The 230,686-nt window shown below is 35.0% G+C and carries 182 protein-coding genes, 2 other RNA genes and 9 pseudogenes (2 of these 193 only partly in view); 81 read left to right on the top strand and 112 right to left on the bottom strand.

The window, feature by feature from the left end:
- Positions 1–35, bottom strand: partial view of a zinc ABC transporter substrate-binding protein gene (locus tag ABWU69_RS01925; RefSeq protein WP_265034603.1) — the 5' portion only. The gene continues 847 nt to the left of window position 1, outside the view; the window shows 35 of its 882 coding nt (coding positions 1–35); its start codon is at positions 33–35; its stop codon lies off the left edge, out of view.
- Here ABWU69_RS01925 and ABWU69_RS01920 point away from each other — a divergent pair.
- A complete protein-coding gene (locus tag ABWU69_RS01920) occupies positions 27–767 on the top strand; it encodes a metal ABC transporter ATP-binding protein (RefSeq protein WP_265026426.1) in 741 nt (246 codons plus the stop codon). The two genes, ABWU69_RS01925 and ABWU69_RS01920, sit on opposite strands and share 9 nt — an antisense overlap.
- Complete coding sequence (gene ubiB / locus ABWU69_RS01915) at positions 764–2,194, top strand: 2-polyprenylphenol 6-hydroxylase (RefSeq protein WP_353285332.1); 1,431 nt, start codon at positions 764–766, stop codon at positions 2,192–2,194. Before ABWU69_RS01920 ends, ubiB begins: the two co-directional genes overlap by 4 nt.
- A gap of 164 nt (positions 2,195–2,358) precedes the next feature.
- Here the strand turns inward: ubiB and ABWU69_RS01910 are convergent, their stop codons facing one another.
- Positions 2,359–2,751 carry a TraR/DksA family transcriptional regulator gene (locus tag ABWU69_RS01910; RefSeq protein ID WP_064124828.1) on the bottom strand — a complete coding sequence of 131 codons (393 nt, stop codon included), beginning with the start codon at positions 2,749–2,751 and terminating at the stop codon, positions 2,359–2,361.
- Positions 2,752–2,857: 106 nt separating this feature from the next.
- Between ABWU69_RS01910 and ABWU69_RS01905 the strand changes: the two genes are divergently transcribed.
- The gene (locus tag ABWU69_RS01905) at positions 2,858–3,505 is read left to right on the top strand and encodes a heme exporter protein CcmB (protein WP_353285331.1); all 648 of its coding nucleotides are present in this window, start codon (positions 2,858–2,860) and stop codon (positions 3,503–3,505) included.
- A gap of 73 nt (positions 3,506–3,578) precedes the next feature.
- Here ABWU69_RS01905 and ABWU69_RS01900 read toward each other — a convergent pair whose 3' ends face one another.
- Complete coding sequence (locus ABWU69_RS01900) at positions 3,579–3,779, bottom strand: hypothetical protein (RefSeq protein WP_265034600.1); 201 nt, start codon at positions 3,777–3,779, stop codon at positions 3,579–3,581.
- Between the two features lie 157 nt (positions 3,780–3,936).
- Here ABWU69_RS01900 and ABWU69_RS01895 point away from each other — a divergent pair, with 157 nt between their 5' ends.
- The 6 genes from ABWU69_RS01895 to ABWU69_RS01870 all read left to right on the top strand — a co-directional run bounded on the left by ABWU69_RS01895 (position 3,937) and on the right by ABWU69_RS01870 (position 12,077).
- Entirely contained in the window at positions 3,937–4,155 is a 219-nt protein-coding gene (locus tag ABWU69_RS01895) for a hypothetical protein (protein WP_341812827.1), read from the top strand.
- 151 nt (positions 4,156–4,306) lie between these two features.
- Complete coding sequence (locus ABWU69_RS01890; protein ID WP_265035613.1) at positions 4,307–4,495, top strand: hypothetical protein; 189 nt, start codon at positions 4,307–4,309, stop codon at positions 4,493–4,495.
- Positions 4,496–4,866: 371 nt separating this feature from the next.
- Entirely contained in the window at positions 4,867–6,075 is a 1,209-nt protein-coding gene (locus ABWU69_RS01885; protein ID WP_353285330.1) for a hypothetical protein, read from the top strand.
- Between the two features lie 159 nt (positions 6,076–6,234).
- Entirely contained in the window at positions 6,235–7,056 is an 822-nt protein-coding gene (locus ABWU69_RS01880) for a hypothetical protein (RefSeq protein ID WP_353285329.1), read from the top strand.
- 63 nt (positions 7,057–7,119) lie between these two features.
- Complete coding sequence (locus tag ABWU69_RS01875) at positions 7,120–9,504, top strand: hypothetical protein (RefSeq protein ID WP_353285328.1); 2,385 nt, start codon at positions 7,120–7,122, stop codon at positions 9,502–9,504.
- Positions 9,501–12,077, top strand: coding sequence for a hypothetical protein (locus ABWU69_RS01870; RefSeq protein ID WP_353285327.1), 2,577 nt, complete (start codon positions 9,501–9,503; stop codon positions 12,075–12,077). The genes ABWU69_RS01875 and ABWU69_RS01870 overlap by 4 nt, the downstream gene beginning before the upstream one ends.
- Positions 12,078–12,595: 518 nt before the next feature.
- On the opposite strand, the gene ABWU69_RS01865 is transcribed toward ABWU69_RS01870, so the two are convergent.
- Positions 12,596–13,618 carry an IS110 family transposase gene (locus ABWU69_RS01865; protein WP_353285218.1) on the bottom strand — a complete coding sequence of 341 codons (1,023 nt, stop codon included), beginning with the start codon at positions 13,616–13,618 and terminating at the stop codon, positions 12,596–12,598.
- Positions 13,619–14,330: 712 nt separating this feature from the next.
- Between ABWU69_RS01865 and ABWU69_RS01860 the strand changes: the two genes are divergently transcribed.
- Together ABWU69_RS01860 and ABWU69_RS01855 are read left to right on the top strand one after the other, a co-directional pair.
- Positions 14,331–15,569 carry a hypothetical protein gene (locus ABWU69_RS01860; protein ID WP_353285326.1) on the top strand — a complete coding sequence of 413 codons (1,239 nt, stop codon included), beginning with the start codon at positions 14,331–14,333 and terminating at the stop codon, positions 15,567–15,569.
- A gap of 100 nt (positions 15,570–15,669) precedes the next feature.
- Positions 15,670–29,694 (top strand): ankyrin repeat domain-containing protein, encoded by a 14,025-nt coding sequence (locus ABWU69_RS01855; RefSeq protein ID WP_353285325.1) that lies wholly within the window; start codon positions 15,670–15,672, stop codon positions 29,692–29,694.
- Between the two features lie 318 nt (positions 29,695–30,012).
- Here ABWU69_RS01855 and ABWU69_RS01850 read toward each other — a convergent pair whose 3' ends face one another.
- Entirely contained in the window at positions 30,013–30,894 is an 882-nt protein-coding gene (locus ABWU69_RS01850; RefSeq protein ID WP_353285324.1) for an Rpn family recombination-promoting nuclease/putative transposase, read from the bottom strand.
- A 183-nt stretch (positions 30,895–31,077) separates the two neighbouring features.
- Between ABWU69_RS01850 and ABWU69_RS01845 the strand changes: the two genes are divergently transcribed.
- On the top strand, positions 31,078–31,392 hold the full coding sequence (locus ABWU69_RS01845; RefSeq protein ID WP_353285323.1) for a hypothetical protein: 315 nt from the start codon (positions 31,078–31,080) through the stop codon (positions 31,390–31,392).
- Between the two features lie 28 nt (positions 31,393–31,420).
- Positions 31,421–39,343: an ankyrin repeat domain-containing protein gene (locus ABWU69_RS01840; RefSeq protein ID WP_353285322.1), complete on the top strand. Its 7,923-nt coding sequence runs from the start codon at positions 31,421–31,423 to the stop codon at positions 39,341–39,343.
- 517 nt (positions 39,344–39,860) lie between these two features.
- Here ABWU69_RS01840 and ABWU69_RS01835 read toward each other — a convergent pair.
- Positions 39,861–40,082 (bottom strand): annotated as a pseudogene (locus ABWU69_RS01835) (IS66 family transposase); the annotation flags it as partial.
- A 78-nt stretch (positions 40,083–40,160) separates the two neighbouring features.
- On the opposite strand from ABWU69_RS01835, the pseudogene tnpC reads away from it, so the two are divergent.
- Positions 40,161–41,543, top strand: a pseudogene (gene tnpC, locus ABWU69_RS01830) (IS66 family transposase).
- A gap of 112 nt (positions 41,544–41,655) precedes the next feature.
- On the opposite strand, the gene ABWU69_RS01825 reads toward tnpC, so the two are convergent.
- Both ABWU69_RS01825 and ABWU69_RS01820 read right to left on the bottom strand, forming a co-directional pair.
- Positions 41,656–42,207 carry a pyrimidine dimer DNA glycosylase/endonuclease V gene (locus ABWU69_RS01825; protein ID WP_353285321.1) on the bottom strand — a complete coding sequence of 184 codons (552 nt, stop codon included), beginning with the start codon at positions 42,205–42,207 and terminating at the stop codon, positions 41,656–41,658.
- Between the two features lie 21 nt (positions 42,208–42,228).
- On the bottom strand, positions 42,229–43,113 hold the full coding sequence (locus tag ABWU69_RS01820) for an Rpn family recombination-promoting nuclease/putative transposase (RefSeq protein WP_353285320.1): 885 nt from the start codon (positions 43,111–43,113) through the stop codon (positions 42,229–42,231).
- 244 nt (positions 43,114–43,357) lie between these two features.
- On the opposite strand from ABWU69_RS01820, the gene ABWU69_RS01815 reads away from it, so the two are divergent.
- Positions 43,358–44,188 carry a helix-turn-helix domain-containing protein gene (locus tag ABWU69_RS01815; protein WP_353285319.1) on the top strand — a complete coding sequence of 277 codons (831 nt, stop codon included), beginning with the start codon at positions 43,358–43,360 and terminating at the stop codon, positions 44,186–44,188.
- 29 nt (positions 44,189–44,217) lie between these two features.
- Here the strand turns inward: ABWU69_RS01815 and ABWU69_RS01810 are convergent.
- The 11 genes and pseudogenes from ABWU69_RS01810 to ABWU69_RS01760 form a co-directional block, all read right to left on the bottom strand.
- Positions 44,218–44,433, bottom strand: a pseudogene (locus tag ABWU69_RS01810) (transposase family protein); the annotation flags it as partial.
- Positions 44,434–44,597: 164 nt separating this feature from the next.
- Positions 44,598–45,065 (bottom strand): hypothetical protein, encoded by a 468-nt coding sequence (locus ABWU69_RS01805; RefSeq protein WP_353285318.1) that lies wholly within the window; start codon positions 45,063–45,065, stop codon positions 44,598–44,600.
- Between the two features lie 136 nt (positions 45,066–45,201).
- On the bottom strand, positions 45,202–46,086 hold the full coding sequence (locus ABWU69_RS01800; RefSeq protein WP_353285317.1) for a patatin-like phospholipase family protein: 885 nt from the start codon (positions 46,084–46,086) through the stop codon (positions 45,202–45,204).
- Positions 46,087–46,101: 15 nt separating this feature from the next.
- Positions 46,102–46,960 (bottom strand): IS630 family transposase gene (locus ABWU69_RS01795; RefSeq protein ID WP_353285192.1). Its coding sequence is split into 2 segments (ribosomal slippage): positions 46,102–46,657 and positions 46,656–46,960, totalling 861 coding nucleotides; the frame shifts between segments, so codons are not numbered across the junction.
- Positions 46,961–47,018: 58 nt separating this feature from the next.
- The gene (locus tag ABWU69_RS01790; protein WP_353285316.1) at positions 47,019–47,249 is read right to left on the bottom strand and encodes an ankyrin repeat domain-containing protein; all 231 of its coding nucleotides are present in this window, start codon (positions 47,247–47,249) and stop codon (positions 47,019–47,021) included.
- 1,273 nt (positions 47,250–48,522) lie between these two features.
- On the bottom strand, positions 48,523–49,059 hold the full coding sequence (locus tag ABWU69_RS01785) for a hypothetical protein (RefSeq protein WP_353285315.1): 537 nt from the start codon (positions 49,057–49,059) through the stop codon (positions 48,523–48,525).
- A 76-nt stretch (positions 49,060–49,135) separates the two neighbouring features.
- On the bottom strand, positions 49,136–49,297 hold the full coding sequence (locus ABWU69_RS01780) for a hypothetical protein (RefSeq protein ID WP_353285314.1): 162 nt from the start codon (positions 49,295–49,297) through the stop codon (positions 49,136–49,138).
- Between the two features lie 147 nt (positions 49,298–49,444).
- Complete coding sequence (gene ltrA, locus ABWU69_RS01775; protein WP_265035157.1) at positions 49,445–50,785, bottom strand: group II intron reverse transcriptase/maturase; 1,341 nt, start codon at positions 50,783–50,785, stop codon at positions 49,445–49,447.
- A 511-nt stretch (positions 50,786–51,296) separates the two neighbouring features.
- A pseudogene (locus ABWU69_RS01770) lies at positions 51,297–51,728 on the bottom strand (patatin-like phospholipase family protein); the annotation flags it as partial.
- Positions 51,729–51,839: 111 nt separating this feature from the next.
- Positions 51,840–55,937 (bottom strand): lipase family protein, encoded by a 4,098-nt coding sequence (locus ABWU69_RS01765; protein ID WP_353285313.1) that lies wholly within the window; start codon positions 55,935–55,937, stop codon positions 51,840–51,842.
- A complete protein-coding gene (locus tag ABWU69_RS01760) occupies positions 55,912–56,070 on the bottom strand; it encodes a hypothetical protein (protein WP_353285312.1) in 159 nt (52 codons plus the stop codon). Before ABWU69_RS01760 ends, ABWU69_RS01765 begins: the two co-directional genes overlap by 26 nt.
- A 427-nt stretch (positions 56,071–56,497) precedes the next feature.
- Between ABWU69_RS01760 and ABWU69_RS01755 the strand changes: the two genes are divergently transcribed.
- The 4 genes and pseudogenes from ABWU69_RS01755 to truA all read left to right on the top strand — a co-directional run.
- Positions 56,498–60,046, top strand: coding sequence for a DEAD/DEAH box helicase (locus ABWU69_RS01755; protein WP_353285311.1), 3,549 nt, complete (start codon positions 56,498–56,500; stop codon positions 60,044–60,046).
- Positions 60,047–60,841: 795 nt separating this feature from the next.
- Positions 60,842–63,001 (top strand): AAA family ATPase, encoded by a 2,160-nt coding sequence (locus ABWU69_RS01750; RefSeq protein ID WP_353285310.1) that lies wholly within the window; start codon positions 60,842–60,844, stop codon positions 62,999–63,001.
- Positions 63,002–64,545: 1,544 nt separating this feature from the next.
- On the top strand, positions 64,546–66,339 hold the full coding sequence (locus ABWU69_RS01745) for a reverse transcriptase/maturase family protein (protein WP_265034303.1): 1,794 nt from the start codon (positions 64,546–64,548) through the stop codon (positions 66,337–66,339).
- A gap of 104 nt (positions 66,340–66,443) precedes the next feature.
- Positions 66,444–67,049: pseudogene (gene truA / locus ABWU69_RS01740) on the top strand (tRNA pseudouridine(38-40) synthase TruA); the annotation flags it as partial.
- 86 nt (positions 67,050–67,135) lie between these two features.
- Here truA and dnaN read toward each other — a convergent pair.
- The 3 genes from dnaN to ABWU69_RS01725 form a co-directional block, all read right to left on the bottom strand.
- Complete coding sequence (dnaN, locus tag ABWU69_RS01735; protein ID WP_265034555.1) at positions 67,136–68,293, bottom strand: DNA polymerase III subunit beta; 1,158 nt, start codon at positions 68,291–68,293, stop codon at positions 67,136–67,138.
- 124 nt (positions 68,294–68,417) lie between these two features.
- Complete coding sequence (locus tag ABWU69_RS01730; RefSeq protein WP_353285309.1) at positions 68,418–68,915, bottom strand: invasion associated locus B family protein; 498 nt, start codon at positions 68,913–68,915, stop codon at positions 68,418–68,420.
- Positions 68,908–69,801 (bottom strand): RNA polymerase factor sigma-32, encoded by an 894-nt coding sequence (locus ABWU69_RS01725; RefSeq protein WP_265034553.1) that lies wholly within the window; start codon positions 69,799–69,801, stop codon positions 68,908–68,910. Before ABWU69_RS01725 ends, ABWU69_RS01730 begins: the two co-directional genes overlap by 8 nt.
- 320 nt (positions 69,802–70,121) lie before the next feature.
- Here ABWU69_RS01725 and ABWU69_RS01720 point away from each other — a divergent pair, with 320 nt between their 5' ends.
- Together ABWU69_RS01720 and ABWU69_RS01715 are read left to right on the top strand one after the other, a co-directional pair.
- Positions 70,122–70,715 (top strand): transposase, encoded by a 594-nt coding sequence (locus ABWU69_RS01720; protein ID WP_353284976.1) that lies wholly within the window; start codon positions 70,122–70,124, stop codon positions 70,713–70,715.
- Positions 70,657–71,070: a transposase gene (locus ABWU69_RS01715; RefSeq protein ID WP_353284975.1), complete on the top strand. Its 414-nt coding sequence runs from the start codon at positions 70,657–70,659 to the stop codon at positions 71,068–71,070. The genes ABWU69_RS01720 and ABWU69_RS01715 overlap by 59 nt, the downstream gene beginning before the upstream one ends.
- A 137-nt stretch (positions 71,071–71,207) precedes the next feature.
- Here ABWU69_RS01715 and ABWU69_RS01710 read toward each other — a convergent pair whose 3' ends face one another.
- The gene (locus tag ABWU69_RS01710) at positions 71,208–71,888 is read right to left on the bottom strand and encodes an acyloxyacyl hydrolase (RefSeq protein ID WP_265034551.1); all 681 of its coding nucleotides are present in this window, start codon (positions 71,886–71,888) and stop codon (positions 71,208–71,210) included.
- A 383-nt stretch (positions 71,889–72,271) separates the two neighbouring features.
- On the opposite strand from ABWU69_RS01710, the gene ABWU69_RS01705 reads away from it, so the two are divergent.
- Positions 72,272–72,436, top strand: coding sequence for a hypothetical protein (locus tag ABWU69_RS01705; RefSeq protein WP_265034550.1), 165 nt, complete (start codon positions 72,272–72,274; stop codon positions 72,434–72,436).
- A gap of 257 nt (positions 72,437–72,693) precedes the next feature.
- On the opposite strand, the gene ABWU69_RS01700 is transcribed toward ABWU69_RS01705, so the two are convergent.
- The 3 genes from ABWU69_RS01700 to ffs form a co-directional block, all read right to left on the bottom strand.
- Entirely contained in the window at positions 72,694–73,008 is a 315-nt protein-coding gene (locus tag ABWU69_RS01700; protein WP_320109942.1) for a YbaB/EbfC family nucleoid-associated protein, read from the bottom strand.
- A 21-nt stretch (positions 73,009–73,029) separates the two neighbouring features.
- Positions 73,030–74,631 carry a DNA polymerase III subunit gamma/tau gene (dnaX, locus tag ABWU69_RS01695; RefSeq protein ID WP_265034549.1) on the bottom strand — a complete coding sequence of 534 codons (1,602 nt, stop codon included), beginning with the start codon at positions 74,629–74,631 and terminating at the stop codon, positions 73,030–73,032.
- Positions 74,632–74,652: 21 nt separating this feature from the next.
- An RNA gene (gene ffs, locus ABWU69_RS01690) (signal recognition particle sRNA small type) lies at positions 74,653–74,742 on the bottom strand.
- A gap of 125 nt (positions 74,743–74,867) precedes the next feature.
- On the opposite strand from ffs, the pseudogene ABWU69_RS08005 reads away from it, so the two are divergent.
- Both ABWU69_RS08005 and ABWU69_RS01680 read left to right on the top strand, forming a co-directional pair.
- A pseudogene (locus ABWU69_RS08005) lies at positions 74,868–75,074 on the top strand (WPE palindromic element domain-containing protein); the annotation flags it as partial.
- 107 nt (positions 75,075–75,181) lie between these two features.
- On the top strand, positions 75,182–75,835 hold the full coding sequence (locus tag ABWU69_RS01680; RefSeq protein ID WP_265034548.1) for a glutathione S-transferase family protein: 654 nt from the start codon (positions 75,182–75,184) through the stop codon (positions 75,833–75,835).
- 1 nt (position 75,836) lies between these two features.
- On the opposite strand, the gene ABWU69_RS01675 is transcribed toward ABWU69_RS01680, so the two are convergent.
- Positions 75,837–76,484 carry an O-methyltransferase gene (locus ABWU69_RS01675; RefSeq protein ID WP_265034547.1) on the bottom strand — a complete coding sequence of 216 codons (648 nt, stop codon included), beginning with the start codon at positions 76,482–76,484 and terminating at the stop codon, positions 75,837–75,839.
- A 258-nt stretch (positions 76,485–76,742) separates the two neighbouring features.
- Between ABWU69_RS01675 and ABWU69_RS01670 the strand changes: the two genes are divergently transcribed.
- Complete coding sequence (locus ABWU69_RS01670) at positions 76,743–77,021, top strand: DUF2671 domain-containing protein (RefSeq protein WP_250295262.1); 279 nt, start codon at positions 76,743–76,745, stop codon at positions 77,019–77,021.
- A 29-nt stretch (positions 77,022–77,050) separates the two neighbouring features.
- Here ABWU69_RS01670 and ABWU69_RS01665 read toward each other — a convergent pair whose 3' ends face one another.
- The 3 genes from ABWU69_RS01665 to ssrS form a co-directional block, all read right to left on the bottom strand.
- Positions 77,051–77,737, bottom strand: coding sequence for a DsbA family protein (locus ABWU69_RS01665; protein ID WP_265034546.1), 687 nt, complete (start codon positions 77,735–77,737; stop codon positions 77,051–77,053).
- Between the two features lie 53 nt (positions 77,738–77,790).
- The gene (locus ABWU69_RS01660; RefSeq protein ID WP_265027108.1) at positions 77,791–78,270 is read right to left on the bottom strand and encodes a type II toxin-antitoxin system RatA family toxin; all 480 of its coding nucleotides are present in this window, start codon (positions 78,268–78,270) and stop codon (positions 77,791–77,793) included.
- A 1-nt stretch (position 78,271) separates the two neighbouring features.
- Positions 78,272–78,433, bottom strand: a non-coding RNA gene (gene ssrS / locus ABWU69_RS01655) — 6S RNA.
- Positions 78,434–78,542: 109 nt separating this feature from the next.
- On the opposite strand from ssrS, the gene ABWU69_RS01650 reads away from it, so the two are divergent.
- The 3 genes from ABWU69_RS01650 (at position 78,543) to ABWU69_RS01640 (ending at position 80,754) form a co-directional block, all read left to right on the top strand.
- Positions 78,543–79,148, top strand: a complete 606-nt coding sequence (locus ABWU69_RS01650; protein ID WP_265034545.1) for a phospholipid-binding protein MlaC — start codon at positions 78,543–78,545, stop codon at positions 79,146–79,148.
- Positions 79,123–80,412: a bifunctional folylpolyglutamate synthase/dihydrofolate synthase gene (locus ABWU69_RS01645; protein ID WP_265034544.1), complete on the top strand. Its 1,290-nt coding sequence runs from the start codon at positions 79,123–79,125 to the stop codon at positions 80,410–80,412. The genes ABWU69_RS01650 and ABWU69_RS01645 overlap by 26 nt, the downstream gene beginning before the upstream one ends.
- A gap of 207 nt (positions 80,413–80,619) precedes the next feature.
- A complete protein-coding gene (locus ABWU69_RS01640; protein ID WP_265034543.1) occupies positions 80,620–80,754 on the top strand; it encodes a hypothetical protein in 135 nt (44 codons plus the stop codon).
- A 432-nt stretch (positions 80,755–81,186) separates the two neighbouring features.
- On the opposite strand, the gene ABWU69_RS01635 is transcribed toward ABWU69_RS01640, so the two are convergent.
- A complete protein-coding gene (locus tag ABWU69_RS01635; protein ID WP_341812821.1) occupies positions 81,187–81,345 on the bottom strand; it encodes a hypothetical protein in 159 nt (52 codons plus the stop codon).
- A 45-nt stretch (positions 81,346–81,390) separates the two neighbouring features.
- On the opposite strand from ABWU69_RS01635, the gene ABWU69_RS01630 reads away from it, so the two are divergent.
- Complete coding sequence (locus ABWU69_RS01630) at positions 81,391–82,170, top strand: hypothetical protein (RefSeq protein WP_265034540.1); 780 nt, start codon at positions 81,391–81,393, stop codon at positions 82,168–82,170.
- Between the two features lie 56 nt (positions 82,171–82,226).
- On the top strand, positions 82,227–82,391 hold the full coding sequence (locus ABWU69_RS01625; protein WP_353285420.1) for a transposase: 165 nt from the start codon (positions 82,227–82,229) through the stop codon (positions 82,389–82,391).
- Positions 82,392–82,600: 209 nt separating this feature from the next.
- Here ABWU69_RS01625 and ABWU69_RS01620 read toward each other — a convergent pair whose 3' ends face one another.
- The 25 genes and pseudogenes from ABWU69_RS01620 to ABWU69_RS01500 all read right to left on the bottom strand — a co-directional run bounded on the left by ABWU69_RS01620 (position 82,601) and on the right by ABWU69_RS01500 (position 106,197).
- The gene (locus ABWU69_RS01620; protein ID WP_353285308.1) at positions 82,601–83,965 is read right to left on the bottom strand and encodes an ankyrin repeat domain-containing protein; all 1,365 of its coding nucleotides are present in this window, start codon (positions 83,963–83,965) and stop codon (positions 82,601–82,603) included.
- 490 nt (positions 83,966–84,455) lie between these two features.
- The gene (locus tag ABWU69_RS01615; protein WP_353285307.1) at positions 84,456–86,084 is read right to left on the bottom strand and encodes a recombinase family protein; all 1,629 of its coding nucleotides are present in this window, start codon (positions 86,082–86,084) and stop codon (positions 84,456–84,458) included.
- Positions 85,993–86,217 (bottom strand): hypothetical protein, encoded by a 225-nt coding sequence (locus ABWU69_RS01610; RefSeq protein ID WP_341817271.1) that lies wholly within the window; start codon positions 86,215–86,217, stop codon positions 85,993–85,995. The genes ABWU69_RS01615 and ABWU69_RS01610 overlap by 92 nt, the downstream gene beginning before the upstream one ends.
- Before the next feature lie 174 nt (positions 86,218–86,391).
- On the bottom strand, positions 86,392–87,204 hold the full coding sequence (locus ABWU69_RS01605; protein ID WP_353285306.1) for an ankyrin repeat domain-containing protein: 813 nt from the start codon (positions 87,202–87,204) through the stop codon (positions 86,392–86,394).
- 167 nt (positions 87,205–87,371) lie between these two features.
- A complete protein-coding gene (locus ABWU69_RS01600; protein WP_353285305.1) occupies positions 87,372–88,532 on the bottom strand; it encodes a phage tail protein in 1,161 nt (386 codons plus the stop codon).
- Positions 88,532–89,341 (bottom strand): baseplate J/gp47 family protein, encoded by an 810-nt coding sequence (locus ABWU69_RS01595; protein ID WP_353285304.1) that lies wholly within the window; start codon positions 89,339–89,341, stop codon positions 88,532–88,534. The genes ABWU69_RS01600 and ABWU69_RS01595 overlap by 1 nt, the downstream gene beginning before the upstream one ends.
- 2 nt (positions 89,342–89,343) lie before the next feature.
- The gene (locus ABWU69_RS01590) at positions 89,344–89,679 is read right to left on the bottom strand and encodes a GPW/gp25 family protein (RefSeq protein WP_353285303.1); all 336 of its coding nucleotides are present in this window, start codon (positions 89,677–89,679) and stop codon (positions 89,344–89,346) included.
- A gap of 2 nt (positions 89,680–89,681) precedes the next feature.
- Positions 89,682–89,936, bottom strand: a complete 255-nt coding sequence (locus ABWU69_RS01585; protein WP_353285302.1) for a PAAR domain-containing protein — start codon at positions 89,934–89,936, stop codon at positions 89,682–89,684.
- Between the two features lie 3 nt (positions 89,937–89,939).
- On the bottom strand, positions 89,940–90,395 hold the full coding sequence (locus ABWU69_RS01580) for a phage baseplate assembly protein V (protein ID WP_353285301.1): 456 nt from the start codon (positions 90,393–90,395) through the stop codon (positions 89,940–89,942).
- A complete protein-coding gene (locus tag ABWU69_RS01575; RefSeq protein WP_410541782.1) occupies positions 90,389–90,847 on the bottom strand; it encodes a hypothetical protein in 459 nt (152 codons plus the stop codon). Before ABWU69_RS01575 ends, ABWU69_RS01580 begins: the two co-directional genes overlap by 7 nt.
- Entirely contained in the window at positions 90,847–91,356 is a 510-nt protein-coding gene (locus ABWU69_RS01570; RefSeq protein ID WP_353285300.1) for a phage tail protein, read from the bottom strand. The genes ABWU69_RS01575 and ABWU69_RS01570 overlap by 1 nt, the downstream gene beginning before the upstream one ends.
- 87 nt (positions 91,357–91,443) lie before the next feature.
- Positions 91,444–92,628 (bottom strand): PQQ-binding-like beta-propeller repeat protein, encoded by a 1,185-nt coding sequence (locus ABWU69_RS01565; protein WP_353285299.1) that lies wholly within the window; start codon positions 92,626–92,628, stop codon positions 91,444–91,446.
- Between the two features lie 99 nt (positions 92,629–92,727).
- On the bottom strand, positions 92,728–93,033 hold the full coding sequence (locus tag ABWU69_RS01560) for a hypothetical protein (protein ID WP_353285298.1): 306 nt from the start codon (positions 93,031–93,033) through the stop codon (positions 92,728–92,730).
- Between the two features lie 173 nt (positions 93,034–93,206).
- A complete protein-coding gene (locus ABWU69_RS01555) occupies positions 93,207–94,211 on the bottom strand; it encodes a major capsid protein (RefSeq protein WP_264719167.1) in 1,005 nt (334 codons plus the stop codon).
- A gap of 51 nt (positions 94,212–94,262) precedes the next feature.
- Positions 94,263–94,634, bottom strand: a complete 372-nt coding sequence (locus ABWU69_RS01550; protein ID WP_353285297.1) for a head decoration protein — start codon at positions 94,632–94,634, stop codon at positions 94,263–94,265.
- Positions 94,635–94,820: 186 nt separating this feature from the next.
- Positions 94,821–95,915, bottom strand: a complete 1,095-nt coding sequence (locus ABWU69_RS01545) for a S49 family peptidase (RefSeq protein ID WP_353285296.1) — start codon at positions 95,913–95,915, stop codon at positions 94,821–94,823.
- A pseudogene (locus ABWU69_RS01540) lies at positions 95,912–97,342 on the bottom strand (phage portal protein). The gene ABWU69_RS01545 and the pseudogene ABWU69_RS01540 overlap by 4 nt, the downstream one beginning before the upstream one ends.
- Complete coding sequence (locus ABWU69_RS01535) at positions 97,342–98,400, bottom strand: YhcG family protein (RefSeq protein ID WP_353285295.1); 1,059 nt, start codon at positions 98,398–98,400, stop codon at positions 97,342–97,344. The pseudogene ABWU69_RS01540 and the gene ABWU69_RS01535 overlap by 1 nt, the downstream one beginning before the upstream one ends.
- Positions 98,400–98,624 carry a gpW family head-tail joining protein gene (locus ABWU69_RS01530; protein ID WP_353285294.1) on the bottom strand — a complete coding sequence of 75 codons (225 nt, stop codon included), beginning with the start codon at positions 98,622–98,624 and terminating at the stop codon, positions 98,400–98,402. The genes ABWU69_RS01535 and ABWU69_RS01530 overlap by 1 nt, the downstream gene beginning before the upstream one ends.
- A complete protein-coding gene (locus ABWU69_RS01525; protein WP_353285293.1) occupies positions 98,624–100,444 on the bottom strand; it encodes a phage terminase large subunit family protein in 1,821 nt (606 codons plus the stop codon). Before ABWU69_RS01525 ends, ABWU69_RS01530 begins: the two co-directional genes overlap by 1 nt.
- The gene (locus ABWU69_RS01520) at positions 100,441–100,614 is read right to left on the bottom strand and encodes a hypothetical protein (protein WP_353285292.1); all 174 of its coding nucleotides are present in this window, start codon (positions 100,612–100,614) and stop codon (positions 100,441–100,443) included. The genes ABWU69_RS01525 and ABWU69_RS01520 overlap by 4 nt, the downstream gene beginning before the upstream one ends.
- Positions 100,614–101,108, bottom strand: coding sequence for a hypothetical protein (locus ABWU69_RS01515; protein ID WP_174516746.1), 495 nt, complete (start codon positions 101,106–101,108; stop codon positions 100,614–100,616). The genes ABWU69_RS01520 and ABWU69_RS01515 overlap by 1 nt, the downstream gene beginning before the upstream one ends.
- 1 nt (position 101,109) lies before the next feature.
- On the bottom strand, positions 101,110–102,342 hold the full coding sequence (locus tag ABWU69_RS01510; RefSeq protein ID WP_353285291.1) for a DNA modification methylase: 1,233 nt from the start codon (positions 102,340–102,342) through the stop codon (positions 101,110–101,112).
- Positions 102,343–102,484: 142 nt separating this feature from the next.
- Positions 102,485–102,955 carry a crossover junction endodeoxyribonuclease RuvC gene (locus ABWU69_RS01505; RefSeq protein WP_353285290.1) on the bottom strand — a complete coding sequence of 157 codons (471 nt, stop codon included), beginning with the start codon at positions 102,953–102,955 and terminating at the stop codon, positions 102,485–102,487.
- Positions 102,956–104,085: 1,130 nt separating this feature from the next.
- Positions 104,086–106,197, bottom strand: coding sequence for an AAA family ATPase (locus tag ABWU69_RS01500; protein WP_353285289.1), 2,112 nt, complete (start codon positions 106,195–106,197; stop codon positions 104,086–104,088).
- Positions 106,198–106,420: 223 nt separating this feature from the next.
- Here ABWU69_RS01500 and ABWU69_RS01495 point away from each other — a divergent pair, with 223 nt between their 5' ends.
- The 5 genes from ABWU69_RS01495 to ABWU69_RS01475 are packed head-to-tail and all read left to right on the top strand — an operon-like array spanning position 106,421 to position 110,825.
- A complete protein-coding gene (locus tag ABWU69_RS01495) occupies positions 106,421–106,936 on the top strand; it encodes a sigma-70 family RNA polymerase sigma factor (RefSeq protein ID WP_353285288.1) in 516 nt (171 codons plus the stop codon).
- Between the two features lie 56 nt (positions 106,937–106,992).
- Positions 106,993–107,832, top strand: coding sequence for an ATP-binding protein (locus ABWU69_RS01490; RefSeq protein ID WP_353285287.1), 840 nt, complete (start codon positions 106,993–106,995; stop codon positions 107,830–107,832).
- Between the two features lie 3 nt (positions 107,833–107,835).
- Positions 107,836–108,654 (top strand): AAA family ATPase, encoded by an 819-nt coding sequence (locus tag ABWU69_RS01485; RefSeq protein WP_353285286.1) that lies wholly within the window; start codon positions 107,836–107,838, stop codon positions 108,652–108,654.
- Positions 108,655–108,692: 38 nt separating this feature from the next.
- Positions 108,693–109,217, top strand: coding sequence for a hypothetical protein (locus tag ABWU69_RS01480; protein WP_265031305.1), 525 nt, complete (start codon positions 108,693–108,695; stop codon positions 109,215–109,217).
- Positions 109,218–109,265: 48 nt separating this feature from the next.
- Positions 109,266–110,825 carry an AAA family ATPase gene (locus ABWU69_RS01475; RefSeq protein WP_341823691.1) on the top strand — a complete coding sequence of 520 codons (1,560 nt, stop codon included), beginning with the start codon at positions 109,266–109,268 and terminating at the stop codon, positions 110,823–110,825.
- A gap of 215 nt (positions 110,826–111,040) precedes the next feature.
- On the opposite strand, the gene ABWU69_RS01470 is transcribed toward ABWU69_RS01475, so the two are convergent.
- Both ABWU69_RS01470 and ABWU69_RS01465 read right to left on the bottom strand, forming a co-directional pair.
- A complete protein-coding gene (locus tag ABWU69_RS01470; RefSeq protein WP_353285285.1) occupies positions 111,041–112,039 on the bottom strand; it encodes a hypothetical protein in 999 nt (332 codons plus the stop codon).
- Positions 111,984–113,195, bottom strand: a complete 1,212-nt coding sequence (locus tag ABWU69_RS01465) for a hypothetical protein (protein ID WP_341823688.1) — start codon at positions 113,193–113,195, stop codon at positions 111,984–111,986. Before ABWU69_RS01465 ends, ABWU69_RS01470 begins: the two co-directional genes overlap by 56 nt.
- 309 nt (positions 113,196–113,504) lie before the next feature.
- On the opposite strand from ABWU69_RS01465, the gene ABWU69_RS01460 reads away from it, so the two are divergent.
- From ABWU69_RS01460 to ABWU69_RS01365, 20 genes are all read left to right on the top strand, one after another.
- A complete protein-coding gene (locus tag ABWU69_RS01460; protein ID WP_353285284.1) occupies positions 113,505–114,191 on the top strand; it encodes a hypothetical protein in 687 nt (228 codons plus the stop codon).
- A 14-nt stretch (positions 114,192–114,205) separates the two neighbouring features.
- Entirely contained in the window at positions 114,206–116,134 is a 1,929-nt protein-coding gene (locus ABWU69_RS01455; RefSeq protein WP_353285237.1) for a DUF4815 domain-containing protein, read from the top strand.
- A gap of 20 nt (positions 116,135–116,154) precedes the next feature.
- Complete coding sequence (locus tag ABWU69_RS01450) at positions 116,155–117,351, top strand: hypothetical protein (protein WP_353285236.1); 1,197 nt, start codon at positions 116,155–116,157, stop codon at positions 117,349–117,351.
- 4 nt (positions 117,352–117,355) lie between these two features.
- Positions 117,356–117,550, top strand: a complete 195-nt coding sequence (locus ABWU69_RS01445; protein ID WP_264376309.1) for a hypothetical protein — start codon at positions 117,356–117,358, stop codon at positions 117,548–117,550.
- Entirely contained in the window at positions 117,547–119,013 is a 1,467-nt protein-coding gene (locus ABWU69_RS01440; protein ID WP_353285235.1) for a hypothetical protein, read from the top strand. The genes ABWU69_RS01445 and ABWU69_RS01440 overlap by 4 nt, the downstream gene beginning before the upstream one ends.
- 6 nt (positions 119,014–119,019) lie before the next feature.
- Complete coding sequence (locus ABWU69_RS01435; protein WP_353285234.1) at positions 119,020–119,580, top strand: hypothetical protein; 561 nt, start codon at positions 119,020–119,022, stop codon at positions 119,578–119,580.
- Positions 119,573–120,751, top strand: a complete 1,179-nt coding sequence (locus tag ABWU69_RS01430; RefSeq protein ID WP_353285233.1) for a phage tail sheath subtilisin-like domain-containing protein — start codon at positions 119,573–119,575, stop codon at positions 120,749–120,751. Before ABWU69_RS01435 ends, ABWU69_RS01430 begins: the two co-directional genes overlap by 8 nt.
- 11 nt (positions 120,752–120,762) lie before the next feature.
- Positions 120,763–121,269: a phage major tail tube protein gene (locus ABWU69_RS01425; RefSeq protein ID WP_353285283.1), complete on the top strand. Its 507-nt coding sequence runs from the start codon at positions 120,763–120,765 to the stop codon at positions 121,267–121,269.
- 61 nt (positions 121,270–121,330) lie between these two features.
- Positions 121,331–121,531, top strand: coding sequence for a hypothetical protein (locus ABWU69_RS01420; RefSeq protein ID WP_007303020.1), 201 nt, complete (start codon positions 121,331–121,333; stop codon positions 121,529–121,531).
- On the top strand, positions 121,515–121,796 hold the full coding sequence (locus tag ABWU69_RS01415; RefSeq protein WP_010082215.1) for a type II toxin-antitoxin system RelE family toxin: 282 nt from the start codon (positions 121,515–121,517) through the stop codon (positions 121,794–121,796). The genes ABWU69_RS01420 and ABWU69_RS01415 overlap by 17 nt, the downstream gene beginning before the upstream one ends.
- Before the next feature lie 83 nt (positions 121,797–121,879).
- Positions 121,880–122,137, top strand: coding sequence for a phage tail assembly protein (locus ABWU69_RS01410; protein ID WP_353285282.1), 258 nt, complete (start codon positions 121,880–121,882; stop codon positions 122,135–122,137).
- A 109-nt stretch (positions 122,138–122,246) separates the two neighbouring features.
- Positions 122,247–124,535, top strand: a complete 2,289-nt coding sequence (locus ABWU69_RS01405) for a phage tail tape measure protein (RefSeq protein ID WP_353285281.1) — start codon at positions 122,247–122,249, stop codon at positions 124,533–124,535.
- Positions 124,535–124,882, top strand: coding sequence for a phage tail protein (locus ABWU69_RS01400; RefSeq protein ID WP_022626303.1), 348 nt, complete (start codon positions 124,535–124,537; stop codon positions 124,880–124,882). The genes ABWU69_RS01405 and ABWU69_RS01400 overlap by 1 nt, the downstream gene beginning before the upstream one ends.
- The gene (locus tag ABWU69_RS01395) at positions 124,879–125,088 is read left to right on the top strand and encodes a tail protein X (RefSeq protein ID WP_010081876.1); all 210 of its coding nucleotides are present in this window, start codon (positions 124,879–124,881) and stop codon (positions 125,086–125,088) included. The genes ABWU69_RS01400 and ABWU69_RS01395 overlap by 4 nt, the downstream gene beginning before the upstream one ends.
- Positions 125,089–126,033 (top strand): phage tail protein, encoded by a 945-nt coding sequence (locus ABWU69_RS01390; RefSeq protein WP_341811554.1) that lies wholly within the window; start codon positions 125,089–125,091, stop codon positions 126,031–126,033. It begins immediately after the preceding gene.
- Between the two features lie 52 nt (positions 126,034–126,085).
- The gene (locus ABWU69_RS01385; protein ID WP_341811553.1) at positions 126,086–126,619 is read left to right on the top strand and encodes an ankyrin repeat domain-containing protein; all 534 of its coding nucleotides are present in this window, start codon (positions 126,086–126,088) and stop codon (positions 126,617–126,619) included.
- A 67-nt stretch (positions 126,620–126,686) separates the two neighbouring features.
- Complete coding sequence (locus tag ABWU69_RS01380) at positions 126,687–126,908, top strand: hypothetical protein (protein WP_353285280.1); 222 nt, start codon at positions 126,687–126,689, stop codon at positions 126,906–126,908.
- Between the two features lie 8 nt (positions 126,909–126,916).
- Entirely contained in the window at positions 126,917–127,840 is a 924-nt protein-coding gene (locus tag ABWU69_RS01375) for a patatin-like phospholipase family protein (RefSeq protein ID WP_353285279.1), read from the top strand.
- Between the two features lie 11 nt (positions 127,841–127,851).
- Positions 127,852–128,139 (top strand): hypothetical protein, encoded by a 288-nt coding sequence (locus ABWU69_RS01370; protein ID WP_353285278.1) that lies wholly within the window; start codon positions 127,852–127,854, stop codon positions 128,137–128,139.
- Positions 128,140–128,167: 28 nt separating this feature from the next.
- Positions 128,168–128,401: a hypothetical protein gene (locus tag ABWU69_RS01365; protein WP_353285277.1), complete on the top strand. Its 234-nt coding sequence runs from the start codon at positions 128,168–128,170 to the stop codon at positions 128,399–128,401.
- Between the two features lie 65 nt (positions 128,402–128,466).
- Here the strand turns inward: ABWU69_RS01365 and ABWU69_RS01360 are convergent, their stop codons facing one another.
- From ABWU69_RS01360 to ABWU69_RS01350, 3 genes are all read right to left on the bottom strand, one after another.
- Positions 128,467–129,456, bottom strand: a complete 990-nt coding sequence (locus tag ABWU69_RS01360; RefSeq protein ID WP_353285276.1) for a helix-turn-helix domain-containing protein — start codon at positions 129,454–129,456, stop codon at positions 128,467–128,469.
- Complete coding sequence (locus ABWU69_RS01355; RefSeq protein ID WP_353285275.1) at positions 129,453–130,361, bottom strand: helix-turn-helix domain-containing protein; 909 nt, start codon at positions 130,359–130,361, stop codon at positions 129,453–129,455. The genes ABWU69_RS01360 and ABWU69_RS01355 overlap by 4 nt, the downstream gene beginning before the upstream one ends.
- Before the next feature lie 129 nt (positions 130,362–130,490).
- Positions 130,491–130,868, bottom strand: coding sequence for a hypothetical protein (locus tag ABWU69_RS01350; protein ID WP_353285274.1), 378 nt, complete (start codon positions 130,866–130,868; stop codon positions 130,491–130,493).
- Between the two features lie 614 nt (positions 130,869–131,482).
- Between ABWU69_RS01350 and ABWU69_RS01345 the strand changes: the two genes are divergently transcribed.
- Positions 131,483–132,400, top strand: a complete 918-nt coding sequence (locus ABWU69_RS01345) for an Rpn family recombination-promoting nuclease/putative transposase (RefSeq protein WP_353285273.1) — start codon at positions 131,483–131,485, stop codon at positions 132,398–132,400.
- A gap of 345 nt (positions 132,401–132,745) precedes the next feature.
- Here ABWU69_RS01345 and ABWU69_RS01340 read toward each other — a convergent pair whose 3' ends face one another.
- The 4 genes from ABWU69_RS01340 to ABWU69_RS01325 form a co-directional block, all read right to left on the bottom strand.
- Positions 132,746–145,393 carry an ankyrin repeat domain-containing protein gene (locus tag ABWU69_RS01340; RefSeq protein WP_353285272.1) on the bottom strand — a complete coding sequence of 4,216 codons (12,648 nt, stop codon included), beginning with the start codon at positions 145,391–145,393 and terminating at the stop codon, positions 132,746–132,748.
- Between the two features lie 53 nt (positions 145,394–145,446).
- Complete coding sequence (locus ABWU69_RS01335) at positions 145,447–147,240, bottom strand: reverse transcriptase/maturase family protein (RefSeq protein ID WP_265034303.1); 1,794 nt, start codon at positions 147,238–147,240, stop codon at positions 145,447–145,449.
- Between the two features lie 409 nt (positions 147,241–147,649).
- A complete protein-coding gene (locus ABWU69_RS01330) occupies positions 147,650–148,825 on the bottom strand; it encodes a hypothetical protein (protein WP_353285271.1) in 1,176 nt (391 codons plus the stop codon).
- A 28-nt stretch (positions 148,826–148,853) separates the two neighbouring features.
- Complete coding sequence (locus ABWU69_RS01325) at positions 148,854–150,146, bottom strand: hypothetical protein (protein WP_353285270.1); 1,293 nt, start codon at positions 150,144–150,146, stop codon at positions 148,854–148,856.
- An 822-nt stretch (positions 150,147–150,968) separates the two neighbouring features.
- On the opposite strand from ABWU69_RS01325, the gene ABWU69_RS01320 reads away from it, so the two are divergent.
- Positions 150,969–152,819 carry a hypothetical protein gene (locus tag ABWU69_RS01320; protein ID WP_353285269.1) on the top strand — a complete coding sequence of 617 codons (1,851 nt, stop codon included), beginning with the start codon at positions 150,969–150,971 and terminating at the stop codon, positions 152,817–152,819.
- A 137-nt stretch (positions 152,820–152,956) separates the two neighbouring features.
- Here ABWU69_RS01320 and ABWU69_RS01315 read toward each other — a convergent pair whose 3' ends face one another.
- The 25 genes from ABWU69_RS01315 to ABWU69_RS01195 form a co-directional block, all read right to left on the bottom strand.
- Complete coding sequence (locus tag ABWU69_RS01315) at positions 152,957–153,508, bottom strand: hypothetical protein (RefSeq protein ID WP_353285268.1); 552 nt, start codon at positions 153,506–153,508, stop codon at positions 152,957–152,959.
- A gap of 28 nt (positions 153,509–153,536) precedes the next feature.
- Positions 153,537–155,006, bottom strand: a complete 1,470-nt coding sequence (locus tag ABWU69_RS01310; protein WP_353285267.1) for a recombinase family protein — start codon at positions 155,004–155,006, stop codon at positions 153,537–153,539.
- A complete protein-coding gene (locus tag ABWU69_RS01305) occupies positions 155,000–155,434 on the bottom strand; it encodes a DUF2924 domain-containing protein (RefSeq protein WP_353285266.1) in 435 nt (144 codons plus the stop codon). The genes ABWU69_RS01310 and ABWU69_RS01305 overlap by 7 nt, the downstream gene beginning before the upstream one ends.
- A 4-nt stretch (positions 155,435–155,438) precedes the next feature.
- On the bottom strand, positions 155,439–155,909 hold the full coding sequence (locus ABWU69_RS01300) for an ankyrin repeat domain-containing protein (RefSeq protein WP_353285265.1): 471 nt from the start codon (positions 155,907–155,909) through the stop codon (positions 155,439–155,441).
- 33 nt (positions 155,910–155,942) lie between these two features.
- Entirely contained in the window at positions 155,943–156,668 is a 726-nt protein-coding gene (locus ABWU69_RS01295) for an ankyrin repeat domain-containing protein (protein WP_341810414.1), read from the bottom strand.
- Positions 156,669–156,852: 184 nt separating this feature from the next.
- Positions 156,853–158,013: a phage tail protein gene (locus tag ABWU69_RS01290; protein ID WP_353285264.1), complete on the bottom strand. Its 1,161-nt coding sequence runs from the start codon at positions 158,011–158,013 to the stop codon at positions 156,853–156,855.
- The gene (locus ABWU69_RS01285) at positions 158,013–158,807 is read right to left on the bottom strand and encodes a baseplate J/gp47 family protein (protein ID WP_353285263.1); all 795 of its coding nucleotides are present in this window, start codon (positions 158,805–158,807) and stop codon (positions 158,013–158,015) included. Before ABWU69_RS01285 ends, ABWU69_RS01290 begins: the two co-directional genes overlap by 1 nt.
- A 2-nt stretch (positions 158,808–158,809) precedes the next feature.
- Positions 158,810–159,145 carry a GPW/gp25 family protein gene (locus tag ABWU69_RS01280; protein ID WP_353285262.1) on the bottom strand — a complete coding sequence of 112 codons (336 nt, stop codon included), beginning with the start codon at positions 159,143–159,145 and terminating at the stop codon, positions 158,810–158,812.
- Positions 159,146–159,166: 21 nt separating this feature from the next.
- Positions 159,167–159,421: a PAAR domain-containing protein gene (locus ABWU69_RS01275; protein WP_353285261.1), complete on the bottom strand. Its 255-nt coding sequence runs from the start codon at positions 159,419–159,421 to the stop codon at positions 159,167–159,169.
- Positions 159,422–159,426: 5 nt separating this feature from the next.
- The gene (locus ABWU69_RS01270) at positions 159,427–159,891 is read right to left on the bottom strand and encodes a phage baseplate assembly protein V (RefSeq protein WP_264328538.1); all 465 of its coding nucleotides are present in this window, start codon (positions 159,889–159,891) and stop codon (positions 159,427–159,429) included.
- On the bottom strand, positions 159,878–160,351 hold the full coding sequence (locus ABWU69_RS01265; RefSeq protein WP_353285260.1) for a hypothetical protein: 474 nt from the start codon (positions 160,349–160,351) through the stop codon (positions 159,878–159,880). The genes ABWU69_RS01270 and ABWU69_RS01265 overlap by 14 nt, the downstream gene beginning before the upstream one ends.
- Positions 160,348–160,848, bottom strand: coding sequence for a phage tail protein (locus ABWU69_RS01260; protein WP_264328536.1), 501 nt, complete (start codon positions 160,846–160,848; stop codon positions 160,348–160,350). The genes ABWU69_RS01265 and ABWU69_RS01260 overlap by 4 nt, the downstream gene beginning before the upstream one ends.
- Position 160,849: 1 nt before the next feature.
- Complete coding sequence (locus tag ABWU69_RS01255) at positions 160,850–161,155, bottom strand: hypothetical protein (protein WP_264328535.1); 306 nt, start codon at positions 161,153–161,155, stop codon at positions 160,850–160,852.
- A 96-nt stretch (positions 161,156–161,251) separates the two neighbouring features.
- A complete protein-coding gene (locus tag ABWU69_RS01250; RefSeq protein WP_353285259.1) occupies positions 161,252–162,256 on the bottom strand; it encodes a major capsid protein in 1,005 nt (334 codons plus the stop codon).
- Positions 162,257–162,281: 25 nt separating this feature from the next.
- On the bottom strand, positions 162,282–162,650 hold the full coding sequence (locus tag ABWU69_RS01245) for a head decoration protein (RefSeq protein ID WP_353285258.1): 369 nt from the start codon (positions 162,648–162,650) through the stop codon (positions 162,282–162,284).
- 77 nt (positions 162,651–162,727) lie between these two features.
- Positions 162,728–163,774 (bottom strand): S49 family peptidase, encoded by a 1,047-nt coding sequence (locus tag ABWU69_RS01240; protein ID WP_213863532.1) that lies wholly within the window; start codon positions 163,772–163,774, stop codon positions 162,728–162,730.
- Complete coding sequence (locus ABWU69_RS01235; protein ID WP_353285257.1) at positions 163,771–165,189, bottom strand: phage portal protein; 1,419 nt, start codon at positions 165,187–165,189, stop codon at positions 163,771–163,773. Before ABWU69_RS01235 ends, ABWU69_RS01240 begins: the two co-directional genes overlap by 4 nt.
- Positions 165,189–166,247 carry a YhcG family protein gene (locus ABWU69_RS01230; RefSeq protein WP_353285256.1) on the bottom strand — a complete coding sequence of 353 codons (1,059 nt, stop codon included), beginning with the start codon at positions 166,245–166,247 and terminating at the stop codon, positions 165,189–165,191. Before ABWU69_RS01230 ends, ABWU69_RS01235 begins: the two co-directional genes overlap by 1 nt.
- Positions 166,247–166,471, bottom strand: a complete 225-nt coding sequence (locus ABWU69_RS01225) for a gpW family head-tail joining protein (RefSeq protein ID WP_353285255.1) — start codon at positions 166,469–166,471, stop codon at positions 166,247–166,249. The genes ABWU69_RS01230 and ABWU69_RS01225 overlap by 1 nt, the downstream gene beginning before the upstream one ends.
- Entirely contained in the window at positions 166,464–168,296 is a 1,833-nt protein-coding gene (locus ABWU69_RS01220) for a phage terminase large subunit family protein (RefSeq protein WP_353285254.1), read from the bottom strand. The genes ABWU69_RS01225 and ABWU69_RS01220 overlap by 8 nt, the downstream gene beginning before the upstream one ends.
- Positions 168,293–169,765, bottom strand: coding sequence for an ankyrin repeat domain-containing protein (locus ABWU69_RS01215; protein ID WP_353285253.1), 1,473 nt, complete (start codon positions 169,763–169,765; stop codon positions 168,293–168,295). Before ABWU69_RS01215 ends, ABWU69_RS01220 begins: the two co-directional genes overlap by 4 nt.
- Positions 169,766–169,784: 19 nt before the next feature.
- A complete protein-coding gene (locus tag ABWU69_RS01210; RefSeq protein WP_353285252.1) occupies positions 169,785–170,270 on the bottom strand; it encodes a hypothetical protein in 486 nt (161 codons plus the stop codon).
- A 182-nt stretch (positions 170,271–170,452) separates the two neighbouring features.
- The gene (locus ABWU69_RS01205) at positions 170,453–172,345 is read right to left on the bottom strand and encodes a hypothetical protein (protein WP_353285251.1); all 1,893 of its coding nucleotides are present in this window, start codon (positions 172,343–172,345) and stop codon (positions 170,453–170,455) included.
- Positions 172,346–172,484: 139 nt separating this feature from the next.
- Positions 172,485–173,699, bottom strand: coding sequence for a DNA modification methylase (locus ABWU69_RS01200; protein WP_353285250.1), 1,215 nt, complete (start codon positions 173,697–173,699; stop codon positions 172,485–172,487).
- A 114-nt stretch (positions 173,700–173,813) separates the two neighbouring features.
- Entirely contained in the window at positions 173,814–174,278 is a 465-nt protein-coding gene (locus ABWU69_RS01195; RefSeq protein WP_353285249.1) for a crossover junction endodeoxyribonuclease RuvC, read from the bottom strand.
- A gap of 225 nt (positions 174,279–174,503) precedes the next feature.
- Between ABWU69_RS01195 and ABWU69_RS01190 the strand changes: the two genes are divergently transcribed.
- Positions 174,504–175,736 (top strand): hypothetical protein, encoded by a 1,233-nt coding sequence (locus ABWU69_RS01190; protein ID WP_353285248.1) that lies wholly within the window; start codon positions 174,504–174,506, stop codon positions 175,734–175,736.
- Positions 175,737–176,046: 310 nt separating this feature from the next.
- Positions 176,047–176,817 (top strand): hypothetical protein, encoded by a 771-nt coding sequence (locus tag ABWU69_RS01185; RefSeq protein ID WP_353285247.1) that lies wholly within the window; start codon positions 176,047–176,049, stop codon positions 176,815–176,817.
- A 662-nt stretch (positions 176,818–177,479) separates the two neighbouring features.
- Here the strand turns inward: ABWU69_RS01185 and ABWU69_RS01180 are convergent.
- The 8 genes from ABWU69_RS01180 to ABWU69_RS01145 all read right to left on the bottom strand — a co-directional run bounded on the left by ABWU69_RS01180 (position 177,480) and on the right by ABWU69_RS01145 (position 186,228).
- Complete coding sequence (locus tag ABWU69_RS01180) at positions 177,480–178,898, bottom strand: AAA family ATPase (RefSeq protein WP_353285246.1); 1,419 nt, start codon at positions 178,896–178,898, stop codon at positions 177,480–177,482.
- Positions 178,876–179,154 (bottom strand): hypothetical protein, encoded by a 279-nt coding sequence (locus tag ABWU69_RS01175; RefSeq protein WP_353285245.1) that lies wholly within the window; start codon positions 179,152–179,154, stop codon positions 178,876–178,878. Before ABWU69_RS01175 ends, ABWU69_RS01180 begins: the two co-directional genes overlap by 23 nt.
- 1,049 nt (positions 179,155–180,203) lie before the next feature.
- Positions 180,204–182,303 (bottom strand): AAA family ATPase, encoded by a 2,100-nt coding sequence (locus ABWU69_RS01170; RefSeq protein WP_353285244.1) that lies wholly within the window; start codon positions 182,301–182,303, stop codon positions 180,204–180,206.
- Positions 182,304–182,486: 183 nt separating this feature from the next.
- Positions 182,487–183,515, bottom strand: a complete 1,029-nt coding sequence (locus ABWU69_RS01165; protein WP_353285243.1) for an AAA family ATPase — start codon at positions 183,513–183,515, stop codon at positions 182,487–182,489.
- Complete coding sequence (locus ABWU69_RS01160; RefSeq protein ID WP_353285242.1) at positions 183,512–184,015, bottom strand: hypothetical protein; 504 nt, start codon at positions 184,013–184,015, stop codon at positions 183,512–183,514. The genes ABWU69_RS01165 and ABWU69_RS01160 overlap by 4 nt, the downstream gene beginning before the upstream one ends.
- A gap of 29 nt (positions 184,016–184,044) precedes the next feature.
- Positions 184,045–184,851, bottom strand: a complete 807-nt coding sequence (locus tag ABWU69_RS01155; protein ID WP_353285241.1) for an AAA family ATPase — start codon at positions 184,849–184,851, stop codon at positions 184,045–184,047.
- 23 nt (positions 184,852–184,874) lie between these two features.
- Complete coding sequence (locus ABWU69_RS01150; RefSeq protein ID WP_353285240.1) at positions 184,875–185,687, bottom strand: ATP-binding protein; 813 nt, start codon at positions 185,685–185,687, stop codon at positions 184,875–184,877.
- Between the two features lie 52 nt (positions 185,688–185,739).
- Entirely contained in the window at positions 185,740–186,228 is a 489-nt protein-coding gene (locus ABWU69_RS01145) for a sigma-70 family RNA polymerase sigma factor (protein WP_353285239.1), read from the bottom strand.
- A 251-nt stretch (positions 186,229–186,479) separates the two neighbouring features.
- On the opposite strand from ABWU69_RS01145, the gene ABWU69_RS01140 reads away from it, so the two are divergent.
- From ABWU69_RS01140 to ABWU69_RS01065, 16 genes are all read left to right on the top strand, one after another.
- Complete coding sequence (locus ABWU69_RS01140; RefSeq protein WP_353285238.1) at positions 186,480–187,166, top strand: hypothetical protein; 687 nt, start codon at positions 186,480–186,482, stop codon at positions 187,164–187,166.
- A 14-nt stretch (positions 187,167–187,180) separates the two neighbouring features.
- Entirely contained in the window at positions 187,181–189,109 is a 1,929-nt protein-coding gene (locus tag ABWU69_RS01135) for a DUF4815 domain-containing protein (protein ID WP_353285237.1), read from the top strand.
- Positions 189,110–189,129: 20 nt separating this feature from the next.
- Positions 189,130–190,326 (top strand): hypothetical protein, encoded by a 1,197-nt coding sequence (locus ABWU69_RS01130; protein WP_353285236.1) that lies wholly within the window; start codon positions 189,130–189,132, stop codon positions 190,324–190,326.
- A gap of 4 nt (positions 190,327–190,330) precedes the next feature.
- Positions 190,331–190,525, top strand: a complete 195-nt coding sequence (locus ABWU69_RS01125) for a hypothetical protein (RefSeq protein ID WP_264376309.1) — start codon at positions 190,331–190,333, stop codon at positions 190,523–190,525.
- Positions 190,522–191,988: a hypothetical protein gene (locus tag ABWU69_RS01120; protein WP_353285235.1), complete on the top strand. Its 1,467-nt coding sequence runs from the start codon at positions 190,522–190,524 to the stop codon at positions 191,986–191,988. The genes ABWU69_RS01125 and ABWU69_RS01120 overlap by 4 nt, the downstream gene beginning before the upstream one ends.
- 6 nt (positions 191,989–191,994) lie before the next feature.
- Positions 191,995–192,555 carry a hypothetical protein gene (locus ABWU69_RS01115; RefSeq protein WP_353285234.1) on the top strand — a complete coding sequence of 187 codons (561 nt, stop codon included), beginning with the start codon at positions 191,995–191,997 and terminating at the stop codon, positions 192,553–192,555.
- A complete protein-coding gene (locus ABWU69_RS01110; protein ID WP_353285233.1) occupies positions 192,548–193,726 on the top strand; it encodes a phage tail sheath subtilisin-like domain-containing protein in 1,179 nt (392 codons plus the stop codon). Before ABWU69_RS01115 ends, ABWU69_RS01110 begins: the two co-directional genes overlap by 8 nt.
- 11 nt (positions 193,727–193,737) lie before the next feature.
- Positions 193,738–194,244: a phage major tail tube protein gene (locus ABWU69_RS01105; protein ID WP_353285232.1), complete on the top strand. Its 507-nt coding sequence runs from the start codon at positions 193,738–193,740 to the stop codon at positions 194,242–194,244.
- A gap of 82 nt (positions 194,245–194,326) precedes the next feature.
- A complete protein-coding gene (locus tag ABWU69_RS01100) occupies positions 194,327–194,584 on the top strand; it encodes a phage tail assembly protein (RefSeq protein WP_341817559.1) in 258 nt (85 codons plus the stop codon).
- Positions 194,581–194,712, top strand: coding sequence for a hypothetical protein (locus ABWU69_RS01095; RefSeq protein WP_261983871.1), 132 nt, complete (start codon positions 194,581–194,583; stop codon positions 194,710–194,712). Before ABWU69_RS01100 ends, ABWU69_RS01095 begins: the two co-directional genes overlap by 4 nt.
- Positions 194,694–196,994: a phage tail tape measure protein gene (locus ABWU69_RS01090; protein ID WP_353285231.1), complete on the top strand. Its 2,301-nt coding sequence runs from the start codon at positions 194,694–194,696 to the stop codon at positions 196,992–196,994. The genes ABWU69_RS01095 and ABWU69_RS01090 overlap by 19 nt, the downstream gene beginning before the upstream one ends.
- Positions 196,994–197,341, top strand: a complete 348-nt coding sequence (locus ABWU69_RS01085) for a phage tail protein (RefSeq protein WP_353285230.1) — start codon at positions 196,994–196,996, stop codon at positions 197,339–197,341. Before ABWU69_RS01090 ends, ABWU69_RS01085 begins: the two co-directional genes overlap by 1 nt.
- Positions 197,338–197,547, top strand: coding sequence for a tail protein X (locus ABWU69_RS01080; RefSeq protein WP_208571518.1), 210 nt, complete (start codon positions 197,338–197,340; stop codon positions 197,545–197,547). The genes ABWU69_RS01085 and ABWU69_RS01080 overlap by 4 nt, the downstream gene beginning before the upstream one ends.
- Entirely contained in the window at positions 197,548–198,498 is a 951-nt protein-coding gene (locus ABWU69_RS01075) for a phage tail protein (protein ID WP_353285229.1), read from the top strand. It begins immediately after the preceding gene.
- Positions 198,499–198,510: 12 nt separating this feature from the next.
- Positions 198,511–199,056, top strand: coding sequence for an ankyrin repeat domain-containing protein (locus tag ABWU69_RS01070; RefSeq protein ID WP_353285228.1), 546 nt, complete (start codon positions 198,511–198,513; stop codon positions 199,054–199,056).
- Between the two features lie 67 nt (positions 199,057–199,123).
- The gene (locus ABWU69_RS01065; RefSeq protein WP_353285227.1) at positions 199,124–199,342 is read left to right on the top strand and encodes a hypothetical protein; all 219 of its coding nucleotides are present in this window, start codon (positions 199,124–199,126) and stop codon (positions 199,340–199,342) included.
- Here ABWU69_RS01065 and ABWU69_RS01060 read toward each other — a convergent pair whose 3' ends face one another.
- Entirely contained in the window at positions 199,343–199,864 is a 522-nt protein-coding gene (locus ABWU69_RS01060) for a phospholipase D family protein (RefSeq protein ID WP_353285454.1), read from the bottom strand. It lies immediately after the preceding gene.
- Here ABWU69_RS01060 and ABWU69_RS01055 point away from each other — a divergent pair.
- Positions 199,863–200,792 carry a patatin-like phospholipase family protein gene (locus ABWU69_RS01055; RefSeq protein WP_353285226.1) on the top strand — a complete coding sequence of 310 codons (930 nt, stop codon included), beginning with the start codon at positions 199,863–199,865 and terminating at the stop codon, positions 200,790–200,792. The genes ABWU69_RS01060 and ABWU69_RS01055 overlap by 2 nt on opposite strands.
- Positions 200,793–200,837: 45 nt before the next feature.
- On the opposite strand, the gene ABWU69_RS01050 is transcribed toward ABWU69_RS01055, so the two are convergent.
- Entirely contained in the window at positions 200,838–201,851 is a 1,014-nt protein-coding gene (locus tag ABWU69_RS01050; protein ID WP_353285225.1) for an IS110 family transposase, read from the bottom strand.
- Between the two features lie 222 nt (positions 201,852–202,073).
- Between ABWU69_RS01050 and ABWU69_RS01045 the strand changes: the two are divergent.
- Positions 202,074–202,622 (top strand): annotated as a pseudogene (locus tag ABWU69_RS01045) (patatin-like phospholipase family protein); the annotation flags it as partial.
- 39 nt (positions 202,623–202,661) lie between these two features.
- Here the strand turns inward: ABWU69_RS01045 and ABWU69_RS01040 are convergent.
- The 5 genes and pseudogenes from ABWU69_RS01040 to ABWU69_RS01020 form a co-directional block, all read right to left on the bottom strand.
- The gene (locus ABWU69_RS01040; protein WP_353285453.1) at positions 202,662–203,651 is read right to left on the bottom strand and encodes a helix-turn-helix domain-containing protein; all 990 of its coding nucleotides are present in this window, start codon (positions 203,649–203,651) and stop codon (positions 202,662–202,664) included.
- A gap of 20 nt (positions 203,652–203,671) precedes the next feature.
- Positions 203,672–204,568 (bottom strand): helix-turn-helix domain-containing protein, encoded by an 897-nt coding sequence (locus ABWU69_RS01035; RefSeq protein WP_353285224.1) that lies wholly within the window; start codon positions 204,566–204,568, stop codon positions 203,672–203,674.
- 145 nt (positions 204,569–204,713) lie between these two features.
- Positions 204,714–205,907 carry a hypothetical protein gene (locus ABWU69_RS01030; protein WP_353285223.1) on the bottom strand — a complete coding sequence of 398 codons (1,194 nt, stop codon included), beginning with the start codon at positions 205,905–205,907 and terminating at the stop codon, positions 204,714–204,716.
- A gap of 158 nt (positions 205,908–206,065) precedes the next feature.
- The gene (locus tag ABWU69_RS01025; protein ID WP_353285222.1) at positions 206,066–206,731 is read right to left on the bottom strand and encodes a RadC family protein; all 666 of its coding nucleotides are present in this window, start codon (positions 206,729–206,731) and stop codon (positions 206,066–206,068) included.
- Positions 206,732–206,901: 170 nt separating this feature from the next.
- Positions 206,902–207,796, bottom strand: a pseudogene (locus ABWU69_RS01020) (helix-turn-helix domain-containing protein).
- Between the two features lie 120 nt (positions 207,797–207,916).
- Between ABWU69_RS01020 and ABWU69_RS01015 the strand changes: the two are divergent.
- A complete protein-coding gene (locus ABWU69_RS01015) occupies positions 207,917–208,834 on the top strand; it encodes an Rpn family recombination-promoting nuclease/putative transposase (protein ID WP_353285221.1) in 918 nt (305 codons plus the stop codon).
- 345 nt (positions 208,835–209,179) lie between these two features.
- Here ABWU69_RS01015 and ABWU69_RS01010 read toward each other — a convergent pair whose 3' ends face one another.
- On the bottom strand, positions 209,180–218,464 hold the full coding sequence (locus ABWU69_RS01010; RefSeq protein WP_353285220.1) for an ankyrin repeat domain-containing protein: 9,285 nt from the start codon (positions 218,462–218,464) through the stop codon (positions 209,180–209,182).
- Positions 218,465–218,667: 203 nt separating this feature from the next.
- Positions 218,668–219,918 carry a hypothetical protein gene (locus ABWU69_RS01005; protein ID WP_353285219.1) on the bottom strand — a complete coding sequence of 417 codons (1,251 nt, stop codon included), beginning with the start codon at positions 219,916–219,918 and terminating at the stop codon, positions 218,668–218,670.
- Between the two features lie 754 nt (positions 219,919–220,672).
- On the opposite strand from ABWU69_RS01005, the gene ABWU69_RS01000 reads away from it, so the two are divergent.
- Entirely contained in the window at positions 220,673–221,695 is a 1,023-nt protein-coding gene (locus ABWU69_RS01000) for an IS110 family transposase (protein ID WP_353285218.1), read from the top strand.
- Positions 221,696–222,223: 528 nt separating this feature from the next.
- On the opposite strand, the gene ABWU69_RS00995 is transcribed toward ABWU69_RS01000, so the two are convergent.
- Positions 222,224–223,402, bottom strand: coding sequence for a hypothetical protein (locus tag ABWU69_RS00995; RefSeq protein ID WP_353275984.1), 1,179 nt, complete (start codon positions 223,400–223,402; stop codon positions 222,224–222,226).
- Between the two features lie 115 nt (positions 223,403–223,517).
- A complete protein-coding gene (locus ABWU69_RS00990) occupies positions 223,518–225,035 on the bottom strand; it encodes a hypothetical protein (protein ID WP_353285217.1) in 1,518 nt (505 codons plus the stop codon).
- A gap of 305 nt (positions 225,036–225,340) precedes the next feature.
- On the opposite strand from ABWU69_RS00990, the gene ABWU69_RS00985 reads away from it, so the two are divergent.
- Both ABWU69_RS00985 and ABWU69_RS00980 read left to right on the top strand, forming a co-directional pair.
- Positions 225,341–226,525, top strand: a complete 1,185-nt coding sequence (locus ABWU69_RS00985; RefSeq protein ID WP_353285216.1) for a hypothetical protein — start codon at positions 225,341–225,343, stop codon at positions 226,523–226,525.
- 75 nt (positions 226,526–226,600) lie between these two features.
- Positions 226,601–227,986, top strand: coding sequence for a hypothetical protein (locus ABWU69_RS00980; protein ID WP_353285215.1), 1,386 nt, complete (start codon positions 226,601–226,603; stop codon positions 227,984–227,986).
- 221 nt (positions 227,987–228,207) lie between these two features.
- On the opposite strand, the gene ABWU69_RS00975 is transcribed toward ABWU69_RS00980, so the two are convergent.
- The 3 genes in view from ABWU69_RS00975 to ABWU69_RS00965 are tightly spaced (at most 28 nt apart) and all read right to left on the bottom strand, a layout consistent with a single transcriptional unit that may run on beyond the window.
- On the bottom strand, positions 228,208–228,828 hold the full coding sequence (locus ABWU69_RS00975; RefSeq protein ID WP_353275981.1) for a hypothetical protein: 621 nt from the start codon (positions 228,826–228,828) through the stop codon (positions 228,208–228,210).
- Between the two features lie 28 nt (positions 228,829–228,856).
- Positions 228,857–230,356 (bottom strand): recombinase family protein, encoded by a 1,500-nt coding sequence (locus tag ABWU69_RS00970; protein WP_353275980.1) that lies wholly within the window; start codon positions 230,354–230,356, stop codon positions 228,857–228,859.
- On the bottom strand, positions 230,350–230,686 hold the 3' portion of the coding sequence (locus tag ABWU69_RS00965) for a DUF2924 domain-containing protein (RefSeq protein ID WP_353285214.1). The gene runs 98 nt beyond the window's last position; 337 of the gene's 435 nt are visible here — the last part of the coding sequence; its start codon lies off the right edge, out of view — the gene reads right to left on this strand; its stop codon occupies positions 230,350–230,352. The genes ABWU69_RS00970 and ABWU69_RS00965 overlap by 7 nt, the downstream gene beginning before the upstream one ends.

The raw sequence follows: 230,686 nt of genomic DNA, 5'->3' as shown, positions 1-230,686 counted from the left end.
GAAAGTAATAGAAAAAAAGTCAGTAAATGTCTCATATAAACGTTGAGAAGAAGTTAAATTTTGTCAATAAGTTAAATAATGTCAATAATCATGTTCTAAAAATAGAAAATCTTGCTCTCACATATGATGGTAAAAGAATCCTTGACAATATCAATATGTTCATGGAAAGAGGAGACGTAATTACAATACTTGGTCCAAATGGTGGAGGTAAAACCTCTTTAGTGAAAGCAATTGCTGGCATAAATAAAAGCTGTACTGGTAGTATCGTATTTGCTGACAACATAAAAATTGGCTATATGCCGCAAAATTTTAGTGTTAGTAATTTGATGCCAATAACAGTTGAATATTTCCTTTTAAATAGTTCCTTGAAAAGACCAAAGAAAAATCAATCCATTATTACAGAAGCGATAGAGTTGGTTGGTATCGGTAACATTTTGAAGAATCAAGTGTTAGAAATTTCTGCAGGGCAAACACAACTACTACTGCTTGCACGTTGTTTAATTGCAGAGCCTGACCTGATCATTCTAGATGAACCAGTTAGTGCAATGGATATTAACGCACGGGCTAAGTTCTATGATATTATAAGCAAAATAGCAAAAAACCGATTAGTGTCGATTCTTATGACTTCTCATGATCTTAACTCTGCTCTACCATGCTCAGATTACATAATTTGTATAAATAATACTGTCTACTGCCAAGGTAAGCCTGGTGAGATTATGAAGAATAAAACCCTAAATGAAATCTTTAGCAGTTACGCAGCGAAATGATTCAAAATATTTTGCGTCTTCTGCACATAACTACAGTGCTGACGCGTTACAATATATTACCTTATTTACTTCCACCATCAAAGAAATCAATAAATAAGATACAAGGCCATAAACTAAAGCGTGCTCTTGAAAAATTAGGTCCGGTGTTCATTAAGTTTGGGCAGTCTATCTCATCACGTACTGATGTTTTAAATGAGGATATAACAAATAACTTATTATTGATATGTGATAGATTGCCATCGTTTTCACATAAAATAGCAGTTAAAACTATAGAAAGTGAGTTTAATTGTAAATTGAGCGACATTTTTTCAAGCTTTTCTGAAAAGCCAATTGCAGCAGCATCGATTTCTCAGGTGCATAGAGCGGTTACAACTGAGGGTAAAGAAGTTGCTGTGAAGGTTTTAAGGCCAAATATTGAGAAAACATTCTCAAGGGATATAAAGATGCTTTCTTGGCTTGCGGAAATTGCAGAAAAATTTAGCGAACAATCAAAAAGGCTGAAGCCGATTGAATTAGTCAAAACTTTTGCTGAAATTTGCCGATTAGAGTTAGATCTACGTTTTGAAGCTGCTCACTCTTCAGAACTAAAGGAAAACACAAAAAATGACAGAGGTTTTTACGTACCTGAAGTAGATTGGAATAGAATTTCGAAAAAGGTTTTAACATTAGAATGGATAGAAGCAACGCCAATATACGAAGTTGAAAAACTGAATAATCGCAAGCAAATAGCTATCAATCTTATAGAATCATTTTGCAATCAAGTATACAGGGATTGTTTTTTTCATGCTGATATGCATCCTGGAAATCTAATGGTTGATAGTAATAACAATATTATTGCCCTGGATTGTGGAATCATGGGTAGAATAGATCGTGAGACATGCTATTACGTTATAGAGATACTCAAAGGCTTTTTAAATCGGGATTATGATCACGTTGCAAAAATGCACTTTAAAGCTGGTTACGTTTCATCACAGCATAGAAATTTTGTCACAGCTTGCAGGGCAATAGGTGAACCCATTATTGGGCAGCCTATACAGAAAATTTCATTTGCTAGTTTACTTGCTCAGCTATTAAAAATAACGGGTGATTTTGATATGAAAGTTCAAACACAATTGTTATTGCTGCAGAAAACTATGATTTTACTAGAAGGGACATGTAGAAAGATCTACCCAGAAATCAATATGTGGAAAGTAGTTGAAGCGTGGATAAGCAGTCAACATGAAAATAAAATAGGGTATAGGGAAAAAATTAGAAGTTCTTATCCCATAAAAACAATCCAAGGAATATTTAGCCTTATAGAAAAATTGAACCTAATAGCTGATAAAAAATTAGAAAACATCCAAATTAAAAATAAATCAAATGGAAAAGTCTATTTTTTGCTGTGGTCTGTAATTATAATTCTAATTGTTAAATTTTTAATTTCTTAAACTGTGGGAAAAAACTGCGTCAAGCCCAATTTTTAATTCAACTTAATTTTTAATCTGCAGGAGTCGAGTTGAGAATGTCCAATTTTCCACTTTCTTTATAGCATAACATACTTTAGCGCCTCTTGCTCCTCTTGAAGTCCAATGGCTCACCACTTATGTGTAAATTAATCGTTAATGTTGTACACGTTCTTTTCTTTTTCTACTCTCTCTTGCTCTTCAATACAATATATAGCAAGCGGATTAGCTTTAAGTCTTTCGACTCCTATTTCTTCTCCTGTTCCATCGCAGTAACCATAAGTGCCTAATTTTATTTTTTCTAACGCCTCCTTAATTTTTTCTTTTCTATCTTTTCGACGCTTGATTAATTCCTCGTTTCCACTATCTCCATCAGAATAGTATGTATCAATACTATTCTCTTCTAGTTCTTGTTTCTCCAACTCAGCGAGTATTGATTGTAACTTTAAGCTGAAGTATTCCAGTTGTTTTACGCTCATATATTCTTCATCTTCTGAAGGAGTGTAATCTTCTGGTGACTTTATTTTTGGTAACTTTTCCATAATTGCATTATCAAAAAAATAATAAAACCTATATAACTTATGAACAAAAAATTATACTACCTCAAAGTAAACACTATAATTTATAATAAACATTTAAAAGCCTAGTATGATCGGCCCAGTAAAAAAATTAGTAATAAATGATAAGAATCTTACCTATATAGTATGTATTTTCATTATAATGTTAAGTTTATCTTCATTTACACTTGAAAACAACAATAAACAAGAAGTTATGTTAACATTAACATGGATATGTGCTACATTTGTTTTGCAGATCTCTACAAATAATTTGTTTACATCTGATTATCATGATGGAATATTAGAGCAAATCTTTATACAGCCACTCTCTTCTAGGCTTATAGTTGCTTATAAAATTTTCGCTCACTGGTTATTATTTGGGTTACCGATTTCAGTAATTTCTTCCATATTCAGCTTTGCAGTTCTAGGCAATAGTATTGAACACTCAATAGCAGTTGGAGTGTCTTTATTATTTAATACGCTGATAATCATTAATATTTCAGCTACTGGAAATGCATTGATGATTGGTCGAAACAACTTAGCATCAGGAGTATCGCAAATTCTTGTTTTGCCAATGATAATGCCAACCTTTGTGTATTTTAAAATGCTAACTCAATTTGAAAATTTGTCCTTGAATATTTATACACTACTAATCACCATCTTAGTTTTTGTCATTTTGATTGTCAACAGCACTGTAACTACTCACATGGCACTAAAATTTGCTGTGGAACAGGATTGAAAAATCTTACTGTTATTCAGTAGACTTCTTGCATAACCTAGAAAAAAGGCAAATAGTTATTATAGATTTAGGTTTACCGACAATTTGAAAAACCTTCATTCCAGCACCCTTCCCTATCATCCAAGTAGCCCTTCGTTGTCATCTCAGTGCCCAGACACTGGGATCCAGGAAACTTAATTGCAAGTAATGCATTGGGTTTGGTGAGTATGGGTTTTGCGTTATAGAATGAAGCACTTTTGGTGAATTTGTAAAGAAAACTGGATGCCAGTGTCAAGCACTGGCATGACAAGGTATAAACCTTATCGTCATGCCACCGCGAACCGTCATACCGCCGCGGTATCTCTAGATCCCGCTAACAAGTAGCGGGATGACGAAGTTATCGTCATGCCACCATGAACCGTCATACCGCCACGGCGCTAACACGTAGCGGGGTGACGAGGCTTTATCGTCATGCCACCGCGAACCGTCATACCGCCGCGGTATCTCTAGATCCCGCTAACAAGCAGCGGGATGACGAATTACTTAGCTGTCATGCCGCCGCGAACCGTCATACCGTGATTTATTCACGGTATCTCTTAGCCGCTAACAAGCAGCGGGATGACGAAGTTATCGTCATGCCACCACGAACCGTCATACCGCCACGGCGCTAACACGTAGCGGGGTGACGAGGCTTTATCGTCATGCCACCACGAACCGTCATACCGCCACGGTATCTCTAGATCCCGCTAACAAGTAGCGGGATGACAGCAGTCCTACGTCATACCGTCACAGTATCTCTAGATCCCGCTAACACGTAGCGGGATGACGATTGTCAGGCTAGCTGTCATCCCAGTTTGGAATCCAGGAAAAAGAATGGTGTCATCCCAGTGCCCAGACACTGGGATCCAGGAAAGTTTGCTTGTAAACAAGAAAACTAGCATAGAAAGTGGTTACAACGTTTTCGATGAGATTATATGGAAAACTGGATTCCAGTGTCAAGCACTGGAATGACATCACAGGGGCACTGGAATGACACCTCTCTTGGGCTCTTTTAGCTATAAACATTAAGAAATTTACCAAATGAAAAAAAAGGCAAAAGAAGCCCTAGTCATTGTCTATTTTCAGTATTGACGTGCATAACAATGTTACAAAAAATAATATCATAGAATTCAATAGGATAATCCCTAGAGAATTACTCATCTACAAAAAGCCAAATCGTGTTAATTCTGTTTAGATGTAAAAGATAAGCTAAATTTTTACAGGGAATTTAAAACAGTAGAATACCTTCGATTGAAAGAAAGAACCAAACTAGGCAACTTAACCGGTTTGCTATTTCAACTACTACAACTAAATCAATAAATCTTAATAGGGGGAAAAACATTATGAAAACGTCAAAATTGACATTAGTATGCGACATATATGAATTAACAAATAAAGATGAAAAGAATATACAAAAACTAGCAAGAGAAATAGAGGAAGGGAGAGGTGTTGCAGAAAAGTTTAGAAATAGAATATTCAAAAAGTCCAGCTATAACGCAAGCACGATTCTTTTAGCGAAAATAGCTTACAAATATCAGGGTAGAGAGAAGACATTGTCACTACTACATTATGCTATAAGTCATCAAAATAATCAAGCTGTAAAAGATCTTTTAGAAGAAGCCAAAAAACAAAAACTATTAAAGGAAGTTCTGAATGAAGAAATGACCACAAAACATTCAGATGGTCGGGAAGAAACTCATACAATACTTACAGATGCTATATCACGTAGAGACAATGACATGATTAGAGCAGTGTTAAAGATCTCTGAGGAAAAGGGTATCTTGAAAGAGATTGTCAAAAAAAGAATAACAATAAAACATTCAAATGGCGAGGAAACAACTTACACTCCATTCACCTATGCTGAAGCACGTAAAAATAGTGAAGCTGTAAGAGAACTGGGAAATATTCTTAATAAGAAAGCAACCCAGCAACCCACTGTTGTAACAGCCAAAACTACTACAGCTAAAAGTGAAAAAGTGCTTCAAGATACTATCGGTAATATCGAGACACCGGCTGATGCATATGAAAATAGTAATAAAAGTAGTCTTGAAGAATCTATAGAACATAAACCATGCGAAAACAGTAATGCAATAGCTATAGAGGACAAAGATATCGCTGCTTCAATAGAAAAGCTTGATAATACTGGAATATGCGAAAACAGTACCACCAATATTTTAACAGAAATTGCCGCACAACCAACTCTAAGTACTGCTGATAGTACAGATAAAGCCAATACTTTGTCTTCTACTGAAATGAAATCATGTTTTGATAATCGATCTGGAAAAGAAAACACTGTAAACGAAAAAAAAGAACCATCAACAAAAGTAATGCAACAAAGACGAGCAATCATGGCTGGTAGTGTTGGTGCGGCGTTACTAGTCAGTAGTGTTGTAGCTTATATATTGAAAATGTATGCTATAGCGGTGATTGGGGGAATAGTTGGATTAGCTTGTGTGAGTTATGCGTTGTATAATGCTCTAAAGCCTGGCACAAAGCTAGAAAAAGTGGAAAATGTGGAGCAATCTGCTCATCCTCCTTTGAAGACAATATAAACAAGATAATTTCTTCTATACGGAAACCCCAATGGTGAATGCCTTCAACAAAAAATGATCAAGTTTTAACTCAAAATATTAAAAATTTATGCAAAAAAAGTGTTGACTTGTAATTTAATGATAGTTAAGGTATGCTTAATTTATCACTAGAGAGGTAATATGCCAGATTTTTTTGATAAGCCATTTGAAGAGCAAGTAGAAAAAATAATAAAAATTGAAAATGCAGAAGGTTTAAGGCTATTACAAGCATTAATTGGTGTTAGAAGTTCAGCTACATTTATAAAATATTACTCAGGTTTTATAATAACTAAGATCAACATTATGTATGCAAGACTTTATGGTGAGTATAAGCTGAAAGAGTTTTGCCTTGAGGAGTATAAAAAAGTCTTAGATGCAAAATTTCGAGAGACGGATGAAGATATCATGGGTGAATTAGTCAGCAAAGATAAAAGTTTTAAAGATAGAGATTTTGATAAAATAATACCCGATAGTGTAGGATTAAGGAAATTATTAAATGATAAAGCTAAGCTAGTTAGAGATAGTATTAGGGAAGATTTAAAGGAAGTGGTATTGGAATCTATTCAGGATAGGAATAACAGAATCAAAGAATCAGCTTCTATTTCAGACTATAGACATTGTGGTAGTAATAAACAGATTATTGAGTATGTGCGTAGTACGGATATAACAGGGCTATGTACCATGGGTTATGAGCAAGTTTTAGATATCTATGATAATATTGCTAGAAAAACAATAGAAGAGATAGACAATGAAATCATAAATATGATCATCGAAAGTCCAGGGCAAGGAACAGAAAAAAAGGGATTAGTGAAAGCAGATGCAGTAGTTGAAAATTTAAAAAGAGAAGTAGGGAGAATAAGTGAGCAGTTAAAATCTACAACAAAAGAGTGTAAATCATATGAAAGTGAGATTGATAAATATTCTGATTTCATAAAAGAGGTAAAAAATCGTACTCTTTTATGAAATTGGTACAAAAAACTACTAGAGCAAGTAAAGGAAGATTCAGACAAAAATACAGCACATGTATTGCATAATTATGATAAGTCTCAGTTAGATAGTAATGTAAATAACTGGTTGATTGATCAAATTTTTGATAAGGTACTAGATAACAGGTTAGAGGAACTGAGGAAAACGCATCAAGTTGAGAAGGCTAGCATTGAGTACCCTGAGGGTAAGAGTTCTTTAAAGCAAGAAGTTAGAAAGGTGTTACAGCCTGTTATATTGGATCCTAAAAAATTTGTTAGTGCAATGCAAAGTGCGCCAAGTGAGTTAAGGAGTAATAAAGAAAGGGTAAGCAAAGTTGTAATTGATGAGATTAAGGCTGCAGGGACTCTTGTTAACGAAGCAAAAGAGACTTTAGAGGAATTATCATTAAAAGCAACTGAAGATTGGAAAAAAGATGAAAGTAACGAATTAAAGGTTAGAAATTTTTTAACAATACTATCACAAGAATTAAGTAAAAGTATCTTAAAACTCTCTAACACAGGAGATCATTTATTAGATTTACAGAGCAATCATCTAGAATCTGTGAAACATACACTATCTGAGTGGGTAGAAAATGAGGATAGATTTATAGAAAAAATCCTTGTTGAAGTATTGAAGAAAAGAGAGTATCACAGGTTAGCATTAACACTAACCATTCAATTAATAGAACCACACAATGTAATAGAGGCAGAACAAGACATTTTAGATACTATATTGCTTAAAGCTATAGAAAAAGACAAAAAAGATATGGCATTACTCTTGATATGTAATGGAGCTAACATTAATAAGTCTGGTGTTACTACAGGACTAGGTGGTGAGTTATTAAAAACAGTAGCGGTGGAAGAAATTGCACGTTTGTACAGAGAAATGCCAGTAATTGGAACAAAATATAGGAAAACAAAAGATGGAGATTGGGAAATAACCGGATTCACCGTAACGCAACCTCATACACGTAAACTGAGTAAAGATGAAAAAATTATAGAATTCTGTAAAGTTATTAGTTTAGAGGAATTAAGTGAACTATTTCCTGAAGATTCCTTTCCAAAAAAATCAAGTGATATTGCTATTGATTACAGGAAAAAAATATCTGAAGGTAAATTAGAAAGAGTCAAAGATGCAAAACAAACAGGGATGGAACAAGTAACACAACATTTAGAAGCAAAAGAGCATAAGAAATTAATACGTAATTGCTCCATAGGTGGTGTAGGTGTTGGTGGTGGGGCAGCAGCTATTGGTTATTCTTTTGCCCTCTTTAGTGGCCCAATAGCTATTGGTGTTTTTGCTGGTATTTTGGTGCTTAGCTTAGCTGGTTCCCAAGGATATTATAAGCTTTTCAAAGAGAAAAGTGATCTTGTAATAAGTAGGGACGATATTAAGGATTTAAATCAAGCAATTAACTTACTTGAAGAGTTGTTACAAGAGAATATCTTGTTAGGGGCCAATAATACCATCTTAAAAGAAATAAGGCAGGAAAAAGAAGAAATAAATAAGGGCAAGGAGAAGTTGATAAATATCTCAAAGCTTAAAAGGCTTGTTTCAGAAATTAAAGTAAAAGGACAGAAGGACGCGATATTCAAAGAAAAAAAATGGAAGGATGATGCAAAGCTTATTGCGTTATTAATCGCAGATTTTGAATTTGAGCTTGATGCAATAAATAAGATAGAAGGAATAACATTTGAAAAGTTTGCAAAAGAAATTATAGAAAATAGAAGAGATTACATACAAAGCTTAAAAGAGCAGGATATAAAGGATAAAGAGCGTGAAACAATCAAGATACTTTCAACTGAGTGTAGTAAACAAGCAAATTTATTAAATACAATAGCACGAAAAGCAAAACAGGACAAAGAAAAAGACGGGCAAGAAATAGAGGAAGTACAGGCAAGAGTAAAAGCTGTTCGTCTAATGTATGGTGAAGCAGAAGATTTATTTAATATACCTGGAAAGAGGATCAGACGTAATCAGGCTATAGAAGAATTCTTAGAACAACAATATGCTTTTCTGGTGTTAAATACAGACTATAAAGAAAAATTCAAGGATATCTGTAGTAAGTATAGGAACTTCAGGGAAGAATTAAAGAGTAAACAATCTATTGGTAAGGAAGAATTTGATAAATTGTCGGAATTAAATGATGAATTTAATAGAGCGAACAAAAACTTTACTCAGCGTAAGGAAAATGAATCTGTAAAAGATAACTTAAAATTTGATGACGAGGCTATCAACGAATTGAGATCCCATGTAATTGAGGAAATAAAACAGGCAAGAGCAGCTGCGGAGGAGGAAATAAAAGTATTAAGAGAGGAACAGAAAGCAGCTGAGGAAATAGTGATGCAATTACAAATGTCAGGTTCAGCACAAACGCAAGCGCCAAGCTCTGTATTTAACAATGTAACTAATGAACCAGTTGCAGGTCCTTCTTGGCGAATATGAGAACAAAGGGATTTATAAAATTCTTGGAGCGCGAAAGGTTAAGAAGCGTTCTGTATGAAAGATTAAAATGGCAAAAAAGCCATGGGGAAATAAATCAGTTATTTGATGAGTTTAGCAAGCTAAAGATAGTGTGGTGGATGCCATCGGTGGCTGAAAGTGCGAAAGGCAAGAAGTTCTCTCAAGGGCAAGTGATTGTAGTACTGCTTTTAACAGGAGCAGTTGCTTGTTCTTTGTATGAGAGATATAGAATGTTAGGGCTGCTTAGCTTATCCTTTCTTTCAGGGTATGTTTTGCACTCGTTTTTGTTCTTTGCAAGACGTATTGATTATTATACTGAAATTTATCATGAGGTTAAAGTTATGCTTTCACAAACATCAGCAAGTAATTATCAAAATAGGTACATACAATCAATTGCAGGAATAGTAGATTGTGCTGAATTTGAATATCACGTTGAGCACTTGGTGAGTATGAAGGAAGGTGAATTTGAAAAGTATAAAGAAGGTGTGGAAAAAGAGTGCGGAGAAGCCTTTTTTGAGAGAAAAATAGCTGAAGAGTTTTTAAGATATGTGGAATCTGTAAGAGATGGAAGTAATGAAAATTTCAAAGATGATATTGCAGAATTACGTTACTGCTATGAAATAAAGCCATATGAGAGAAAGAAGGAAGAGTATAGGAATCTGTTTGCTTTTACAAAAAGCCTATTGTGGAAAGTTGTGCCTGGGGAAGGAAACAAAGAGGAGATGATAGATATTATTCATAGTAGACTAAAAGACCTAAAGGGCAGTGATACTTTGGAAGAAGGTTTAAGAAAGACATGCCTTTTGCATTGCACAGATGACATAGAGGATTTGTCTAAGGCAATAAAAAAGTTTTTCCTAAAGAGCCATACAGACAAAAGTAGCCATGAAAAAAGTAGGGAGATTTTCGAAAAAGAAAATGACGTATATAAAGCAGTGAGTACAATAATAGAAATATACGAAAATTACTACTTCGGAGCAGTATTTTGTGATTTAAAGGAGTTTTTAGGTTGGAAGTTGGAAGATATAACAGAAGAAAGTGTTGCTGAACATGTGTTATCAAGGGAACAACCTTTAACACTTTTTTGTAGGGATGCACTTGGAATATATGCTAAGCATATAGAGTCAGCTGGAGATATCAAGGACAAAATATTGGAAAACTTCAGAAGACTAATAGAAATACAGAAAGAATTACTAAGAAATAATGAAAATCAGGAATTAAAGAAGGAAAAAAAAGATGTAGAGGATAAACAAAAAGATTTATTAGAGCAATTAAAATTGCAGTTTAAGGAACTAAGGAAATGCTATGAATACCTTAAAGATAGTTTTAGTAAAGAGATAGAAAGATGTAAGGAAACAATAAATTCATCGGAGGATAAGTTTATAAAATATAAGAATACAAAACGTATAGAAAATCTGGAAAGAAGGTTGGAAATATATGAAAGGGAAGAAGAGGATATGGAAAATTTCCTTTTTAAGGTTGAGGAAACACAGGGTAAAATATTGCTCAGAGAAGCAAATAAACACAAATTGGAAATAGGAGGTTATACTGTAGCTGCAATAGCTGGTATTGCAGGGTTAATATTCAAGTTACCAATTATGGCAGTACCGTTGTCTTTTGCATTACCATTTGCAATAGGTTTTTGTGGTGATTTCAAAAAACCTTATAAAGAATTTAAAGAAAGAAAGTCAAAGGAGACGGAACATGACTATATAATAGCATACCAGGATCTATGTAATGGATATGATGGGTTAATGAAAGAAAGGAAAGCATCGAATAATTTTTTAGGCATAAAGCATAAAGAAGATGAAAAGGAATTAGAAAAAAAAGCAGAAAGCCTGAAAGAGAAATTTAAAATGCAAGGTGAGGTGGAAGTTGATGTAGAGCAGTATCTAAAGGATGGAAAAGAAAAGGCTAAGTTTTTTAAAGGAGAGGTAAAAGAAGCTAAAATACGCCTCGAAAAAGCGATACAAGCTAGAGAGAAAGCAAGACAAGAAAAAGAAGAAGCACAGGCAAGAGCAAAAGCTTGTGATTTAGTATATATTAAAGCATATGAGTTCAAAATACCTATGGAAACAATAATACAAAATCAAGACATACGAGAGTTATTAACGCAGCAATATGCTTTCCTGGTGTTAAATACAGACTATAAAGAAAAATTTAAGGGTATTTGCAGTGAATACAGAAGCCTCAAAGAAGAGTTAAAGAGTATTGGTAAGGAAGAATTCAATAAGTTGTCAGAATTAGCTAATGAGTTTAATAGATTAAACAAAAACTTTATTAAGCGTAAGGATAAGGAGAATGAATCTGCAAAAGATAACTTGGAATTTGATGACGAGGCTATCAACGAATTGAGATCCCATGTAATTGAGGAAATAAAACGAGCAAGAGCAGCTGCGGAGGAGGAAATAAAAGTATTAAGAGAGGAACAGAAAGCAGTTGAAGAAATAGTGATGCAATTACAAATGTCAGGTTCAGCACAAACGCAAGCGCCAAGCTCTGTATTTAACAATGTCACTAATGAACCAGTTGCAGGTCCTTCTTGGCGAATATAAGGGTTTTGGAGTTTCTATAGTGTGAAAGGTTTGAATTTGTAAATATTATTTTATATAGCCTTTCTACCATAGAGAATATCAAAAAATCACTTTTTATAAAAACACAAGTTTATTAGCATCGCAAAAAAATTAAATATTTACTTTCTTCAAAAACACGAAAAAGATACCGTCTTGCCAGTCAACAAGAAAATTATAAAAACTGAATCTCAAAAGCTGTATTGTAAAATCAAAAAGTACTTCCAACTTTGTAGCGGTATAGTTAATGTATATGTTGATAAGTAAGTTTCTGCTTGTATATATAAATATAGCTCTTTCTACAATAATCCGAACAGATCATAATAATACACTGCTGTCCTCCTGGCTTATAATAGCTATAAAGACGTTTTCACCCCCGTTCGGACTATTATAAGAAGGGCTATAACTAATTTACTTATTAACATATACACTAACCAACTATATTAAATAAATTTATATAAAATACTATTTTATATAAGATCGGATGGTAGCATTTTTTGACTTTAAACCATTAAACCTTCGCTCAATTTCTTAGTCCTGTAGTTTTTAATATGGTCAGGATTAAAAGCACTTCTGGATTTAAGAATACCAAAAACGATATGGAGCAACTTACGCATTGCAGCACCAACGATAGCCATATTATGTTTACCCTTTTCCTTTAATCTCTGGCAGAAACTAATAATGATAGGATTGTGATTCTTAGCTACTATAGCAGGAAAGAAAAGTGCCTTACGTAATGTTTGTGAACCTGATTTACTTAATCTGGGTTTGGCATATACAGATGAACCTGACGTCATATTTCGTGGTATAACTCCTGCATATGCTGCCAATTGCCTGGCATCTCTAAAATCCTTTATGTAAGGAAGTTCAGCTAAAATAGCTATTGCTGATTCCTCTCCTATTCCTGGAATAGTTAATAAAAGTTGAAAATTTTTTAACAACTCTTTGTGTTGCTTTAATAGTTCACGTATGGAGCTTTTTATTGTTTCTATTTTTTGTGTTATATTTATTGCAAGGTTTTCCCAAGCAGTTGCGACTTCTTTGGGCAGTCTCTCTTTTTTTTCTAAGTGGTTATTTACTGATGTCAATTCATCTTTTAACGCAGCCGAGCAACGATAAAGATGTTTTAATTTTTTCTTTTCAGGAGAAGGTGGTGCCCAGCGAGTTGGTTCCTGCCTTTGGCAATAATCAGCAATAATTTCTGCATCAGTTTGATCATTCTTTTGTCGTACAAGTTTACTCCTTGCATAAGATTTTATGCAATAAGGATTTACTACACTAACAAAATGTCCAGCATTGTGTATAAATTCAGCTAAAGCTTCACTGTAGCAACCAGTGGATTCCATACATGCCTTTACTTCTTCTACGTTATGCTTTTGTAGAAAACTCAGCAGACCTTGAAATCCATGATCATCATTTTTAAAACTCCTTTTTCTAGTTTCACGTTTCCCTTTTTTACTTATAAATGAGAGAAAGACATCAAAGCGATCTTTCGATACGTCTATGCCTAAAAAGTTGTTGATCATATATAACTCCATACATTACCATTTAAAGTGAAAAGTAAGGCTAGTCTTGTGAATACAGAATTAGAACCATTTAGGTCTTTCTACGATACCGTTCAGCCTATACTTTTGAGAAGGGAGCTCTTATCTTTTTTACAGATTTTATATCTAAGTACGCACTCAGAGTTCCTCCCTTCTCCATCTAACGCTTAAGCTTAAAACATTAGATGCTTTCTTCAAGATACAAGTACCTACCTTTGTGAGAACAATTTAAACAAAAGCGGCGTTGTGAAAATAAAAGTGTGAAATTGTTGCAACAAAGTTAGGCAAACTAGTTCATATATAAATGTGGCAAAAACAGGCTAATATAGCTGGTTTTACGTTATAATAAAATCACTATAAAGAAAAGTTCGAACAGGTTGTTTGGTAGACCAACACATCCCAAAACAAAATCTTCTCACGTTCCTTGGTTTTGAGTGCTGGAAATGGCTATTTTACTTGAGATCTTAATAATATATCTTGCTAAATTAATACTAGTTTATTTTAGAATAATAACTAAGGTAGACTTATAAAAAACAGAATTAAAAAATGAACAAAAGATCGTATATTAAGCCTATTAAGAGCCTTTTACTGAAAACCACTTTAGGTTAGAAAATTTTTCTAAAATAGTAATTGACAGAGTTGTAAAGGTAGAGCAATATTCTTAAAATATATTAAATCTTGTTAGGGGGTAAGTATGGATTACGAAGATGTACAAAAGATATTACTAACGTCTATTAAAGAAGATGATCCTCATAAAGGATTCAAGGAATTAGAAATTAAGAGATATTGTATTGCATATCAGGTACTATTTAATAGATGGAATAGCATAATACTACCGCCTTTTTTAAAGAAAATTCTAGAAGGTGGAGACTGTTGGGAATTTGGTGATACCTCAGATCATGCTAAGCTTAATAGGTATTCACTAGGGAAAAAACTATTAACCTTAAAAACTGAAGATGGACAAAAATCTCTTCTTGATTCCTTTGATCGCTACAGGATTGCATGCTGGTGTTGTTTTGAAGACGAGATAAGAGCTATTTTTGAAGAATTCAAATTAACATTAGGTAGTAAACCAGTAGAGAGTCTAGTTAAGGGATGTGATAAAGGTGCTTTAATGATCTACTGGTCACATGCTATAAATAACCAAGAACATCAGTTAGAATTAAATAATGAGCATCCATACATTTATGCTTTTAAATGTGCAATGCTGGAAAAGCATGTTGAAGCTTTGGAATTCTTCTGGGGTAAGTTACAGTCAATTGATTCTGTATTCCCAAAAAGGAAAGAAGATTTATTAATGGAAGTAGCATATAATAAAGGACGTTTTTCTACTGATGATGTTGGCATGGTTGATTTTTGCCTACGTTACCTTCCTGAAGATAGGTATCATGAGTTATTGAAAAGGGATTTTAAACAACATGGGTGTTATTATACTTTAAGTATATTAAGAAGAAACCATTCTTTCGAGAACGCCAGAAAGCTATTTGAACATTTAAAGCCAGAAGATTTATCTCCTGAAGCTTATAGTACATCAATGTTTTCAGCATTAAACTCGCTTGTTTCTGCACCAGATGATAATTTTATCAAATCTGGTAGTGATATGCTTACCTCTATGTGGAATAGTCCTGGCTTTGAGTCTCATAAACAACACTATTTAAATAAGCTAAGCGAACAACTCTCATCAACCAGAGATTTGGTTGCTTCTCTTATTAAGGGGAATAAAGCTGTTAAAATATTATCTGAAATTGTTAACTCCCTTAGCCAAGAGCAAATGTACTCTATTATGGAAGAAGATAAATCAGAATATGAGCTGTTTATGAGAGTTAGAAACACGCAATTGCATCGTGGGGCAGGTGATAGTCAGTCACCAAGTTCATCATTAGATGTAGAATCTGTAAAACAGGAAGTTACTGATATTAGAAGCAAAGTATAGTGTTTCTGTTTTAGGAAATTCAGTTGCTTAGACTTAAACGAAAGCATTTAAGAGCTTAGTGAGGATAAAATTTGTAAAAGGTTAAAATTGGGGGCTAGTTATGGTTAATAATAATCAACAGCAAGAAAAACCACAAGATTTCGAGCTAATGGAATTGCTTTTTGGTAAGGTAGATTCTTCAACTTCTGGTGCAGCGGATTTACTGGATAAATCTTTTGAAGCAAGATATCAGTCATTGGTTGATCAAATACAATCCTATTTACATTCTAGTGAAAAACCTGGCTTTTTTCCTCATAGGGTTTTAGGTTCTTTTTCCAGTGTATTGGATACTAAACTTAATGACAAGCTAGGAATAAAAAAATTGCACTTTCGTTTTGAGGGAGCAAGAACTTTAAAGGTTGTAGCAGAAACAGAATCTAAAATACATGTTTTTATTTTTACTGAAGATATAGAAGCTCAACACTCTAAGCCTTCAGATGCCCATACTAGGAGCTTTGAATTCACCAAGGGCGAGTTCAAGAACGTAATAGGTAGAGATTATACTGAATTGGATGCTCGTAAGCTTCAAATTGATGTGATAAAAATTCTAAAAGACAAATATGAGTTAGTAAAAAGCAAACCTAAATCAGACAAAGATGTTAAATCAAAGAAGTTATATTTATATGTAAAAAAGGATGGTGTGTTAGAGTATGTAGCTAAGGAAATACATGGAGGTACTAAAGCAACACAAATTAATCGTGATGAATTGAAAGGTAATAATGCGTTTAAAAATAAATTTTTTGATGAAATCAAGCAGTTTCTAGGTAAGTCAGGCAAAGATCTTAGTGATGATATTAGGAAGGAGTTATCAAGAATTACGTCAGCAAAGGGATATACCTTAAAGAGTGATGGAAAAGATGAAAAAATAAACATTAAGGTAGAAAGTAAAAAGAAGATTGTAGATCAACCCATCGAGCCTACAGTAAAGTTTCAGGAAGTGACAAAAAAGCTAGGTAAATCTGTCTATCTGGAAAGTTATATTGAAAAACTTGCTAATCCAGATGCAGAAATAGATCAAGTTCAGGAAAATCTTAAAGCCATTCTGAATTATATTAAAAAAGTTCATACTAATTTAAATTTACAAAATAATGTTTATGGCATTAAAGCTCGCGAAGCTGGTCAACATGGCTTTGTAGCAGGAATATTCGATAATTTTCGATATCGTGATAATACCAAACTATATCTTGAGCAGTTTGCTGGTGGAGGTTACGCTGATATCATTTTGCTTGTTCGTGGTCCTAATCGTGCTGTTGATTCAGTTCCAATTCTTATTGAACTCAAGGCTGGAACTGAAGGACAAGTTGATCCAAGTGATGCGCTGAGACAAGCTGAAGATTATATAAAAGGTTTTAGACCAAATAAGATGAGGATTTTAACCAATGCAGGTGATGCCATTGCTGTTGGGTTAAATTTAGATAATGCGGAACCATTTAAAACTGAAGTAAAACCTATTAAACGACCACCAGCTCCTTTGATGGAGGAATTTATCGAACTAGTTGGCAAGTGGGATAATAAATCAGCTTATGAGGAAGTTTTTAAGCGAGAGGTAAAAGATTTATTATCAAGCGAATACCATACTTTTCCAGCAAATAAAGAAATAAAAGATCATTACTATTTCAGTCGAGACATATTAGGTCAATCAATTTTAATCAACAAGATTGGTCAAGATCAGGGTAACGTAAAAAAATATATATATTCATACAATGAGTATCCGCTAAATTGGCCTCAGGGAACGGAGTACACTTTATCTAAAAGCCCTGTTACAACATTAATATTTGTTCAAGGTAATGAAGGGCAAGAAAAAACAGCATTCATTTTTCATATACGAGAGTCTAATACAAAAGAATTCTATGCTAATAAAAAAATTCCAGTGCTGAACATACCTGGAATAGGAGAAGTAAAAAATGTCATAGAAACTAAAATGAGTCTCAAAAAATATGAAACAGGGTTATCTTTTGAAGAACTTTTTGAAATAGAACAGATAAGTAAATACAAACCAAGTGGTGCAGATCAGCAATTTACAGGTAGTTTTCTTAAGATACCTAATTCTGATGAATTAAAGGCAAAATTTGATCAGGCAATCGCTTCTCAACATGCTTCTGACGGTGAGGTTTCATTGCAAGCCTATAAAGTGTTGCTTGCTAAAGTAGCCGATACGATTTACCCTATTAAAGATTTGATTACTAATGAAGCAAGATTGCAAGCCATTCTTAATGGTTTATTTAGTAGTTACAGTGATTTAAAGCTACAGGAAACTTCTTCTAAGACTGTAATTATACCTGAATTTCAAGTAGGAGCAGGTGGTCGTGTAGATATGGTGATTCAAGGTATTGGTTCTGCATCTCAGGGTACTAAAGAATACACTCCTATAGCGCTGGAATTTAAGCTTATAGATAAAAATTTAAATCACGATCAGCTAAAACAGGAAGTTGATAAATTAACAAAAGAACAAAATATTAGATATGCTAAAGGGGCAGCACTGAAAACAATAACAGATAGTGATAAAATGTTTTTCATGGGTGTGGTTGTTAATGTGAAAGCTAAAGATAAAAATTCTTTAATACTAACGAGTGATGAACTTGTTCCTGCTTTAGTTGTTCATAGTTCTATTGACATAGCTAAGAGAAAACATTTAGAAGGAATACAAGAGATAGCTCAGAGACTTAAAAATACTGGTATACAAGAGGAGAATCTACGTACGTTAGAATCTGCAACAGCAGAACAAGATTATCATTATTGGCTGCAGCAACATGATATAGCTGATATTGCAAGAATAAAATATGGTTATGGAATTGATGGAGCTGACACATTATTTGAAGTAGTGGGATCACCGAAGCATATAGCTAATCAATTACAACAGTTTCAGAATAGCGTAGCAACAAGAGGTGAAAAAAGACCATTAACTTTGATTGTTAATTTAGATAATAATCACTGGGTTACGTTAGTCATTACCCATCAAAATGGGCAGTATAATGGATACTATGTAGACTCGTTGGGTAATGATATTCCAGGTAATATTCGTCAAGTTCTACAACGTGTTCGAATTACCGTTAATGACGTTTCTATTGCTCAACAAACAGATAGTCACAATTGCGGCTTATGGGCATTGGAAAATGCTAGGGATATTAATGCTGTATTACAAGGAGGTAGAAGTAATATTCCTGATGAAATACGTAATCGTTTGCAAGGTCAAGGAAGAGATGAAAATTATTTTATACGTATGAGAGAAGATGTTTCAGAAGCATTAAGTATAGATCTACAACGTATAGCTAACTTAGATGAAGCTATACTTGCTGAAACACAAGCAACTAGGAAGAAATTCAACCTAAACAGTTGTGTAAGGCCTGGTGGTAGAAGCAAAAGAAGTGTCAATCCTTGTTTATTTTCAAAGGGTGATGTGGAAAAGTTTAGTAAAGGAAAGGTAGATGAAAATAATGTAGATAAGATTATAATTGATAGCGAAAAATTCCTGACTTATGTTAAGAATAGTCGAGATGAAGCAAAAAATGCTCAGCTAGTAGAGTTTATTGGAGACAAAAATATTGAAGGTGATCGCAAGTACTTACTTGATAAGGTTGTTGCAGATCAAGGATATGAGCGCTATGTTCAGAATGAACGTATCAAGGATTTGCACGGTGACATTTCACAAAAAACTAGTAGTGCAACAAAAAGCTCAAAATTAAAAGGCAGATTAATGAATGCTGCAGGTGGAATACAATTAATAAGAGGAATCCATGGTGCCATTGTGTCTTGTAAGGATGGAACAGCAACAGATTGTGGATTAAATCTGGGTGGAATAGGATGGTCTTTTGCATCTCAACCAATTGAGAATGTAATGGTTAAAATTACTCCAAAAGTTGTAGCATCAGCTGAAAAGGTTGTGGGAAAAATTATACCAGGTACTTTAGGTAAACAGACAAAATTTGCTGTTCGAGTTGTAGGAGTAAAATTTGGAAGTGCAATAGCAAGAGGTACAGCAGGAGCTGTAACTGGCGTCTTTGATATTGTTGATATAGGCATGTCAGCAAATAATCTTGTGGACTGTAAAAATAGAGAAAGTAGTGATAATCCATGTGGAGAGAAAGAAATAAGAGACAATATAGCATCTATATCTTTTTCTGGTGTGTCATTTGTTTCTGGTGTTGCTCTTACAGCAGCAAGTATGCCGGTAGTTGGTATTGCAGTTGGGTTTGGGCTCATGGTAGGTCATGGAATTTATAGTGGTGTTAGCAATATCGTGGAGTACGAGAAAAAGTATGATACAACCCATGATGAAAATTGGCGTATTTTTTGGCATACATTTGCTTTTCAACCTGTACCACAAGATGTACAACGTCTTGCAGCAAGAAAGGAAATGGTTAATAGTCTAGCTAAAGGAGCGTGGCAAACTTTAAATAATAGCCCTAGTAGTACTGTTGCTTATGGTATTGGTCTTGGAAAAGTAAGTGGTAATACGCTTCGTCCAGATTATGCAAAGATTCTTATGAATAAAGAAGAAAGGGCTAATACAAGAAGTCTTTCACGTGTTATACCTCATCGTATTGAAGATGCTAGCAGGATTTGTTTACCACAGGTTACTGATCAAGATTATGAAAAAGCAGGTACAACAAATTCATTCGACTTTGCTTCGTATTATTGTGAAAATTCAATGGTTATTAGTCACGATAATAGGGTAAAGGGGAAACAAAAGGATAAAACAATTGTTTATGATTTAAGCAATGTAAACAAAGGTGCCATCGTTGGAAATAACGAATGGAGCAATAATTTTTTAATTGACTCAGGTACAGCAGAAATAACTGGTGGCAATAAGGTAGTAAATAGGTTTGTTGTAAATAACGTTGACTTCTCAGGTAAAATTATTGGTGGAAGTAACTCTGTTAATATACTTGATTTGAGCCAATTGAAAGATACAGTTATAGGAGTGAATGTTAACTATCGTTTTAAGCCTAGTGCCTCTGGGTCATTAAAGGCAAGAGTAAATGGTCGTTGGCTAATCAATGATCAAATTGATAATAATGGCATCTTTAATTACTACTATGTTGGAAGAAAGAACAAGGTGGATGAGATTTCGTGCATGGGTTACTCTGAACACTTTACAGGAATCGATGATCGTGACGTTATCATAGATAGTAGTGGTGGTTCTAATAAAAATGAGAAAGATGTAGTTGAAAATTGTAAAAAAGTAATTATTTCGCCGTATACTACAGTTAAGGGTGGAAAGAGCAATTATACTTTTTACGTAAAAGCTGCAGACTACAAAGGTAAGGGTTTATATTCAGAAATTGATGTAGATGGAACAGGAACTGTAATTTTTCCGGAAATTGATTTATTAGGTGATTGTGATCAAATAACTTACTCTACAAATAGTAATACTTTATCTTTAAAAATAAATTTTGGTCAAAACAATCAATTTACTCTTGATGTAAAAAATTATGTCGAGCAAAGCAGTAATAAACCTCACTTTGCACTAATAGACAAAAATGGTAGTAATATTGTTCCTAAGATTGAAAGATCAGACTCATCAACTATAAAAATTACTTCATTTGAATTACATTCAGAACATTCCTTAGATAATTTTGACGATGTTGCAAGTCATTATAAGAAAATTCTAAACAATAACAAGGATTACAAAGTCTTTAGTGTTATCAGAGATAGAGTACAGAATCAGGGTAATAGTGCAGTTCCACATATGGTTTTTGGTTCTCTGGAAGATGATGTAATAAACTTCGATCAAGGAACTATGTTTGCTAGGGGAGGAGGAGGAAGTGATGTGTATTTTATTAGCAATGATATAAATAGCAGAGAAGTTAAAATTGATAATAACTCAAGTGATAAAAAACTAGATACACTATTTATGTCGGCAGTTGAGAAAGATTTTTCAATCCAGCAATGTGATCTGTATTTAAAATACAATAATAGTAACATTCGAGTGAAAAACTACTTTCAAGATCCTAATTATAGGCATCTTATAATTATGAACAAAAAAGGAGAAACTTTTATCCCCAATATACAATCAATGTCTTGTTCTCCCTCTTCTTCGGGAAAGGGTAAATTAGTTCCTTTTTTACAGGCTACACAAACTCAGAATATGTTTTTGTTACCTAAAGATTTTCAAGGTGATCATGTAGTAATAGATTCCCGTCTTGAAGATATTGAAAAATATAAAGATAAAGATGACCTCTTATTAATAAGAGAAAGGAGAGAAAATGAAATTCCTTTTATTATTAGAATAGAAGGGTTTTATACTAACCGAAATAAATGGAAAAATATTTCTTATTCTTTATGGAATAATAATGACCTTTTCCTATCTTCTGGCTTATTAGAAAATGTTGATAATGTAGTGGAGTATAAGGATAAACTTAGAGGTGATTATGAAAGAATTGTAAAAGAATATATTGAAGACTTTAGTGATTCTACTAGTATCATTCAGCACAATCAAAAATTAGAAAAAAATATCTCTACTTCTGTAGGACAAGATGAGGAACGAATAGGAGTAATGGTACTAAAAAATATTACTCCGGATCAGGTTGAAGTTTCTAGTAGTGGTACAGATCTGATATTTCGTGATAAGAAGTCTAATCATACGATCAACATAAACAATTGGAATAATTCTGAATCTTATAGAATTTCCACATTGGAATTCGATCTGGGTTTAGAACCAATAACAATCCGTAAGTTAGATAGGTTTAGTTTGCCTGAGGTAAGAAAAATACAAGCTTTAATTGATAAAGCTTCAGAAAATTACCAAAATAGAAGTAAATATACTCCTAAAGTAGAAAATGACTTTAAATGTTTGATGTCAGTTGACGATTTTGAAAGAGAAAACAAAGAGCCAACACATCAATGTCTTGGTTTTTCTTCACTCCAGGAACGGGTCGGGTTTACAGAAAATTCCTGTAGTTTAGAGCAAATTAAGGAACTTAAAAGTAAAACACCAAGTAGCAGTCAGATTTTATCATTGCTTGAAAAGTTAGAAAACAACCTTTTGCTGAATGGTTATGATAGGAACATAATAGATCGGTGTAATAAGTGGATGACAACTTCTGGATTGGGAGTATTAAAACCATTGGTAAGCAGAGCAGATGGTGAAGGTAAAAGTGATGAAGTTAAAACTCTTCTTGATAGAATTGCTAACAGAAGTAATGTCAATGTTGAACATAAGAATCAGTGTTCACAAAACTGGACGGCTTTGAATTATGCTGTTTATAACGGTAATGTGGAATTAAGCCAAAGTATACTTAAACCATTTTTAAAAAAGAAAGGTGACATTAATGCCTTAACTAGTTGCAACGATGATAATTGGGCGCTTTTACATTATGCTGTTCACTACGATAATCTTGATATGGTTAGCTTTCTTATAGATAAAGGTGCTAAGGTTGACATTCAAAGTAAAAAGGGTAAGACGCCTCTATATTTGGCTATTGAGGAAGCCAAGCAGTTGGATATAGTTAAGCTTCTCCTTGATAGAGGTGCGGATATCAAGATTAAGTACAATGGTAGAACACCTCTGTACTTAGCTGCTTACAATGGTAATTTAGATATAATCACATTTTTTTGTGATAGGATTAAAGCTGAAAGTAACAACTTATTTAAAATAGAGCAGATTAAATTTTTAAAGGAGGAAGTTGTTAACCAAGCGAATATTCCATCCGATACAAAAAGATTGGTAGAGTCTTGTATAAGCAGTTTAAGAGGTTCGATAAAAAGTGAAGCAAAAAGGGTGCTAAAGGACGGTATGCTGAATGGTCGTAGTGCTTCAACTATTGAACTTTTGGATGAGGTTTATAATTTTGATGAAAAGTTGTTTGATAGAGCAATTAAGGAAGCTGTAAATGACACATATTCAAGTGTAGGTATAGAAGGAATATTAAAGTTTATAGGCAGTCACAATTATATTGGTCAGTTTATTTCAGGTTACATAGCTGTGTTTGACAAAATACCAGAGGATGATGGTGCAATGTTTAAATTAGCTTACTCTATTAGAGAGACCATGAAAATGCCTAGGGTCAATTCAGAAGAGAAATCTGATCTTGAAAAGCTAAAAAACAAATTACCAGAATCAGTGAGCAATGCAGTATTTTCTTCAGAGGTATGTATTAAAAATGTTGAGTATGGAAGGTACTTGTACTCACCTAATAATGATTGCATGTACCACTTAAACAATTGTGACAGGGATAGGCGGTATGTGTTCACTTGGCCTTCAAATGGAAATAGTGATCAATTTAAGTGGAAGGTTGAGCTCAATGGCGATAATGTGTATTTAAAGAATGTTGAGTATGGAAGGTATTTGTATTCGCCTAATGATGATTGTACATACCACTTAAACGATTGTGACAGGGGTAGGCGGTATGCGTTTACCTGGCCTTCAAATAGCAATAGTGATCAATTTAAGTGGAAGGTTGAGCCTAATGGTGATAATGTGTATCTCAAGAATGTTGAGTATGGAAGGTACTTATATTCACCTAATAGTGCTTCTACTTTCCAAGTTGACAATAACAGGCGGTATGTGTTTACCTGGCCTTCAAATGAAGAGGGTGGTCAATTTAAGTGGAAAATTGAAAATTGTGGATCTACTCGCAAGAGACGTAGCATACAAGAATTAAATGGTTATAATCAAACTGTAGTAGACTATCAGTCAATATTGACTGAAGAAAATAGTCAGCAAATAGCAAGTAGAATATCTGCTATAGTTGAAGATGTTGAAAGGCAAACCTTTTTAAATCAGTCAAAAAATAAGTTAGATTTAGATAGTTATTTAAATAATAGAGGGAGAAGCAATGCTGCGGATTCTATGAGGAGAGATGTGTGTAGTGAACTCAATGCAAATGGAAGAAGAAATATTGTTCTAAGCGGAAACGATGTATGTGCAATTACTTCAGGTCATGAAACGCTTGATATTGAAAACTTCCCTATTCAAGAAGTAGTGATTAATGATGATGCTGATGGGAAGAAAAGTTTAAGAAGTACATTAGACCTACATCATTTGGTGCAGCAGATAAATAGGGATTTGAGTATAAAACCGATACCAACAGTTATTAAAGGCAAAAGTGATTTATTAATTAAGTTATCTATATCAGCTACTGGCTTACAGCAAGATGTAATAACAGTCAGGCTGAAAGATGCACTTGTAAATAAGTGGTATAAAAAATTACAAATTATTTTTGATAATGCACCGATGGAAATCGATGATAGTTTAGGTTTAAAGTCTTCGTTCTTTATTTCTGATGAAAAAATTATTGTAGTAACACCTCAAGACATAGAAGAAAAGAATAAATTAGTAATATCTAAAAAAGCAGGACAGTATACCTATCTTCATGATAAATACGACTTGATAGTTACCAATGCTTTTAATGCTAATATAGAAGCAAGCGAGTTGTGTATTATATATTTTAGAGATTTCTATAAAGAACCTAAAATGGAAACATTATCTATAAGGTTTATTGACAAAGAAATATTATTAAGTAATGAAATAGATAAAATACATAATTCAGATAGTATTGATAAATTAAATAATGTGAGTTCTATTGTTAATTCACAAGAGAGTTTTATACATTCAGAGGTTTCAAACAGTGGAGACATAAATGCTCAAGGTAAACTTGACAGAACACTGTTGCATCTTGCTTCCGAGGCTGGTGAATTTGATAAGGTGAAACTTCTTCTTGATAGAGGTGCTAATATTGAAGTTCAAGATAAATTTGGGTACACACCAATATTTCTTGCTACTCAGTCAGGTAAATGGAGTATAGTAAAACTACTCCTTGATAGAGGAGCTAATATTGATGCTCAAGATGAGAAAGGTCAAACACTTTTACACTTTGCTGCGTCAGGGAATAATTTAGATATGGTTCAATTCCTTCTTGACAGAGGCGCTAATATTGAAATTCAAGACAAGCTTGCTTGGACACCAATACTTTATGCTGCTCAGTCAGGTAAATGGAATGTGGTAAAACTTCTTATTAGTAACGGTGCTAAATTTAATAATGAAATAACGATTCAAGGAACGCCTTTACATTTTGCTGTGCAAGAGGGTAACTTGGATATAATTAGATTTCTTCTTGATGAAGGTGCTGACACTGAATCTCAAGACAAAGATAATAAAAAGCCTTTACATCTTGCTGTTGAAGCAGACAGGTTGAACATAGTAGAACTTCTTCTTGATAGAGGTGCTAGTGTCAATGCTAAAGATGAGAATAATAAAACACCTTTAGACTTAGCCACTAAAGAAGATGTGAAAGAGCTTTTGAAGAGAGCACAATTGGATCAAGGATTGTTAATTAGTGCACAAGATGGTAATCTTGATAAAGTAGTAGAATATTTTATCGGGAAGAGAGTCAGCTTAAAGGTTAAAGACAGAGATGGTAAAACACCTTTAGATTTAGCTGAGCAGAAGGGTCACACAGATATAGCAAAAGTGATAAAGCAGATGCAGTTAGAGTTGGATAAAAAACTGTTATCTGCAGTAAAAAATGGTGATCTTAATAAAGTTGAGGATTTTATTAGCCAAGGTACTAGCTTAGAGGTGAAAGATAGCAATGGTAACACTCTTTTACATTATGCTTCTCAGAATGATCATTTGGAAGTAGTAGAATATCTTATCAAAAAGGGAGCTAGCTTAAAAGCTAAAAATAAAGATGGTAAAACACCTTTAGATTTGGCTCTTCAAAAGAATTATATAAGTATAATAGAATTTTTGAAAAAAACACAATTAGATTTAGATGAAGAATTGTTAGCTACAGTAAAAGGTGACGATCTTAATAGAGTCAAAGCTCTTGTTAGCCAAGGTGCTAGTTTAGAGGCGAAAGATAACAGTAATAATACTCCTTTACATAATGCTTGTAATAATGGTCATGTAAAAGTAGTAGAATATCTTATCCAAGAGGGAGATAGCTTAAAGGCTAAAAACAAAGATGGTGAAGCACCTTTACACGTAGCTGTCCAACATGATGGCACACTTGAAGTAATTGAGTTTATTTTGAGCAGAGATCTTAGTGGTATTAATGATATAACTAATAACGGTAAAACGCCTTTACATTTAGCTATACGAGAAGATAAGCCAAATACGGTTCAACTCCTTCTCAGAAAAGGTGCAAATATTGCAGTTAAAGATAAAAATGGTAAAACATCTCTAGATCTGGCCAAACAAGAAGATTACACAAATATAGTAGAAATGATAGAAGAAGTACAATCAGATTTAGATGAAGGATTGTTGACCGCAGTACAAGATGGTAATCTCAATGAAGCTGAAGGTCTTGTTAGTCGGAATGCTAATGTTAATACTAGAGATAAGTACAGTTGGACACCACTACATTGGGCTGCGTATAAAGGTCATTTAGAAGTTGCAGAGTTTTTAGTAAAGAAAGGTGCTGATGTTAATGCTGCAAGTGAAAATCTTTATGGCAGCAGACCTATACATATTGCTATTGAGAACAATAATAAAAATATTATAGAGTTTCTTCTCAGCAAAGAAGTAGGTGTTAATGATACTGACAAGCAAGGTTATACGCCACTGCACTATGCAGCATGGAGAGGCCGTTTAGAGGTTGCAAGGTTCTTGATAGAAAAAGGAGCTGATATCAATGCTGCAGACACTTCTACTGCTGGTAAAAAACCTATACATGTTGCTGCTGAAAATAATAGTGAAAGTGTTATAGAGTTTCTTCTTGAAAAGGGAGTGAGCGTTGATGAGGCTGATAAAAATGGTTGGACACCACTACACTATGCTGCTAGGTTCGGCCAACCAGAGGTTGCAAAATTTCTGATAGAAAAAGGAGCTGATATCAATGTTGCAGATGCTTCTATTGCTGGTAAAAGACCCATACATGTTGCCACTGAGGAGAATAATAAGGATATTATAGAGTTTTTTCTGAGCAAGGGAGTGAGTGTTAATGATACTGACAAAGATAGCAGGACACCGCTGTACTGGGCTTCTTGGAATGGTCGTCTGGATGTAGTAGAGTATCTTATAGGTAAAGGAGCTGATATCAGTGCTAAAGATAAGGATGGTAGAAACCCGCTAGATGTGGCTAAAGGTCACCAATATGATAATGTTGTAGAGTATTTACAACAAGCAGAATTACGGCTAAATAAACAATTGTTGACTGCAGTACAAGATGGTGATTTTAAAAAAGTTAAAGATCTTGTAAGCCGAGGTGCTAGCTTGGATGCTGCTAACATTGATGCTCAAGATAAGGATGGTAAAACACCTTTGCATTTTGCTGCTCAAGAAGGTAATCTGGACATGGTCCAGTTTTTCCTTAATAGAGGTGCTAACATTAAGGCTAAAGACATGTATGGTTGGACGCCTTTACACTTTGCTTCTGCTTACGGTAAGTTTGATGTAGTTAAATTTTTTCTTGATAGCAATATTAACATTAGAGCTAAAGATAGATATGGTGATACACCTTTACATTTGGCTGCCCAAAATAATGATAAATCTGAAATAGTTGAGTCTTTTTTAGATAGTGATGCTAATAACATTAACGATAGAACTAATAATGGTTGGACACCTTTACATGTAGCTGTACAAGGAAATAAGCCAAGTACAGTCAAACTTCTTCTTGGTAGAGGTGCTGACATTGAGGTTAAAGATACTTACGGCCAAACACCTTTAGACTTAGCTACTCAAAAAGGTTATACAAATATAGTTAAAGTTTTAGAACAAGAACAATTAGGCAAAGAGTTATTTACTGCTGTGAGAGAATATAATCTTCCTAGAGTTAAAGAGCTTATCAGTCAAGGGGCTAATATTGATACTAAAAACAAGAATGGTGCAACGCCTCTAGATATTGCTATTAACACAAAGGACTCTCTTGAAAAGGATCAAGAATCTCCAGGTAGTGCATTATTGCTTACCACACAAAGTAATATAGTGAGAGTTTTAGAACAGGAGGAATTACGCAGGAAGTTGTTTACTGCTGTAAGAGAAGAAAATCTCCCTAAAGTTAGAGAGCTTATTGGTCAAGGGGCTGATGTTGATGCTAAAAAGGATGGTAAAACGCCACTAGATATTGCTAAAGAGAAACTAAGAGAACGTGGTAAGAATGAAGAATGTAGTAATATTGTGCGGTGCTTAGAAAAACTCAATCGGAAAAGAGGAGAAGCTGTACAACGTAAACGCCGTCATTTGCTAAGTGAATCCCTAGATTCAAGTAATCAACCTGGAATAGCAGCAAGTGGTAGTACAAGACCATCTTCATGGATAAATGATTTGTATGGTTGGGCAAAAGAAAAAGGTGGCAAATTGGCATCAAATTTAGTAAATGGGTTACACGGAGGTACAGCTAAAGAATTAAAAGATTCTAGTTTTGTGGATATTCAAATAGACTCAAGCAATCAATGGAAATCAAAACAGCCTAGCTATGATCAAGCACAAGAAATGGAATTTCAATATATGTCAAAGTATGATGCTCGTAAAAGTAATGATAAGGATGCCGGTGCCTACAGCAAAAAACGTGGCAATGACAGGCAGGCAAAACAACAATATGAAAGCAACATGAACAATAAACAGAGTGTTATTAGCGGGAGTGTTAATCAATCCAAAATTATAAGTAATGAAAAACAGCAGAAGTCAGGAGCTTTACATAATAAGTCAAAACCTACTTTATCTTACAATGGCAATAAAAATCATAGTTACTTTGATGGTCAACCTAAAAAAATTAGTGAAAGAAAGGAGCACATAGTAAATTATAAACAGTGTGATAACAGCTCTTATAAACATAGTAACCAACACAAACCAATGATTAGTGCAAATAATAAATGGTCTGAAAGGATTAGTAATGAGAGAATAGATAGTAGAAAGATGATAGGTGGTGCAAATCAAAAACAACAAGGGTTTCACCAAAATCAGCAAAGTTCTCATAATTCTAAACATGCGCATTTAACAAGAGCTACGGAGCAAGTTGATGTACCAAGTACATTGTTTGCATTGAACATGTTGACCATGAAAGCAACAAATCAGAAATTTAACAATATGCCATTACCTAAGAAAATCCAAAAGGGAATGTTGCATGCTGAAAAAGTTAGAGCTGAGGCTTTAGGAAGAAAAGTTGGAGGAAGAATTGAAGGTACTTTATGGTTTACCAAATAAGTAGAAAAAATGTCATTCTTTAATTTTATCAGGAGAGAGATCAGTAGCAAGTTTGAGGGTTATAGATAGATAAAGCAGAAATTATAGGCAATAAGACTGGAATAGGGAAATAAGTGGTAATATACTCTCCATATTAAACTTACAGTATGTATTTTTGATATGGAAGGCTGAATAGGATGGTTTCGTTATGATAGTAATCTATGTAGTTCTATGTGTAATCTTTATAGCTATTTTAGATAGTTCACTAGACTCTTGATTAGGGGCATGTCTAACTTAGGAAAGATTTTCATAAATGTTGAAGTGAATAAGTTGTATTATTTATGTTTTTTCCCTGAGTTGTAAAATTTCAGAATGAGAGAGACCGGTAATTTCAGCGATAACATCAATAGATACACCGGCCTTGAGTGAGTTTTTGGTAACTTCGATTTTTTCTTCTTGTCTACCTTCTTGTCTACCTTTTTGAGTGGCATCATCGAGTTTTTGAGCAAGGACGGCCTGTTCATCAAGAATACGCTTTATCTCTTGTTCATAGGCAATGAATTCTTTTTCTGACCAGTTGAATCTATTTAGTTCTTCATATGCTCTTTTAATTATTAGATCACTTCCTATTATTCTTTCTAGCTCTTCTTCACTAGTTTCGTCTGCATATCTAAAGAAGTAGATCCATTTTTCAACTATACTTGAAAGCTGATCTTCTTTGGTTTTTGGAAATTTAGGCAACTCAATAAATATAAAGTAAAAATCTTTTAGATCATGTTCATTAGTATCTTCATCGCGAATGGTATGCTTTGACTTATACTCAGACTTATCAGGAAATAAAATACAGTCTGCTATAGCAATAAAGATAATTTCCTTAAGGTCATGATATTGATCGCCTTTGTCAGCCTGTCTTGAATAGGCTTTAGCAGCATAGTATTGAGCACGTTTTTCAAAGCCCTTAGTTTTAGCGACCTGCATTTCGACTATGACTTGCAGCCCATTTTCATCCCTACAAAGAACATCAACAATGCTTTGTTTTTTAGAAGCAATATCAGGATCTTGAATAGTACTTAAGAACTCTATATCCTGTATTGTACTTTTGCCAGTGAAGCCAAGGATATCATTAAGGAAGTGAATAAGAATGTCCTTATTTTTTTCAGTGCCAAAGATGCGCTTGAACGATATATCATTTTTTGGATCGAGAAACTTCGAAAGAGCCATGAGAAAGTAAGATAAAAAGCATCAATAATTATACACAATTGTGAAGAAATATTCAACGTTTTTATGCTAAAGTCTATTAAAGTTAGCTAAACTTCAAGAGTTGACAAAAAACTACCTTCATAGATAACCCTAAAATGCCACTGCGCACCTGATAATCATCGTACTTTCACATTGGACGAGGAAATGATGGAAGATTCTTCTTTTCAAGGAAAATTTTCAGTGCATTTGGTCGAAAAAGGTTTTATGAAGCCAGTGTGGGCAATGTTAGATAAGGCTAATTCTAGACAAATCAGGGAGTTCATATCTTCTGAAAAAGCGAATTATATACGTTCTATATTAGAGCAAGGAGATAATGAATCATTAAATAAGTTTTTAGCCTATGGTAAGTCTGCTGGTAAAGGACTTGATCAAAAGAACAAACCTGGTCCAAGTGGTGATTTAGCTGAAGTAGAAGTTAGAAAAACACATGGCAAGTCCAATGTAAGACTGGGCAAGTAAAAAACGTTATATATTGTTGGAGGATCCTATGCCAAATCAAGAGAAATCACAAGATTTTGAGTTAATAGAGTTATTAATTCGGGAAGCAGGTTCAAATCCAGGAGCCAGTCCGAGTACTTCAACTCAACAAGGAGGTGATTTTGAATCTTTCAAAGCAAGGTTTCAATCATATATTGACCAGATTCCATCATATTTACATTCAGTAGGTAAAGAAGGGTTTTTTTCGCATTTCTTTCTAGGAAGCTTTTCTACTTTGATAGACACAGAAATTGCAACAAAGTTAGATATTAAAAAAATTTATTTTAACTTTGATGATTCAAAAACTTTAAAAGTGGCTGTTATAAGAAAAGGTGGTATTACAAATCAGAAAAGCGCGATTGAGAAGGTAAATCTTTTTGTGATTTCAGAGTCTGATAGTAAGAGTAAAAAGTTTACTTATGGTGAGCTAGAAGAGATACTGGGTCAATCAAATTTACCTGCACAGAATCAACATATAAGAAGTGCTAGGGATGATCTTAAAGTTAAATTAGTAAAAATTGTTAAAACCACAGGGGAAATATCTGTTGAAGTAAAAGATGACAAGTTGGATAAGAATACTTCTACGGTACATAAATTCAAGGAGATAAAAAAAGGATTATGGAGTAAACCAGAAAGTGATATAGCTAAGCTTACCAATTCTGATGTAGAAAAAGTGAAAGAACCTGTTGAAAATATTCTAAAAAAAGTTAGTAAAATCCACTCTGAATATAAGGATTCGCTTATTTATGCTGATAAAGCGCGAGAAGCAGCACATCATGGATTTGTAGCAGGTGCTTTAGTAAATTTCCGCTATAGGCATAATCTCAGAGTTTACCTAGAGCAATTTGCAGGGAGAGGTTATGCTGATATCGTTCTAGTGCCTCGTGGTAAGGATAGATCATTAAATGCTGTTCCTATTATTATAGAACTGAAAGCTGCCACTAAAGAAGAGTTAAAAGAGTTAGAGAAAGGAGGTAAAGTAAAAGATGGGAGTCAAACTACACCAGCTATTGCATTAGAGCAAGCAAAAGATTATGCAAAAGGCTTTCAGCCAAATACAATGCGTGTTTTAACCGTTTCAGACAATGTGTTATGTGTAGGGTTAAATTTGGATTTAACTGAAGGTGAAAAGTTTTCAATCTATGTATCACCTCGTGGAGATAGAGAAATTGTTCCACCTACAATACAGGAACTTTTGAAGGAAGCCTCAGATTGGAATGGTAGAAAAGATACAACCACTAATGTTAAAGAAAAAATAAAACAGCCACTAGAACGTATTTATCACACATTTCCTGGTACGCCAGAGAAAGGAGGTAATTACTTTAGTAGATTTCTATTAGGGCAACTTCTTCTTGCTAACGAGTTCGAGAGAATTCATTTAGAGAAATCCGTATTTTTATATAATGAGTACCCACTTGCTTCTTCTACAAGGTTAGGTGCACAATCAACTGCGAGACCTGTGACAACATTCATGCTGACTAAGGGAAATCAAGGGCAGGATAAAGAGGTGTTTATTTTTCATATTAGAGAGGGAGGAAAAGGAGAGTTTAGTGAGAAGAAAATACCGATTGATTTATCAGCAGTCAGTAAAATAACAGAGGTATGTATAAGTTTACAAGAGGAAAGAAAATCAAATTTTTTCGATGTAGAGAAGGTTAATAGATATAATTCCTTGAATGAGTATAAAGGGGGAAAGGAATCTTTTAATGGAGAATGGAAAAACATTCCTTATCCTGCAGAGTTAAAGGAAACATTTGATGCAGTACTAGAGTCTCAGCTTGTTTCTTCACAAGATCGATCTCAATCAATAGGCAAGTATAAAGAGTTATTTGGAAAATTAGGTGAGGCAATGCTACCTTTTAAAGGTCTAATAGAAAAAGAAGCGCATACTCAAGCTGTATTTCACGGAGCATTTAGCCACTATAGTGATATAAAGCTAGTGGAATCACAAGAAAACAGAGCTTTGGTATTAACAGAGTTTCAAACCGGAAGGGGAAAACGTATTGATATGCTAGTTCATGGTATTAAGTTTGCAAATCAAGCTAGTAGTGCTAAAGAATACGATCCAGTAGGGTTAGAACTTAAAGGACCAAGGGAAGGTAAAACGGCTAATGCGTTAAAAGATGAGGCAAATAAACAAATAAGTGATGAGTATACGAAAGGTGTAACTTACAAAACACTTACTGATGGGAAGGAAGTAGATTTTGTAGGCGTTGTGTTTGATAAAGGTGCGAGTAATGCAGATTCTCTTATCTTAATGAGCAAAGATGAGTTTTCTTCTGTTAAAGTAGTTCATAGCTCTATCTTTAGTTTTAGTCAGCAGCAGCCTAAGAATAAATTTGACCCAAATCTTTGTGTACAGCAAAGTAGTAGAAGCAAGAGAAGTGTTAATCCTTGTTTATTTTCAAAGGGTGATGTGGAAAAGTTTAGTAAAGGAAAGGTAGATGAAAATAATGTAGATAAGATTATAATTGATAGCGAAAAATTCCTGACTTATGTTAAGAATAGTCGAGATGAAGCGAAAAATGCTCAGCTAGTAGAGTTCGTTGGAGATAAAAGTATTGAAGGTGATCGCAAGTACTTACTTGATAAGGTTGTTGCAGATCAAGGATATGAGCGCTATGTTCAGAATGAACGTATCAAGGATTTGCACGGTGACATTTCACAAAAAACTAGTAGTGCAACAAAAAGCTCAAAATTAAAAGGCAGATTAATGAATGCTGCAGGTGGAATACAATTAATAAGAGGAATCCATGGTGCCATTGTGTCTTGTAAGGATGGAACAGCAACAGATTGTGGATTAAATCTGGGTGGAATAGGATGGTCTTTTGCATCTCAACCAATTGAGAATGTAATGGTTAAAATTACTCCAAAAGTTGTAGCATCAGCTGAAAAGGTTGTGGGAAAAATTATACCAGGTACTTTAGGTAAACAGACAAAATTTGCTATTCGAGTTGTGGGAGTAAAATTTGGAAGTACAATAGCAAGAGGTACAGCAGGAGCTGTAACTGGCGTCTTTGATATTGTTGATATAGGCATGTCAGCAAACAATCTTGTTGATTGTAAAAAAAGAGAGAATAGTGATAATCCATGTGGAGAGAAAGAAATAAGAGATAATGTAGCATCTATATCTTTTTCTGGTGTATCATTTGTTTCTGGTGTCGCTCTTACAGCCGCTGGCATGCCGGTAGTTGGTATTGCAGTTGGATTTGGGCTCATGGTGGGTTACGGAATTTATAGTGGTGTTAGCAATATCGTGGAGTACAAGAAAAAGTACGATACAACCCATGGAGAAAACTGGAGCATATTTTGGAGAACGATTCTATTTCAAGATATGGCATCTGATGTGCAACACCTTGCAGATAGAAAAAACACAGTTGATAGTCTAGCTAAAGGAGTGTGGCAAGCTTTAAATAATGGTCCTAATAGTGTTGTTGCTTACGGTATTGGTCTTGGAAAAGTAAGCGGTAATACTCTTCGCCCGGACTACGCAACGATTATGATGAATAGAACAGATGCCAATGCAAAAAATCTTTCGCGTGTTATACCTAGTGATATTGAAGGTGCTAGCAGGATTTGTTTACCACAGATTACTAATCAAGATTATGAAAAAGGTATTAAAAGCTCAGTTAAGTTGGCTGTATACTACTGTGAAAACGCAATGGTTATTAGTCATAATAATAGAGTAAAAATGAAGCAAGAAGATAAGACAATTGTTTACGATCTACAAAATGTGAACGGAGGTGCTATTGTTGGAAGTAATGTGTGGAACAATAATTTTCTGATTTACTCAGGTACAGCAGGAATAGCTAGTGGCAATAATGTAACAAACAGATTTGTTCTTGTAAATAACCCTAGCTTTTCAGGCAAGATTATTGGTGGAAATAACTCTACTAATATACTTGATTTAAGCCAATTGAAAGATACAGTTATAGGAGTGAATATTAACTATTGTTTCAAACCTAGTGCCCATGGACAATTAAAGGTGAAAATAAATAATCGTTTGTTGATTGATGATTATGTTAGTAACAACCTCTTTAATTACCATTATATTGGAAGGCAGAGCAAAGTAGATGAGATCTTGTGCATGGGTTATTCTGAGCATTTTACAGGAATCGATAATCGTGACGTTATCATAGATAGTGGTGGTGGCTCTAACAACAATGAGAAAGATATAGTTGAAAATTGCAGAAAAGTAATTATTTCGCCGTATACTACAGTCAAGGGTGGAAAGAGCAATTATACTTTTTACGTAAAAGCTGCAGACTACAAAGGTAAGGGTTTATATTCAGAGATTGATGTGGATGGAACAGGAACTATAGTCTTTCCTGAATTTGATTTATTGAGTGATTGTGGTCAAATAACTTACTCTACAGAAAGTAATACTTTATCTTTGAAAATAAATTTTGGTCAAAACAATCAATTTACTCTTGATATAAAAAATTATGTTAATCAAAGCAGTAATAAACCTCACTTCGTGCTAATAGACAAAAATGGTAGTAATATCGTTCCTAAAATTGAAAGATCAGACTCACCAACTATGGAAATTAAATCATTTGAGTTACATTCAGAACATTCTCTAGATAATTTTGATGATGTTGAAAATCATTACAAAAAGATTCTAAATAATGACAAGAGCTATAAAGTTTTGAGTGTTATTAGAGGTAAAGTGCAAAATCAGAGTGATAGTGTAGTTCCACACATGGTTTTTGGTTCTCTGGAAGGTGATATAATAAACTTCGATCAAGGAACTGTGTTTGCTAGAGGAGGAAAAGGAAATGATGTATATGTTGTTGGTGATAGTATAGGTAATAAGGAAGTTAAGATTGATAATAATTCAGATGATGAAAAATTAGATATGCTACTTATGCCGGTAGTTAAAAAAGATTTTTCAATCCAGCAATGTGACTTACATTTAAATTATAATAACACTAGTATTCAAGTAAAAAACTATCTGCAAGGTCATAATTATAGGCATCTTATAGTTATGAATGACAGAGGAGAAGCCTTTATCCCTAATATACAGTCGATGTCATGTTCTCCATCTTCTTCAGAGAAGGGTAAATTAGTTACTTTTTTCCATGCTACACAAACTCAGAATATGTTTTTGTTACCTAAGGGTTTTCAAGACGATCATGTAGTGATTGATTCTAGTCTTGAAGATATCGAGAAATATAAAGATGAAGATGATCTCTTATTGATAAGAGAAAGTGGAATTCCTTTTATAATTAGAATAGAAGATTTTTACAATCGTCGAAGTAAATGGGGAGATGTTAATTTTCTTCTGTGGAACGATGGTAATTTTTCCCCATATTTGGGTTTACAGCAAGAGGTCAATGAAGTAATGGGTTATCAAGATAAACTTAAGAATGATTATGAAAAAATTTTAAAAGAATATAGTATAGATTTCACTAAGTCTATCAATATCACACATAATCAAGATGGTACTTTAACTTCGGTGGAGAAAGATGAAGAACGCATAGGAGTAGTGATATTAAAAGATATTACTCCAGATCGGATTAGGGTTTCCAGTAGTAATACAGATTTGGTGTTTTCCGACGAAGTATCTAACCATATAATCAATATAAAAAATTGGGATAATTCTGAATCTTATAGGATTTCTACATTGGAATTTGATTTAGGGTTAGAACCAATAATAATCCGGAGATTAGATAGGTTTAGTTTGTCTGATATAGCAGAAATACAAGATCTGATTAATAAAGCTTCAGAGATTTACCAAAAGAAGGCTGAATTAGAACTAAATAAACAATTGTTGACCGCAGTAAAAGATAGTGATTTTAATGAAGTTCAAGGTCTTGTAAATCGAGGTGCTAACGTTAATGCTAAAGATAAAGATGGTAAAACCCCTCTACATTATGCTTCACGTTCTATTCATCATTTAGGTATGGTGAAGTATCTTATAAGTAAAGGTGCTGATATTGATGTTAAAGATAACAGTGGTAGAACTCCTGAAGATGAGGAACGTTATACTAATTCTGATACAATGAGGCAAGTTTTTATGCAAGCACACTTAGATAAAGAATTGTTACTTACTGTAAAAAATGAAAAGGATCTAAAGACAATTAATGATATTATTGCTAAAGATATTGACGACAGAACGCATGGCGGGTTTTATTATACTTGGAGTGGTAACTTAGGCATAGTAGAGTTTCTTGTTAGTAAAGATGTGAGTGTTAATGCGACTGATAAATATGGCTGCACATTACTACACTGGGCTGCATTGAAAGGTCATTCAGATATTGCTAAGTTTTTAGTTGATAAGGAAGCTAATGTGAATGCTAAGGATATACTTGGCAGGACTCCTATGCACTTTGCTGTTATGAATAATCACAAGGATATTCAAGATGTATATGGTAGAGGTTATACATACACTACTGCTGAGAGCAATTATGAAGAGGTTATACAACTTTTTCTCATGAGAGGAGCAAGTATTAATGAGGCTGATAAAAATGGCGAGACGCCACTACACTTGGCTTCTTGGGGTGGTCATTTAGATACATTGCAGCATCTTATAAATAATGGGGCTAATATTAGTACTAAAGATAGTAGTGGCAAAACACCACTAGATATTGCTAGAGATAAGGGACATAATAATCTTGTACAGTACTTACAACAAACACAGTCAAGTCTAAATAGGGAATTGTTAACTGTAGTACAAGGTGGTGATCTTGATAAAGTTAAAGATTTTATAGGTAAAGGTGCTAGCCTAGATGCTAAAGATGAATATGGTCGGACATCACTATATTGGGCTTCTTGGAATGGTAATTTAGATGCAGTAAAATACCTTATAGGTAAAGGTGCTAGTATTCACGCTGAAGACAAGGATGGTAAAACACCTCTAGATATTGCTATTGATCAAAAGCATGACAGTGTCGCAGTATATTTACAACAAACACAATTAGGTTTAAATAAACAATTATTGGTTGCAGTGCGAGGTAATGATTTTAATAAAGTTAAAGATCTTGTAAGTAAAGGTGCTAGCGTAGATACTAAAGATAGTGATGGTTGGACACTACTACATCATACTGCAAGAAGAGGTTATTTAGAAGTTGCAGAGTTTTTGATAGAAAAAGGTGCTGATATTAATGCTGAGGATAAATATGGTAAAAAGCCTATACAGCGCGCTGCTGAGGACAATAATAAAAATATTATAACTCTCCTCCTCAGCAAAGGGGTGAATATTAATGATACTGATAGAAATGGTCGGACATCGCTATATTGGGCTTCTTATAATGGTAATTTAGATGCAGTAAAATACCTTATAAGTCAAGGTGCTAGTATTCAGGCCGGAGACAAGGGTGGTAAAACACCTCTAGATATTGCTAGAGATAAAGGATATAATAATATTGTAAATTATTTAGAGGAAGAGCTTAATAAAGAGAGAGAAAAACCTGCACAACGTAAACGTCGTCATCACCATGGAGATCACGATCGTCATCATATTCACTTATCACGTCAGCCTCTTGCTATAGATTTAAGTAATCAACCTGAAGTAGCAGCAAGTAGTAGCGCAAGGCCATCTTCGTGGATAAATAATTTTTTTAGTTGGGTAAAAAGCTCTATAGGTGGGATATTAGATTCCAAATCAAGCACTACAGCTAAGAGTCCAATCTCACAAATTGATGCACCAATGGATGTAAATGGCACAATAATGTTACTTGACATGCTCATTAGAAAAGTTACAGGTCAGAAGTATATTTCTACAGTAGATCAGTCTATATCCCCACTAGAAGCACAGGGCTATGCATTAAATATTACAGAGGGATTTGAGAAAGTAGTAGAGCAAGCTGGATTAAAAAGTGGTGTATCAATGCATCGATTAAATATTGATTTTGTGGAAATACAGAAAGAAGTTACAGGAAAAATCATGAGAGGTAAATTTGATGAGATTTCGGGAGTTTTAAACTCATAACTAGAAGAAGCATGTCCTGGTAGAGAAGCAGGATGCCCTGGTAAGTTAAGTCCGAAAAAGTTTGACAAGTTTATAGCTCAATTTAATAAGGGTCTGCTAAATCAATCAATAGAGCAGATATTACACAACAGAGATGGTAGATTAGAAGTTGATGGTACAAAAAAACAGCAGATGAGTTTAGAGCCTCAAAGTTATTTAAGTAATGCTTCAGTTCACAGCCATTCAAAGGACAAAGTATCAACTTGTCTTTCTGATGTAGGAGTAACCAAGCTTGGAAATACTTTGAGTAAGTAGATGAGAATATGGAAGGTATAATATGCCAAGTAGTGGAAAATTTAAAGTGAGGGTGGCAAAATTAGCCAAAATAATTAGGGAAACCAGTAGCAAGTTTGATAGTCTTAATACTAAAATGGATGAAGTAGACATTAAATGCTAAGTGGTTAATGTGTTTTCCATATTGAACTTACAGTACGTAGCTTTGATATAGAAGTTTGGGGTATCCGTTCAGGGGAGTGGTTTAAGAAACAATAGATAGAAGGTTTTGGAAAGGATTGAGACCCATTTGTTTCCATGTTAAGTATAACGAAATTATCCGCTCAAGGAATGTGTTTCCTCGCTGTGATTGTGTAAAATATGAGTTTTTACGGTAAATGACATAGTGTCGTATCTGTTGTTCAGCGTGATTATTTGTCAATGGAATATTTTCTGAGTCATCTAAAAAATTCCACATCATTCTTTCGTATCCGTTCAGCGGAGTGGTAGAATAAGGTAGACAAGGTGATCTAAAAAGATAATCATAGAGCAAAAGTGAGATAATATGGTAAACCTTTTAGAACTTTGCAAAAATTTACAGCAAAAAATAGAAAGGTTAGAAGCAAAAATAGAAAGATTGGAAAAAGAGAATGAAAGTTTAAAGGCAGAAAATAAGGCTTTAAAGATAGAAAATGCTGAGTTAAGAGAAAGACTCGGTTTAAGCTCAAAAAATTCATCAATACCAAGTTCCAAAGAGTTGTATAAAATAAAAAAGAATAAGCCGAAAAGCGAAAGGAATATTGGCGGTCAGGTTGGTCATAAAGGAAGTTTTCGCGCCAACATGGATGCAGATGAGGTGATAAAAGTAGAATTGTCATCTACTTGCGAATGTGGAGGGGAGATTGCAATATGCAAAAAACCGTATATTCACCAAAAAGTTGATCTTCCGGAAATTAAGCCTTATGTAGTGGAATATCAGTTGGAACATGGCTGCTGTCGAAAATGTGGAAAAAGAAAAAGTAGCAAACTACCAGAAAGGGTAACGTCAGATACGTTTGGACCAAGGGTTAAGTCAATAATTGCAGCGTTTAGCGGGTTTTACAAAAATTCAAAACGCGAAATAGCGAGTGTCGTAAATGATATCTTCAATTTGAACATAAGCGTCGGTAGCATATCAAATAGTGAACATAGAGTTGCTTCAAAATGCAAAAAAATGTATGAGCAAATCGAACAAGAGATAAGTAGGAGTAAAGTTCTACATATTGATGAAACGAGCCATTATAACAAAGGTAAACTCGCTTGGTGTTGGATGTTTGCAAGCAATACGGCAAGTTTTGTAAGATTTACAGAATCAAGAGGAATGAAGGTTTTACAAAATAGCAAGTTCTGCAATCGCAATAGCTTAGTAGTAACCGACAGGTACGCAGCATACAACTACTTTGCCGATAAAAACAGGCAAATCTGTTGGGCACATTTATCAAGAGATTTTGAAAGATTAGCACATAGTTGAAATATTGAAGTTAAAGTTCTGGGTTGTTACTTGAGAAACGTGGCCACTGAATTATTTGCACTAAAAAAAGCTTTACTAAAAAGTGAGATAGATGTTTTGAGGTTTGTCAGACGTGCCAGAAAGTTGCGAAAACGTACAAGGTATTACTTGAAGGAGATATTCCACCTACCTGAAGCAATTGGAGCTTCTCGAGTTGCCAAAAATATTTTGAAATCTGAAAGAATGATGTGGAATTTTTTAGATGACTCAGAAAATATTCCATTGACAAATAATCACGCTGAACAACAGATACGACACTATGTCATTTACCGTAAAAACTCATATTTTACACAATCACAGCGAGGAAACACATTCCTTGAGCGGATAATTTCGTTATACTTAACATGGAAACAAATGGGTCTCAATCCTTTCCAAAACCTTCTATCTATTGTTTCTTAAACCACTCCCCTGAACGGATACAGGTTTTTAGCCACAGCTATTTTAGCCTGTTTTTCGCCCTCTTCTCTCCCTTCCGCTTTGCCTTTTTCCTGGCCGATTTGGATGGCTTTTTTTACCTATGAGCTGTATTGTTGTAATATTGTATAGTGAGATTTTCTGTTATCCAATCTGGTACTTCTCTACCTTTTTCCCACTTAGCAAACCTCATCTTTTCTTTTAGGTAATATTCTCTATAGGCTTCTATTGGATTACCACATTTATATCGATCAGGTAACGCTTGTGTAAAAGTTTGTATATCAGCTGATTGAAAAATTAGCAAATCCTTATTATTATCACACCAATCTATAATTTCTTCAGATTTATGCTTTCTTTTGTATCGCCAAGTATACTCTGTACATAACTCTTTTCCATACTTTATCAACCAATGAAAGTTTCCTTGTGATTGTCTAGCCCATAAAGAACAAGGATGATTATTATGAGTAAGTTTATATGGAACTTCTACATTTGGGTTTGTGATACTGACAAAAGAATTTGGCACTTTTAATGCTGTTGAAAAAACATTACTAAGTAATTGAGCAGTTTCTAATGGCATCTTCACTATATGCTTATCACATAACATTTGTGCTGAAATTACTGGATTTTCATGTAATATAAAGATATTCATCTTGAGTATTGAAAGACAAAATCAACTTAAGTTTTTGATCTCATCAGCTGTAAGGCCAGTAGTTTGAGCTATGATATCAATAGAAACACCTGCTTTAAGTAAATTTTTTGCAACTTCAATTTTACCTTTTTGATGGCCGATTTGGATGCCTTCTAGTCTACCTTTTTGAGTAGCATCATCAAGTTTTTGAGCGAGGATAGCTTGTTCATCACGAATACGCTTTATTTCTTGTTCATAGGCAATAAACTCTTTTTCTGACCAGTTAAACCTATTTAGCTCTTCATAAGCTTTTTTGATTATGAAATCACTTCCTATTATCCTTTCCAATTCTTGTTCACTTGTTTCATCAGCATACTTAAAAAAATACACCCATTTCTCAACTATATTTTCCAGCTGATCCTCTTTGGTTTTCGGAAATTTCGGCAACTCAATAAAGATGAAATAAAAATCTTTTAAATCATGTTCATTAGTATCTTCATCCCGAATAGTGTGCTTTGATTTATATTCAGACTTATCTGGAAACAGGACACAATCAGCAATAGCAATAAAGATAATCTCCTTAAGATGATGGTATTGATCACCTTTATCGGCCTGTCTGGAATAAGCTTTAGCAGCATAGTATTGGGCACGTTTTTCAAAGCCCTTGGTTTTAGCGACCTGCATTTCGACTATTACTTGCAGCCCATTTTCATCTCTACAAAGAACATCAACAATACTTTGTTTTTTAGAGGCAATATCAGGGTCTTGAATAGTACTTAAAAACTCTATATCCTTTATTGCACTTTTGCCGGTGAAGCCAAGGATGTCATTGAGGAAGTGAATAAGAATATCCTTATTTTTTTCCGTACCAAAGATACGCTTGAACGATATATCATTCTTTGGATCGAGAAACTTCGAAAGAGCCATGATAAGTTAACCTAGAAAGCATTGGTAATTATACACAATTCTGAAGAAATATTCAACTAAAATTGAAACGTAGAAGTTTTTGTATATCTTTATTTGGTAGTATTAACCTGTATAATAATTATGATAAATATCTCCATAAGGTACCAAATAGCGCAAAAAGTAAGGAGCTGGAGGTTAAAAAGAAAATATACTCTAAAGGATTTAGTAGGCAAAACAGGCATAAACTATCATACGCTGCTAAGATATGAGCAAGGAACATGTGGCATTCCAACTGAAAAGTCTAGCAGAGGCGTTATCAATTCCTGTTAGAAATCTCTTTCCAAGACGAAAAGTACTAAAAGAAAGTAGTTGTTTCGACAAAGCTAAGGTTCAGGAAATGTATAATTTCATAGAAAAAACAGGAGGACACAAAGCAATTTATGCATTAACCAAATCTGTTCGAGCTGAAGAAGAAAGTAATATAAAAGCAGCAAGAATAAGAATGGCAAAAAATATGCTCAAGTTAGAATTTGATGCTGATATTATCTACCGAGCAACAGGTTTATCAGTTGATGAATATGAAAATAAAGAAGAAAAAAGTTCTAAGCGTTCCAACAAAAGGGATGGAATGAAAAAGTGGAGGATAATACGGGGATATACTCAAGAGGAATTAGCGAAGGAGCTTGGTATAGGAGGTCCACAGATACATTACTATGAACAAGGAAGCACCATGTTCGGTGAGAGGTTATGGGAAATAGCAAGAAAATTATCAGTGAATGCTGAAGATCTGGTAACGGAAGAAAACTGTTGTGAAGACGAAGATACAGATAGTGAAGGAGAAAAAGAGCTATTAAGCTGGGCGAGAGAGTTAAAAAAAATTAACACTCAAGAATCACAAGATGAACTGGATATATGGGTAGAATTTTTATTGCAAAGAAAGCGAATTTACAAAGAAAAGATTGATAAAATAGAGGGAATCAAAGTAGCAAATAATCTACTTATACTAGGTGTTTCTGCTGATGCTATTTCTTCAATAACTAGCTTGACTGTTGAGGAAATTGCGCAACTTACGCTCCCAACGGAATTAAAACTATGATAATTTATATAATAGACCTCTTTCAAAATTCACAACATCAACTCTAGATTGTAAATTCCAGCTATCAAATTGAACCTTAAACCAAAACGTTTTCGTCTATTTCGGTATTTATCTGATATAATTTTAAACCTTTTCAACAAACCGATCACATTCTCAACCACAACTCTTTGGCTTGCAAGCTCTTTATTTTCTTCCTTTTGATCCTTGGTTAGTGGCTTCTTTTTCGTCTTTCTGTGCGGCAATTCAACATTCTTTACTCCTGTCAGAAGACGGAATTTCTCTTCATCTAACTCCCTAGTTTCTTCATATCTCATGCTTTTAAATGTATGATTTTATACTAATTTTTGCTCTTTTCCAATTTTGAAAGAGGTCTAATATATTATGATATAGATGAAGATAGTTAATCTATTTAAGATTTCTCTGAAGTTTTGCTTGCGGCTTTTTCTTTTACCGGTTTAACCGATACATCTTGAATTTCCTCTTCCGGCTTGTTTGGTTCGGCTACTTCTTTAGATTCTGCTGCTAATTTGCGTTGTTTGATAACTTTCTTTAACGTCTTCACAGCTATAAAATTAATACTGAAAACGCATGCCGAAGTTATGGCCAACGCTGGCAGAGGAGCTAGACTGAATGTTGGTAAAATTGCCACGATTGTAGCAGATGTTAGTAGAAGCGCTAACTTTTTGCTTCCAATGATCTTATTTTTTTTAACCTTTATTGGGTTTAATTTTTTTACTTTTGCTTTTAGCTTTTTGAAGCCTTTTTTGAGCACGTTGCCTCTTTTCAGCTCTTTTCCTACGGGTTTTGTTTTTAAGCTTTTTATTTTTTCTTTTATTCCTTTTTTATCTTTTTTTGCTTTAGAGGTTTTCTCTATCATCTTTAGAGGTTGCTCATGTAGCGGTTTTGGCTTATCGTTTGAAATTTTAGCTTCTTGCCCCTTAGTATGTTTTTTGGGCGAAACTATGTTTTTTAAACCTTTCTTTGCTTTATTTCTTTAGTTTGCTTGATGTAAATTAAGATACGATATCGCAAAATTTATCGATTACTTTTTGATTACCTTCTATCATCGCATTTGCCTCCTGCTGTAGAAATTTAATATTTTTAGGTGTTACATTATCCATCTCAGCCGACGCTATTGTTAGTTGTGATTGTATCCTTATATATCTGTCGTCCATTACATTACTCATCTGATAATTTACTACATCAAGGCTCGATGCAAACATCACATTTAGTAAAGGCTTTATCCAAGCTATCTTCCCTAATTTCCTGTACTTTATTCGATTAGAGAGTCTACCTGTACCAATTGACACCAGCACTATTTCTTCATTAGGGAAAAGTTTTTTACTATTTGCATACGCACAAGCCGCTGGGTTATTGGCAAAAACACCTCCATCGACTAATACTCTTTTTTCTTGCTTAACTTCTAAATACTTAGGTGCAAAGTATGTTGGTGCTGCTGTTGTGGCTCTTAGTGCGTCTTTCAACTTAATAAAATTCCTATCCTCTTTCCAACTTTTGAAGAAAAACGGACAATTGTTATGAATATCGTAACTTGTAATCAACACCTTACTTAAAGTGTTTTGTAGAGTATCATCACCAAAATATTTTTCTAATATCGATTCGATGTTTTTGTGTGGGTATTGTGCGCAATTAAGCCAAGAAAATATTGATCTTCTCAAAAATGAAGATTTAAAAATATATGACCCGTATTCTTGGTAAAGCTCAACTAAATCATTGGCTGAATATTGGGGATTTCCTTGATTATCTCTCTTGCATAACCCTGCTACAACAATACCACCTGTTGAAGTACCAGCCATAAGATCAAAGATTTCAGCTATCGGTTTCCTTGTCCTTTGCTCTATTTCTGCGAGAATAATGGCTGGTATAGCATTTCTCATAATAGTCCGAACAGGTCATAGGAAGGCAGAATCAACAGCACGACGAAAGGATTCGAATAGAGGAATGTTTTTCCTGGCTCTGTTTTTTATAGCAAACCAATAATGCTCAATTTTGTTGAAATCTGGAGAATATGGAGGCAGATACAAAATTTCTGCACCAACTCCTTTAGCAAGCTCGATAATCTTATCAGACTTATGAAAAGTAGCATTGTCAAGAATGACAGTTTGTCCAGGTTCCAAGATTGGTGTCAAAAATTGCTCAAACCATCCATTAAAAACATCCATATTACAGTGGCCTTCAAAGGTTAATGGAGCAACTATCTTTCTTCTACTTAAGGCTGCAACCATACTGATTCGTTGAGTTTTCTTTCCAGATTTTAGGGCATAAAACCGCTGTCCTTTCTGGCAATACCCATAGGGGTAGTCTTCAGTGTTATCAATGCCAGACTCATCTATATACACTAAGTTTTTAGGTTCTTTTGTCGCTATAACCCTTGCAAATTGAGCTCGCTTTTCCTCATTTCTTTCTTTATACCCGTAGGTCTTTTTTTTCTTATGAATCCTATATTTTAAGTGCTCGATGAATCGTTTGTCTACTAATATTGCCCCAAAGCTTAGCCATCTCTGACTGAGTTCTACCACCTTGCTCATTTGCAAATTCGGTAAATGCATTCCAGTCGGTAATTTTATGGTTATAGCCCACGCTTCCAGGCTTTTTTGACTGAAAATCTCCCGTTTTCTCACTTCTTTTCTTCCACTCATATAAAGTTGTTTTTCCAATCTTAAATCTCTTGGCAACAGTTTCTCCACTCTCTCCTTCATCCAATGCTTCCATTACCTTTTTCCTTAAGTCATAACTATATGCTGCTGGCATGCTTACCATCACTACTATAAATCCATATCTTACCTTTTTTGGACTATTATGAGAAGTGCTATACTGTATTGCCTTCTTTATCTGCAGCATCAACATTAGCACCATGTTTGACAAGGAGTTTAATAATACTATAAAAGTTCTTTTCTGCAGCAAAATGTAAAAAACTAACACCCAATCTGCTATTTATGATCCATTTGAAGACTGCACGAACTAATAAAGAAAGAATACTAGGATGTCTGAGGTGATAAATTTCCTTTGCAGCCTTTTGTAAAATTTTTTCTACTGTCATAGCAACCCCACAAAAAATGTGTTTGTATATGAGTATGCAGCGAGAAACGTTTTTAAATTATTAACCCGCGCACTCGCTTTGCTAGAATTTTACAAATAAAATCTTTAAATTACCACTACTTTTATATTGAATAGATAATATTTAAATAGAAATAGAAAAGTACTTAACCATTAGAGGTCTTTGGAAATTTGTTCTCCTGGCTGGCTCAACTGAAGCATCTTCCAACTTTCCTGATTCAGCTACAGTTTTGGATTTTGCTGCTAATTTGCGTTAATTTCTTTAGTGTTTTGACTGTGATACTGAAATTCCTATAGTCTTTACTCAGGATTAAAATCTCGTTTGATTTTTTTAAGTTGCCCATTCCATAACTCCATTTGGGTGTAATGATACGATGCTCTGTATACATGTCCCGTATTTCCTCACAATCATTATACGATAACATCACGAGTCGACAAAAGTTTCTTCATGGTCAACCTCTTCTTCCGTATAGTTTTTGATCAATTAAATAAGGAGGATCACAATATATTTGCATGTTTAGGAATACTTTTTTTAAAGTCAGCTAAATCCACAGTAAGATTTTTAATTGAAAATTTTGCCAATCTTTCTATTGAACTTAGTGTAAAGCGTCTGGAGACATACCGCCCGACAATGTTGTACCGCTGAAAGATGAGCGATTTAATGCAAAAAATGCTGCTGCAATTTCAATTCTATCTTGCAAGGTGAAAAATGTTTTTTGTAAGTATGGTAGATGTCATATTTTGGTATTTCCTAACTACCTCTGCAAGGATCTTCTAAAAGCACCTGCCAAAATCTTACTAATGGTTCAAAGGCATCATAGCCATAAACTTTTGTTCCTCTGCTGGCTAACGCTAACTCCTCCACCTATAAAAGGAGCACAAAGCGTAGGTAACCCTTTTGGAATATATTTATTAATAATTTGAGAAACGGCACGACTCTTGCCACCATAAGTGTTGAAAGTGCAATCACACAAGGTGATTAATGGTATGTAAATCTCCTCTTAATATCAACCTTCGTTGTTGGGAAAGCAGATAAACCACGTCGAAAATTCGCTTAAACCTTCTAACCACAGGCAAAAAGGCGCTTTTTTAATTTATTTTATTACCATTGAAATTTATGCCGTTAACCACCTTATATAATGCCACTTATAGCACTTTCAACACTTATGCTCTTGCCACCAGGATAACGAAGAGGGGAGTTTACGGGCAAAATTTGTTTTAAAAAATCATTTGTTAGGGAGCTAAACTGCTGCAGTCTATTCTCTGGAAATTTGCTTAGAATTTTCTTTTACTGGTTCAATTGACACATCTTGAATTTCTGCTGGCTTCTCTGGTTCATCTGGCTCTTTAGTTTCTGCCTCTTTAGATTCTGCTGCTAATTTGCGTTGTTTGATAAATTTCTTCAATGTTTTGACTGCGATAAAGTTTATACTGAAAACACATGCAGAAGTTATGGCTAATGCTGAAAGAGGAGCTAAATTGAACATTGGCAAAATTGCCACAATCGTGCCAGATGTCAGTAAAAATGCTAACTTCTTGCTCCCGATTATCTTATTTTTCTTAACCTTTATTGGGTTTAATTTTTTTATTTTCCCTTTTAGCTTTTTGAAGCCTTTTTTGAACACGTTGCCCTTTTTCAGCTCTTTCTCTACGGGTTTTGCTTTCTTTGTTTTTAAGCTTTTTATTTTTTCTTTTATTCCTTTTTTGACATTTTCTACTTTAGAGGTCTTCTCCATCAACTTCAGAGGTTGCTCATGTGGCGGTTTTGGCTTAGCTTCTTGCCCCTTAGTCATAGTTTTATGTTTTTTGGGCGAAACTATGTTTTTTAAACCTTTCTTTGCTTTATTTCTTTAGTTTGCTTGGCATCGTTTATAGTTCAATATTACAGAATCTATCTATTGCTTCCTGGTTGTCCTCTATCATTGCTTCTGCCTCCTGCTGCAGACATTTAATATTTTTTGATGTAATATTGTCCATCTCAGCCGACGCTATTGTCAGTTGTGATTGTATCCTTATATATCTGTCGTCCATTACATTATCTAGTAGGGTCGAGAACTGGCGCGCCTCTTTAGGGTTTGGCGACTGATCCATTATTTTCATCCTGGGCCTCAATCCAAAATTCCCGTGTTTACGTTTCCAGCTCCCGCCTCATCAAACGCAGCATGCGGTTTTCCCGCACTACGCTTTCCTAGTAGATTCTTTACCAAAGTTTATAGCATATTGTGCTGGTAAGGCTTTCGGGACGTAATATCTTATTCTATAGTCCGAATATAGACCAAGAGTCTCGTATATCCATTTGCTACTCCACCTTTTCCAGCCAAATCCTTTTGCTTTTCTGGCTTGCATCAGATTGCGTCTTGCTTTCTTCTCTACCCATTGTTTTATGTATTTAAAGCTTCGACCTGAGTTTCCTATCCTAAAGTAGTTTGTCCACCCTCTCAATATTGGATTAATGATTTGGATCACCTTTCCTATTGGTTGTGATTTATAGCTACGGAATACTTCCTTCAGTTTTTGAAGTAAGCTTGTCCGTGTTTTCATCTTTGGTGTTATTTGTACCCTCCACTTTCCTTGTTTTGTAATTTTCTCTCGAAAATCAAATCCTAGAAAACTGAATGTCTCTTTTTCTTTTAGATTGACTACCTTTGTCTTTTCTTTATTTACTTCTACTTCTAGTTTTGCTAATTCTTCTTGTAACCTTTTGTGCACTGATTTCTCAAGCCATTCCCATTTCTGGTGTCCATCTATCAGTATCACTAGATCATCTGCCCACCTGGCGTATTCTATATGTTGGTATTTCCCCTCTTTAGTCACCTCTTTAGCCTTTTCTAGCATTTTATCTACCTCATTCAGGTATATATTGCTTAGTAACGGCGAGATCGGCGACCCTTGTGCTATTCCTCGTTTTCCTCCTACTTTAAGGATTAGCTTGATTAAGTGCATGATTCCTTTATCATTTATCCTTCTGGCAATTTTCTCCATAAGAATATGATGTCGCACGTTATCAAAGTAGGATTTCAGATCTACGTCAATACATTTTGTGTTGCCTTTGATTGCTGCTTTCTCTACTCTGTTTATTGCTTCATGCGCTTTTTTCTTAGGTCTGTACCCATATGATCCGTCCTGAAAGTCAGATTCAAATATTGGTTCAATTATTAGCTTTAGTGCACTTTGCACTATTCTATCCCGGATGCAGGGTATGTTCAACGTTCTGAGTTTTCCCCCAACTTTTGGTATTTCCTTTCTCCGGTTCCTATTTGGGCTATAGGTTTTGGTTGTTAGTTCGTGTCTTATTTGCTGAAGATACTTTTCTAAGCTTTCTGCCTCTATTGATTTGAATGTCACCCCATCAATTCCTGGTGCCCCATTACTTTTCTTTGTTAGCTTATATGCTTCTTCTAGTGTCTCCATCTTACAGACGTGAACATAGATTCCCCAGAATCGCCATTCCGGTTCTGCCTTCGCTTTGGTATATATCTTTCTTCTCAGGTCTTGTAATTTTGTTGGCATTTTTATCATTTTTACCTTTACCTTCCTTTTGTTAAAAGAATTCCTACTAGTAGGGTGCCTTTGCTCCGTGAGAGTTACCTCATTTCTTCGCTACTACGCACCCATCCGCCACCCTCTCATCTTCGGTTCATTTCCTGTTTTCCAGTTATAGAACTTACCGCTCCAAGGTATTTCTCCCTGGGATGAGTAGGGCTTCTCCAGTTGCTTCATATGTCCTCATTACCATGCCATCACTATCACCACGCTAAAGTAGATATGCCGTATCATTCGGGTTTTCAGCTATCCCTATTGCCTTCACCCTACCAACGTGGGCTCAGCCTTTAGGACTTGTAATTTTCGAGGCCACCTATGTGTTCGCTTTCGCTACGGCCTGGTAATTCGCCATTATCCTACGATAACGTTGTCGGTAGGCTTCAACACTTTGGTCTCCCTACATGCTGCTACCCAAGCTACGGGACTCCGACTTTTATCCCGGTAGGTTTAACTCCTACTGAACATACTCACCTTCTCTGGACACACGTTGATAATTCACTACATCAAGGCTCGACGCAAACATCACATTTAATAGAGGCTTTATCCAGGCTATTTTTCCTAATTTCCTGTACTTGATTCGATTAGATAGCCGACCTGTGCCAATTGACACCAGCACTATTTCTTCATTAGGGAAAAGTTTTTTGCTATTTGCATATGCACAAGCCGCCGGGTTATTGGCAAATACTCCCCCATCTACTAACACTCTTTCTGTTTGGCTAACTTCTAAATACTTAGGTGCAAAGTATGTTGGTGCTGCTGTTGTGGCTCTGAGTGCGTCTTTTAGTCTGATAAAATTTCTGTCCTCTTTCCAGCTTTTGAAGAAAAATGGGTAATTATTATGAATATCATAACTGGTGAGTAGCAAGTTGCTTGAAACATCAGCAATAGTACTTTCGCCGAAGTATTTATCGAGTACGCATTTTAAATCAGGCTTTGGTTCTTATTTTATGATAATTAACATAATGATAATAAATTATTAAATGGTAAACTATAATATTTATTCCTTAATTTACCGTTGTGTAATAAGCCCTTACACAGTAAGCTCTTCGCGATCTGTAAATTTATTAACACTACTTTCTTCAAGTGAATTTAAAGGTTTATTACAATAGTATATGATCGCAGCAGCAACTAGACAACAAGCTCCAACTGCTATTCCTACCATTAGCATTTCCAAGTAAACTGCAATAGCTATCCCTGTAGCAACTCCGGTTATTGCTAACATAGAAGCAGCTATCACAGGCAACTTACTTCTTGCATTTTGTGGAGCAGGGTTGTAACTAGGTTGTTTGCTGTTACCTTGAGCATTATTTACTCGTTTAGGGTTTTTACTAGCTACTAAATGTACCCCTGTTGATTTTGATTGTGTATCTTTTTTACCACTATTCTTATCTACACTTTTAGGTGGAGCTGGTTGAACAGATGGTGCAGTAACACCTACATTATTCGGATTAGCAGACTGCTTGTCGTTGGTTTTAGTATCACTTTTTTGTTCTGGAGTTGGCATTTTAACATTTTCATTTGTAACAGCTATATTATTAGGATTGCCATTGAGCACTATAGGTAAAACTTCTGGTTGTGGATCTTGTTGATCACTTTCAAGCTTAGAATTACCCTCACTGAGAGGAGCTTGCTCATTATCCATTTTTGTTATATGTCCGGTAGATTGATTGGATACTTGATCGCTACCAGTTCGTGATTCATCTAACTGAATTTTACTTGAATCACTATGATTATCATCGCTACTAACAGAAGCTACTACATTATCATTCTGAATTGGTTGATCACTTTCGTTTACAAGTTGAACATTATTATCCCTAATATTTACTAAACTTTTCGGCTGTACTACTTGTATGGAATCCTCTCGTATTACATGTCCAGCTAATTGAATAGGAGCTTGTTCATTCTTACCACTTTTTTGTTCTAAAATTGGCATTTTAACAGTAGAAAAATCATTAATAGCATTAGCTAAAACTGAATTTTCTTTATTAAATAGCACTTTTAGACTTTCTTCATTAATCAAATGCAAATTAAGTTCATAGGTATTACCATTAGAGAAAGAAAATTCGACCTCTCGATCAGACTTTTTAAAAATTTGAGCAACACTCTGATCATTAAGGAGAAAAATTTTGATTGTTCTGTTGTTAGGCAAATTCTTTAATGCCTCAATAGTACTAACAGTCCCTCCACGAGGAACAACCTGTTGAGTACCCAAAGTTGCAACACGCAAATTTCTTGCATTTCCTGTTTTGGTAATGACATCTCCCATACCGTAACCTGTACTTGCTGCAAGCTCTTTTTCATTACTTGGTACAAGTATTTGTTCAGGAATTCCTGGAGTGTTACTGCTACCAGCTTTTTCAGCATTCATTTGCTGATTCTCATCACTCTGCACTGCAATTTGTACATTATTATTGCTATGATCACCTAAAGATGAATTCGTTGAAGAAACTTCAGCTATTGTTAACGTTGAGATAGCTGCGGTAGAAGAAGAACCTCCATTAAGTTTATTACTCTTTTTCTCTTTCTTCATAAGTGCCAAGCTTCTTGGATAGTTATCAACTAAGATTTTCGATAAATTAAAAAAATCTTTACTAATTGATTGGTCAGTAAATTTAACAATCCTCAGACTAATAGTGTCTCCACTGAGATAATAATTATTGTTAACAAAAAAAGCAATAAGTGACCTTGTAATCCTATGCTCTATATTTGGATTGAATGTAGGAGGTATCGTCAAGAGATTTTTTTCGCCAATAGCATTCCTAGGTGTGTGAAAGATTATAGACCAGTCTTCACCAGGTTCAGAATCCTCATAAATTACTACTTCCTGTTCATTACTAGATCCAGAATATTTCATCATTTCAGAAAATGAAGCATCTTTATGTTTGTTCTTTACTTGTTTAAAATGTTGTTCATCATTTGAATGGGTATTTTGAATGAGGTAACTTGGTATAGTTGTTAATGTGTTATAAAGTCCTGCAATAAGGCAAGAAAAAGGATAGTATATAGATACACTATTATCAGACTTAAATTTGTCAGGTTCAATATTTACAGTAAGATTGCGATACGCGTCCAATGAATGGGTATAAGAATCACTCTTTACTCTTAATTGTTCACCCACGTGTTTATAACCCATAGAACCAAGTAGTAATGAAGGTATGGGATCTGATTGATTAACTACTCTAATAGTTTTCTTTCCAAGGCGCTCTTCATAAACCTTAGCAGCAGAAGGGTCGAAAACCCTTGGAGAAGCAAAAGTTGCAACATGCAAATCTTCTGCACCCTCTCTTACACTTAAACATAGAGCAGCTATGTTGGCAATGGCACCTCCCATACTATGACCTGTAAGGTTAATTTTAAAATCTTTAATTTCTAACTGTTGATCATTAGCATACCCTCTTAGTATCTCATAAACACTGTCCCAAGAATCTTTAAATAAAGAGTAAAAACCTGAGTGGATTTTTCCACCTTCAGGTAAAAGCCCATCTGAACTAGTCAAAATTATTTCAAAATCTTTCATGTAGTCAAACACATTGCGACTACCGCGGTAAGCTATAGTTATTTCCTTATCTTTCATAAAAACATAACCAGCATGTCGATATGATTGTCCATTATCACGCACATTATAGAATTGAATTATTTCATAACCTTCTTCCTTAAGTTTAGCTGGAACTTTATAAGATCTTTTCTCTAACTCAGAAAACTTTTTATTATTAAGATTATAATCACTAACATAATAGCCTACCTTAACAAAATTGATGATTTCTAATAACTTTTCTTGGCTAAATCCTGCAATTTCGGTTTTATTTGGTCCTAAAATACCTGGCCTTTGCTCTTCTTGAATATCAGTTATTTGAAATTCATCTTGTTCTAGATTTGAATCATCTCCATTAGGTTCCTCATTAAACTGACCGGCGATATTATTATCTACGCTTATAGAAGTATGACAAGCGTTTTGATATCTTTGTTGGATGGTTAAAAACTCCTCTCCTGAATTTTCAGCGAGTTTCAATATAAAATTTGTGTACACATTTTGAATAATTGAGGAATGTTTTTCACGTATAACATTATCTAAAATAGTAACTAGACTCTTTTGCAAGAAGGTCTGCTTATCTATATCGTTTGAAAATTTGGGATCATTTTTAATTAAATCTAGTACTTTTATTATAAAACCTGTACTGCCAGTATATGAAGCGGCTTGCAAAACCAGGTCATAAATTTCTTGTTTTTTTTTCTTACGTTCATTATCTGCACTATCAATATTTTTTAGAACCTGGTTTTTAATTTGTTCAATAATTTTCTCATCTGCAAATGCTTCTTTATAGACTTCTTGAATTATTGGACCTTTCTTTTTAATACGTTCTCTGCACAAGTACTCAACAATTAAATCATGCTCCTGACTTATTGCAGTTTCTAAAAAAGTAACAATACACTTTTTTAATAGATCTTTTTTAGTCTGATCATCAATACATCTTTCAAGTGAATCCAGTACTATCTTCATAAAGTCTTTATTTTTAGCGAGAGATGCTGTTTCAAGCACGCCATATAAAGGGTCAAAGCTACTTGTTTGCAACACTTGTTCAAGATCTTTTAAGACGTACTCAATAAGAACTGAGCTTAGTAAATTCTGCTCTTGTCTTAGTGCTATAACTGAGAAAAATCCTATTTGACCACCTTCAAGTTGGATTGTTTGGTTTTTTAAGTTTTTATAAAGCTCATAGGGGTTTTCCATATCACAAAATTTCTCTATAAAAGCTTTAACATATTGTTCATTACCAACAAGTAGAGGCAAAAGGCTTAAGTTTTCTTCAGCAAAAAGAAAAACCTGATGTTGCTCTACTAGCTTGTCATTAGCTGCAATTGCCAATAGTACCAATTCTTTTACTGAATAATCATACTTGAACTCCTCTTGATTAAATTTATACTGTGATAGTACATTTGAGTATATATGTGGATGATCACTTCTGCTTCGTAAATCCAAATTAAGTTGGTTTAAACAAAAATCTTTGAGATTTTCATTATCTAATTTAACAGGTTGACCATCATAATCTTCAATGCTTCGTACAATCGTATCTAATTCTTCATAATTATTATACTCTATGGCATTATTTAGGATATCTATTTTTAGCAAAAGTTAAACTTTCAGGAACTACAACAAATGAATCTTCGACTTCAACACCTGAACCTCCAGAATGGTGACGATCTTTAGTTCCAATTGTTTCTTCGCTTACATCAACCCAACTTGAATCCAGGGAATCAGTCATATCTTAAACCTCTATTAATAACTAATTAACTATAGCATTAAAAAACGATTTTGCCAAGCAAACCTTTTAACCCCAGTTTATGTGTATGGTCCCAGAGAGTGATGAATTGTAAATAAATTAGGAGCACTGGTTACATATAAATTCATAAGGTTTTGAGAGTTTTAAGTCTTTTTGTATAGTCTTGGTTGCACTTTTATGCAGCTCAACATAAGTAAATTTGATCTATAGCAACAAACAAATGCTTATTTTAACTTATTTCTGTTGGCGTTTTATAGTAGTAATTGATGTTAAACCGTTCTAAAATTGGTAGCTTGCTCTGAAGAAACACTATAGTTTGTTTTCTCTAAGGTGGGTTTGATATATTTAGAAAAATTATCTATAAGATTAATATTCAATTTATTTATATTGAAATATACGATTTTACAAAATGACTGTTTATGGAAGAACATGGTGGGGTAAGAAGTGGCTCCAGTCTTTTGACGGAATAGATTATGATAACCGTCTTCCACGTGGCAGAACTTGTGCTAATACTGGTCGAGCTTTTGGTATTAAAATTAATGGTCACATAGTTACAGCTAAAGTTCATAGCTCAGCATATAAAATTCGTGCTCACCCATATAAAGTCGAAATTATACTTAATGAATTAAGTTCATCAGAACAACAGATCATTCGTCAGATTATTGAAACTTCACCAGCTATATTAGCTAAATTGATAAATAGACAATTATCAGCCAGCTTGTTTGATAAGCTTAATGATCTTGAGATTAAATTATTTCCTTCAAATTGGCAGGAGATGAATGCAAGTTGTAGTTGTCCTGATTGGGCTATGCCTTGTAAACATATTGCTGCTGTAATTTATCTTATTGCTGCAGAAATCGATAAAAATCCCTTCATAGTTTTCAGTATTCATAATTGCAATTTACTATCGCTCATTGATGATTTTGGAGGTGGAAAATTAGAAAATGCTCAAAACATCCTAAAGATTGATGATATATTTAACTCACGCTCTAAAACTAGAGTACATAACCAGGCAAACCTAAATGATATTGATCTATCAGTTATCCCTAATCTTGCCAACTGTATCGAAAATATTTTAACAGACAACCCACTTTTCTTTGAAAAAAACTTTCATAATATCCTACAAACAGCTTACAGGCATTGGCAAAAATATCCTACGGGAAAATTAGATTATTTCTTCTACTCTTCCAAGAAAAAGCTATCGGAAGAAGAGTTATTTACTAGAAAATGGGGAAATATTGAACATTGGCAGACATTTCAATTATTTATCAATGACCAACATCAACTTACTCAAGTAAGCAATGGTACAGCTAATTTATTTATGCTCAGTGAAAGTGTTTCGAGAAATATAGCACAATTTTTAAATGATATTCCTAGTTCGTTACTCCACAAGCTTAACCCTGAACTTCGCTTCATGCATATGATTTCGCAGTTTGCACGTATGCTCATGGAAAAATCAGCACTAGTGCCACAAATACTACAAAATAAAAGAGGAGAATTTATAATTAGGTGGATTCCTGCATTGTTTAATGAATTAGTTAAAGAAATTCATAGAAAAATATCATCTATGTGTCCACCTCTATTGATTCAATATCAGAAAACTTCTATAGAGCCTGAAGAACAGGTAAATGTTGCTGTTTCTGTTATCCTTTTGGGATACATGGCAAATAATTTTCCTTCATCACTGGATAAGTACGGAGACAAAAACACCTTTCCTTCATCACTGGACAAATATAGAGACAAGCACATCTTTGCATTATTTTTTACTGGAAGACCATACAAATTTACTGAATTTAGCAACAAAGAAATACCTCAAGCAATTAACCTCTGGTTATCACGTCTTTGTTTAATAGATAAGCCATACAAACTTTACTTAATGATAAAAGATTATTATGAAAGATTCGAGCTTGATATACAGGTATCTTTAGATGATGAAAAATCGATAATAAAGCTGAAAAAAGCGTTGTCTAATCGCAGCACAAAACTCAGCATTTTATCTGATATTGGGCTGTTGTCTGAGTACATACCTGAACTAGAAAGATCAATTGATGACAATAGTGCATTACTGTTTAGCTTAGATGATTTTGCACCATTGTTTTTAAACATCTTGCCGGTGATGAGGGCAATTGGTGTCATAGTCATCTTACCAAAATCCCTGGAAAAAATCCTGAAGCCACAATTGAGTCTCAATTTGTCTGCTAAAGGCAAAATCAAAGAAGATCGCAAAAGTTTCTTAACGCTTGAAAAATTATTGAAGTTCGATTGGAAAATAGCGATAGGTGATAAAGAAATAAGCATTACAGAATTTAAAAAGCTACTGAAAGATTCTCATGGACTTATAAAGATTGTAGACCAATACGTGCTTTTGGATGATAAGGAGGTAGAAGCTCTACTGAAAAAGTTTGATAAGTTACCTGAGCACTTAAGTCAAGCAGAACTTATGCAAGCCGCTTTAGCAGGTGAGTTAGATGAAGCTAAAGTGGCACTTGACCAGCAGATTAAAAACCTATTTGATATGTTTAACACTTACACACCTGTTGATGTACCAAGTAATCTAACTGCGCAGCTACGCCCATATCAAGAACGTGGATTTAGTTGGCTTATACAAAACATAGAAACAGGATTTGGTAGCATAATTGCTGATGATATGGGTCTTGGTAAGACTATACAAGTTATTGCAGCTATTCTATACTGTAAAAATGCAGGGTTTTTAGATCAAGGTAGAGTCTTAATAGTAGCTCCAACAAGCATCTTAAGTAATTGGCAACGAGAGATGGAACGTTTTGCACCAGAGTTAAAGCTTTTCGTCTATCACGGACAAAATCGAGAATTGGCAAGTGATTGTGATGTAGCTCTCACATCCTATGGTCTTGCACGCCGTGATAAAAAAGAGCTTAACAGAGTCGGATGGTTTTTGCTCGTGATTGATGAAGCCCAAAATATAAAGAATCCCAACAGTGAACAGACCAAAGCTATAAAAGCTATTACAGCAAAAAATAAAATAGCTATGAGTGGTACACCTGTTGAAAATAGACTACTAGAGTATTGGAGTATTTTTGATTTTACTAATAAATATTACCTTGGTACCCCTAAGCACTTTAAAACTCGTTTTGCAACACCGATTGAAAAAGCGAGAGATAAAGTCTGTCTAGAAAGGTTCATGAAAATTACCAACCCTTTTATGCTACGTAGGGTAAAAAATGATAAAAGCATTATTCAGGACCTACCAGATAAAATCGAAAATAACCGTTATTGTTCTCTGACTCCAGAGCAAACGGCGCTTTATCAAGAAGTCGTTAACACAACTATGGAAAAGATAGAAAGAAGTGAAGGAATTGAACGTAAGGGGCTAATTCTTAAACTTATCAATGCTTTAAAACAAATTTGTAACCATCCATCGCAGTTTGGCAAGAAAAAGCGTGCAAATGTTGAACAGTCAGGAAAGATGCAGATGCTAGAAGAGATACTGATAGAACTTGCAGAAAAATCATTAATATTCACCCAATACACTGAAATGGGTAAAATTATAGCTAGACTGCTTGAAGAAAGGTTTGAATCAAAAGTGCCATTTTTACATGGAGGACTTTCTCGTAAAGCACGTGATACAATGGTTAATGATTTTCAAAATTCATTCCAATCAAATATTCTTATAGTATCTTTAAAAGCTGGTGGAACAGGGCTTAATTTAACAGCGGCAAATCATGTAATACATTATGACTTATGGTGGAATCCGGCAGTGGAAGCACAAGCAACAGATCGAGCTTATCGTATTGGACAAGAGCGTAATGTTATGGTATACAGACTGCTTTCAACAGGTACATTTGAAGAGCGTATTGATGAGATGATTCAAAGCAAGAAGGAATTAGCAAACCTAACTATAAGTAGTGGCGAGAGTTGGATTACAGAATTTAACAACGATCAATTAAGAGATTTAGTTAATATAAAAAATGCACTATAATATAGCTGAGTTATTTAATGTAAAGAACCAGATAACTACCGCTCAATAGTTCAAAATAGAGACAAAGATCAAAATTTACGTCTCCAATTTCATCATGTATAATGGAGACAAAATTTTGTGTTTTATGTCTCATTGGTAGGCAAAAAGCCTGTAATTACGTTTTAAAGCGATTGTTACCACTCCACTGTACCCCTTTAGCACCTGTAATGCCCTTTAAAATTTGAATAAAAGGCATCTTTAATAATTCTATTCATGAACCAAAAAGTAATTGCCGTTTTCAGAAACTTTTCATTTTTACAGATGGCTTGAAGAAAGTAAAAGATTATCATTAATAGGTAGCATATCAGGCCAAACTCCTCCAAAGAAAAAAGTTTTTAATTTTTTCAGAAAAAGTCATAAGAAACCCGGTATATATATAGTAGAGGATTTTCTATTCGCTTATAATTCCACCTTAAATTAAACTATGCCTGCGTATATGGGAAGGTTTAGCCAAAATTCCTTACATATTAGTAGTATGCAATATATCAACAAAATAAAAACTAAGAGGTTGACATAGTGAGTAAAATGTAGTAGAGTTATAGTAGAGCATTTTTTCTTAAAAGAAAGAAGATACTAAAACCTTAAATTTCACTTCTCACTATAAACCTAAACTGACTTCCTTTATTTCTTAATATAGCCTTGCCAAGAGAACCTCCTATTGCAGTTTTTACTTCATAAGAAGAGAGTAAGACCCCAATCAAAACAGCCTTACTCAAAAACCTTTCAAACGCTTAACCTTAAAAGGAGTTTCAATTTATGATACAAGATTTTTTAACTGATGTCAAACAAAAAAATACTTTAAATGATGAATATTATGATTTTAACAATACTGTCTCACATTTAGAACCATTAGAGCAATTTGATGTAGAAGAGATAAAAAGACAACTATTATTAAACATAAGATCATGTCTTTCTTACCTTTTCCCCAATGGTACCTTCCATGGTGATGAATTTCGAATAGGTGATGTGCATGGTAACAAAGGACAAAGCCTCAGAGTAGCATTAACTGGTGGAAAAGCAGGACTCTGGCAGGATTTTGCAACTGGGCAGAAAGGTGATGTTCTTGATATTTGGGCAGGTGCACAGGGAAAAGATACAAAGAGAGACTTTTGTGAAGTGATGGCCTCTATAAGTGAATGGCTTGGATATGGCAAAAAATGCGCAAAGGCTGATGAAGACTTCGAGAAATTTATTACCCACAGTTGGAATTATTATGATGAAAATGGCCAGATCATTGTAAAAGTTTATCGTTCTGATCCTCCTGGAAAGAAAAAAGTATACAAGCCTTTTGATGTAAAACGATCTAAGTTTGCTGCACCAGAAATAAGGCCACTCTACAACATTCCAGAAATCTTAAAATCTGATAAAGTTATTCTGGTTGAAGGAGAAAAATGTGCTGAAAGCTTGATAGAACAAGGTATCACAGCTACAACAACAATGTCAGGAGCAAACGCACCAATTGACAAAACAGACTGGTCACCCCTTAAAGGTAAAAATATTATTATTTGGCCAGATAATGATGAAGCAGGTAATAAATACGCAAAAAAAGCTGAAAAAAAGCTTTTAGAGATCGGAGTTGCATCACTTGCTGTTCTTGAGATTCCGCAAGGTAAACCTGAGAAATGGGATGCTGCTGATTGTGTAGAGGAAGGTATAGATGTCAAAGAGTTTTTAGCTTCAACTCCGTTACTTACTATTGATACTCCAGCTACTGATACTTCAAATATGAAAAGTTTAGAAAGATCCACAAAACAGCCACTTAACATTTTAGATTGGAGTGCAGAGCGCTTTGTAGGTCCGGTACCAGAGCAAAAGTTTCTTGTTGAAGGTCTATTTCCTTTAGGTGTTACTTCAATAATAGCAGCAATGGGAGATACAGGCAAAGGTATGCTTCTTCTTGACCTAGCGCTTAAGGTTGCAAGTGATAAGGATCAGATGTGTGGCTTTGGTTCACTTGTTACTGAACATGGATCAGTAGTGATTTTTTCAGCAGAAGATGATGCAAGTGAGATACACCGCCGCTTAGAACGACTCGACCCTAAGTGTGAAAGGTTGAAACATAAAGATAAATTATTTATTGTACCACTGCCAAACGTCAGAGGATCACTTACAATACTCAGAAATGTTCGTGGTAAAATCGTCGAAGTTTCTCCTGAATTCGAATCCGTAATGAAACAGCTCGAGGAAATAAAAGATCTGAAATTGATAGTATTTGATCCACTTGCTTCATTTATCCATGCAGATATAAATGCTGATCCAGCTGTAGGGGATTATCTAATGTGCTTATTATCTGATTTAGCATGTAGTACTGGAGCTTCGATAATTACTGCTCATCACATGAGAAAGCCAAAAGGAGAAAAACCGATATTAACTGCTGAACAAGCACGCGATGCAATTAGAGGTACCTCTGCTCTTGTTAATGGTGTTAGATGCTCATACGCTTTTTGGCCAATAGAAAATACAGCTAGGCTAGAAATCTTTAAGGCAGTAGGAGAAACACCAAGACAGAATGCTTTGTTTCATGGGGCAGTTGTGAAGGCCAATGGTTTAGCTGATCGCACTGTAAGAACTTACCTAAGAAATCAGGAAACAGGGCTACTAGAAGATATAACAATACAACTAACAGTTAAAAATGCTAGTGAAAAAGACCTTAAAATATGTCTTACTGATGCAATTACACGATCTGCTGTTGCAGGACATCCATTTACTCACACAGGAAGCACAGGAGTATATAAGCAACGGCATAGACTACCTGAAGTTTTTCACAGCATGGGAAGAGATCGACTAGAGCGTATAGTTCAGGAACTTTTACAGGTAAAGCAGTTAGTTAAAGTGATGTCTACAGGTTCAAAAGAGGATAAGTGGCTTGACATTCCAACTGGACCATTTGCTTGTGGTATAGACTCCTGGAGCTGAAGATTTTAGCTATAGGCAAAATTTAATGTTAGGATAAGTCTTTTTTATGGGTAAAAATATTTTAGAGTTTATCCAGTTTTCTCTATTGCCCTTTCAATCTATAGCTACTATCAATTCACATCCACTCAACTAAGAAGATTACGATATAATTTTCAACTAAAGATAGGTAGAATATATAAGAAATAGCACCACCAATGATTGTATTACATTCCTAATTCCTAGGTTCCTAAATCAGTAATTAGAAATCAGGAATCTAAATTCTGCGTGAGAGCTAGCTTTTTTACCTACGTTCCTAAAAGCGTTCCTAGAAACTACATGTCTAAAGTCAGCCAGTGAGGCGGATTCTAGCTTCCTAAAACCCTTATATATTATATATATAATAGTAATAAATAATAATAGATAATATAAAATAATAGTAAAATACAAATAAAGTACAATAACTAAAATAGCAAAAAGTAAAGAAGTTCAGAAAGGCTGCCACAAAACATTATTAAGATATTTACATTTTATGAAAGATACAATTAGCGCGGTTTTAAAACGATTCTACGACTTCAGGGTACAATTAACCACCAAGGTCTAAGTTGCTCATGTAGGGTAGCTTAAAACTCGATTATGAGGCATTCTTAATGATTCCATTGGTGCAAATAAACTTACACGTAAGTTTAACACAATTTTTACTTGTTGAAAAGAAAATTATTCAAACCTAAAGAACAAAATTTAGTATGGAGAGAATTTAGAAAACTTGAACATCAATAGACTTTTTGAAACAACATTTTTACCTAAGTTTTTGATGCAGTTGGTTTTTACCACAAGGAGGGTGTCCCTACCCTTTAAAACGCTTTAGGAGGTCCTTACAACACTATTTGTAATTTAGATATAGTGTGTTCGTCTTTTTTAAATTAACGCATGTAGACCCCTTAAAAACTCGAATAAAAGGCATCTTTAGTAATCTAACTATTGCAGAGTAAACTTACTGGTAAGTTTAACACATTTTTTACACTTTGCAAAGAAAATGTGCGCCGTGGTACGCATTAAGAAATACTTAGCGGAGCTAAGCGGGGTTCAGAATAAATGGCCTCGAGGTGAACAACTAACTTTAACCCGAAAGGGAAGGAGGACAAGAGCATGTATGTAAAGCGAGAGTTATCTGAAGATGTATAAGATAACGGCTTGCAACACCTGATCAATATGGTTAAAGCTAAACTGCTTGAATTCTAATCTTCAGGGGTGGGACTTCACATCCATGGGTATCGCATTTAAAACCCCATGTCTACGGTAAGCACAGATTAAACTTTCGTTTGTGTGACATTCTGGCTGTAGAACGATAAGTAGTGAACTTATTTAAGAGGATGAATGGAAAACCTAAGTTGATCTAGAACAGTTCTTAGTGACGGAACATGGGATGACCTAAGGAACGCGAGTTCTATGGTTACGGAGTCATCGTAGTAGTCGTGAAAGTAACGAATCACCGGGGAGTGTGGGAAAGCCACATACAGGGCAAAGGGTGACAGATAATTGAATGTTGAAATTGGGAGGTACGCAAGATGCGGAAAGCTGAAACAATACTTAACATTATACGTGAACGTGGACAAAGAAATTTGCCGGTTAAAAACGTATATCGCCTACTTTATCAGAGTGATCTTTACCTTCGAGCGTATGGCAAACTTTGTCGTAATAAAGGTGCTATGACAGAAGGTGTGACAACTGAAACAGTTGATGGTATGTCTTTGGAGAAAATCGATAAAATCATAGAGGATTTACGCTATGAGCGATATCGGTGGACACCAGTAAAACGTATCTATATTTTAAAGAAGAGTGGTAAACGCAGGCCGTTAGGGTTGCCAACATGGTCAAATAAGTTACTTCAAGAAGTAATCCGATTAATATTGGAAGCCTACTATGAGCCTAAATTTAGTGAATGTTCACATGGATTTCGACCAAAGCGTGGATGCCACACTGCATTAAGAGCAGTAATGCAAAAAGGCAGAGGTACAAAATGGTTTATAGAGGGAGATCTCAGTGCATGTTATGACTCAATTGATCATACTATGTTGTTGAAAATACTGAGTGAAAGCTTCCAAGATAACCGTTTTATTCAGCTAATCAATCGACTGCTAAAAGCAGGATATATGGAAAATTGGAAGTACAATAAGAGTCATAGTGGGGTACCACAAGGTTCTATTATTGGTCCAATTCTGAGTAACATATTACTCGATCGGTTAGATAAACATGTGGAGCATATACTAATACCAGCAAATAACCGAGGTAAGCGAAGAAGGACAAATCCAAAATATTTAAGGTTAACCATGCAAGTATCGATGATGAGAAAACAAGGGAACTGGGATCAAGCAAAACAACTGCGTCAATTAGTGCAGGGTATGCCATCTAAGGATTCTTGCGATCTAAATTATCGACGTCTTTGGTATGTTAGGTATGCTGATGATTTTCTGGTAGGGTTTGCAGGACCAAAGAATGAAGCTGAACAAATTAAGAATGAGATTGCTGGGTTTCTCAATGAGGAGCTCAAACTTATGCTTAATGAAGATAAAACGTTTATTACACATGCGTGTGATAGCAAAGCCAATTTTTTGGGTTATGAAATACATGTTTTGCATGCAGATGACAAACATGATCATCGGACACAACGATGTATTAACGGTAGTATTGGGTTACGTGTACCACATCATATAAAGCAGAAAAAGTGTTCTGAATATATGCGTTGTGGTAAACCGATACATTTACCTCAACGTACAATTGATACAGCTTACAGTATTGTTGCTCAGTATCAAACTGAATATCGAGGAATTGTACAATACTATAAAATGGCCTACAACCTTCACACACTAAGTTATCTGAAATATGTGATGGAAGTATCATTAGTAAAGACTTTAGCATCTAAATACAAAACAACTTGCAGGAAAATTTATAGAAAATTTGGTGCGACGATTGAAAACGATGAAGGTGAAAAACGAAAAGTCATCCAAATCAGAGTAGATCGTTTACCATCAAAGATACCATTAATTACACACTTTGGTGCTGTGTCGCTAAAATGGAATAAATGGGTAAGCATAAGTGATAACCTTATACCAATATGGAATAAGCGTAGTGAAATAGAGCAAAGACTATTGGCACAAACTTGTGAATTATGTAAATCACAAGAGCAGATTGAAGTACATCACGTACGTAAACTTGCTGATTTGCTAGGTAAACGTAATACTGAACTACCGGAATGGAAAAAGAGAATGATTGAACGACAGAGGAAAACTCTTGTTGTTTGTCATGAATGCCATAAGAAAATCCAATATGGAAAATATGATGGTGACTCCTTAAAACGTTAGATTATTGGAGAGCCACGTGATACGGAAACGATCATGCGTGGTTCGGAGAGGGGTTGTTGGAAAAGTACTTAACAAGTAACTCGCTGGCTGCCCACTCTACTACCTTGTACTGTGGTGGCAGGACTGATGCAGGGGTTCATGCTTTAGGACAAGTTGCTCATTTTGATATGGAAAAGGAATTTGAGCTTTATAGAATAAGAAACGCAATAAATTATCATTTAAAATCAATTCCTATAGTCGTGCTCAATGTAGAAGTTGTAGATGATGCGTTTCACGCACGGTTTTCAGCAAAAAAAAGATATTACGAATACAGAATAGTTAATCGCTATGCTCCTGCCGCTCTGGAGACGGGTTATGTATGGCAAGTGTTTAGCCCACTTGATGTAAATATTATGCGTGAAGCTGCTAAACATCTACTTGGAAAACATGACCTTTCAAGTTTCTATTCAAAAGATTGTCAAGCTGCGAATCCGATAAGAACAATTGATGATATCGATATAATACAAAACGGGAGCCATATACACATCAAAATATCTGCTATTTCCTTTTTACATAACCAAGTGAGGATTATTGTGGGTACTTTAGTTGAATTTGGAAAAAATAGAACCAATCCGCAAGAAATGCTACATATATTAAGCCAATGCAAAAGAAGTGCCGCTGGGGTTACTGCACCACCTTTTGGCTTATATTTGGTAAAGATAGATTACTAATTAATAAAAAATAACATTCTTAGTGAAATAAGTGTCATACCGCCACGGTATCTCCAGATCCCGCTAACAAGCAGCGGATGACGTGTTTAAGTTCTCATTGGCATCACTACATATAATACACTTGAATCGTCTTCATCAGTGATAATTGTAGCACTATTACCATCGGCTAAGCTAAACTTACATTTATTTTTTATACAGGATAGAACATCAAGCAAATAACGCGAGTTGAACCCTATTTCTATAGGGGCTTTATTGTAGTCCGCTTCTATGGATTCAGTTGCATCACTGCACTCTTGAGAGTTTGAATGCAAAGTTAGCAGCTTTTCTTGTAGTGAGAATTTAATGGATTTTACTTTATCAGATACAACAACGGAAACTCGATCTATAACATCTAAAAGTTTTTTACTTTCAATAATCATATGCTTATCTTGAGATGCTGGAATAACTGCTTTATAATTTGGAAAAGTCCCATCTATTAATTTTGATATTAGAATATATTCACCGCATGTAAACTTGATTTTTCTGTCTGAAAGTTTTATATTAACTTCATTACAATCGTCCAATATTTTTAACAGCTCCATAACAGTTTTACGTGGAATGATCACACCAAATTCATCATTGATGTTCCCAGGCTTTGGCCTCTTTATACATGATAAACGATGGCCATCAGTTGCAACGCAGTACAGAAACTGCTCATCCGTATGCAGATATATTCCATTTAAATTATACCTTGTATCATCTAGTGATACAGCAAATTTTGTTTTAGTTAATAAGTCTATCAGGTCCGTATTTAGTAGAATAAAATCATGTTTATAATTGTCTTCTTCAAGAGCAGGAAAGCTGCTTGAAACTACATTCGGTAAAGAAAAGTTTGCATTTCCACAAGACATCAATAATTTTCCTTGGTTGTTTACTTCAAAATTGACATCCAAATCAGCGGGTAACTTCTTCACTATGTCATGTAAAGTATGCGCTGAAATTTTTACTTCTCCTTCTGTTAATACGGTTGCAGCAAGTGAGGCAAACATTGAAATGTCAAGATCAGTTGCCATTAGTTTTATGCTGCCGTGTTGTGCTTTGATATTTATACATGCCAAAACATCTATTGCATTACGCCTTTCAACCACTCCACTTACTCTGGATAATGTATTTAAAAGACTTGTGCGGCTCACGCTAAAACGCATCTGCTCGCACACAGAATTTTGCTTTTTGATTTCTGTATCTACACCTGCAACCTCTGACATTGCTAACTCTCAAAAATATATTTTAAATGATATCCACATCCCATATAAAGTAAAGTGCTATTTATATTTCCATTGAAAGAGTAGTCTAGTTTATACTATAGCTGGGTATTCTGTTACAATAAGTTTACTTTGTATGGCATAAATCATGCATTTTTTGATACGCTTTTTGAAAACCAAGTAGGGAATAAGTATCATTAATGGTCACTGTTTTTGTTTTTCCATTAACTACCATTGATAATCCCTGCTTCATTTTTAGAATGAGATCTTGATCTATTTTTGTATGCTCTGCCCACGCAAAACTTCCCTGTATTATGGGCAATGTATATTTAATTTTTTTGTCGATATTGAGAGCTACAGGCTCCTTGTCATACTGAAAACCAGAGGTAACGCTTACCTCATCTGCTTTTTTATCAACATAACTAACCATTACATATGGCTTGCGGTTGGTTGTATAATGTTCGCTTTTTTTTTTAGGATAGGATACAATATAACATACTTTCTCTCCATCTTCCAATGCAGTATACACGAGCCAATCTTTATATTTTTCCTTCAGTTGCACATCACTAACTGATGCAAAAGCGTCTATCGAAAAAAATATTAGAAATATAAAAAAACTACGCATGCAAACCAAATTTCAAACTTTCAGATTGTATATATCGTTTTACCTTAGCCATCGCCTGCTCAGCCAACTGCCTTATTCTTTCTCTTGAAACACAATACTTTTTACTAAGTTCATCCAGAGTTTGAGTGTTTTCAGACAAATATCTACTGATAAAAATGTCTCTTGCCCTTTCGTTGAGGCTCGCTAGTGCATTGTTTAAAATTGTTTCTTTTAATTCTTTTTCTTCATGATTCTGATAGGTTACTTCTTGACTGACCAAGTTACATGGGATCATATCTTGCAACTCCCTTTTAGAGTCATCACCTATTTTTATGCAATCGTTTAGCGACTGATCCTTACAAGCCAAACGGTAATTCATCTGCAGAACGTCTCCTTCGGATACAGAAAGCTCATTAGATATTGCTTTTATTTCTTCATTACTTAAAGTTTCCCTGTTTGTATACTGTAAAATTCTTTTTTTTATTTTACGTAAACTAAAAAATAATCTTCTTTGTGCTTGCGTTGTACCTATCTTCACAAATGACCAAGATTTCAATATAAAGTCTTTTATTGAAGCTTCAATCCACCACACTGCATAAGTTGAAAAACGAAACCCTAAATCAGGATTAAACTTTTTTACTGCATGCATTAAACCCATATTCCCTTCCATGACCAGGTCCATCAACAATAGTCCATAATTTTTGAATTTCATTGCAATTTTCACTACCAAATTCAAATGGCTGGTAATCAATTTATGAGCAGAAGAAATATCCTTGTATTGGTTCCAATTTTTTGCTAGTTGTACTTCTTCCTCTTGAGACAGCATGGGAAATTTTCGCACCCTAGCAATATATTGCATGAGATTGGTTCTGCTATCAACACATAAGCTTGCCATTGGGGTCAACATAACAACTTAAATTAAAACTTCATGCATATAATATATTGATTTTCCAGCAAAAATTCAAGCTTTGATTTGAAAAAAGTACAAATTTTCCATCTAATTTCTTGGAGACAGTAGGCCGCAGTGTTAGCTAATTGGACAACATTATGTAACTTTAGATAATATTCTACCAGTACAATGGTGAACATTATAGCTTAAACACATAGCAAGTAGTGTTATTCCAGTGCCTTGACACTGGAATGGCTTTGTTGCATAGCAACCGAAAAAATCTGGTGGCTACTGACAAAATTCATTATAAATAACCATTTAACTGTTGAAGAAAAAATATGCCACAGAAAATGAAAGTCAGTAACCAAAACGAATATAACAAATTCCTTGAAAAAAGGGGAAATATTTTTCGTTACATCGATGAAGCTATCGAAAATTGGTATGAAAATAGTCCAAAAATGCAGGGCGGCAACTATATTTACAGTGATAAAGTCGTAATTTTGGTGCATATAATTGTCAATCTTTTTAGAATTGGTTTAAGACAAACGGTGGGGTTTATAAAAGGATATCTGCAACAAATAGGAAAAAAATTGGCAGTTATCAGCTATTCACAAGCATCAAGAAGGTTTAAAAAACTTAATATTAAGATAAATGATTGCAGGGTTGATAAAAGCAACATGGAAAATATTGAAATTATCATAGATAGCACAAGTATCAGCATTTACAGTAACACTCCTGGCCACAGTAAGGAAAACAGTGCAGATAGAAAGTACCGAAGCTACGAGCAAGTAAGAAAGTTACATGTTATGTTAAGTGTGAATAGTAAAAAAGCTATAGCTGCAAGATACAGTAATGGCGTCTACTCTGACCACTATGGAGCTTGCGATTTGCTTGAAGAAGTTAATTTTCAGCACAAAATTATATGCAGATAGGGCATACGATAGGCACAAACTTTATAAATTGTGTAAGAAATACGATATAAAGACAAAAGTTCTACCAAAAAAGGATGCAGCAGAACATTCAAAAATAGATTATATGTCTGACAGAAATGCTGCTATTAGGTTAATAAAATTATATGGACAAGATGGTGTAAAAGAGTGGAAAAAGGAAGCAATTTATGGAAAGAGATCTTACATAGAAGGATTTTTCTCAAGGTTGAAGCAAGTATTTGGATTTAGCTTTAGGAATAAATCTGAAGTAAATCGTGAAAAAGAATTACTAATTAAGTGCTATTTGCTCAACAAATTCACTGATATTGGTATGGCTAAATTTGAAATCATTACATAAATTTGTCGTAAACCATCACTGCTTAAGGTGCTATGCAACAAAGCCCACTGGAATCCACATTTCTTTTTTCTAGATCCCAGTGTCATGCTACTTGGATGACAAGAAAAAATCCACTGGGATAACAAGACTGAGATAGACTAGAAATTAAACGCTACTCCAGCTTCTGCACCAACAGTGCTGTAAAAAACTGTATGTCCTCCTTTATCTTTACCGGTCGCACCAGAAGTTTTATCGAAATTAGCACCGTAAGAGCCGAAATAACGAGCTCCAGCGTAGAGTTTGATTTCTGGAGTTACGTCATAACTAACACCAGCTTTTACTTGACCAGCAAAACCAAATTTACTGTTTTGATCATTTATAGCGGTTTTCAAAGGAGTGCTAATATACGCTGCACCAACACCAACACCAATGTATGGAGTGATAGGCATATCTTCAATTGCTACATCGTAATAAACGTTAACTAGTCCTGAAATTGCTGTTAAATTATCTGCAACTGTGTCACCTGCTACATCTGCATCTTTATTCAACCATGAGTAAAGTCCTTCAACGTCAACCCTGATGTCGTCCATTTTATAACCAAACGCACCACCGCCAGCTATAAAAGATGCTTTTAAGGGACTATCCTTTTCTTTGCCTGTTACATTTGTAATACCATCAACTTTTGTGAAAAGAGGTAAAATTTCACCGTTGTATTGCAAACGAACGTAGTAGCTAGTTTCTTCATCACTTATTGGACCAACAGGATCTGAGAAAGCAGAGTTTGATAAACTTAGCAACGTTGCTAAAGCGGCTGCTGAAAAAAACTTTTTATAATGCATAATTGTCCTCGTAAAAAAAATTAAAATTCCACTTTAGCAGTCTAAGTAACAACTAAAGTTAAGTCAAGTGCTAACTTAATAACACAAAATATTCTACATTTTAACTAATTTTTAGGAGAAGACAAAGATTTTATTAATGAATAAATAGAGTTACACGACTTTTGATTTTTTGGTATAGCTAATACAGGTAAGATTTACTATCGAAAGACCTCGTCATCCCGCTGCTTGTTAGCGGGATCTAGAGATACCGTGACGGTATGACGTAGGACTTGCTGTCATTCCGCTACGTGTTAGCGGCTGAGATACCACGAATGAATCGCGGTATGACGGTTAATTATTCCGCGCGGGATGACAAGAAAGGAGCAGCAGGATGACGCCTCACCATGTCATTCCAGTGCTTGACATTGAAATCTAGTCCTTATTATGCAGCCTACTTGACACGTTCATTAAAGTTAAGTTTCCTGGATCCAAGTAGTCAGGGCACTGGGATGACAGGGGAAGGTACTAGCCTGACAACCGTCATCCCGCTACGTGTTAGCGGGATCTAGAGATACCGTGACGGTATGACGTAGGACTGCTGTCATTCCGCCACGTGTTAGCGGATGAGATACCGCGAATGAATCGCGGTATGACGGTTCGTGGCAGCAGACGATAACCTCGTCATTCCGCTACTTGTTAGCGGCTGAGATACCGCGGCGGTATGACATAGGGCTGTGCTAGCTATAGGTGCATTATATGAAGAAGTACTGGCGTTAGAAATATTAAAAAAGAAATACTTACACTAAAAGAAACTTCAGTAGTAAATTCAAAAAGGAAGTTTAAATCCAGGTGGTAAACCCATCATACCTGCAAGATCAGAAGTTGCATTTGCCATATCTTCTTCTGCTTTTTTAACGGCATCATTAAACGCTGCTGTCACTAAATCCTCTACTATATCTTTTTCCTCATTTCTCATAAGTTCTAAGTCTATGTTCACCTTTTTAGCTTTATAGCTACCTATTTTTATGACTTCCACTAATACAGAAACTTTGCCGCCACCAGAAATACCTTGAAACTCTTTTCCAATATATTTTTCTTGAGCTTCTGCAAACTTTTTTTGCATCTCTTGCGCTTGTTTCATTATTTGACTAAGATCCACAACTTACTCCTTATTTTCTATATTAACTACTTTTGCACCTTTAAACGTGTCAAGTACATCCTTAACTGCAGGTGCATAATTTAAATTACTCACTTCCCTGTTTATATAACCCGTATCAACTGTAATAACCCACTCCTGCTGAGTCACCTGGTTTAAGTAATTTTTTAAATCATTGCAAAAATTACTATCCAACTTAGATACAGCTTTTAATTTTAAATACCCAGGTTTACAATCTATTAATTGTAGATTATTACACAGTTGTTTGTAAAGATAAATTTGGTTACTCCGCCGTAATAGTTGCAAAACTTTGTCAAAATCGTAATTTTGTTGTTTATTTTCTACATGGATCCCAGTGTCACGCACTGGGATGACAGAGTGGGGTTGTTGTTTACTTTCCACATATTTTTTTGGATCCGAGTAGTCAGCTACTTGGATGACAGAGGGGGAAGGTGCAACAGGTCTGCCCTGTCTATTTCCTTGCTCTGCATTCTGTGAAAGAACTTTTTTGATCACCTGTTCCGGAGAAGGTAGATCAGAGAGATAGCAAAGACTAATTAGCATCATTTCAGCAGCAACATCGTTGCATGTTGAAGTTTTTATATCTTGAATACCTTTAAGCAACACCTTCCACAATCTCGAAAAAAATATTAAAGATCTCTTTATACTTAAATCTTTTATCCTATTCTTTTCATGCTCTGTAACTGCACTATCAATCTCTTTCGTAATTAAAAAACGGCATACTAACTGAATTGTTTGCAATAGACCTTCAAAAATACTAAGTGGGTTTGCTGTTTTTACCGCCTTGTCAAACACTAACAGAGCTTTCTGTAAATCACCTTCTAATATTGCTCCTAATAGATCGAATATAATATCTTTATCCACTAGGCCAAGTATGTCTATCACATTTTTAGTGGATATTGCACCATCTTTGCTATATAGCACTGCTTGATTCATCAAAAACAAGGCGTTACGCATTGAATTTCCAGAGTGTCGTGCAATTAATTCTAATGCTCCCTTTTCAATGGAATAACTCTCTTTTTGTGCAACATCATTTAAACGTTCCACTATTTTAGCTACAGGAATATTGTGTAAATCAAATCTTTGACAACGTGCAATAATAGTGATTGGTATCTTTTTTATTTCCGTAGTTGCTAAAATGAACTTTACACTAGATGGTGGCTCTTCTAGGGTTTTAAGTAATGCGTTAAATGCGCTGCTGGATAACATATGTACTTCATCTATAATGTAGACTTTGAATTTAGAGCTTATAGGTGAATAGCAAATATCTCCCAGGATTACTTTAATATCGTCAATGCTAGTGTGACTTGCTGCATCGATTTCAATTACATCTGGATGGCTTGAATTTTTTATTGCTAGACAGTTTTCACATGATCCGCAAGGTTCAAAAATTGGCCCCAGAGAACAATTCAAACATAAAGCTATTATCCTTGCAGTGGTGGTTTTACCAACTCCACTACTACCGGAGAGCAGTATAGATTGTGGGATTTTGTTTAAAGTAAAAGCATTTTCTAATACACGCACTAATATATCTTGACCTACTAGATCTTTAAAGCTACTAGGACGATGTTTTAATGCTATGTTCATAGCCTCGGATAAAACAAATAATGAAATAGGTATGCAACCCAAAAAGGTTCCGATATGGCTGCTTCATTTCTGATCTGACCAAATTACAGAGTTTTTGCCTGCATACCTTATAAAATATTATACTTTTTTTTTTATTTAGCAAGGTATATCCTATGTTAGTTTTATAATTTGATATGTCAGATTTTTTGCAGTGCTACTTTGGAGTAAATAACTGTTACCCAAAATACTCTTCTTCTGTCATCCCAGTGCCCAGACACTGGGATCCAGAAAACTTAATTTTAAATGAATACATCAGGCTGTTGTATAATAAGAACTGGATTCCAGTGTCAAGCACTGGAATGACACCCTTCCGGTGGGAATTGCTCTCAAACTACAATGTTCGTACAGTTGTACTGGGATCCAGATATAAAAATATTTGCAAATTATGCAATGTACAACGGATTCTAGGAGTATATGTTAAAAATAATGTCCATAATGAAATAAGCTGGATGCCAGTATCATGCACTGGAATAACAACCTATAGGTACTGGGATGACAAAGGAGAGGTGTTATGATTTTATATCATTTTCCTCTTTGTCCATTTTCACGAAAAGTTAGAGCTTTTCTAAAAGAAAAAAAATTAGGCTGCGATCTAGTGTATGAAAATCCGTGGGAAAAGCGGAATGAATTCATGGAGATCAATCCAACTGGACAAGTACCAGTATTAATAGATAATAACTTTATAATAGCGGATAGTAATGCCATTTGTGAATATATAGAAGAAACTTACAATAGCGACGTCAAATTACTTGGTTCATCCACTATTATTAAGTCTAAAATACGCGCTCTAATCAATTGGTTCGACAACAAATTTTACAATGAAGTTACTAAGTATATTATGAATGAAAAAGTAATTACTAACCGCAGCCCTGACTCTAGATTTCTTCATGCAGCTCAGCATAACCTGCCTTGCCATATGGAATACATCGAACACTTAATTAACAAGAACGTTTGGCTTGCAACTGATAAGTTCACTTTGGCTGATATTACTTTAGCGTCGCATATTTCTGTAATAGACTACGTAAATAGTTTTCCATGGGAAAAAAGTAAAATTTTAAAAGAATGGTACTCCATTGTTAAATCAAGGCCTTGTTTTCGCGAAATATTATTAGAGAGAGTTTCCGGGTTAACCCCTCCTAAACATTACGCTGACCTTGATTTTTAACTTATGTTAGCTTTAAAGCTACAGTCATTCCTTCATCAGTTGGAATCAATATAGAGAAATATTTCTTTTCATCTGATAATCTATTATTAAACTCCCTCATAGCATGCCATGATTTTTCTGATACTTCTTTTGGAGGCGATTCTAAAAATACTGTGTTAAACAGTAGAGTGTTATCTGCAACGATTAGCCCATCTCGTTTAATGTATGACTCTGCCCAATCTAAATACTTAGGATAACTGCTTTTGTCAGCATCGATAAATATCATGTCAAATGGTGCCTTTGCTGATAATTCATTAATTTTTTCCAGTGCATCGCCTTCTATTAGAGTAATTTTATCACTTAGATTAAAAGCACTAAAATTTTTTTTTGCTATTCTTGAGTGTTGAGGATTATTTTCTATTGTATATATATGACCGTCTTTCAGTAGAGCTTTTGCCATACAAATCGACGAATAACCGTATAACGTGCCAATCTCAACAATACTTTTGATTTTATGGATTTTTATAAATAAACTTAATAGCTTTCCTTCTTCAGGGCCAATCTGAATATGTTGCTTTTTTTCAAGAATACAATATTCTTCTATTGTTTTATATTCTTTTGCAAATAGATTTCTTATGTATGACAATTTTGTACTAGGATTATTACGCATTACGTTTTATATTATAAATTAGGGAGGCTTAATTCATACACAATTTATAAATATAATAATATAGTTTAAAATAATAAAAACATTTATTTTAAGTTATTATTTCATAGTATAAAATTTTAAGTGACAAGAATTATTATATATTGTACTATAGTTAACTAGTATAATAAACAATCGATTATTATGCTAGAATTAAAGGGATTGTTTATGCGCATTTCTCTTTTTAAAATATAATTTTTATAATCAATTAGAGGGGGTTATATGTCTTATACTATTGCTGGTGAAGTTGAAACGTTAAACAAAAAATCTAACAAGAATGAAGGGGTTATGTTACTACATAATCCAGCTTATCGTGAAAAGTATAAAGAACGTTTTAATGAAGCTCAGAAAAAAGTTATGGATATGGTTCAGTTTTATGATGGGACAATAATATTAATAGAGAATAAAATCGCTATGTATTACTACACTTGGCACAGTAAAAAAAGAGAGTTTGAGCGTAAAAAACAACAAACAGTAGTGAAAAACAATGACTCAGCATAGAGTCTTTTATATGGTAAGCTACAGTGGTATTACTTCACTATAGCTTTTCCATATAATTCATCTATTACGTTAGTGAAGTATTTCAGCTCTTTATACCCTTCATGTTTAACTTTATTATGCTCTATATATGACTTACCATCGTTGAGCTTGATGAAAAATATTGGAGTGGCTGTGATACCAAGTTTATTAATTGCCAGTGATTTATCATTTATGATTTTATCCATCATTTTCTTATCATTAATGCATTGGTTAAATGCATCTTGCTTTAAGTTGCTTAGTGCAGCAATTCTTTGTAGTAAAGTCAAATCACTCAAATTGGAGTAATTCCACGAATCTATTGAGTTAAAAACAGCTTTGTTAAAATTAAAGTAGTCTTCTTGTTTTTCGTAGCAATGACTTAGCATTGCAGCCTTTAGCCCTCTGTAATCCAAAGGAAAATGACGAAATATATATAACATCTTACCTGTATCTATATATTTCTCTTTAATTTTAGGAAAAACATTCTTATGAAAAAGAGAGCAGTGATAGCAAGTTAATGAAGCATATTCTATCATTAGAATTGGTGCTTTTGGATCTCCTAATAATTTATCATCAGGTAATAGTGATAGTAACTCTTTTGATGTTATTTCATTAGTTTCTTTTTGAATATGTTGGTTAACAACTGCATAAGAATCAACACTCATAAGAATTAGTAAAAACAATAGTCTAAAAATCATTACAATACAAACACTTAACTTACTAAAAAAATTACATATTTATATTAATAATGTCAAGATAACTTTTGTTTAGCAAGGCTTTCAGCCCTATCTTTAAATGCAGCAATTATTTTACTTTGTGTATATTTATATACTGAGTTTAATAAAGTGGAAAATGAGTTGGACTTAAACTTAAACTCTATATAAAACTTTACCATGGTTTTATTTTCATCTATGGGAATGAATTGCCATTCATTGTATAGATGTTTAAATATTCCATTTGATGATACAGCTTTTATCCAACTTTCATTTGTTCCACTTGGAGAAAGAGAAGTAACTTCTGATGTGTACCTTCCTTTAATTCCATGAAAAGCTGCGAGGAGATCCACAACCATTTGGTTGTTAATTTTTTCTTTTATATAAACGGCTTTGCACCAAGGAACAAAATCAGGATACCTTTCAACATCAATTACAATTTTGAATACTTCATTAGGCGAACATAGGAAGGTACCTTGTTCTCTGTATTGATGAAGCATAAATTTAGTACCAATCAAAAAAGGATCCGTATCTACCGTCAGCCTTAGTAGATTCCTGAGACCTGAAGTTAAGGTGGGCATCGCATATTAGTTTCAACGAAACCAGCAGAGGCAATTCCCTTCTCTAGAAATTATCGCTCGGGAAATTTAACTTAACTCATAACGCATAGCACAGACCCCTACTTGAATTATAGATGATTTACACAGGGCATGTCTATAGGTATATTAAAGTCAGCGATTATTATTTAATCTTTATTAAATTTTGCATTTTAAGTATTATAGTTTATCTTATGAACATTACTAAAGTTTTAATCATTATTGTTTTTATTGTAATTTCTTCAAGTGCTTATACTAATTGTACAGATCACAAAATTTTTGTGCATACTATGAAGCAACAAGTGGATGGTATATCTACAAAAGGAAATAGAAAAAACCTAGAGCATGTACACGAAAAGCTTCAGGAGGTCATTCAGAATAATGTTAACCTCAAAGGAATATCGCAATTCGTTATAGGGAAACATTGGGCTTTAGTTAAACAAAAAGAAAAAGAAGATTTTTTAAGAGAGTATGAAGTGTATCTTACGCGTTTGTGCGTTAAAATTTTATATAAATACATGCATGATAGTGAAATGATCATAATGAGTGCAAAAGCAGTTGACGATGAAACTTGCTTAATTGGTACAAGGTTCTCTTATGGCGATGAAGAATTTACAAATATTGATTTTAAAGTTACTAAAAATAACAGTTCTTTCTTGATAAGTGATGTTGTAATGAGTGGAATAAGTATTGCTATTAATCAACGTTCTCAATTTAGTGAGAAGATTGATACGCATGGTATAGCGAGCGTTATAGATGAATTAAGGTGCAATAATGATCTATATGCCTCATTGGCCTAAGCCACTTGGTAGCAGGCCGAATGATTTTTCTCTTGATCGCATAAAAGGCTTTCTTAGCAAACTAGATAACCCCGAGAAAAAAATGCCTCCCGTAATTCATATAGCTGGAACTAATGGGAAAGGCTCAACACTAGCATTTATAAGATATATAATGCAAGCAGCAGGGTATAAGGTACACGCATACACTTCTCCACATTTGGTGAATTTTAATGAAAGAATAGTTATTGCAGGCAGTTATATCGACGATAATGAATTATATAGCTTGTTAGAAGAATGCCGTGCCGTAATTGCAGAACAACCTATCACTCTGTTTGAAGCTGCAACTATTGCAGCTTTTTTAGCTTTTTCTCGTCATAAAGCCGATATAACTTTAGTTGAAGTGGGTATGGGTGGAAGGCTTGATGCAACAAATGTTATAGATAATCCGATTTTAACAATCATTACTTCCATTGCACTTGATCATACAGAATATCTTGGCCCTACTGTAGAAACCATAGCAGGTGAAAAAGCTGGAATAATGAAACCTAATATTCCTTGTGTAATAGCACCACAAAAAAAGTCTATAATGAATACACTAGAATTCCATGCAATAAATAAGAAATCTCCTTTATATAGAGGAGGCTTTGAATGGAATTGCAAAAAAAAGAACAACAAAATGGTTTTTCAATCAGCTATTCAATCAATAGAATTTCCTTTGCCGTCTTTAAAGGGTGATCACCAAATAATCAATGCAGGAAACGCCATTGCAGCATGTAGCATTTTGAGTGGAAAATATGGATTTGACATTGGAGAAGAGGATATCACTTCAGGTTTACAGCATACCTATTGGCCTGCACGACTGGAGCGTATAAAAGAGGGCAATTTAATTTCTTTATTACCAAAAGATTGGCAATTATTTTTAGATGGTGCGCACAATAATGATGGTGCTAGAGTGCTATCTCAGTGGGTAAGAGATAACTTTGCTGAAGGTGTCTATATAATTTTTGGTGTTACTCGTAACAGAAATGTAGAAGAGTTCTTAGAACACTTAAAACCATATATCAAACTACTATGTGCGGTTTGTGTTAAGTCTGAACCTAAAGCAACAAATACAAATTTGATTAGGGAAAAAGCCAATAACATAGAAATAAAGGCAGTTGAATGTGAATCAATTGGCGATGCAATATCAAATCACATATTAAAAGCCTCTATCTATAATGTAAAAACCATACTAATCTGTGGCTCGTTATTTCTAGCCAGAGATTTGAGTATGGAGAATAGCTAACTTTAATGATATAGCTGACCCAAGCAACGCGTCATACCGCCGCGAACCGTCATACCGCGATTCATTCGCGGTATCTCTTAGCCGCTAACACGTAACAAAATATCAACTGTTCTCCCTCGTCATACCGCGATTCATTCGTGGTATCTCTTAGCCGTTAACAAGTAGCGGGATGACGATCGTCAGGGTGTCATCCAAGTAGCCTCTTTTTTGTCATCCCAGTGCCCAGACACTGGGATCCAGGAAAGTTTGCTTGTGGGCAAGCAAACTAGCACAGACAGTGGTTACAACATTTTCGATGAGATTATATGGAAAACTGGATCCCAGTGTCAAGCACTGGGATGACAAGGTTATCGTCATGCCGCCGCGAACCGTCATACCGCGATTCATTCGCGGTATCTCATCCGCTAACAAGAGATCCCGCTAACAAGTAGCGGGATGACGAGATGCCACCGCGAACCGTCATAACGCCGCGGCGCTAACACGTAGCGGGATACTTAACCATCATCTACACCGTCATACCGCCGCGGTATCTCTTAGCCGCTAACAAGCAGCGGGATGACGAGTTACTATACCGCCGCAAACCGTCATACCGTCACGGTATCTCTAGATACCGGCTAACAAGCAGCGGGATGACGGTTGTCAGGGTAGCTGTCATCCCAGTGCCCCTTTTTTTGTCATCCGAGTAGCTGACACTGGTTCACTCTATAATGGCAGTGCTCCTTTCTTGTCATCCCAGCGCCTCCTTCTCCTGTCATTCCAGTGCTCCTTTTTTTGTCATCCGAGTAGCCCCTTTTTTGTCATCCCAGTGCCCAGACACTGGGATCCAGGAAACTTAACTCTACACCAAGTAAATGTACAATAAGAACTAGATTCCAGCGTCACGCGCTGGAATGACATCATAGGGGCACTGGGCATAAGTGTTGAAAGTAACACAAAAAAGACATAAAGAACTATTATTGCAAGAAAAAGGAGGCAATAATGGATCAAATAGAAAGAGTACTAAATTTAATAAAAGATGAGGATTTAGAAAGGCTAGGAAAATTAAGTGAAGTAGATAAATGTAATACTAAATTGTTGGGCAAGATTATATTTAAAGGTCTAATGAAGTTAATATTAATGGGGCAAAAAACAAGCCTAAGAGCGCTAGAAATGGTAATAAACAGGTGTATAATGGATAAGAATAGCGATAAAAGTACAGTAACATACAGTGGTTTGTCAAAAAGGTTAAAAGTTATAAATCCAGAATATTTTAAGGGAGTATATATTGATTTGATGAGCAAGATTAAAAAGCTATTACCCCAAAAAACATCAAATAACTTACATAAGTTTGATTCGACGATCATAAATTTATCGGGATATCTCATAAAAGATGGGCTAAAAATAGGCGGTAAAAGTAACGACAGTCAAGTTAAAGTGAGTGTAGGATTAAAGGATCAATTGCCGACAAGTATAAGATTTTGTAAAGGACAAGAAGAAAGTAGTGAAGATATAGCATTAGTGAGAGCAATTAATGAAGCTAAAGTTGAAAAAGAGGATATTTTATTATTTGATAGAGGAATCAGAAAAGTTGGAACTTTTGCCGAATTTGATGAAAAGGAGTACAAATTTATCACAAGAGTTAAAGTAGGAAGAAAACATGATGTTATAAGCAGGAACAAAGTTATAAGAGAACAAAAATCGGATGGATCAGAGATTTTAGAAGATATAATAGTTAATCTTTATCGTGCACGAGGTAAAGTGGCAATGATCTACGGCTAATAAAAATCAGAAATAAAATTGGAGATGAAATATGGTTTTTGACAAACTTGTTTGAAATGCCAGCTTATGAAGTAACAGAGCTATATAGGCGCAGATGGGATATAGAAGTGTTCTTTAAATTTATAAAGCAAAATCTTGGATATAAGCACTTTTTAAGCCATACTATGAATGGCATGAAGGTGTATATTTACATGATCTGCTTTGTTATTTCTTGTTTATAAAATCAAAAATAATCTACATGGGTTCAAAATAGCATTACTGCAATTCACATTGGATCTAAATGACTCTTTTATACGTTCGATTGTTTTACTGTCGGGAGGTAATTTACATGCCGTTGATCATCTCATATCACGTTATTTTTGATACTTTCAACACTTATGCGCCGTGGCGGTATAGCTATATATGTTTTTTTGCACACTTTATCTTGTACTTAAATGTAGACCAGCATAGCCTTAGTTTTTTTATATATTTTACTTCTTTCTCTGTATTTAATAATAGGCTTGAAAATAAATGGTAAGCCTATAATTGTTAAGCTTAGAGCTAGGGTTGAAAGTATACAACAGGCTTTGTGTTTACTATGTAGCTCTTTCAGATAAAGCATCAAAAATCTACAAAATTTTTTGTAATTTTCTTCGATGTTTTTTTTGCTATGAGCCTTGCTAATGAACATATCTATTGCGGTATGACCGTTATTACACTTAATGTTAAGGTCTGCACCTTTTTCTGTTAACAACTGAGCTATATCAAAATAATCCTTTTGAACAGCAAGATGTAGAGGTGCAAAACCTTGTTGTTCACAAATGTTCATATTGGCTCTAACTTCCAATAACATTTTCACAATTTTTGTATGGCCTTTTTTAACTGCCAGTAGCAAGGGAGTTCTGTTACATTTAGTAACAGCATTAACGTTTACCTTAAGCTTCAATAAGAGCTTAACTGTTTTAGTGTTACCATTATGGCTAGCTTTATGCAGCCTGGCATTACCATTAAAATCTTGATCGTTTGCTTCTATTCCCTTTGAAACAAGAAATGTTACCATTTTTCTATTATTATGCTCAATAGCGCAATCTAATGCATCAAAACCATGATTGTTTTTTGTGCAAATAAACTCTTTAGGTTTAATTTTATCGTTACTTGCTTGCTGTTTTTTTGCAATAAGCTTTACTATTTGCATTTTGTTGTTATACGCTGCTAGGAAAAGCGTAGTGTTATTTTCTGCATCTTTTGCTTCTATATTTACACCTTTCTTTATCAGATATTCTATAATTTCTGCTCTGCTGTCATAATGTGCGGTGCATTGATAAATGGTTAAAAACAAAGGAGTACGAAAATTGTTATCTTCACATTCGAGATTTGCTCCGCTATCAATTAAAATTTGGACGCTTTTTTTAGAACCGTATAGTGAAGCTATATGAAGAGGAGTATAGCCCTCTTTGGCATCTTTTTCATTAACTTTTGCGCCTTTTGTTATCAAAAAATCTATTAATTCCGTGTCATCTTGTAGTGCAGCAAGGTGCAGTGGAGTGAATCCATTTTTATCCTTGGAATTAATTGTCAGTTGATTAACAAAAAGTTTAGCAACTTTCTTGTGTCCATGCATAATGGCGTAATGCAGAGGGTTTCTATTTTCATTGTCTACGACATTGAAATCAGCTTCGTGCTCTAGTAATGACTTTACTCCAACTAAATCACCTTCTTTTGTGAACTTGTGCAAGAGAGTGATTCCACTTGCATCTTTTGAGTTAATATCAAATCCATTTTCTACTAATTGGTTTATATCTTCCTCACGCGCCATATTACTTCAATCTCTAATCAAACCTTTTACGTTTCAATAATACTTCTACTTAATTAAGTTTAAATGAATCTGTGAGAAATGGCTAGGATACTATGCATTCTTGCATAACAAACTTTTGGCAGCGCGTTGAGAAACGAAAAACTTGCTTGACACCCTCCGCCAGCCCCCTTATCATGAAACTGAAGGTATTCAGTTATCTTCATCTGTGCAGATTAAACAGCAAAAAAACAACGTACTTGGCGTCTTATTTTTAATTTTTCGCACTATGTGCACCTTATGTCTTCACAATATTTCTGGGTTTTTACCCATATAAGCTGAAACGCGCTTATAAGTCGTTTAAGACAGTATAGTACGCCAATTTGAAGGATTAGAGAGTGAACACTAATTACCACGGGGTTTCTTTTGCCTTTTTTTCTGCTTAGTAAATTTCTTAAACATTTAAACAAAGGTGAGTTGCATTTAAAAGCAGCTAAATTGCAGTGTTTAAGACTTAAAAAACGCCAACGCGTTTAATACAATGTTGCAAATTTTCCTCCTGCGCTAGTTCTTTGATCCGAAATGTCACTTCTACCTTGTCAAGACCAATGTTAATTTGCTTTATTAATGTCCTAACAATACCACGTTTAGTTTGCCAATCTAGGTAGTCTAGGTTCGATTTAACACTAGAATAAAAACCCTTTATACTATTGATAATAAGGCTCATTCTCTTCTGTAGTGTCTTTTGATCAACAACCTTTTTCTTCTCTTCTTCCATCCCTTTTAAACGTTCCTTCATTTTTTTCATTGTCTGCTTAAATTCTTCCTCATTTATATATTTTTCCCCGCCTGCATTTTCTTGACTATAATAGTCTTCCATAAGTTTTTCGATACCTTGTTTTATTTGATTTTCCCTTCTTGCAAATGTTTTATCTGATGATTCATCATTTTTATTTTCTGAAACTCTATGTTGGTACTCCTTTTTAATCCTCTCTGGATCCTTTAACAAACTTTTTATTTCTTCCCATATAACCATTTCTAACATATCTGCACGGATATATTTATTGTTACATTTATCGTAACTATTAATCATAACACGCTCATTACAACGATAATAGCTATATGTTTTTTCCCCACTTCTACAATGCGAACCGGTATAAGCATATCCACAGTTTTGACATACAACTAGACCTTGTAGTAGATTTCTCTCTTTTCCTTTCACTTTCTGCATTCTTGCTCTTTTTTTATTTTCATCCAGCTGCTCTTGCACTACATCAAATAATTCTTCATCAACTATTTTTGGTACTGGTATATAAATCCAATTCTCTTTATCTGTACGGTGGACAGAAACTTTTTTCATCTTTTGTTTAGACCTTCTTCCTGTTGCCTTCCATGATGCTGTTTCAATTCTTCTTACTCTACCAAAAGCTGCTTGTCCTTTATATGCGGGATTTTTTAATATGCTACAAATCGTTGCTGGATACCAATTCTCCTGTCCAGTTCTTGTTCTAATTGACCTCTCTTTTAGCCTCAGTGTAGCTGCCCTTATACCTATTCTTTCTTGACCTATCCACTCAAATAGTTCACACACTACTTTTGCTTCCTCTTCATTAATTTCAAATTTGGCTTCTCCTGTTACATGCCTTTTTATATATCGATAACCATAAGGTGCTTTGCTCATTACACTTACACGACCTTTTCTTGCTGCATGGAGTTTCCCTCTACGGCTTCTTTCCATAATCTTTGTGCATTCGTATTCTGACACTAATCCTTGCATTCCTAGTAATAATTTAGACTCTGGATTATTTTCATTTGCATGATTTAAGAATATTACTTCTACTCCTGCTTTCTCAAATTCATCAAGTAATATCATTTGGTGTGCAGATTTCCTTGACAACCGGTCAGGTGAATGAATATAAACTTTATTAATTTGACTTTCTGCTATTTTATCACGTAACTCATCTAAACCTCTACGCTCTAAATTCCACCCACTAAAGCCATTGTCCTTAAATTCATACTCATCTAATAACTCATGTTTGTCTGCAGCAATTCTATGCTTGAGCTCTGCAATTTGGCTCTCTATTGTATTGTTCTGTGCTTGGCTCCTCGATGAAACTCTCGCATATAAGGCCACTGTTGTCATTTTTTTCCACCTCCTTTTCGTTGTTTCTTTTTACCGCATACCTTAGTAACAGCTCGTACGCGTCTGATAGATGTTTATCTGCTAACTGATCAGGCTCATATCGACAGGTCACAGTTAACGTTCTTTTTCTCATAGTTTCTCCTGTAAATATTTTTGTAGTTCGGGCACTCCTTTTTTCCATAAATCCATTACTCTTGCGAAAAAGACGCAACTGTTAACCCTTGTTTTTCTCAGCTTTTATGCAAAATTTTAGAAACACATAGCTTGTAGCCTACCTTTTACTCCCTTCTCTTACAGAAAGCTCTTTTTATAGCTCTTTTATCTTCTCATCCATATCTTCTAGCTCTTTTTCCACTTCCATCAGTGCCTTCTTGACCAATGGTGCTTCTTCTAGCTTTTCCCTTATTTCTTCAAACCTTCTTTCTCCTTTTTCTTTTAGGTTTAGGCTCAATATCGCATCTACTGTCCGCTCCGATAACTCCCTTAGTTTTTCTAGCAACTCTTCAGTTCTCGCATAATACATTGCTGTTTTGCCAAATTTATCCTTTTGCTCTACATTTGCTCCAGCTTTTACTAGCTCTTTTATTATCTCTTTTGTTATCCTTCCTTCTCCTGTTTTGCATGCTATATGCAGTGATGTATATCCTTTTTGGTCTCTCGCATTTACGTCACCTCCCGCTTCTAATATCGCTCTCACATTCCCTATTTCCCTCATAAATACTGCTTCATGTAGGGGGGTCCTTCCTATGTAGTTCCCAGTATTAACATTTGACCCTCCTTTTATTAGCTCCCTTACCGTCTCTTCATACCCCATTAGACTCGCATAATGTAATGCCGTATTTCTTTTACCGTTTCTAGCATTTACATCTACTCCTTCCTCCAATAGTACTTTTACATTCTCTACCTTTCCATAGAATGCTGCTAGGTGTAATGGTATTTCTCCGCTTTTGTTTTCTATATTTGTTTTTGCTCCCTTTTCTATCAGTAACTTTATTACTTCTGGGTCTGACACTTGTGCTGCTCGGTGCAATATTGTGCAACCTGCTGCGTCTTTTTCATTTATTCCACGAAATGAATTCTCCTTTAATTTTTCCAGTTTTTTGTTTAACGTAAATAACATATGTACCTCACAAAATTAGCTTTTTTAGCGCAAGATAAATTTCTTATGTTTACTTGCTACTATTTAAGTTATGCGTGTTTTAGCATAAAAAGGCAAGTCTTTTTTCGTGTAGTACACCTTTTTTAACTAAATACTAATATAGTATATGAAGATATAAATATATATGCTTAACGCATTAAACATATTACTTGCGTCTCTTTCCAAGACCTGTTCAAATGACGATGTTCGTGCCACGTTAGTACACCTGGGTAAAACACTAAAATGTAATTTTCCGGTTCATGTATTGAATCCTTTTGCTCTGAATTTAAATCGCTTTCAAAATGAACATAGTGCTCTGCTACACCATATCTTATAACTTTTTGATCGGTAGAGTTTTCTACTTTGTAATGATAGGTAACACTGAATCTTTCTAAAATTGGCTTGTATTTAAAATTCCACAGTTGTTCAGATAGTTTATCACTTCCTAGTAAAAACTTGCTCCCTTCTTCTTCTGCATTCGTAACCGGAAAACACGCGTTTATTTCTCCTAAACTCCAACTGTCCGATAATACTATCTGCGCTTTAGCAAACTTAATTGCCGGTAATAAGCTCTGTGGTAGCGGATATAGCGCTTTGAAGTTATACCACACATGATTTCTTTCATAGATGCCTCTGTAATTCTTCATGTGGGGCTCGGTTTCTCCAAGTATTGCTACATCTAGCCTATACAGATCATTACTTAATGCTTGCTCGTAATGAACTCGAAAAGTACCAAACTTAAAAGTTGGATTTAATATTTTTAGCTCAAATGAGTTCTTCCGACCAAATGATAACACCGGTCCATCTTTTTCGATCTTTGTACCAGAGTAGTCTGATAATAAGCTGCCAAAAAAGCTTTCATCTAAAATAAATCTTCCAATATTATAGTGGTCATTGAAAAGCCTCATTAGCCTCGATCTTGCTGGCAATGATAGTTTTGCTAGTTCTACTACTGCATCCACGAAGAAGTCATTCGGTACATCTCTTATCCCTACCTGCAACTCAAAAAAGTGTTTACCGGGTGGCTCTTCAATGATCGTAATATCTTCTATATTTGCCCATTTTAATGCTATTTTAAGTGATTCTGGTGTGCCACGCAGTCTTTGAAATTTTATCCCTTCTTTTATCGCCTTTCCTTTGTCTGTTACCCAACGCAGAATTTCCCCCAATCCATATTCTTCTATTATCCACGGTAGTATTTCATCTTTAGAATTAAACTTAAATCCTTTTATCCTGCTTGGATCAACTTTGTAATCGATAGCCTCTACTATGGCTCTTTCTTCTTTTGTGCTATTAGGTGGAAGTAACATTAGCTTTTGCCCATTAATTCGATTTCTAGCTTGCCTAAACAAACGCACTCATTCCCCAGTACCACAACATCTTTTCTTGGCTCTATTAATTCCACGTTTTCCACTCCTTCTATAAATAGATTTGCTATAATCCACGCCCTTGTTACACTCCATCCCAATCTTTTCGTTGTTTCAAATTTTTCTATAAATCTCTTCTTCACTGTTTCAACAATATCTGGTCTTTTAATACTAATTCTGCTGTGGATATTTATTTCAATAATATTGCAACCAACTACTGTTATCGTATCTGTTAATACCCTTATATCATCCCTGGTGACTTGCTTTTTTACAATATCCAGTAGTTCTTCAGATGCTATGCCATTTGTGGATAACTCCGTGGATAAAATCGAGATCTCTACACTCCCTGGCACTTTTGATTCAACCAGCGCATCCTTTACTCTTCTATCTGCTGAGAGTGCTTGAAACCTATAATGCTCTTTACTTCCTCCAGTGCTTGAGCCAACTATTCTTGCCTTGATTCTTTTTCTAAATCGTTCGTCATCTTCTTCTTTTTCTCTCTCAACTCCGTAAAACTCAGCTAAACGATCTAAGTCTTCTCCTCCTGCGAACTTAAGTAAATTACTTTTTACCGCTTCATTTATTCTTTGTCTAAGCAAAAGTTCTCGCCAGGCTGCTACCTCTAAAATCTTTATTGCTGGGTCACTTTCCACCAATCCTGTAAAACTTTTATCTCGATTTACTAACTCTTCTTTCATCCGCGAAAAGATTTCCTCGAAGTTCAGTAGTTCGATAATATTTGGCTGCTCCATCTCTATACCATAATCCCATCAAAATGAATATTTTTTCCATTTGGTAGATAAATACCATCTAATGAAATATTGACCTTTCCTTCTTTCACTTCTGTAATTTTTACTTTTTCTAACTTAAATCTTTGCTCCAACTTTTGTAGAGCTTCTGCTACTGCTGCATAGATTTCCAAAGTTAAATCCCTATTAATTGGCTTATCTACTAATTCAAGTAGTCTTGACCCATAATCCCTTCGCATAACACGTGATCCTATCGGTGTGGTCAGTATATCAATTATTGATTGTTTCAGATGTTCTATTCCTTCTAATTCTTTACCTGTTTCTTTGCTCATCCCTTTCATTGTTAGCTCGCAAATACATTTTTGCTAATACTCATTACATGAAAACCACACGATGCCAAGTCACCGGTTCTTGTTATGCCAATATCATTAACAAATACGCTGTTTGATCCTTGCATTAGTTTCTCCCCTAGAGTTAAGATATCTCCTTTTCGACACACAGATCTACCGTTTACAAAAACATTGCTGCTTCCACTCATACAAACATGTGCTGGTATTCCACTGCAATAATCTCCTACACAAACGATTGCTTTACCCATATATTAGTTTAGATATATTCTTTTTGCTTTGAGTTTTATTCCCTTTTTTGTCATTTCTATACTTGATTCCCCAACTTTTAGCGTTATTTTATCTATTACATCTATCTCTAAATGATGTTTATCTTTATCGTACGATAACTTTGTCCCATCTTGAAATTTTGCACTATTTATTTCCTTTTTATTCTCCGGAGGGGGATATTTCTCCTGATATATTGCCGGTAACACCACTTCTAATGATAATTCCCCGAACGGCGATAACACTACTACCTGTTCATCAATATTCGGTGGTGACCAGCTTTCAGCTCGATAAGTTATCCATGGTAACCAATCTGTTAAAAATTCTCCTACTTTGACCCTTACTCTTGCTTTTTCATAGTCTACTTCTTTAACTAGACCTATACGAATAATATTCGCTAACTTCCTATTCAGCTCTGAAATTGCAAAATTATGCTCTAACATTTTCGCCAACACTTATTGTATGTGCCAGTTTCTGACCACACTGACTTCCATACATGGATTTCATGCACCCATTCAACCATCCACACTAGATATGCATCCAACTCTGGCCTAAAATCATCTCCTCCTGCTGATATAAATTCACCTGCTGAAACATTTTCCACGTCCCAAGTATTCTTATTCACTACTCTCGCAACTTCTGCTGCTAATTCTCTCACAACTACCGAGGAATCCTCGACTGTTCCATCAACTACAATTCTTGCTTCAAATCTTGCTCTCAGCGCGAACTCCTCTGTTCCTGGATCTTTTCCTGGCTCTAAACTCACAAGCTCTACAAACACTGCTGGGGCTACTATTTCCCGACGTTCTGTTGGATACACTTCACAGGTTTGTATTACCGATATTTCCTCCTTTAATTTGTCACAGATTGCCTGATGTAAATTTCCCCAGAACATTATTTCATATAACTCATTTGCTGATCAAAATACTTCTCAAATACTCTCTCTACTTCATTTTCAACTAACTCTTTCATTGTTTCCCGAGCATGGGTATTTATTTTAATTTCATCTATTGGCAAAGACGTGGTATACCTTCGTCTGAAGATTCCTATATGACCATTTTTCATTGTTGCTATAAATGCTCCTTCATACGTACGGCTTCCTACTTTTGCTCCTATCTTTGTCTGTTTTATACTCCCAAGTTTTGCTACTCCTATCCACTGCGAACTGAGCTTTACTATCGACCATAAACGCTTTCTATTTGCTTTATCCACACTTAACTTTTTTCTCATTGCTTTTTTTGGTATTTGTTTTTCTTCGCTAACTTGTTTGACAGTTTGCGATCTTACCCATAGTGCCGTTTTGTTCAATGCTCTTACTGTTGCTAATTCTATTTTTCTTCTTTCAGCATCTATGCTTTGCATAACTTTTTCGATGCTATCGGTGACTTCGATGTTAATACGCATCTACACCCCTGACGCTTGAATTTTCCACAATACTCCTCCTAAGTGGTGCTACCTATGGCACATCTCTTCCTTATTACCTGCAATATTTCATCTGCTGATATTTGGATCAATGCAGCTATACACACCTTTTTTCTCAGTTGTAAAGTAGTAATCCCCAACTCCAAGATCAGTTACAGGCGTATGATACACATCTTCTGGAATGCTGACTATCTCTTCTATCATGCCTGACTTCTCATCTAATAGAAACATGATTCCCTTATTGCTCACAATAAATAATTTTCCATCTATCACCGGTCTAGCATAATATGTGTCTTTTAGTTTATCATTTAGCTCATCATTTACCACTAAGTTAGTACTCCAAATTATCTGACCATCAGGTATTGCAACTTTCATAACTTCATTCTTTGTGTTTACTACAAAAAATTCGTTACCATTTATATCATCGGGGTACAGCCATGGCATAATCCCACCACCACTGATATTTTTTGCTTCCATGGCCTTTAACCACAAAAGATCTCCTGATCCTATATCAATCGCAACAATGGTAGAATTGTTTGTAGCTATTAATGTGTTATTCTTTACTACTGGAGTAGTCGTGATATCTGTAAGCTCAGTATCTAAGAGGTTTGTTGAAGGTAACTTATAAGACCATAACTTTTTTCCACCTTTATCAAAAGCTACTAACTTCCCATTTGAAAATGGAACAAATACTGTGTTGTACATAGCCACAGGGGATGTGTAATATGAACTTGCCGGTTGGTTGCTACCATTATGATTAGGCATATGATACGACCAGATTGTATTACCATTTTCCATGTCTAGCATGTACAAATAGTTATCCATAGTTAAAACTGCTAGTCTGTCATTAAAAATTGTCGGGTTTCCTTTTACTGGAGACTTTAATTCCTTTTTCCACATAACTGTAGTTCTGTTTATTCCATATAGCACATTATCTATTGCTAAGTAAATTTTTCTACAATATTTACTGCAAGCAGCACTCATTCTACCAATTGTTTTATGACTATCAGATAAATCTAGTTTTTCCGGGTACACTGCTCTGTAATACAATACCCCATCGCCACCAATGACTAGATCGTGAGCTTCGGATAAGGGAATTGGTTCTATATAACCTTGAGAAAACTCTCTACTTGGGATATTCCACAGGTGACACCTATATTTATCTTTTATTTTTAAGCTAAGCTCTACCTCATCTTTTGCAATAGCACAACTTGTGCTTAACAAGGAAGCAATTAAAAAGACGACTAATTTCATAAAACTTTTCTAGAAAGATCATTTTATATACACATTAAAGATACAATATATTGAACAATTTCACTATCGTTAGTTTTGATTTTAACACTAAAAACCATTTTACATTCTCACTGCATGTATTTTCCATACCATTCCAGAATTATCTCTAAGTGGCGGTGAGTGTACTTTGTACTTACGCTTATCAATAATAAAGGTATCTCCTACTACTGGCTGCAATACATCGAATATACTCACCTCAAGAAAAACCATCTCCCCGACAAATTGTCCTTCACCAATTCCATATAATTTATCTGGTTGTTGTTTCAGCACCTGAACCATGTATGACTTATCCTTTGATTCATACAACACTTGCTGCCCTAAATGTGTAAAACAATCTTTCAATAATCTCTTAATATTTCCTTGCATGTCTTCTTTTTATGTATTAACTTTTACTTCGAGCAGAGCAGCTTTTTCATACCTCTTTTCTTGTAGTTGCTCTGCCCACAAAAACCATTTTACCTCTTTATGCAATAAACTTGAAAGGCACACAAAGTGGCTATATTGGTAGGAGGAAAGTCATTCTTTCCTTTTTGGCTCCTCTATGCTGCAACGATTTTTGTTAATATCCTCGGACGGTGGCACATCGGTAAAGGGTTTGATTGGGTATGAAGGTCAGTCCCTCTATCAAATCTTCTTGGCTCTTGTTTTGCATACAATGGCTGACCAAGGGTATTCACCGTCTCATTAAAGTCCGCTGGCGCAAAGTAAGTAGTAAATGTGCTTGCTGTACCAAGTGGAAAACAGTGTCCTGTGTCTTTTTCTATAAACCTTCTCACATTTCCTTCAGGGTCGGTTGCTTGCCCTCTGTACTCCTCAAATGTTATTCCACAGAACGTAAATCCTGACCTCATGTCGTTCCTCAGCGCTGCCCCTTCTTGCCATCTCTCATATGCTTCTTTTACTTTGGCATGAGAAGTTAGTGCATCAAAAAACTCAGGACTTACCAGTGCATGAATCCCAGTCATATATTCACCACTTAAGTTGTCTTCAACATGCCTCAATACTTCCAGACACTTACGCTTTACATCGGTGGTTGCTGTTCCTAGCGCAAAACTTACTACTTTCGGTGTAATTTCAAATTCGTTGTAAAGATTTAATAACTCTGACCCATCTGCATCAAGAATGATTCCCTTCAACGCCCCCATCCGCAAATGTTCTAACGTTATCGCGTGTTTGTTTCTCATCAACTCCAGATGATCTGTTACCACGTTAGCCAACGCTTTCAGTTCATTCTCTGACCCAAATGCCCTTATCCCTTGCACTTCCTCTGGTAACACTACATCATCATGGGGAATATGTGGTATCGTAAATGTTCTTATTTTTCGTTTTCCGCGTTTTCCCACTGTTGCAGGTGCTCCGGGAACTTGCGTTGGTAATAAACTCAATACTCCGTTTTGCTCTTCTATTGTAATATGTCGGAATCTTACTGATCTACTTGGAAATAAATTTAAGCTTTCTGTTCGACCATAATTTATCGGCAATATGTTTATTGCTTTAGTTAATTCCGTCATACTAAATGCTGGATTTGTAAATGGATTTTGCATGTTTTTCCCCTTTAGTGTTTTAAGTTGGTTTTGCTCTTCAGTTGAGCAGTTTTAAACTCCCTTACGAATGATGATGCCCCGTGCTTCAAGTTGCTTTATTGCTGCAGCTTTTTGCTCCTCAGTGATATTTCCTGGCCACACCACTGCATGATCTGCTAGCATCGCTATACGTGTAATGATTACTGCTTTGGTGGTTTCCGTTGCATTTACATCACTTGTTATTACACCTATTGCTGTTTGCGTGCCGTCTGTAGCTGTTGGATTTAAGGACTTAATTAGACCGTCTTTAGTATCACACCCAACAACTGTACCAAGTTTAAGGTTCTGTCCCTTTGCTACTGTTATTTGGTCTCTTGAATATAGGTTTGATGCCTCATACTTTAATAGGTCACCTAAATTATTTCCTTCTGTTATACTTGTCATGTTTTTTTTTCTCCTTTTTTTCCCTTTAGTTTTACCGCCATGTTTGATACGCGGCGGTTATAGTTGTGGTGCGTTTTAGCTACCGCGGTGTTTAAAGTTCTGCGGTATAAGATATATAACCTTATAATTGGCTATTCTGGCGGACTTGTTTACCGCGGCATTTGTAATTGCTGGTACCTAAATTTCTCAAATGCCAGATTGCGCTCGAGTTCTTGCTACCTGCATCATTAAATCTTCTGATGAACTTTGTGGTATTGTGCTCAGTATCTCTGTCTTCTTCGTTCTCTCCGCCAGTATCGACATTAATATTTCTTGCGCTTGTTTTGCATTTACATCCTGCTCGATAAATTCTCCTATTTTCTCTGGCATCTTTGATAAATTACATAATCTTATTACCTCTAATACTTCCTTGCGGCACCTCTCATAACCTATTCGTTTTGATTCTTCCATTAACTCATCAGCATCGATGGTGTGGCCCTTATAGTTAAATTCAGCTTTACTCATATTGTTTCTCCTATCTATAAATTCAGAATATGTTATTACCTCATCAGCAAGACCTATCTCTATTGCTTTTTCCCCAAAATATAGCCCTGCTTCCGTTGATTTGATTGTTTCCGTGGACAAATTTCTGTTTCGTGCTACGAGCTGGACAAACATCTCATATAGGCGGTCTACTTCCTCTTGTAAGCTTTCCACACTTTCTGATGTTATCGGCTCATGCGGATTTAAATCGTTTTTTCGACTTCCAGCAAATACTGTCGTATATTTTATTCCCTGTTTTTCATCAAACCCACTTTGATCTATATGACTTGCTATTACTCCTATGCTTCCAACTCCTGAAGTTCTCGTTACCAATACTTTTTCAGCACTTGACGCTATTGCATACGCCGCAGAATACGCATCATCATTTGCTATCGCCACAATCCTCTTTTTTGTCCTTGCTTCGTAAATAAAGTCCGAAAGGTCGAATAAACCGTTTACTTCTCCTCCGGGGCTGTCTATGTCCAATAGTATTATTTCAACCTTTTCATCTATTAAAGCTTCTTCTATCTCTTCACGTATCTTCTCATACGATGTCATCCCCAACACATCATCAAAAGCCTCTGACTTCTTCGTCAAGATTCCATGTATTGGTATTACTTTTATTCCCCTTTCACTATTTCTTACTGCATGTTTTATATTTTTAAACGTTGGATGCTTCTCTGCATGTAATGACAATAAATCAAAGCTTCTTTGCTCTATCATCATCGGTTTATTGAGCCAGCTCACTTGTGTTGTCATATTATTTCAGTATTAGAATCAAAACTACTGACGTCCGAGTCAAAACTTAAACCCAATTCACTAGCACGCCTTTGATCTTCAGCAATTTCTTGGTCGATTTCTTCTATATCGTAACCTAGCTCTGATACTACTTCTGACCTGCTTTTAAACCCATTCCTTACCGCCATTTGCTGTGCTTGCTGGTCTTTCAGTGGATCTACCCAATCAAACCCTTGTGCTATCCATTTTACCTCTTTTGCCGCTTCTTTCGCCCCTTTTTCACCTATGTCTAGTTCTCCAGATAGTATTGCTAATTCTAACCACCTATCCCATACTGGACGGCAAAATTGAAATACCATTATGTTATGCTGTAACATTCCGCACCTCCGGCGAAACTCTATTAATCCTGCTCGGATTGATGAATAATTGACACCCGTTAAATCCCCTGTTAGCTACTCATACGTTATTCCTATGCCTACTGCTATTGCTCTGAGCTGCTGTTTCATGAATGCTTCATAACTTCCTCCAACATCAGATGGTTCCGAGAACTTGATATCTTCTCCGGGATCAAGTAATTGCATAGTCCCAGGTTCTAAGCCTGACAGCGCTACTCCATGTTCATTACTCTCTCCTTCTCCCATGATGTTCGCTTCAGGATCAAGTCTCGTAATAAATCCCGCAAACATCGCTGCAGTCTTTTTTCGTACTAATTCTGCATCGTCATATTGATCAAGTTCATAGAGGTTTAACAGTACTGTAGAAAGCCACGGTACTCCTCGAATCTGCCCAGGTCTTAGTGGTCTATAGATATGTAAAACATCATTTGCTGGTACTCTAACTGATTCGCCAAACGAGCCTTCACCAGGGTGCTCTCGAAAAAGGTAATACGCTTCTCTTTGCCCAAGTCTATTGAACTCAATGCCGTTTCTAATTACATTACCGTTGGCAAGGGTTTGATTGCTCTTATTGTCTAAATGCTCTGATTCAAGTACTTGTAATTGCAACGGCACACAAAGTCCATCTTCTCGTTTTCTTGTTCGAAGTCTTACAAAACATTCTCCTCCTTCTATCATGCTTCTACACACAAGAGCTTGTAATCCATAAAAATCACTTACTCCGCTACTGTCTGCTTCATCTGTCCATCTCAGCCATAATTCTTGCACTTTTTTCCGAAACTCTGCATCCTTGGCTTTTGATTGCGGTTTTATTCCTGTCCCAACGCAATTACTCACTATCGTATCGATGATGTTTGCTGCATAGGAGTTCTTTCTTACCATGTCACGTGAACGACTACGCAGGTGTTCAAGGCTCTGGGAAAGTAAGCTATTTATACTTCCTGACTCTGGTTGAAAGTGCAATAATCTTCTTCCTGAACCTGATGCATCCCATGCTGAACCTTTAGGCTTTGGTGGTTTGCGGAATAATTGTTTGAATGATTTTAGTAGCATTACTTTTCCTTGTCTGAAACTTTTGATAATTCAGCTTCCAACTCTTCTATTGTTGGCAGAGCTGTTTTTACCTCTTCTGGTAGATTTTCAGTGATTTGATACTCTGCTAACCCTATTGGCTTGTTCATGTCACGTAATGCATACTCGGCTACAACTCCAACTTTAGAGCGATAGAGGATAAGACCAATAGATTGATTATCACCTGGCTGTCTTAATAAATCATCAACTGCTGAAAGGTAAAAATTCATCTTTCCAGTGTATTCTGGCTTGAATTTCCCTGCTTTTAGTTCAATTACAATATAGCAACGAAGCTTAACGTGGTAAAAGAGCAAATCCAAATAGAAATCTCTATCTTCAACCTGTAAATGGTACTGCCTTCCTAAAAATGCAAACCCTTCACCAAGTTCTAAAAGGAAACGTTCTATGTGAGCTACAAGAGCTTTTTCTACTTCCCTTTCATGCGCTTTTTTACCAAGACTCAAAAAATCAAATACGTAAGGATTTTTAAGCGTTTGCTGTGCTAAATCTGATTGAGGCGATGTAAGCTTATTCCTAAAGTTTGTTATTGCTTTACCTTCACGTTTATACAAATTTGTTTCAATTTGCATCGACAAGATATTGCGAGACCAGCCGTGTTCACGCGACTTTTTAGCATACCAAAATCTTTCTTCTTTGTTTTTAATTTCGTACATTATTACGATATTGTGACCCCAAGGTAATTGGTCAACAGCTTGTTGACGAATTTCGTTTTCGCTATATTCTTCCGCAAACCTTCTCATATACTTTAGATTTTGAATGCTAAACCCCTTCATATCAGGAAAAGCATCTCGCAAATCTTTACTTAGTTGTTCAATAACTTTCGCTCCCCAGCCATATTCTTTTTGCCGTTTTAAGATTTCTGTACCAGTATAATGATAAAGCAAAATAAGCTTACTATTAACCGCAAGTGCTGCTTTGTAACGATTAGTAGCAATATAACCTTTCAACTGCTCTAAAAATTCTGTATATTCTTTTCCTATAATTTTTGTCATAGCGTTCCTTTCAACGATTTTTATCATTATATGATCCCTTTATTCGTTGAAATAACAATCTTTCTCTTCGGCTTCACACCTGCAACTTTCAGCTCAGCTTTAATGCGTTGTCTTAAGCTCAAGAGGTCATTTATCTGCACTTCTCCGTACCTAACCACGTGATCGCCATATGCAATCGATACTACCCGTTTCCCGCTCTGTAGCTTCTTTATCGCTTCTTCTACTTGATCTAAATATTCTTGGCTATACATCAACTTTTCTCATTCAACCATTGACTTCTTCTCACTCTTTTTGACTTTTTAGTTTTTTCACCTACTAAACTTTCCCACTTACTCTCTGGCCATCTATCTATTCCCAGTGCTATCGATGCTGCTCTTGCATAAACTCTGCAATCTAGTACTTCATTTCGATCCCTTATCTTTTGCCACTCTTGTTTGGTATACCCTTTTACTACCTTGGTAATTAGTTGTTCTGCAGTAAGTTGCTTAAAATATTCAGGTGGATATTCGGGAAAATGACAATACCCCGGCGCCCCTTCTGTTAAAACATTAAGTAATTGGAAAAGCTCGGACTTTAATATCGATACCCCAACTGGCCACAGCTTCATTCCTCTCTTTAGCTTTTGTCCGCTAACTGTTACATCTACTCTACTTGGGCTGTTAAGCGGCACTAGCGCTTTGTTTACCCCTTTCACTGCCATTACCCTTCCAGAGCCTTGATGACTTCTTACCCAATTGTATACCTCTTGTGTTGCATACCCGGCATCAATCGCCATCATGCTTATCATGTATTCAAGCCCATTTTCACCGATAAAATGATGATTCAAGAGCTCTGACAGTTTTTCCCATACTTCTCCACTGCCAGTATCACCTTCTAATACCTGGTAGTCTATTGACCAATTTTCTCGGTTTCTTCCCCATGCTACAATTTCTGCCTCTAAACGATCTTTTTGTACATCAACCCCTGCTGTCAATACTATTTTTCCACTTTTTGGCACCATGCCTATCGGATAAGATTCTCTTCGGTTAAATAGTTGCTTCCAGTCTGGTACTTCTCCTTTATCTACCCAGGTTTCTCCGAGTGTGGTGTTTATCCAAACTTTTAATAATTGTTCATTTTCCTTTGCATGCAGAAAATCTTCTACTGCTTGTTTCCAACTATACCAGCCAACTGGGCTATACAAGCTTGAAAGGTGGAATCCTTTTTTTTCACCTTTTATTGGATTAGTAGGCCTCCATTCACCTCTAGCTAACATCTCTGTTTTTTGATGATTTTTTATTTCTCCCCTACACTCTATGCAAACGTAGTGGGCTGTTGAGGGATCTTTATCTTTCCACTTTATCTGTGGCCATTTCAGCACCTGATAGTGATCACAATGTGGACAAGGTACAAAAAAGTATCGTTTGTCTGAACTCTCAAATTCCTTCTCTATTCTGCTTATTCCGTGAACCGTTGGTGTTGAAACTAAAAAGATTTTTCGCCGCGTAAAAGTATTAGTTCGGGCTATGCTGAGTAAAACTGGATCTCCTTCTCCTCCTGAATCTCCTGGATATGCATCTACTTCATCTAAAAAAAGATATCTTACCGGCATTGAACGTAAACCCACTGGACTGTTTGCTCCAGTTACTACTACCGTTCCTCCTGGAAACTCCTTACTTTGTACAGTGTTGCCTGAATCTCTCGACCTTGGGTCTTTTATTTTACTCCTTAAACATGGTGTATCTTCAATGAGCGGCGCAAATCTTCCCTTTGACCAACGCTTGCCCATTTCTACTGTTGGCTGTACTACCAGCATAGGGCCTGGTGTTTGGTCGATTATATATCCTATCCAGTTATTCCCAGCTTCTGTTCCGCCTATCTGCGCTCCTTTCATGAATACCACTTTTTCAGCCGGTGAAGATGAAGATAGTGAATCCATGATTTCTTTAAGATATGGGGTTCTCTCTGTTCTCCATTTTCCTGGCTCTGATGATGCTATTGTTGAAAGTTGACGATTTCTATCTGCCCACTCTGATACTTTGAGCAGTGGATCTGGCTTTAACCCTGTATAAAAGCTACTGCTATATATCATAATGCCATCTGCTGCAATTTTTGTACTTTTACACAGCTAAGAGAAAAAGGTATTTTCCCTCTACAATAAGTATCTGCTGACGCTTTACTTAAAATCATTATTGCAACTAATATGTGAATTAGGCTCACCAAGGCGATAAGACGCTTTTTCAGTAATTTATATGTAGTCATTAAAATACACTTTGTGTCAGCTCTTCTAAAGCTGTTCTGATTTCCTCAGTCAGTGTCTCATGGATCTTCTCTGTGTTATTTATCGATGCTAGTAATGCTGAAACCCTATCTGGAATGTTAAGCAAATTATTACGGACAACTCTTGCAACATTAAATGCTTCAGTCTTTACTTCTTCTACTGAGATAAGTTCACCAATTTCAGCTTTTGCCTTTGCCTCGAGCAGTTTTCCCCGCTCCATCTCGTTTTTTATCCGGGTTTTAAGCAACATCGTTGAAAGATCATTATTTCCTCTTTTTTCCCCTTCTTCTCCACCTTTTCTCCTCAGTGGTTGACTTGGATCTCTAATTGCTTCTATTGCTCTATTTGCTTGTTCTCGGTCAATTAATCCATCTTTCAGCTCAACTATTCCTTTCTTTACTAAATAACAGACATATTGCTTGGCAAACCCTTGTTCCCTTGCCCATTCTGTTTGTGTGATTTTTCCCTCTTCCATCTTATTGTCTTGATTCTTGAATTTGTGCAAAAGTCTTTCCAGTATCAGCGAGAATAGCATCTCTTCCTGTATACACCTGCCAACGCTTTATCGTTACATCTACAAAGGCGGAATCAAGTTCTATGGTTCTACAGATTCTTCCTGTCCTCTCACATGCAATCAATGTACTTCCAGAACCACTAAATGGATCAAGAACTATATCCCCTGGTCCACTGCTGTTTACTATCGCTCTCTCCATTAACTCCACTGGTTTCATCGTTGGGTGCAGTGAGTTGTACGTTGGCTTATCGTAAAACCAGAGATCACTTTGATTACGTCCCCCATGCCACTCACGTTTATTGCCATTTTTCCAACCGTAGAGTATTGTTTCGTATTGTCTTTGATAATCAGATCTTCCTAGCGTAAAATGATTCTTTGCCCAAATTATAAATGTCGACCAACGACCACCTGCTTCTTCAAATACCTTCTGCAAGGTCGAAAGCTCTGATGATGATGCACAGATGTAAATTGCCCCTTTGGTGTATGCTAAAACGTGAGAACAAATGTCATACAGGAAAAGTTCGTATTTTTCACCTTGATCATCGTTTAGTATTTTTTTGTCTTCTCTTTCCTGACTGTCACCATATGCTACGTTATACGGAGGGTCACACACGGTAATATCTGCCATTTTATCGTCTAATACCGCTTTAAATGATTCAACCAGACAACTATCACCACAATAGATTCGATGACCACCTAAAATCCATAGATCCCCTGGTTTTGACACTACTGACTTTTTATCAACCAATTCCACCCCCTCTTTTTCTCCTCTTTCTACTTCTTCTTTCCCATCAATGTCGTCGAGAAAACGTTGAACTTTTTCCAGCTCAAACCCAGTCATTTTTAGGTCAAACTGCAAATCTTCTAACTCTTGAATTTCTACCTTCAAAAGATCATCGTCCCACTTTGCCCAGTTAGCTGATTGATTTGCTAGTAACCGAAAAGCTTTGGTTTGGGCTTCACTTAAGTTATCACTGAGCACCACTGGAATACTCTCCATACCCAGTTTTCTTGCTGCTTTAAGCCTTAAATGACCATCAACCACAGTGCCATCGCTTTTTGCAACTATTGGGATACGAAAACCAAATTCCCGAATAGAGGCACACATTCTGTTTACTACATCGTCATTCTTGCGAGGATTACGATCGTATTCGACAAGATTTTCAATAGGATAGTAGTGTGTTGCTAAGTTCATATTAGTGGAAATTCTTATTAAATTGCTATGTTTAAATTCTTAATAACTTGTTAAAAAGTTAATAATCACAATACGTCTGACGCTAGAGAGGACCCGGGGTTTCGCTCCCAAATCAGCCTGGCTGGCGGGAAGGACCCACTTTCTATGGGATGTTTAGCATATTAAAATCTTTACTAAAATTATTAACATAGAACATCAATGCCAAAGCATCCGCTTCATTATCGTCTTGAGGAAAAAAACCTTTTTCACGTATCGCTTCAATAACTTCACTTTTGCTTGCATTACCATTACCAGCTATAAAGCGTTTTATGGTCTTGACAGGTACACCTTGATAAGGTATATTGTTTTCCTCGCACCAAGCTGTTAAATGAGCTAGAAAGCCTCCGTAGCAATGTGCGGCGTCAGTACCTAAATGTCTTCTTACCTCCTCAAAATACACTGCTTCAATATCTGAAAATCTTTCCCTCATCTCATTGAGCCACCTACGAAAATTTAAGAAGTGCATTCCACCTCCGCTGAAACGGCTACCATGAAAATTTTCACTTCCACTTTGAATTACTCCATCTGTCAGAATTGCCCAGCCTGTTTGTTTGCCGAGGTCTAGTGTTAGCATTTGCTATTATTTAAAACTATGAGTAGCACTGATTCCTAAATATCGTTTGGTTCTGTCAAAATGTACTATCAAAAAGCGGTTTATAGTTTTTTTATTGGCCAACAACGGAAATCCAAGAATCATGTGCTACCCCTAAGAAGTATGTGGGTCGAGGTTGTCTACGTTATAGTAGCTCTTTCAACCACCTCTTAACAGATATATACTAGAAATGAGGTCAGAAATTTGATTTGCACTAAAATTTTTTTGTTTTAGTTGATCTTAAGTTATTTCTTCCAAAAAGTTGATATGAGCTAGATTTGAAAAAACAATAAGTCGTTTGAAAGAATTGAAAATAACTTAACTTCTCAATTACGCAACTCACCAGAAGCCCACCTCAGATTACACTTCTTTCTTTTGCTATCAGATACCAAGAGGCTATTGAGTATTCCGCGGAGACCTGACCAAACTCAGTAGACCAGCGTTTATTTGAGTTTTATCAGCATAAAAAAAAGATGAGAGTAAGAGCCTCTGAAGCCTGTTAAACTTATGAAAGCTATTGCAAAAATATCAAGTGAGTTTTCTAAATAAGACCTTCATACAAATTTTTTCTTTACAATGAATAAAAATGACGTTAAACTTACATGTAAGTTTACTTGCACCAGTAGAATCATTAGGAATGCCTTTCATTTGCCTTTTAAAGGGTGTTACAAGCGTTAGTTAGGTCAGAGTGGTATAATTCTATCCTAAGATCATAGAATCGCTTTAAAACGCAATTACGGGCCATTTGTTTTTATTTGTCTTTCATTTCTTTTATCAGATAACTTTGAAAGAGAGCTTTCCATAGCTTATTATTGTAAGTAAAAGAGAAACGAACAGAGTAGTATGTTTTAAAGTCATACTACTATATTATTATTATATAATAATAGGAGTTATTCTGAAAACTGAAAGTCGAACAAAACCCTCTATAATCCTGGCTTTTTCCCCTATTATTCAGTCTGCGGCTGTAAAATTCGACAATCCCTCTAAGTTATTGAAAATCTCGCATTTCTTTTGCCTTCACTAAATTCAGTCTGCATAGACTAAGCAAATTCTGAAGACAAACTGAGCAAATCCGAAGACTGAAGTAACTCATAGTTTCTATGAAAACTTTATTAATTGCAGATGCTATGATGAACCCAAGTATTCGGATTTTCAACTGGTAAGATGCTACCATTCTCCAGTGATTTATAGTCGGTCGGTAAAATCCTTTCATAAATTGTCACTTCTTTATTCAGTTGATGATCAAATACCGTACTTTTCTTTTCCATGCCTGCAACACAAAGCACCCCATATCTAGTTCTTGCTCCATTTTTACCTTCTCTATTAAATTTTACATAGCCTTTTGTAGCTAAAGTATCAATACGTTCACGGATCGAATGTTGACTACCAAGACCTGCTTTATTCTCAAATGCCTGACAGAACGAATTTATTGTATATAGACGTCCCTTCCGTGCTTCGTCATAAATTAATTGTAGAATAGTATCATACCTACGCGAACGTTCTGCATCTAACTTTTGGCCATAATCTTTATTCACAAGTCTTTGCGATTCATAATCAACTACGTACCAGTTGTTGTTAATCTTATCAATGTATTTTGATGCAATAGCATGGCCATTACGTAACTCAAAGATTAGCTGACGTTTACTTTGTTGTTCATCTGGTCTGTGCATAATTATTCCTGTAGTATAAAATCCCCTTAAGCTGCTTGCACCGCTAAAACTCTGAAATGGATCTTCTTCTAATGATTTCTTTTGTATCTTTTTCGTGTGATGCACTAGAATAACTCCTGCATCTGGATTGACTAATGTCCTTAGCTTTTCAACTCTCTCTTGTAAGAAGAAGAGCATTGCATTATTGTCATTTTCACTACCATTATCACCAGCATCAAAAATATTACGCAGTGGATCAATAGCAATAACATCAACTGTGTTTGAACCAAATGACCTTTCTATTTCAGCAACAACCTCATCCATACTATCGTCGTTTAAAAGCATCTTTACTTGTGGCGTAATTACCAAATTATCTGCAGCAAGCTCTATCAATTCCTCACTAAGTTTTAGTTGTTGTACCCGTTCACGCATATAATGGTAACCAATTTCAGTCTGAAGATAGAAGATTCTTAAAGGTCTCTTAGGCACCATATCAAGGAATGAAACTCCTGCTGCCATATGAAATAGCCAAGAAATAAGAAAGTCACTTTTTCCTACCTTAGGTGCACCAGCAAAGACTAAAAGTCCTCTTGGAGTTAAGATTCTTGGGGCAATTGTATCCTCTGGCATTGATGATTTGTCACTCAAATATTGTCTTGCAGGAAATGAAACAAATCTCTTCGTCTTTAGAATATCAGTAGTTGGAGTATTAGTAGCAGGTAAATTTATACATGGGGTTGAAGCTAAAAATTTTTCGACTTTTATGCCTTCTTCAATACAATCAGCAGCATCCCAGCCCTTTGGTTTATTTTGTGTAATCTTAAGAGTGGTAAGTGATGCAACACCAAGATCTGACAGCTTTTTGGCAGCATTTTCAGCATATCGTTTGCCTGCTTCATCATTATCTGGCCAAATGACAATATGTTTACCCTTAAGCGGAGTCCAATCGGTTTTCTCAATAGGTGCATTTGCTCCAAACATTGCTGTCGTTGCAGTAATTCCTTTCTCGATTAGTGCTTCTGCGCATTTTTCTCCTTCTACGAGAATAACTTTATCAGATTTTAAGATTTCTGGAATGTTGTAGAGTGGCCTTATTTCTGGTTCACCAAAACTTAGCTTTTTAACATCAAAAGGACGATATTCTTTCTTTCCTTCAGGTGGATCATAACGGTAAACTATAACAATCACTTGGTTGTTTTCATCGTAGTAGTTCCAACTACAAGTCAGGTATTGTTCTAGATCTTTGATACTCTTTTTTTCTCTAGCGTGTTGTTTGCCAAGCCATTCACCTATAGAAGCCATTACTTCAGAAAACTCTGTTCTGGCGTTTTTTCTATGCACAGATGCCCAAAGGTCGATAATGTCACCACCGTCCCCAGTTGCGAAATCATTCCATAATCCGGCTTTACTGCCGCTTAGTTCTACTCTTAAACTTTTCCCTCTATTACCCCAGATATCACCTACTTGAAACTCATTTTTGCGAAAAGTTCCACTTGGTAGTAAGTACGAAAGACAAGATCTTATCTGCAACAATAGTTCTGCTTTTAATCTTTCACTGCTTAAACCGAAATTCATAATCCAAAATCCTTAAACGTTTCTTATATGAGTTATACTGTAATGGCTGCTTGTTGTTTGGCTATCGCCATTATTTAAAATGCTACCGCAATTATTCTCAAAAAAAAGTGATAGAATATCAATGGGTTAAAAATCGCATCGCAATTATTTAATTTTGCTCCGCAATTACAATTAGTCTCCGAAAACAACCATTCTTGAAGAAGTTAATTATTCAAGAAAAGTTATGAAATCAAAGAATTCTTACTCGGGAATTAATCCCATAATTGTTAAATACGTTAGACATTACGCAAAATGTATAAAGAACTTAAAGTGTTTTGCTCATGAAAGTCTTGAAGATATTGAGCAAGAACTTTTCTGTATGATTTGGCCTGCTATTGAGAAATATGACGAAAGTAGAAGCTCTTTTTCTACCTTTGTATGTCAACTTATTAAGTGTCGAGCTATTAATTTAATCAATAAGCAACTCTGCAAAAAACGTGGTGGTAGACAAGGTATATTCTATGTTGATCCTGATGAGCTACATGAAGTGGTTGATGATAGATGTCGTTTTATCACTGAAATAACAACTCGTATTGATGTGAACGACGTTATCTCAACACTACCCCAAGAATGGCAAGTACTATGCAGACAACTGGAAATTTTCAGTGTTCCAGAAATAGCTGAAATAAATGGAATACCACGCACAACAGTCTATAACACTTTGCAACGAATAAGACGACACATAAAAAATTTTTTTTAGCAAATCAAACAACAAGTGACAGTTCTAGTATAACTCTTATAGGAGGAACATGATATATGACTTTAAAAATAATAAACAGCGAAGAAAGAGTAAAAATGGTAACAGGTGTGAAGATAGTAATCTTTGGACCTTATGGAATTGGCAAAACCAGTCTACTCAAAACTCTCGATGAGTCAACAACACTCTGTCTTGATTTTGAAGCAGGACTTCTAGCTGTACAAGACTGGAAAGGAGATTCAACTGAGATTCGTACTTGGAATGAGGCTAGAGACATTGCTTGTCTTATTGGTGGTCCTAATCCTGCTGTCAGAGCTGATCAAGCATACAGTCAAAAACACTATGAGCATGTCTGTAGCAAGCACAAAGATCTTCTTTCTGAAGTTTCTAAATATCGCTGTATTTTTATTGACAGTATAACTATTGCGTCAAGTGTATGCTTTTCATGGGCAAGAATGCAACCTGAGGCTTTTTCCGATAGATCGGGAAGAGAAGACAAAAGAGCTGCTTACGGCACACTTGCTCAAGAGATGAGGGCTTGGCTCAATCAGTTTCAACATATTCGGGATAAAGACATCATCATAGTTGGCACTTTAGGTCAGTATCTTGATGATTTCAATCGTCCAACCTGGCTGCCTCAATGTGAAGGGGCTAAAACTGCCAGTGAAATTCCCGGCATTGTTGATGAAGTAATCAGCATGGTTGGAATCAAGAAAGATGATGGTACGGAAGTACGTTCATTTGTCTGTCAGACGATTAATTCTTGGGGATATCCAGCTAAAGATCGAAGTGGCTGCCTTAATATGGTCGAAGAACCACATTTGGGTAAGCTACTTACAAAAATTAAAACCAAATCTTTTTCTACTACTACTCAAATTTCTACTCAACTTGGAGCGTAATTTATGACACAAAGCTTTTTAAATATCGATTTAAATATTGGTCAAAAAATTCCCTTTTTTAGTGTTAAGGAATACTTGGATGATCAATCGCCAATACCAGAAGATATAATCTCACCAAGAATTTTAACAAAAAGAGGCTTATTGGTACTAGGTGGCCCTCCTAAGATCGGAAAGAGTGACTTTTTGATTTCTTGGCTCGTTCATATGGCTGCTGGAGTTTCGTTTCTTGGTATGACGCCGAGTAGACCTTTGAAGATCTTCTACATGCAAACTGAAATTGAATACGAATATATGAAAGAGCGTTTGCAACAGTTAAAATTCGACAAAGAACTTTTGGCTGTAGCTGCAAGTAATCTCATTATTACCCCTAAAGTACAACTCTCATTTAGCCATGACGAAATAAGTGAAATCAGAGAAATTGTGAAAGAACGCTTTAAACCTGATATTTTAGCCATAGATCCATTGCGGAACATCTTTAGCAGTGAGTATGGAAATGAAAATGATAATAGTGCTATGCTGTTCTTTTTACAAAAAACACTCGAAAAGCTACGTAATGTTATCAATCCAGATGCTGGTATAGTGTTGACCCATCATACGAAAAAATTATCTAAGAAAATGCTGGAAGAAGATCCATTTCAGGGCCTAAGTGGTGCTGGGTCTTTAAGGGGATTCTACACTACTGGAATGGTGATGTTCAGTCAAGATGAAGGAAGCACTGTCCGCCAAATAGTATTTGAGTTACGTAATGGTGAACGTGTGCCAAGTAAGCTTGTCGATAAGATAAATGGTAGTTGGCAGCTTGTGGACCAGCTAAGGTTTTAATTTATAGACTTTTAGCTAATTTAAAAATGGAGAGTTATATGTTAGAAGATTTTTTAACTGATTTTAATACTGCAAAATCAAGAAGTAGCTTAATACCTGCTGGTACTATAGCAAAAGTATTAGTGAAAATTTGTCCTGGAGGTCATGAACCAAATGGCTTACTGACGAAAAGTAAAAATACTGGCAGCATTTACTTAAATCTCGAATTTACTGTGGTAGAAGGACCATACTCAAAACGTAAGATCTATCAAATTTTTGGTATTCAAGGTAGTAAACTCAACGAAAATGGAGAAGATGTCTGGGGAGAAATGGGTCGTTCGATGATCAGGAGTATTTTGGAGTCAGCTCGCAATATCTATCCTCATGATGATCGAGAAGAAGCAAATCTTGCCCGTAAAATTAAATCTATTTCGGAACTAAATGGCCTGGAATGTTTAGTTAAGGTTGGCACGGAAACTAGTGGATATGGTGAAAAAAATAAGATTATCTCAGTCATTACTCCAGAGTATGGTAGTTATGCGAGTTTTATGAAGGGCTCAGAGCCAACAGTTAATTGGAATTAAAAAATTTAAAAGTAAAAAAAATAGTAAAAAAATAAATATGGGGGATATATGGATTTTTGGAGTATTACAGAAAACTTTTTGTGGAAAGATTCTGAAGATGTTTTAGGAATTAGATCACTGCTACTTCATAACATTAAAGCATGCATTTCTCATTTTTTTCCTAATGGGAGATTTTATAAAAAGAAGTTTTGCGTTGCTGATCTACAAAAAGACCAAATCATAGTCGACATGAAAGCAGGAAATTGGTCTAGCTTGGTTACTGGTAAAAGTGGAGATATAATTAGTCTTTGGGCACTTGTGACTGGTAAAAACAAACTTCATGAAGTGATTGGCTTAATATCAAAATGGCTCAATGCTGAAAGATTTATTTATTTTGATGAAAATGGCAAAGATATTATTTATGTCTACTTTTACAATGCCAACCGTTACTATGCTTGGAGCTCTAAAACGTGTACAAAACCACTTTTCAATATTCCCAAAATTATAAAATCTAATAGAGTAGTTGTAGTAAAAGGTGAAAAATGTGCTGAAAAACTAACAAACCAAGGTATTACTGCAACAACGGTGATGTTTGGAATAGATGACTCAATCGATGAAACAGATTTTTCACCACTCAATGGAAAACATATCATCATTTGGCCAGATAATAATAAAGCAGGTAAACAGTATGCTGAAAAAATCGCCAATAAGCTGAGTAACCTAAAGTGCTCTATTCTAAATATTCCAGAAGATAAAAAGGGTGGATGGAATGCCATTGATGCTATTGCGGAAAAAATAGATATAAACCAGCTATTAATCTCAAATAATGCAGTAGTTAAAGAAAACGTCTCAGCTTTTTCTGTAAAGCAGTATTTGGGCGATAAGTCACCAATACCAAAAGATATAATTTCCCCAAGAATCTTAACACCAGGTGGATTATTAGTATTTGGCGGTACTCCGAAGGTCGGAAAGACTGATTTTTTGATTTCTTGGCTCGCGAATATGTCTGCAGGTGTTCCATTTTTTGACATGGTACCAGCAAAACCTCTAAAAATCTTTTATCTACAGACTGATGTTGGCTACCATTATATGCGTGAGAGACTACAACAACTTAAGATTGACAACAAACTTTTGAACTTAGTTGAAAATAACTTTGCTATTACGTCTGATGCTAATTTACTACTTGACGAGAACAATATCAGTAAAGTTTATAATACCGTGAAACAATTTTTCAACCCAGCAGAGGTAGATGTTATTGTTATTGACTCTTTACGCAATGTCTTTAACTATAGAAATGAAAATGACAATGATGTTATGTACGCGTTTTTGCAAGAAAAAGTCGAAAGGTTACGTTCTGCAATTAATCCAAATGCAGGTGTTATTTTAACCCACAATGTTAATAAAAAGCTTCCTAAAGAAAATCCTTTCCAAAGTTTAAGTGGTGCAAGCAGTTTAAGAAATGTTTATACTTCCGGTATACTCATGTTAAAGCCAATAGAAGAAGAAAATATTCGTCAGTTGATGTTTGAATCAAAAAATGGCCAGTCTTTACCAACAAAATTTATCAGTAAGATTGATGGGTCCACAGGTTGGTCAAATAAATGCTATTTTAGGAGTAGATACTCTTAAAAAGAAAGTTGACGTTTGTTGGTAAAAGGCAAGAAGCGACACAGAGCCTTTTGCTGATCTAGAAAAAGAAATAAGTGAACAAGAGGTCCTAAAGAAGTAGAAAATTTACTTTTTCAATGCAAGAGTAAAAGGATTGAGACGATAACCGTACTCTTTACAAGTTAATTCTGGCCAGCCAATAGTTTGAATAATATCGTCACGTTTGATGCTCAATCCTAATTGGTTAGCCAGTTTTCTTTTATTTGTCTTTGCATTTTATTCAGAGGATATCTTATTTGTTGTTCTAAATCTGTAATTTCTGAATGAAAAATTAAACGGTCTGCTATTTTTTCAATGCTCAGTGGTATATGTTGCTCTAATGGTAGATCATTTTTAAAGTCATCAAGAAATTGTTTGAATAAAACGCGAAAAATACTAATGCACAATGTAGCTCGTTTATTTACTACTTCGATGTCATTGATGTAAACCACACCATGCGAAAACTTTAGTTGTAGCACCTTTTTTGGTAATTTAGGTTTAACTTCCTTTAGTGAAATAATGGGAAAGATTTGCGTAGAAACATTAGCAATTAACTCTGGTATAGCTGCTTCAAGAATTATTTCATGTAAAGTTTTATGTTCACAAAGAAGATCAGACATTTTTACGATAGGCAAAACAAGTGGCAAGTTTGGTACATTTTCTCTTACGGTAATAAGGGTAGTGGGCTGAATTCTAAGTTTATCTATGGTGAAATGTACTGCATCAGTGCAAAGGTCGAGAATAATTAGGCTTACGATGCTACCTTGGCTACTTACGTGGTAAACTCCTTCTGCTGCTTTTTGCCAGATTAATTTTGAGTCGTTTAATAAATCCTCAAACCAATTTGCAATTTTTTCTAAGTTAAGATTGGTCGATAGTAGGTGAAATCGTTGTTTCTGATGAGTATTTGGTAAAATGTAACGACAACAATCTTCACAAAGCATGTCATCACACTCTTCATCAAAATCTGGACTAATAGGAATTTCATTATTACAATCTGGGTAAAATACGTGAGGCCAATCTAGATGATCTTCTTCGCGAGAGCAAATAACAAAATCAACCTCTTTTAATTTAATAAAACCAAAGCCAGACAACCACAACGCAGTTTCTAAATAAGCTTTACTAGGATCAATCCAGGAGTCATGAGATCTCAGAATATCTGCAACAGCTTGCTTTTGGGAGAATTGTAAGTCCATAGGTTTCTTTCATTAATGATTTAAAATCTTCACGCTCGTTTTTATTGAGTATGTGCTCTGAGTAATAAATAATAGTATAATGCTGGTTTCTTTTAAAGAACAGAGTCACTTTCTTCTCTTGAAATACAATACGAATAGATTCAACAAGTGAATTATCTTGCCCGATTGTTAGTTTCAGCATTTGTAATTCCCGAGCAATTGAGTTAACTGGATTGGTGACTACAACTAAGTACGTATCTTTCTTGAGCTGAGTTGAACGAAACTTTACCTCAAATAAACAAATATTAGGATCAGCACCTTCTATGGAAGATTTCAAGAATGTTGCAACAAGAAGTGTACAATTCTGGTCTTGCATGTTGATGAATAAGCATTCGCGTTCAAAATAATGACTTACGATACTATTTGCTATTTTTAGGCTTTCACTAAAATTCTTAGCACATAGATTTACTTGATTACCATGTAGTGCAAAATCCAGAATAATCCAATCTGGCCTATATCCATGGATAATGCGGTTTGAACTGAAGAGTAAGTCTTTATTGCTAGCACGACGTATAAACACGTATATACGATTTTGATGGTAGAAAAAACCTTGTAGTTGAGTTTCAAAGCCATCATCTTTTTCAGCATCGTATTCTTGTAGTAATTGGTGAATAACTTCTTTTGATATAAAGTTTTTAAATGGAATTTTCATCTGCCTTGGAGAATTCTGTAAAGCAAAAGATGAAAATCCTTTCTTTTGTACTTTATCAAAGTGGTAAACACATTTGATTAATTCTGGGTCACTATGAAATAAAACAAAGATCAAGGATTTTTTATCATGTTTATTGTTTTTACATAAAAACTGTGTGATCAACTCTTCATTCAAAGCAGATTTTGCTACTTCAACAACAGCAGATTCAAGTTTAGAATGGTTAAAATGACTAAGTAGATAATAGTTGAACAAAGAATCTGAACAGTCCATGAGCATTTTACGTTTTTGTTGAACTGAGATATCATCATACTTCCAAAGCTCGTGTTCTTTAAATAATTGCTCATTTTGCTGACCTTTAAAACAGTGAAGAAAGATAACATTTAGTTGTCTACCTGAGAGGGAATAAAGCCAATTTTTACGCATTTCCTCATTTTGAAAGCTGAGTAGCCAATGATCTACAGGCATTTCTAAACTGCTTTCCCAGAAATCTCTGCTGGGATAAAGACCAACCATACAGTATGTATAATATAATGAGCTATATTTTACATAAGTAAAAAATTAATCAACAGAAATTTAAGCGAAATATCGATAAAATATTTTTCTTTTACTTAAACATACAACTATGAAAGATGTATATATTAAGTAATAGGCATGCGTTAAAGAAGCTTTCATCTTATACCAATCTCATAGGTAATGGAAAAAGAGTGCTTTTTGCCTATAGTTCCAGGTTTGAGCCATTCCCAATAACAAAGACAAACTACAGAGAGAGAAATAATGTCAATCCTCACCCAAACAGGAAGAGCAGCAATAGCAGCAAGCATAAAAGAGCAAGTTATACATCTTGCTTGGGGAAGTGGTGATGGAAACTCTGGAAGTAGCCATAAAGTGGAGAAGATTTTTACCACTGATGGCAAACTAACCCTAGATCATCACCCCATCAAAGATGTGAAGGTTACTACAGGACAGATAATTTATCAGCCAAGTATAGACTATACAATTGATAGCAATACTAGTGTAATTAAACTGGTGGAAAACAGCTCTATCACGGCAAATAATGCAGTCACTATAGAGTATACTCAAAATACACCACCAGAGCCGATAACGTCTGAAAAACTGCTCAATGAACTTGGTAGACGTACCGCTCAAGAAGTTCTCTTCTGCACAGGTGATGAAAACGAAGAGCTTTTGACTCCATCTGGAAGGTTTAAATCTTCCGCTGTACCAACCAATAACCTTTTTCTCAAGTTTACTTTCGATTTCACGGACGCAGCAAATCAAGTTATCAGGGAACTCGGGGTTATGGTTGGTACTAAAATAAAAGAAGGATTACCTAGAGGACAGAGATATTTTGAGCCAAAAGATGTAGAAAATCCTGGAATCTTGCTGGTTTTAGAACACACTGTGCCACTTATCAGAACAGCTGCAACTCGGGAAACTTTTTCGTTTGTTGTAACATTTTAGAAAAAGGGAAAAAGATGACTTTAAACGCCTATTATAACCGCTTTAATCCTGATAAAGAATACGAAAAAAGCTTGTTTCTAGCAGGAAGAGGTTTACAGTCTGCAGAATTAAACGAGACTCAGGAGTATGCTCTCTCTAAGCTTAAAGGCATAGGCGATGCAATATTTCGTGATGGCGATGTTATAACAGGAAGCAATTGTATTATAGATGGGGAAACTGGTAAAGTTACACTTGAGTCAGGAAAAATCTATCTTCGTGGAGCAGTTAGAAAAGTAGAAGCAAAAGAATTTGTTATTCCACTGAGTACCACAGTTCGCATAGGTGTTTATTATGTAGAATCTACCATTACAGAACTTGAGGATGAAAACCTTCGTGATCCTGCTATTGGTACAAGAAACTATCAGGAAGTAGGAGCTGCAAGGCTTAAAGTTTCCACCATTTGGGGTTATCAAGCAGAAGGTCTTTCTCCACGTTTTTCTGAAGGAGAGTTTTATCCAATCTATAACATTGAAAATGGAGTATTAATAGAACATTCACCACCTCCACAAGCAAATATAGTAACTACTGCTCTTGCTCGTTATGACAAAGAAGCAAATGGTTCCTATGTTGTAAATGGCCTTGAAGTAATGTTCCTGCAAAAGGAAGAGGGGGAAGGAGGAAAAAAAATATTTGTAATTAATGAGGGAAAAGCTCATGTTGATGGCTATGAAATTGAGTTACCTCACAGTATTCGTGTTTCTTTTGATGAAGATCCAGATATAAAATCAGTTGAATCAGAACCACATACTTTTCAGCCAAATAGCCAAAGAGTAATGGAACTTAAAGTTAATGATTTTCCAATAAGTGAAATTAAAAAAGTAGATATAACTGTTCAAAAAACCATTACTGTTACTCACGGTTCATATTCTGGAGCTATTGATCCGATACCTGACTCTGCAGTACTTGAGATTATTCAAGTTAAACAAGGAGACGTTATTTATGAAAATAGTGTAGATTATAAACTAAACGCCGGAAATGTTGATTGGTCATTGGCAGGAAAAGAGCCAGCGCCAGGAAGCAGTTACCTGATAACCTATCGCTGTCGTACTCAGGTAAGCCCTGAAGATATAAATGAACAAGGATGTAAAGTAAGAGGAGCAGTTGATAATAGTCTGGTTTTGATAGATTACACCTGGAAGATGCCCCGCTTTGATTTAATCACTCTAGATGCAAAAGGGGTGGTAAGGAGAATAAAGGGAATTGCTCATCCATGGCGACCATCGATGCCTAAAGCCCCTAGCGGACAACTTTTGCTCTGCTACATTCATCAGACGTGGAAAAAAGGCGAAGGGGTAAAAATAGTGAATAATGCTATTCATGCTGTGCCGATGAACGAATTGGAAGCAATGAAAAAAGGAATAAATGATCTTTATGCATTAGTTGCAGAGGAGCGTCTACGCAGTGATGCAAATTCAAGAGAACCTACCACCAAAAAAGGGGTATTTGTAGATTCGTTTTTTGATGACGATATGCGTGATCATGGGGTAAAACAGTCTGCAGCAATAGTAAACAGAGAACTAGTTTTACCAATAGATGTAACGGTTGCTGATATTGACGGGGGAGAAAAACCTTATCTTTTACCGTATGAACTCGAACCGGTACTGGAGCAGCTTTTACAGACTAAAGGAGAAAAGATCAATCCATATCAAGCTTTTGATCCAGTTCCGGCACAAATTACTCTAAATAAAAATATAGATCACTGGACAGAGGTCACCACGAATTGGAAAAGTCCAGTAAATAGAGTATTTAATGTTAAAGAAACAACAGAGCTGCTGTCAAGTACCTCATATGAAGCTGAATTTATGAGAGAAGCAGTACAGAATTTTGAGATCGAAGGTTTTGAGCCAAGTGAGAAGCTTAAAGAGATAAAGTTTGATGGAATTTTTATTCAACCTCAAGCATAGAAAATATTTGAAAGAAAAACATGATCGCAACATTTATTGCTGATAACAGAGGAAAAATAAAAGGAAGATTTACTGTACCAAGAAACATTCCTGCTGGGACTAAGTTAGTGCAGTTTTTCGGTGATAAAGGCAGTTATGGAGAAGCAACTTATACTGGTAAAAAAACTATTACCATAGAGGAAAGAAGAAGAGTTATCGCAGCAAGAAGAGTTGATCCTTTAGCGCAAACATTTACTTTAAATGAGAGTAGGCACATAGGAGGTGTAGAGCTATGGTTTGTAAATAAAGGCAAAAAACGTGTTGTTGTGCAGATTAGAGAAACAGCAGTGGGAATGCCCTCACAGACTGTCATTGCTGCAAGCTATATTGAGCCGAAAGATATAAAAGTAGATGGCACAGCAACACGTATAGAGTGGTCACCAGTGTTTTGCCATGCAGGAAAGGAGTATGCAATAGTACTACTTACTGATGATGCAGATACTGCAGTAAAAATAGCAGAACTTGGCAAGTATGATGCAGTAAATAGTAGGTGGGTAACAAGTCAACCATATCAAGTAGGAGTATTACTTTCATCAAGCAATGCAAGTACCTGGACTCCACATCAAAACTTTGATCTTACGTTTCGACTACTAGCTGCAAAATTTAGCGAAAATTCTCACGTTATTGATCTTGGTAAAGTTACAGCAAACAACGTATCGGATTTAATAGTTTTGACGAACGTCGAAAAAGTAGCATTTGATACCAATGTGGAATTTATTCTGACAGATGAAGAAGGAAAAGAAAATTTTCTATCTGATAACTTGCCGCTCGCGCTGCGTGAAAGACTATCTGGAGAGTTAACAGTAAAGGCAAATTTAAAAGGGTCAAAAGAAAAAAGTCCAGTGCTATATCCAGGGTTACAGCTAGTTCTAGGTAATCTTTCAGAGTCTGGAGATTATGTTACAAGAAGTATTACAGCAGGAGCTAACACTAAGATTACCATAACATATGATGCGCTAATACCTGGCACTGCAGATGTTAAAACTTATGTAGAGAAAAACGTGGGAGAATGGCAATTAGTAAATTTAACATCAGGAAAACCAATTGGAGAAAATTGGGTAGAGAGAACTCATGTGCTGACAAACTTTAATGGCAATGAGACAAGGATAAAATTAGTTTTAAGTGGAACAGTTATCTATCGTCCTAAAGTCAAAAATTTGCGAGTGATTATTACTTGAATCAATGCCAAATGACCAAAGCAAACGAGGATATACACTACCACATCCAGAAAATATTGCAGTGGAAGATGTAGTACGTATTCGAAAAGCTATAGAAAAAATAGATGAGGATATGAGTAAGGGAGAAAATAAACATAATCAACTGAAAAGTAATTTTGAACGATTTAGATTTGAAACTTTTTTGAATTTTTGGGAATGAAAGAAGCAATATACCAAAGGATAAAGGATTTAGCAGTAAGTAGCACACCTGATCAACTGGCATATCTTGCAAAATCGCTGGAATTGATAGCAGATAAAAAAGCTATTTCCAACGTTGTGCAGATGACTGAAGTAAAAGGGATAATTAATGCACTACAAAAAAGACTTAAGGATTTAGTAGCAAACAGTACTCCAGATCAATTAGCATATCTTGCTAAAGCATTGGAATCAATAGTCGACAAAAGTGCGGTTTCTGAAATTGTGCAGATGACAGATGGTAAGCTAAAAGAACTTCTTGATAGTGCAAAAAAACACCTAAATGATATAAACAGCAATAAAACAAACTCAATATCAGCAATAACTGCAGTAAAAACAGATTCCGTTAATGAAATCAACAAGCTTAGGGATAATTCCTTAAATACTTTAAAAGCATCATCAGATTCGCATATATCGCTACTTGATACGAGAAAGAATGCCAATATTGCAGCAATAAATAGCATTAGTAACAGTCATAAAGATGGTCTTAAAGGTTTAGTAGAAGATTTTCGTGCTGTTAATAATGTACCATCTGGCTCATCAATTATTAGGGAAATAGAAACTCGTGATAACCAGTTAAAAACATCCCTGATAAATGAGGTAAAAACTCGGGATGAACAGTTAAAAGCGTCTCTTATAAATGAAATAAGAAAGCGTAATATGATTGAATCAGGTACATTACCTTTCTTATTTGGTGTACTTGGCAGAAAAAATAATTACTTTGGCCACGGAACTTTTACAACAGAGCTTGGAAAGTGGAGTAGTGATATAACAAAAACCGACTATATGTTGCAATTACTAGCAGGTAGCCATACATACGATACAGATTACGTTAGTTTTTATCGGCCAAGACAACTAAGTTTTATAGAGGGAAATAAAGGAACATTTATTTACGGAGAGTTATGCACAAAAAGCTTTTCGGGTAGTTATGATGAGATATACTATTACCCATATGCTGCACTTGGAGTAGTATTTGTAAAAAATACAACGAATGTGAACATAAATAAAACAATAGAATTTGTTGGATCATCGTACTCGAGTACGGAGTATGGGGGTGCAGGACTATTTGTGGGAACACCAGATAATACCAATTCTAATAAATCAAGTATTTCAAGAATAATATGGAAAAATGTTTACCAATACATGAGTTCTGATAGCAAATTAGCTGGATCTGGTAATGTGGAGATCCCAGCAGGAAAAACAGTTGCAATATTACTTTACACATCATCTTACCTATGTTCCAGAACACAAGTCAGTCAAGGTATGCTTGCATCAAATTATGTATACAACTATGGTCAATTTATTCAGTGGGGAATATATAACATACGTAGCAATTTTCTAACCACGGGGCTTGAAGTAGATGTAGAGAGAACGCTAAAAGCTTGGCAATGTCCTGGGTTATCTGAAACTTATGAACTCTGGAGGTAACAAAGAATGTCTATCTACATTAGATTTGAGAATGATAAACAAGTAGAAACAACAACGCTTGAAAGTAAGCCAACAGGGAATGATTGGTACGAAGCGCCAAAGAATTTTGACTGGCAAAAAAGTTATTGTTTAACAGAAGGAGAGAAAATTGTTGAAAGGAATAAGGAAGATATTGAGCTGGAATTATTGGAAAATGCGAAACTTTCTGCACTTGATAGTGTGCGTTTTTATTTTAATAACTATACTAACGAATACGCTGGAAATTCTCACCAAAAAGCTAAATCGTATCAAATACAAGAAAAAGCCGCAAAAAGCATTCTAGCAGCACCAGAGTCTATAAGTAAAAAGGATACAGAAATTATAGAACCATTAGCAAAAGTCCGTGGTATTACAGTTATTGAAATGGCAAGAATAATTGAAGAAAAAGCAAAAAAAGCAGTAAAAGAAATAATTAAATGTGAAGAGTTGGAAGACATTACCAAGAAGAAAATTGCAGAAGCCAAAAGTAAAAATGAGCTAGAGAACTTACTAAACGATTTTAAACAAAAGATACAAAGAAATGGCTGAAGAATTTTTACACGGAGTAAATGTTATTGAGGTAACCTCAGGAGCAAAGACAGTACGTACAGCTAAATCATCAGTGATAGGTGTAATTGGTACTGCCCCTGAAGCTGATGAGCAAAAGTTTCCGCTAAATAAACCAGTGTTAATTGCAGGAAGCTTAAAAGAAGCAGCAAGACTTGGAAAGAGTGGCAGTTTACCTTCTGCAACAAACGGAATATTTTCCCAGATTGGTGCAACAGTAGTAGTTATTCGAGTTAAAGAAAGTGAAAACAGCGATTCAAAGCTCAAAGAAAGTGAAACTATCCAAAATATAATTGGCGGTGTTGATAAAGAGACTGGAGAGTATCAAGGGATAGAGGCATTCCTCAGTAGTGAAAGCATAGTTCATATTGCTCCAAGAATATTAATTGCACCTCAGTTTACTCATCAGTTACCTGAAATAGATGGAGTAAATTCAGTAGTGAGTGCTTTAATTTCCATAGCAGAAAAATTAAGAGCAATTATTGTTGCAGATGGACCAAATACTAATGATGAAGAAGCAATAAAATGGAGAAAAAGTGTAGGCAGCTCAAGAGTTTACGTAGTTGATCCATGGGTTAAGGTATTTATTGAAGGAAAAGAAGAAATTTTTCCTCCAAGTTCATTTGTAGCTGGTTTGATAGCCAAAGTAGATAGTGAACAAGGATTTTGGCATTCGCCTTCAAATAAAGAGATAAATGGTATTGTTGGAACAAGCAGGCCTATTGATTTTACGCTCGGTAATACAAATTGTAGAGCAAACCACTTGAATGAAAATGAAGTAACAACGATAATTCATCAAAATGGCTATAGGCTTTGGGGCAATAGAACATGTTCAAATGACTCAAAATGGGCTTTTTTGTCAGTGAGAAGGACTGCAGATTTAATTAATGATAGTTTACTTCGAGCTCATCTCTGGGCAGTTGATCGAAATATCACCAAAACTTATATAGATGATGTAATTGAGGGGGTGAATTCCTATCTGGCAAGTTTAAAAGCACAAGGGGCGATTATTAGCGGAAAATGTTATGCAACACCAGAGCTCAATACACCGGCAAACATTGCAAGCGGGAAAGTGTATTTTGACTTCGAGTTTACACCACCGTATCCGGCTGAGCAAATAATATTCAGATCTCATCTTGTAAATATAAGTTAGGAGAAAGCAAAGTGTTACCAAAAATACTGAGAAATTTTAACGTATTCGTTGATGGTCGTGGTTATGCAGGAAAAATAGATGAAGTAACCTTGCCAAAGCTCACCATTAAAACTGAGGAATATAGAGCTGGTGGTATGGATATTCCAATAAATATTGACATGGGCATGGAGAAGCTTGAAGCAGATTTCACTTTTTCTGAATACGATACAGAGCTCTTTCGGCTATTTGGGTTGATAAATGGAAATTCAGTAGCTTTGACGCTCCGTGGTGGAATGCAGGGAAGTGGAAGTAATGATATTGAAGCAGTAGTAATAAATTTAAGAGGAATATTCAAAGAATTTGACTTTGGTAGCTGGAAACCTGCTGAAAAAGCCACTCTAAAATGCACTGTAGCTGCTCATTACTATAAACTTACTATAGGTGGTAATGAGTTAATAGAAATCGATGCTGAAAATATGATTAGAAAGATAAATGGCGTTGATCAAATGGCCTTGCTACAAACGATTCTAGGGATCTAATATGGTTGACAAAATTACATAAAAATGTTAAAATATAAGAAGTTGTAGGTATATAGTTAATATGGATTCTAAAGCTCATACAAATTCCATAGAGCAGCTAACTGGTTTACTTGTTAGTGTAGCACAATCTCAAGACAAGTCCGTTTTAAAGTTATTAACTGAATTAATGGAAGAAGAAATTGAAGATATGGAATTATCTAAGATTGCTGACGAACGCTATAAAGAAAAGAGGGTTAAACATCAAGATGCCTTCTGGGATTAAGCCTTACAATATAGACTATTCAGAATCTGTTATAAAGAAAGACATTCCGGCTCTTCCAGCAAAAGTAAAGTTAATGATTAAGAAGGCAATAATGGAGCGTCTAACAGTTGATCCAATTGGACTTGGAAAGCCATTAAAGCATAACTTAAGTGGACAACGTAGTCTACGGGTGAGTACCTATCGTATACTTTATTATATAGATGTACCAGAACATACAGTAGTTATTACTTCAATTGAACACAGAAAAGATTCTTATCAAAGCTAATCCTATTTATAGCACCATGCAAAGAAATTAGTTATGTAAAAGCCGATATAGACTTTTATTTAATTAACTTTTTAAGGAGGAACATGCAAGCTATAACACTTAATAACCCAATAACAGTTGATGGTATTTCTGTCTCAGAACTTACTGTTAGACGTCCAAAAGTTAGAGACTATTTGGCAATAGAACGCCTTAATGGTAGTGATCTGAGTAAGGAAGTAACTTTGACTGCCAATTTGACATCAGTTGCAAAAGAAGCAATTGAAGAGTTAGATATTGCTGATTATGTAAAAGTGCAAGAGGTATTAAAGGATTTTTTTTCACCAATTATTCAAAGGATTTGAGGTCAGAAGTAATAGCGCTCAGTTCTATTATTGGTAGTGGAATTGAGCCTTTGCTTGATATGGAAATTAATGAATTTATTCTATGGCATGAAGCAGCGAGAAAGGTACAATGTCAACGTTATCTATAAAAATCGGAGCAGTCTTAGATGGCAGTTTCAGTACTGTAATAAAAGGAAGTAGTAGTCAACTTACTCGTCTTGGTGAGAATATAAGAAAGCTTGACTCATCTTTAAAATCAGTATCAAAGTTTAAGCAGTTGGGTCATGATGTTTTGACTAGCAGGAGGTCGTGGAAGGGCTTTGAAGATCAAGTAAAATCTTTAGCTAAACAAATGAAAGAGGTAGAGAAACCGAGCAAAACTTTAAAAGCTGAGTTTGATAAAGCTAAATTTTCTGCAACAAAAGCAAAAGAGGCATACTTAAGGAAGAGAGATGCTTTGCATTCATTCAATGAAGAAGTAAGAAAAAGTGGAAGAAATATTAAGTCATTAGTAAGTGATCAATATAAACTTGGTTCTTCTATTGAAGTGCTAAAAGGTAAGTATGGTAAGCTTGGGTCTGCAATACGTAGTCACCAAAGTTTTTTAGCAAGCAAATCACATTTTAAGTCACAAATTATAGAAACTATTGGGCTAGGGCTAACGCTTGCAGCACCAATTAAAGTTGCTATTGATTTTGAAAGTGCTATGGCTGATGTAAAAAAAGTAGTAAAATTTGTGCAAAATGACACTAAAGATGAAGCATCAAAGTTTGCTAAAGAATTAAAGAAATTATCTCGTGAAATACCCTTGTCAGCTGCAGAATTAGCACAAATAGCTGCAAGTGGTGGTCAACTTGGTATCAAGAAAGAAGATCTTTTTATGTTTACAGAAACAGTGGCAAAAATGTCTACAGCATTTGATATGTCTGCAGAGCAAGCAGGTGATTCTATAGCTAAACTCTCTAACGTTTATGGAATTGATGTTAGTGAAATGGAACATGTTGGTAATGTGATCAACCACTTGTCAGATAACACTGCTGCTAAAGCAAAAGACATGGTTGAAGCTCTAGCAATAGTTGGTGGTACTGCAAAACAGTTTGGATTAAAGTTTGAACAAACCAGCAGCTTAGTAAATGCTTTCATTAGCTTAGGCAAACAACCAGCAAAAGCAGGAACTGCCATAAACGCTTTACTTTCTAAGCTTCAAACTTCTGAAGGTCAAGGAAAAGAGTTTAAGGCAGCACTAGAAGAAATGGGTATAGCCACAGAAGAAATGGTGCAAAGAATAAGTGAAAATGGGGAAGAAGCATTACTCTACTTTTTTCAAACTCTAAAGAAAATGGATAATCAGGAACGTTCTACAATCCTGATGAAACTTTTCGGTCAGGAATATCAAGATGATATTGCATTATTAGCTGGAAGTTTTAACAAATACGAAGATGCTATAAGGTTACTATCTGACACAGAAGAGTACAAGAGCTCGTTGCAGAAAGAATTTCAAAACCGTGTAGACACCACAGCCAGTAAATTACGACTTCTTCGCAACGCAATAGCTGAAGTTGGTATGAACCTGGGTTCAGTGATGCTGCCTACTTTAAAATCTATAGCTGAATTTTTACAAGAAAAAACTAGAAGCATAGCGTTATTTGCAGAAAAATATCCAACTTTAACCAAAGCAATCATGGGTACTGTAGCAGCCTTGATAAGTTTAAAAGTTGTAGCAGTGGGACTAGGATACGGATTTACATTGCTAGGAAGTACGATTTTTAGTCTGAAAGCAAACCTACTTGGAGTATTTTCATTTTTATCAGCTACAGTTTTTCCTGCAGTAGTAACAGGACTAAGAGCAGTAACACTCGCTATAATGAGTAACCCTATAGGACTTTTAATTACTGGACTTGTCACTGGCGCAGCACTTGTTATAACTAACTGGCAAAAGGTAAAAGACTTTTTCTCTAGCTTTTGGAAATCGATAATAAAACCCATAGAAGAAGCTTTTTCATGGATAGGTGAAAGTATATTTGGAAAAGTATTGGGAAATAGCCCACTGAAAGAGTTTGAAAAAAGAAAAACTGAAGTAAAAGCAGTGCACACTCCCCTAAAAAGTAATATTCTCAACAGTGGAAATCCTGTGCTAGGTAACAGTATAATTAAAGAATTTTCAAAGAGAAATAAAAATAGCTTCAGAGTCAAAAGCCTTATTGAGGAGAAAAAGTTTACAGAGAGCGATAAGATATTTGCAAGGAGTAAGTTTGAAAATAAAGAACAAAATAAAACTCAGAACATCACTAATAATTACACTATCAGCATTAAAGCAGAACCTAACCAAGATGTTCGTAGTCTTGCAGATGAAGTAATAAAAAGGATAAGAGAAAAGTCACGTGATGTTTTATTTGATACGGTAGAGACATTTTATTGATGCTATCTCTTGGTCCGTATAAGTTTGCTCCCACAAGTTTAAAGTATAGCAGAGAAAATCGTTGGAGCACGATTGAGTGTATTGAAAATATGCCACTATTACAAAATATCGGTCAAGGTGTAGAAAATATAGATTTAGAAGGAATGATTTATCTGCATAATCTCAACGTGCTAAATCAATTAAAGAGTGTGAAAGAAACTGAAAAACCACATATTTTAGTAGATAGTTTAGGTAATATTTTAGGACAATTCGTAATTACTAGGTTAGAAGAAAAGCAGATGTATTTTTTACCTAATGGACTACCGAGAAAAATTGAATTTAGTTTGAGTTTAAAAAGCTATAGATGACTATATACTATGTGAGTAAAGAAAATGAGATGTTAGATCTGATTTGCTGGAAACATTACGGATTTACTGATGGAGTAGTGGAATTAGTACTAGCAGAGAACTTGGGTTTGGCAGAATACGGAAGCTTTTTGCCCGCAGGATTAAAGATAAAGCTTCCTACTATTAAGAAAATAGTACAAAAGTCAAAATTAAAGGTCTGGGAATAAATGCAGCCAGATTTTATAATAGATAAATGTGAATCAATTAAAGATAGAGTTATATCATTGCACCTTACAGATGAATCAGGAATAATAGATGATGTAGTTGAAGTGTGTGTTGATTACAGGGATGAAGACATAGATATTCCGAATGAATTGAACATAGCACTAGGTTATAAGGAAATTGGAATCTTTCCAATGGGTATATATACAGTCAACGAAGTGACTATACAGGGTCCACCTAAGACTCTACTAATCAAAGCTCATGCAACAAATTTAAGAATATCTTTGAAGGCAAAAGTATCAAAAGAATGGCGCCAAATTACCATAGAAAACTTAGTAAAAGAAATAGCCCAAAAACATGGATATGGATACAAAGTCGCTGAGGAATTTAAGGATGTATTGATACCCCATATTAATCAGGCAGATGAAAGTGATATAAGTCTGTTAACAAAGATCGCAACAGAGCGTGAAGCAATGGCAAAATTAGCTGGTGGGTATATATTGTTTATTTCAAAGAATATGGCAAAATCAGCCACAGGAAAAGCTTTAGGAACAACGACTATTAGACCTCAAGATACAATTAACTGGAAAGTGCATTTTACCGTACGTGATAAGTATAATTCAGTAGTGGCAAAATGGCATAGCTATGAAAAGGGTGAAACTATTAAAGAAACAGTTGGTAGCGGCGAGCCAAGTTATATTATGTTAGAAATGTACTCAAATGCAGAATCAGCACTAAGTGCAGCAAATGCTAAGTTAAAACAACTAAAGCGAAATAATGCAGTATTGGATATCACTATACCTGGTAATCCAGAGTTATTTGCAGAAGCTAAACTTAATCTTATAGCTTTTAATCAAGCGGTAGATGGTGAATGGATAGTTAACAGAGCGGAGCATACTTTAAATAGCTCAGGTTACCTTACTATGTTGTCAGCATCTTTGAGTAAGTAATGCTAATAAAAAATGAGTAAATGATCTATTTAATATTAAAAAGATGTTGAATATGGATAAATTGGGTCAAGATACAAAAAACAAGCTGCATTTTTGGTGGCTTATAACAGTAATAGTATGTATTATTGCTACCTATTCCTACATGAAGGCAAGAGCTGCAGATAATTATAAAACGATGTTACGCATTGCTTCTCAAAATTGTAACTTAGAGACTGTAAAATTCTTAGTAGAAAATCTATTAGATATTAATGTGCAGATCCCTAAATTAACAGCACTACATTATGCTGCAGAAGAGGGATGTGCAGAGGTTGTAAAATTCCTAGTAGAAAAAGGAGTTGATATAAATGCTACGAAATATGAAAGATGGACACCTTTACATGCAGCTACATATGAAGGCAAATTGGAGATAATTAGATTTTTATTAGACAAAGGTTCAGAACCTACCATTAGAGACACAGATGGAAAAAATCCAAGAGATGTAGCTGTATTAAGGTCAAGGCACAATAAAGATAAACCTTACAAGGAAATCATAAAGCTACTTGCTAAAGCAGAAGATCAATACGAATCAACAAAAAGTAATCACTAAAGCTGTAAGTTTTCTATAATCTGCATATAAATTTCCAAAACTATCCATAACAAGTTAATATTTTCACATGAAAAAGCAAAAAATCCCAATAGCGGTAATAATAACAATAGTTGTACAGACTGTAGGATTCATATGGTGGTTGGCAAAACTCGACCTACGTGTACATATCCATGATAAATTTGTAGAAAAAAACCAAGAACTAATAGAAATAGTCTATCGACTTGAAGAGAGAGTGAAAAACCTCACTGAAGAAGTCAATGAACTTGAAGATATTCACAAACACAAATAAATTTTACAGTGACAAAGTACATTTTATCTGTAGATGGAGGTGGCATTAGAGGGATAATACCTGCCATTATTCTCGCAGAAATAGAAAAGAGGTCAAAGAAACCGATAGCTGAAATCTTTGATCTTATGGCTGGTACTTCAACAGGTGGTATTGTTGTAGCAGGGTTATGCAAGAGAGATGAACAAGGAAATCCCCAATATTCAGCCAATGATTTAGTTGAGCTTTACCAAGAATACGGGTCATATATTTTTAAATCTTCATTTTTGAGAAGATCAATATTTTCTTGGCTTAATTGCGCACAATACCCACACAAAAACATCGAATCGATATTAGAAAAATATTTTGGTGATGATACTCTACAAAACACTTTAAGTAATTTGCTAATCACAAGTTATGATATTCACAATAATTGTCCATTTTTCTTTAAAGGCTGGAAAGAAGCTAATATTAAGCTGAAAGATGCACTCAGAGCTACAACAGCAGCACCTACCTATTTCATACCAAAACATCTAAAAATTGACCAGATAGACAGACTATTAGTGGATGGCGGGGTATTTGCCAATAATCCTGCGGCTTGCGCATATGCAAGTGGTAAAAGGTTATTTCCAAATGATGATATTGTACTGTTATCGATAGGTACTGGCAGAACAGATAGAAGCATAGAGTATGCCAATTCAAAGAGATTTGGAAAGATAGGTTGGATAAAACCACTACTACATGTGATGTTTGCTTCAAGTTTAGATGCAGTTAACTACCAACTTGATCAAGTGATAGCTGATAAATATATACGTATACAATCACAATTGAAAATAGCATCACCTGACATGGATAATATTACGTCAAAAAATATCAAATCTCTTCAGCAAGAGGCAAATGCAATGATAGAGGACAATCAGAAAGTGATAGAGAAATTCTGTAATATCGTATCTTGATTTAGGTACAAATGCCAAGCAAGATAAAGAACTTATATAAAAAAGCAAAGAAGGGCTTAAAGAATATAATTTCGCCCAAAAAACATAAAGCCGTAGCTAAGGATCAAGAAGCTAAGCCACATGAACAACCTCTAAAGATGATGGAGAAGATCTCTGAAGTAGAAAATTTTAAAAAAGGAATAAAAGAAAAAATAAAAAGCTTAAAAACAAAACCCATAGAAAAAGAGCTGAAAAGAGGTAACGTGTTCAAAAAAAGGCTTCAAAAAGCTAAGGAAAAAATTAAGTCCAATAAAGGTTAAGAAAAACAAGATAATAGGAAGCAAAAAGTTGGCGCTTTTACTCACATCTGGCACGATTGTGGCAATTTTGCCGATAGCTCCTCTGCCAGCATTAGCGGTAACTGCTGCTTGTGTTTTCAGTATTAATTTTATTGCAGTTAAAACATTAAAGAAAGTTATCAAACAACGCAAATTAGTGGCAAAATCTGAAGCTGAGCCAGAAAAGCTAGAAGAGGTATCCATTGACAAGCGAAATAAGCAAACTTTCAGAGATGGTAAATAGAATTACTAAATATATAATTACTTTTACTTATATCTTAATATAAGATTTCTCAGTTCTTGATCAAATCAATTCATTTTTGGATACTCACTCAACTCATCAGCAGTTAGGCCAGTTACTCGCAAGATAACATCAATCGCAACACCTGCTTTAACTAGATTTTTTCCAATCTTGATTTTCTCTGCTCTTTTAACCTTTTCCTTAATAACTTTCATACTTTTAGACAGAGTTTTAACCAATGTGGCCAATCTCTCCGCTTTATTACTCTCATCTTTTTTTATCGTTTCAGGCAGTAAAACCCTTACTTTCACTGATAAAGCCTTTGCTATTTCATATAATTTGTCAAGTGGAATTTCAACGTACCCTTGCTCATAGTCGTGTATTTCCTGACGTGTTACACCTATTTTATTCGCTAAATCTTCTTGTGTATACCCACGTATCAACTGTATGATTTCTATCCTCTGTCCTATTGTATAGTCTATAGAATCAATACGAACTTTCTTATTGCAAGTAGGTAGGTCAGTTGCCTGCAAGATAATACTAACAGAGATATCCTCTTTAACTAGATTACTTGACACTTCCTCTATCACTTCTTTTCTGCTGCTTTCTTTGTAAACCTTGGCAAATTCAATTAATGAGCAAATTGCCTTACGTAATTCCTGATCCTCAATTTTTTCATATATTCTCATCAAGCTTAATATTCTTTCTGCCTCACCTTCAAAGTAACAGTCTTCATTTAGTACTTTTGGTTCAGGTAGGAGATCTCTAGCATTAACTGATAATCCTTCCGCTATTTTATATAATATTTCAATTGAAATGGGATTGTACCCTTGTTCAAGGCCGTGTATTTCCTGAGGTGTTACGCCAATTTTATTTGCTAAATCTATCGTAGTATATTCTTGTTTTAACCTGCAAATCTCGATTTCTTGCCCTACTTTATAGTTGATAGAGTCTATATACTCTGGTTTATAGTAGCCTCTAATAGCCGCTTTTCTTGTAGAAATCTTACCTATAAAATATACTTGAAAGTATTTGTGGGTATTAAATAAACTTTTCATATAATTGCTTGTGAGACAATATCAATAGAAATTCCTAATCTAATTAGATTACTTGCAATTTCGGTTTTTTCCTCCTTCTTAACCTTTTTCTCAATAATCTGCATACCTTCAGACAAGGATTTGATCATCTCATAAAATTCGTTGCGTAATTCTTGATCATCAATTTCCTTGTATTCCTCTATTAAGCCGCGCAGTTCATCTTTTGCCTCAACTTCTTCTATTTTTCCTAACAGTAAAACTGCTATGTTAACTGATAATGCCTCTGTTATCTTATATAATCTTTCAATTGGAATAGCTATCTTTCCTTGTTCGTAGTCGTGTATTTTCTGAGGTGTTGTACCAATTTTATTTGCTAGGTCCTCCTGAGTATATTTTCTCATCAGCCTTAGCTTTTTTATCCTTTGTCCTATACTGTAGTCTACAGAATCAGTTTTTTCCTCTTCATTATTATATTCGTTAACAGCTAAGCCTGTTGCTTGGGAAATTATTTCAGCAGAGATCCCTACTTCAGCTAAATTCTTTGCCACCTCTATTCTTGCCACTTTTCTAATGCTCTCTTTGCTAGCTTGGGCAGATTTGATTAATGAATAAACTACATTACGTAATTCTTGATTCTCAACTTTCTCATATTTTTCTACTAGATCTAATACTTCTTCTCCTTCAAGGTAACTTTTTTCATCTGATATTATTGTATGTTCAGGAACAAGATCCATAATGCTCACTGATAATACCTCTGCAATGCTATATAACCTTTTGATTGAAATTTTACGTTTCCCTTTTTCATAGTGGAGTATTACCCAGTATTTTACACCTATTTTCTCCGCCAACTCCTTCTGAGTATACCCCTTTGCTAATCTACAACCCCTTACTCTTTGTCCTACTTCATAATCAAAAAGGGCGGTCACTTTCTTCCACAGAAAAATACACTATTACAGGATTTTTTGTTATAGCTCAACTTTACTGCGAAATTTTCCACCACCTAACCCAATTTTATGAATTGGTGGAGAAGAAAAAAACTTTCTCCTCCAGTTAGTCTAACGTGCTTTAAAGGTTTCTTCACTACCTCTACTTACTCTATCTACCCAAGATGACGAAGACAATGATTCACTTTCGGTATTCCTTTCACTCAAAAAGCCGCTTCTAGGGAAACTTCCCCTTTTCACTGCTTCTTCGATTTTCATTCCGCCAAATAGACAATCTTTCCCTATCTCTTCGCCTTTTGTTTGTAGTGCAAGCAACATTTCCCTATCCAATACTCTCACTTGTACCTGGCTTACATCATTGTACACTGCAATCCTTAGCCTACCAATGCTTGTAGGAAATCCGACCTCGAATCCACCTAATATATCAACATAGTTTCTTTTACCTCCCTCTTCATTTTTAATTTCTACTTCACCGTCACCCATTTTCATTATATGGCTTCCTAGCCCTTTGTTTGAATCTGTTCCTTCAAGTGCTTTTGCAACCTCTACTGTGCTACCCGGAGAAAATTCTATGTAATATTCTATACTCTATTTCTTTTCTACGATCTTCACTTTTATTCCTATTATTCATATAATTTACCCTTCACTAACAACAAACTTTTTTTAAATATTTACTGCTGTTTTTTTATCAGCATTGGCATAGAGCCATAGCTTTTGGGTGAAGTCAAATCAATCTTTTTTACTTATTTTTTTATGAATAAGTTAAGATATTAATAGATATTTATTTTTATCCAATTAAAAAGTTAATTGTTTATGTAAAAGAAGTTGTTGCTACTTTGGAAATGATATCAATAAAATTCAATAGAGAGCGTATCTTTGATGTTTCTTACAGCTTTAAAGTCATACCATTCATTTCTTGGACTTTTAAAGTGTTTTATAGAAGAGTTGATAGAAGATATATAAACAAGCCTATAAAGTATGAAATGCTATTCTACGGTTATCTATAAAGGTTGTTTTTTTACTAACACACTCAAAACAATAAAAAGGTTGAACATTTCTTCACAATTGTGTATAATTATTAATGCTTTTAAAGTGGATTTCCTATGGCTTTATCTAAATTTCTTGATGCACGCAACGATTATGCCTTCAAAAGAATATTTGGCACCGAGAAGAATAAAGATATCCTAATTCATTTCTTAAACGATATTTTAGGCTTTACTGGTTTAGCTGCTATTCACGATGTTGAATTCTTAGCTACCATTTTGGACCCTGAAATTGCCGCTAAAAAGCAGAGTATTGTCGATGTTCTTTGTAAAGACTCTCAAGGTTCAAGATATATTATAGAAATGCAGTTCACTAAGACCAAGGGCTTCGAAAAGCGTGCCCAATATTATGCTGCTAAAGCCTACTCAAGTCAAGCTGATCAAGGTGATGATTATCATAATCTCAAGGAAATTATCTTCATTGCTGTTGCTGATTGTATTATTTTTCCAGATAAGGCTGAGTACAAATCTAATCATGTCATTTTAGATCAAAATAGCTTTGAACATGACTTAAAGGATTTTTACTTCGTATTCATAGAACTACCAAAATTTACAAAGACAAAAGAAGACCAATTAGAAAATATAGTAGAAAAATGGTGTTATTTTTTCCGATATGCAGCAGAAACAAACGAAGAAGACCTAGATAAAATAGTTGGTAGTGACGTAATAATAAAACGAGCTTATGAAGAGATGAATAAGTTTAATTGGTCAGAAGAAGAGTTACTAGCATATGAGCAAATGAAAAAACGCATAATGGATGAGATTGCTGCTTTTGCTCAAAAATTTGATGAGGGTCTTAGGGTTGGAGAAGAAAGAGGCATCCTAATCGGCCATGAAAAAGGTAAACAAGAAGGTAGACAAGAAGAAAAAATCGAAGTTGCAAAAAACTCACTCAAGGCTGGTGTATCTATTGATGTTATAGCTCAAATTACTGGTCTCTCTCATTCTGAAATTTCACAACTCAAAGAAAAAACATAATATCCCTACTTATTCACTTCAACATTTATGAAAACCTTCTCTAAGTTAGACATATCCCCTAATTAAGAATCTAGTGAACTGTCTAAAATGGCTATAAAGATTGCACATAGAATTACATAAATTACTATCATAACGTTACCCAAACTTCTATATCAAAGCTATGTGCTGTAAGTTCAATATGGAAAATACATTAACCACTTAGCATTTAATGTCTACTTCACCCATTTTAGTATTAGGACCATCAAACTTGGTCTGGTATCCCTAATTATTTTGGCTAATTTTGCTACCTTCACTTTAAATCTTCCACTACTTGGCATATTATAGCTCCACCTCTTATATTATAACCTACCTATTGAGATTACCTCCAAGCTTGGTTACTCCTATCTCAGAAAGGCAAGTTGATACTTTTGAATGGCTTTGAACAAAAGCATTACTCAAATAACTTTGAGGTTCTAAACTCATTTGCTGTTTCTTTGCACCACCAACTTCTAATGTACCATCTCTGTTGTGTAATATCTGCTCTATTGATTGATTTAGCAGCCCCTTATTAAATTGAGCTATAAACTTTTCAAATTTCTTCGGACTTAATTTACCAGATTCTTCACCAGGACATGCTTTCTCTATATACGATTTTAAAATCCCTGAAATTTCATTAAATTTACCACTCATGACTTTTTTAGTAATCTCTTTCTGCATTCCCATATAATCAATATTTAACCGATGCATTGATATGCCACTTTTTAATGCAGCTTGCTCTACTACTTTCTCAAATTTCTCTGTAATATTCAATGCATAGCCCTGCGCTTCCAGTAATGATACGTTCTGATCTGATGTAAAAATGTATTTTTGACCCGTAACCTTTCTAACAAGCACATCAAGTAACATTATCGTACCATTTACATCTATTGGCGCATCAACTTGTAAAATTGAACTTGTAGTACTTGATGTTTCCTCAGGTAAAACAGCTCTAAACCCACCTACAGAACTTTTCACCCAACTAAACAAATCATTTATCCATGAAGATGGTCTTGTACTACCACTTGCTGCTATCTCAGGTTGATTACTTGAACCTAGCAACTCATTCAGTAAATGACGGCGTTTACGTTGTACAGCTTCTCCTCTTTTCTGATTGAGTTTTTCTAAGCACTGCACAACATCACTACATTCTTCATTTTTACTATGTTCTCTAAGTTTTTCTTTAGCAACATCTAGTGGTGTTTTACCATCCCTTTCAGTATCGATATTAGCCCCTCGACTGATAAGCTCTCTAACTTTAGGGAGATTTTCTTCTCTTACAGCAGTAAATAACTTCCTGTTTAATTGTTCATGTTCTAAAATTCTCACTATACGACCTTGTTGGCCAAGCGATAATGCATTATTGAGAGATCCTTGATTCTCTTCAAGAGCGTTCTTTGTATTAATAGCAATATCTAGCGGCGTCTTACCATTCTTGTTTTTAGTATCAATATTAGCTCCTCGACTGATAAGCTTTTCAACTCTAGAAAAATCATATTCTCTTACAGCAGTAAACAACTCTTTGCCTAATTGTTCTTGTTCTAAAATCTTGACTATATCTGTATAACCTGCTCGAGTAGCTATGACCAAAGGTGTTTCACCGAAAATATCCTGAACTTCAATGTCAGCACCTACACCAAGAAGAAGTTTAACTGTACTTGGCTTATTTCCTTGTACAGCTACATGTAAAGGTGTCCAACCATTATTAGTTCTATCGTTAATGTTATTAGCATCACTATCTAAAAAAGACTCAACTATTTCAGATTTATCATTATTTTGGGCAGCCAAATGTAAAGGTGTATCACCATATCTATCTTTAGCTCTAATGTTAATATTGCTATCAAGAAAAAATTTAACTACATCAAACTTACCGTAAGCAGAAGCAAAGTGTAAAGGGGTCCAACCATACATGTCTTCAGCCTTAGTGTTAGCACCTCTATTAAGAAAAAACTGGACCATGTCCAGATTACCTTCTTGAGCAGCAAAATGCAAAGGTATTTTACCTTCCTTATCTTTAGCATCTAAGCTAGCACCTCGGCTTACAAGGTCTTTAACTTTCTTAAAATCTCCACCTTGTACTGCAGCTAATAATTGTTCATTTAGGTCTAATTGTGTTCGCTGTAAATACTCTACAACATTATTATATTTCAGATCAATAGCAACATCTAGCGGTGTTTTACTATCATTGCATTCAGCATTAATGTTGGCCCCTTTATCTATAAAATACTTTACCAAATCTAAATGGCCGCTCCAAGAAGCCCAGTGTAGTGGTGTCCTGCTATCTTTGTCAGTATCATTAACACTCACTCCCTTGCTCAGAAAAAACTCTATAATATCCTTATTATTCTCCTCAGTGGCAACATGTATGGGTCTTTTACCAGCAATAGAAGCATCTGCAACATTGATATCAGCTCCTTTTTCTATCAGAAATTTTGCAACCTCTGGTTGGCCGAACCTAGCAGCATAGTGTAGTGGTGTCCAACCATTTTTATCAGCCTCATCAACGCTCACTCCCTTTTCAAGAAGAAACTCTATAACACTTTCACTATTATTTTCAGCAGCAACATGTATAGGTTTTTTACCAGCAGTAGAAGTGTCTGCAGCATTGATATCAGCTCCTTTTTCTATCAAGAACCTTGCAACCTCTAAACGGCCTCTCCATGCTGCATAGTGCAGTGGCGTATAACCTTGCTTGTCAGTATCATTAACACCTACTTCTTTGCTGAGAAGAAACTCTATAATATTTTTATTATTGTTCTCAATAGCAATATGTATAGGTCTGCTGCCATAAAGATTTTCACTTGCAGCATTAACATCAGCACCTTTCTTTACTAAAAACTCTGCAACTTCTAAATGACCTTTATACGCAGCCCAATGTAGTGGTGTCCAACTGTACTTATCTCTAGTATTAACATTAGCATTCCGACTAACAAGACCTTCAGCTTCATTGAGATTACCATCTTGTACTGCGGTCAACAATCCTTCATCTAAATCTGATTGTACTTCTTCTATCATTTCTACTATATTTGTGTAATCTTCTTGTTTGGCCAGATCTAGAGATGTTTTACCATTTTTATCTTTAACTGCAATATTTGCACCTTTTCTGAGAAGGAGTTGAACCGTATTTGGCTTATCTTCTCGTATAGCTAAATGTAAAGGCGTTTTACCGTTATTAGTTATATCATTAATACCACTAAGATCTCTGCTCAAAATAAACTCAATTACTTCAAGTGTGCCATCATGTTGGACAGCTACGTGTAAAGGTGCTTCACCATCTTTGTTTTTAGCCTTTAAGCTATCTCCCTCTTGGATAAGATATTCTACTACTTTTACATGACCATTATTACAAGCATTATGTAAAGGAGTATTATTACTGTTATCTTTCGCCTCTAAACTAGCACCTTGGCTAACAAGAGCTTTGACTCTATTAAGATCGTCACCTTTTACTGTAGCTAACAATTCTTCATCTAAATCTAATTGTGTTTTTTTCAAAAATTCTATTATACTTATATAATTCTTTTGAAGAGCCAAATCTAAAGGTGTTTTACCATCTTTATTTTTAGCTTTTAAGCTAGCTCCCTTTTTGATAAGATATTCTACTACTTCCAAATGATCATTCTGAGAAGCATAATGTAAAAGAGTGTTACCATTGCTATCTTTCACCTCTAAGCTAGTACCTTGGCTAATAAAATCCTCAACTTTATTAAGATCACCATTTTTTACTGCAGATAACAGTTTTTTATCCAACTCTAACTGCATCTGCTTTATCACTTTTGCTATATCTGTGTGACCCTTCTGCTCAGCTAAATCTAAAGGTGTTTTACCATCTCTGTCTTTAACCTTTAAGCTGACTCTCTTCCCGATAAAATATTCTACTACTTTATCAAGATTACCATCTTGTGCACTAATTAACAATCCTTGATCCAATTGTGCTCTCTTCAAAAGCTCTTTCACATCTTCTTTAGTGGCTAAGTCTAAAGGTGTTTTATTATTCTCATCTTTAGCATTGACACTAGCACCTCTATCAAGAAGAAGTTCTACTATGTTCAACCTGTCTGCTTCAACAGCAAGATGTAAAGGCTTTTTATTATCTTTGTCTTGAGATTCAGTGTCAGCACCTTCATCAAGAAGAAATCTAATTATATCCAAGTTACCCTCTTGCACAGCAAAATGTAAAGGCGTTCCTTGAATCGTTATTTCATTATTAAATTTAGCACCGTTACTAATAAGAAGTTTTACCACATTCCATTTACCTGACTGAGCAGCATAAAGTATTGGTGTCCAAGCAAGCTTGTCTTGAATTTCAATATTAGCGCCTCTGTCAAGAAGGAATTGAACCATATCTAAATTATTCCCTGACGCAGCAAAGTGTAAAAGTGTTTGACCTTTCTCATCTTGAGCATCAATATTAGCTCCTCTATCAAGGAGTAGTTTTACTATACTCCATTTACCTGACTGAGTAGCAAGAAATATTGGTGTGTACCCAAATTTATCTTGAACTTCAATATTAGCACCTCTATCAAGAAGAAGTTTCACCTTATCAAATTCACCAGCCTCGGAAGCAAGATGCAACAGTGTTCTGTCAAGTTTACCTTGAGCATTTATGTCTCCACTGTTTGAAACCTCTGAATGTATAAAACTCTCTTGTGAATTAACAATAGAACTCACATTATTTAATTTATCAATACTATCTGAATTATGTATTTTATCTATTTCATTACTTAATAATATTTCTTTGTCAATAAACCTTATAGATAATGTTTCCATTTTAGGTTCTTTATAGAAATCTCTAAAATATATAATACACAACTCGCTTGCTTCTATATTAGCATTAAAAGCATTGGTAACTATCAAGTCGTATTTATCATGAAGATAGGTATACTGTCCTGCTTTTTTAGATATTACTAATTTATTCTTTTCTTCTATGTCTTGAGGTGTTACTACAATAATTTTTTCATCAGAAATAAAGAACGAAGACTTTAAACCTAAACTATCATCGATTTCCATCGGTGCATTATCAAAAATAATTTGTAATTTTTTATACCACTTATTTACAAGTGCATCTTTCAGCCTGACTGTTATTACATCTTGCTGTAAGCCAGTAGCTGATATAGATAACTTAATTAATAAATCACTTTTGCCTTTAATAACTGTTGGTATCGGTTTTATACTCAAATCCCTATTTATCTGCTGCACCAAATGATGTAGGTCTAATGTACTTCTTAAACTTTTCTTCCCATCAGCATCATCATTAATCACTACTTCTTGAATAGGGAAGTTTTCAATATCAAGCGTTTCATGACCTGAAGTAATTGCACATACATCGTTTCCGCTTAGAACAATATTTCTTCTTCCATTTGCATTGAGTTCACTACACACATCTCTCCTCATAGAATCCGCAGCATTGCTTCTCCCTCTATTATTTAAATAACTATCTAAATCTAACTTATTTTTTGACTGATTTAAAAAGGTTTGCCTTTCAACATCTTCAACTATAGCAGATATTCTACTTGCTATTTGCTGACTATTTTCTTCAGTCAATATTGACTGATAGTCTACTACAGTTTGATTATAACCATTTAATTCTTGTATGCTACGTCTCTTGCGAGTAGATCCACAATTTTCAATTTTCCACTTAAATTGACCACCCTCTTCATTTGAAGGCCAGGTAAACACATACCGCCTGTTATTGTCAACTTGGAAAGTAGAAGCACTATTAGGTGAATATAAGTACCTTCCATACTCAACATTCTTGAGATACACATTATCACCATTAGGCTCAACCTTCCACTTAAATTGATCACTATTGCTATTTGAAGGCCAGGTAAACGCATACCGCCTACCCCTGTCACAATCGTTTAAGTGGTATGTACAATCATCATTAGGCGAATACAAATACCTTCCATACTCAACATTCTTTAAATACACATTATCGCCATTGAGCTCAACCTTCCACTTAAATTGATCACTATTTCCATTTGAAGGCCAAGTGAACACATACCGCCTATCCCTGTCACAATTGTTTAAGTGGTACATGCAATCATTATTAGGTGAGTACAAGTACCTTCCATACTCAACATTTTTAATACATACCTCTGAAGAAAATACTGCATTGCTCACTGATTCTGGTAATTTGTTTTTTAGCTTTTCAAGATCAGATTTCTCTTCTGAATTGACCCTAGGCATTTTCATGGTCTCTCTAATAGAGTAAGCTAATTTAAACATTGCACCATCATCCTCTGGTATTTTGTCAAACACAGCTATGTAACCTGAAATAAACTGACCAATATAATTGTGACTGCCTATAAACTTTAATATTCCTTCTATACCTACACTTGAATATGTGTCATTTACAGCTTCCTTAATTGCTCTATCAAACAACTTTTCATCAAAATTATAAACCTCATCCAAAAGTTCAATAGTTGAAGCACTACGACCATTCAGCATACCGTCCTTTAGCACCCTTTTTGCTTCACTTTTTATCGAACCTCTTAAACTGCTTATACAAGACTCTACCAATCTTTTTGTATCGGATGGAATATTCGCTTGGTTAACAACTTCCTCCTTTAAAAATTTAATCTGCTCTATTTTAAATAAGTTGTTACTTTCAGCTTTAATCCTATCACAAAAAAATGTGATTATATCTAAATTACCATTGTAAGCAGCTAAGTACAGAGGTGTTCTACCATTGTACTTAATCTTGATATCCGCACCTCTATCAAGGAGAAGCTTAACTATATCCAACTGCTTGGCTTCCTCAATAGCCAAATATAGAGGCGTCTTACCCTTTTTACTTTGAATGTCAACCTTAGCACCTTTATCTATAAGAAAGCTAACCATATCAAGATTATCGTAGTGAACAGCATAATGTAAAAGCGCCCAATTATCATCGTTGCAACTAGTTAAGGCATTAATGTCACCTTTCTTTTTTAAAAATGGTTTAAGTATACTTTGGCTTAATTCCACATTACCGTTATAAACAGCATAATTCAAAGCCGTCCAGTTTTGTGAACACTGATTCTTATGTTCAACATTGACATTACTTCTGTTAGCAATTCTATCAAGAAGAGTTTTAACTTCATCACTTTTACCTTCACCATCTGCTCTGCTTACCAATGGTTTTAATACTCCCAATCCAGAAGTTGTCATCCACTTATTACACCGATCTATTATGTTCCTATCATAACCATTCAGCAAAAGGTTGTTTTCTAACTTTTCAAGCAATGATAAAATCTGACTGCTACTTGGTGTTTTACTTTTAAGTTCCTTAATTTGCTCTAAACTACAGGAATTTTCTGTAAACCCGACCCGTTCCTGGAGTGAAGAAAAACCAAGACATTGATGTGTTGGCTCTTTGTTTTCTCTTTCAAAATCGTCAACTGACATCAAACATTTAAAGTCATTTTCTACTTTAGGAGTATATTTACTTCTATTTTGGTAATTTTCTGAAGCTTTATCAATTAAAGCTTGTATTTTTCTTACCTCAGGCAAACTAAACCTATCTAACTTACGGATTGTTATTGGTTCTAAACCCAGATCGAATTCCAATGTGGAAATTCTATAAGATTCAGAATTATTCCAATTGTTTATGTTGATCGTATGATTAGACTTCTTATCACGAAATATCAGATCTGTACCACTACTAGAAACTTCAACCTGATCCGGAGTAATATTTTTTAGTACCATTACTCCTATTCGTTCCTCATCTTGTCCTACAGAAGTAGAGATATTTTTTTCTAATTTTTGATTGTGCTGAATGATACTAGTAGAATCACTAAAGTCTTCAATATATTCTTTTACAATTCTTTCATAATCACCTCTAAGTTTATCCTTATACTCCACTACATTATCAACATTTTCTAATAAGCCAGAAGATAGGAAAAGGTCATTATTATTCCATAAAGAATAAGAAATATTTTTCCATTTATTTCGGTTAGTATAAAACCCTTCTATTCTAATAATAAAAGGAATTTCATTTTCTCTCCTTTCTCTTATTAATAAGAGGTCATCTTTATCTTTATATTTTTCAATATCTTCAAGACGGGAATCTATTACTACATGATCACCTTGAAAATCTTTAGGTAACAAAAACATATTCTGAGTTTGTGTAGCCTGTAAAAAAGGAACTAATTTACCCTTTCCCGAAGAAGAGGGAGAACAAGACATTGATTGTATATTGGGGATAAAAGTTTCTCCTTTTTTGTTCATAATTATAAGATGCCTATAATTAGGATCTTGAAAGTAGTTTTTCACTCGAATGTTACTATTATTGTATTTTAAATACAGATCACATTGCTGGATTGAAAAATCTTTCTCAACTGCCGACATAAATAGTGTATCTAGTTTTTTATCACTTGAGTTATTATCAATTTTAACTTCTCTGCTATTTATATCATTGCTAATAAAATACACATCACTTCCTCCTCCTCCCCTAGCAAACATAGTTCCTTGATCGAAGTTTATTACATCATCTTCCAGAGAACCAAAAACCATATGTGGAACTGCACTATTACCCTGATTCTGTACTCTATCTCTGATAACACTAAAGACTTTGTAATCCTTGTTATTGTTTAGAATTTTCTTATAATGACTTGCAACATCGTCAAAATTATCTAAGGAATGTTCTGAATGTAATTCAAATGAAGTAATTTTTATAGTTGATGAGTCTGATCTTTCAATCTTAGGAACAATATTACTACCATTTTTGTCTATTAGTGCAAAGTGAGGTTTATTACTGCTTTGCTCGACATAATTTTTTACATCAAGAGTAAATTGATTGTTTTGACCAAAATTTATTTTTAAAGATAAAGTATTACTATTTGTAGAGTAAGTTATTTGATCACAATCACCTAATAAATCAATTTCCGGAAAAATTACAGTTCCTGTTCCATCTACATCAATTTCTGAATATAAACCCTTACCTTTGTAGTCTGCAGCTTTTACGTAAAAAGTATAATTGCTCTTTCCACCCTTAACTGTAGTATACGGCGAAATAATTACTTTTTTACAATTTTCAACTACATCTTTCTCATTTTTATTAGAACCACCACTACTATCTATGATAACGTCACGATCATCGATTCCTGTAAAGTGTTCAGAGTAACCCATGCACGAAATCTCATCCACCTTGTTCTTTCTTCCAACATAGTAGTAATTAAAGATGCCATTATTATCAATTTGATCATTGATTAGCCAACGACCATTTACTCTTGCCTTTAATGACCCAGAGGCACTAGGCTTAAAACGATAGTTAACATTCACTCCTATAACTGTATCTTTCAATTGGCTCAAATCAAGTATATTAACAGAGTTACTTCCACCAATAATTTTACCTGAGAAGTCAACGTTATTTACAACAAACCTATTTACTACCTTATTGCCACCAGTTATTTCTGCTGTACCTGAGTCAATTAAAAAATTATTGCTCCATTCGTTATTTCCAACGATGGCACCTTTGTTTACATTGCTTAAATCATAAACAATTGTTTTATCCTTTTGTTTCCCCTTTACCCTATTATCGTGACTAATAACCATTGAATTTTCACAATAATACGAAGCAAAGTCGAATGAATTTGTTGTACCTGCTTTTTCATAATCTTGATCAGTAACCTGTGGTAAACAAATCCTGCTAGCATCTTCAATACGATGAGGTATAACACGTGAAAGACTTCTTGTATTAGCCCTTTCTTCTTTATTCATAAGAATCTTTGCATAATCTGGACGAAGCGTATTACCACTTACTTTTCCAAGACCAATACCATAAGCAACAGTACTACTAGGGCTATTATTTAAAGTTTGCCACGCTCCTTTAGCTAGACTATTAACCATTTCCTTTCTTGCTGCAAGACGTTGTACATCTTGTGGTACAGGTTGAAAAGCAAATGTATGCCAAAAAATACGCCAATTTTCATCATGGGTTGTATCATACTTTTTCTCGTACTCCACGATATTGCTAACACCACTATAAATTCCATGACCTACCATGAGCCCAAACCCAACTGCAATACCAACTACCGGCATACTTGCTGCTGTAAGAGCAACACCAGAAACAAATGACACACCAGAAAAAGATATAGATGCTATATTGTCTCTTATTTCTTTCTCTCCACATGGATTATCACTACTTTCTCTATTTTTACAGTCCACAAGATTATTTGCTGACATGCCTATATCAACAATATCAAAGACGCCAGTTACAGCTCCTGCTGTACCTCTTGCTATTGCACTTCCAAATTTTACTCCTACAACTCGAACAGCAAATTTTGTCTGTTTACCTAAAGTACCTGGTATAATTTTTCCCACAACCTTTTCAGCTGATGCTACAACTTTTGGAGTAATTTTAACCATTACATTCTCAATTGGTTGAGATGCAAAAGACCATCCTATTCCACCCAGATTTAATCCACAATCTGTTGCTGTTCCATCCTTACAAGACACAATGGCACCATGGATTCCTCTTATTAATTGTATTCCACCTGCAGCATTCATTAATCTGCCTTTTAATTTTGAGCTTTTTGTTGCACTACTAGTTTTTTGTGAAATGTCACCGTGCAAATCCTTGATACGTTCATTCTGAACATAGCGCTCATATCCTTGATCTGCAACAACCTTATCAAGTAAGTACTTGCGATCACCTTCAATATTTTTGTCTCCAATAAACTCTACTAGCTGAGCATTTTTTGCTTCATCTCGACTATTCTTAACATAAGTCAGGAATTTTTCGCTATCAATTATAATCTTATCTACATTATTTTCATCTACCTTTCCTTTACTAAACTTTTCCACATCACCCTTTGAAAATAAACAAGGATTGACACTTCTTTTGCTTCTACCACCAGGCCTTACACAACTGTTTAGGTTGAATTTCTTCCTAGTTGCTTGTGTTTCAGCAAGTATAGCTTCATCTAAGTTAGCTATACGTTGTAGATCTATACTTAATGCTTCTGAAACATCTTCTCTCATACGTATAAAATAATTTTCATCTCTTCCTTGACCTTGCAAACGATTACGTATTTCATCAGGAATATTACTTCTACCTCCTTGTAATACAGCATTAATATCCCTAGCATTTTCCAATGCCCATAAGCCGCAATTGTGACTATCTGTTTGTTGAGCAATAGAAACGTCATTAACGGTAATTCGAACACGTTGTAGAACTTGACGAATATTACCTGGAATATCATTACCCAACGAGTCTACATAGTATCCATTATACTGCCCATTTTGATGGGTAATGACTAACGTAACCCAGTGATTATTATCTAAATTAACAATCAAAGTTAATGGTCTTTTTTCACCTCTTGTTGCTACGCTATTCTGAAACTGTTGTAATTGATTAGCTATATGCTTCGGTGATCCCACTACTTCAAATAATGTGTCAGCTCCATCAATTCCATAACCATATTTTATTCTTGCAATATCAGCTATATCATGTTGCTGCAGCCAATAATGATAATCTTGTTCTGCTGTTGCAGATTCTAATGTACGTAGATTCTCCTCTTGTATACCAAGATTTTTCAACTTCTGGATTACTTCTTGTCCTCCTCTTAAATGTTCTCCCTTAGATATATCAATAGATTGTGCTACTTGATCAGTAGGAATCACATGTACAGAACTGTGCACTACTATAACAGGAGTGAACTCATCTTTGCTTCCCAGAATAAGAGAATTTGCACTATTTGCTCCTTTATCGAATACAACACCCATAAAATCCACTTCATTCCCATCTGTAAGCGTTTTATAAGTAACACCCTTCGTATACTCATCAGCGATTTGTCTATTTGCCTCATCTTTTAACGCATCAGCTGTCTTGCCTTCCCTTGGTCCTTTAAGCTCTAACCCTACAGGAGTATATTCCTTAGCATTGCTATCATCACCTGCGAACTTAATACCATGAACTAGCATATCAATACGTTTTCCCCTTCCAGTTTGAAACTCTGTTAATACTAACGCCCTGTTTTCTTGTGATCCTCCTAGATTTATATCACTATAGTGGCTAAATGCTCCATGAAACACAGCTTGAGTATGTGCTTCTTTTTTTATTAAATCTTTAAAAGGTAATATTGCCTCGCCTACTTTGCCAAATAACTTCTTGTACTTACCTATTGATGAAGATTGATCTTGTAAAGAAGCAAGCTGAGATACTAGTACTTCATCAAATGTTTTCTTAAAATCCTTAGGGTAAGGAACATTCTTAAAATCACCTTTAAACTTATCAGATTTTTTACCATTATACTCTCCTAGAGAAATAGGCTCATTAACTTCAACACTAAAATATTTTTTAAAATCTGATTTTTGTTCTTTTATATTAAAATTAAGATTTAATTCTACTACCTTTCTATTTCCTATCTTTTGTTCAAGTTTATTAAGAGGAATGCCTTTTTTTAATATTTCAGCTCTTCCATCTGATTCAACAATATTCATTACATAAACTAATCTCTCATCATTTTCCGGAACAAATACCATTGTTACAACTGCATGGCTTTCATCAAGCTTGTTCGACTCAGCTAATTTTTTACCGGCTTCCTTAGCTGCTTGACGTTGAGGAACACCCCTTCCACTACCTTCAGAACGAGTTTCGGTAGGTATATTTTCACCATAAATAAAAACATGCTTTTCGAAATCGCTTTCCAAAGCTTTAACTTCGTTTAACAGTAATGATTGGCCTAATAAAAACCTACTGAAATAATGATTATCTCCCTTCTCTCCCGTACCAGGAAATGTATGATAGATACGCTCTATATTTTCTTGAATTCGTGTTTCTAATTGTTCTTGTGTAATCTCACCATTATTTCGTCCATCAATAGATATCAATATTTGGTTAAAAAGAGGAATTATTTTTTGATTGCGTGACTTATCCAAAATATCTGAAATAGGAGATGGATGGTCAAGATTTACACCAACACACAGAATATCATTTGCAGTAGTTAAAGTAGAGTGGGCAGCCAGCGAGTTACTTGTTAAGTACTTTTCCAACAACCCCTCTCCGAACCACGCATGATCGTTTCCGTATCACGTGGCTCTCCAATAATCTAACGTTTTAAGGAGTCACCATCATATTTTCCATATTGGATTTTCTTATGGCATTCATGACAAACAACAAGAGTTTTCCTCTGTCGTTCAATCATTCTCTTTTTCCATTCCGGTAGTTCAGTATTACGTTTACCTAGCAAATCAGCAAGTTTACGTACGTGATGTACTTCAATCTGCTCTTGTGATTTACATAATTCACAAGTTTGTGCCAATAGTCTTTGCTCTATTTCACTACGCTTATTCCATATTGGTATAAGGTTATCACTTATGCTTACCCATTTATTCCATTTTAGCGACACAGCACCAAAGTGTGTAATTAATGGTATCTTTGATGGTAAACGATCTACTCTGATTTGGATGACTTTTCGTTTTTCACCTTCATCGTTTTCAATCGTCGCACCAAATTTTCTATAAATTTTCCTGCAAGTTGTTTTGTATTTAGATGCTAAAGTCTTTACTAATGATACTTCCATCACATATTTCAGATAACTTAGTGTGTGAAGGTTGTAGGCCATTTTATAGTATTGTACAATTCCTCGATATTCAGTTTGATACTGAGCAACAATACTGTAAGCTGTATCAATTGTACGTTGAGGTAAATGTATCGGTTTACCACAACGCATATATTCAGAACACTTTTTCTGCTTTATATGATGTGGTACACGTAACCCAATACTACCGTTAATACATCGTTGTGTCCGATGATCATGTTTGTCATCTGCATGCAAAACATGTATTTCATAACCCAAAAAATTGGCTTTGCTATCACACGCATGTGTAATAAACGTTTTATCTTCATTAAGCATAAGTTTGAGCTCCTCATTGAGAAACCCAGCAATCTCATTCTTAATTTGTTCAGCTTCATTCTTTGGTCCTGCAAACCCTACCAGAAAATCATCAGCATACCTAACATACCAAAGACGTCGATAATTTAGATCGCAAGAATCCTTAGATGGCATACCCTGCACTAATTGACGCAGTTGTTTTGCTTGATCCCAGTTCCCTTGTTTTCTCATCATCGATACTTGCATGGTTAACCTTAAATATTTTGGATTTGTCCTTCTTCGCTTACCTCGGTTATTTGCTGGTATTAGTATATGCTCCACATGTTTATCTAACCGATCGAGTAATATGTTACTCAGAATTGGACCAATAATAGAACCTTGTGGTACCCCACTATGACTCTTATTGTACTTCCAATTTTCCATATATCCTGCTTTTAGCAGTCGATTGATTAGCTGAATAAAACGGTTATCTTGGAAGCTTTCACTCAGTATTTTCAACAACATAGTATGATCAATTGAGTCATAACATGCACTGAGATCTCCCTCTATAAACCATTTTGTACCTCTGCCTTTTTGCATTACTGCTCTTAATGCAGTGTGGCATCCACGCTTTGGTCGAAATCCATGTGAACATTCACTAAATTTAGGCTCATAGTAGGCTTCCAATATTAATCGGATTACTTCTTGAAGTAACTTATTTGACCATGTTGGCAACCCTAACGGCCTGCGTTTACCACTCTTCTTTAAAATATAGATACGTTTTACTGGTGTCCACCGATATCGCTCATAGCGTAAATCCTCTATGATTTTATCGATTTTCTCCAAAGACATACCATCAACTGTTTCAGTTGTCACACCTTCTGTCATAGCACCTTTATTACGACAAAGTTTGCCATACGCTCGAAGGTAAAGATCACTCTGATAAAGTAGGCGATATACGTTTTTAACCGGCAAATTTCTTTGTCCACGTTCACGTATAATGTTAAGTATTGTTTCAGCTTTCCGCATCTTGCGTACCTCCCAATTTCAACATTCAATTATCTGTCACCCTTTGCCCTGTATGTGGCTTTCCCACACTCCCCGGTGATTCGTTACTTTCACGACTACTACGATGACTCCGTAACCATAGAACTCGCGTTCCTTAGGTCATCCCATGTTCCGTCACTAAGAACTGTTCTAGATCAACTTAGGTTTTCCATTCATCCTCTTAAATAAGTTCACTACTTATCGTTCTACAGCCAGAATGTCACACAAACGAAAGTTTAATCTGTGCTTACCGTAGACATGGGGTTTTAAATGCGATACCCATGGATGTGAAGTCCCACCCCTGAAGATTAGAATTCAAGCAGTTTAGCTTTAACCATATTGATCAGGTGTTGCAAGCCGTTATCTTATACATCTTCAGATAACTCTCGCTTTACATACATGCTCTTGTCCTCCTTCCCTTTCGGGTTAAAGTTAGTTGTTCACCTCGAGGCCATTTATTCTGAACCCCGCTTAGCTCCGCTAAGTATTTCTTAATGCGTACCACGGCGCACACTCTCATTACATTCGGTTGAAAACCTTTTGTATAATCCTCAGCTTGCTTTAAAGCAGCAGTTGGTGTAGTTCTACTCTTTTCTCCTATTTTACCTTCTTTTAACTCTGCTTTAGTAGCAGCCTTCATCTCTATAATAATAGGAACGGCATTCAATGACCTATCCTTACCACGAGGCACTAGAACAATATCAGCGTAACCTCTTCCTGCAAATTGCTCTAAGTAAACCCTAAGATTGTGTCTATAGCGGAAATTCACAAGAGCTCCCGCTATAAACCCATGATGTGCTGCTTCTCTTGTTTCTTGAGCACAGGTAAGTGAATTCTTATATTCAGAGTGAATTTTACTAACTTTTTTTAGAATATTTTCAACAGGCTTTTTCACTTTTTCCACATCAGGATTAGTCAGCTTAGCTATATCACTTTCTGGATTATTCCATAACCCCTTTTTTATTTCCTTAAACTCATGTGTTGCAGAAGTATTCTTATCCAACTTGTCATCTTTTACTTCAACAGATATTTCCCCTGTGGCTTTAACAATTTTTACTAATTTAACTTTAAGATCATCTTTAGCACTTCTCACATGTTCATTCTGTGCAGGTAAATTTGATTGACCCAGTATCTCTTCTAGCTCACCATAGGTAAATTTTTTACTCTTACTATCATTCTTACCAAACTCTGAAATCACAAAAAGATTTACCTTCTCAATCGCGCTTTTCTGATTTGTAATACCACCTTTTCTTATAACAGCCACTTTCAGAGTTTTCGAACCATCAAAACTAAAATATATTTTTTCAATATCTAGCTTTTTCGCAATCTCTGTATCTATCAAAGTAGAAAAGCTTCCTAAAAAGAAATGCGGAAAAAACCCTTCTTTACCTACTGAATGTAAATATGATGGAATTTGATCGATATATGACTGAAACCTTGCTTTGAAAGATTCAAAATCACTTCCTTGTTGAGTTGAAGTACTTGGGCTAGCTCCTGCATTTGAACCTGCTTCTCGAATCAACAACTCTATTAATTCAAAACCTTGTGGTTTCTCTTGATTTGGCACAAAATCCTCCAACAATATATAATGTTTTTTACTTGCCTAGTCTTACATTGGACTTACCATACGTTTTTCTAACTTCTACTTCAACTAAATCACCACTTGGACCAGGTTTGTTCTTTTTATCAAGCCCTTTATCAGCAGACTTACCATAGGCTAAAAACTTACTTAATGATTCATTATCTCCTTGCTCTAATATAGAACGTATATCATTTGCTTTTTCGGAAGACATGAACTCCTTGATTTGTCTAGAACTAGCCTTATCTAACATTGCCCATACTGGCTCCATAAAACCTTTTTCAACCAAATGCACTGAAAATTTTCCTTGAAAAGAAGAATCTTCCATCATTTCCTCGTCCAATGTGAAAGTACGATGATTATCAAATCCTTCTTTTTTCCACATATGCATAAAAACTTCCACACCAGCACCTAAATAATGCTCTGGACAGTCCTTTATCATGAATTTCAACCAAAGAGAGTAATCATCTTCTGAAATTTCACTTGATTTTAAACAATCAAACAATTCCTGAAATTTACCAAAATTGGGCATGTCTTTCATTTTATTCAAAGATCCATAATGATCATTTTTCTCTAAATCTCTTCTTAAAAGTTCTGGATATCTATTAGGACTTACCTGACTCAGGAAAAACTCAAATATATCAGGATAAATGCGAAAACTAGGTCTTGCCGTATAAGCTGCATTTTTCATCAAGATCTCATCCTTCTTTTGTGCACTTATTTCATCTTCAGGCAAAGATTTTATCTTATTCCAAAAGAATTCCACTGCTTCTACTCTTTGCCAATCTACTGCACAATCAAGCCCATACTCATATGGATGACGGTCCCTCAAATCCAGTTTATCAAGATACCCACTAATGAAATGTGACCAAAATTGAGCTAAAGGACCTTCTCCATAGCACTTAACTAAGCGGCGATACTCAAGCAAACTGCCACCACCTTTAGCAGACAATTTCTCTTTTCTTTCCTCAAATATAGCTCGTATTTCATCTTCCAAACAACACTCACATGCAATTTGGTATCTAACAGTACCAAAAGGATTTGGATTACTATCTGAACTGGGTGCAATTAATTTTCTGCCTACCACTTGTCTATTAAGCTTCACTCCATGCAAATTATTGACTTCTTCCCAGCAATCTTTACTAGATAACACTCGTGCAAGAAAATTATTTCTTATTTCACCATACCCCTCATGTATCATCCAATGTGCATAGCACCAACGCTCAATCTGAAGGAGCTTAGATGCCCTATAAGGATCATCTTCCTTAATAGATGAAAACAAAACTTCTGAAATATCCCGACGGTCCATAATTACCTCCTTTTGAACAATGAAAGAATGTTGTACTCTTCACGTACCATAATGAATAAGTCCAATATATTTTAGGTATATTATCCCACCTTTAAAACTTGTCAATTACTATTTTAGAAAAATTTTCTAACCTAAAGTGGTTTTTAGTAAAAGGCTCTTAATAGGCTTATATAAGGTCTTTTGTTCACTTTTAAATTCTGTTTTTTATAAGTCTACCTTAATTATTATTCTAAAATAAACTGGTATTAATTTAACAATATATGTCATTAATAACTTAAATAATATAACCATTTCCAGCACCCAAAACCAGCAAGCGTGAGAACAATTTTTCTTGGAATCGGTTGGTCTACCGCTAGATCCGTGCGAACTTTTATTTATAATAATTCCACTATACCGCAAAATCAGCTATACTAGCCTACTTTTACCACATTTAGATATGAACCAATTTGCTTAACTTTGTTACAACAATTTTATGTTTTTATTTTTACAACGCCGCTTTTGTTTAATTGTTCTCACGAAGGTAGGTACTTTTTTACAATTTCGCAAGAATTAAAGAAGTCAATAAACAAATTTTCTGCAACACTAAAATTAGGTATTTCTCTCAAAAATATTTTATTCAAAAAAACACTTTTTCTTTCTATTTAATTATGGTAAACTCAAGGGAGAATTAAAATGGGGTATAATATGCTATCTCTGTTGAAGCAATGCTCAACTGAAGAGTCCAATCATAATGAGGCACCTGAGCAGGATGCATCGATTTTCGCGAGTACCCCAAGTAAACTAACCAGCACGAGTAACATGGGCGTGTTTGACCCAACTAACATGAGTACCCCGATTCACCATGATAATCTGTACGGCCCAATTTTCACAAGTAACTCGTACGATTCGATTAATGAGGCTGAGCTAAGTGGCAGAATTGGTGTGACTGGCGCAAGTAGACTGGCTCTTCCAATTGAAACAATAGCAACTGCATTCGGCAAAATAAGAGAACTAGGAGAACAGGAGAACAACTTATTACTGTTGACATACTTAAGAGGATTGGAAACCGGTGTTGGAGATCTTATGTATGAGGTAGAAGAAGTGATTAAGAGTGGTGGTAGCAAAACTTGCCACGAAAATGAGCCTGAGGACCTATTTCAAGATATTTACAAATTTAAAAAAGAATTAAAGGTAGGAAAAAGAATAAATGTTTCTTTAGATGAAAAAAATCAAGCGTTGTCGAAACAAAAAGATCAATTAAAAGAAGAGAAAAAAGAGCTTCTAACCGAAAATAATAGACTAAAGGCACAGCTAACTAGAAAAAAAGAAGAACTATCTATGAGATGTGAAACTTTAGTGCAAAAGGCGGAGGCAGATCTAAGTAAAGTGGTTAAAGAAAATACGCTATTGAAACAATGGAGAAATGAGTTCAATAACGAACATAGACACATTTTAAGATCAGAAGAGACAAAGGATCTAGGTATACAAACAGAGAACATAGGTACATTACAAGAAGGAGCTGAATTAAATGACTACTATAGGAAAGTAGTAGAGCTGAAAGAAAAGCTAAATATAGCGAATGAAGACAATAAGCAATTAGTATCAATGAATAATTCCTTAAGAGATGAGGTAAAACAACTAAAAGACTCAAAGTTGGAAATCTTACAATTTAATTCTACAAAAGAAACTCTCTTTGATGAAATAAGAGCAGCTAATCAGCAACAAACAGAGGATCTTGACAAATCAATTCAAACGGAAATTAAGTGCGAATGTAATTCTGAAGCCACAGTACCTACAGGGAATGAAGAGTTGAGTAATGCAACACAAGACTTGAATAAAAAAACTAGTGAAGTAGATACACTTACTGAAAAACTTAAAAATAAAAGTAAAGAGCTAGATGATGCAAATCAAGCTCTGGATACAAAAACTAGTGAAGCAATTAAACTTACTCAAGAAAACAGTCAACTTGGGGAGGAATGTAAGAATACAAAAGTTCAGCTTAAAGGCAAAAATCAACAGTTAGATGAAACAACTAAGACACTTGAAAACGTACAAGCTCAATTCAAAGAGAATAAGAGGGAGCTGGATGTTGCAAAGAAAAATGTTTTACAATTAAAAAAAGATCTAAAGCAAGCAAAACGAGATACTAGTATACTAAATAGTCAACTGACTGAACAAAATCGTCAACTAGGAAAGCAGCTAAATAGTACACAGCAAGGCTTGGATAAAAAAACTAGTGAAGTGGCTCGACTTACTGGAGAGTTTAAGGGAACAAAGACTCAGCTTGAAGGAAGGAGGAAAGAGCTGGAAGCACTTAAAAGCGAAAATAATGACCTGAAGACAAGGCTGCATGGATCTGGAAGCAAAAGTGAAGGACTAGAGAGTCGAGTTAAAAATCTACAGGAAAAACTTGAAAGCAAAAATAAAGAGCTAAATGGTAAAAATAAAAAATTCTTGGGAGCAAGCACTCATAGTAAAAGGCAAGGTAATTACGCCTCTGTTTCTTTTGTATTATCTGGCGCATTTGCTGTTGGTGCAAGTTTAACAATACCTTATTTAGCAATATGTATTACACTTGCTGTAGCTGCATTAACTTTTCTTGCAGTAGGATTTTACTGTTCGTATAAAGCAAATACAACACTTAGCAATGTTGAAGTTAAAAATGGTATTGATTCTGCGGCTGTGGAAGTTTAAAATAGCACAAGTTGAGAAAGGATAGCAGTGGTGGGATAACTGTTTAGATATTAAGTTAATAATTTAGAGATTCTTCTAAAGAAATTATCTTATTAAGAAAAACTACTTGACGTTTATGATTTTTTAGACATAGTCTTTTATGTTAGATTCAAAGAAGACTGAATAGGCTGCTCCACACTTTCTACTTTCTCGAGCTTGGTGTTGGGATTTATGATATTATACAGTGCAAGACCTATATACGCTAATCCAACTATTCCCACAATCGCTGCTACTACAGGCATTTTCATGATATACAATGCAACACAATTTACCAATAACACTGCACCAACAACACTAGCCAGGATTGCTTGCCTTTGTTGCGTTAACGGTTTATTTTTTTCGTCTACATCATTGCCAGATCTACTATCAAAACACGGTTCGGAAGTTGGCTCTACAGTAGTTTCTATTTGCGCTTTTTCGCTACTTTCACATGTAGGTTGAGGAATTTTAAGATCTTCACTATTTATATTACATAATTTGGTGTCAGTTTCTGTAGCTTTATCAACTGTATTGGTTTGCTTTTTTATTTCAACTTTAACTTCCTCAACATCTGCCGGCATCTCCATATCAGCTCCTTTTGCGGTAGTGGTACCTTTTTTATTTCTAAGTTTTTCAGCAATATCTTTCCATATTTTTTTCGGTGTTCTCATAATGTTTTTCTCCTCTTTCTTTTGTAAATTAAGATGCTATTCCGTAAAATTTCTCCAACTGTTGACTCCACAGCATCGGTATTTCTCTTAAATCAGCTAACCTCAAACCACTTGGTTGCCTCCCATTTACTATGTCTTCCTTAATCTTTGGAGCCAGATAATTTAATCTCAAGATTTGCTGTATTCTTCTCATGCTTATCTTAATTTTAGTGCTCAGCTCCTTCACACTTCTATATTTTCCTGCCTCCAGTTGACGTTTCCACAGATGAGCCCTTACCACTGCTTTTAGTAGCGCATTGTTTGTTTTTCCTTCTGGTTCTACTACTGTGCATTTATTTCCTTTCTTTTTTAAACTCATTGGTATAAATTTTTCCTCTGATTCAGAACACACTTCTACTCCTTCCTCTCTCACCCACACTACCTTTATTAACTTTTTCACCGCTTCTTTCTGTTCTCCGAAGCTTAAGCTTTCCCAATTTTCATTTAGGCTTTCAGCTCTCTTCATTACTTCTTTTTCCACTTCTCCGGCTACTATACTTCGACTCATTGATGGACACCTTCTTCCACTTAAATGATTATTACATATATAATATCGGTACCTCTTATTCTCCTTTTTGGAATATGTCAGCGTCATGTTTACTTCACAGCTCTTGCACTTAACTATTCCCCTAAGCAGCGCTTCCTCATATTTTGCTCCTCGATGCGGTTGCTTCTTTATCAATTCTTGCGCTTTTTGCCATTTTTCTTCCTCTATTATCGCTTCATGCTTTCCTTCATATTGCTTCTCATAATGTCTTATCTTTCCCATATATATTGGATTTGTTATTATTCTCCTTACCGTCGCTTTTTTAAAGATATCTGATTTTGTTCGGTATCCTTCTCTATTTAACTCTCTTGCCAACTCTGCCATTGACTTCAGCTCCAAATACCTTTCAAATATGTGCTTTACTGTCTTTGCTTCTTTTTCATTTACTATCAATTCTTTATCTTTTACATCATACCCAAGCGGCAAAGTTCCTCCCATCCATAATCCCTGTTCTTTTGATGCTGCTATTTTGTTTTTTACTCTTTCTACGATCATTTCTCTTTCTAGTTGTGCTGCTCCTGATAATACCGTTTGTACGAACTTCCCCATTGGCGTATTATTGTCAAATATCTGCGTTACTGCTACAAAATTTACTCGGTGCCTTCTAAAAAATGATGTCACTTCTATACTATCTTTTGTTTCCCTTGATAGCCTATCTAGTGTATATACTACCACACAATCTACTTCTCCTTTTTTTACATCTTCAAATAATTCCTTTATCGCTGGTCTTTCTAAGTTTTTTCCTGAATATCCACCATCATCGTACTTTTTTGCCAATGCTACCCAGCCTTCTTTGCTCTTTATGTATTTTTCACATGCTACTCGTTGTGCATCTAAACTGTTAAACTTCTGCTCTAGCCCGTCCTCATTTGATTTTCTCGTATATATCGCGCATCTTACCTCTTTTAGCATCCTTTCTCCTTTTCTCTCATTCCAAATAGGAGCGGTCCATTATAACTCATTCCCATTATTTTCCCGGCTACTGCTGATAATGACGTATAAAACTCTTCTTTATAGATTAAACCCTTATCTGTTACCATTACCGCATGAGCCTCTTCACCTCTTTCTAATATTAGCTCTGTTCCCTCTACTGGCAGTTTATCGCTACTTATCCTTTTTCCATTCTCTAGTCGATCTGCCAGGTATTCGAGTCTTTTGGCACCTTTTCTTGACATTTCTCCATATGCTTCCTCCTGTATCCTATACGCCAATCTTGGTATCAGATACTTCTTTGAATGTCTAGGTGCCTCTTCCCCATATACCTCCTTCCACATTCTCCTCAGCTCTTCTAACGTTTTTTTCTCTAAATTCATTACTTTCTTTTCTGTTTCTCTTTCCATATTTTCAGCCTCTCATAAATAGCTTTTCAATTCTGTCTGTTTCTTTCTTTAATACCTCGGTTATCTCTTTACTATTTTTCGCATAATCCATTGCTGTCATTCCGAACTTATCTTCTTGCTCTATTTCAGTCCCTGCTTTTACTAGCTCCTCCACTATTTCTTTTTTACCTACCATACATGCAAGGTGCAGCGGTGTGCATTTATTTCCATATTCCTCAGCATTTACGTCTGCTCCTGATTTTATCAATTCTCTCACGGTTTCTAGACGTTTTTCCCCTACCGCTAGGTGCAGTGCCGTATATCCTTCTACATCTTTAGCATTCACATTCGCTCCTTTTTCAACTAATAACCTCACTGTTTTTGCATCTACTGCATAATGTAAAACTGTTCTTCCATTCTCGTCTCTTGCATAAATATTTTTACATGAGTTCTCTAATAATTCTTTTGCTGACTTCTCTTTCTCTTTTTTACTCATAATTTACCTCACCTTTTCTTTAAATTTAAACCCCTAAGCCTTCCTTCTCACCACCTCATCTATCATTTCATTCACTTGGCTCATTATCTTGCTCGCTAAATTTTTACACTCTTCCCTTATTAGCCCCTTATCTCTCTTTCTTATTTCTTCTATCTCTATTATTTTTAACTCAGGTAAATAGCTCCTATCCAACATATCTGCTATTTCTCCCACTAGACCCTCTATTCCATAGCACGTCAGTTTTCTACTTTTTGTTATTCCACCTTGCTTTCCCAGAAATTTCCTCGCCTTTTCATTCTCTCCATTATCCCATAGGCCATACCTTTCACTCTCCCATATATAATACATTGGTGTTGCACCATATTTATCCAGTTGATTAACTGCAGCTCCCGCTTTTACTAGCTCTTTTATTATTGCAATACCTGCCCCTAGCCTACATGCAGAGTGCAGTGGCGTACATCCGTTGATATATTTAGTGGCATTTATTTCTCCTCCTCCCCTTATCAGCACTTTTACATTTTCTAAACTTCTCGCAAATACTGCGCAGTGCAGTGGTGTATAACCCTTTTTATCTCTTGCATTGATATCCGCTCCTTTTGTTATTAATAACTTCACTGTTTTGCAATCGGAGATTTCTACTGCATGGTGCAATACTGTTTCCCCTTTTTCATCTTTTTCATTAATATTCTTAAACGAGTTCTCTAATAATTCATAAAATGATTTATTAAAAGCTTCTCTCTTTTCCTTGCTAAACCTCATTACATACCTCACTATAAAAACATACGCCAATTTCGCTCTCTTTAGTGCAAGATCAATTTTTTTTGTTTACTTGCTACTATTTAAGTTATGTGCGTTTTGGCATGAAAAAGCAAGTCTTTTTCTGTTTATTTCATACACTTTAACCTATTATTAATATAATATATGAGGATATAAATATAAGTACTTAACTTATTATAGATACTACTTGGCTATTTTTCCAACTTCTGTTCAAATGTCGATGTTCGTGCCATGTTAGTACACCTGGGTAAAACACTAAAATGTAATTTTCTAACTCCTGTATTGCATCCTTTTGCTTTGAATCCAATTCGTTTTTAAAATGAATGTAGTGTTCTGCTACGCTAAATCTTATTATTTTGGGGGTAGAGAAATTCTTTACTTGATAGTGGTGAACGGCAAAAAATCTTTCTAAAATTGGCTTGTATTTTAAATTCCACAGTTGTTCAGATAGTTTGCTACTTCCCAATAAAAATTTATCCCCTTCCTCTTCTATACTAGTAACCGGAAAACATGCGTTTATTTCTCCTAAACTCCAACTGTCCGATAATACTATCTGCGCTTTAGCAAACTTAATTGCCGGTAGTAAGCTCTGTGGTAGCGGATATAGCGCTTTGAAGTTATACCACACATGATTTCTTTCATAAATACCGTTATAATTCTTTGTGTGAGGTTCGGTTTCTCCAAGGATTGCTACATCCAACCGATATATATCATTGCTTAAAGCTCGTTCATAATGATCGCGTAGATAGTTTTCTACAATCCTAATAACTGGACCATGAGACATGAAAAAATTTACTCTTCCAAATGATAACACTGGGCCATCTTTTTCTATTTTTACTCCCGAATAGTCAGAAAGAAGATCTCCAAATAAACTCTCATCCAATATAAATCTCTGCGCATTATAATAATCGTTAAAAATCCTCATTAGTCTCGATCTTGCAGGTAGTGATAGTTTTGCTAATTCTACTACTGCATCAACAAAGAAATCATTTGGTACGTCTCTTATCCCTACCTGCAACTCAAAAAAGTGTTTACCGGGTGGCTCTTCAATAATTGTAATATCTTCTATATTTGCCCATTTGAGCGCTATTTTGAGTGATGCTGGGGTTCCTCTTAAACGCTGAAATTTTACTCCTTCTACTATAGCTCTTCTTTTATTTTTTACCCAACGCAGTATCTCTTCTAAACCATATTCTTCTATTATCCACTGCAGTATTTCATCTTTAAGACTAAATTTAAATTCCTTGATGCAACTTGGATTAACTTTGTAGTTGATTGCTTCTACTAGCGCTTTTTCTTGTTTGTTTGCATTTGGTGGCAGTAACATTACTCAACCTTTAAATTTCTCAAACTTGCACACTCATTACCTAGCACCACAACATCCTCTTTTGGCTCGATTAATTCCACGTTTTCTATACCATCTACAAATAAATTCGCTATTATCCAAGATTTTGTAACGTTCCATCCCAACCTTTTACTTGCTTCAAACTTCTTAATAAACTGCTTCTTGATTTCTTCCTCTGATGTTATATAATTCGTGCTGATTCTGCTGTGGATATCTATTTCCATAATATTGCAGCCAATTACTGTTACTGTATCGGTTAAAACTCTTATATCATCTCTACTAACCTGCTTTTTTACAATTTCAAGTAGCTCTTCTAACGCCATGCCAGTTGTGGATAATTGTGTTGATAAAATCGAGATCTGTACTTTCCCTGGTATAGGTGATTCTACTAGCGCATCCTTTACTCTTCTATCTGCCGAAAGTGCATGATAACGATAATATTCTTTGCTTCCTCCTGTTGACCACCCCTTTATTTTTGCTTTGATTCTTTTTCTAAATCGTTCGTCATCTTCTTCTTTCTGCCTCTCTACTCCATAAAACTCAGCCAAATTATCAAGATCTTCTCCTGTCGCAAATTTAAGTAAATTACTCTTTACTGCTTCATTTATTCTTTCTCTAAGCAAAAGTTCTCTCCATGCTGCTACCTCTAGAATCTTTATCGCTGGATCACTTTCAACTAATGCTGTAAAACTTTCATCTCTACGCACTAACTCTTCTTTCATTCTCGAAAAGATTTCCTCAAAGTTCAGTGGTTCGATAATATTTGGCTGCTGCATTTTTAAACAACTACTCCATTAATATTTATGAACTTACCTTCTGAAAGATAGACACCTTCTAAATTCAATGTTACTCTCCCTTCTTTTACTCCTTCAATTTTTACTTTTTCTAACTTAAATCTCTTTTCCCATTTTTCCAAAGCTTCTGCAGTTGCTGCATATATCTCAAGTGTTAAATCTCTATTTATTGGCTTATCCACCAATTCAAATAATCTTGAGCCATAATCTCTCCTCATTATTCTACTGTTAATAGAAGTAGTTAATATATCAATTATTGATTGTTTCAGATGTTCTATTCCCTCTAATTCTTTACCTGTTTTAGCGTCCATTCCTTTCATTTTTCGACTATTTTAATTTTTTTATTTTGAAAACACACTTTGATTTTTACTTGCTATTTGAAAATTACAGGATGCCACATCACCTGTTCTCGCTACACCAATACCATTTACAAATACGTTGTTTGATCCTTGCGTTAGTGTTTCCCCAATACTCAAGATATCACCCTTACGACAAGCAGGTCTACCATTAACAAATACATCTTCACTCCCGCTCACACAGACATGAATCGGCATACCTGTACAATGATCTCCTATGCAAACAACTGCTTTACTCATATATATCAATTTAAATCTACTCTTCTTGCTTTTAATTTAATACTATCTTTTGTCATTTCTATACTCGATTCCCCAGCCTTCAGTGTTATTTTGTCCACTACTTCAATCTCTAAATGATGCTTCCCTTTATCATATGTAAACTTTGTCCCATCCTGAAATTTTACACTATTTATTTCCTTTTTATTCTCTGGTGCAGCATACTTCTGTTGATATATTCCAGCTAGTACTACTCCTAATGATAACTCTCCCAATGGTGACAATATTACTACCTGTTCATTTATGCTTGGTGGTAGCCAGCTTCTTTCCTCTCCTGCTCTAGAAGTTATCCATGGAAGAAAATCTGTTAAAAGTTCACCTATTTTTACTCTTACTTTTGCTTTTTCATAATCTATTTCTTTTACAACTCCTATACGAATGATATTCGCTACTTTTCTATTTAGCTCTGAAATTGCAAAACTATGGTCTAACATGCACTTCACCTATATCAATAACATGTGGCATTATGCCAGTTGACCATACTGATTTACCCGCATGCACTTCATGAGTCCACTCTACTAACCACACTAAATATGCATCAAGCTCTGGCCTAAAATCATCTCCTCCTCCTGATATAAATTCTCCTGGCGAAACATTTTCCACATTCCAAGTATTTTTATTTACTACTTTTGCAACTTCGCTAGCTAAAGATCTGACAATAATAGCGGCATTTTCTATTGTGCTATCAATCACAATTCGTGCCTCAAATCTTGCTTTCAGCGCTAATTCTTCTGTTCCTGGATCATGTCCTTTTTCAAAGCTACTAAGTTCCACAAATACTGCCGGTGCTACTAATTCTTTCCTTATTGCTGGATATACTTCGCATGTTTGTATCGCAGAAATTTCTTTCTTCAGCGTGGTACAAATTTTATCATGTAAATCTTTCAAATTCATCCTTTATAGCTCAATTGACGTTCAAAAAATTTTGTAAAGACTTTCTCAACCTCATAATTAACAAGACTCCCTATTATCCTTGAAGCCTCTGGTTTCAGTGACAATTTAACTTCCTTTATTGGCAATGCTGCTCTTCCTTCACGTTTAAAAATACCGCTATTTCCTTTTGGCATAACTGCTGCAAATCCTCCTATAAATTGGTGCTTTCCTACTTTCGATCCCCTTCTTGTTTTTTGTATTTTACCAATTGTCGATGCTCTAATGTCATAGAGATTTGCTCTAATTAACACGTCTAATCTGCTAGTTTTCGCCTTAAAAATTCTTAATCTCTTTCTTATCAAACTTAATTTTATCTTCTTTTCCTCACTGATTTCCTTAGCTGCTTGCGCTTTTAACCATAGTGCCGTTTTGTTTAATGCCTTTACCGTTGCTAATTCTACTTTTCTTCTTTTAGCATTTACACTTTCTATTACCTCAACTTCTATATGAACAGACATTTTACACCCCAGACGCTTTTATTTTCCACGTTATTCCAGACTTGTCTCTAAGTGGCGGTGAGTGTACTTTATATCTTCGATCACCTATAACAAAAACATCTCCCACTATTGGCTTTAACACATCAAACGCACTTACTTCTAACGCTAAAGTTTCTTCCACAAATTGTCCTTCACCAATCTCGTATAATTTATCTGGCTGTTGCTTTAATACTTGTACCATGTACGCCTTATTTTTCGACTCATACAAAGCTACTTCTCCTAAATGGGCAAAACAATCTTCTAATAATCGCTTAATATTCTCTTGCATATTTCTTTTTGATATACTAACCTTTACATGCTAAGAAAGCGCATACCGGTAGAGTCTTTCTGTGCCTCACCAACTTGTAATTACTCTACCAGTATGTTAAGCTATAGCGACTTTTACTAATACGCCAGGTCTATGGCACATTGGCAATGGATTTGACTGCGTATGTAAATCTGTTCCTCTATCAAACCTCCTTGGTTCTTGTTTTGCATATAGTGGCTGTCCAAGAGTATTTACTGTCTCATTAAAATCTGCTGGTGCAAAATATGTTGTAAATGTACTTGCTGTTCCTAGTGGAAAACAGTGCCCTGTATCTTTCTCAATAAATCTTCTCACCGTTCCTTCAGGATCAGTTGCTTGTCCTCTGTATTCCTCAAATGTTATTCCACAAAACGTAAATCCTGATCTCATATCGTTCCTTAGCGCTGCTCCTTCTTGCCATCTTTCATATGCTTCTTTTACTTTAGCATGAGAAGTTAGTGCATCAAAAAACTCAGGGCTTACCAAGGCATGAACTCCTGTCATATATTCACCACTTAGATTATCTTCTATATGCCGGAGTACTTCCAGACACTTACGTTTTACATCTGTTGTTGCTGTTCCTAGTGCAAAATTTACTACTTTTGGTGTGATTTCAAATTCGTTGTACAGATTTAATAATTCACTGCCATCAGCATCTAAAATTATTCCTTTCAGCGCTCCCATCCGCAAATGTTCTAATGTTATCGCATGTTTGTTTCTCATTAGCTGCAAATGATCAGTTATTACATCTGCCAGCGCTTTAAGTTCACTTTCTGATCCAAATGCCCTTATTCCCTGTACTTCCTCTGGTAACACTACATCATCATGTGGAATATGTGGAATCGTAAATGTTCTTACCTTTCTTTTGCCACGTTTTCCTACTGTTGCTGGTGCTCCTGGAATTTGCGTTGGCAATAGGCTTAAAACTCCATTATGTTCTTCTATGGTAATATGTCTAAATCTTACTGACCTACTTGGAAATAAATTTAAATTTTCAACTCGTCCATAATTTATCGGCAATATATTCATCCCATTTGTTAGTGCCGTCATACTAAATGCTGTATTCGTAAATGGATTTTGCATTCTTTTTCCCCCTTATTAATTTAAGTTACACTCCCTTGCGGACAATGATCCCTCGTCCTTCAAGTTGCTTTATTGCTGCAGCTTTTTGCTCTTCAGTGATACCTATTGGCCACACAATTGCATGATCTGCTAGCATTGCTATACGTGTAATGATTACTGCTTTGGCATTTTCTGTCGCATTTACATCACTTACTATCGCACCTATTGCTGTTTGTGTACCATCTGTTGCAGTTGGATTTATTATCTTAATCATGTTATCCTTATCACTACCAACAACTGTACCAAGTTTAAGATTTTGTCCCTTGGCTACCGTTATTTGGTCTCTTGAATATAGACTTGATGCCTCATACTTTAATAAGTCACCTAGATTATTTTGTTCGATTATACAACTCATAAAATTTCCTCATTTATTTTCCCCTTTAGTTTTACCGCCATGTTTGTAATTGTTGTACGCGGCGGTTATAAAAAAACTTAAATACTTGATTGCGCTCTAGTCCTTGCTACCTCCATCATCAACTCTTCTCCTGAATTCTGCGGTATTGCACTCAGTATCTCTGTCTTTTTCGTTCTCTCTGCAAGTAATTCCATTAAAACTTCCCTGGCTTGCTCAATACTTACGCCTTGCTCTATAAATTCTTCTATTTTCTCTGGCATTCGTGATAAGTTACATAAACGTATTAATTCAAGAACTTCAGTACGATACTTAGTTAAATTATCAGTTTCTAGGTCAGTTGTAGTTTGTTCATTCATAGTAATACTCCTGTTTTTATTAATAGATGAAAGAATTGTAATTCCATCTGCAAGACCTATTTCTATTGCTCTCTCGCCAAAATATAGCCCTGCCTCCGTTGATCGAATCTTTTCAATTGAAAGACCTCTGTTCCTCGCTATTAGCTGCACAAACATTTCATATAGTCGGTCTACTTCTTTTTGTAAGCTTTCCAGACTTTCAGACGTCATTGGCTCATGTGGATTTAAATCATTTTTTCTACTTCCTGCAAATACTGTGGTATATTTTATTCCACATTTTTCATTAAATCCACTTTGATCTATATGACTTGCAATTACCCCTATGCTTCCTACTCCTGAGGTTCTGCTCACAAATACCTTTTCAGCGCTAGAGGCTATAGCGTACGCAGCAGAATATGCATCATCATTTGCTATCGCTATTATCCTCTTTTTTGCTCTTGATTCATAAATAAAGTCAGCTAGGTCAAATATACCGTTTACCTCTCCTCCGGGGCTATCTATTTCCAGTATAATTGTCTCTATGCTACTATCTGCTAATGCTTGTGTAATTTGTTCTTCTATTTGCTCATATGATGTCATTCCGAGCATTTCATCAAATGCACCAGGTTTTTTAGTTAAAATGCCATGTATCGGTATTATTCCTCTTTCACTATTTCTTACTGCATGTTTTATATTTTTAAAGATAGGCTGCTTTCCTGTTTGTAGTGACAGTAACTCAAAACTCCTTGGTTCTACCATTACACATCTGTTTAGCCATTGTTGTTTCATATCACCTCTTGATTTGCAGTAACCTCAGAATCAAAACTTAAGCCCAGTTCGCTTGCACGTCTTTGATCTTCTGCTATTTCTTGGTCAATTTCTTCAACATCGTAACCCATTTCTGATACTACTTCCGATCGACTCTTAAATCCATTTCTTACTGCCATTTGTTGTGCTTGCTGATCTTTCAGTGGATCCACCCAATCAAATCCCTGTGGTATCCATTTTACTTCTTCTTTCGCTGCTTTTGCCACTTTTTCATCTATACTCAATTCTCCAGAAAGTATTGCTAACTCTAGCCATCTACTCCATACTGGTCTACAAAATTGGAATACCATAATGTTATGTTGCAGCATAGCGCATCTACGACGAAACTCTATTAATCCTGCTCTGATTGATGAATAATTGACACCCGTTAAATCCCCTGTTAGCTGCTCATACGTTATCCCCATGCCTACTGCTATTGCTCTGAGCTGCTGTTTCATGAATGCTTCATAACTTCCTCCAACATCTGATGGCTCTGAAAATTTTATGTCCTCTCCTGGGTCTAAAAGCTGCATAGTCCCAGGTTCTAAGCCTGACAGCGCTACTCCATGCTCATTACTCTCACCTTCACCCATAATATTAGCTTCAGGATCAAGTCTGGTAATAAATCCCGCAAACATCGCTGCTGTCTTCTTTCTCACTAATTCCGCATCGTCATATTGATCAAGTTCGTAGAGTTTGAGTAGCACTGTAGAAAGCCACGGTATTCCTCTTATTTGCCCAGGTCTAAGTGGTTTATAAATATGTAAAACATCGTTTGCTGGCACTCTCACTGATTCGCCAAACAAGCCTTCACCTGGATGTTCTCTAAATAGGTAATATGCTTCTCTTTGCCCAAGTCTATTGAACTCAATGCCGTTTCTTATTACATTACCATTGGCAAGGGTTTGATTGCTCTTATTGTCTAAATGCTCTGATTCAAGTACTTGTAATTGCAACGGTACGCAAAGACCATCTCCAGGTTTTCTCGTTCTCAGCCGTACAAAACATTCCCCTCCTTCTACCATACTTCTGCATACTAGAGCTTGTAACCCATAAAAATCACTCATTCCGCTACTGTCTGCTTCATCTGTCCATCTCAGCCATAACTCTTGCACTTTTTTCCGAAACTCTCCATCCTTGGCTTTTGACTGCGGTTTTATTCCTGTTCCAATAGAGTTACTTACTATCGTATCAATGATATTTGCTGCATATGGATTTTTTCTCACCATATCACGTGATCTACTACGCAAGTGCTCAAGGCTTTGAGAAAGTAGGCTATTTATACTTCCTAACTCTGGTTGAAAGTGAAAAAATCTTCTTCCTGAACCTGCTCCATCCCAGGCTGAACTTTTGATTTTTGGCTTACTAAATAGTTGTTTGAACGATTTTAATAGCATTACTTTTCCTTATCTGAAATTTTCAATAATTCAGCCTCTAGCTCTTCTATTGTTGGTAGCGCTGTTTTTATCTCTTCTGGTAGGTTTTCAGTTATTCGATATTCAGCAAGGCCTATCGGTTTATTTATATCACGTAATGCGTACTCGGCTATAACACCAACTTTAGAGCGGTAGAGAATAAGACCAATTGATGGATTATCACCTGATTGTCTTAATAAATCGTCAACTGCTGAGAGATAAAAATTCATCTTTCCAGTATACTCTGGCCTAAATTTACCTGCCTTTAACTCAATTACAATATAGCAGCGAAGCTTAATATGATAAAAGAGCAAGTCCAAATAGAAATCTCTGTCTCCAACCCTTAAATGGTACTGCCTTCCTAAAAATGCAAACCCTTCACCAAGCTCTAAAAGAAAACGTTCTATGTGAGCTACAAGAGCTTTTTCTACCTCCCGTTCATGAGCTTTCTTACCAAGACTCAAAAAATCAAATACATAAGGATTCTTCAGTGTTTGCTGCGCTAAATCTGATTGAGGTGACGGAAGCTTATCACCAAAATTTGTGATTGCTTTTCCTTCGCGTTTATACAAGTTTGTTTCAATTTGCATGGATAAGATATTCCGAGACCATCCGCATTCACATGATTTTTTAATATACCAAAATCTTTCCTCTTTATTTTTTATTTCGTACATTATTACGATATTGTGTCCCCAAGGTAATTGGTCAACAGCTTGTTGACGAATTTCGTTTTCTCTATATTCTTCTGCAAATCTCCTCATATATTTTAGATTTTGAATGCTAAATCCCTTCATGTCAGGAAAAGCATCTCTTAAATCACGACTGAGTTGATCAATGATCTTTGCACCCCAGCCATGTTCTTTTTGCCGCTTTAAGATCTCTGTACCAATATGGTGGTAAAGCACAATAAGCTTGCTATTTACTGCTAGTGCTGCTTTATAACGACTAGTAGCAATCTGTTCTTTGAGCTGCTCTAAAAATTCTGTATATTCTTTTGCTATAATTTTTGTCATACGGTTCCTTTCAACGATTTTTATCATTATATGATCCCTTTACTCGTTGAAAAAACAATCTTTCTCTTCGGTTTCATGCCTGCAATTTTCAATTCAGCCTTAATACGTTGTCTTAAGCTTAGTAAATCATTTATATCTACTTCAGCATATCTTACAACATGGTCACCATATGCAATTGATACTACTCTTTCGCCACTCTGAAGCTTCTTTATTGCTTCTTCGACTTGAAACAAATACTCTTCGTTATACATTTTTCATCCATTTACTTTTCACTATCTTCTTCGACTTTTTACTTTCTGGTTCTTCATTTAGACTACTCCATTTACTCTCTGGCCAACGATCAATCCCAAGTGCAATAGATGCTGCTCTCGCATAAATCCGGCAATCTAGCACTTCGTTCCTTTCTCTCACCTTTTGCCACTCTTGTTTGGTATATCCTTTCACTACCTTGCTGACTAATTGCTCTGCCGTTAGCTGCTTAAAATATTCAGGTGCATACTCCGGAAAATGACAATATCCTGCTGGCACTTTTTCTTTTTCCCCGTTTTTTAAAACATTAAGTAGTTGAAAAAGCTCTGACTTTAATATCGATACTCCTACTGGCCAGAGCTTTATTCCTCTTTTCAGCTTTTGACCACCAACTGTTATATCTACTCTACTTGGGCTGCTAAGTGGCACTAGTGCTTTATTTACACCTTTCACTGCCATTACTCTTCCAGATCCTTGATGACCTCTTACCCAGTTGTATACTTCTTGCGTTGCATATCCAGCATCTACTGCCATCATGCTTATCATATATTCAAGCCCATTTTCACCGATAAAATGATGATTGAGTAATTCTGAAAGCTTTCCCCATACTTCTCCACCTCCTGTATCTCCTTCAAATACTCGATAGTCTATTGACCAACTTTCACGGCTTTTTCCCCATGCTACAACTTCTACTTCTAACCGATCTTTTTGAACATCAACTCCTGCAGTAAGTACCACTTCTCTCCTAGGTACTGTGCCTACGGGAAAAAATTCTCTTCTGTTAAATAATTGCTTCCAGTCTGGTACTTCCCCTTTATCTACCCAAGTTTCTCCTAAAGTGGTATTTATCCAAACTTTCAGTAATTGTTCACTTTCTTTTGCATGCAGAAAATCTTCTACTGCTTGTTGCCAACTATACCATCCAACTGGGCTATAAAGACTTGAAAGATGAAATCCTTTTTTCCCACCTTCTTTTACCCCTGTAACTCTCCATTCTCCACGAGCTAGCATCTCTGTCTTTTGATGATTTTCTATTTTGCCGTTACATTCAGTGCAGACATAATGTGCTGTTCTTGAGTCGTTGTTTTCCCACTTAATTTGTGACCATTTTAGAACTTGATAGTAATTACAATGCGGACATGGTACAAAAAAATATCTCTTATCTGTTGCTTCAAACTCCTTCTCAATTCTGCTGATTCCATGAATAGTTGGTGTTGATACTAAAAAAATCTTTCGCCTTGCAAAGGTATTAGTTCGAGCAATACTCAGCAGTACTGGATCTCCTTCTCCTCCTGAATCTCCTGGATAGGCATCTATTTCATCAAGAAAGAGATACTTTACTGGCATAGATCTCAGTCCTACACTGCTGTTTGCTCCAGTTATTACTACTATTCCACCTGGAAATTCCTTACTTTGTACAGTATTCCCTGAATCTCTTGACCTTGGGTCTTTTACTTTACTCTTTAAACATGGCGTACTCTCTATTAACGGCGCAAATCTTCCTTTTGACCAACGCTTTCCCATTTCAACTGTTGGCTGCACAACTAACATTGGACCAGGAGTCTGATCTATAATATAGCCTATCCAATTGTTACCAGCTTCTGTTCCCCCAATCTGCGCTCCTTTCATGAATACTACTTTTTCTGCTGGTGAGGACGGAGATAGTGAATCCATGATTTCTTTTAAATAAGGAGTTCTCTCTGTTCTCCATTTACCTGGTTCTGATGCTGCAGTTGCTGCTAAAACTCGATACTCATTTGCCCACTCTGATACTTTAAGCTGCGGATCTGGTCTTAAACCTTCAGAAAAAGATGTGGCGTATATCATTGTCTGCATCTACTCATAATTGCAACATCATTAACAGTAGAACTACACTCCTCCAATTCCATAAACATCTTTTTCTGAAATTCGTTTTCTATATATCTTTTGCTCATCTCACTTATCATTAGTGCTATAATAAGCGCAAATATCCCTGTTGTTGTTGCAAAAATGATTGCACTGCTTATTGCCGTTACCGTTAAACCTATATATGCTGCCATTGCTACTGCGCTAACTGTAATACAGATGCAGATAATATTATTATGTTTTTTCATCCTTTTATCTGCTATTTCTCTCTGTGCTGTATATTTATTATGAAGGATTGGAAAATTAACAACGGTATCTCTGCAGAGCAATGCACCATTTTTTTCAGTAAACAAAACTTTAAGTAACTCTAAATTGTTTGATTTGATTGCTAAGTGCAAAACAGGTGTATAATTTGCTCCTTTTTTCAGCAATAACTTTACTACATGTAAATGCCCTTTTTCCGCAGCAAGGTAAATCGGAGAGTGACCTTTGTTATTTAAGATATTAATATCGATTTCTTCTTTTAAAATTGTATCTACAACTCCTTTCTGTGCAGCTAAATGCAATAGACTATTCTTTTCAGAGTCGTATTTACTACTCATCAAAACCTTCTTTATCTCAGGTCTATTTTCAGCGTAATCAAATGGTGTCTTGCCGCTATCGTCTTTTACCAGAGGGTCTATATCTTCTCGCGTTAGTAAGACCTCTATTGTTTTAAGTCTTTCAGCGTAATGTAGTGGCGTTTTATTTTCATAGTCTTGCAAATTGACTTGAGCATTAGGCTCCTTTATTAAGCATTTGAGGATATCAAGACATAAGTCTCTTTCATCATAATTAGTATTACTTACAGCTATATGCACAGGCGACAATTTCATCGAGTTTTGTCCTACACGTGCGCTATTTACATCTGCTCCTAGCTCCAGTAATAACTTTACTATCTCCAATTTTTTGTTGTTAACTGCATAGTGCATCGGTGTCTGATTTCGTGCATCAAAGACATCTATTTCAGCTTTTCCTTCTCTTATCAAAATCTTTACAACTTCTGCATGTCCTATCCCTGCTGATAGATGTAATGGCGTATGATGCAAAGCATTTCGTACATTAACGTCAATACCTTTTCTGATCAAATATCTCACTGCATTAATTTCACCTATCATTGCAGCTAAATGAAGTAAGCTATCTTGTTCTGACCCGTACTTGTTATTAATTAGTGCTTGTAATATTTCTGCTTTTTTCCCTTCTTTGGCGTAATCAAGAGATGTTTTACCTTCATTATCTTCCACAAAAGGATTAATGTTCTTCTTCGTGAGTAACAAATCTACCATGCTTAATTCGTCAAACTCTATAGCGCAATGTAGTGGTGTCTTTCCATTTAATCCTCTGACATTAACATCTAATCTAGGTTGATTAATGAGACACTTTATTAACTCCAAACTTAAGTTATCAGCCATTTTATATTCAAAATCTTTTTTATATTTGAAATTTAGTATTAGATAATTCTTCAAGTGAGTTTGTAATCTCTTCAGTTAGCGTCTCGTGAATTTTTTCAGTGTCACTCAGTGATGCAAGCAGTGCTGAAACTCTATTTGGAATATTAAGCAAATTATTACGTACAACTCTTGCTACGTTAAATGCCTCACTTTTTACTTCCTCTACTGCTACAAGTTCTCCTATTTCAGCTTTTGCCTTTGCTTCTAGCAACCTTCCTCGCTCCATTTCATTTTTTATTCGCGTTTTTAGCAACATTGTAGAAAGGTTATTTGTATTTTCGTTTTCTGGATTTTTCCTCCTAAGTGGCTGACTTGGATCTCTTATTGCTGCCACCGCTTCATTTGCTTGTTCTCTATTGATCAAACCATCCTCCAACTCAACTATTCCTTTTTTTACTAAATAACAGACATATTGCTTTGATACTCCTATCTCTCTTGCCCATTCTGTTTGTGTGATCTTTTCCACTTTTTTTCTCCTCTCTCTTGTTTCTACGAATTTTCTTCTTGAATCTCTGAAAAGGTTTTGCCAGTATCAGCAATTTCCTACCTGTTTATACTTGCCGGCGTCTTAGAGATATTTTACTAATATAGAGCGAAGTACTCCGGTTTATAGCTGCTTTCTTTTTACATAGTGAAATTTGGCTATTTTCAACTAATACTATAAATTGCATCTTTGTAGTTATGAGATTCAACCACTACTTGCTCTAGCGTTAAACTGCTGCATTTGGCATCTTTACTATGGTTTTCTTCAAGCACTTTTGTCCTTGCTTCCTTTATTTCCTCAATGAACTTTCCATTAACTTTTTCTGGTTCAATTCTTTCCTCACAATATACAAGATTTGTGCAATTTGTTTTTCTGTAGTAATGTACTCCAAGGAATATCACTGATAGTGCAAGTATACTCGAGCCTATAAGTAGTGATAACCCTACGTTATTAATCAAAGCGTTCTGGTAAAACTTCTGTACACTATTAATACCACCTTCTACATACAGTAATAAAGGCAATACTATATTTGCAGCAACCAAACTGCTTAATAATGCTGTAAATAATGGCCTATCTTTGATTACTGATTCTACTTTATTTCTTCTACTAATGACTTTGTCGTCAATATTAATGAAGTTGTTCTTACCCTCCCAAGCGTTAAGTGTAAAATGCGAATGAGTACCATTGCCGTATTCCAGTTTGACTGATTTTATTACTTTATCTTTTGGTTGATACTTTAGCACCTGATTCAAAGTTTCATTCGCATTCTTTCCCCCTATTTGACACTCTTCAGTATCTCTAAATTGCTTTATTCCACAAAATATCGGACTAATTGCAACCAATAATGCAACAGCTAGAATTGGTATAGTTACATAGATGACACTGTTTGCAAAAAATGCAATAAATTGTGCTTTATCCTGTAAATATACCAAAGCTGCAGAAACGCTAAGTGCAACAGCAGCTATACCGAAAATTATAAATTCCTTCTGCTGCACTGCATATTTTACTCTTGGCAAAATTCTATTTGTTTTCTTTTCTTTTTTAATTAACTGGGTTTCTTCATTATCACTTTTTTCTGATGAGCTAGTTGAAAGTGTAACTGGACTATCATGATTTAATGACATATTCTCCCATCCTTGATTGCCACAAGACTCACTCATTTCTGTTACTTGAGAATTTGATCTTGTCATCTCTGCACTTCTATTGTCTATTCCACTATCACTTCCTTCCAAACTCTTTTTTAAAAATTTTGTATTCAGGTGTACAGGTTCATCAATTATATCTTCTGATCCTTTCTTAATTGATGTTTCTTCAGAATTTGACTTTTCCATCTCCGGACTTTGATCGTTTATTTCACCATCTAAACCTCTTTTCGAGAATTTTTTATTTTTGTCTATAGTTGCATACATAGGTTCTCCTATAGCTTCTTGCTCATCACATTTTTCTCCATTTAATTGGAAAGAAGAATGTGGTAGCTTTGGTGGTGCAATATCCTGAATAATACTCAATCGATGATTTTTTGCTGTTCTAGGTGAAGGTGGAGCTACATTTCTAATATTGTCCTTCTCCAACATTCCATTCCTAGGTAACGGCTTTGGTTTATCTCCTAATTCTTTATTCTCTTCCTCTTTTTGCATTTCTTTTGTATTGTCTATTTTGGGATTGGAAGATGTGTTGGATGCTGCCTCAAACTGATCAAGAGAATACGGACGGTTATATTCTATTCCATTTGCCTCACAAACTGCATTAAATTCGTCCTCTATGTCTTTACCATCATCCAATACTAAAGAAGAACAACTCACTGAAAAATTAGCACCTGCTTCGTCTATTTTTGCTGTAATACTGCTATCGCTACTATTGCTAATCACATTTAAAGAAGCTAGTTTGCATTCAGTGTTCAGGTCAGGTTCTTGCTTCGTACCTTTTTCAAACAATTCAATTCTCTCCTTCACAGATAGTGTAGAATTTGAAACATTATTTTCTACTTCTTCAGAAAACGATGCTTCATTATTTGTTTGCGACGTTACTACTCCAGCTAACGTCTTTTCTTGATTCATTGAGTACACCACATTTAATCCAAAGTTATTTGTTACGCTAAACTCATTAAAATACGGTATATACCAGTAAATTAATATTACAACTACCAAGGCTTACTAAATTTCTGTTTGCGTTATCTTTTCCACTTTTTTTGCCCCTTTATTGCTGTTTTTCTTCTTGAATTTGTGCAAAAGTTTTGTCAGTACCAGAAAGAATTGCCTCCCTACCTGTGTATACTTGCCAACGCTTTATGGTTACATCTACAAATTTTGAATCTAGCTCTATTGTTTTACAAATTCTTCCTGTTCTCTCACATGCAATCAGCGTACTTCCAGAGCCACTAAATGGATCAAGTACAGTATCCCCAGGTCTGCTGCTATTAACTATTGCTTTCTCCATTAGCTCTACTGGCTTCATTGTTGGGTGCAGTGAGTTATGTATTGGCTTATCATAAAACCATAGATCACTTTGATTTCTACCTCCATGCCACTCACGTTTATTGCCCCTTTTCCATCCATAGAGCATTGCTTCGTATTGTCTTTGATAATCAGACCTGCCTAGCGTAAAATGATTCTTTGCCCAAATGATAAATTTTGACCATTTTCCTCCTGCTTCCTCAAATGCTTTTTGCAAAGTTGAAAACTCTGATGATGATATGCAGATGTAAATTGCTCCTTTCGTATATGCTAAAATATGGGAACAGATGTCATAGAGAAAAAGCTCATACTTTTCACCTTGATTATCATTTAATATCTTTTTGTCTTGGCTATTACCATAATCAACGTTATATGGAGGATCACAAACAGTAATGTCTGCCATTTTATCATCTAACAGCGCTTTATATGATTCAACTACAGAGCTATCACCACAATAGATTCGATGATCACCTAAAATCCATAGATCACCTGGTTTTGTTATTTCTACTTTTTTTTCATCACCAACCAAGTCAGAAAAATCTTCTTTTTCACTATCTAAATCATCAAGGAAATGTTGAACTTTTTCTAATTCAAATCCAGTCATTTTAAGATCAAACTGTAAATCTTCTAATTCTTGAATTTCTACTTTCAAAAGCTCATCATCCCACTTTGCCCAATTAGCTGATTGATTTGCCAGCAACCGAAAAGCTTTAGTTTGTGGTTCATTTAAATTATCACTTAAGACCACTGGAATACTCTCCATACCAAGTTTTCTTGCTGCTTTAAGTCTTAAATGACCATCAACCACAGTGCCATCGCTTTTTGCAACTATTGGAATACGAAAACCAAACTCCCGAATAGAAGCACACATTCTATTTACTACGTCATCATTTTTACGTGGGTTACGCTCATATTCGACTAGATCTCGAGTAGGATAGTAGTGGATTGCTAAATTCATATATGTTTAAATTCTTAATAATTAAAAAGTTAATATTCAAAATATGTCTAACACTAGAAAAGGCCTGAGGTTAGCACCACCAAACCCGCCAGTATGGCTGAAAGGACCCACTTTTTATCGATTTTCCGTCTTATTAATATCTTTACTAAAATTCATAACATAGAACATCAAAGCTAAAGCATCCCCCTCATTATCATCTCTAGGTGAAAATCCTTTTTCCTTTACAGACTCAATAACTTCACTCTTACTTGCATTGCCTTTGCCCGTTATAAAGCGTTTGATAGTTTTAACATTAACACCTTGGTAAGGAATATTGTTCTCTTCACACCAAGCAGACAGAACTGCGAGAAAACCACCGTAGCAATGCGCAGCATCTGTTCCTAGATGTCTTCTTACTTCCTCAAAATACACTGCAGAAATGTCTTTCAAAGAATTAAGCCAATTACGAAAGTTTAAGAAGCACATTCCACCTCCGCTAAAACGGCTACCATGAAAACTTTTGCTTCCACTTTCAATTACTCCACCTGTTAGAATTGCCCAGCCTGTTTGCTTGCCGAGGTCCAGTGTTAGGGTTGACATTTATATTCAGAATTTGTTTTGCTAGAGTACGTGAAGCCTATATAATATATATTCAGGATTTGAAAAATTTTTGTCCAAAAAATCTTCTTCTTAAGCAAATTTTTTAGAAAAAACTTGGTTAAAAATCAGTAAACAGCCATTGCATAATTATTGGTCAAGACTTTCATACTTCTATCTTAACGATGTAAATGGTCTACTATGCTACTGCGGTGTAGTTGGTTTCTTATGCACATTTATCCAAATCTTAAATTTTGGGAAGATGATTTAGAAGTGCCTGTCAACTATTTGCTTGATCGTTTTCATAATACAGAAGTGCGTCATTTCTGGATGAATTCACTTTCTGGTAGGCAGTTAAGTGTCATTTTTCAACACTCCTTTAAAGACAAGCTAAATGGTCAACTTTTTGATGATGAAAACTATGATAACAAATCCATACAATATAAACGTAAAGTGATTGCTAAACATTTAGACTCTCTGGTTATTTATTATCTGATTAGTTATTTTGAACGTGCAAAGCTTGAAGCTACTGTCAGCGAAATTGCAAGATCTGCATTAACTACGGAACTCATGAAATCCTACCTTGTAAAAAATAATAATAAATATGATAAGAAGTCTTTGCTGTTTCTACTGTTTCATGCAGATTACAATCTTTTAAAGTCTGTCTATCACTTTGAAAAAATACAAAGAAAGAGTTTCATGTCTTTTGCCTTACAAAAAATACCAAGACAACCAAATACTCCATTTAAGGACTTTATCTCAGAGGAAATCATACAACAAATACTGAAAGAAGATAACATTAAGAGAAATGACAGTTTCGAGAATCAACTACAAGGTTTCTTCTATCATCAGAATCGTTTATATGTGTTAATACGCAAAGCTAGCGATATAGATTTGTTGTTAAATTCAAACAAAGTTATTCATGGCCATAAGGCAGAGTGGGTGATTTTGGATTTTCTACTAAATGGCACTCAGGTAGATCTTGGTGCTAGAAATATTGATCAAGCTATAGAAATAGCAAATAGCATTGCAAGTTGTTACTTTGGATGCGAATGTATTTTTGTAGATGTGCAGGATAAAAATTTCGCGGAACAGGTGCATAAATTTATAGAAACTTGTATTAATGGATCTGATTCAAATATTCGTGTTTTTGAGTTAAAGTTTCAGTCAAATCGTTTCAATTACAGCTATACTAATATCACTTTGACTGTCGCTCCATATGATCCTATTGCACCGGAATTGCATGTTTTAAAGCCATTTATAGGAGACATAGTGCCACTTATAGAGTCGATTAAAGTAATATTTCAAGGTAAAAAGATAGGCTTATTTTTCAAGCGAAGTGATGAGTATATAGCAATTTACTACTCTGAACATCCTCTGAATAAAAGGGAAAGAGAGGATTTTAAAGCATACATAAAACAATTTTATGGTCTTACAATCTTACCAAGAGCAAATCTCTGATCTTCTTGATTCTGGAAGCTCTTGGGTTAACCCAAATCAAAATTACATCAAAGCAGCAAGGTATTTGTCAGATCTTGAATTAATTAAGATGTAAGAGAGGTCTTACATTATCTGCTCTCGTAGACAAGATAAATTAGATTGGCCAAATATAGTTGATCCATACTGTAACAATGAGATTTTCATTGATGAGGACTTTAACGAAGCATGCGATAATATAATTTGTGAAAATTGCAACCGTGATATTTTACCTAATACCTACAAGAAGCAAAGATTTCACCGCTTATCTGCATATTTAAACCCAGAGAAATTTATGAATTGGTTTGAAGGTCAGCTAAGTGATACAAATTTTATGTGGCAAAAAGTGGAAAGTGGAGTTTATCATGTTGGTGGACAAGGTAAGATTGTAAGTTTAATCATACTTGATTTTTGCACCAATCCAACATTCTTAACGATAGATAAGCTTAAAGCTAATCCAACTGTATTAATAATACTGAGAAAAAATCCATCAAACATACCTCTTGATTTGCCCATAGTAAAAATGGTTGACCTTTTCTTTCAGCATCAGACTTTAATTGAAGTATTCCAAGAAGCAGCACAAAGAGGAGTACTAGAGTTCATACCAAATACTTCAATGCAAATCTTACATACTGCACTTAATCTAATTGAACCTCCTAAAGAGAAGGAATTACTAAAGTTGCAATTGATAGAGGGCTCACTTTACGTAAACAATATAGAGATTCTAAATAAGAAAGCTGTAGCATGTATGAAAGTTTTTCGCATATTATTTGAACAATTTTTGAATGATTGTAAAAAAGAATTACCTCCTGAAAAACACATGTTGCTTAGCATAACTGAAATAGAAAAGCGCCTAAATCTTGATCCAGAAGCAGATCCAGAACATCACATCAGAAAACCACTAAACACAATCCAAAGAACAATAAAAACCACCTTAGCTAAAAAGTTAGGACTAAACATCGAACGTAATGATGTGATTCAAACAGTTGGTTGGCCGGGATCATCGCGTAAAGATTATGGTTACCGTATTAACCCTTTCACTGTGCTGATAAAAGTAGTTCGTTAACTGTGTTGAAGAGAAGTAAAAGATGTTACAATGGAAAAAGTAAAATTTGTGACAAGGCTTGTGATCAAGTTTTAAAGAAGCGTTCTTTGGTTGGTATTTTACCCTAAAGTCACATCTAGCTTTAAAATGCAGTTTTTGTCTCATCTAAAAAAATACAAATTCTCAATTATGTAACTTACCAAAAGCCTAAATTTCTTTTGCTTGCTTCAATCTTTTCTACTCTGTTCGTTTGCCGACTTTTGTGTTTGAAGCACATCTACACTCAATGACCCTATACTAATATATACCGGATTTCTTACTACTTTTTCCGGGATTTTCTCAAAAAAAGTTAAAATAATTTTAAGACAGCTAAGGAATTAAAGAGCTTTGAAAACCAGCTATATCTTTTACAGCAGCTTCTTTGCTATTTGAGTTGTTTCCATTTTGGAAATAACTGCTTATTTGAGTTGAGAGGAGATTACACGAGCTTTTGATAAAAACACTAATCCCCTATCTAGATAACGCTATAATAGCCCTTTAAGACATCTTAAAGAATTGTGTTGTAGTAGAGAGATTGTTTTGGCTCCATCCCCTTCTTTTAAAGCCAAAGATACTAATGTTAGCAAACTCTATAAACTTAAGAATAACTGTAGAAACTACTATTTTTTCAGTCAGAAGAAACATTACTTACAATTCAATAATTTTCCAAAATCAATTATATGTGAAAAGTAACCACTATCTATAACATCATCACTTACATCATTAACGTGGATAAGGACTGGACGACATGAAAAGCCTTTTGGACGATTTAGTGCATCTATTTTCTTTTGTACCTCTTGTATTATTGAATGACCAATTTTATCTTTTGAAAATTTGATTTCGCAAATGTAGAGAGTGTTAAACTTCGTTTGAATCATATAATCAATTTGACAACCTGCACTATTACGCGTTCTTTTCTGAAAAAATGGATTCTCGCTTATTATTCCATCAATTCCTAAGATATTATGTATACTCTTTCTATTGTTCAGCACCAAATTTTCAAATTGAAGCCCAATAATTGTATACCACTCTGGTAAGAACCCTATAGAATAGGTGTCACGACTAATTTTTCCTAGATCTTTTTCGATATATTTTAGATAAAACCTTAAATAATTATCTTGAAGTCTGTATCTCCTGAGTCGTGAATCAGTACCAGTTTTTATACTCCAAGTATGATCCTTTGCAATAAAACCAGCAAGCTCAAGTTCATATAGATACTCAGAAATGCGTCCATGTCTTACGATATTTAAAGTAGCACAAATTTCTTCTTGTTCTTTAGCTCCAGTAGAAAGAGCTCTGACTATTTGCTTATAAAAAGCAGTTTTTCGCATGAATAAATCTGAGAATATTTGATTAAATTCTTCAACTAAAAACCCACCTTTTGTAAAACAAAGCCTTTTAATATTTTCTTCAGCACTATGTTTAAAATTTACCTCCTCTAAATACTTTGGAATTCCGCCAGTTACTGCAAGCACCTTAAATTTTTCATATGCTGAAATATTTTTCGGCCAAAATTCATTGCAATCAGAAAGTGATAATTCTCCGAGTGTTAAAGTTAACGATATTCTCCCTACGAAACCAGTGCTGCTAAGTATATTTTTCTCGATCCAGGATGAAGCTGATCCACAAACAACAAAAATTAGCTTGTTATTATTTTTTAGCTGTGTATCCCAAAAATTTTTTATTTTGCCTAAAAAGGTTGGATCTTTTGAGCCCATCCAAGAAATTTCATCAAACAGCAATAATGTTTTTCCTGATAGTAGACGTTCACCAACTGCCCATAGTAAATCGCTCCAGTCATCATAACGAGCAAAAGATGTATTAAATTGTCTAGCAACTTGTCTAGAAAATTCATTAAGTTGGTAGGACATTGTAGTATGCTTTGCTGGTGGCAAACCTATAAAGGAGTAATATTGTTCAAAATACCTACCAAACTCTTGAATTAAACGACTTTTTCCTATACGACGCCTTCCTTTGACTACTACAAAAGATGCAGTATTTTTTTCTGTAAGCTCCAGTAGTTGTTTTAACTCAGTTTGCCTACCAATAAATGATGGAGACATAAAATACGAAATATAAATCTTTGTCTCCGTTATGCGCGATAAAATTGGAGACGTAAATAAATAAATTTAGATCTTTGTCTCCATCTTGAACTATTGAGAGGGTTTTGTAGCTTCTGTTTCTTCTTCTATGGCAGTAGCTAGAGACTTTTTTCCTTGATCTACCTCTACAATTTGCTGATTTCATCACTGAGAGTTTTGCAATTAATTGCTCAGAGGTTTGCGATAAAAGTTGTTGTATTCCCATAATAGTCTCCATAACCCCTTATACTCACCATAAGTTGTTCAATTTTTTTTGAAAAATTTTCTTTGCAAAGTGTAAAAAATGTGTTAAACTTACTGGTAAGTTTACTAAAGATGCCTTTTATTTGCGTTTTAGAGGGCATTATAAGCGTTCTTTAGTGTGGCTAGTAAGTTTATACCCTAAAGTTACAGATAGCTTTAAAATGCAGCTTTTGCCTCATCTAAAAAAATTAAGAATATAAAGCTGTTTATTTTGCTTTCTTCAATCTTTTCTACCTCAAGTCTTCATCGCGCTTGCATAAAAGCCTTATTAAAGCAACTAGACCCAGCTCACTTGGAAGTTATTGAGTATTCCGGAAAATCCGGAGATCTGAATTCTTAGTTCAGCTATTAAACTCAGTAGACCAGCGTTATGCGTTTGTTAAAAAAAAGATGAGGGTTAGAGCCTCTGTTAAACTTATGGTAGAAGTAAAGCTATTGCAAAAATAATGTTTCAAAAAGTCTACTAACCATTTGTTCTTTAGGTTCAAAAAATTTTCTTTGCAATCAACAAAAAACATGATAAACTAGTTGTGGGGTTTTTTCTAATAAATAAAAGTTTGGGGTATTAAGATGCCTCGTAATCGAGTTTTAAGCTACCCTACATGAGTAACTTAGGTCTTGGTGGTATAATTGTACCCTGAAGTCATAGAATCTTTTTAAAACGCTATTATGGATCATTTGTTTTTCACTGCCTTTACTTTATATTTTTATTATAGGTTGCAACTCCATAGAAAAAGCAAAATTATGAAAGGACATCAAAAAACGTTAAGTTCTTCTCTTAACTGATATATACTATGTACTATAGCATAGTATATATTTATATATATAGATTTTTGCCATCTTGCCAACTTCCCTAAACCCGCTATAGAAGAGGACTTTACCCATGCTATCTAGTTGGCAACTTTTTGCCATCTTGCCATCTTACTATTTCTTTAAACTATTGATTTTCTTATATTTTTATCAATTTTAAGTTGGTAGAATGGCAGATTCTTCAGTTTGCCAACTTGCCATCTTGCCAACTTACTATACTATTTTGCCATCTTGTTTTGTAGAATTATGTATCACCCAAACGTCTGGATTTTCAACTGGTAAGGTTACTCCGTTATTTGGTGAAAGATAATAATCTGGCTTTACCAGCACATGTTGATTTTCAGAAATTTTTAACTCCATGTCTTTAACACATAAATAGCCGTACTTTGATTTAGTGCTTGATACTTTATATCCAAGAGCTTCCTTAAAGAACTTTATGTGGCCAAGAGCTGCAAGATGGCTAATCCTTTCACGGATGCTACGTTCACTTCCAAGGCCTAGCTTTCCCTCAAAATACCTAGCAAAGTGTGCCGCGGTGTAAGTTTCGCCTTTATATGCTTCATTAGCAATTAACTCTAAAATTATATCACATCTTCTTAGACGTTCTAAATCCAATTTAGTATTATAGCTAGACCTTACTATTCTTTCTGAATTTAATGTATCATCAGATTGTACAAACGCACCGTTATGCCAATAAAATGAAATCTTTTCTTCGTTAGATGCAGAATAATTTGACTTCTTACGGCAAAGTACTCGTTCATTACCAGAAGCATCAGCTTTATCTGGCTTTGACAAGTACCAACGAGATCTTACGGTATTATTCCACGCAGTTGAACCACCTGTACCTGTTTTACGTATTATTCCTGAATCAGAAGGATGAGCACATAATAATACAGCTCCTTTTATTACTTTCACTATTTTTCCACAACAACTTTGAATAAATTGTCTCACATGAGAGCGATTGTTTTCATTGCCACCAAATAAGTCTGCTGCTGTATCTAAAACTACTAGCTTTGGTTGAAACAATTTAATATCTTCAAGTAATTCTTCAAAGCAATGAGTTAATTTACCTATATCTTTGTTATCAAATACCATGAGTAGATTATCTTTCCACACTCTCGATAAAAAGCCAATATTATCATGAAAGTCACAGGATTCCATATCTAACTGATATAATCTATTTATAGCACACTGTCTTCGCCATAGCTCTTCTGTATCATCTTCACAAAATACACCATATGTCTTCATCTGCTCAATTTCCATTCCCAACCAAGATTTACCTGTGCTCGCTGCTGTCATTAGTTGTTGAGCAAGTAGAGACTTTCCCATACCACCATCACCGTAGAGAGCCGTAACACTTCCAATAGGAAGCCAATCTTTAACAATCCATTCTCTTTCTGGAGCAATATTAGCCCAAGCTCTGGTATCTATTCTCAACGATTTTTTTGAAGGAGCCTTTTTTGTACTAAGGATGAACTCTTCAACATTTACACCTTCTTTCACGCAATCAGCAGCGTCCCAACCCTTTGGTTTATCTTTAGGTATTTCCAAAATGCAAAGTTCTTCAACTCCAAGACAAGTAAGTTTCATAGCAGATTTTTCAGCGTATTTCTTACCTGCTTCATCATTATCTGGCCATATAATAATGTGTTTACCTTTAAGTGGAGTCCAATCTGTCTTCTCAATAGGTGCATTTGCTCCTGACATTGCTGTTGTTGCAGTTATTCCTTTCTCTATCAGCGCTTCTGCACATTTTTCCCCTTCAACAAAAATAACTTTATCGGATTTCAAAATACCTGGAATATTATATAGTGGCCTTATCTCTGGTACACTAAAGGTGGATTTTTTGATATCAAAAGGAAGATATCTCTTTCCACTATCATCATCATAACGATATACTCTAACAATAGCTTGGCCGTTTTCATCGTAATAATCCCAATATGCAGTTGGATTACTTGAAGTTTTGAAATGACCAAGCCACTGAGCTATAGAAGTCATTACTTCAGGAAACTCTATTCTCGTACTTTTTCTATGTACTCCTGCCCAAAGATCAATGATATCACCACCTTCTCCTGTTGCAAAATCATGCCATAGGCCAGCTTCACTGCCACTTAATTCTACTACTAGACTCTTGCCTTTATCACCTTGTATATTGCCTACATAAAACTTATCACCACAAAAAATCCCTCTTGGCAATAGATAAGAAAGGCATGATCTGATATTTAACAGAAGCTGAGCTTTAAGTTGTTCTTTTTCTACTAACGGTGCATTTTTTCGTGGAGCTGCAGTATTAAAATCACAATAGATACCCATAAAATCTCCAATATATTTAAAGTTTAGAAATTTGGTTAAGCTGTAGCTATCCAACGTCCGTTAACCATATTTATGAATTTTGTTGGTATTGGTTTGCCGTTTTTAAGTTCGTACATCAATTGCAGAGTATTCCTTTCTGGCCTAAATATCATTACTCCAGATGTATATAAACTTCTTAAAACATTAGCACCACTCAATGCTTGAAATGGATTCTTTTTTAACGTGGTTGTTGACACTTTTTTGGTGTAATGTGTAACTATTACTCCAGCCGTAGATAGAGCGTAGTTCATCAATACCATTTTGCAAAAAAGAGATCATACTCCTATAACCAAAAACAGAGTCTATTACTATAAGATCAACTGTTTTTACATCGAGATTTTCGTACATAATTTCTTTTATTTCTTCCACATTCAAGGTTAGTTTTATTTTTTGAGTGATGACTAAGTTTTCTGTCCCTACATCAAGGGTTTTCTTGCTGATTCTTAGCTTCTGTAAGCGCTCTCTTATGTAATCATATTCCATTTCATTCTGTAGATAGAATATCTTAAGTGGCTTTGCAGGCTTCATACCAAGAAATGATACTCCAGCAGCTAAATGTACTAACATGGAAAGTAGAAATTTACTTTTTCCTATTTTTGGAGTTCCACCTATAACTAAAAGACCACTTGGAGTTAGAATTCTTGGGCCTATTATATCTTTTGGCATTGGTGATTTATCATTTAAGTAATGCCTTGCTGAAAACGATGTAATTTTATGTTCTGTTGTGTTTTCTTTAGTATTTAACCACTTCTTAGCGGAATTTATATCACCTTTAACTAAAGTCCAAAGATCAATAATATCACCACTAATTCCTTTAGTAAAATTGCGCCAATTTCCAGCTTCTTTACCCACTATTTTAACTGTAATCATATCCCCGTCACAGTTACCAACATAAGTCCTCTCTCGATAAAAATTACCGTTTGGAATTAGGTAAGGTACACACTTCTTAATATTATCAATCAATAATCCTTTTATTTCTTTTCTATGCATAAAACCCCCATACATACTTTTCATACGTTTAGAGCTAAGATTAGCTAGCTCACAAACAGTTTCAAAAGACTCTGAATCAAACCATTTTATTGCTTCTTTCTTTAGCTCTAGATTTTTTCCTGCTGCATCTTTGATAGCTCTCTCAATTACAGCAATCCAGAGCTTCTCCTCGTCGTACTTCAAAACGGGACCCAATCAGATTCAATGCTATTGTTTTGTTCTGGAGTAACAACTGTAGCAATTCTGTTTCTATCTCCGTATCTACTGTCGGCTTCAATACCAACTTTTGCAGTAAACTCTAACCCGTTAAAATCAGCTATAGAGTTGATTTTTCTAGCAGTAACCGCTTTCTCTGAAGTGTCATGTGCATGAATATTTCGTGCTGACTCCAAAATGCTTCTAAGCATAGAACGACCAGATTCTCCCCAAGTATCTTCTCCTTCAACGCTTGCTTTGCCACTTTTTATACCAATTACTTGAAAAATCTTACGTTTTGCATATGGACCTTCAGTGACGGTAAATTCAGCGTTTAAATAGATGCTGCCAGTAGTGTAGCTTTTCGTGAACCAATTTTCATAACCTCCTGGTTTAACCGCCATTTTGACTTTTACTGTTGTCCCTTTTGGTATTAAATTATTTTGTAACTTTGCAGTATTAAAATCAGTTAAAAAATCTGATAACATATTGTCTCCTATAAATTAAGTGAAAAAAATCAACTCCATTGGTCTACAAGCTCCCAATGACCATTTATCTTATCGACAAGCTTGCTTGCTACACGTTCACCATTACGCAACTCAAACACTATTTGACGGACAGTACTTTCTTCATCATGAGCAAACATCACCATGCCAGTGCTATAAAATCCACGTAAAGATCCAGCACCGCTTAGGCCTTGAAATGGATCTTCTTCCAGCATCTTTTTGGACAGTTTTTTTGTATGGTGGGTGAGTATTATGCCTGAATCTGGATTGATAACATTTCTCAGTCTTTCAAGCGTTTTTTGCAAGAAGAATAACATAGCGCTATTGTCATTTTCATTGCCATATTCACTTGAGTTAAAAATGTTACGAAGAGGATCAATCGCAATAATATCAGGTTTGAAACGCTCTTTAACAACATTTTTAATTTCATCTATTTCTTCACTGCTGAAAGATAATTGCACTCTTGGCGTGATAATTAAGTTATTGGCAGCTACATCCAAGAGTTCTTTATCAAATTGAAGTTGTTGCAAACGTTCTTTCATATATTCATATTCAATTTCAGTTTGCATGTAGAAAATTTTCAAAGGTCTATTTGGTGTCATACCAAGAAATGATCTACCAGCAGCCATGTAAACAAGCCAAGAGATCAAAAAGTCGCTTTTGCCGATTTTAGGTGGTCCACCTAGTACCAATAAGCCTCTTTTTGTTAAAATTCTAGGGTGGATAATATCTTCTGGTGTTGGTGATTGATCATTCAAGTATTCTTTCACACTGAAAAAGGGAATTTTTTGACCGATATTGAAAAAGTTTTGTTCCATAATAATTATTCTCCAATTTTTAATTAAATAATAGGAGCTAAAGTTTTGGCTTTAATTTTCGCAAGTAATTTACCTAAATGCGGTTCTTCAACCATATCAAGGCAGCCACTTCGATCTTTAGCAGGGTATCCCCAAGTATTAATAGTCTGACAGACAAATGAACGTTTCTCTGTACCATCACCTTTCTTGATTCCAACCATGCTGATTACCTCATCAACTATCCCTGGAATCTCACTAGCAGTTTTAGCTCCTTCACATTGAGGTAGCCAAGTTGGACGATTGCAGTCATCGAGATATTGACCTAATGTGCCAACTATTATGATGTCTTTATCTCTGATATGTTGAAACTGATTGAGCCAAGCCATCATCTCTTGAGCAAGCAACCCATAAGCAGCTCTTTTATCTTCTTTTCCTGATCTATCAGAAAAAGCTTCAGGTTGCATCCTTGCCCATAATAGACATAAACGTGAAGCAACGGTTATACTATCCACAAAGATGCATCGGTATTTAGAAACTTCAGAAAGAAGATCTTTGTGCTTGCTACAGACATGCTCATAGTGTTTTTGACTATACGCCTGATCAGATTTTAGTGCAGGGTTCGGACCACCAATTAGGCAGGCAATATCCCGAGCTTGATTCCAAGTACGAACACTAATTGAATCTACCTGCCAATCTTGAACAGCAAGCAGACCTGCTTCAAAGTCAAGACATAGCGTTGGTTCACTTATAGTCTTTAAGAGGCTGGTTTTACCAATACCGTAAGGACCAAAAATTACTACTTTTATTCCTGTAGTTGTTTTCAATCTTTCATTATTGTTTAAAATTTTAAAAGTCATTTATTCACCTCAATGGTATATGTTATATATTCAGGAAAGGTAGAATTTATGTTCAATTTTTCTTTTTGCCCTTGTAGTAGATGGAAGAGAGTTTTATACGTATTTTTCTTACCATAGTATTTAAAGTAGTTCTTGATATGTTGTTCATCTTAGCAACTTCATATAAGTTAAAGTACTTGAGTTGTTCGCATATCCTCTGCATCTTTCTTGGTAGCGTTGAAATCATGTAATCTACATCAGTACGTTTTGCTACTTCATCTTCAAAAGCTTCTGTTTTCTCAATATTGATGTAGTTATTAATATTGCGTTTTATACATAGTTGTTTCTCTAATAAGTTGTTGGCACGACGTTCAGTTAATCTTGCTACAAAAGTGTTAAAGCTACCTTTACTTTCGTCATATCTATCAAGATAAGTCCAAATTTCACAGAAAAGTTCTTGCTCAAGATCTTCATGAGTTTCATGAGTAAAGCATTCAAAAAGTTTTAATCTCCTAGCTTGATAGCGTATATTTTGAACAACTATAGCAGTTTTTAGTTTCATAATCTTTCCCTAAAACAATTAATGCTTTAAGGATGAGAACCTATAGGTGCACTTTGTAGGACAGGGGCAAAAATAAATAATACAGATGCAATTTTTAAACTACTGATATTCAATTACTTTTCTTCAAGAATAATACACATCCAAATTTAAATAATACTGCAACAAAAAATTAGGCAAAAATTCATTTTTTTTGGACAAAAATTTTCCAAATCCTGAATATATATTATATAAGCCTTTCGAACTCATCACAGGTGTCAATTCTTACACAGTCAGGAAGAGCAGCAATAGCAGCAAGCATAAAAGAGCAAGTTATACATCTTGCTTGGGGAAGTGGTGATGGAAACTCTGGAAGTAGCCATAAAGTGGAGAAGATTTTTACCACTGATGGCAAACTAACCCTAGATCATCACCCCATCAAAGATGTGAAGGTTACTACAGGACAGATAATTTATCAGCCAAGTATAGACTATACAATTGATAGCAATACTAGTGTAATTAAACTGGTGGAAAACAGCTCTATCACGGCAAATAATGCAGTCACTATAGAGTATACTCAAAATACACCACCAGAGCCGATAACGTCTGAAAAACTGCTCAATGAACTTGGTAGACGTACCGCTCAAGAAGTTCTCTTCTGCACAGGTGATGAAAACGAAGAGCTTTTGACTCCATCTGGAAGGTTTAAATCTTCCGCTGTACCAACCAATAACCTTTTTCTCAAGTTTACTTTCGATTTCACGGACGCAGCAAATCAAGTTATCAGGGAACTCGGGGTTATGGTTGGTACTAAAATAAAAGAAGGATTACCTAGAGGACAGAGATATTTTGAGCCAAAAGATGTAGAAAATCCTGGAATCTTGCTGGTTTTAGAACACACTGTGCCACTTATCAGAACAGCTGCAACTCGGGAAACTTTTTCGTTTGTTGTAACATTTTAGAAAAAGGGAAAAAGATGACTTTAAACGCCTATTATAACCGCTTTAATCCTGATAAAGAATACGAAAAAAGCTTGTTTCTAGCAGGAAGAGGTTTACAGTCTGCAGAATTAAACGAGACTCAGGAGTATGCTCTCTCTAAGCTTAAAGGCATAGGCGATGCAATATTTCGTGATGGCGATGTTATAACAGGAAGCAATTGTATTATAGATGGGGAAACTGGTAAAGTTACACTTGAGTCAGGAAAAATCTATCTTCGTGGAGCAGTTAGAAAAGTAGAAGCAAAAGAATTTGTTATTCCACTGAGTACCACAGTTCGCATAGGTGTTTATTATGTAGAATCTACCATTACAGAACTTGAGGATGAAAACCTTCGTGATCCTGCTATTGGTACAAGAAACTATCAGGAAGTAGGAGCTGCAAGGCTTAAAGTTTCCACCATTTGGGGTTATCAAGCAGAAGGTCTTTCTCCACGTTTTTCTGAAGGAGAGTTTTATCCAATCTATAACATTGAAAATGGAGTATTAATAGAACATTCACCACCTCCACAAGCAAATATAGTAACTACTGCTCTTGCTCGTTATGACAAAGAAGCAAATGGTTCCTATGTTGTAAATGGCCTTGAAGTAATGTTCCTGCAAAAGGAAGAGGGGGAAGGAGGAAAAAAAATATTTGTAATTAATGAGGGAAAAGCTCATGTTGATGGCTATGAAATTGAGTTACCTCACAGTATTCGTGTTTCTTTTGATGAAGATCCAGATATAAAATCAGTTGAATCAGAACCACATACTTTTCAGCCAAATAGCCAAAGAGTAATGGAACTTAAAGTTAATGATTTTCCAATAAGTGAAATTAAAAAAGTAGATATAACTGTTCAAAAAACCATTACTGTTACTCACGGTTCATATTCTGGAGCTATTGATCCGATACCTGACTCTGCAGTACTTGAGATTATTCAAGTTAAACAAGGAGACGTTATTTATGAAAATAGTGTAGATTATAAACTAAACGCCGGAAATGTTGATTGGTCATTGGCAGGAAAAGAGCCAGCGCCAGGAAGCAGTTACCTGATAACCTATCGCTGTCGTACTCAGGTAAGCCCTGAAGATATAAATGAACAAGGATGTAAAGTAAGAGGAGCAGTTGATAATAGTCTGGTTTTGATAGATTACACCTGGAAGATGCCCCGCTTTGATTTAATCACTCTAGATGCAAAAGGGGTGGTAAGGAGAATAAAGGGAATTGCTCATCCATGGCGACCATCGATGCCTAAAGCCCCTAGCGGACAACTTTTGCTCTGCTACATTCATCAGACGTGGAAAAAAGGCGAAGGGGTAAAAATAGTGAATAATGCTATTCATGCTGTGCCGATGAACGAATTGGAAGCAATGAAAAAAGGAATAAATGATCTTTATGCATTAGTTGCAGAGGAGCGTCTACGCAGTGATGCAAATTCAAGAGAACCTACCACCAAAAAAGGGGTATTTGTAGATTCGTTTTTTGATGACGATATGCGTGATCATGGGGTAAAACAGTCTGCAGCAATAGTAAACAGAGAACTAGTTTTACCAATAGATGTAACGGTTGCTGATATTGACGGGGGAGAAAAACCTTATCTTTTACCGTATGAACTCGAACCGGTACTGGAGCAGCTTTTACAGACTAAAGGAGAAAAGATCAATCCATATCAAGCTTTTGATCCAGTTCCGGCACAAATTACTCTAAATAAAAATATAGATCACTGGACAGAGGTCACCACGAATTGGAAAAGTCCAGTAAATAGAGTATTTAATGTTAAAGAAACAACAGAGCTGCTGTCAAGTACCTCATATGAAGCTGAATTTATGAGAGAAGCAGTACAGAATTTTGAGATCGAAGGTTTTGAGCCAAGTGAGAAGCTTAAAGAGATAAAGTTTGATGGAATTTTTATTCAACCTCAAGCATAGAAAATATTTGAAAGAAAAACATGATCGCAACATTTATTGCTGATAACAGAGGAAAAATAAAAGGAAGATTTACTGTACCAAGAAACATTCCTGCTGGGACTAAGTTAGTGCAGTTTTTCGGTGATAAAGGCAGTTATGGAGAAGCAACTTATACTGGTAAAAAAACTATTACCATAGAGGAAAGAAGAAGAGTTATCGCAGCAAGAAGAGTTGATCCTTTAGCGCAAACATTTACTTTAAATGAGAGTAGGCACATAGGAGGTGTAGAGCTATGGTTTGTAAATAAAGGCAAAAAACGTGTTGTTGTGCAGATTAGAGAAACAGCAGTGGGAATGCCCTCACAGACTGTCATTGCTGCAAGCTATATTGAGCCGAAAGATATAAAAGTAGATGGCACAGCAACACGTATAGAGTGGTCACCAGTGTTTTGCCATGCAGGAAAGGAGTATGCAATAGTACTACTTACTGATGATGCAGATACTGCAGTAAAAATAGCAGAACTTGGCAAGTATGATGCAGTAAATAGTAGGTGGGTAACAAGTCAACCATATCAAGTAGGAGTATTACTTTCATCAAGCAATGCAAGTACCTGGACTCCACATCAAAACTTTGATCTTACGTTTCGACTACTAGCTGCAAAATTTAGCGAAAATTCTCACGTTATTGATCTTGGTAAAGTTACAGCAAACAACGTATCGGATTTAATAGTTTTGACGAACGTCGAAAAAGTAGCATTTGATACCAATGTGGAATTTATTCTGACAGATGAAGAAGGAAAAGAAAATTTTCTATCTGATAACTTGCCGCTCGCGCTGCGTGAAAGACTATCTGGAGAGTTAACAGTAAAGGCAAATTTAAAAGGGTCAAAAGAAAAAAGTCCAGTGCTATATCCAGGGTTACAGCTAGTTCTAGGTAATCTTTCAGAGTCTGGAGATTATGTTACAAGAAGTATTACAGCAGGAGCTAACACTAAGATTACCATAACATATGATGCGCTAATACCTGGCACTGCAGATGTTAAAACTTATGTAGAGAAAAACGTGGGAGAATGGCAATTAGTAAATTTAACATCAGGAAAACCAATTGGAGAAAATTGGGTAGAGAGAACTCATGTGCTGACAAACTTTAATGGCAATGAGACAAGGATAAAATTAGTTTTAAGTGGAACAGTTATCTATCGTCCTAAAGTCAAAAATTTGCGAGTGATTATTACTTGAATCAATGCCAAATGACCAAAGCAAACGAGGATATACACTACCACATCCAGAAAATATTGCAGTGGAAGATGTAGTACGTATTCGAAAAGCTATAGAAAAAATAGATGAGGATATGAGTAAGGGAGAAAATAAACATAATCAACTGAAAAGTAATTTTGAACGATTTAGATTTGAAACTTTTTTGAATTTTTGGGAATGAAAGAAGCAATATACCAAAGGATAAAGGATTTAGCAGTAAGTAGCACACCTGATCAACTGGCATATCTTGCAAAATCGCTGGAATTGATAGCAGATAAAAAAGCTATTTCCAACGTTGTGCAGATGACTGAAGTAAAAGGGATAATTAATGCACTACAAAAAAGACTTAAGGATTTAGTAGCAAACAGTACTCCAGATCAATTAGCATATCTTGCTAAAGCATTGGAATCAATAGTCGACAAAAGTGCGGTTTCTGAAATTGTGCAGATGACAGATGGTAAGCTAAAAGAACTTCTTGATAGTGCAAAAAAACACCTAAATGATATAAACAGCAATAAAACAAACTCAATATCAGCAATAACTGCAGTAAAAACAGATTCCGTTAATGAAATCAACAAGCTTAGGGATAATTCCTTAAATACTTTAAAAGCATCATCAGATTCGCATATATCGCTACTTGATACGAGAAAGAATGCCAATATTGCAGCAATAAATAGCATTAGTAACAGTCATAAAGATGGTCTTAAAGGTTTAGTAGAAGATTTTCGTGCTGTTAATAATGTACCATCTGGCTCATCAATTATTAGGGAAATAGAAACTCGTGATAACCAGTTAAAAACATCCCTGATAAATGAGGTAAAAACTCGGGATGAACAGTTAAAAGCGTCTCTTATAAATGAAATAAGAAAGCGTAATATGATTGAATCAGGTACATTACCTTTCTTATTTGGTGTACTTGGCAGAAAAAATAATTACTTTGGCCACGGAACTTTTACAACAGAGCTTGGAAAGTGGAGTAGTGATATAACAAAAACCGACTATATGTTGCAATTACTAGCAGGTAGCCATACATACGATACAGATTACGTTAGTTTTTATCGGCCAAGACAACTAAGTTTTATAGAGGGAAATAAAGGAACATTTATTTACGGAGAGTTATGCACAAAAAGCTTTTCGGGTAGTTATGATGAGATATACTATTACCCATATGCTGCACTTGGAGTAGTATTTGTAAAAAATACAACGAATGTGAACATAAATAAAACAATAGAATTTGTTGGATCATCGTACTCGAGTACGGAGTATGGGGGTGCAGGACTATTTGTGGGAACACCAGATAATACCAATTCTAATAAATCAAGTATTTCAAGAATAATATGGAAAAATGTTTACCAATACATGAGTTCTGATAGCAAATTAGCTGGATCTGGTAATGTGGAGATCCCAGCAGGAAAAACAGTTGCAATATTACTTTACACATCATCTTACCTATGTTCCAGAACACAAGTCAGTCAAGGTATGCTTGCATCAAATTATGTATACAACTATGGTCAATTTATTCAGTGGGGAATATATAACATACGTAGCAATTTTCTAACCACGGGGCTTGAAGTAGATGTAGAGAGAACGCTAAAAGCTTGGCAATGTCCTGGGTTATCTGAAACTTATGAACTCTGGAGGTAACAAAGAATGTCTATCTACATTAGATTTGAGAATGATAAACAAGTAGAAACAACAACGCTTGAAAGTAAGCCAACAGGGAATGATTGGTACGAAGCGCCAAAGAATTTTGACTGGCAAAAAAGTTATTGTTTAACAGAAGGAGAGAAAATTGTTGAAAGGAATAAGGAAGATATTGAGCTGGAATTATTGGAAAATGCGAAACTTTCTGCACTTGATAGTGTGCGTTTTTATTTTAATAACTATACTAACGAATACGCTGGAAATTCTCACCAAAAAGCTAAATCGTATCAAATACAAGAAAAAGCCGCAAAAAGCATTCTAGCAGCACCAGAGTCTATAAGTAAAAAGGATACAGAAATTATAGAACCATTAGCAAAAGTCCGTGGTATTACAGTTATTGAAATGGCAAGAATAATTGAAGAAAAAGCAAAAAAAGCAGTAAAAGAAATAATTAAATGTGAAGAGTTGGAAGACATTACCAAGAAGAAAATTGCAGAAGCCAAAAGTAAAAATGAGCTAGAGAACTTACTAAACGATTTTAAACAAAAGATACAAAGAAATGGCTGAAGAATTTTTACACGGAGTAAATGTTATTGAGGTAACCTCAGGAGCAAAGACAGTACGTACAGCTAAATCATCAGTGATAGGTGTAATTGGTACTGCCCCTGAAGCTGATGAGCAAAAGTTTCCGCTAAATAAACCAGTGTTAATTGCAGGAAGCTTAAAAGAAGCAGCAAGACTTGGAAAGAGTGGCAGTTTACCTTCTGCAACAAACGGAATATTTTCCCAGATTGGTGCAACAGTAGTAGTTATTCGAGTTAAAGAAAGTGAAAACAGCGATTCAAAGCTCAAAGAAAGTGAAACTATCCAAAATATAATTGGCGGTGTTGATAAAGAGACTGGAGAGTATCAAGGGATAGAGGCATTCCTCAGTAGTGAAAGCATAGTTCATATTGCTCCAAGAATATTAATTGCACCTCAGTTTACTCATCAGTTACCTGAAATAGATGGAGTAAATTCAGTAGTGAGTGCTTTAATTTCCATAGCAGAAAAATTAAGAGCAATTATTGTTGCAGATGGACCAAATACTAATGATGAAGAAGCAATAAAATGGAGAAAAAGTGTAGGCAGCTCAAGAGTTTACGTAGTTGATCCATGGGTTAAGGTATTTATTGAAGGAAAAGAAGAAATTTTTCCTCCAAGTTCATTTGTAGCTGGTTTGATAGCCAAAGTAGATAGTGAACAAGGATTTTGGCATTCGCCTTCAAATAAAGAGATAAATGGTATTGTTGGAACAAGCAGGCCTATTGATTTTACGCTCGGTAATACAAATTGTAGAGCAAACCACTTGAATGAAAATGAAGTAACAACGATAATTCATCAAAATGGCTATAGGCTTTGGGGCAATAGAACATGTTCAAATGACTCAAAATGGGCTTTTTTGTCAGTGAGAAGGACTGCAGATTTAATTAATGATAGTTTACTTCGAGCTCATCTCTGGGCAGTTGATCGAAATATCACCAAAACTTATATAGATGATGTAATTGAGGGGGTGAATTCCTATCTGGCAAGTTTAAAAGCACAAGGGGCGATTATTAGCGGAAAATGTTATGCAACACCAGAGCTCAATACACCGGCAAACATTGCAAGCGGGAAAGTGTATTTTGACTTCGAGTTTACACCACCGTATCCGGCTGAGCAAATAATATTCAGATCTCATCTTGTAAATATAAGTTAGGAGAAAGCAAAGTGTTACCAAAAATACTGAGAAATTTTAACGTATTCGTTGATGGTCGTGGTTATGCAGGAAAAATAGATGAAGTAACCTTGCCAAAGCTCACCATTAAAACTGAGGAATATAGAGCTGGTGGTATGGATATTCCAATAAATATTGACATGGGCATGGAGAAGCTTGAAGCAGATTTCACTTTTTCTGAATACGATACAGAGCTCTTTCGGCTATTTGGGTTGATAAATGGAAATTCAGTAGCTTTGACGCTAAGGGGCGGATTACAAGGCAGCGGAAACAATGATATTGAAGGAGTAATAATCAATTTAAGAGGCATTTTTAAAGAGTTTGACTTTGGTAGCTGGAAACCTGCTGAAAAAGCCACTCTAAAATGCACTGTAGCTGCTCATTACTATAAACTTACTATAGGTGGTAATGAGTTAATAGAAATCGATGCTGAAAATATGATTAGAAAGATAAATGGTGTTGATCAAATGGCACTACTTCAAACGGTGCTTGGAATATGAAGATTTTTAGAATTCTATTTTTTAGATGTTGATCAAATAGTTACAACATTTTACAAGATTTTATTTTTTATAGGAGAATTTTATGCAAACTATAACACTAAACAACCCAATTACAGTTGATGGTATTTCTGTCTCAGAACTTACCGTTAGACGTCCAAAAGTTAGAGATTATCTAGCTATTGAGAGACTTAGTGGTAGTGATCTAAGTAAGGAAGTAACTTTGACTGCCAATTTGACATCAGTTGCAAAAGAAGCGATTGAAGAGTTAGATATTGCTGATTATGTAAAAGTACAAGAGGTATTAAAGGATTTTTTTTCACCGATTATCCAAAAAACTTGAGATTAGAAATACTAGTGCTTGGCTCTATCATAGGTGGTGGAGTTGAGCACATTCTTGATATGGAGATTAGTGAATTTATTTCATGGAGCAAATTAGCAAAGGAGCTTAAATGTCAACGTTATCTATAAAAATAGGAGCTGTTTTAGATGGCAGCTTTAATACTGTAATAAAAGGAAGTAGTAGTCAACTTACTCGTCTTGGTGAGAATATAAGAAAGCTTGATTCATCTTTAAAATCAGTATCAAAATTTAAACAGTTAGGTTATGATGTTTTAACTAGCAAGAGGTCGTGGAAGGGCTTTGAAGATCAAGTAAAATCTTTAGCTAAACAAATGAAAGCGATAGAGAAACCAAGCAAAACTTTAAAAGCAGAATTTGACAAGGCCAAAACCTCCGCAACAAAAGCAAAAGAAGCATATTTGAAAAAGAGAGATGCCTTGCATTCATTCAATGAAGAAATAAGGAAAAGTGGAAGAAATATTAAGTCATTAGTAAGTGATCAATATAAACTTGGCTCTTCTATTGAAGTACTAAAAGGTAAGTATGGTAAGCTTGGGTCTGCAATACGTAGTCACCAAAGTTTTTTAGCAAGTAAAGCACATTTTAAGTCACAAATTATAGAGACTGTTGGACTAGGTCTTTCGCTTGCAGTACCAATTAAAGTTGCGATTGATTTTGAAAGTGCTATGGCTGATGTTACAAAAGTGGTAGATTTTAAAAAAGGAACGAATGAAGCAACTAAATTTGCCAAAGGATTAAAAGAAATGTCAAGGGAAATACCATTATCAGCTGCAGAATTAGCACAAATAGCTGCAAGTGGTGGTCAACTTGGTATCAAGAAAGAAGATCTTTTTAAGTTTACAGAAACAGTGGCAAAAATGTCAACAGCATTTGATATGTCTGCAGAGCAAGCAGGCGATTCCATAGCTAAACTCTCTAACGTTTATAGAATTGATGTTAGTGAAATGGAACACGTTGGTAATGTAATCAATCACTTATCAGATAACACTGCTGCTAAAGCAAAAGATATGGTTGAAGCTCTAGCAATAGTTGGTGGTACTGCAAAGCAGTTTGGATTAAAGTTTGAACAAACAAGCAGCTTAGTAAATGCTTTCATTAGTTTAGGCAAACAACCAGCAAAAGCTGCAACTGCAATCAATGCACTACTTTCAAGGCTTCAAACTGCTGAAGGTCAAGGAAAAGCGTTTAAGGCAGCGCTAGAAGAAATAGGCATAACCGCGGAAGAAATGGTACAAAGGATAAGTGAAAATGGGGAAGAAGCATTGCTATATTTTTTCCAAACTTTAAAAAAAATGGATAACCAGGAGCGTTCTCAAACCCTGATGAAACTTTTTGGCCAAGAATTTCAAGATGATATTGCATTATTAGCTGGAAGTTTTAATAAGTATGAGGATGCAATAAAATTATTGACTAATACAGAAAAGTACAGAAGCTCTCTGCAAGAAGAATTTAAAAATCGTGCAGACACTACAGCTAGTAAATTACGACTTCTTCGAAATGCAATAGCTGAAGTTGGTATGAATCTGGGCTCAGTGATGCTGCCTACTTTAAAATCTATAGCTGAACTTTTACAAGAAAAAACTAGATATATAGCAGAGTTTGCAGAAAAATATCCAACTTTAACCACGGCGATCATGGGTACTGTGGCAGCTTTGATAAGTTTAAAAATTGTAGCAGTAGGACTAGGATACGGATTTACATTGCTAGGAAGTACGATTTTTGGTCTGAAAGCAAACCTACTTGGAGTATTTTCATTTTTATCAGCTACAGTTTTTCCTGCAGTAGTAACAGGACTAAGAGCAATAACGCTTGCTGTAATGAGTAATCCTATAGGGCTTTTAATTGCTGGACTTGTCACTGGTGCAGCACTTGTTATCACTAATTGGCAAAAGGTGAAAGACTTTTTCTCTAGCTTTTGGAAATCGATAATAAAACCCATAGAAGAAGCTTTTTCATGGATGGGAAATACAATTAATAGCATATTTGGCAAAATCTCTGAAAATAGTCCACTGAAAGAATTTGAAAAAAGAAAAACTGAAATAAAAGCAGTACATACTCCCCTAAAAAGTAATATTCTCAACAGTGGGAATCCTTTGTTAGGTAACAGTATAATTAAAGAATTTTCTAATAGAAATCAGAATAGCTTCAGAATCAAAAGCCTTATTGAGGAGAAAAAGCTTACAGAAAATGATAAGATACTTGCAGATTTTGCAAGAAGTAAGTTTGAAAATAAAGAACAAAATAAAACTCAGAACATCACTAATAATTATACTATCAGCATTAAAGCAGAGCCAAATCAAGATGTTCGTAGTCTTGCAGATGAAGTAATAAAAAGGATAAGAGAAAAATCACGTGATGTTTTATTTGATACAGTAGAGACGTTTTATTGATGTTATCTCTTGGTCCATATAAATTTACTCCGATAAGTTTGAAGTATAGTAAAGAAAATCGTTGGAGTGTAATTGAATGTATCGATAAAATGCCTTCACTACAAAATATTGGTCAAGGAGTGGAAAATATAGACTTAGAGGGAATAACTTATCTTCATAACCCTGGAAATTTAAGTCAATTAAATAGTGCAAAAGAAGCAGAAGAACCTCACACTTTGGTTGACAACATGGGAAATGTTTTTGGACAGTTTGTGATTACAAGATTAGAAGAAAAGCAAACATCATTTCTCCCTTGTGGATTTCCAAGAAAAGTTGAATTTAGTTTGAGTTTGAAAAGCTATAGATGACTATATATTACTTAACTAAAGAAGGAGAAATGCTAGATCTGATTTGCTGGAAACATTACGGATTTACTGATGGAGTAGTGGAATTAGTACTAGCAGAGAACTTAGGTTTGGCAGAATACGGAAGCTTTTTACCTGCTGGATTAAAGATAAAGCTTTCTACTATTAAGAAAACAGTACAAAAGTCAAAATTAAAGGTCTGGGAATAAATGCAGCCAGATTTTATAATAGATAAATGTGAATCAATTAAAGATAGAGTTATATCATTGCGCCTCACAGATGAATCTGGGACAATAGACGATGTAGTTGAAGTGTATGTTGATTACAGAGATGAAAACTTAAATATCCCAGATGAATTGAATATTTCTTTAGGGTATAGGGAAATCGGAGTGACGCCCATGGGTGTATATACAATTAATGAAATTACGGTACAGAGTCCGCCTAAAACCTTACTAATAAAGGCTCATGCAACAAATTTAAGACTATCATTAAAGGAAAAAGTATCTAAAGAATGGCATCAAATTACTCTAGGTAACTTGGTTAATGAAATAGCAGAAAAACACGGATATGGGTGCAGAGTTGCAGAAGAATTTGAAAATGTGTTGATTCCACATATTAACCAAACAGAAGAAAGTGATATAAGTTTACTAACAAAAATAGCAATAGAACGCGAAGCCATGGCAAAACTAGCTGGCGGATATATACTCTTTATTCCAAAAGGCAAAGCAAAGTCGGCAACTGGAAAAGCTTTAGGAACAACAGCTATTAGACCTCAAGACACAATAAATTGGAAAGTGCATTTTACCGTGAGTAGGTACAACTCAGTGGTTGCAAAATGGCATAGCTATGAAAAGGGTGAAACTATATCAGAAACAGTTGGCTCTGGTAGTCCAAGTTATACCATACAAACGCTTTACTATAATGTAGAATCAGCACTAAGCGCAGCAAATGCTAAGTTAAAACAACTAAAGCGAAATAATGCAGTATTGAATATCACTATGCCTGGTAATCCAGAACTATTTGCAGAGGCGAAACTTAGCTTGTTAGGGTTTTATCAAGATATAGACGGTGAATGGGTAATTGATAGAGCAGAACATGTGTTAGATAGTTCAGGTTATCGCACTATGTTATCAGCATCAACGTTAAGAAAAAATCAGTAAAACAAATGTTTAATGTTGAAAAAAGTATTGAATATGAATAGAGACTCAAGAAATAAGCTACATTTTTGGTGGTGTATAACAATGATAATATGTGTTGTTATTACCTATTGCTACATGAAAGCAAAAGCTACAGATAATTATAAAACAATATTACGAACTGCTTCTCAAAATTGTAACTTAGAAGTTGTAAAATTCTCAGTAGAAAATCTATTAGACATTAATGTGCAGATCCCTAAATTAACAGCACTACATTATGCTGCAGAAGAAGGATGTGCAGAGGTTGTAAAATTCCTAGTAGAAAAAGGAGTTGATATAAATGCTACAAAATATGAAAGATGGACACCTTTACATGCAGCTACATATGAAGGCAAATTAAAGATAATTAGATTTTTATTAGACAAAGGTGCAGACCCTACCATTAGAGATACAGATGGAAAAACACCAAGGAAAATTGCTGTATTAAGATCACGGCATAATAAGGACAAACCTTATGATGAAATCATTAAGCTACTTGCAAATGCAGAGAACCGATACGAATCAACAAAAAGTAATCACTAAAGCTGTAAGTTTTTTATGATCTCTATATAAACTCCCAAAACCATCCATAATAGATTAATACTTTCACATGAAAAAGCAAAAAATCCCAATTACGGTAATTATTACCATATTAATCCAAACCGTAGCATTGATATGGTGGTTATCCAAGCTAGACTCAAGGGTACAATTTCACGATAAACTCATTGAATATGGTTTAATGGAAAAAGTGTTAGTACTTGAGGAAAGGGTAAAAAATCTTTCTGAAGAACTGGATGATTTTAAAGCTAGCAACTTAAAATGTGGGTAATCAATTTTCTATTAATGGCGTATAAGGCTTAGATTGCGATTGACGATCTTTCCAATTTTCAACGTATTGTTCAACTAATGAAGGGCTTCCTGTTATAACCAGTAGATTCTCAGCATTTTTTTTCTGTGCCGCATCGGAAAAATTAAAAGATCCAGTTATGATTTTTTGATTATCAATGATCATAATTTTGCTGTGTGAAATTGCAGGTTTATAGTCTATGTATACCGGTATCTTTTGATAAAACAATTCATTGATGACACTGTATTTTGAGCTGATCTGTGATTCATCTAGAATGACCTTAATATCAACACCACGTTTTTTTGCTCTAATTAAAGATTGTGCAATTGGCTTTGAAGTAAACGTGTATGCCTGAATTAATATGGATTTTTGAGCTTGATCTATAGCATTGGTTATTTGTTCGGCACAATTTTCCCCAGGTGTAAAACAGACTGTAGTTTTTGGACAGGTAACACACCCTGATAAAAGTGAGCAAGTTAATAGAACTAATAAATATCTAATCATGAAAAAATACATCCTTTCAGTTGACGGCGGAGGCATAAGAGGCATAATACCAGCAATAATACTAGCAGAAATAGAGCAAAGGACAAGGAAACCGATAGCTGAAATCTTTGATCTTATAGCAGGTACTTCAACCGGTGGAATTGTTGTAGCAGGGTTATGCAAAAAAGATCAACTAGGAAATCCCCAATACTCAGCCAATGATTTAGTTGAATTTTACCAAGAATACGGGTCATATATTTTTAAATCTTCATTTCTAAGAAGATCAATATTTTCTTGGATTAACGGTGCACAATACCCCAGTAAAAATATTGAGTATGTACTTCATAAATATTTTGGCGATGATATCCTTAAAAACACTTTAAGTAATGTGTTGATTACGAGTTACGATATTCACAATAACTGCCCATTTTTCTTCAAAAGCTGGAAAGAGGATAGAAATTTTATTAAATTAAGGGATGTATTGAGAGCAGCAACTGCAGCACCTACTTACTTTGCACCTAAATATTTAAAAGTCAACCAAAAGGAAATGGTATTGATAGATGGAGGAGTTTTTGCCAATAATCCAGTAGCATGTAGCTATGCAAGCAGCAGAAAGCTATCTCCTAACGATGATGTAGTACTTCTTTCCATCGGTACTGGCAGATCGTCTCATTCCATTAAATACCTCAGATCGAAAAGATTTGGCAAAATATCCTGGATTAAGCCATTGATAAACGTAATGTTTGCCTCTGGACTAGATTGTGTAAATTATCAGTTAGACCAGATTATTAACAATAGCTATATCAGAATTCAATCGCAGCTAAAAGTAGCATCAACGGAGATGGACAATACAACATACGAAAATATCAAGTGTTTAAAAAAAGAAGCACAAACGATGATTGAATGTAATCAAAAAGCAATAGATAAATTCTGTACAGTAGTATCATAAACTTTAACCTTTTAATCTAGAACTCGCATTTTTGAACGTTTCCTTTTAAGCTTCAGTAAACCTCCTAACTCTATAGTTCTTGATATGATCTGGATTAAAAGCCTTCCTTGAACTTAAAACACCAAAAACTATATGGAGTAATTTACGCATTGCAGCTCCCACAACGGCCATATTATGCTTGCCTTTTTCCTTTAATCTTTCGCAGTAAGTCTTAATAATAGAGTTGTGATTTTTAGCTACTATAGCAGGAAAATAAAGAGCCTTACGCAATGTCCGTGAACCTGATTTACTTAGCTTAGGCTTGGCATATACAGATGAACCTGATGTAATATTTTTTGGTATAGTTCCTGCATATGCTGCTAATTGTCTAGCATTTATAAAGGCTTTTATATCAGGAATTTCAGCTAAAATAGCTATTGCTGATTCCTCTCCTATTCCTGGAATAGTCAATAGGAGTTGAAAATCTTCCAACAATTCTTTGTGTTGTTTTAATAGTTCACACGTGGAGTTTTTTATTGTTTCTATTGATTGTTCTATAGTCATTGCTAGATTTTCCCAAACATTTACAACTTCTTCAGGCAGTCTCTCTTTCTTTTCCAAATGATTATTTACTAATGTTAATTCATCTTTTAACGCATCTGAACAACGATAAAGATGTTTTAATTTTCTCTTTTCAGGAGGAGGTGGTGCCCAATGAGAAGGTTCCTGTCTTTGACAATAATCTGCAATAATCTCTGCATCAGACTGGTCATTCTTTTGCCGTGCGAGCTTACTTTTTGCATAAAAATTTATGCGAGCTGGGTTTACAACACTAACAAAATATCCAGCCTTGTAAAGGAATTCAGCTAAAGCTTCACTATAACAACCGGTGGATTCCATGCAAGCTTTTACTTCTTCTACGTCATGTTTTTGTAGAAAGTCCAGCAGACCTTGAAATCCAGTATCATCATTTTTAAATTTCCTTTTCCTAGCTTCACGTTTTCCTTTTTTACTTATAAACGAAAGAAAAACATCAAAGCGTTCTTTTGAAACATCTATACCAAGAAAGTTGTTGATCATATATAACTCCATACGTTACTATTTAAAATGAAAAGTAAGGCTTACCTTATGAATACAGAATTAGAACCATTGAGGTCTTTCTATGATACCGTCCAGCCTAAACTTTTGAGAAGGGGGCTCTTATCTTGTAAACAGACTTTATATCTAAGTTACGATTCAGAGTTCTTCCCTTCTCCACCTAATGCTTAAGCTTAAAACACTAGATGCTTTTTACAAGATATAAGTTACGATATTCAGAATAACTGCCCATTTTTCTTTAAAAGCTAGAAAGAAGGTAATATTAAGCTGAAAGATGCACTCAGAGCTGCAACGGCTGCACCTACTTACTTTGCACCTAAATATCTTAAAATCAACCACAAGGAAATGGTATTAGTGGATGGCGGGGTATTTGCCAATAATCCTGCGGCTTGCGCATATGCAAGTGGTAAGAGGTTATTTCCTAATGATGATATTCTACTGTTATCGGTAGGTACTGGCAGAACAGATAGAAGCATAGAGTATGCCAATTCAAAGAGATTTGGAAAAATAGGCTGGATCAAGCCACTACTGAATGTGATGTTTGCTTCAAGTTTAGATGCAGTAAACTATCAACTTAATCAAGTTATAGCTGATAAATATATACGTATACAATCGCAATTAAAAACAGCATCACCTGACATGGATAATATTACATCAAAAAATATCAAATTTCTGCAGGAGGAGGCAAATGCAATGGTAGAGGACAATCAAAAAGTGATAAACAAATTCTGTATAGAAATATTAAATATATAACTATTTTTACTTATATCTTAATATATTATTTAACACAATTCAATTTTCACAATCACCCAACTCACCAGCAGTTAGACCACTTGCTCGCACAATAATATCAATAGCAACACCTGCCTTAACTAGATCTTTTGCAATCTTGATTTTCTCTGCTTTTTTAACTTTTTCTTTGTCAATTTCCATACTTTCAGATAAAGATTTTACTAACCCATCTAATATAGCTACTGATTTTTGATCTTCAGTTTTTCTATACTTACTTAGAAAACCCAATAGTCTATTTTCTTCCTTACCATCCTCATTTTTTCTTGTTTTAGGCAGCAAAACTTTAATGTTAACTGATAACAACTCTGCTATTTCATACAATTTGTCAAATGAAACGGCAGTGTATCCTCTTTCGTATTCGTGTATTTCCTTAGCTGTTAAACCAACTTTATCTGCCAAATCTTTTTGAGTATTTCTCCTTATCAACCTCCATTCTTTTATTCTCTGCCCTATTTTATAGTATATAGAATCAGTGCAAATTTCTTCTTCTGCATTATCATATTCATAGATAGATAAGCCGGTTGTTTGGGAGATAATCTCAACAGACACTCCTTCTTTAACTAGGTTCTTTGCAATTTCTATTCTTGCTCCCTCTTGATTAATTTTTTCACTAAGGTAGACAGACCTAATCAATGGACGTATTACCTTGCGCAGCTCTTGATGATCCTCATATATTCCTGTTAGATAGAGTATTTCTTCATCCTCATCTTCGCAATAACTGTCTTTCCTTACTACTACTGGTTCAGGTAATAGATCTATAACATTAACTAATAATGCCTCTGCTATTTTATATGATACTTCAATTGGAATAAGAATATATCCTAGTTCATAGTTGTTTATTTCTTGGTATGTTAACTCGGTCTTACTTGCTAGCTCTACTTGTGTATATTCTTGCATTAACCTACAATTTTCTATTTTTTGCCCTATCTCGTAGCTTATAGAGCCAACTAGATTAACGTAGTCGCTAACTTTTCTTACAGGAACAAACATAAACTTAATGTACAAAACTTTCAAATCATGCTAGCAGATATACCAAGTGTTTGCAAAATAATATCAATCGAAATTCCTTCTTTCACTAGATCCTTTGCAACCTTGATCCTCTCTGCTTTTCTTACTTTTTCCTCGCAAATCCGTATGCCTTCAAATAAAGATTTAATTAGTGCGTAGCGTAATTCTTGATTCTCAATTTTTTTGTATTCCTCAATTAAACTTGGTAGCTCATTTTCTACCTCATTCTCGGTTGATTCAGGTAGTAGATCTGTAATACTAATCAATAATGCCTCTGCTATTTCATATAATTTGTCAAGTGGAACAGCAGTTTCTCCTTGCTCATATTTGCTTATTTTGTGACGTGTTATGCCAATTTTCTTCGCTAAATCCTTCTGAGTGTACTCTCGCACCAGCCTCCATTCTTTTATCTTCTTCCCTATTTTGTAGTGTATAGAACAATTGGTACATTCATTAGCGAATAAGCCAATTGTTTTCGAGACAATATCAACAGAAATTCCTGCTTTGACTAGATCCTTTGCTATTTCCATTCTCTCTGCTTTTCTACTGCTTTTTTCACTAAGCTGGGCAGATTTGGTTAGTAAATAAAATACCTTGCGTAATTCTTGGTCATTAATCTTTTTATAATTTCTTACTAGATTTAATATTTCTTCTCTCTCGTCTTCAAGACAACTTTTTGATACTCTTTGTATAGGAATGAGATCTGTAATACTGACTGATAATGCCTCTGTTATGGCATATAGTTTTTCAATCGAAATTCTACGTGTTCCTTTTTCATATTGTAGCATTACCTGACGTGTTATACCGATTTTCTCCGCTAAATCCTCCTGAGTATACCCTCGCTCCAACCTCCATCTTTTTACTTTTTGTCCTACTTCGTAATCTAGAGGGGTGGTCACTTTCCTTCACAAAAAAATATACTATTACAGGATTTTTTGTTATAGCTCAACTTTGCTGTGAATTTAAAAGTTGTCTACTTCAACTTAGTTGAAAATTCACACCCCAATTTTACGAATAGGTGGAGAGAAAAACCCTCCAATTGGTCTAACGTGCCCTAAAGGTTTCCTGACTACCTCCACGTATCCTATCTGTCCATAAAGATGAGGACAGTGCTTCACTAACCACCTCTGTGGCCTTATTTTCACCCAAAAAGCAACTTCTCGTGAAACTTCCTCTTTTTACTGCTTCTTCGATTTTCATTCCCCCAAAGAGACAATCTTTCGCTACTTCCTCGCCTTTTGTTTGTAGTTTAAACCACATCTCCTTATCTACCACTCTTACTTGTACTTGTTTTTCGTCATTGTACACTGCAATTCTTAGCTTACCGATACTTGTAGGAAATCCTATCTCGAATCTACCTGATATATCAATGTAGTTTCTCTTACCTCCTTCTTCATTTCTAATCTCTATTTCACCATCACCTATTTTTATTATATTGCTTCCCAGTCCTCTATTGGCTCCTGTACCTTCCAGCGCTTTTGCAACTTCTACTGTGCTCCCCTCAGAAAATTCCCAAAGAGATGTGTCGTTATCCATTTCCATACCTACTATGCTTCCCCCTTGAACAGCATTTTCACCAGCTTTTCTCCGTTCTTCAAGTTGCTTATTTATCTGTGGCTGAACCTCTGGTTGCAGTTCTTTGTAAATTTCACCTACGAGTTCATTTTTCAATAAAGTGTCAAACTCTGCGCCACTCAGCATTAATTTACGTATTATCTTTTTCTGATCACCTTTTTTGAACTTGTGAAAATGCATACCCAATATCACATACTCAGCAAAGCTCCGGCCTCCCTCATGACACCCATTCATCCTCATTCCAGCAGCTATTGCCTCATCTACAACTTTGTTCAGCTCACTTGGATTTTTTGCTGTTACAATTGCACTTTTTAACCAGCTCAACCATTCACTTTCCCTTGCACTTAGCCTTATTTTTTGCAGGCCTGAGGCAAATGGATTTAACCCCTCTGGATAATCTGCTTGATTACTTGCTGGTTTTGTGTCATAAATGCGATCTAGTCCTTCTCCGAAGTTGATTGACTTTTCACGAGTATCTCTACTAGGGGAAGGCATTGCGCCTCCGGGCTTCTTAACCTTATTAACTTTGCTCACAAAGTTAGAATGTTGTATATCAGTACAGCTTATGCCTTCAAGATCACTTAATGTTTCGTCCGGTAATTTGCTAAGATCGATGTTGAACTCACGAGTATTACCAACTACTGTAATTTTTTTACTAGTCATATAAAACCTCTTATTAAAAATACTTTCTAAGTGTACAACTAACTTTGTTACCTTATTATTAACTCGATGTACACTTTCTCGCTTATTATAAATAATAATGAGCAGATTTGTCAACATTTATCACTCTAGAGTTTTGAGCAACCTCACTGCTCTTTGGACTATAACAGCCCTTTTTCCCTGAAACTAAAATGGTCTGCGCTTGCTACGATAATGTGATCAAGCAATCTAATGCCTACAGTACTACATGCTGAAGCTAATTTTTTAGTTGCTGCTTGATCTTCATCAGATGGCTCTGCACTCCCTTCTGGGTGGTTGTGCGACATTACTATTAATATTGCATTTTTTATTAATGCTTTTCTTGTTATTTCCTTTATGTACACTGGTGCCTTTTCCACTGTACCAGTAAATACTTCCTCCCCTTTTAAACAGTGCTCTTGATCCAAATATAGTATTTTTACCTTTTCCTTCTCTGAACAGCCAATACTCACCCTTAAATATTTTACTATGGTTTCCATGTTACCCATTACAGGTCCTTTCTTTAACTCTTCTCTTGGTGCCCTCTTCGACGCTTCCCTAAGGCATAAAATTACTGCTACTGTGGAGTCGGTTATTCCTTCTACAGTTTTCAGGTCATCTATTTCCTGACCTAAAATTCCTCTTATTCCAAAACTATCTATTAGTCTTTCAGCAATAATGCGAGCTTCGTCTCTATCATGCACTGCACTTAGAAACGTTTCTATTACTTCACGATCAAGTAGAGCTTTGCCGTTGCTTTCCAATGCTCTGAATTCTATTTCTTCTCTACTTTTATTCTTATTTTCCATATAATATACCCTTCACTAATAATAAATTTTTTTTAAATGTTTACTGCTGTTTTTTTATCAGCATTGGCATAAAGCCATAGCTTTTGGGTGAAGTCAAATCAATTTTTCAATCTTTTTTACTTATTTTTTCATCTAAGAGTAAAGATATTAATATATACTGATTTTTTATTTTAAATCTGTTGAATTTCGCCTAAAGAGAGGCCTGTTATTTGCAAAATAATATCGGTAGAAATTCCTCCTTTCACTAAATCCTTTATCTTTTCTGCTCTTTTCACTTCTTCTTCGCAAATTTGTATGCTTTCAAACAGAGATTTTATTAGCGCATAGCGTAATTCTTGACTCTCAATTTTTTTGTATTCTTTTATTAAATCAGATAGCTCACTTTCTACTATCTCATCTTCCTCTATGAGTAGATCTGTAATGCTAATTGATAATGTTTCTGCTATTGCATATAATTTTTCCAGTGGAATGGCCACACGTCCTTGCTCATAGTTGCTTATTTCATCACGTGTTGTATCCATTTTCTCAGCCAAATCCTTTTGAGTATACTCTCTTCCATTCTTTTATCTTTTTTCCTATTTTGTAGTATATAGAACCCGTTTTTTCTTCAACACATTCATCAGCAGACAGACCAATTGTTTTTGAAACAGTATCAACAGAAACTCCTGCTTTAACCAGACCTTTTGCAATTTTTATTCTCTCCGTTTTTTTACTATTTTTCTCACTAACTTGAACAAATTTGGTTAGTAAACAAAACATTCTACGTAATTCCTGATCATTAATCGTTTTATATTTTTTTACTAGATTTAATATTTCCTCTCCCTCATCTTCAAAACAGATTTTCTCATTTGATACAGGAATAAGATCCGTAATATTAATTGATAACACCTTTGCTATAGCGCACAACTTTTCAATCGAAATTTTACGTGTTCCTTTTTCATATTGTAGTACTATTTGATATGTTACACCGATTTTCTCCGCTAAATCTTTTTGAGTATATCCCTTTGCTAACCTACGATTTCTTACTTTTTGTGCTATCTGATACCTTATTGAGACATTTGCCATAAATATTATACAGGTTAATACTACCAAATAAAGATATACAAAAACTTCTATGTTTGCATTTTAGTTGAATATTTCTTCACAATTGTGTACAATTATTAATACCTTTTAAGTGGACTTGTTATGGCTTTATCAAAATTTCTTGATGCACGCAACGACTACGCGTTTAAAAGAATATTTGGCACCGAGAAGAATAAAGATATCCTCATTCATTTCTTGAACGATATTTTAGGCTTTACTGGTTTAGCTGCTATTCACGATGTTGAATTCTTAGCTACCGTTTTAGACCCTGAAATTGCCGCTAAAAAGCAGAGTATTGTCGATGTTCTTTGTAAAGACTCTCAAGGTTCAAGATACATCATAGAAATGCAGTTTACTAAGACCAAAGGCTTCGAAAAGCGTGCTCAATATTATGCTGCCAAAGCCTACTCAAGTCAAGCTGATCAGGGTGATGATTATCATAACCTCAAGGAAATTATCTTTATTGCTGTTGCTGATTGTATTATTTTTCCAGGTAAGGCTGAGTACAAATCTAATCACGTCATTTTAGATCAAAATAGCTTTGAACATGACTTAAAGGATTTTTACTTCGTATTCATAGAGCTACCAAAATTTACAAAGACAAAAGAAGACCAACTAGAAAATATAGTAGAAAAATGGTGTTATTTTTTTCGTTATGCAGCAAAAACAAATGAAGAGGACCTAGATAAAATAGTTGGTAGTGACGTAATAATAAAACGAGCTTATGAAGAGATGAATAAGTTTAATTGGTCAGAAGAAGAGTTACTAGCATATGAACAAATGAAAAAACGCATAATGGATGAAATTGCTGCTTTTGCTGAAAAATTTGATGAAGGTGTTAGGGTTGGGGAAGAAAGAGGCATCCAAATCGGCCATGAAAAAGGTAAAGCGGAAGGCGAAACACAGGCTAAAATTGCTGTGGCTAAAAACTCACTCAAGGCCGGTGTTTCTATTGATGTTATAGCTCAAATTACCGGTCTCTCTCATTCTGAAATTTTACAACTCAGGGAAAAAACATAAATACTACGCCTTATTCACTTCACTTTTCAATATTTATGAGAATTTTTCCTAAGTTAGACATATCCTCTAATTAAGAATCTAGTGAACTGTCTAAAATGGCTATAAAGATTGCACAAAGAATTATATAAATTACTATCATAACATTACCCAAACTTCTATATCAAAGCTACGTACTGTAAGTTCAATATGGAAAACACATTAACCACTTAGCATTTAATGTCTACTTCATCCATTTTAGTATTAGGACCATCAAACTTGCTACTGGTTTCCCTAATTATTTTGGCTACCCTCACTTTAAATTTTCCACTACTTGGCATATTATAGCTCCACCCCTTATATTATAACTCACCTATTGAGATTACCTCTAAGCTTGGTTACTCCTATCTCAGAAAGACAAGTTGATACTTCTGAATGGCTGTGAACTGAAGCATTACTCAAATAACTTTGAGGTTCTAAACTCATTTGCTTTGCACTACCAACTTCTAATGTACCATCTCTGTCGTGTAATATCTGCTCTATTGATTGATTTAGCAGACCCTTATTAAATTGAGCTATAAACTTTTCAAATTTCTTCGGACTTAATTTACCAGGGCATCCTGCTTCTTTACCAGGACATGCTTCTTCTAGATATGAGTTTAAAACTCCCGAAATCTCATCAAATTTACCACTCATGATTTTTCCTGTAACTTCTTTCTGTATTTCCACAAAATCAATATTTAACCGATGCATTGATACACCACTTTTTAATCCAGCTTGCTCTACTACTTTCTCAAATCCCTTTGTAATATTTAATGCATAGCCCTGTGCTTCTAGTGGAGATATAGATTGATATACTGTAGAAATATACTTCTGACCTGTAACCTTTCTAATGAGCACATCAAGTAACATTATTGTACCATTTATATCTATTGGTTGTGATATTGGACTTGGAGTGCTTGATGTTTCCTTAGGCAATGCAGAACTTAATAACCCACCTACAGAGCTTTTTACCCAACTAAACAAATCATTTATCCATGAAGATGGTCTTGCACCACTGCTTGCTGCTATTTCAGGTTGATTACTTGAATCTGTAGCAAGAAGATTACGTGATAAGTGGCCATGCTGATGATTATGATCTCCATGGTGATGACGACGTTTGCGTTGTGCAGGTTTTTCTCTTTTTTTATTGATTTCTTTCTCTAAACGTTTCACAATATTATTATGGCCTTTATCTCTAGCAATATCTAGCGGTGTTTTACCATTCTTATCTTTAGCATTGATATCGGCTCCCTTACCTACAAGGTATTCTATTATATCAAGATGGCCATTCCAAGAAGCCCAGTGCAGAGGCATCCAGCCGTCTTTGTCAACCTCATTAACACTTATCCCTTTATTGAGAAGAAGTTCTATAATGTTTTTATTATCGTGCTCAGCAGCAATGTGGATAGGCTCTCTGCCATAAACGTTTTGAGCATTAATATTAGCCCCTTTGTCAACGAGAAACTTAGCAACTCCTAAGCAGTCTTTCGATGCTGTATAATGTAGCGGTGTCCAACCATAGTTACTAATATCATCAACGCTTACTCCCTTACCGAGAAGGAACTCTATAATATCCTTGTAATTTTTTTCAGCAGCAATGTGTATAGGTTTCCTACCAAAAATGCCCACTTCTATAGCATTAACATTAGCACCCTGACTAACAAATTTTCTGACTTCAGAGAGATCTCCACTTTCTATAGCAGTCAATAATTTTTTGTCTAATTGTGTTTGTTTTAAAAGTCCTACTATATCTGTGTAATTACCTTGAATAGCTAAGTCTAAAGGTGTTTGATCATCTTTATCTTTAGCATTGATATTGGCCCCTTTGTTTATAAGGTACTTTACCACATCCAGGTAACCACCATCAGAAGCCCAGTGTAATGCTGTCCGTGTCCAACCATTATCAATCTCATCAACGCTTACTCCCTTGCTCAGGAGAAACTCTATGATATTTCTATAACCTACTGTAGCAGCACGATGTATAGGCTTTTTGCCATATATATCCTTAGCATTCACATCTGCTCCTTTATCAACTAGAAACTTAGCAACCTCTAAACAATCTTCCAATGCAGCCCAATGTAGTGGTGTCCAACCATTTTTATCAGCCTCATCAACGTTTGCTCCATTTTTCAGAAGAAACTCTGTGATATTCATGTGATTATTTGTAACAGCAAAGTGCATAGGAGTTCTGCCAAGTATATCCTTAGCATTCACATTAGCTCCCTTATCAACCAAAAACTTAACAATATCTGAATGGCCTTTCAATGCAGCCCAATGTAGTAGTGTGCAGTCATATTTATCAGTAGCATTAACACTCAAATCTCTCCCAACAAGAAAATCTACTGTGTCTAAGTTACCACTCCAAGCATAATAAAATCCGCCATGCGTTCTGTCGCCAATATCTTTAGCAATAAGATCATTAATTGTCTTTAGATCCTTTTCACTTTTTACAGTAAGTAACAATTCTTTATCCAAGTGTGCTTGCATTAAAATTATTCTTACTGAATTAGAACTGGCGTTACCCAGAGGAGTCTTACCATCCTTATCCCTAGCATTAACGCTAGCTCCCTTGCCAATCAGATTTTTAACTTCATTAAGATCATCATCTTGCACTGCATTTAATAACTGCTCATTTAACTGAGCTTGCTTTAAGTATTTTACAATGTTACCATATTTCCGGTCAATGGCAACATCTAGATCTTTTACACTGATATCGGCTCCTTTACCTATAAGATACTCTACTACATCCAGACAACCATTCCAAGAAGCATAATGCAAAGGAGTACTACCATTTTTATCAGCCTCATTAACGCTTACTCCCTTGCTCAGGAGAAACTCTATAATGTTTTTATTGTTGTTCTCAGCAGCAACATGCACAGGTTTTTTACCAGAGTTGTCTGCGGCGTTGATATTGGCCCTTCTGTTAACAAGAAACTCAGCAGCCTCTAAACATCCTCTCCATGCAGCATAGTGTAGTGGTGTATTACCTACTCTTTCAGTATCGTCGACGCTTACTCCCCTGTTCAAGAGAAACTCTATAATATTTTTATTATTGTTTTCAGCAGCAACATGTACAGGTTTTTTACCATAAGTAGAGGCATCTGCAGCATCAATATCAGCTCCCTTATTAACAAGAAACTCAGCAGCTTCTAAACGTCCTCCCCATGCAGCATAGTGTAGTGGTGTATTACCTACTCTTTCAGTATCGTTGACGCTTACTCCCCTGCTCAAGAGAAACTCTATAATGTTTTTATTATTGTTCTCGGCAGCAATATGTATAGGCTTTTTACCATAAATACCTTTCTCTTGAGCATTGATGTTAGCACCTTGATTAATAAGCTCTTTAACTTTATCAAGATTATTTTGCTTTACAGCATCAAACAGCTCCTCAGTCGATAAAACTAATTTTTCCTTATTAAATTCCACTATAACATCTTCTGAGTTACAAATAGAAACTATACACTTTGAGTTAGAAACTATTGCATCATTAAAAGCAAACATCACCTCTCTTGCTGGCTGGTAAGTATCCCAATTCTCTACTTTTACAAGAGTGTTATTTTTATGTGATAGCAATAAGGTATCATTCATAACTCTCATATTGAAATCCAATATAGACTGACCCTTTAAGTCAATTAAGCCAATATCATTCTTATTAACAGGTTGATTATGATAAATCTGTAGCCCTTGTTCATCTGGTTGGTAATATCTGAACGAACTAAAACTATCAGCTCTTTCCCCAAATTCTTCTGGTTCTATAATTCTATTGTTCAGTTCTACAGATAAGTCCCAGTTTTTATGAACAGAAGAATAGTAACCCGATATTGACAATGCCCCTCTATCTGATAACAATAGCAAATCATTTTTTAGTTTCAAAAAGAGTACTTTGTCTGAGTCAAATGTGAAACAATTATGATGATTTAACAGGTCAGTACCATTAACACTAAACCTTCCATCTATTTTTAAGCTATGAGAACAATAATCACGCTCTAGTTCCCCATTCTGAAATTTGTAATATTCTTCCCCGTCAAATGTAACTGTAATATCTTTATAATCTGGTAGCAGGGTTACATTTAGGCCATTTTTATTAATCTTTATTTCTCCTTTTTTATTTTCTATAAATGGTATATCATCTAATGTACAATTTAATTGGCTAAAATCTAATATACCATTTGCTTGAGCAATCGTAATATTAGCGTTTCTGTTATCGAAAAGATAAAGATGACTTATATTACTTGGAGCTTCCCAGTAAAAATTATGATGTTCTTTATCAGGATAAAAAATATGATTACTGGAACTACCTATAGTACTATGATAATTAGCACTTGATAATTGCTTTGTGATATTAAAGTTTGAATTGTCTATTTTTCGTAAATCATCCAATTCATCATCTAATTTTGTTATTTGCACATTTGTTACTCTACCAGTATTAGTGTCTACTTTTGTTGGAGTTACAAACGAACCATCTGCTGTTTTTACTAACGTCTGTTTATCTATACTTATAAAATTTCCACTTTTATTGTAGATGTTTGTTATGTTATTAGCATAAATTACATTACCTATATCATTAAGATTTATCGGCAATAATACTAAACCTTTTCCATAAATAGAATCACCAAAATAACCTTTTATTGTAGTAAGGTTCTTTGCCGTTATTACATCATTGCCACCTTTACCGTCTACATAACCTGCATAAGAAACCTCTATATAATTAGCTTTATCACTGCCAATAATGGAATGTATATTCTCTGAATCAGTAAAATTACCTTGCGTTACAACTATGTTCTTTTGTCCTTCTATTCCTAAATTACATACAAAATTATCCTTTGCTATGTAGAAGAAATTTGTCCCTTGTTTATGAATATCACAATTACTTAACTGATTTGTAAAATAATACCTATTCTGTACACTAGACCCTTGATTATTGATTCCATAACTATTAAGTAATATATTTTTACCATTGAAAATAACATCAACGGTATAATTAGAAGTCACATTTATAAAAGCATCATTATTAGGTATGTAAAACAACATATTTGCAGGCAGCCTAGAAGAACTGCTTTTACTATACAGAATTGCATTCTGGCAACCAGGCAGATACTCTTTTAAAGAAACTTTTTTCACTGTTGTAGACAATACCATATTCTCATACTCTGATCTGTAACCGCATTGTGCCACACCTTCTACTCTTTGTAAGGTTTTTTCACTTATCACTGTTAGATCAACATCATCCCCTTTAGGACCACAAATAGCACTATAATTTTTCATTGTACTTGGAAGAAGCCTGCTAATATGGTTGTTACCACTCTTTACATTGAGAGAGATATCTGAAACACGTGTTATCAATCGAAAATCAAATTTATTATCAACTATTCTTGTGTGACGGAAACAAGGAGTTATTCCCAAATACGCAGAAGCATCATCTGATTGCATCACCTCTCTTTTTCTCCTGAAAATAGACCCATCAAGGTATTTTTCTTCTGTAAGAAGTATAGAAGGTAATGATATGGCTATTTTATCATAGCTACCCTTAAATTGATCTAAGATCTTTGATATATACTGTTTATATATTTCTTCTGCTTGCAGATCATTTCCTATATAATCTGGCACTTTTTTATCAAGGAAGAAATCCCAATACAAGTCATGTTTCTCTTGATCTGTAAGTTTTATATGTTCTCCTAATTTTTCTACTTCAAGTCCTGCTTCTACAAACTGTGATATGATAATAACAGCAACTGAAACAGCAGCACCAACCGGACCGGCAAATTCTCCTACCACTCCAGCTTCCATACCTATAGCCGACATTGTTTCAGTAACAACTGCAGGTACATCTGCAGCTATAAAGATGGAGTTAGTTGCGATATTTAAGTCAGCAATCTTTATATCTACAGGATCTGTTGCACTCTGCCGAGCTTTTATCGACTCCGCTAACCCTAAAAATGCTGCAAAGTTACCTATAGCACGTCCCATAACTGGCGCAAATCCCCTTAGCATCTGAGAATCAAGATTTGTTCCTAACTCTAACATTTTTCCAGAGATTTTTTCACCAATCTTTGGCATTATCCAGAGATTTAATGCATCGTAGCCTAACCCCTCTATGTCTCCATTTGCTATATGTTTACCAACCAAAAATGCTGTAAAGGCAAGACCTGCACCTTCTGCTACTTTTCCCATTTTTTCTGCTACTCCTGATCTTCTCAGAATATTTTTCACTTCTTCTTTGTTCTCTATATTATCCTTCATTTCTTTCACAATATCCCTAATCTCTGGGTCTATTGAATCCAGATCTATGTCTTTAATCTTTGCTACAAATGCTTCTTCAACATTTTTATCTATAATTTCACCTTCAGATATCTTCTGAGAAACCTTGAAAAGCTGATCATAAAACTCAATATTCTTTACTCTTTCTGCTACCTTGTCAGCATTGAATAACTCTTTGATACGCTGTTCTTTTTCCTCCTCTGTAATCTTTTCTTCATCAAATGAATCCATGCAGGCCATATTTACACTTCTTTCTCTTCTTGGTTTTTTACTTGGTGGATATTCCGGTGATGAAGATTCTCTTTTAGAACACCGCCTTAAATGAGGGAGTAAAGTATGAGAGCTATGAACTACTTTAAGAGGAATAAACCCTTCCCTATTCGTTCTGCTTGTTAAAATCAGTTTACGCGGATCATTAGACCCCTTATCAAAAACAACACCGATAAATTTTACCTCATCACCATCTGTTAGTGTTTTATAGGTAACACCTTCTTTGTATTCTTCATTTATTTGATCATTTGCTTCCCTCAATAAAGCTTGAGCTCCTTTGCCCTGCCTTGATGTCTTAAGTTCCAACCCTATTGGTGTGTACTCCTCAGCATTTCCACCTTGAGCTACAAACTTAATACCATGAACTAGCATGTCAATACGTTCTCCTCCACCAGTTTGAAACTCAGTTAAAACTAATGCTCTAGTTTCTGGTAATTCTTGTAATTTTAAGTCACTATAATAACTAAACACTCCATTCAATATTCCCTGGAAATGAGCCTCTTTATTAACAAGACTCTTAAAAGGAAATATTCCTTCTCCAATTTTTCCTAACAATTCATTATATTCGTCTATTGATGAAGAGTAAGCATCCAGCGCCTCATCAAATGTTTCTTTTAGCTCACTAGGATAAGGAACTTCTCTGAAAGTACCTTGAAATCTCTCAGCTCCGTTGTTGTACTCTTGTAAAGAATTATATTTTTCAGTCCAAATAGTAAGATATCTTTTAAAATCTGACTTATATCTAGTATCAAAATTAAGATTTAATTCGACTATTTCCCTATTCTCTATTTCCCTATTTAATCTATCAAGAGGAAGCACTTCATTCATCCCGTTCAAAACATCTTTTCTGTTAGCTTCAACAATATTTATTACATAAACCAACTTTTCTGTATTTTCTGGAATAAGCACCATTGTTACAACTGCATGACTCGCATCAAGATTAGCTGACAATCTCTCCCTGGCTCTTTCAGCTGCTAGACGTCTAAGCCCACGAAGATTAGGATGCACTTCAGTAGGTATATTGTCTCCATAGATAAAAATGTATTTTTTAAAACCAGTTTTTAAATCTTCAACTCTATTTAACAATAGCGATTGCCCTAGTAAAAACCTACTGAAATAATGATTATCTCCCTTCTCCGGTGTACCAGGAAACGTATGATAAATACGCTCTAAATTATCTTTCACCTGTCCTTTTAATTCTATTGTTCCAATCCTTTGCGTATCCCAGTCATCAGCAGATTTTAGCATATCTTGAAAAAGAGGAATTATTTCTTCTCCACGATTTGATACTTTAATATCAGAGATAGGAGACGGATTATCAAGGTTGACACCAACACATAAAATGTTATCTGCAGTAGTTAAAACTCGCTGAACATTTGGTTGGAAACCTTGTGCATACCTTTCTGCTTGTTGCAAAGCCTTATCTGGAGTAGCATTAGGACCTTCTCCCGCTTTTAACTCAATAATAATGGGAATAGAGTCTAATGCACGATCAGGACCACGAGCTAACAGGATAATATCTGCATAACCCCTACCTGCAAATTGCTCTGGATAAACTCTAAGATTATACCTATAGTGGAAATTCATGAAAACGCCTACCATAAATCCATGATGTGCTGCTTCACGTGCACTACTATCATAGGTTAATGAGTTTTCATATTTAGAATGAACTTTACTAATCTCTCTAAGAATTCCCTCAAGAGATTCTTTAGCTGCTTCTTTATCAGAATTAGCAAGTTTTTCTATATCACCTTCTGGATTACTCCATACTCCTTTTTCTATTTCATGAAATTCTTTGCTAGCAGGAGAATCAAGTATTTCCTTAACTTCCATATTAACAAAAATACCATCCTTTCCTTTGTAGATCTGTACTAGTCTAGATTTTATTCTGTCTTGAATTTCATTCTTAATATTTTGCTCAACATTCCGATCTCTAATCTTACTCCTATCTATATTATTTCTTAATATGCTCTCCAACTCATTAACAGTAAACTGATGGCCACGCTTACCTTCTGAAATGGAAAATAGATCTATATTATTAATAGCGTCTTCAGCATTTCCAATTTGACCATTTTTAACAATAGCCACCTTTAAAGTTTTTGAAGTATCAAAACTAAAATAAATCTTTTTAATATTTAACCTTTCTGCAATTTTTGTATCTAGCAAAGTAGAAAAACTACCTAGAAAGAAGTGCGCAAAAAATCCTGCTTTTTCTACAGAGTGTAAATAAGATGGAATCTGATCCACGAATGACTGAAATCTTGTTTCAAAAGATCTAAAATCCTCTTCTTGCTTGCTTGTGCCAACTTCTGTACCTGCTTCCTCTATTAACAACTGTATTAATTCAAAATCTTGTGGCCTTCCTTTACCCATGACTTTTTTTAAACCTTTCGCAAGCTCTACATCATTATCAACAGTACCTCTCTCAAGACCAAAATTATAATGGTTTCGTTTACCTGGTGCGCCAACATGAAATAACTGTATTTGAATATTTCCATTTTCATATCGACTTTCAGTTGCACCAGCAACACTAATCGTTGCTCTGAGCATTCCACTCATTGCTCTTATTTCAGGTTCACCTCCCCAAGCATTAGGTTTCCGCATGTTCTCTAAGTAACTCTCAAAATTGCCCTCAATAAAACCTCTAAACTCGTTTCTATGAGAACTTATATGATCAACTACTCGATTGCGAAATACATTTCTTACTAAGTTTGCAAATGTATCATCATAATTCGCAGTACCTAAATTCCGAACCAAACCTCTAATATGATCTAAATTTTGGATTACAGCTTCTTTATTTCCAAATAAAGCTTTATACCTCCTTCGAAATAAAGCGTCGTTGTTTCTCACAGGTATTAAGTAAGCCATAGTAACAGACCAAAATAAGCAACTACCATCTCCTGGAACATCAATTCTTTTAAATCTACTTTCACTTTCAGAATTAGAGTCAGACCTCCGATAACGCTTGAACTGAGGAAATTCTTTAGCTTGCTCTATATACTGCATTTCATCCGATAATTCGGTAATCTTTGAATTAACACCTTCTTTTTTTAGATGATCTGTTGGATATTGCATCTTAAACATAAAACCCCTTCATTATATTGTATTAAACCCACTATACCAAGCTTATTATATAACAATCAGAGATATCAACAATAAAAGCTATTCTTACCCATATACTAACTTAGATATATAATATTTGTATTATAATGCAACACTTTTTGACAGAAGCTAAAGTAGTAACAAGAAACTACCACATGTTTTATAGAATTGCCTTATAACACCTCTTAATTACCCAACTCTAATTGCTCACATGCTTTACTTAAATTAACCTCAGTTAAGCTAGTAAACTCTTCAGCTGCAGACTTTCTATATGCTAGAAACTTATTCAGTGAATCAGTATCTCTTTTTTCCAACACAGATCGTATATATTCCGCTTGTCTAGAATCCATAAATTCTTTGATTTGATCAGGATTAGCCTTATCTAGTATTGCCCACACTGGTACCATATAACCTTTATCAATTAGAGGTACTAATAACCTTCCTTGAAATACGGAATTACTTCTCATCTCTTTATTTAACAATAAGGTACGATGGCTATTAAATCCATCTCTCATCCACATATACATAAAAAGATTTACTCCTTCATCTATACAAGACCTTGAATAATTTTCAAATTCTTTTATATATTTCAACCAAATATAATAATAATCTTCTGAAATACTACTTGGCTTTAAGCAGTCAAACAATTTTTGAAACTGATCAAAGCGAAGTGCACCTTGTAGCGTGTTTAAACTACCATAATAACCATTTTCAGCTAAGTCTCTTTTTAGAAATTCCAGATATTTATCAGGAGTTATTTGGCTGAAACAAAATTCGAATATTTCAGGATAACTATTACAACGACTACCTGCTGCATATACTGCTGTCTTCATGAAGATCTCATCCTTTTTCTGTTCACTCATCTCACTTTCAGGTAATGATTTTATTTTATTCCAGAAGAATTCCACTGCCTGCTCTTGCTTAAAACTCATAGCACATTTAAGCCCGTACTCATATGGATGACAGCCATCTAAATTTAATTTAGAGATATAACCACTAACAAAATGTGACCAAAACTGCGCTAAAAGACCAGATCCGCAACACCTAACTAAGTGCTCATACTCCAACAGACTACTCTTACCTTGAGCTGATAGGCTTTTTTTTCTTTCCTCAAATAAAGCAATAATATCTTCTTCTAGACAGTACTGACAGGCAATAGCATACTTATCAAAGAGATTACCTGAATCTGGTGCAATTAACTTTTTGCCTACCACTTGTCTATCAAGCTTAACTCCATGTAAATTGTCTACTTTTTTCCAACAATCATCATTAGATAACACCTGCGCGAGAAAATTACGTCCTTTCTTGCCACTTTTTTGGTGTAGACGCCAATTTGCATAGCACCAGCGTTCAATTTGAAAAAGCTTAGATGCTCTATAGGGATCATCCTCTTTGATAGACGAAAATAAAACTTTTGGAATATCTGAACGTAGCATGATCACCCCTTTATGAATGGAAAAAAATGGAAACTGTTACGTCTAATATACACTATAGTAACTTGATACCATTTTAAGTAAGATATCCCTTTTCTAAGTTTTGTCAATCCTCAATTTGAAAATTTTTTTAGGCTTGAATAATTTTTTGCAAAAGGCTCTCAACAGGCTCAATATAAGATCTTTTGTTCACTTTTTAATTCTGTTTTTTATAAGTCTACCTTAATTATTATTCTAAAATAAACTAGTATTAATTTAGCAAGATATATTATTAAGATCTCAAGTAAAATAGCCATTTCCAGCACTCAAAACCAAGGAACGTGAGAAGATTTTGTTTTGGGATGTGTTGGTCTACCAAACAACCTGTTCGAACTTTTCTTTATAGTGATTTTATTATAACGTAAAACCAGCTATATTAGCCTGTTTTTGCCACATTTATATATGAACTAGTTTGCCTAACTTTGTTGCAACAATTTCACACTTTTATTTTCACAACGCCGCTTTTGTTTAAATTGTTCTCACAAAGGTAGGTACTTGTATCTTGAAGAAAGCATCTAATGTTTTAAGCTTAAGCGTTAGATGGAGAAGGGAGGAACTCTGAGTGCGTACTTAGATATAAAATCTGTAAAAAAGATAAGAGCTCCCTTCTCAAAAGTATAGGCTGAACGGTATCGTAGAAAGACCTAAATGGTTCTAATTCTGTATTCACAAGACTAGCCTTACTTTTCACTTTAAATGGTAATGTATGGAGTTATATATGATCAACAACTTTTTAGGCATAGACGTATCGAAAGATCGCTTTGATGTCTTTCTCTCATTTATAAGTAAAAAAGGGAAACGTGAAACTAGAAAAAGGAGTTTTAAAAATGATGATCATGGATTTCAAGGTCTGCTGAGTTTTCTACAAAAGCATAACGTAGAAGAAGTAAAGGCATGTATGGAATCCACTGGTTGCTACAGTGAAGCTTTAGCTGAATTTATACACAATGCTGGACATTTTGTTAGTGTAGTAAATCCTTATTGCATAAAATCTTATGCAAGGAGTAAACTTGTACGACAAAAGAATGATCAAACTGATGCAGAAATTATTGCTGATTATTGCCAAAGGCAGGAACCAACTCGCTGGGCACCACCTTCTCCTGAAAAGAAAAAATTAAAACATCTTTATCGTTGCTCGGCTGCGTTAAAAGATGAATTGACATCAGTAAATAACCACTTAGAAAAAAAAGAGAGACTGCCCAAAGAAGTCGCAACTGCTTGGGAAAACCTTGCAATAAATATAACACAAAAAATAGAAACAATAAAAAGCTCCATACGTGAACTATTAAAGCAACACAAAGAGTTGTTAAAAAATTTTCAACTTTTATTAACTATTCCAGGAATAGGAGAGGAATCAGCAATAGCTATTTTAGCTGAACTTCCTTACATAAAGGATTTTAGAGATGCCAGGCAATTGGCAGCATATGCAGGAGTTATACCACGAAATATGACGTCAGGTTCATCTGTATATGCCAAACCCAGATTAAGTAAATCAGGTTCACAAACATTACGTAAGGCACTTTTCTTTCCTGCTATAGTAGCTAAGAATCACAATCCTATCATTATTAGTTTCTGCCAGAGATTAAAGGAAAAGGGTAAACATAATATGGCTATCGTTGGTGCTGCAATGCGTAAGTTGCTCCATATCGTTTTTGGTATTCTTAAATCCAGAAGTGCTTTTAATCCTGACCATATTAAAAACTACAGGACTAAGAAATTGAGCGAAGGTTTAATGGTTTAAAGTCAAAAAATGCTACCATCCGATCTTATATAAAATAGTATTTTATATAAATTTATTTAATATAGTTGGTTAGTGTATATGTTAATAAGTAAATTAGTTATAGCCCTTCTTATAATAGTCCGAACGGGGGTGAAAACGTCTTTATAGCTATTATAAGCCAGGAGGACAGCAGTGTATTATTATGATCTGTTCGGATTATTGTAGAAAGAGCTATATTTATATATACAAGCAGAAACTTACTTATCAACATATACATTAACTATACCGCTACAAAGTTGGAAGTACTTTTTGATTTTACAATACAGCTTTTGAGATTCAGTTTTTATAATTTTCTTGTTGACTGGCAAGACGGTATCTTTTTTCGTGTTTTTGAAGAAAGTAAATAATGAAATTTTTTGTGACGCTAAAGTTAGGTGTTTCTTTCAAAGGTATTCTATCCACAAGAAGATATTGCCTTGTTGTGTTTTCCATCTGACAGTTTCACCCTCACACGTTTAAAAGACCATTATAAATAAGCCATAAACTGTATTAGTTGATTGGAGTTTGAGTGATATCTTTATAATTAAAGGCATTACACCCAATAGGATCATTTTCTTTTTTAGCACTATAGTAGTTTCTAATGCCATGGCTCAACTGCTTGGAATAATCAAAATTAAATGCTCCATCATCAAATGATTCTTCCTTTAGATTCCTAAACCAATGTTTTATTTCTTGTTCCTTTGCATGCTTTGGTGGTACTGATGAAGATTTCTCAGGATGTTGTGCTGTACTATGGCATGACAAACATGAAGATTTTTTATTATCTATTGGACCATTAAGTCTACCTAAATATCCTAAAGAACTTTTCATCACATCGGGATTTATCCAACATTCTAATAACCTTTTTCCGATTATATAATCTGCCGTAAAATAATTAGTGTCGTTACCCCAAGCAATACCCATTAACTTCATATTCAACCATGGATTTTTATTATTTATGGTACAATCATAAATAAACGTACCTGCAACCCATCCTGTTTCTTCTGATCTCTTATCTTTGACTAAAAAGTCAATTTGAAATAATCTCAGTTGCTTAAATACCTTTGGAGTTCCTTTTTCAGATTGATTAATATAGCTAGTCCAAGAGATACTGTTTTTAAGAGTTGGAATATCCTTCTGTGTTGCTTCTGTGAATACTAATTTTGTGCTTACTGTACCATCTAAGAATTCCCCTCTGGTAATATCAGGATTGTTTATATCTTTCCAGACTTGCCCATATGTATAGCTACCTTGCTCATTAACAATAGAAATTGCCCAATTTTGTAGCATGGATTTTTGATCATTATGCAATTCACCAGGCTTAAAGGATCGTTCTCTCGTTAAACCATTAACAAATTCTCTACCATTTATCCCGTAGTGCATCCATGGCGCATGATACCAATTAGCAACCTTATTGCAATGTAAATCAAAATCGCAGTCTATATTCCCATCATATATATACTTTAAAATTGTATAGGCGTATTTTTGCGGTTCCTCCTTAAATGATATATGTTCCCATGGTCTTTCTATATTACTAATCTCAACCGGGTAATCAGTCTTAATTTTAAAAACCTTGCCGCTATAATCTGAAGGTATTTCATCACAAGAAGATATCACTGCTCTATCAGCATATACAAAACTACTACTTAATATTAAAAGTGATAAGCTTAATAATCCGCAAGTTCGCATTTTAAATCCTACATAATTTCTCTAACTTTTCCTAAGTTATACCTTCATATGGCCAATACCGTACCTTATTCTAACTTTATAAACCCCTTTTATTCCGGCGAATGGTCACAAAAATTTATGATGACAATATCTCGATTTCAGTATCATCCACGCTAACTTGTTCTAATGCATCAGGTGGCTCGTTTTCTTTATCTTGAGGATAGCAATATAGAACTAGGGTAATAGCACCTAAAATTACACAAGCGGTACCCAAAATTGCTAATGATATGAGATTACCTTTCAGATCAGAGATAAGAGGCTTTCCTAAAAATGAAGAAGTTATTGATACAAAAAAAACAGTGCATGACAACACTGTAAGACACAAAAAGACCTTCTTTCCTTTAGAATTCTTCTGCGATGGATTATAGCTTGAAGTTTTATAGACTGATTTTTCACCTTCATTTTTATCTCTACAGATTTTTGATAATTTACTATATGTGCTCTTTCTATTTACATCTTTTGGTGAATTGTTTGGAGTACTACTTCTTGAAATCAGTGGTTCACTGCCATTTAGTAATTGATCATTATCACCTTCACTTTGCTTCGATGCTCCTGGGGCACTTTTGCCAGTTATTTTAATATTTTTATTTTCTCCATCATCCAACTTTACTAAAGTCCCTGTTAAACCTTCTTTGCTAACATTCTGTTCATTTCGTAATGAAACATCTTGTGAATCATCGTGTGTATAAATACCATCTTCACTTACATCAAACTGAGTACCATTTGAATGTATAAAAATACTATTATTAGGACTTTTATATGTTTCGCCTTCATTTTTAGCAGTAACAAAACTTTCTTCACTTAAAATAGGACTTGATATATTTTCATTTGATCCTAGAAATATTTCAGCTTCATTATCAACTTTTTCCCGTCCTGAATCATCACCATCAGTGAATTCGGCGCCTGAATCATTACCACTTTCTTTGTTATAGTTGAGAAAACTAAAGTTATTAATATCAAAATTGTTACTGATACTCAGTTCTATATCTTCTTCACTTAACATTACTTTAGGATTATCTCTAGCAAACGTTGCTTCTTGAACACTGCTAGAAGTATCATTTTCACCTTCTGACAATAGTGTTTCACTACTAACTAGTGGACTGTTATTGTTCTCATCGTAACCTTTTGCCTCCTCATCCGATGCTACTAAAATTTTATTTTTGTTTTGTCCATCTAACTGTAGATTTATTGTAGCATCTTTTTTACTCTCTACTGTTGTCGATTTCTCTTGCACTATGCCCAAGTCAGTACTCTCATTAATCTGGGAGAAAGTTATTACAATCTCTTCTTGACTTTTCTGACTCAACTTTAGATCTTGATTTACATCAGTAAAGTATAGAGAGTAATTATCCCACTCAAGCCCCAGTATCTTCTCTTCATCGGGTGTGCCAGCCGAAATACAAAAACTACGAGTACTACTAGGCGTATCACATAATTCATCAAAACTACCGGTATTAGGTACACCACTTTCCTGTTCCAAATTCGTGTTCTCATCCTTATCCTTCACCTGTTTAGAATCAGACTCAACAACAGCACCAGATTTTCGAGGTACACTGTTCGCAAAAAATAATGGTGTAAGATTCGCCTTTCGCATATTTTTTCTATTCACACCACCTACTCCAATACAAATTTTTATTGACCACCACGAATCTTAGCTTGACATAATTATTAAGCCAATTAGAATGACTGAGCTTTGATAACAGGTCAGGTCATGTATAACGATTAACTGTTACCTTCTGCAAGCTAAAAAAGATAGTAAAATTATCTCTTTAGATAGCAGCACTTGAAACTGAAATAGCAAATGTACAGTGAGTATAGATTTATGTTAATTTTTTATAGCTTACTTTCCTTAGACGCTTATAATAATGTGGCGATCATTTTACCTGTAGGGAAAAGATAATGAGGGATTTATGCAATCAAACCAACACACTTTATCTTATAGCTAGTGCTTTTGCAACTTTTACATTGCTCGCATCCGCAGCACTCTCTGCAGCCTCTTATTTTGGCCTTTTGTCTTCAGTTGAATTTTTGAACTCAACTCTTACAATCGTAACGGTTTTATCTATACTATCTTTTTTAGCGGTTGCACTTTCATATAAAATAATTAGCAGTAATGGGGAGATCGAGGCTAGGAAAAATAAATTTGCTAAAAAAGAGCTAGAAAAAGAACTAATTCTGAAGGAAAAAGCTAAAGAAACTGCAAACAATCAAGCAGAAGAATTAAGGAATCAATTACAGCAGAAAAATAAAGAGATAATTGATATAAAACAACAATTGGATGATAAATACAAGAGCATTTCTGAATTAACAACAGGAAAAGAAAAATTAGAAATAGAATTAAAAAGCCAAGAAGAAGAAATACAAAAATTAAGCACGTTAAAAAACAAAGAGTTAAGTCATAAAGATAGTGAAATCTGGGAATTAAAGAATCAGTTAGCTGCTCTTGATGATGAAGGGAAGGTTAGTGAATACAATACTAAGACGTTGAAAGGGAAAATGGAAAATTTTAAAAAGCAACGAGATTCTATTATAGAAAAATGCCAAACTATGCAACAGGAAATTGAAGAGAAAGATGCTTACCTTGCAACACTAGATTATAATTTAAATCAAATAAAGTACAAGAAAGAATATTTGGCGCATTTTCCTTTGGTTAGAGATTTAAGAGGGAGAATGCAAAATCAAATGCAAGATTTAGCTTCAAAAGAAAAAATTATCCGAGAAATCGAAGATGACAGAGAAGGATTAATCGAAGAAGTTAACTTACTTGTTCAAAAAAACAAGACTCTTTGTGGTAAAATGAACGCTTATTCTAGTAAAAATGAAGAGCTGATCACCTTCATAAATGAAACATTATCTAATATAGAACGAGAGACAAAAGATTTAGAATGTCTTTATCACAATCAAGAAAAACAAGGAAGGTTTGTGACTTTTCAAACAATTGAAGATTTCTTAGAAAACTTGAAAGCACTTTACTCAAAAACAGCAGATGAAGCGGAGAAATTAAGTATTCGGGTGCAGAGAAAAGATGATTTAAGTAATCCTGTTGCCTCTCTCTCTCGCAGGAGTTTTATTCAAAAACATTAAAATTATGTTTAAATTAGCTTGACTCATGTTACATGTCGTACATAATAAACTGTCTGTCTGTGCTAGGGAGAGGGTATGAGTGAAGTTACAGAGTCTATAGAACATGTTGTAGAACCTATCAGTGACCAAAAGCTGGGAGAGGAATTGAGTGCTGGGCCGCGGTGGTCAAAAATTGAGCGTAATAGCAATGAGGGACCAACTCCTGAAAATGACGTAGCCGATTCAGGTGATTATAGTTTGTTTTTCCAAGGAATAAGTAATCGTCCGGAATGTTATGACCTTGATCAGAGACATGAAACTGGGAAGATTGCTGGCACATGTGTAAAACATACATTGTCGTATCAAAATGAAACTGATGATAGTGATTTATACTGGAAAAACGATGGTCATTACCCTATTAATCCAAGAGACTCTGCTTTAATTAAGCTAGATCTACCACTGACTGAGAATGAGAAAAGCCTAATTGATGAATTTTGTAAAGAGTTAAAAGGTGTAGTAGCAAAAAATGATCAAGGTTATAGGGATAAGCATGAAAATTTTACAAACACTGCTTTAGAACGTATAGAGTGCATAACAAATAAATATTTGCAAAAAGGGATAAGGCTCAATTCAAAATGTAACGATGATGAGTATACTATAACAAGTTTAATTTTTAAGGAAATAAGAGATATTCCTGCCTATGAGGGTGTGTCAGATGACGAAAATATAGGTGTTATACGCAATATCATGAATAATTTACTATTAAAAGGCGGAAGAGTAAAATACAGTTCCTTTTATGATGATAGGTTATTGTATGCAACTTATGGGTTCAGTTATGAGATTTTTGCAGAACGTGAAGAAATCGATAACAAGCTAAAAAGCGTAGCATATGAAGGTATTATAAACAGTAGTGCCAAAGGCAAAGCTTTACACGCAGAAATGGATAATGGATATTTTTATGCAAAATATTCGCAAGATAGCACTGTTGAGGTTGCAAAAGTTATAAATAATCCAAAAGTGAAAGATTTAAGTTTTAGACATCATATATTTCATATTGGAGAGAGTATAGTAAGAGTTGAAAATGTAGGAGGAAAAAGAAATTATACAGATGTCTTAGGAGGTAGCGTTGAAATGTCTTTTACTACTCAAGTAGGAAAGATTAGTGTTCATCTATGTTCTAGTGATAAAGATAGTAATATAATAGAAGTAAAGCTTGATGGAGAGAGCCAGGAGAAGTTTGACAAGTTAAAAGGTCGATCAAGTTTAGGGGAAAGTTGCCTTTTAGGAGGAAAAAGTGTTCTACAAGCTGTAAAAGATGGAAATTTTGAAAGAAATGTATCTATAGAGTCAAGTAAAACTATTAAGCAATTAGATTGTGTAGTAAAAGAATCAGATGCTCCGTCTACTCTTATGAGGCCAATTGATAGTTTAGACCAGCTGCAAAAGATGGAAGTTTCGAAAGAAATAGTAGTGTGTTCATAAAGTCAACTAAAATTATTAAACAAAAAAAAGGTCTTGGAGGGGTAAAAAAAATTGATGTATTTTCAAAGTAAGATTCTTGGAGGTATTCAATAAACTATACACTCAAGGTAAGGAGAAGTAGTAGGGAAATAAGTATTGAGTTAATAATTTAGAGATTATTCTAAAAAAGTTGTCTTATTTAAGAACTTTCCTGACGTTTATGGTTTTTTAGATGTAGCCTTTTATGTTGGATTCAAAGGAGGATGAGCAGTAATGGATTGTTCCTCTACTTTCTCGAGCTTGGTGTTGAGATTTATGATATTATATAGCGCAAGGCCTATACATGCTAGTCCAACTATTCCCACAACCACTGCTACTGTAACATCGATTTTCAATGTATAAAATACAACGCTACCCACTAATAACACTGCACCAACAACACTAGCTAGGATTGCTTGCCTTTGTTGCGTTAACGGTTTGTCTTTTTCGTCTGTAGCATCAAAACATGGTTCAGCGGAAGATGTTCCTTCAGGGGCATTTGGCTCTTGCTTATCAGTTTCTCTATTAACGGAAGTTGGCTCTACAGTAGTTTCTATTGAGGAGTTTTGAGCTCTTTCGCTGCTTTCAAATATTGGTTGTTCTATCTCACTATTTTCATTACATAATTGAGTGTCGGTCTCTGTAGCTTTATCAACATTGGTTTGCTCTTTCACCTCAACTTTCACTTCTTCAACATCTGCTGGCATATTATTAGAAGTCCTTGATTCCTCTATAGCAGCTCCTTTTGCAGTGGTGGCTATCGTGCTTCCCTTCCTATTTTTAAATTTTTTAGCAATACCTTTTAATAGCTTTGGCGTTTTCATAGTTTCCCCCTTTTGTTAAACGGTGTAATTAAGACACTAATCCGTAGAACTTTTCCAACTGCTCACCCCATAGCATCGGTATTTCCCTTAAATCAGCTAACTTCAAACCCCTTGGCTGTCTCCCATTTACTATGTCTTCCTTTATTTTTGGTGCTAAATAATTTAATCTTAAAATTTGTTGTATGCGTCTTGTACCTATATTAATTTTAATGCTCAGCTCTTTCACACTCCTATATTTTCCTTCCTCCAGTTGACGTTTCCACAGATGAGCCCTTACCACTGCTTTCAGTAGCGCATTATTTGTTTTTCCTTCTGGTTCTACTACTGTGCATTTGTTTCCTTTCTTTTTTAGCCACATTGGTATAAATTCCACCTTATCCTCTGAACTCACCTCTATTCCATCTTCTTTTACCATTACTCTCTTTATTAACTTTCTCACCACTTCTTTCTGCTTTCCAAAACTTAAATTTTCCCATTTTTCTTCGGTCTTTTCTTTCCAATTTTCATATAGCTGCTCTGTCTTCATCATTACTTCTTTTTCTACTTCTCCTGCTATTACATTTCGGTTTTCTGATTCACAATCTTTTCCCCTTAGGTGATTGTTGCATACATAATATCGGTACCTTTTATTCTCCTTTTTTGAGTATGTCAGTGTCATATTTACATCACAGCTCTTGCACTTTATTATTCCCTTTAGTAGCGCCTCTTCATATTTTGCTTTTCTATACGGCTGATCCTTTATCAATTCCTGCGCTTTTTGCCATTTTTCTTCTTCTATTATCGCTTCATGCTTTCCTTTATACTGTTTCTCATAATGCCTGATTTTTCCCATATATATTGGGTTTGTTATTATTCTCCTCACTGTTGCCTTTTTAAAGATATCTGATTTTGCTTTCGTTCGATATCCTTCTCTGTTTAACTCTCTTGCCAATTCTGCCATTGACTTCAGCTCCATATACCTCTCAAATATATGCTTTATTATTTTTGCTTCTTTTTCATTTATTATTAATTCCTTTTCTTTTACATCATAGCCAAGCGGTGGATTTCCTCCCATCCATAACCCTTGTTCTTTCGATGTTGCTATTTTATTTTTTACTCTCTCTACTATCATTTCTCTTTCTAGTTGTGCCGCCCCTGATAGCACTGTTTGTACAAATTTTCCCATTGGCGTATTATTGTCGAATATTTGTGTTACTGCTACAAAACTTATCCGGTGCCTTCTAAAAAATGATGTTACTTCTATGCAGTCCTTTGTTTCTCTTGATAACCTATCTAGCGTATATACTACTACACAGTCGACTTCTCCTGCCTTTACATCTTCAAACAATTCCTTTATCGCTGGTCTATTCAAATTACTCCCTGAGAACCCTCCATCATCGTACTTTTTTGCCAATGCTACCCACCCTTCTCGGCTTTTTATATACTTCTCACATACTACTCGCTGTGCATCTAAACTATTAAACTTTTGTTCTAGCCCGTCTTCATTTGATTTTCTCGTATATATCGCGCATCTTACCTCTTTCAGCATTCTTTCTCCTTATCTCTCATTCCAAATAGGAGCGGTCCATTATAACTCATTCCCATTATTTTGCCGGCTACTGCTGATAATGACGTATAAAACTCTTCTTTATAGATTAAACCCTTATCTGTTACCATTACCGCATGCGTCTCTTCCCCTCTTTCTAATATCAACTCTGTTCCTGCTACTGGCAATTTGTCACTACTTATTCTTTTTCCCTTCTCTAGCCGATCTGCCAGATACTCTAGTCTTTTTGCTACTTTTCTTGACATTTCTCCATACGCTTTCTCCTGCACTCTGTATGCTAATCTCGGTATCAAATACTTTTTTGAATGTCTA

Source organism: Wolbachia endosymbiont (group A) of Beris morrisii (assembly GCF_964028185.1).
In the GTDB taxonomy this organism is placed as follows: Bacteria; Pseudomonadota; Alphaproteobacteria; order Rickettsiales; family Anaplasmataceae; genus Wolbachia.
Note: the sequence above shows the minus strand (reverse complement) of the source record. Positions and strands in the feature narration are given on the sequence as shown.

Bases quoted from the DNA above. Each gene is read 5' to 3' on its own strand.
- ABWU69_RS01745 (WP_265034303.1), top strand. From the start codon at position 64,546: ATGCGGAAAGCTGAAACAATACTTAACATTATACGTGAACGTGGACAA.
- ABWU69_RS01535 (WP_353285295.1), bottom strand. From the start codon at position 98,400: ATGATAAAAATCGTTGAAAGGAACGCTATGACAAAAATTATAGGAAAA.
- ABWU69_RS01075 (WP_353285229.1), top strand. From the start codon at position 197,548: ATGCAGCCAGATTTTATAATAGATAAATGTGAATCAATTAAAGATAGA.
- ABWU69_RS01585 (WP_353285302.1), bottom strand. From the start codon at position 89,936: ATGGGTAAAGCAATCGTTTGTGTAGGAGATTATTGCAGTGGAATACCA.
- ABWU69_RS01395 (WP_010081876.1), top strand. From the start codon at position 124,879: ATGACTATATACTATGTGAGTAAAGAAAATGAGATGTTAGATCTGATT.
- ABWU69_RS01605 (WP_353285306.1), bottom strand. From the start codon at position 87,204: ATGTTATTTACGTTAAACAAAAAACTGGAAAAATTAAAGGAGAATTCA.
- ABWU69_RS01450 (WP_353285236.1), top strand. From the start codon at position 116,155: ATGATCGCAACATTTATTGCTGATAACAGAGGAAAAATAAAAGGAAGA.
- ABWU69_RS01555 (WP_264719167.1), bottom strand. From the start codon at position 94,211: ATGCAAAATCCATTTACAAATCCAGCATTTAGTATGACGGAATTAACT.
- ABWU69_RS01175 (WP_353285245.1), bottom strand. From the start codon at position 179,154: ATGGAGACTATTATGGGAATACAACAACTTTTATCGCAAACCTCTGAG.
- ABWU69_RS01115 (WP_353285234.1), top strand. From the start codon at position 191,995: ATGTCTATCTACATTAGATTTGAGAATGATAAACAAGTAGAAACAACA.
- ABWU69_RS01825 (WP_353285321.1), bottom strand. From the start codon at position 42,207: ATGAATATCTTTATATTACATGAAAATCCAGTAATTTCAGCACAAATG.
- ABWU69_RS01485 (WP_353285286.1), top strand. From the start codon at position 107,836: ATGACACAAAGCTTTTTAAATATCGATTTAAATATTGGTCAAAAAATT.
- ABWU69_RS01335 (WP_265034303.1), bottom strand. From the start codon at position 147,240: ATGCGGAAAGCTGAAACAATACTTAACATTATACGTGAACGTGGACAA.
- ABWU69_RS01820 (WP_353285320.1), bottom strand. From the start codon at position 43,113: ATGGCTCTTTCGAAGTTTCTCGATCCAAAGAATGATATATCGTTCAAG.
- ABWU69_RS01280 (WP_353285262.1), bottom strand. From the start codon at position 159,145: ATGAAAGGAATGGACGCTAAAACAGGTAAAGAATTAGAGGGAATAGAA.
- ABWU69_RS01565 (WP_353285299.1), bottom strand. From the start codon at position 92,628: ATGAAATTAGTCGTCTTTTTAATTGCTTCCTTGTTAAGCACAAGTTGT.
- ABWU69_RS01245 (WP_353285258.1), bottom strand. From the start codon at position 162,650: ATGAGTTGTATAATCGAACAAAATAATCTAGGTGACTTATTAAAGTAT.
- ABWU69_RS01475 (WP_341823691.1), top strand. From the start codon at position 109,266: ATGGATTTTTGGAGTATTACAGAAAACTTTTTGTGGAAAGATTCTGAA.
- ABWU69_RS01865 (WP_353285218.1), bottom strand. From the start codon at position 13,618: ATGATCAACAACTTTTTAGGCATAGACGTATCGAAAGATCGCTTTGAT.
- ABWU69_RS01465 (WP_341823688.1), bottom strand. From the start codon at position 113,195: ATGCCTGTAGATCATTGGCTACTCAGCTTTCAAAATGAGGAAATGCGT.
- ABWU69_RS01275 (WP_353285261.1), bottom strand. From the start codon at position 159,421: ATGAGTAAAGCAGTTGTTTGCATAGGAGATCATTGTACAGGTATGCCG.
- ABWU69_RS01295 (WP_341810414.1), bottom strand. From the start codon at position 156,668: ATGAGGTTTAGCAAGGAAAAGAGAGAAGCTTTTAATAAATCATTTTAT.
- ABWU69_RS01200 (WP_353285250.1), bottom strand. From the start codon at position 173,699: ATGAATTTAGCAATCCACTACTATCCTACTCGAGATCTAGTCGAATAT.
- ABWU69_RS01870 (WP_353285327.1), top strand. From the start codon at position 9,501: ATGAGAACAAAGGGATTTATAAAATTCTTGGAGCGCGAAAGGTTAAGA.
- ABWU69_RS01515 (WP_174516746.1), bottom strand. From the start codon at position 101,108: ATGGAAGAGGGAAAAATCACACAAACAGAATGGGCAAGGGAACAAGGG.
- ABWU69_RS01065 (WP_353285227.1), top strand. From the start codon at position 199,124: ATGAAAAAGCAAAAAATCCCAATTACGGTAATTATTACCATATTAATC.
- ABWU69_RS01500 (WP_353285289.1), bottom strand. From the start codon at position 106,197: ATGAATTTCGGTTTAAGCAGTGAAAGATTAAAAGCAGAACTATTGTTG.
- ABWU69_RS01360 (WP_353285276.1), bottom strand. From the start codon at position 129,456: ATGAAAAGTTTATTTAATACCCACAAATACTTTCAAGTATATTTTATA.
- ABWU69_RS00985 (WP_353285216.1), top strand. From the start codon at position 225,341: ATGAGGGATTTATGCAATCAAACCAACACACTTTATCTTATAGCTAGT.
- ABWU69_RS01300 (WP_353285265.1), bottom strand. From the start codon at position 155,909: ATGAGTAAAAAAGAGAAAGAGAAGTCAGCAAAAGAATTATTAGAGAAC.
- ABWU69_RS01885 (WP_353285330.1), top strand. From the start codon at position 4,867: ATGAAAACGTCAAAATTGACATTAGTATGCGACATATATGAATTAACA.
- ABWU69_RS01455 (WP_353285237.1), top strand. From the start codon at position 114,206: ATGACTTTAAACGCCTATTATAACCGCTTTAATCCTGATAAAGAATAC.
- ABWU69_RS01600 (WP_353285305.1), bottom strand. From the start codon at position 88,532: ATGTTACTTCCACCTAATAGCACAAAAGAAGAAAGAGCCATAGTAGAG.
- ABWU69_RS01435 (WP_353285234.1), top strand. From the start codon at position 119,020: ATGTCTATCTACATTAGATTTGAGAATGATAAACAAGTAGAAACAACA.
- ABWU69_RS01840 (WP_353285322.1), top strand. From the start codon at position 31,421: ATGCCAAATCAAGAGAAATCACAAGATTTTGAGTTAATAGAGTTATTA.
- ABWU69_RS01225 (WP_353285255.1), bottom strand. From the start codon at position 166,471: ATGTATAACGAAGAGTATTTGTTTCAAGTCGAAGAAGCAATAAAGAAG.
- ABWU69_RS01700 (WP_320109942.1), bottom strand. From the start codon at position 73,008: ATGAAACAAGCGCAAGAGATGCAAAAAAAGTTTGCAGAAGCTCAAGAA.
- ABWU69_RS01430 (WP_353285233.1), top strand. From the start codon at position 119,573: ATGGCTGAAGAATTTTTACACGGAGTAAATGTTATTGAGGTAACCTCA.
- ABWU69_RS01860 (WP_353285326.1), top strand. From the start codon at position 14,331: ATGGATTACGAAGATGTACAAAAGATATTACTAACGTCTATTAAAGAA.
- ABWU69_RS01025 (WP_353285222.1), bottom strand. From the start codon at position 206,731: ATGGAAAATAAGAATAAAAGTAGAGAAGAAATAGAATTCAGAGCATTG.
- ABWU69_RS00995 (WP_353275984.1), bottom strand. From the start codon at position 223,402: ATGCGAACTTGCGGATTATTAAGCTTATCACTTTTAATATTAAGTAGT.
- dnaN (WP_265034555.1), bottom strand. From the start codon at position 68,293: ATGTCAGAGGTTGCAGGTGTAGATACAGAAATCAAAAAGCAAAATTCT.
- ABWU69_RS01710 (WP_265034551.1), bottom strand. From the start codon at position 71,888: ATGCATTATAAAAAGTTTTTTTCAGCAGCCGCTTTAGCAACGTTGCTA.
- ABWU69_RS01320 (WP_353285269.1), top strand. From the start codon at position 150,969: ATGAGTACCCCGATTCACCATGATAATCTGTACGGCCCAATTTTCACA.
- ABWU69_RS01670 (WP_250295262.1), top strand. From the start codon at position 76,743: ATGTCTTATACTATTGCTGGTGAAGTTGAAACGTTAAACAAAAAATCT.
- ABWU69_RS01560 (WP_353285298.1), bottom strand. From the start codon at position 93,033: ATGCAAGGAAATATTAAGAGATTATTGAAAGATTGTTTTACACATTTA.
- ABWU69_RS01255 (WP_264328535.1), bottom strand. From the start codon at position 161,155: ATGCAAGAGAATATTAAGCGATTATTAGAAGATTGTTTTGCCCATTTA.
- ABWU69_RS01545 (WP_353285296.1), bottom strand. From the start codon at position 95,915: ATGACAACACAAGTGAGCTGGCTCAATAAACCGATGATGATAGAGCAA.
- ABWU69_RS01195 (WP_353285249.1), bottom strand. From the start codon at position 174,278: ATGTCAACCCTAACACTGGACCTCGGCAAGCAAACAGGCTGGGCAATT.
- ABWU69_RS01610 (WP_341817271.1), bottom strand. From the start codon at position 86,217: ATGAGAAAAAGAACGTTAACTGTGACCTGTCGATATGAGCCTGATCAG.
- ABWU69_RS01230 (WP_353285256.1), bottom strand. From the start codon at position 166,247: ATGATAAAAATCGTTGAAAGGAACCGTATGACAAAAATTATAGCAAAA.
- ABWU69_RS01220 (WP_353285254.1), bottom strand. From the start codon at position 168,296: ATGATATACGCCACATCTTTTTCTGAAGGTTTAAGACCAGATCCGCAG.
- ABWU69_RS01050 (WP_353285225.1), bottom strand. From the start codon at position 201,851: ATGATCAACAACTTTCTTGGTATAGATGTTTCAAAAGAACGCTTTGAT.
- ABWU69_RS01265 (WP_353285260.1), bottom strand. From the start codon at position 160,351: ATGAATTTGAAAGATTTACATGATAAAATTTGTACCACGCTGAAGAAA.
- ABWU69_RS01625 (WP_353285420.1), top strand. From the start codon at position 82,227: ATGCCAGCTTATGAAGTAACAGAGCTATATAGGCGCAGATGGGATATA.
- ABWU69_RS01460 (WP_353285284.1), top strand. From the start codon at position 113,505: ATGTCAATCCTCACCCAAACAGGAAGAGCAGCAATAGCAGCAAGCATA.
- ABWU69_RS01285 (WP_353285263.1), bottom strand. From the start codon at position 158,807: ATGCAGCAGCCAAATATTATCGAACCACTGAACTTTGAGGAAATCTTT.
- ABWU69_RS01575 (WP_410541782.1), bottom strand. From the start codon at position 90,847: ATGTTCTGGGGAAATTTACATCAGGCAATCTGTGACAAATTAAAGGAG.
- ABWU69_RS01650 (WP_265034545.1), top strand. From the start codon at position 78,543: ATGAACATTACTAAAGTTTTAATCATTATTGTTTTTATTGTAATTTCT.
- ABWU69_RS01290 (WP_353285264.1), bottom strand. From the start codon at position 158,013: ATGTTACTGCCACCAAATGCAAACAAACAAGAAAAAGCGCTAGTAGAA.
- ABWU69_RS01215 (WP_353285253.1), bottom strand. From the start codon at position 169,765: ATGGCTGATAACTTAAGTTTGGAGTTAATAAAGTGTCTCATTAATCAA.
- ABWU69_RS01550 (WP_353285297.1), bottom strand. From the start codon at position 94,634: ATGACAAGTATAACAGAAGGAAATAATTTAGGTGACCTATTAAAGTAT.
- ABWU69_RS01645 (WP_265034544.1), top strand. From the start codon at position 79,123: ATGATCTATATGCCTCATTGGCCTAAGCCACTTGGTAGCAGGCCGAAT.
- ABWU69_RS01720 (WP_353284976.1), top strand. From the start codon at position 70,122: ATGCCACAGAAAATGAAAGTCAGTAACCAAAACGAATATAACAAATTC.
- ABWU69_RS01005 (WP_353285219.1), bottom strand. From the start codon at position 219,918: ATGCTACGTTCAGATATTCCAAAAGTTTTATTTTCGTCTATCAAAGAG.
- ABWU69_RS01235 (WP_353285257.1), bottom strand. From the start codon at position 165,189: ATGCTATTAAAATCGTTCAAACAACTATTTAGTAAGCCAAAAATCAAA.
- ABWU69_RS01510 (WP_353285291.1), bottom strand. From the start codon at position 102,342: ATGAACTTAGCAACACACTACTATCCTATTGAAAATCTTGTCGAATAC.
- ABWU69_RS01160 (WP_353285242.1), bottom strand. From the start codon at position 184,015: ATGTTATCAGATTTTTTAACTGATTTTAATACTGCAAAGTTACAAAAT.
- ABWU69_RS01120 (WP_353285235.1), top strand. From the start codon at position 190,522: ATGAAAGAAGCAATATACCAAAGGATAAAGGATTTAGCAGTAAGTAGC.
- ABWU69_RS01205 (WP_353285251.1), bottom strand. From the start codon at position 172,345: ATGAATCAAGAAAAGACGTTAGCTGGAGTAGTAACGTCGCAAACAAAT.
- ABWU69_RS01180 (WP_353285246.1), bottom strand. From the start codon at position 178,898: ATGTCTCCATCATTTATTGGTAGGCAAACTGAGTTAAAACAACTACTG.
- ABWU69_RS01400 (WP_022626303.1), top strand. From the start codon at position 124,535: ATGCTATCTCTTGGTCCGTATAAGTTTGCTCCCACAAGTTTAAAGTAT.
- ABWU69_RS01070 (WP_353285228.1), top strand. From the start codon at position 198,511: ATGTTGAAAAAAGTATTGAATATGAATAGAGACTCAAGAAATAAGCTA.
- ABWU69_RS01675 (WP_265034547.1), bottom strand. From the start codon at position 76,484: ATGCGTAATAATCCTAGTACAAAATTGTCATACATAAGAAATCTATTT.
- ABWU69_RS00990 (WP_353285217.1), bottom strand. From the start codon at position 225,035: ATGCGAAAGGCGAATCTTACACCATTATTTTTTGCGAACAGTGTACCT.
- ABWU69_RS01305 (WP_353285266.1), bottom strand. From the start codon at position 155,434: ATGGAAAGAGAAACAGAAAAGAAAGTAATGAATTTAGAGAAAAAAACG.
- ABWU69_RS01790 (WP_353285316.1), bottom strand. From the start codon at position 47,249: ATGACAGTAGAAAAAATTTTACAAAAGGCTGCAAAGGAAATTTATCAC.
- ABWU69_RS01755 (WP_353285311.1), top strand. From the start codon at position 56,498: ATGACTGTTTATGGAAGAACATGGTGGGGTAAGAAGTGGCTCCAGTCT.
- ABWU69_RS01880 (WP_353285329.1), top strand. From the start codon at position 6,235: ATGCCAGATTTTTTTGATAAGCCATTTGAAGAGCAAGTAGAAAAAATA.
- ABWU69_RS01680 (WP_265034548.1), top strand. From the start codon at position 75,182: ATGATTTTATATCATTTTCCTCTTTGTCCATTTTCACGAAAAGTTAGA.
- ABWU69_RS01520 (WP_353285292.1), bottom strand. From the start codon at position 100,614: ATGACTACATATAAATTACTGAAAAAGCGTCTTATCGCCTTGGTGAGC.
- ABWU69_RS01390 (WP_341811554.1), top strand. From the start codon at position 125,089: ATGCAGCCAGATTTTATAATAGATAAATGTGAATCAATTAAAGATAGA.
- ABWU69_RS01040 (WP_353285453.1), bottom strand. From the start codon at position 203,651: ATGTTTGTTCCTGTAAGAAAAGTTAGCGACTACGTTAATCTAGTTGGC.
- ABWU69_RS01080 (WP_208571518.1), top strand. From the start codon at position 197,338: ATGACTATATATTACTTAACTAAAGAAGGAGAAATGCTAGATCTGATT.
- ABWU69_RS01260 (WP_264328536.1), bottom strand. From the start codon at position 160,848: ATGTCTGTTCATATAGAAGTTGAGGTAATAGAAAGTGTAAATGCTAAA.
- ltrA (WP_265035157.1), bottom strand. From the start codon at position 50,785: ATGATAAAAATGCCAACAAAATTACAAGACCTGAGAAGAAAGATATAT.
- ABWU69_RS00975 (WP_353275981.1), bottom strand. From the start codon at position 228,828: ATGAAAACGCCAAAGCTATTAAAAGGTATTGCTAAAAAATTTAAAAAT.
- ABWU69_RS01705 (WP_265034550.1), top strand. From the start codon at position 72,272: ATGTCATTCCAGTGCTTGACATTGAAATCTAGTCCTTATTATGCAGCC.
- ABWU69_RS01850 (WP_353285324.1), bottom strand. From the start codon at position 30,894: ATGGCTCTTTCGAAGTTTCTCGATCCAAAAAATGATATATCGTTCAAG.
- ABWU69_RS01405 (WP_353285281.1), top strand. From the start codon at position 122,247: ATGTCAACGTTATCTATAAAAATCGGAGCAGTCTTAGATGGCAGTTTC.
- ABWU69_RS01185 (WP_353285247.1), top strand. From the start codon at position 176,047: ATGAATTGGTTTGAAGGTCAGCTAAGTGATACAAATTTTATGTGGCAA.
- ABWU69_RS01750 (WP_353285310.1), top strand. From the start codon at position 60,842: ATGATACAAGATTTTTTAACTGATGTCAAACAAAAAAATACTTTAAAT.
- ABWU69_RS01630 (WP_265034540.1), top strand. From the start codon at position 81,391: ATGGATCAAATAGAAAGAGTACTAAATTTAATAAAAGATGAGGATTTA.
- ABWU69_RS01620 (WP_353285308.1), bottom strand. From the start codon at position 83,965: ATGGCGCGTGAGGAAGATATAAACCAATTAGTAGAAAATGGATTTGAT.
- ABWU69_RS01910 (WP_064124828.1), bottom strand. From the start codon at position 2,751: ATGGAAAAGTTACCAAAAATAAAGTCACCAGAAGATTACACTCCTTCA.
- ABWU69_RS01725 (WP_265034553.1), bottom strand. From the start codon at position 69,801: ATGTTGACCCCAATGGCAAGCTTATGTGTTGATAGCAGAACCAATCTC.
- ABWU69_RS01665 (WP_265034546.1), bottom strand. From the start codon at position 77,737: ATGATTTTTAGACTATTGTTTTTACTAATTCTTATGAGTGTTGATTCT.
- ABWU69_RS01570 (WP_353285300.1), bottom strand. From the start codon at position 91,356: ATGCGTATTAACATCGAAGTCACCGATAGCATCGAAAAAGTTATGCAA.
- ABWU69_RS00970 (WP_353275980.1), bottom strand. From the start codon at position 230,356: ATGCTGAAAGAGGTAAGATGCGCGATATATACGAGAAAATCAAATGAA.
- ABWU69_RS01100 (WP_341817559.1), top strand. From the start codon at position 194,327: ATGCAAACTATAACACTAAACAACCCAATTACAGTTGATGGTATTTCT.
- ABWU69_RS01055 (WP_353285226.1), top strand. From the start codon at position 199,863: ATGAAAAAATACATCCTTTCAGTTGACGGCGGAGGCATAAGAGGCATA.
- ABWU69_RS01350 (WP_353285274.1), bottom strand. From the start codon at position 130,868: ATGAAAATGGGTGACGGTGAAGTAGAAATTAAAAATGAAGAGGGAGGT.
- ABWU69_RS01415 (WP_010082215.1), top strand. From the start codon at position 121,515: ATGCCTTCTGGGATTAAGCCTTACAATATAGACTATTCAGAATCTGTT.
- ABWU69_RS01495 (WP_353285288.1), top strand. From the start codon at position 106,421: ATGAAATCAAAGAATTCTTACTCGGGAATTAATCCCATAATTGTTAAA.
- ABWU69_RS01030 (WP_353285223.1), bottom strand. From the start codon at position 205,907: ATGACTAGTAAAAAAATTACAGTAGTTGGTAATACTCGTGAGTTCAAC.
- ABWU69_RS01125 (WP_264376309.1), top strand. From the start codon at position 190,331: ATGCCAAATGACCAAAGCAAACGAGGATATACACTACCACATCCAGAA.
- ABWU69_RS01015 (WP_353285221.1), top strand. From the start codon at position 207,917: ATGGCTTTATCAAAATTTCTTGATGCACGCAACGACTACGCGTTTAAA.
- ABWU69_RS01805 (WP_353285318.1), bottom strand. From the start codon at position 45,065: ATGATAGAGAAAACCTCTAAAGCAAAAAAAGATAAAAAAGGAATAAAA.
- ABWU69_RS01410 (WP_353285282.1), top strand. From the start codon at position 121,880: ATGCAAGCTATAACACTTAATAACCCAATAACAGTTGATGGTATTTCT.
- ABWU69_RS01370 (WP_353285278.1), top strand. From the start codon at position 127,852: ATGCCAAGCAAGATAAAGAACTTATATAAAAAAGCAAAGAAGGGCTTA.
- ABWU69_RS01170 (WP_353285244.1), bottom strand. From the start codon at position 182,303: ATGGGTATCTATTGTGATTTTAATACTGCAGCTCCACGAAAAAATGCA.
- ABWU69_RS01155 (WP_353285241.1), bottom strand. From the start codon at position 184,851: ATGGAACAAAACTTTTTCAATATCGGTCAAAAAATTCCCTTTTTCAGT.
- ABWU69_RS01530 (WP_353285294.1), bottom strand. From the start codon at position 98,624: ATGTATAGCCAAGAATATTTAGATCAAGTAGAAGAAGCGATAAAGAAG.
- ABWU69_RS01715 (WP_353284975.1), top strand. From the start codon at position 70,657: ATGGAGCTTGCGATTTGCTTGAAGAAGTTAATTTTCAGCACAAAATTA.
- ABWU69_RS01060 (WP_353285454.1), bottom strand. From the start codon at position 199,864: ATGATTAGATATTTATTAGTTCTATTAACTTGCTCACTTTTATCAGGG.
- ABWU69_RS01800 (WP_353285317.1), bottom strand. From the start codon at position 46,086: ATGAGAAATGCTATACCAGCCATTATTCTCGCAGAAATAGAGCAAAGG.
- ABWU69_RS01595 (WP_353285304.1), bottom strand. From the start codon at position 89,341: ATGGAGCAGCCAAATATTATCGAACTACTGAACTTCGAGGAAATCTTT.
- ABWU69_RS01270 (WP_264328538.1), bottom strand. From the start codon at position 159,891: ATGTTAGACCATAGTTTTGCAATTTCAGAGCTAAATAGAAAAGTAGCG.
- ABWU69_RS00980 (WP_353285215.1), top strand. From the start codon at position 226,601: ATGAGTGAAGTTACAGAGTCTATAGAACATGTTGTAGAACCTATCAGT.
- ABWU69_RS01470 (WP_353285285.1), bottom strand. From the start codon at position 112,039: ATGGACTTACAATTCTCCCAAAAGCAAGCTGTTGCAGATATTCTGAGA.
- ABWU69_RS01240 (WP_213863532.1), bottom strand. From the start codon at position 163,774: ATGAAACAACAATGGCTAAACAGATGTGTAATGGTAGAACCAAGGAGT.
- ABWU69_RS01325 (WP_353285270.1), bottom strand. From the start codon at position 150,146: ATGGACCGTCGGGATATTTCAGAAGTTTTGTTTTCATCTATTAAGGAA.
- ABWU69_RS01590 (WP_353285303.1), bottom strand. From the start codon at position 89,679: ATGAAAGGGATGAGCAAAGAAACAGGTAAAGAATTAGAAGGAATAGAA.
- ABWU69_RS01110 (WP_353285233.1), top strand. From the start codon at position 192,548: ATGGCTGAAGAATTTTTACACGGAGTAAATGTTATTGAGGTAACCTCA.
- ABWU69_RS01615 (WP_353285307.1), bottom strand. From the start codon at position 86,084: ATGACAACAGTGGCCTTATATGCGAGAGTTTCATCGAGGAGCCAAGCA.
- ABWU69_RS01420 (WP_007303020.1), top strand. From the start codon at position 121,331: ATGGATTCTAAAGCTCATACAAATTCCATAGAGCAGCTAACTGGTTTA.
- ABWU69_RS01845 (WP_353285323.1), top strand. From the start codon at position 31,078: ATGATGGAAGATTCTTCTTTTCAAGGAAAATTTTCAGTGCATTTGGTC.
- ABWU69_RS01480 (WP_265031305.1), top strand. From the start codon at position 108,693: ATGTTAGAAGATTTTTTAACTGATTTTAATACTGCAAAATCAAGAAGT.
- ABWU69_RS01760 (WP_353285312.1), bottom strand. From the start codon at position 56,070: ATGACTGATTCCCTGGATTCAAGTTGGGTTGATGTAAGCGAAGAAACA.
- ABWU69_RS01730 (WP_353285309.1), bottom strand. From the start codon at position 68,915: ATGCGTAGTTTTTTTATATTTCTAATATTTTTTTCGATAGACGCTTTT.
- ABWU69_RS01780 (WP_353285314.1), bottom strand. From the start codon at position 49,297: ATGGACGACAGATATATAAGGATACAATCACAACTGACAATAGCGTCG.
- ABWU69_RS01315 (WP_353285268.1), bottom strand. From the start codon at position 153,508: ATGAGAACACCGAAAAAAATATGGAAAGATATTGCTGAAAAACTTAGA.
- ABWU69_RS01135 (WP_353285237.1), top strand. From the start codon at position 187,181: ATGACTTTAAACGCCTATTATAACCGCTTTAATCCTGATAAAGAATAC.
- ABWU69_RS01085 (WP_353285230.1), top strand. From the start codon at position 196,994: ATGTTATCTCTTGGTCCATATAAATTTACTCCGATAAGTTTGAAGTAT.
- ABWU69_RS01090 (WP_353285231.1), top strand. From the start codon at position 194,694: ATGTCAACGTTATCTATAAAAATAGGAGCTGTTTTAGATGGCAGCTTT.
- ubiB (WP_353285332.1), top strand. From the start codon at position 764: ATGATTCAAAATATTTTGCGTCTTCTGCACATAACTACAGTGCTGACG.
- ABWU69_RS01345 (WP_353285273.1), top strand. From the start codon at position 131,483: ATGGCTTTATCTAAATTTCTTGATGCACGCAACGATTATGCCTTCAAA.
- ABWU69_RS01190 (WP_353285248.1), top strand. From the start codon at position 174,504: ATGCACATTTATCCAAATCTTAAATTTTGGGAAGATGATTTAGAAGTG.
- ABWU69_RS01130 (WP_353285236.1), top strand. From the start codon at position 189,130: ATGATCGCAACATTTATTGCTGATAACAGAGGAAAAATAAAAGGAAGA.
- ABWU69_RS01890 (WP_265035613.1), top strand. From the start codon at position 4,307: ATGACGATTGTCAGGCTAGCTGTCATCCCAGTTTGGAATCCAGGAAAA.
- ABWU69_RS01440 (WP_353285235.1), top strand. From the start codon at position 117,547: ATGAAAGAAGCAATATACCAAAGGATAAAGGATTTAGCAGTAAGTAGC.
- ABWU69_RS01310 (WP_353285267.1), bottom strand. From the start codon at position 155,006: ATGCTAAAAGAGGTAAGATGCGCGATATATACGAGAAAATCAAATGAG.
- ABWU69_RS01385 (WP_341811553.1), top strand. From the start codon at position 126,086: ATGGATAAATTGGGTCAAGATACAAAAAACAAGCTGCATTTTTGGTGG.
- ABWU69_RS01580 (WP_353285301.1), bottom strand. From the start codon at position 90,395: ATGTTAGAGCATAATTTTGCAATTTCAGAGCTGAATAGGAAGTTAGCG.
- ABWU69_RS01505 (WP_353285290.1), bottom strand. From the start codon at position 102,955: ATGCTAACACTAGACCTCGGCAAACAAACAGGCTGGGCAATTCTGACA.
- ABWU69_RS01785 (WP_353285315.1), bottom strand. From the start codon at position 49,059: ATGACTAAGGGGCAAGAAGCTAAGCCAAAACCGCCACATGAGCAACCT.
- ABWU69_RS01000 (WP_353285218.1), top strand. From the start codon at position 220,673: ATGATCAACAACTTTTTAGGCATAGACGTATCGAAAGATCGCTTTGAT.
- ABWU69_RS01250 (WP_353285259.1), bottom strand. From the start codon at position 162,256: ATGCAAAATCCATTTACGAATACAGCATTTAGTATGACGGCACTAACA.
- ABWU69_RS01150 (WP_353285240.1), bottom strand. From the start codon at position 185,687: ATGACTTTTAAAATTTTAAACAATAATGAAAGATTGAAAACAACTACA.
- ABWU69_RS01920 (WP_265026426.1), top strand. From the start codon at position 27: ATGTCTCATATAAACGTTGAGAAGAAGTTAAATTTTGTCAATAAGTTA.
- ABWU69_RS01525 (WP_353285293.1), bottom strand. From the start codon at position 100,444: ATGATATATAGCAGTAGCTTTTATACAGGGTTAAAGCCAGATCCACTG.
- ABWU69_RS01905 (WP_353285331.1), top strand. From the start codon at position 2,858: ATGATCGGCCCAGTAAAAAAATTAGTAATAAATGATAAGAATCTTACC.
- ABWU69_RS01490 (WP_353285287.1), top strand. From the start codon at position 106,993: ATGACTTTAAAAATAATAAACAGCGAAGAAAGAGTAAAAATGGTAACA.
- ABWU69_RS01010 (WP_353285220.1), bottom strand. From the start codon at position 218,464: ATGTTTAAGATGCAATATCCAACAGATCATCTAAAAAAAGAAGGTGTT.
- dnaX (WP_265034549.1), bottom strand. From the start codon at position 74,631: ATGAACATAGCATTAAAACATCGTCCTAGTAGCTTTAAAGATCTAGTA.
- ABWU69_RS01855 (WP_353285325.1), top strand. From the start codon at position 15,670: ATGGTTAATAATAATCAACAGCAAGAAAAACCACAAGATTTCGAGCTA.
- ABWU69_RS01815 (WP_353285319.1), top strand. From the start codon at position 43,358: ATGAGCAAGGAACATGTGGCATTCCAACTGAAAAGTCTAGCAGAGGCG.
- ABWU69_RS01380 (WP_353285280.1), top strand. From the start codon at position 126,687: ATGAAAAAGCAAAAAATCCCAATAGCGGTAATAATAACAATAGTTGTA.
- ABWU69_RS01445 (WP_264376309.1), top strand. From the start codon at position 117,356: ATGCCAAATGACCAAAGCAAACGAGGATATACACTACCACATCCAGAA.
- ABWU69_RS01145 (WP_353285239.1), bottom strand. From the start codon at position 186,228: ATGAAACTAAAAACTGCTATAGTTGTTCAAAATATACGCTATCAAGCT.